General features: G+C 66.3%; 154 protein-coding genes, 6 tRNA genes, 1 other RNA gene and 75 pseudogenes (1 of these 236 cut by a window edge). 156 read left to right on the top strand and 80 right to left on the bottom strand.

Annotated features, from left to right (window positions below; genetic code table 11):
* The 6 genes and pseudogenes from FQ389_RS01120 to FQ389_RS01095 all read right to left on the bottom strand — a co-directional run.
* Positions 1-100, bottom strand: partial view of an acyl-CoA dehydrogenase family protein gene (locus FQ389_RS01120; RefSeq protein WP_144205828.1) — the 5' portion only. The gene continues 1,109 nt to the left of window position 1, outside the view; the window shows 100 of its 1,209 coding nt (coding positions 1-100); the start codon lies at positions 98-100; the stop codon falls past the left edge of the window.
* Positions 101-125: 25 nt separating this feature from the next.
* Positions 126-1,532 (bottom strand): acyl-CoA dehydrogenase family protein, encoded by a 1,407-nt coding sequence (locus tag FQ389_RS01115; protein WP_144205827.1) that lies wholly within the window; start codon positions 1,530-1,532, stop codon positions 126-128.
* Between the two features lie 77 nt (positions 1,533-1,609).
* Complete coding sequence (gene hisN / locus FQ389_RS01110) at positions 1,610-2,392, bottom strand: histidinol-phosphatase (RefSeq protein ID WP_144205826.1); 783 nt, start codon at positions 2,390-2,392, stop codon at positions 1,610-1,612.
* Positions 2,393-2,416: 24 nt separating this feature from the next.
* A pseudogene (locus FQ389_RS01105) lies at positions 2,417-3,213 on the bottom strand (SPFH domain-containing protein).
* Between the two features lie 31 nt (positions 3,214-3,244).
* Positions 3,245-3,651 (bottom strand): annotated as a pseudogene (locus tag FQ389_RS18530) (hypothetical protein); the annotation flags it as partial.
* A 4-nt stretch (positions 3,652-3,655) separates the two neighbouring features.
* Positions 3,656-5,316, bottom strand: a pseudogene (locus FQ389_RS01095) (cbb3-type cytochrome c oxidase subunit I); the annotation flags it as partial.
* Between the two features lie 272 nt (positions 5,317-5,588).
* On the opposite strand from FQ389_RS01095, the gene FQ389_RS01090 reads away from it, so the two are divergent.
* Positions 5,589-6,581, top strand: coding sequence for a wax ester/triacylglycerol synthase domain-containing protein (locus FQ389_RS01090; RefSeq protein ID WP_144205825.1), 993 nt, complete (start codon positions 5,589-5,591; stop codon positions 6,579-6,581).
* A 59-nt stretch (positions 6,582-6,640) separates the two neighbouring features.
* Here FQ389_RS01090 and FQ389_RS01085 read toward each other — a convergent pair whose 3' ends face one another.
* Positions 6,641-7,069, bottom strand: a complete 429-nt coding sequence (locus FQ389_RS01085; RefSeq protein ID WP_144205824.1) for a pyridoxamine 5'-phosphate oxidase family protein — start codon at positions 7,067-7,069, stop codon at positions 6,641-6,643.
* Positions 7,070-7,189: 120 nt separating this feature from the next.
* On the opposite strand from FQ389_RS01085, the gene FQ389_RS01080 reads away from it, so the two are divergent.
* Positions 7,190-7,528, top strand: coding sequence for a hypothetical protein (locus FQ389_RS01080; RefSeq protein ID WP_144205823.1), 339 nt, complete (start codon positions 7,190-7,192; stop codon positions 7,526-7,528).
* 205 nt (positions 7,529-7,733) lie between these two features.
* On the opposite strand, the pseudogene FQ389_RS01075 reads toward FQ389_RS01080, so the two are convergent.
* Positions 7,734-8,390, bottom strand: a pseudogene (locus FQ389_RS01075) (SulP family inorganic anion transporter).
* A gap of 736 nt (positions 8,391-9,126) precedes the next feature.
* Here FQ389_RS01075 and FQ389_RS21875 point away from each other — a divergent pair.
* The 3 genes from FQ389_RS21875 (at position 9,127) to FQ389_RS21870 (ending at position 10,516) form a co-directional block, all read left to right on the top strand.
* Positions 9,127-9,396, top strand: coding sequence for a transporter substrate-binding domain-containing protein (locus FQ389_RS21875; protein ID WP_407662718.1), 270 nt, complete (start codon positions 9,127-9,129; stop codon positions 9,394-9,396).
* The gene (locus FQ389_RS01070; RefSeq protein WP_144205822.1) at positions 9,383-9,898 is read left to right on the top strand and encodes a transporter substrate-binding domain-containing protein; all 516 of its coding nucleotides are present in this window, start codon (positions 9,383-9,385) and stop codon (positions 9,896-9,898) included. The genes FQ389_RS21875 and FQ389_RS01070 overlap by 14 nt, the downstream gene beginning before the upstream one ends.
* 300 nt (positions 9,899-10,198) lie before the next feature.
* On the top strand, positions 10,199-10,516 hold the full coding sequence (locus tag FQ389_RS21870) for a hypothetical protein (protein ID WP_407662717.1): 318 nt from the start codon (positions 10,199-10,201) through the stop codon (positions 10,514-10,516).
* Positions 10,517-10,544: 28 nt separating this feature from the next.
* Here FQ389_RS21870 and FQ389_RS01060 read toward each other — a convergent pair whose 3' ends face one another.
* Complete coding sequence (locus FQ389_RS01060; RefSeq protein WP_144205821.1) at positions 10,545-11,906, bottom strand: FAD-dependent oxidoreductase; 1,362 nt, start codon at positions 11,904-11,906, stop codon at positions 10,545-10,547.
* Positions 11,907-12,091: 185 nt separating this feature from the next.
* Here FQ389_RS01060 and prfB point away from each other — a divergent pair.
* From prfB to FQ389_RS00990, 14 genes and pseudogenes are all read left to right on the top strand, one after another.
* Positions 12,092-13,199, top strand: a protein-coding gene (gene prfB / locus FQ389_RS01055; protein WP_144205820.1) for a peptide chain release factor 2 whose coding sequence is annotated in 2 segments (ribosomal slippage) — positions 12,092-12,544 and positions 12,546-13,199 — 1,107 coding nt in all. Because the reading frame shifts where the segments join, the coding sequence is not laid out codon by codon here.
* On the top strand, positions 13,189-14,175 hold the full coding sequence (locus FQ389_RS01050; protein WP_144205819.1) for a mechanosensitive ion channel family protein: 987 nt from the start codon (positions 13,189-13,191) through the stop codon (positions 14,173-14,175). The genes prfB and FQ389_RS01050 overlap by 11 nt, the downstream gene beginning before the upstream one ends.
* Positions 14,172-14,645, top strand: coding sequence for a hypothetical protein (locus tag FQ389_RS01045; RefSeq protein WP_144205818.1), 474 nt, complete (start codon positions 14,172-14,174; stop codon positions 14,643-14,645). Before FQ389_RS01050 ends, FQ389_RS01045 begins: the two co-directional genes overlap by 4 nt.
* Before the next feature lie 44 nt (positions 14,646-14,689).
* Positions 14,690-15,379 carry a cell division ATP-binding protein FtsE gene (gene ftsE / locus FQ389_RS01040; protein ID WP_144205902.1) on the top strand — a complete coding sequence of 230 codons (690 nt, stop codon included), beginning with the start codon at positions 14,690-14,692 and terminating at the stop codon, positions 15,377-15,379.
* Positions 15,379-16,272: a permease-like cell division protein FtsX gene (ftsX, locus tag FQ389_RS01035; protein ID WP_144205817.1), complete on the top strand. Its 894-nt coding sequence runs from the start codon at positions 15,379-15,381 to the stop codon at positions 16,270-16,272. The genes ftsE and ftsX overlap by 1 nt, the downstream gene beginning before the upstream one ends.
* A 2-nt stretch (positions 16,273-16,274) precedes the next feature.
* On the top strand, positions 16,275-16,784 hold the full coding sequence (gene smpB, locus FQ389_RS01030) for an SsrA-binding protein SmpB (RefSeq protein ID WP_260860348.1): 510 nt from the start codon (positions 16,275-16,277) through the stop codon (positions 16,782-16,784).
* Positions 16,785-16,876: 92 nt separating this feature from the next.
* Positions 16,877-17,622: pseudogene (locus FQ389_RS01025) on the top strand (EamA family transporter).
* Between the two features lie 46 nt (positions 17,623-17,668).
* Positions 17,669-18,001 (top strand): maleylpyruvate isomerase N-terminal domain-containing protein, encoded by a 333-nt coding sequence (locus FQ389_RS01020; protein ID WP_144205815.1) that lies wholly within the window; start codon positions 17,669-17,671, stop codon positions 17,999-18,001.
* Positions 18,002-18,187: 186 nt separating this feature from the next.
* Positions 18,188-19,104, top strand: a pseudogene (locus FQ389_RS01015) (ferritin-like domain-containing protein).
* 184 nt (positions 19,105-19,288) lie between these two features.
* Positions 19,289-19,655: a transfer-messenger RNA gene (gene ssrA / locus FQ389_RS01010) on the top strand.
* A 110-nt stretch (positions 19,656-19,765) separates the two neighbouring features.
* Entirely contained in the window at positions 19,766-20,233 is a 468-nt protein-coding gene (locus FQ389_RS01005) for a hypothetical protein (protein ID WP_144205814.1), read from the top strand.
* A 9-nt stretch (positions 20,234-20,242) separates the two neighbouring features.
* Positions 20,243-20,587 carry a hypothetical protein gene (locus FQ389_RS01000; RefSeq protein WP_144205813.1) on the top strand — a complete coding sequence of 115 codons (345 nt, stop codon included), beginning with the start codon at positions 20,243-20,245 and terminating at the stop codon, positions 20,585-20,587.
* Between the two features lie 144 nt (positions 20,588-20,731).
* Positions 20,732-21,188: pseudogene (locus FQ389_RS00995) on the top strand (helix-turn-helix domain-containing protein); the annotation flags it as partial.
* Between the two features lie 511 nt (positions 21,189-21,699).
* A complete protein-coding gene (locus FQ389_RS00990; RefSeq protein WP_186296220.1) occupies positions 21,700-22,518 on the top strand; it encodes an FkbM family methyltransferase in 819 nt (272 codons plus the stop codon).
* A 307-nt stretch (positions 22,519-22,825) separates the two neighbouring features.
* Here the strand turns inward: FQ389_RS00990 and FQ389_RS21040 are convergent.
* Positions 22,826-23,008: pseudogene (locus FQ389_RS21040) on the bottom strand (hypothetical protein); the annotation flags it as partial.
* 396 nt (positions 23,009-23,404) lie between these two features.
* On the opposite strand from FQ389_RS21040, the pseudogene FQ389_RS00980 reads away from it, so the two are divergent.
* Positions 23,405-23,633, top strand: a pseudogene (locus tag FQ389_RS00980) (hypothetical protein); the annotation flags it as partial.
* On the opposite strand, the pseudogene FQ389_RS00975 reads toward FQ389_RS00980, so the two are convergent.
* Positions 23,603-23,764, bottom strand: a pseudogene (locus tag FQ389_RS00975) (aldolase/citrate lyase family protein); the annotation flags it as partial. The pseudogenes FQ389_RS00980 and FQ389_RS00975 overlap by 31 nt on opposite strands.
* Positions 23,765-24,367: 603 nt before the next feature.
* On the opposite strand from FQ389_RS00975, the gene FQ389_RS18520 reads away from it, so the two are divergent.
* Positions 24,368-24,592 (top strand): hypothetical protein, encoded by a 225-nt coding sequence (locus FQ389_RS18520; RefSeq protein ID WP_260860344.1) that lies wholly within the window; start codon positions 24,368-24,370, stop codon positions 24,590-24,592.
* A gap of 96 nt (positions 24,593-24,688) precedes the next feature.
* Positions 24,689-25,060 (top strand): pyridoxamine 5'-phosphate oxidase family protein, encoded by a 372-nt coding sequence (locus FQ389_RS18515; protein ID WP_260860342.1) that lies wholly within the window; start codon positions 24,689-24,691, stop codon positions 25,058-25,060.
* Positions 25,061-25,072: 12 nt separating this feature from the next.
* On the opposite strand, the pseudogene FQ389_RS00965 reads toward FQ389_RS18515, so the two are convergent.
* Positions 25,073-25,885 (bottom strand): annotated as a pseudogene (locus FQ389_RS00965) (DUF1295 domain-containing protein).
* 281 nt (positions 25,886-26,166) lie between these two features.
* Between FQ389_RS00965 and FQ389_RS21035 the strand changes: the two are divergent.
* Positions 26,167-26,714, top strand: a pseudogene (locus FQ389_RS21035) (condensation domain-containing protein); the annotation flags it as partial.
* Between the two features lie 429 nt (positions 26,715-27,143).
* On the opposite strand, the gene FQ389_RS00950 reads toward FQ389_RS21035, so the two are convergent.
* Positions 27,144-27,467 (bottom strand): DMT family transporter, encoded by a 324-nt coding sequence (locus tag FQ389_RS00950; protein WP_144205811.1) that lies wholly within the window; start codon positions 27,465-27,467, stop codon positions 27,144-27,146.
* A 64-nt stretch (positions 27,468-27,531) separates the two neighbouring features.
* On the opposite strand from FQ389_RS00950, the pseudogene FQ389_RS00945 reads away from it, so the two are divergent.
* Positions 27,532-27,951 (top strand): annotated as a pseudogene (locus FQ389_RS00945) (DoxX family protein).
* Between the two features lie 81 nt (positions 27,952-28,032).
* Here the strand turns inward: FQ389_RS00945 and FQ389_RS00940 are convergent.
* The 3 genes and pseudogenes from FQ389_RS00940 to FQ389_RS21865 form a co-directional block, all read right to left on the bottom strand.
* On the bottom strand, positions 28,033-28,278 hold the full coding sequence (locus tag FQ389_RS00940) for a hypothetical protein (RefSeq protein ID WP_144205810.1): 246 nt from the start codon (positions 28,276-28,278) through the stop codon (positions 28,033-28,035).
* 77 nt (positions 28,279-28,355) lie between these two features.
* Positions 28,356-28,699: pseudogene (locus FQ389_RS00935) on the bottom strand (acyl-CoA dehydrogenase family protein); the annotation flags it as partial.
* Between the two features lie 134 nt (positions 28,700-28,833).
* Positions 28,834-29,133, bottom strand: a pseudogene (locus tag FQ389_RS21865) (acetyl-CoA C-acyltransferase); the annotation flags it as partial.
* 105 nt (positions 29,134-29,238) lie between these two features.
* Between FQ389_RS21865 and FQ389_RS00925 the strand changes: the two are divergent.
* The 3 pseudogenes from FQ389_RS00925 to FQ389_RS00915 all read left to right on the top strand — a co-directional run.
* A pseudogene (locus FQ389_RS00925) lies at positions 29,239-29,948 on the top strand (thiolase C-terminal domain-containing protein); the annotation flags it as partial.
* A gap of 78 nt (positions 29,949-30,026) precedes the next feature.
* A pseudogene (locus FQ389_RS00920) lies at positions 30,027-30,300 on the top strand (GntR family transcriptional regulator); the annotation flags it as partial.
* Positions 30,298-30,741, top strand: a pseudogene (locus FQ389_RS00915) (ATP-binding protein); the annotation flags it as partial. The pseudogenes FQ389_RS00920 and FQ389_RS00915, both read left to right, overlap by 3 nt.
* A 630-nt stretch (positions 30,742-31,371) precedes the next feature.
* On the opposite strand, the gene FQ389_RS00910 reads toward FQ389_RS00915, so the two are convergent.
* Positions 31,372-32,853 (bottom strand): cytochrome P450, encoded by a 1,482-nt coding sequence (locus FQ389_RS00910; protein ID WP_144205809.1) that lies wholly within the window; start codon positions 32,851-32,853, stop codon positions 31,372-31,374.
* A gap of 116 nt (positions 32,854-32,969) precedes the next feature.
* On the opposite strand from FQ389_RS00910, the pseudogene FQ389_RS00905 reads away from it, so the two are divergent.
* Both FQ389_RS00905 and FQ389_RS00900 read left to right on the top strand, forming a co-directional pair.
* A pseudogene (locus tag FQ389_RS00905) lies at positions 32,970-33,628 on the top strand (TetR/AcrR family transcriptional regulator).
* On the top strand, positions 33,609-34,523 hold the full coding sequence (locus FQ389_RS00900; RefSeq protein WP_144205808.1) for an SDR family oxidoreductase: 915 nt from the start codon (positions 33,609-33,611) through the stop codon (positions 34,521-34,523). The pseudogene FQ389_RS00905 and the gene FQ389_RS00900 overlap by 20 nt, the downstream one beginning before the upstream one ends.
* On the opposite strand, the pseudogene FQ389_RS00895 reads toward FQ389_RS00900, so the two are convergent.
* Positions 34,520-34,786, bottom strand: a pseudogene (locus tag FQ389_RS00895) (DinB/UmuC family translesion DNA polymerase); the annotation flags it as partial. The gene FQ389_RS00900 and the pseudogene FQ389_RS00895 overlap by 4 nt on opposite strands.
* Positions 34,787-34,894: 108 nt before the next feature.
* A pseudogene (locus FQ389_RS00890) lies at positions 34,895-35,091 on the bottom strand (helix-turn-helix domain-containing protein); the annotation flags it as partial.
* A gap of 80 nt (positions 35,092-35,171) precedes the next feature.
* Here FQ389_RS00890 and FQ389_RS00885 point away from each other — a divergent pair.
* From FQ389_RS00885 to FQ389_RS00820, 13 genes and pseudogenes are all read left to right on the top strand, one after another.
* Positions 35,172-35,716 (top strand): annotated as a pseudogene (locus FQ389_RS00885) (NAD(P)H-dependent oxidoreductase).
* A gap of 527 nt (positions 35,717-36,243) precedes the next feature.
* Complete coding sequence (gene nrdH / locus FQ389_RS00875) at positions 36,244-36,483, top strand: glutaredoxin-like protein NrdH (RefSeq protein WP_144205806.1); 240 nt, start codon at positions 36,244-36,246, stop codon at positions 36,481-36,483.
* A gap of 33 nt (positions 36,484-36,516) precedes the next feature.
* Positions 36,517-37,026: a class Ib ribonucleoside-diphosphate reductase assembly flavoprotein NrdI gene (gene nrdI / locus FQ389_RS00870; protein ID WP_260860338.1), complete on the top strand. Its 510-nt coding sequence runs from the start codon at positions 36,517-36,519 to the stop codon at positions 37,024-37,026.
* Entirely contained in the window at positions 36,996-39,161 is a 2,166-nt protein-coding gene (gene nrdE / locus FQ389_RS00865; protein ID WP_144205805.1) for a class 1b ribonucleoside-diphosphate reductase subunit alpha, read from the top strand. The genes nrdI and nrdE overlap by 31 nt, the downstream gene beginning before the upstream one ends.
* 367 nt (positions 39,162-39,528) lie before the next feature.
* Positions 39,529-39,756, top strand: coding sequence for a hypothetical protein (locus FQ389_RS00860; RefSeq protein ID WP_144205804.1), 228 nt, complete (start codon positions 39,529-39,531; stop codon positions 39,754-39,756).
* Positions 39,757-39,806: 50 nt separating this feature from the next.
* Positions 39,807-40,252, top strand: a pseudogene (locus tag FQ389_RS21020) (MmpS family transport accessory protein).
* Positions 40,249-43,105, top strand: a pseudogene (locus FQ389_RS21015) (MMPL/RND family transporter). The pseudogenes FQ389_RS21020 and FQ389_RS21015 overlap by 4 nt, the downstream one beginning before the upstream one ends.
* Positions 43,106-43,180: 75 nt before the next feature.
* A pseudogene (locus FQ389_RS00845) lies at positions 43,181-44,154 on the top strand (NADP-dependent oxidoreductase).
* A gap of 142 nt (positions 44,155-44,296) precedes the next feature.
* Positions 44,297-45,181, top strand: a complete 885-nt coding sequence (locus FQ389_RS18470; RefSeq protein WP_313901939.1) for an LLM class flavin-dependent oxidoreductase — start codon at positions 44,297-44,299, stop codon at positions 45,179-45,181.
* On the top strand, positions 45,175-45,354 hold the full coding sequence (locus tag FQ389_RS00835; protein WP_144205900.1) for a helix-turn-helix domain-containing protein: 180 nt from the start codon (positions 45,175-45,177) through the stop codon (positions 45,352-45,354). The genes FQ389_RS18470 and FQ389_RS00835 overlap by 7 nt, the downstream gene beginning before the upstream one ends.
* 76 nt (positions 45,355-45,430) lie before the next feature.
* Positions 45,431-46,171: a TetR/AcrR family transcriptional regulator gene (locus FQ389_RS00830; protein WP_144205899.1), complete on the top strand. Its 741-nt coding sequence runs from the start codon at positions 45,431-45,433 to the stop codon at positions 46,169-46,171.
* 156 nt (positions 46,172-46,327) lie between these two features.
* Positions 46,328-47,872 (top strand): annotated as a pseudogene (locus FQ389_RS00825) (flavin-containing monooxygenase); the annotation flags it as partial.
* Positions 47,873-47,987: 115 nt separating this feature from the next.
* Positions 47,988-48,437, top strand: coding sequence for a universal stress protein (locus FQ389_RS00820; RefSeq protein ID WP_144205803.1), 450 nt, complete (start codon positions 47,988-47,990; stop codon positions 48,435-48,437).
* 10 nt (positions 48,438-48,447) lie between these two features.
* Here the strand turns inward: FQ389_RS00820 and FQ389_RS18465 are convergent, their stop codons facing one another.
* Positions 48,448-48,834: a hypothetical protein gene (locus FQ389_RS18465; protein WP_260860328.1), complete on the bottom strand. Its 387-nt coding sequence runs from the start codon at positions 48,832-48,834 to the stop codon at positions 48,448-48,450.
* Positions 48,762-49,064, bottom strand: a complete 303-nt coding sequence (locus tag FQ389_RS21860; RefSeq protein WP_407662716.1) for an SDR family NAD(P)-dependent oxidoreductase — start codon at positions 49,062-49,064, stop codon at positions 48,762-48,764. Before FQ389_RS21860 ends, FQ389_RS18465 begins: the two co-directional genes overlap by 73 nt.
* Between FQ389_RS21860 and FQ389_RS18460 the strand changes: the two genes are divergently transcribed.
* Positions 49,014-49,319, top strand: coding sequence for a hypothetical protein (locus tag FQ389_RS18460; protein WP_260860326.1), 306 nt, complete (start codon positions 49,014-49,016; stop codon positions 49,317-49,319). The two genes, FQ389_RS21860 and FQ389_RS18460, sit on opposite strands and share 51 nt — an antisense overlap.
* 50 nt (positions 49,320-49,369) lie before the next feature.
* Here FQ389_RS18460 and FQ389_RS00810 read toward each other — a convergent pair.
* A pseudogene (locus FQ389_RS00810) lies at positions 49,370-49,844 on the bottom strand (aldehyde dehydrogenase family protein); the annotation flags it as partial.
* A 326-nt stretch (positions 49,845-50,170) separates the two neighbouring features.
* Here FQ389_RS00810 and FQ389_RS00805 point away from each other — a divergent pair.
* From FQ389_RS00805 to FQ389_RS00790, 4 genes and pseudogenes are all read left to right on the top strand, one after another.
* Positions 50,171-50,888, top strand: a pseudogene (locus tag FQ389_RS00805) (DUF1906 domain-containing protein).
* A 556-nt stretch (positions 50,889-51,444) separates the two neighbouring features.
* Entirely contained in the window at positions 51,445-60,678 is a 9,234-nt protein-coding gene (locus FQ389_RS00800; RefSeq protein WP_144205802.1) for a type I polyketide synthase, read from the top strand.
* A gap of 27 nt (positions 60,679-60,705) precedes the next feature.
* The gene (acpS, locus tag FQ389_RS00795; RefSeq protein ID WP_144205801.1) at positions 60,706-61,098 is read left to right on the top strand and encodes a holo-ACP synthase AcpS; all 393 of its coding nucleotides are present in this window, start codon (positions 60,706-60,708) and stop codon (positions 61,096-61,098) included.
* A gap of 18 nt (positions 61,099-61,116) precedes the next feature.
* Positions 61,117-62,442: a dipeptidase gene (locus FQ389_RS00790; RefSeq protein ID WP_144205800.1), complete on the top strand. Its 1,326-nt coding sequence runs from the start codon at positions 61,117-61,119 to the stop codon at positions 62,440-62,442.
* Here the strand turns inward: FQ389_RS00790 and bcp are convergent.
* Positions 62,439-62,912: a thioredoxin-dependent thiol peroxidase gene (gene bcp / locus FQ389_RS00785; protein ID WP_144205799.1), complete on the bottom strand. Its 474-nt coding sequence runs from the start codon at positions 62,910-62,912 to the stop codon at positions 62,439-62,441. The genes FQ389_RS00790 and bcp overlap by 4 nt on opposite strands.
* 81 nt (positions 62,913-62,993) lie before the next feature.
* On the opposite strand from bcp, the gene FQ389_RS00780 reads away from it, so the two are divergent.
* From FQ389_RS00780 to FQ389_RS00760, 5 genes and pseudogenes are all read left to right on the top strand, one after another.
* Positions 62,994-63,221, top strand: coding sequence for a DUF3618 domain-containing protein (locus tag FQ389_RS00780; protein WP_144205798.1), 228 nt, complete (start codon positions 62,994-62,996; stop codon positions 63,219-63,221).
* Between the two features lie 128 nt (positions 63,222-63,349).
* Positions 63,350-63,697 (top strand): hypothetical protein, encoded by a 348-nt coding sequence (locus FQ389_RS00775; RefSeq protein ID WP_260860324.1) that lies wholly within the window; start codon positions 63,350-63,352, stop codon positions 63,695-63,697.
* Positions 63,698-64,024: 327 nt separating this feature from the next.
* On the top strand, positions 64,025-64,729 hold the full coding sequence (locus FQ389_RS00770) for an ABC transporter ATP-binding protein (RefSeq protein WP_144205797.1): 705 nt from the start codon (positions 64,025-64,027) through the stop codon (positions 64,727-64,729).
* Positions 64,726-65,874 (top strand): ABC transporter substrate-binding protein, encoded by a 1,149-nt coding sequence (locus FQ389_RS00765; RefSeq protein WP_144205796.1) that lies wholly within the window; start codon positions 64,726-64,728, stop codon positions 65,872-65,874. The genes FQ389_RS00770 and FQ389_RS00765 overlap by 4 nt, the downstream gene beginning before the upstream one ends.
* A 63-nt stretch (positions 65,875-65,937) precedes the next feature.
* Positions 65,938-66,726: pseudogene (locus tag FQ389_RS00760) on the top strand (ABC transporter permease).
* Here FQ389_RS00760 and FQ389_RS00755 read toward each other — a convergent pair.
* The 3 genes and pseudogenes from FQ389_RS00755 to FQ389_RS00745 all read right to left on the bottom strand — a co-directional run.
* Positions 66,669-66,938 (bottom strand): annotated as a pseudogene (locus FQ389_RS00755) (DUF3556 domain-containing protein); the annotation flags it as partial. The pseudogenes FQ389_RS00760 and FQ389_RS00755 sit on opposite strands and share 58 nt — an antisense overlap.
* Positions 66,872-67,039, bottom strand: coding sequence for a DUF3556 domain-containing protein (locus FQ389_RS21855; RefSeq protein ID WP_407662715.1), 168 nt, complete (start codon positions 67,037-67,039; stop codon positions 66,872-66,874). The pseudogene FQ389_RS00755 and the gene FQ389_RS21855, both read right to left, overlap by 67 nt.
* A 287-nt stretch (positions 67,040-67,326) precedes the next feature.
* Positions 67,327-67,399: transfer RNA gene (locus tag FQ389_RS00745), tRNA-Lys, on the bottom strand.
* 371 nt (positions 67,400-67,770) lie between these two features.
* On the opposite strand from FQ389_RS00745, the gene FQ389_RS00740 reads away from it, so the two are divergent.
* The gene (locus tag FQ389_RS00740) at positions 67,771-68,937 is read left to right on the top strand and encodes a L,D-transpeptidase (RefSeq protein ID WP_407662714.1); all 1,167 of its coding nucleotides are present in this window, start codon (positions 67,771-67,773) and stop codon (positions 68,935-68,937) included.
* Between the two features lie 410 nt (positions 68,938-69,347).
* Here FQ389_RS00740 and FQ389_RS00735 read toward each other — a convergent pair.
* Positions 69,348-69,423 (bottom strand) — tRNA-His (locus FQ389_RS00735).
* 45 nt (positions 69,424-69,468) lie between these two features.
* Positions 69,469-70,116: an oligoribonuclease gene (gene orn, locus FQ389_RS00730; protein ID WP_144205794.1), complete on the bottom strand. Its 648-nt coding sequence runs from the start codon at positions 70,114-70,116 to the stop codon at positions 69,469-69,471.
* A 104-nt stretch (positions 70,117-70,220) separates the two neighbouring features.
* On the opposite strand from orn, the pseudogene FQ389_RS00725 reads away from it, so the two are divergent.
* Positions 70,221-71,505: pseudogene (locus FQ389_RS00725) on the top strand (helicase HerA-like domain-containing protein); the annotation flags it as partial.
* Between the two features lie 22 nt (positions 71,506-71,527).
* Here the strand turns inward: FQ389_RS00725 and cmrA are convergent.
* Complete coding sequence (gene cmrA, locus FQ389_RS00720; protein WP_144205793.1) at positions 71,528-72,334, bottom strand: mycolate reductase; 807 nt, start codon at positions 72,332-72,334, stop codon at positions 71,528-71,530.
* 101 nt (positions 72,335-72,435) lie between these two features.
* Here cmrA and FQ389_RS00715 point away from each other — a divergent pair.
* A pseudogene (locus tag FQ389_RS00715) lies at positions 72,436-73,588 on the top strand (MFS transporter).
* Here the strand turns inward: FQ389_RS00715 and FQ389_RS00710 are convergent.
* Both FQ389_RS00710 and FQ389_RS00705 read right to left on the bottom strand, forming a co-directional pair.
* Positions 73,585-74,370 carry an MmpS family transport accessory protein gene (locus tag FQ389_RS00710; RefSeq protein WP_144205897.1) on the bottom strand — a complete coding sequence of 262 codons (786 nt, stop codon included), beginning with the start codon at positions 74,368-74,370 and terminating at the stop codon, positions 73,585-73,587. The pseudogene FQ389_RS00715 and the gene FQ389_RS00710 overlap by 4 nt on opposite strands.
* Before the next feature lie 69 nt (positions 74,371-74,439).
* Positions 74,440-75,058, bottom strand: a pseudogene (locus tag FQ389_RS00705) (SACE_7040 family transcriptional regulator).
* Positions 75,059-75,186: 128 nt separating this feature from the next.
* Here FQ389_RS00705 and FQ389_RS00700 point away from each other — a divergent pair.
* The 4 genes and pseudogenes from FQ389_RS00700 to FQ389_RS00685 form a co-directional block, all read left to right on the top strand.
* Positions 75,187-75,841: pseudogene (locus tag FQ389_RS00700) on the top strand (acyl-CoA dehydrogenase family protein); the annotation flags it as partial.
* A pseudogene (locus tag FQ389_RS00695) lies at positions 75,838-76,187 on the top strand (MaoC family dehydratase); the annotation flags it as partial. The pseudogenes FQ389_RS00700 and FQ389_RS00695, both read left to right, overlap by 4 nt.
* A 146-nt stretch (positions 76,188-76,333) precedes the next feature.
* Entirely contained in the window at positions 76,334-77,149 is an 816-nt protein-coding gene (locus FQ389_RS00690; RefSeq protein WP_144205792.1) for an HpcH/HpaI aldolase/citrate lyase family protein, read from the top strand.
* A 997-nt stretch (positions 77,150-78,146) separates the two neighbouring features.
* The gene (locus FQ389_RS00685) at positions 78,147-78,872 is read left to right on the top strand and encodes a bile acid:sodium symporter family protein (RefSeq protein WP_260860322.1); all 726 of its coding nucleotides are present in this window, start codon (positions 78,147-78,149) and stop codon (positions 78,870-78,872) included.
* A gap of 362 nt (positions 78,873-79,234) precedes the next feature.
* On the opposite strand, the gene FQ389_RS21850 is transcribed toward FQ389_RS00685, so the two are convergent.
* Together FQ389_RS21850 and FQ389_RS21845 are read right to left on the bottom strand one after the other, a co-directional pair.
* A complete protein-coding gene (locus tag FQ389_RS21850) occupies positions 79,235-79,597 on the bottom strand; it encodes an enoyl-CoA hydratase-related protein (protein WP_407662720.1) in 363 nt (120 codons plus the stop codon).
* Positions 79,494-79,808, bottom strand: coding sequence for an enoyl-CoA hydratase-related protein (locus FQ389_RS21845; RefSeq protein ID WP_407662713.1), 315 nt, complete (start codon positions 79,806-79,808; stop codon positions 79,494-79,496). The genes FQ389_RS21850 and FQ389_RS21845 overlap by 104 nt, the downstream gene beginning before the upstream one ends.
* Positions 79,809-79,904: 96 nt before the next feature.
* Here FQ389_RS21845 and FQ389_RS00675 point away from each other — a divergent pair.
* Positions 79,905-80,178, top strand: a pseudogene (locus tag FQ389_RS00675) (YdeI/OmpD-associated family protein).
* Positions 80,179-80,830: 652 nt separating this feature from the next.
* On the top strand, positions 80,831-81,193 hold the full coding sequence (locus FQ389_RS00670; RefSeq protein ID WP_144205791.1) for a nitroreductase family deazaflavin-dependent oxidoreductase: 363 nt from the start codon (positions 80,831-80,833) through the stop codon (positions 81,191-81,193).
* On the opposite strand, the gene FQ389_RS18455 is transcribed toward FQ389_RS00670, so the two are convergent.
* The 3 genes and pseudogenes from FQ389_RS18455 to FQ389_RS00660 form a co-directional block, all read right to left on the bottom strand.
* Entirely contained in the window at positions 81,190-81,471 is a 282-nt protein-coding gene (locus FQ389_RS18455; protein WP_260860320.1) for a cutinase family protein, read from the bottom strand. The two genes, FQ389_RS00670 and FQ389_RS18455, sit on opposite strands and share 4 nt — an antisense overlap.
* An 82-nt stretch (positions 81,472-81,553) precedes the next feature.
* A pseudogene (locus FQ389_RS18450) lies at positions 81,554-81,757 on the bottom strand (cutinase family protein); the annotation flags it as partial.
* A 447-nt stretch (positions 81,758-82,204) separates the two neighbouring features.
* A tRNA-Arg gene (locus FQ389_RS00660) sits at positions 82,205-82,278 on the bottom strand.
* 491 nt (positions 82,279-82,769) lie between these two features.
* Between FQ389_RS00660 and FQ389_RS00655 the strand changes: the two genes are divergently transcribed.
* From FQ389_RS00655 to FQ389_RS00610, 10 genes and pseudogenes are all read left to right on the top strand, one after another.
* Positions 82,770-83,339, top strand: a complete 570-nt coding sequence (locus FQ389_RS00655; protein WP_144205790.1) for an alpha/beta hydrolase — start codon at positions 82,770-82,772, stop codon at positions 83,337-83,339.
* A gap of 161 nt (positions 83,340-83,500) precedes the next feature.
* Positions 83,501-84,907: a wax ester/triacylglycerol synthase family O-acyltransferase gene (locus FQ389_RS00650; RefSeq protein WP_144205896.1), complete on the top strand. Its 1,407-nt coding sequence runs from the start codon at positions 83,501-83,503 to the stop codon at positions 84,905-84,907.
* Positions 84,904-86,573, top strand: a pseudogene (locus FQ389_RS00645) (HAD-IB family hydrolase). The gene FQ389_RS00650 and the pseudogene FQ389_RS00645 overlap by 4 nt, the downstream one beginning before the upstream one ends.
* A pseudogene (locus tag FQ389_RS00640) lies at positions 86,570-88,919 on the top strand (glycerol-3-phosphate 1-O-acyltransferase). Before FQ389_RS00645 ends, FQ389_RS00640 begins: the two co-directional pseudogenes overlap by 4 nt.
* A gap of 37 nt (positions 88,920-88,956) precedes the next feature.
* Positions 88,957-90,999 carry a cytochrome c oxidase assembly protein gene (locus FQ389_RS00635; RefSeq protein ID WP_144205789.1) on the top strand — a complete coding sequence of 681 codons (2,043 nt, stop codon included), beginning with the start codon at positions 88,957-88,959 and terminating at the stop codon, positions 90,997-90,999.
* 529 nt (positions 91,000-91,528) lie between these two features.
* Positions 91,529-91,811 (top strand): annotated as a pseudogene (locus tag FQ389_RS21840) (single-stranded DNA-binding protein); the annotation flags it as partial.
* Positions 91,812-91,900: 89 nt separating this feature from the next.
* Positions 91,901-93,577 (top strand): energy-dependent translational throttle protein EttA, encoded by a 1,677-nt coding sequence (gene ettA / locus FQ389_RS00625; protein WP_144205788.1) that lies wholly within the window; start codon positions 91,901-91,903, stop codon positions 93,575-93,577.
* A gap of 103 nt (positions 93,578-93,680) precedes the next feature.
* Complete coding sequence (locus FQ389_RS00620) at positions 93,681-98,507, top strand: NAD-glutamate dehydrogenase (RefSeq protein WP_144205787.1); 4,827 nt, start codon at positions 93,681-93,683, stop codon at positions 98,505-98,507.
* Positions 98,504-98,917 carry an acyl-CoA thioesterase gene (locus FQ389_RS00615; protein ID WP_144205786.1) on the top strand — a complete coding sequence of 138 codons (414 nt, stop codon included), beginning with the start codon at positions 98,504-98,506 and terminating at the stop codon, positions 98,915-98,917. Before FQ389_RS00620 ends, FQ389_RS00615 begins: the two co-directional genes overlap by 4 nt.
* Positions 98,914-99,576, top strand: coding sequence for a hypothetical protein (locus FQ389_RS00610; protein WP_144205895.1), 663 nt, complete (start codon positions 98,914-98,916; stop codon positions 99,574-99,576). Before FQ389_RS00615 ends, FQ389_RS00610 begins: the two co-directional genes overlap by 4 nt.
* A gap of 9 nt (positions 99,577-99,585) precedes the next feature.
* Here the strand turns inward: FQ389_RS00610 and FQ389_RS21010 are convergent.
* The 3 genes and pseudogenes from FQ389_RS21010 to FQ389_RS00595 all read right to left on the bottom strand — a co-directional run bounded on the left by FQ389_RS21010 (position 99,586) and on the right by FQ389_RS00595 (position 102,668).
* A pseudogene (locus FQ389_RS21010) lies at positions 99,586-100,602 on the bottom strand (pyridine nucleotide-disulfide oxidoreductase).
* Between the two features lie 92 nt (positions 100,603-100,694).
* Positions 100,695-102,257 carry a glycoside hydrolase family 13 protein gene (locus FQ389_RS00600; RefSeq protein ID WP_144205785.1) on the bottom strand — a complete coding sequence of 521 codons (1,563 nt, stop codon included), beginning with the start codon at positions 102,255-102,257 and terminating at the stop codon, positions 100,695-100,697.
* A gap of 24 nt (positions 102,258-102,281) precedes the next feature.
* Positions 102,282-102,668 carry a globin gene (locus tag FQ389_RS00595; RefSeq protein WP_144205894.1) on the bottom strand — a complete coding sequence of 129 codons (387 nt, stop codon included), beginning with the start codon at positions 102,666-102,668 and terminating at the stop codon, positions 102,282-102,284.
* A gap of 154 nt (positions 102,669-102,822) precedes the next feature.
* On the opposite strand from FQ389_RS00595, the pseudogene FQ389_RS00590 reads away from it, so the two are divergent.
* The 3 genes and pseudogenes from FQ389_RS00590 to FQ389_RS00580 all read left to right on the top strand — a co-directional run bounded on the left by FQ389_RS00590 (position 102,823) and on the right by FQ389_RS00580 (position 104,239).
* A pseudogene (locus tag FQ389_RS00590) lies at positions 102,823-103,494 on the top strand (HNH endonuclease).
* A gap of 66 nt (positions 103,495-103,560) precedes the next feature.
* Positions 103,561-103,785: an aa3-type cytochrome oxidase subunit CtaJ gene (gene ctaJ, locus FQ389_RS00585; RefSeq protein ID WP_144205893.1), complete on the top strand. Its 225-nt coding sequence runs from the start codon at positions 103,561-103,563 to the stop codon at positions 103,783-103,785.
* Complete coding sequence (locus tag FQ389_RS00580; RefSeq protein ID WP_144205784.1) at positions 103,772-104,239, top strand: DUF5130 domain-containing protein; 468 nt, start codon at positions 103,772-103,774, stop codon at positions 104,237-104,239. Before ctaJ ends, FQ389_RS00580 begins: the two co-directional genes overlap by 14 nt.
* Positions 104,240-104,383: 144 nt before the next feature.
* Here the strand turns inward: FQ389_RS00580 and FQ389_RS00575 are convergent.
* Positions 104,384-106,183 (bottom strand): annotated as a pseudogene (locus FQ389_RS00575) (M1 family aminopeptidase); the annotation flags it as partial.
* Between the two features lie 139 nt (positions 106,184-106,322).
* On the opposite strand from FQ389_RS00575, the gene FQ389_RS00570 reads away from it, so the two are divergent.
* The 3 genes and pseudogenes from FQ389_RS00570 to FQ389_RS00560 all read left to right on the top strand — a co-directional run bounded on the left by FQ389_RS00570 (position 106,323) and on the right by FQ389_RS00560 (position 108,259).
* On the top strand, positions 106,323-106,946 hold the full coding sequence (locus FQ389_RS00570) for a mycothiol-dependent nitroreductase Rv2466c family protein (protein WP_144205783.1): 624 nt from the start codon (positions 106,323-106,325) through the stop codon (positions 106,944-106,946).
* Between the two features lie 43 nt (positions 106,947-106,989).
* Positions 106,990-107,469: a ribose-5-phosphate isomerase gene (locus FQ389_RS00565; RefSeq protein WP_186296226.1), complete on the top strand. Its 480-nt coding sequence runs from the start codon at positions 106,990-106,992 to the stop codon at positions 107,467-107,469.
* A 5-nt stretch (positions 107,470-107,474) separates the two neighbouring features.
* A pseudogene (locus tag FQ389_RS00560) lies at positions 107,475-108,259 on the top strand (Fpg/Nei family DNA glycosylase).
* A 445-nt stretch (positions 108,260-108,704) separates the two neighbouring features.
* Here the strand turns inward: FQ389_RS00560 and FQ389_RS00550 are convergent.
* Positions 108,705-109,907: a serine hydrolase domain-containing protein gene (locus FQ389_RS00550; protein WP_144205781.1), complete on the bottom strand. Its 1,203-nt coding sequence runs from the start codon at positions 109,905-109,907 to the stop codon at positions 108,705-108,707.
* Positions 109,908-109,936: 29 nt separating this feature from the next.
* Positions 109,937-110,007: transfer RNA gene (locus tag FQ389_RS00545), tRNA-Gly, on the bottom strand.
* A gap of 146 nt (positions 110,008-110,153) precedes the next feature.
* On the opposite strand from FQ389_RS00545, the gene FQ389_RS00540 reads away from it, so the two are divergent.
* The 4 genes from FQ389_RS00540 (at position 110,154) to clpP2 (ending at position 113,042) form a co-directional block, all read left to right on the top strand.
* Positions 110,154-110,227, top strand: a tRNA-Pro gene (locus FQ389_RS00540).
* A 67-nt stretch (positions 110,228-110,294) separates the two neighbouring features.
* Positions 110,295-111,695 (top strand): trigger factor, encoded by a 1,401-nt coding sequence (tig, locus tag FQ389_RS00535; protein WP_186296216.1) that lies wholly within the window; start codon positions 110,295-110,297, stop codon positions 111,693-111,695.
* Positions 111,696-111,810: 115 nt separating this feature from the next.
* A complete protein-coding gene (locus FQ389_RS00530; protein WP_144205891.1) occupies positions 111,811-112,401 on the top strand; it encodes an ATP-dependent Clp protease proteolytic subunit in 591 nt (196 codons plus the stop codon).
* Positions 112,398-113,042 carry an ATP-dependent CLP protease proteolytic subunit ClpP2 gene (gene clpP2 / locus FQ389_RS00525; protein WP_144205780.1) on the top strand — a complete coding sequence of 215 codons (645 nt, stop codon included), beginning with the start codon at positions 112,398-112,400 and terminating at the stop codon, positions 113,040-113,042. Before FQ389_RS00530 ends, clpP2 begins: the two co-directional genes overlap by 4 nt.
* Here the strand turns inward: clpP2 and mmuM are convergent.
* On the bottom strand, positions 113,039-113,923 hold the full coding sequence (mmuM, locus tag FQ389_RS00520) for a homocysteine S-methyltransferase (RefSeq protein ID WP_144205890.1): 885 nt from the start codon (positions 113,921-113,923) through the stop codon (positions 113,039-113,041). The genes clpP2 and mmuM overlap by 4 nt on opposite strands.
* Before the next feature lie 273 nt (positions 113,924-114,196).
* Between mmuM and clpX the strand changes: the two genes are divergently transcribed.
* The 14 genes and pseudogenes from clpX to proB all read left to right on the top strand — a co-directional run bounded on the left by clpX (position 114,197) and on the right by proB (position 132,365).
* Positions 114,197-115,477, top strand: coding sequence for an ATP-dependent Clp protease ATP-binding subunit ClpX (clpX, locus tag FQ389_RS00515; RefSeq protein WP_144205779.1), 1,281 nt, complete (start codon positions 114,197-114,199; stop codon positions 115,475-115,477).
* 347 nt (positions 115,478-115,824) lie between these two features.
* Entirely contained in the window at positions 115,825-117,777 is a 1,953-nt protein-coding gene (locus FQ389_RS00510; RefSeq protein WP_144205889.1) for a 2-oxoacid:acceptor oxidoreductase subunit alpha, read from the top strand.
* Positions 117,774-118,895 (top strand): 2-oxoacid:ferredoxin oxidoreductase subunit beta, encoded by a 1,122-nt coding sequence (locus tag FQ389_RS00505; protein WP_144205778.1) that lies wholly within the window; start codon positions 117,774-117,776, stop codon positions 118,893-118,895. The genes FQ389_RS00510 and FQ389_RS00505 overlap by 4 nt, the downstream gene beginning before the upstream one ends.
* On the top strand, positions 118,892-119,500 hold the full coding sequence (mobA, locus tag FQ389_RS00500) for a molybdenum cofactor guanylyltransferase (protein WP_144205777.1): 609 nt from the start codon (positions 118,892-118,894) through the stop codon (positions 119,498-119,500). Before FQ389_RS00505 ends, mobA begins: the two co-directional genes overlap by 4 nt.
* 1,069 nt (positions 119,501-120,569) lie before the next feature.
* Positions 120,570-120,923 (top strand): annotated as a pseudogene (locus FQ389_RS00495) (LysM peptidoglycan-binding domain-containing protein); the annotation flags it as partial.
* Positions 120,924-120,934: 11 nt separating this feature from the next.
* Positions 120,935-123,577, top strand: a complete 2,643-nt coding sequence (locus FQ389_RS00490; protein WP_144205776.1) for a valine--tRNA ligase — start codon at positions 120,935-120,937, stop codon at positions 123,575-123,577.
* Positions 123,574-125,022: a bifunctional tetrahydrofolate synthase/dihydrofolate synthase gene (folC, locus tag FQ389_RS00485; RefSeq protein ID WP_144205775.1), complete on the top strand. Its 1,449-nt coding sequence runs from the start codon at positions 123,574-123,576 to the stop codon at positions 125,020-125,022. Before FQ389_RS00490 ends, folC begins: the two co-directional genes overlap by 4 nt.
* Positions 125,023-125,078: 56 nt before the next feature.
* Positions 125,079-125,402, top strand: coding sequence for a DUF4233 domain-containing protein (locus tag FQ389_RS00480; RefSeq protein WP_144205888.1), 324 nt, complete (start codon positions 125,079-125,081; stop codon positions 125,400-125,402).
* A 30-nt stretch (positions 125,403-125,432) separates the two neighbouring features.
* Complete coding sequence (gene ndk / locus FQ389_RS00475; protein WP_144205774.1) at positions 125,433-125,843, top strand: nucleoside-diphosphate kinase; 411 nt, start codon at positions 125,433-125,435, stop codon at positions 125,841-125,843.
* Between the two features lie 319 nt (positions 125,844-126,162).
* Complete coding sequence (locus FQ389_RS00470) at positions 126,163-128,934, top strand: Rne/Rng family ribonuclease (protein ID WP_144205773.1); 2,772 nt, start codon at positions 126,163-126,165, stop codon at positions 128,932-128,934.
* 253 nt (positions 128,935-129,187) lie between these two features.
* A complete protein-coding gene (rplU, locus tag FQ389_RS00465) occupies positions 129,188-129,499 on the top strand; it encodes a 50S ribosomal protein L21 (RefSeq protein ID WP_144205772.1) in 312 nt (103 codons plus the stop codon).
* Positions 129,500-129,514: 15 nt separating this feature from the next.
* Positions 129,515-129,781 carry a 50S ribosomal protein L27 gene (rpmA, locus tag FQ389_RS00460; protein WP_061556349.1) on the top strand — a complete coding sequence of 89 codons (267 nt, stop codon included), beginning with the start codon at positions 129,515-129,517 and terminating at the stop codon, positions 129,779-129,781.
* Positions 129,782-129,822: 41 nt separating this feature from the next.
* Entirely contained in the window at positions 129,823-131,265 is a 1,443-nt protein-coding gene (gene obgE, locus FQ389_RS00455) for a GTPase ObgE (protein WP_144205771.1), read from the top strand.
* Complete coding sequence (gene proB / locus FQ389_RS00450; RefSeq protein ID WP_144205770.1) at positions 131,262-132,365, top strand: glutamate 5-kinase; 1,104 nt, start codon at positions 131,262-131,264, stop codon at positions 132,363-132,365. The genes obgE and proB overlap by 4 nt, the downstream gene beginning before the upstream one ends.
* A 2-nt stretch (positions 132,366-132,367) precedes the next feature.
* Here the strand turns inward: proB and FQ389_RS00445 are convergent.
* Positions 132,368-133,008: pseudogene (locus tag FQ389_RS00445) on the bottom strand (TetR/AcrR family transcriptional regulator); the annotation flags it as partial.
* 168 nt (positions 133,009-133,176) lie between these two features.
* Positions 133,177-133,768, bottom strand: a pseudogene (locus tag FQ389_RS00440) (TetR/AcrR family transcriptional regulator).
* Between the two features lie 107 nt (positions 133,769-133,875).
* Between FQ389_RS00440 and FQ389_RS21835 the strand changes: the two are divergent.
* The 3 genes from FQ389_RS21835 (at position 133,876) to FQ389_RS00430 (ending at position 136,574) form a co-directional block, all read left to right on the top strand.
* On the top strand, positions 133,876-134,016 hold the full coding sequence (locus FQ389_RS21835) for a hypothetical protein (RefSeq protein WP_407662712.1): 141 nt from the start codon (positions 133,876-133,878) through the stop codon (positions 134,014-134,016).
* Complete coding sequence (locus FQ389_RS00435; protein WP_407662711.1) at positions 133,980-134,330, top strand: DUF1772 domain-containing protein; 351 nt, start codon at positions 133,980-133,982, stop codon at positions 134,328-134,330. The genes FQ389_RS21835 and FQ389_RS00435 overlap by 37 nt, the downstream gene beginning before the upstream one ends.
* A gap of 201 nt (positions 134,331-134,531) precedes the next feature.
* Positions 134,532-136,574 carry an NAD(+) synthase gene (locus tag FQ389_RS00430; RefSeq protein WP_144205769.1) on the top strand — a complete coding sequence of 681 codons (2,043 nt, stop codon included), beginning with the start codon at positions 134,532-134,534 and terminating at the stop codon, positions 136,572-136,574.
* 79 nt (positions 136,575-136,653) lie between these two features.
* On the opposite strand, the gene FQ389_RS00425 is transcribed toward FQ389_RS00430, so the two are convergent.
* Positions 136,654-136,995: a hypothetical protein gene (locus FQ389_RS00425; protein WP_260860315.1), complete on the bottom strand. Its 342-nt coding sequence runs from the start codon at positions 136,993-136,995 to the stop codon at positions 136,654-136,656.
* Between the two features lie 186 nt (positions 136,996-137,181).
* Here FQ389_RS00425 and FQ389_RS21830 point away from each other — a divergent pair, with 186 nt between their 5' ends.
* From FQ389_RS21830 to lnt, 16 genes and pseudogenes are all read left to right on the top strand, one after another.
* A complete protein-coding gene (locus FQ389_RS21830; protein WP_260860313.1) occupies positions 137,182-137,574 on the top strand; it encodes a hypothetical protein in 393 nt (130 codons plus the stop codon).
* Entirely contained in the window at positions 137,525-138,070 is a 546-nt protein-coding gene (locus FQ389_RS21825; RefSeq protein ID WP_260860311.1) for a cache domain-containing protein, read from the top strand. Before FQ389_RS21830 ends, FQ389_RS21825 begins: the two co-directional genes overlap by 50 nt.
* Positions 138,010-138,636, top strand: coding sequence for a HAMP domain-containing protein (locus FQ389_RS21820; protein ID WP_260860308.1), 627 nt, complete (start codon positions 138,010-138,012; stop codon positions 138,634-138,636). Before FQ389_RS21825 ends, FQ389_RS21820 begins: the two co-directional genes overlap by 61 nt.
* Complete coding sequence (locus tag FQ389_RS21815) at positions 138,636-138,980, top strand: adenylate/guanylate cyclase domain-containing protein (protein ID WP_260860307.1); 345 nt, start codon at positions 138,636-138,638, stop codon at positions 138,978-138,980. The genes FQ389_RS21820 and FQ389_RS21815 overlap by 1 nt, the downstream gene beginning before the upstream one ends.
* Positions 138,980-140,386 (top strand): annotated as a pseudogene (locus FQ389_RS00415) (mechanosensitive ion channel domain-containing protein). The gene FQ389_RS21815 and the pseudogene FQ389_RS00415 overlap by 1 nt, the downstream one beginning before the upstream one ends.
* 58 nt (positions 140,387-140,444) lie before the next feature.
* Entirely contained in the window at positions 140,445-141,704 is a 1,260-nt protein-coding gene (locus tag FQ389_RS00410) for a glutamate-5-semialdehyde dehydrogenase (RefSeq protein WP_144205768.1), read from the top strand.
* 35 nt (positions 141,705-141,739) lie between these two features.
* Positions 141,740-142,054: pseudogene (locus FQ389_RS00405) on the top strand (AAA family ATPase); the annotation flags it as partial.
* A pseudogene (locus FQ389_RS00400) lies at positions 142,050-143,108 on the top strand (VWA domain-containing protein); the annotation flags it as partial. The pseudogenes FQ389_RS00405 and FQ389_RS00400, both read left to right, overlap by 5 nt.
* Positions 143,109-143,276: 168 nt before the next feature.
* Positions 143,277-143,924, top strand: coding sequence for a nicotinate-nucleotide adenylyltransferase (gene nadD / locus FQ389_RS00395; protein ID WP_260860391.1), 648 nt, complete (start codon positions 143,277-143,279; stop codon positions 143,922-143,924).
* Positions 143,921-144,253, top strand: a complete 333-nt coding sequence (rsfS, locus tag FQ389_RS00390; protein WP_144205767.1) for a ribosome silencing factor — start codon at positions 143,921-143,923, stop codon at positions 144,251-144,253. The genes nadD and rsfS overlap by 4 nt, the downstream gene beginning before the upstream one ends.
* A 47-nt stretch (positions 144,254-144,300) precedes the next feature.
* A pseudogene (gene gpgP, locus FQ389_RS00385) lies at positions 144,301-144,976 on the top strand (glucosyl-3-phosphoglycerate phosphatase).
* Entirely contained in the window at positions 144,966-145,703 is a 738-nt protein-coding gene (gene octT / locus FQ389_RS00380) for a diglucosylglycerate octanoyltransferase (RefSeq protein WP_144205886.1), read from the top strand. The pseudogene gpgP and the gene octT overlap by 11 nt, the downstream one beginning before the upstream one ends.
* 81 nt (positions 145,704-145,784) lie before the next feature.
* Positions 145,785-146,240: pseudogene (locus FQ389_RS00375) on the top strand (DegV family protein); the annotation flags it as partial.
* Positions 146,241-146,357: 117 nt separating this feature from the next.
* Positions 146,358-146,666: an FxsA family protein gene (locus FQ389_RS00370; RefSeq protein ID WP_260860305.1), complete on the top strand. Its 309-nt coding sequence runs from the start codon at positions 146,358-146,360 to the stop codon at positions 146,664-146,666.
* 192 nt (positions 146,667-146,858) lie between these two features.
* Positions 146,859-147,972 (top strand): annotated as a pseudogene (locus FQ389_RS00365) (amidohydrolase family protein); the annotation flags it as partial.
* 163 nt (positions 147,973-148,135) lie between these two features.
* Positions 148,136-150,630, top strand: a pseudogene (gene lnt / locus FQ389_RS00360) (apolipoprotein N-acyltransferase).
* A 9-nt stretch (positions 150,631-150,639) separates the two neighbouring features.
* Here the strand turns inward: lnt and FQ389_RS00350 are convergent.
* A complete protein-coding gene (locus FQ389_RS00350) occupies positions 150,640-150,975 on the bottom strand; it encodes an RNA polymerase-binding protein RbpA (RefSeq protein WP_144205763.1) in 336 nt (111 codons plus the stop codon).
* Positions 150,976-151,170: 195 nt separating this feature from the next.
* Between FQ389_RS00350 and FQ389_RS00345 the strand changes: the two are divergent.
* From FQ389_RS00345 to FQ389_RS00335, 3 genes and pseudogenes are all read left to right on the top strand, one after another.
* Positions 151,171-151,479: pseudogene (locus FQ389_RS00345) on the top strand (hypothetical protein); the annotation flags it as partial.
* A gap of 289 nt (positions 151,480-151,768) precedes the next feature.
* Entirely contained in the window at positions 151,769-164,317 is a 12,549-nt protein-coding gene (locus FQ389_RS00340) for a type I polyketide synthase (RefSeq protein ID WP_144205762.1), read from the top strand.
* Entirely contained in the window at positions 164,314-166,914 is a 2,601-nt protein-coding gene (locus FQ389_RS00335) for a sugar epimerase family protein (RefSeq protein WP_144205761.1), read from the top strand. Before FQ389_RS00340 ends, FQ389_RS00335 begins: the two co-directional genes overlap by 4 nt.
* Here FQ389_RS00335 and FQ389_RS18415 read toward each other — a convergent pair.
* The 6 genes and pseudogenes from FQ389_RS18415 to lysX all read right to left on the bottom strand — a co-directional run bounded on the left by FQ389_RS18415 (position 166,897) and on the right by lysX (position 172,797).
* Positions 166,897-167,253 carry a cytochrome P450 gene (locus tag FQ389_RS18415; protein ID WP_260860303.1) on the bottom strand — a complete coding sequence of 119 codons (357 nt, stop codon included), beginning with the start codon at positions 167,251-167,253 and terminating at the stop codon, positions 166,897-166,899. The two genes, FQ389_RS00335 and FQ389_RS18415, sit on opposite strands and share 18 nt — an antisense overlap.
* On the bottom strand, positions 167,220-167,402 hold the full coding sequence (locus FQ389_RS18410; protein ID WP_260860301.1) for a cytochrome P450: 183 nt from the start codon (positions 167,400-167,402) through the stop codon (positions 167,220-167,222). The genes FQ389_RS18415 and FQ389_RS18410 overlap by 34 nt, the downstream gene beginning before the upstream one ends.
* Before the next feature lie 31 nt (positions 167,403-167,433).
* Positions 167,434-167,634, bottom strand: coding sequence for a cytochrome P450 (locus FQ389_RS18405; protein ID WP_260860299.1), 201 nt, complete (start codon positions 167,632-167,634; stop codon positions 167,434-167,436).
* A gap of 152 nt (positions 167,635-167,786) precedes the next feature.
* Positions 167,787-168,015: pseudogene (locus FQ389_RS18400) on the bottom strand (cytochrome P450); the annotation flags it as partial.
* A 393-nt stretch (positions 168,016-168,408) separates the two neighbouring features.
* Positions 168,409-169,375, bottom strand: a pseudogene (locus tag FQ389_RS00315) (esterase family protein); the annotation flags it as partial.
* Between the two features lie 83 nt (positions 169,376-169,458).
* Positions 169,459-172,797, bottom strand: a complete 3,339-nt coding sequence (gene lysX / locus FQ389_RS00310) for a bifunctional lysylphosphatidylglycerol synthetase/lysine--tRNA ligase LysX (protein ID WP_186296214.1) — start codon at positions 172,795-172,797, stop codon at positions 169,459-169,461.
* 452 nt (positions 172,798-173,249) lie between these two features.
* Between lysX and infC the strand changes: the two genes are divergently transcribed.
* The 4 genes and pseudogenes from infC to FQ389_RS00290 form a co-directional block, all read left to right on the top strand.
* Positions 173,250-173,858 carry a translation initiation factor IF-3 gene (gene infC, locus FQ389_RS00305; RefSeq protein WP_260860389.1) on the top strand — a complete coding sequence of 203 codons (609 nt, stop codon included), beginning with the start codon at positions 173,250-173,252 and terminating at the stop codon, positions 173,856-173,858.
* Positions 173,859-173,904: 46 nt separating this feature from the next.
* Positions 173,905-174,099, top strand: coding sequence for a 50S ribosomal protein L35 (gene rpmI, locus FQ389_RS00300; protein ID WP_144205759.1), 195 nt, complete (start codon positions 173,905-173,907; stop codon positions 174,097-174,099).
* Between the two features lie 83 nt (positions 174,100-174,182).
* On the top strand, positions 174,183-174,572 hold the full coding sequence (gene rplT, locus FQ389_RS00295; RefSeq protein ID WP_144205758.1) for a 50S ribosomal protein L20: 390 nt from the start codon (positions 174,183-174,185) through the stop codon (positions 174,570-174,572).
* An 86-nt stretch (positions 174,573-174,658) separates the two neighbouring features.
* Positions 174,659-175,240 (top strand): annotated as a pseudogene (locus FQ389_RS00290) (TrmH family RNA methyltransferase); the annotation flags it as partial.
* Positions 175,241-175,244: 4 nt separating this feature from the next.
* On the opposite strand, the pseudogene FQ389_RS00285 reads toward FQ389_RS00290, so the two are convergent.
* Positions 175,245-175,507: pseudogene (locus FQ389_RS00285) on the bottom strand (oxygenase MpaB family protein); the annotation flags it as partial.
* Positions 175,508-175,626: 119 nt separating this feature from the next.
* Here FQ389_RS00285 and FQ389_RS00280 point away from each other — a divergent pair.
* Positions 175,627-175,821, top strand: a pseudogene (locus tag FQ389_RS00280) (rhomboid-like protein); the annotation flags it as partial.
* Between the two features lie 31 nt (positions 175,822-175,852).
* On the opposite strand, the gene rsgA reads toward FQ389_RS00280, so the two are convergent.
* Together rsgA and aroA are read right to left on the bottom strand one after the other, a co-directional pair.
* Positions 175,853-176,845, bottom strand: coding sequence for a ribosome small subunit-dependent GTPase A (gene rsgA / locus FQ389_RS00275; RefSeq protein WP_144205757.1), 993 nt, complete (start codon positions 176,843-176,845; stop codon positions 175,853-175,855).
* Entirely contained in the window at positions 176,842-178,131 is a 1,290-nt protein-coding gene (aroA, locus tag FQ389_RS00270; RefSeq protein ID WP_144205756.1) for a 3-phosphoshikimate 1-carboxyvinyltransferase, read from the bottom strand. The genes rsgA and aroA overlap by 4 nt, the downstream gene beginning before the upstream one ends.
* 58 nt (positions 178,132-178,189) lie before the next feature.
* On the opposite strand from aroA, the pseudogene FQ389_RS18395 reads away from it, so the two are divergent.
* Together FQ389_RS18395 and FQ389_RS00265 are read left to right on the top strand one after the other, a co-directional pair.
* Positions 178,190-178,264 (top strand): annotated as a pseudogene (locus FQ389_RS18395) (hypothetical protein); the annotation flags it as partial.
* Between the two features lie 257 nt (positions 178,265-178,521).
* The gene (locus FQ389_RS00265; protein WP_144205755.1) at positions 178,522-179,406 is read left to right on the top strand and encodes a cyclopropane mycolic acid synthase family methyltransferase; all 885 of its coding nucleotides are present in this window, start codon (positions 178,522-178,524) and stop codon (positions 179,404-179,406) included.
* Here the strand turns inward: FQ389_RS00265 and FQ389_RS00260 are convergent.
* Together FQ389_RS00260 and FQ389_RS00255 are read right to left on the bottom strand one after the other, a co-directional pair.
* A pseudogene (locus FQ389_RS00260) lies at positions 179,403-179,878 on the bottom strand (YbaK/EbsC family protein). The gene FQ389_RS00265 and the pseudogene FQ389_RS00260 sit on opposite strands and share 4 nt — an antisense overlap.
* 11 nt (positions 179,879-179,889) lie before the next feature.
* A complete protein-coding gene (locus FQ389_RS00255) occupies positions 179,890-180,738 on the bottom strand; it encodes an SDR family oxidoreductase (protein ID WP_144205754.1) in 849 nt (282 codons plus the stop codon).
* Positions 180,739-181,052: 314 nt separating this feature from the next.
* On the opposite strand from FQ389_RS00255, the pseudogene FQ389_RS00250 reads away from it, so the two are divergent.
* Positions 181,053-181,534: pseudogene (locus FQ389_RS00250) on the top strand (sigma factor-like helix-turn-helix DNA-binding protein).
* The gene (rsrA, locus tag FQ389_RS00245; RefSeq protein ID WP_144205753.1) at positions 181,462-181,764 is read left to right on the top strand and encodes a mycothiol system anti-sigma-R factor; all 303 of its coding nucleotides are present in this window, start codon (positions 181,462-181,464) and stop codon (positions 181,762-181,764) included. The pseudogene FQ389_RS00250 and the gene rsrA overlap by 73 nt, the downstream one beginning before the upstream one ends.
* Before the next feature lie 24 nt (positions 181,765-181,788).
* Here rsrA and FQ389_RS21810 read toward each other — a convergent pair whose 3' ends face one another.
* A complete protein-coding gene (locus FQ389_RS21810) occupies positions 181,789-181,863 on the bottom strand; it encodes a 50S ribosomal protein bL37 (RefSeq protein WP_011728008.1) in 75 nt (24 codons plus the stop codon).
* 198 nt (positions 181,864-182,061) lie between these two features.
* Here FQ389_RS21810 and FQ389_RS00235 point away from each other — a divergent pair, with 198 nt between their 5' ends.
* Both FQ389_RS00235 and FQ389_RS00230 read left to right on the top strand, forming a co-directional pair.
* Positions 182,062-182,277 (top strand): biotin/lipoyl-binding carrier protein, encoded by a 216-nt coding sequence (locus FQ389_RS00235; RefSeq protein WP_144205885.1) that lies wholly within the window; start codon positions 182,062-182,064, stop codon positions 182,275-182,277.
* 48 nt (positions 182,278-182,325) lie between these two features.
* Positions 182,326-183,828, top strand: coding sequence for a sensor histidine kinase (locus FQ389_RS00230; protein WP_144205752.1), 1,503 nt, complete (start codon positions 182,326-182,328; stop codon positions 183,826-183,828).
* Positions 183,829-183,887: 59 nt separating this feature from the next.
* On the opposite strand, the gene whiB1 is transcribed toward FQ389_RS00230, so the two are convergent.
* Both whiB1 and FQ389_RS00220 read right to left on the bottom strand, forming a co-directional pair.
* Complete coding sequence (gene whiB1, locus FQ389_RS00225) at positions 183,888-184,142, bottom strand: transcriptional regulator WhiB1 (RefSeq protein WP_003874607.1); 255 nt, start codon at positions 184,140-184,142, stop codon at positions 183,888-183,890.
* 275 nt (positions 184,143-184,417) lie between these two features.
* A pseudogene (locus tag FQ389_RS00220) lies at positions 184,418-185,384 on the bottom strand (diacylglycerol/lipid kinase family protein).
* A 90-nt stretch (positions 185,385-185,474) separates the two neighbouring features.
* On the opposite strand from FQ389_RS00220, the gene FQ389_RS00215 reads away from it, so the two are divergent.
* Entirely contained in the window at positions 185,475-185,921 is a 447-nt protein-coding gene (locus FQ389_RS00215) for a hypothetical protein (RefSeq protein ID WP_144205751.1), read from the top strand.
* On the opposite strand, the pseudogene FQ389_RS00210 reads toward FQ389_RS00215, so the two are convergent.
* The 3 genes and pseudogenes from FQ389_RS00210 to FQ389_RS00200 form a co-directional block, all read right to left on the bottom strand.
* Positions 185,873-186,353, bottom strand: a pseudogene (locus tag FQ389_RS00210) (N-acetyltransferase family protein). The gene FQ389_RS00215 and the pseudogene FQ389_RS00210 overlap by 49 nt on opposite strands.
* Positions 186,350-187,447, bottom strand: coding sequence for an isochorismate synthase (locus FQ389_RS00205; RefSeq protein ID WP_144205750.1), 1,098 nt, complete (start codon positions 187,445-187,447; stop codon positions 186,350-186,352). The pseudogene FQ389_RS00210 and the gene FQ389_RS00205 overlap by 4 nt, the downstream one beginning before the upstream one ends.
* Positions 187,444-188,055, bottom strand: coding sequence for an acid phosphatase (locus tag FQ389_RS00200; RefSeq protein ID WP_144205749.1), 612 nt, complete (start codon positions 188,053-188,055; stop codon positions 187,444-187,446). The genes FQ389_RS00205 and FQ389_RS00200 overlap by 4 nt, the downstream gene beginning before the upstream one ends.
* A gap of 126 nt (positions 188,056-188,181) precedes the next feature.
* On the opposite strand from FQ389_RS00200, the gene FQ389_RS00195 reads away from it, so the two are divergent.
* Complete coding sequence (locus FQ389_RS00195; protein WP_144205748.1) at positions 188,182-188,982, top strand: ParA family protein; 801 nt, start codon at positions 188,182-188,184, stop codon at positions 188,980-188,982.
* Positions 188,983-189,119: 137 nt separating this feature from the next.
* Here FQ389_RS00195 and FQ389_RS00190 read toward each other — a convergent pair whose 3' ends face one another.
* Both FQ389_RS00190 and FQ389_RS00185 read right to left on the bottom strand, forming a co-directional pair.
* A complete protein-coding gene (locus FQ389_RS00190; RefSeq protein ID WP_144205747.1) occupies positions 189,120-190,340 on the bottom strand; it encodes an Rv3212 family protein in 1,221 nt (406 codons plus the stop codon).
* An 11-nt stretch (positions 190,341-190,351) separates the two neighbouring features.
* Positions 190,352-191,848: a DEAD/DEAH box helicase gene (locus tag FQ389_RS00185; RefSeq protein ID WP_144205746.1), complete on the bottom strand. Its 1,497-nt coding sequence runs from the start codon at positions 191,846-191,848 to the stop codon at positions 190,352-190,354.
* Between the two features lie 248 nt (positions 191,849-192,096).
* Here FQ389_RS00185 and FQ389_RS00180 point away from each other — a divergent pair, with 248 nt between their 5' ends.
* Positions 192,097-192,792: a ferritin-like fold-containing protein gene (locus tag FQ389_RS00180; protein ID WP_144205745.1), complete on the top strand. Its 696-nt coding sequence runs from the start codon at positions 192,097-192,099 to the stop codon at positions 192,790-192,792.
* A gap of 3 nt (positions 192,793-192,795) precedes the next feature.
* On the opposite strand, the gene FQ389_RS00175 is transcribed toward FQ389_RS00180, so the two are convergent.
* Positions 192,796-193,551, bottom strand: a complete 756-nt coding sequence (locus tag FQ389_RS00175; protein ID WP_407662719.1) for an MmpS family transport accessory protein — start codon at positions 193,549-193,551, stop codon at positions 192,796-192,798.
* Positions 193,552-193,749: 198 nt separating this feature from the next.
* Between FQ389_RS00175 and FQ389_RS00170 the strand changes: the two genes are divergently transcribed.
* Positions 193,750-194,013 (top strand): DUF3107 domain-containing protein, encoded by a 264-nt coding sequence (locus FQ389_RS00170; RefSeq protein ID WP_144205743.1) that lies wholly within the window; start codon positions 193,750-193,752, stop codon positions 194,011-194,013.
* Here the strand turns inward: FQ389_RS00170 and FQ389_RS00165 are convergent.
* Positions 194,010-194,696: a TetR/AcrR family transcriptional regulator gene (locus FQ389_RS00165; RefSeq protein ID WP_144205742.1), complete on the bottom strand. Its 687-nt coding sequence runs from the start codon at positions 194,694-194,696 to the stop codon at positions 194,010-194,012. The two genes, FQ389_RS00170 and FQ389_RS00165, sit on opposite strands and share 4 nt — an antisense overlap.
* Before the next feature lie 192 nt (positions 194,697-194,888).
* Between FQ389_RS00165 and FQ389_RS00160 the strand changes: the two genes are divergently transcribed.
* The 3 genes from FQ389_RS00160 to FQ389_RS00150 all read left to right on the top strand — a co-directional run bounded on the left by FQ389_RS00160 (position 194,889) and on the right by FQ389_RS00150 (position 198,089).
* Entirely contained in the window at positions 194,889-195,923 is a 1,035-nt protein-coding gene (locus FQ389_RS00160; protein ID WP_144205741.1) for a DUF3152 domain-containing protein, read from the top strand.
* Between the two features lie 89 nt (positions 195,924-196,012).
* On the top strand, positions 196,013-197,203 hold the full coding sequence (gene moeZ / locus FQ389_RS00155) for an adenylyltransferase/sulfurtransferase MoeZ (RefSeq protein ID WP_144205740.1): 1,191 nt from the start codon (positions 196,013-196,015) through the stop codon (positions 197,201-197,203).
* Between the two features lie 37 nt (positions 197,204-197,240).
* Positions 197,241-198,089, top strand: a complete 849-nt coding sequence (locus tag FQ389_RS00150; RefSeq protein WP_186296213.1) for a TIGR02569 family protein — start codon at positions 197,241-197,243, stop codon at positions 198,087-198,089.
* Positions 198,090-198,116: 27 nt separating this feature from the next.
* Here FQ389_RS00150 and FQ389_RS00145 read toward each other — a convergent pair.
* Positions 198,117-198,707, bottom strand: a pseudogene (locus FQ389_RS00145) (alpha/beta fold hydrolase); the annotation flags it as partial.
* 80 nt (positions 198,708-198,787) lie between these two features.
* On the opposite strand from FQ389_RS00145, the gene FQ389_RS00140 reads away from it, so the two are divergent.
* From FQ389_RS00140 to nudC, 4 genes are read left to right on the top strand one after another with little or no spacing between them, the layout of a single operon-like run.
* On the top strand, positions 198,788-201,910 hold the full coding sequence (locus FQ389_RS00140; RefSeq protein WP_144205739.1) for an ATP-dependent helicase: 3,123 nt from the start codon (positions 198,788-198,790) through the stop codon (positions 201,908-201,910).
* Positions 201,910-205,260 carry an ATP-dependent helicase gene (locus tag FQ389_RS00135; protein WP_144205738.1) on the top strand — a complete coding sequence of 1,117 codons (3,351 nt, stop codon included), beginning with the start codon at positions 201,910-201,912 and terminating at the stop codon, positions 205,258-205,260. Before FQ389_RS00140 ends, FQ389_RS00135 begins: the two co-directional genes overlap by 1 nt.
* Before the next feature lie 46 nt (positions 205,261-205,306).
* On the top strand, positions 205,307-206,377 hold the full coding sequence (locus FQ389_RS00130) for a potassium channel family protein (protein ID WP_144205737.1): 1,071 nt from the start codon (positions 205,307-205,309) through the stop codon (positions 206,375-206,377).
* Complete coding sequence (nudC, locus tag FQ389_RS00125) at positions 206,377-207,300, top strand: NAD(+) diphosphatase (RefSeq protein WP_144205736.1); 924 nt, start codon at positions 206,377-206,379, stop codon at positions 207,298-207,300. The genes FQ389_RS00130 and nudC overlap by 1 nt, the downstream gene beginning before the upstream one ends.
* Positions 207,301-207,313: 13 nt before the next feature.
* Here nudC and mrx1 read toward each other — a convergent pair whose 3' ends face one another.
* Positions 207,314-207,568 (bottom strand): mycoredoxin Mrx1, encoded by a 255-nt coding sequence (gene mrx1, locus FQ389_RS00120; protein ID WP_144205735.1) that lies wholly within the window; start codon positions 207,566-207,568, stop codon positions 207,314-207,316.
* A gap of 126 nt (positions 207,569-207,694) precedes the next feature.
* On the opposite strand from mrx1, the pseudogene FQ389_RS00115 reads away from it, so the two are divergent.
* Both FQ389_RS00115 and FQ389_RS00110 read left to right on the top strand, forming a co-directional pair.
* Positions 207,695-209,802: pseudogene (locus FQ389_RS00115) on the top strand (ATP-dependent DNA helicase UvrD2).
* Between the two features lie 366 nt (positions 209,803-210,168).
* Positions 210,169-210,368, top strand: a pseudogene (locus tag FQ389_RS00110) (WhiB family transcriptional regulator); the annotation flags it as partial.
* On the opposite strand, the gene FQ389_RS00105 reads toward FQ389_RS00110, so the two are convergent.
* From FQ389_RS00105 to FQ389_RS00090, 4 genes and pseudogenes are all read right to left on the bottom strand, one after another.
* The gene (locus FQ389_RS00105) at positions 210,365-211,708 is read right to left on the bottom strand and encodes a macrolide-binding ATPase MABP-1 (RefSeq protein WP_144205734.1); all 1,344 of its coding nucleotides are present in this window, start codon (positions 211,706-211,708) and stop codon (positions 210,365-210,367) included. The pseudogene FQ389_RS00110 and the gene FQ389_RS00105 sit on opposite strands and share 4 nt — an antisense overlap.
* 85 nt (positions 211,709-211,793) lie before the next feature.
* A pseudogene (locus FQ389_RS00100) lies at positions 211,794-212,566 on the bottom strand (cyclodehydratase).
* A gap of 69 nt (positions 212,567-212,635) precedes the next feature.
* Positions 212,636-212,896: a hypothetical protein gene (locus tag FQ389_RS00095; RefSeq protein ID WP_144205733.1), complete on the bottom strand. Its 261-nt coding sequence runs from the start codon at positions 212,894-212,896 to the stop codon at positions 212,636-212,638.
* A gap of 372 nt (positions 212,897-213,268) precedes the next feature.
* Positions 213,269-214,633: a zinc-dependent metalloprotease gene (locus FQ389_RS00090; RefSeq protein WP_144205732.1), complete on the bottom strand. Its 1,365-nt coding sequence runs from the start codon at positions 214,631-214,633 to the stop codon at positions 213,269-213,271.
* 78 nt (positions 214,634-214,711) lie between these two features.
* Between FQ389_RS00090 and FQ389_RS00085 the strand changes: the two genes are divergently transcribed.
* Both FQ389_RS00085 and FQ389_RS00080 read left to right on the top strand, forming a co-directional pair.
* On the top strand, positions 214,712-215,734 hold the full coding sequence (locus FQ389_RS00085; RefSeq protein WP_144205731.1) for a YlbL family protein: 1,023 nt from the start codon (positions 214,712-214,714) through the stop codon (positions 215,732-215,734).
* 71 nt (positions 215,735-215,805) lie between these two features.
* On the top strand, positions 215,806-218,787 hold the full coding sequence (locus tag FQ389_RS00080; RefSeq protein ID WP_144205730.1) for a UPF0182 family protein: 2,982 nt from the start codon (positions 215,806-215,808) through the stop codon (positions 218,785-218,787).
* Positions 218,788-218,853: 66 nt separating this feature from the next.
* On the opposite strand, the gene FQ389_RS18390 is transcribed toward FQ389_RS00080, so the two are convergent.
* Positions 218,854-219,090 carry a helix-turn-helix transcriptional regulator gene (locus FQ389_RS18390; RefSeq protein WP_260860296.1) on the bottom strand — a complete coding sequence of 79 codons (237 nt, stop codon included), beginning with the start codon at positions 219,088-219,090 and terminating at the stop codon, positions 218,854-218,856.
* Positions 219,091-219,338: 248 nt separating this feature from the next.
* Here FQ389_RS18390 and FQ389_RS00070 point away from each other — a divergent pair, with 248 nt between their 5' ends.
* From FQ389_RS00070 to FQ389_RS00060, 6 genes are all read left to right on the top strand, one after another.
* Positions 219,339-219,611 (top strand): hypothetical protein, encoded by a 273-nt coding sequence (locus FQ389_RS00070; RefSeq protein WP_144205729.1) that lies wholly within the window; start codon positions 219,339-219,341, stop codon positions 219,609-219,611.
* A 542-nt stretch (positions 219,612-220,153) separates the two neighbouring features.
* Positions 220,154-220,501: a hypothetical protein gene (locus FQ389_RS18385; protein ID WP_260860294.1), complete on the top strand. Its 348-nt coding sequence runs from the start codon at positions 220,154-220,156 to the stop codon at positions 220,499-220,501.
* A gap of 50 nt (positions 220,502-220,551) precedes the next feature.
* On the top strand, positions 220,552-220,860 hold the full coding sequence (locus FQ389_RS18380) for a hypothetical protein (protein WP_260860293.1): 309 nt from the start codon (positions 220,552-220,554) through the stop codon (positions 220,858-220,860).
* Positions 220,861-221,048: 188 nt separating this feature from the next.
* Positions 221,049-221,468, top strand: coding sequence for a hypothetical protein (locus FQ389_RS18375; RefSeq protein WP_260860291.1), 420 nt, complete (start codon positions 221,049-221,051; stop codon positions 221,466-221,468).
* A gap of 433 nt (positions 221,469-221,901) precedes the next feature.
* A complete protein-coding gene (locus tag FQ389_RS18370; protein WP_260860289.1) occupies positions 221,902-222,393 on the top strand; it encodes a helix-turn-helix transcriptional regulator in 492 nt (163 codons plus the stop codon).
* 181 nt (positions 222,394-222,574) lie between these two features.
* Positions 222,575-222,648 (top strand) — tRNA-Met (locus tag FQ389_RS00060).
* A 37-nt stretch (positions 222,649-222,685) separates the two neighbouring features.
* Here the strand turns inward: FQ389_RS00060 and FQ389_RS00055 are convergent.
* The 3 genes and pseudogenes from FQ389_RS00055 to FQ389_RS00050 form a co-directional block, all read right to left on the bottom strand.
* Positions 222,686-223,282 carry a LuxR family transcriptional regulator gene (locus FQ389_RS00055; RefSeq protein ID WP_260860287.1) on the bottom strand — a complete coding sequence of 199 codons (597 nt, stop codon included), beginning with the start codon at positions 223,280-223,282 and terminating at the stop codon, positions 222,686-222,688.
* 5 nt (positions 223,283-223,287) lie between these two features.
* Positions 223,288-223,854, bottom strand: a complete 567-nt coding sequence (locus tag FQ389_RS18365; RefSeq protein WP_260860285.1) for a hypothetical protein — start codon at positions 223,852-223,854, stop codon at positions 223,288-223,290.
* A 102-nt stretch (positions 223,855-223,956) separates the two neighbouring features.
* A pseudogene (locus tag FQ389_RS00050) lies at positions 223,957-224,699 on the bottom strand (SAM-dependent methyltransferase).
* Positions 224,700-224,754: 55 nt separating this feature from the next.
* Between FQ389_RS00050 and FQ389_RS00045 the strand changes: the two are divergent.
* The 4 genes and pseudogenes from FQ389_RS00045 to FQ389_RS00030 all read left to right on the top strand — a co-directional run bounded on the left by FQ389_RS00045 (position 224,755) and on the right by FQ389_RS00030 (position 227,204).
* On the top strand, positions 224,755-225,465 hold the full coding sequence (locus FQ389_RS00045) for a helix-turn-helix transcriptional regulator (protein ID WP_144205728.1): 711 nt from the start codon (positions 224,755-224,757) through the stop codon (positions 225,463-225,465).
* A pseudogene (locus tag FQ389_RS00040) lies at positions 225,462-225,889 on the top strand (hypothetical protein). The gene FQ389_RS00045 and the pseudogene FQ389_RS00040 overlap by 4 nt, the downstream one beginning before the upstream one ends.
* Positions 225,890-225,907: 18 nt before the next feature.
* Positions 225,908-226,256, top strand: a pseudogene (locus tag FQ389_RS00035) (cupin domain-containing protein).
* 5 nt (positions 226,257-226,261) lie between these two features.
* Positions 226,262-227,204: pseudogene (locus tag FQ389_RS00030) on the top strand (NAD(P)H-dependent flavin oxidoreductase).
* Positions 227,205-227,233: 29 nt separating this feature from the next.
* Here the strand turns inward: FQ389_RS00030 and FQ389_RS00025 are convergent.
* A complete protein-coding gene (locus tag FQ389_RS00025; protein WP_407662710.1) occupies positions 227,234-227,929 on the bottom strand; it encodes a helix-turn-helix transcriptional regulator in 696 nt (231 codons plus the stop codon).
* A 99-nt stretch (positions 227,930-228,028) separates the two neighbouring features.
* On the opposite strand from FQ389_RS00025, the gene FQ389_RS00020 reads away from it, so the two are divergent.
* On the top strand, positions 228,029-228,487 hold the full coding sequence (locus FQ389_RS00020) for an Rv2617c family stress response/phage resistance protein (RefSeq protein WP_144205727.1): 459 nt from the start codon (positions 228,029-228,031) through the stop codon (positions 228,485-228,487).
* Here the strand turns inward: FQ389_RS00020 and FQ389_RS00015 are convergent.
* Positions 228,469-228,955 (bottom strand): annotated as a pseudogene (locus tag FQ389_RS00015) (DUF1990 domain-containing protein). The gene FQ389_RS00020 and the pseudogene FQ389_RS00015 overlap by 19 nt on opposite strands.
* 60 nt (positions 228,956-229,015) lie before the next feature.
* On the opposite strand from FQ389_RS00015, the gene FQ389_RS00010 reads away from it, so the two are divergent.
* Together FQ389_RS00010 and FQ389_RS00005 are read left to right on the top strand one after the other, a co-directional pair.
* Positions 229,016-229,891 (top strand): aldo/keto reductase, encoded by an 876-nt coding sequence (locus tag FQ389_RS00010; protein ID WP_144205726.1) that lies wholly within the window; start codon positions 229,016-229,018, stop codon positions 229,889-229,891.
* A gap of 21 nt (positions 229,892-229,912) precedes the next feature.
* Positions 229,913-230,583 (top strand): annotated as a pseudogene (locus tag FQ389_RS00005) (PaaI family thioesterase).
* The last annotated feature ends 103 nt before the right edge of the window (positions 230,584-230,686 follow it).

The following is a 230,686-nucleotide window of genomic DNA, read 5'->3' as shown; positions in this document are numbered from 1 at the left end:
CGTACTTGCGTGCGATCGGGCGCATCATTTCGGCGGCACCCTGGTGCGCCTTGTCGATCACCGCTTGCATCTTGCGGGGAAGTTCCAGATTGATTGCCATGACAGGTCTTTCGCTAGTAAAGAAGCTAGATGACGACAACACCCTCGGCGACGCCGATGGCCCGCAGGTCGCGATACCAGCGTTCGACGGGGTGTTCTTTCGTGTAGCCGTGACCACCGAGCAGCTGCACGCCGTCCAGGCCGATCTGCATGGCCTTGTCGGCACCGAACCGCTTGGCCAGTGCCGCTTCGCGGATGAACGGCAGCCCTTGCTCGGCGCGTGCGGCGCCGCGCCAGGTGATCTGTCGCAGGCCGTCCAGCTCGATGGCGATGTTGGCGCACATGAACGCCACCGCTTGACGGCGGGCGATGGGCTCGCCGAAAGCCTCGCGTTCTTTGACGTACGGGATGACGTAGTTGAGGACCGCGTGCGAGGTGCCGACGGCCAGCGCCGACCAGCCCAACCGGGACAGCGCGAGCGCCTCGGAGTAGTCCGCGTCGGTGGCCTCGTCCTCACCGAGCCGGGCGGTCGGCGGCACCGCGACACCGGACAGCTCCAGCTGGCCGAGGGTCGCGGCACGGATGCCCATGCTCGGATCCGGTTTGACCGTCAGGCCTTTGGCGGACGATTCAACGATGAACAGCGCGGGCTTGCCGTTGAGTTGCGCGCCGACGATGAACAGCTCGGCGTCGGCCGCGGCGGGAACCAACGACTTCACCCCGTCCAGCCGGTAGCCGCTCGGCGTGCGCACCACGGTCGTCTTCAACAGGGTGGGGTCGAACAGCGGGTGCGGCTCGGCGATGGCCACACAGGCCTGCGGGACGTTCTCCCCGGCGAACTCGGGCAGATAGGTGGCCTGCTGGTCGGCACTGCCCCAGTGCGTCAATGCCGAGGCGACGCCACCCGGCGCCAGGATCGGCAGCGCCAATCCCATGTCGCCGTAGGCCAGTGCCTCGGCGACCAGGACGTTGGTCACGCTCGACCGGTGCGCGGCGATGCCCTCGAAGTCCTCGGGGATGTTGATCGCGGTGATGCCGAGTTCCGCCGCTTTGGCGATCAGCCCGGGCGGGTAGCTCGCCGCCTCGTCCGCCTCGGGCGCCGCGGGCCGCAACACCTCCGCGGCGAACTCCTCGAGGGTGTCGACGATCATCTTCTGCTTGTCGTCGGGCCTCAGGTCGTAGTAGTCCTTGCCGCTCGACTTGAGCCGGGTGGGTCCGGTGGGTCCGCTGCGGATGCTCTTCACCCGTTTGAACTGGCGGGAGGCGGCGCCGGCCGTGGAGAAGAGGGTCTTGGTGCCGTAGCGTAGCCCCTGGTTCAGCGGGTCGCGCAGGTGGTATCTGTCCAGAAACTCCTGGCCGACGAACGGGGTGAGCAGCGCCAGGGTGATGTCGATCCCGGTGCGTTTGTGCGATTGCATCCCGACGGCGGTTTTGCGGCCGCGGCGTTTGCCATGCGGGCCGGAGGTATTCGGACCGGAGAGCGTTTCCGTCATTTGAGCAGCCTCTGTAGTTGGGGCATTGCCGACAGAAGGCTATCCTACTATCGAGTAAGATAAAGTGTAGTTGTTAACTAATTCACACCCAGGCTGTCCAGGACGCCGTCGTGGAGCAGGCCGTTTGTCGCGACGGCGCTGCCTTGGTGCGGTCCCGGGACACCGTCCAGGCCGGTGAATCGTCCGCCGGCCTCACGTATCAGGACATCGAGTGCGGCCAGGTCCCACGCCGATACCTCCGGTTCGGCGGCGATGTCGACAGCGCCCTCCGCGACGAAGCAGTACGAGAGGAAATCGCCGTAGGCGCGCACCCGCCAGACCGCGTCGGTCAGTTCCAGGAAGCCGTCCCGCAAGCCGCGTTCGGTCCACTCGGACAGGCTGGAGAATGACAAGCTCGCCGAATTCAGTTCTGCCACCGAGGAAACCGACAGCGAACGTGGCGACGCGCCGTCGACGAAGACGAAGGCACCCCGGCCGCGCGCGGCCCACCAGCGGCGCTGCAGCGCCGGCGCGCTCACCACGCCGACGATGGGGACCCCGTCTTCGAGCAGGGCGATCAAACTGGCCCATACCGGAACACCGCGCACGAAGTTCTTGGTGCCGTCGATCGGGTCGATGATCCATTGCCGTCCGGTGAAAGTCGTTGTTCCGCCGAACTCCTCGCCGACGACGCTGTCCTCGGGGCGTTCCCGCCTGAGCACCTGACGCAGCTCGGTCTCGACCGCCCGGTCGGCATCGGTGACCGGCGTCAGATCCGGCTTGGTTTCGATGCGCAGGTCCAGCGCACCGAATCGGTCGCGCGTCAGCGTGTCCGCGCGGTCGGCAAGCGCCATCGCCAGCGTGAGGTCGTCGGGGCCCATGCCAGCAGTCCTATCACGGCGTGCTCATCCGCGATGATTGACGTTGTCGACCACGCTTCGCAGTGCGTCCGGGTTACGCAGGAATGGCGTGATGATGTCGACCGGAAGCGGAAACACCACGGTCGAGTTCTGGTCCGCGCCCAGCTCCAACAGCGTCTGCAGGTATCGCAACTGCAGTGACGCCGGGCTCTTCGACAGCGTCTCGGCGGCCTCACGCAGCTCGGCGGAGGCCTGGAGCTCCCCGCGGGCATTGATGACCTTCGCGCGGCGCTCACGCTCGGCTTCGGCTTCGCGCGCCATCGTCCGCTGCATCGACTCGGGTATCTCGACGTCTTTGATCTCCACCACCCGCACCTCGACGCCCCATGGCTCGGTCATCTTCTCGATGATCGTGCGCAGGTCGCTGTTGAGGTCTTAGCGGTGCGCCAGCAGCGTGTCGAGGTCGGCACGCCACAGCAGCGAACGCAACGTCGTCTGCGCGATCTGCGAGGTCGCGACAACGTAATTCTCCACCGCCAGAATTGCTTTCAGCGGATCCACCACCTGGAACATGACGACCGCGTTCACCCGGGCCGGGACGTTGTCTCGTGTGATCACCTCACCGGCGGAATCGTCAGCGTCACCAGCCGCTGATCGACTCGAATCATCTTGTCCACCAATGGGATCAGCAGCCGAAGTCCCGGGCGATACAGCGGCCGGACGTGGCCCATACGGAACACGACGCCGCGCTCGTACTCGCGCAATACCGCCAGCGACCACCCCGCGAGGACGGCCAGGACGATGATCACGCCGACGGCCACCGCGATTGCTACTCCGGGCATTGTGACTCGTCCTTCTTTCCGTCCCAGCGTACCAGCGGGTCAAATACCGATCGATCGTGGTGGCGACTTGGTCCTTGATCGCGGTGCGATGGGGCAGATGCTCGGGAGCGTTGGACGGCGTGTTCCACAGGTGGCGGGCCAGGGGCAGGCCCAGCGTCAGCACGACCAGGATCGTCGCCGCCAACACGAGCACAACGCTCACGGAGTAATCGGCGAACGACGTGGCCAGTGGCAACACGATGCCCAATGCCGCGACGCAGCAGGCGATTCCGCGATGGAATCGCCCCGCATCCGAATGCGGCCAGGGATCGACGTCGCGACTGATCTCGCGGCCGTGATCGGAGCTTATGCAATCGGCTTTGACAGGACAGCTGTTGCAGGCGATCGGCAGTGCGCGATACCGCATGACCCGGTGTTTCGGTCGAACGAACTCGGCCACCTAGCGGTGCGGGAACGGGTTAGCGTAGCCCGACTGCTGACGAGCCCAGCTGTAAGAAAGCCCAGGACTCCGCGGTCAGGAAGGTCAGCGGTATGACCTCCGCAGCGGAGAAGAACGCGCTTAACGCCATGTGCTCGACCGGGGTGCCCGAGAAGTACAGGTGGTGCATGGTGCCGATGACACCACCGGCCGAGTACAGGATGACGTCAAGGAAGATGACGACCAGCGCGATTCGTTCGCGCACCACACCCAGCAACACGAACATGTAGGCCACCATCACCGTGGTGAACAGCTCGAGGAAATCCTCGCCCCACAGGTGCACCACCCAGAACCGCCAAAAGTCGGCGACGGTGAAATGCGTATCACTGCCGGCCAGCAGCCCCACCGTGTAGAACGCCGGGATCGCCAGCCCGGAGAATGAAGAACAACCAAGGCATGTTCATCTTCGACTCGCCCTTGAGCCTCGTGCGCATGCCGCGCCAGATGACCACGATCCACGCGAACAGCCCGACGATCAGCAGGATCTGCCACAGCCGCGGCAGGTCGAGAATATTCCCACTGCTGGGAGAGGTAGCCGTGCGGGATCACGCCGTAGGTAGATAGCGCCTCACAGCTCAGCAAGCCCACCACCACCGCGACGGCGCCCAACAGCAGGTAGGCGAGTAACCCCTGGTGTTTCGGTTCGCGGTGGGAGATGAATGGCACCAGGAAAATGCCGGCGAGGAATGCCGCGGCGGTCCAGAACAAAGACAGCTGCAGGTGCCAGGTGCGGGCCAGCTTGTAGGGCAGCACCCGGGCCAGATCCAGGTCGAAAAACGTCGACAGATCCGCGCGGTAGTGTTCGGCCGCCGCGCCCAACAGCGTCTGGGCCAGGAACAGCACCGACACGACCTCGAAGAAACAGATGCAGGCCCGCTGCGCTGGTGTCAGGCTGACCTCGCCGGGCCGGCGAAACGACAGGTTCGACGCCTCGGCGCTGTGCCAGCCGACCTGCTGACTCCATCGCCCGTAGACGGCGAACATGACCCCGATGCTGCCCAGCAGCGCGACAAGCGACAACGCCGACCACACGATCATTCGGGCGGTAGGTCCGTTGTCTACGCGCGGCTCGGCCGGCCAGTTATTGGTGTAGCTGTACTTGTGCCCCGGGGCGTTCGGCGGCAGCCGCACACGCCGTCCGCGCGTAAAACGCTGTCAGATCACGGATTTACGCCTTATCCGTGATGAAGTGGCAGCAGGCCGTATTTGGTGGAGTTCTCGGCGAAGTAGGCGGCGTAATGGTCCTGGATGTGGTTGAACGCCGCGGCCTGACGGTTGGTGAACACCGGCGTTTTGGTGTCGGCGTTGTAGCGGTTGGTCCGAAATTCGCCGACCACCCGCTCGCGTGGATCGGCCACACCCTGCGCGCGCAACTGATCGGCCACATCGTTGGTGGCCAGCCGCAGATATTCGGCCGTGTAGTCGGGACCCTGGTAGGCGCCGTGCCCGAGAACCGGCCCGTACTGCATCAGGCCGCGGGACTGGAAGAGCTCCTGGCCGCGGGTGATGTCAGCCCCGGTGAACAGCGTCTGGCCCGACTCGCTGACCACCCGGTCGGCATGGGCATCGCCGTCGTGTAGGTGCGATAGGCCCAGGATGCCCATCACGAGAAATCCGAAGATCATGACCAGCGCGACGCCTTGTAGCCAACCTTTGCCGATCGGGGGGTTGTGACGATTTCTGATGAACGTTCTGCAGTGGCCATTTCGACGGCCTTTGGCCCTGATTTCCGGCATCGGCGGCCGAGCGAAACCTTTTCGGCCCCAATGCCTTATTGCTTCAGAGGGGGCCGCTCGACCCGCAAGGGACTTTCGGCCCTAACGGGCGGCCGGCCTCAGGAAGGATGATGTAACTGCGGGTTGCAGTAAACCTCAAGGAGCTCGGAAGGTCGCTGATCATGACTAGCCTGACCACTCTCGACGCCGGATTCCTCAAAGCCGAAGACGCCGACCCTCGGGTCAGCATGGCGATCGGCGGCTTGGCGGTCATTGAAGGTCCGGCGCCCGACCAAAGCGCGCTGATGCCGCGGTTCGCGGAACGGATACGCGCCTGCCCTCGGTTCGCGCAGCGGTTGCGGCTGCGCCCGTTCGACCTCGGCGCTCCCCAATGGGTGGAGGATCTCGACTTTGATATCGACTGGCACCTGCGGCGCGTGGCGCTGCCGCACCCGGGTGACGATCGGGAGTTGTTCCGGCTGGTCGCCGACTTGATGGCGAGACGCCTGGACCGCAATCGACCGTTGTGGGGGATCTGGGTGATCGAAGGTTTCGCCGACGTCCGCTGGGCGATGCTAACCAAAATCCAACACTGCATGGCCGACGGGATTGCGGCCGCCCACATGCTCGCCGGCCTGTGCGACGACCGGGTCGGCGATAGTTTCGCGCGCGCGATATCAAGGCCTCTAAAGAGGCAAAAAGACCAAAAAGACTGCGTCAAAGTCAATCCACTGTCTGTGTTCAGCGGGCTGTGGAACACGTCGACCGCGCTGGCCGCGGGAGCAGCCCGGGCGGCTGTGGGCGCCACCGAGATAGCCGTCGGACTGTTGCGTCCGTCCGTGTCGCCGCTAAACGGCTCGATCGGTGATTTGCGCCGCTACAGCGGGGCTCGGGTCCCGCTGGCCGAGATCGAACAGGTGTGCCGGGCTTTTCGGCGTGTGTTCCCGGTCTCGCCGATCGCCATGCAACTGCGCACCGCCGTTGCGATGCTCAGCTACGTCGACGATCTGTTCATCGGGATCCTGGCGGACTACGACGTCATGGCCGACATCGACGAGCTGAACCGCGGCATCGAGGCTGCGGTGGCTCGGCTGGCGGCGATCAGCAAGCGGTGCAAGGTGCGTCACGCGCGCGGACCATTGGCCGGATCGCCTGGGCGATGCACCGGCGGTTGACGGGCACCGACGCTCGCGAGCTCGACGCGTTGCTCGCCGGCTGACAGACTCGGTCGAGGTCAGGCGACGGTGGCGTGGGGATCCGGCTCGGGGCCGAATGTGAAGTGGCGTCCGGTGATATCGGTCGGGATCACCCGCACGTAGTGCTTCTTGACCGTGGCTGTCCAGGGTCTCAGTTCGGCGCGTTCGGCTTCGCCAATCTCCGCCGCGGTGCGCAACAGCCGTGCGCGCCCCCGCACGATCACACTCCAGCCCTCGGTGGCATCGTGGTCGTCGGCCTCGAACACCACCACGTTGCTTGCTACCGCGGAAAACAGTTTGGTGCCCTCGGCGGTGCGAAACAGCACGGTTCGGTTTTGCACCACATAGTTCACCGGGAAAATCTCTGGCTCACCGGCGAAGCTGGTCACCAGCCGGCCCAGGGCGACGCCGCCCAACCTGCGCCAGCTCTCGTCCTCGGACAGTACGACGGCAGGTTCGTCGGTCATCGTGCTCACCCTCTCGCGTCGCGCACCGGTTCCGCCGACCTCGACGCTACGGTGCACCGCGAACCGGCAGTAGGGTCCTAGGTCAACTCGGCGGGACCGCCGGCGGCCTACCATGGCGGCGTGTGGGAATTCGGTTTGCTGATCCTCCTTGTCACCGTTTTGGGGATGCTGCTTGCTCAGCGATTCATCCCGCGCGGGCCGCGCGGTGAGCAGCTGAGCGGCACCCTGCTGGTGACCGGGGTGAGCCCGCGGCCGGACGCCACCGGCGAGCAGTACGTCACGATTACCGGCGTCATCAACGGGCCGACCGTCAACGAGCACCCGGTGTACTGGCGGATGGTGGTCGACGTCGACGACTGGCCGACCATGGGTCAACTGCGCCCGGTGGTGTATTCGCCGAAGAACCCAGACAACTGGCGCTTCACCCCGCCCGAAGCGCCTGAACCGCCCGCAGGTTAGCCGGCGGGACAATGACCCCACTTACGGGAATCCCGCCGATCGCTCCCAATGCGATGTTGGCGGTGCCTTAGCTTACCAGCTTACGGTTGAAGTCGGTGCGGGCGCCGTCAGCATTCTGTTGATTGATACGGCGGTCAGCAGGCTCTGAACGCTCGTAATCAGTGCGACGGTGATGATGCCCGTGGCGACGGTTCCCCAGTTGCCATCAGGCAGCGCCGGTGGACGCAACACATCCAGGATCCGAGCCCTCAAGGGCGACGCGTGACACGTGAAAGGCAGCACCAGCGAGATAACTGTCACCGTCACTATGGCAACCAGTGGGCCCGGAACACGCGACGCTGGGGCCGGAGCCCGCCGCTACGCAATCAGAGTGATGATCACCAGGACGCCCGAGGAGCACCCCGGGCCGATGCGTATCGAGCACTTGTCTAGGTAGTTTGACCAGGTTGCGCCAGACCGTGCTTTTGGATTTTCTGCCCAGCAACACATGGACTTGTTGTAGCGCAATGGTTATGCCGATGCCGGCCAGCATTGCGTGCACCAACGACGGGCGCGATCGCCAGAGCTAATCGCGCAACCCGGCAAAAGCCCAACACCAACTCACGCCAGCTTCCGCCATGGCGATGAAACATACTGTCAGCCAACCAAAGTCGTAAATGAGATCGGCTACTATGACAGTAAGCTCGCCGCGGGAACGCTCACCTGCGGGGGGCAATCCACCAACGGATCCCGCAACGATACCACCGACGATCGCGGGGATCAGCCCGGCGAGAGGGGGCGCGTTTGACGCGATCGCGATCCCCAGCGACAGAGGCAACGAAACGAGAAGAACCACCAGCGACGCCGGTAGGTCGTATAGAATCGCCTATATTGACAAAAGAAGTCTCCCCTCTTGAACTGATCGCCCTGGTCCGGCGCGGGTTGCAGCGGAGAATTAGCCGGATCGTGTCGGCCAAGCGACGCGCAGCGGAGGTGACCCAACAATCGAGGCGTAACCGATGACACGCGCCGTAAGTGAGCAGTTTGGTTGCGAGAAACCGGATCCGAGTGCCGGTCGATGGCAACTTCGCAGCGATGGACGGGTCGATCTAGCGATGTCACGCATAGCGGATCTACATCATTTCCGTTTGTCTTAACGTCATCGGCCACATCGGTTAGGGCCGGCCGAGTTTACCATCACCAAACCCGGGCAGAGGCGGACCCCGTTACCTGTCGGCGCCGAACTTCGCACACCGTTTGCGACTGATATGTATCATGTGTGCCATAAACGTCGTATATGGTCCATTTTCGACGCGCCGTGTTGTGGCTAGGTCGCAGCTGCCTTGCTGTGCGTAAAGCGCAAGCCATCGATGTCGTTTCGGCTATGGGCGCTGCACCGACATGTGCTGTTAGTCGCAATCGCAGGGTGAGAGGCCGGTGACGACGTGCGTGAGCTACGAAGGGCGAACCGGCCATGCTGGCCGGCCGCAGCAGCACCCGATTATATGAAGCTGGAGGTTGCGGTGAGGATCTCATCCTTCGCGAGGCGTGCCTGAAGGCGTACCGTCGCTTGGTCTCTAGGCTCACATACACGCTATCGTGGTGGCGACTGCTTTTCTGTGCTTGTTGGCCATAACGGTGGTTTGCGTGGGAATTTCGTCGTGGCCGTTAACGATCGGTCACGAACGGCCGTCCCAGACTCCCCGGCAGCACGGGTTCTCCTTGTGTGTACGACCGGCGACTACGCGCCTATGATCTTTCGGGCGCCCGACTACATAGGCATGGACATCGAAATGGCCTACGCGTTCGCATCGCATTTGAACCGAGTCGCGTCGTTCGTCAGTACGACGTGGAAGTCCCTGATGGCAGACATCAATACACCGGGGTAAATGCGATATCGCCCATGGGGGAATCTCCCGCACGCTCGCTCGTGCGCAGAGGGCCGAAACCAGTCGGCCCTATCTGAGCACCGGTAAGACGGCGTTGACCACAACGGTAAACGCAGATCGCTTCCATCGGATCGATCAGATCAACCAGCAGGGCGTCCGCGTGATCGAGAACGCTGGCGGTACTAACCAGCATTTCGCGGAACGGACCTTGCCCAACGCGATCCTCACCATATGGCGGGACAACCTCACGATGTTCGGTGAGCTCATAGCCGGCCGGGCCGATGTGATGATCACAGACGCTGTCGAGGCGATATACCAAGCCATGGCACATCAGGAACTGGTTGCCGTCCATCCGGATCGGCCGTTCACCATCGACTACAAGGTATACCTGCTGCCTAAGGCAAGCAGACTCATCGGGCGGACAAACCAGTGGCTCGCCGAAATCCTCATAGACGGGACCATCAACGCCATCTACCGTCGGTGGACGACACACTCACGGTAATTGTGGTGACGAAATTTGGCTGGTAAAGGCTCATGAGTCTCAATCCCCCCACAATCAATCCGTCAGGCCAACACGGTAGACCTTACGGTCGATTTGCCCGAACCGAGAGCGCGAAAGCGGCAGACAAGCAGTCCATTTCGATGATGTCCGTAGCGGCGCCGGCCTCGCGGCAGGCATCGCGCTGGCAGGTCCCGCCCTTGCGGCACAGCGTTCGATAAGTCTGTCATTGCGGCCAAATTGCGCTGCGGGTTCGTCGACAGTGGCGCTCGCCGAACGAAACAATCCGATGGGAAGATACGTGTGCCAGAGGTCGGCGTGGGTAGCGACAACTGGGATGGTGTGGGTTTTGCGTGGGCCACCACCCCCGGAGACACGTTTGCTTGCATTATCGATCCCAGCTGGCATTCTTTAGCCATGGCAGGCAATGAGATCGATCCGATCCGGGCGAAAAGCGCGTTCGCGGTGATCAGGCAGCATCCGGTCCTGGTGCTGTTCGCGGTGTCGCCCGCGCTCGCGGTGCTGGCGGTCATAGGGAGGGTAGCGGGTGCCGGGTGGGCGATCGCGGTGGTCCTCGTCCTGCTGCTCGCTGGCGCCGGTCTCATTGTTGTCAGGCGATGAATCGAGTTCAGCGGCAACAGGATTGAGGTCATCCGCGGCCGACGCGCAACAACTCGGCGAGGTTGGGCAGCTTGACGCGCGGCCGCCCGTGCGGCTCGCCGGCCGCGCGCTCGTGGGCGTCGATGATCTTCCAATGCGCGGAGGTGATCAGTTGCGGCTGGTGCGAGGCCAGCCACTCGGCCAGCTTGTCGGCGTGGTCGTCGGGGAAGTCGGACCGTTGCGTCACGCCGGTCAAATCCGCGATCAAGGTGTCCACGGTGCCCTGGGAATCCTTTTTGTTGGTGCCGATCACACCGGTCGGACCGCGCTTGATCCACCCGACGACGTATTCGTTGCGTCGGCCCGTGACCCGGCCGTCGGTGTTCGGTATAGTCGCACTCGTCTCGTCGAACGGCAGCCCGGGCGTGGGCACGCCGCGATATCCGACCGAGCGCACGACGAGCTGAACGGGCAGTTCCTCGCGTTCCCCGGTGTCCTTGGCCGACACGCGTCCGCTCGAGTCGGTGACCAACTCGTTGCGGCCGAGCACGATCGCCTCGACCTGGTTCTTGCCCTTGATCTCGATGGGTGACGTCAAGAACCGGAAGACCATCCGCCGGTGTCCTGGCCGCGGTTCGCGGCTGGCGTACTCACGCAGCACCTTGATGTTCTGCTTGGTGGTCTTCCCGGCAGCCTCCGCATCTTCGTCGCTAATGCCTTCCAGCGCAGCGGGATCGACGATGATGTCGACACCTTCCAGGTCGGCCAGCTCGCGCAACTCCAGCGTGGTGAACGCGGTCTGCAGGGGCCCGCGCCGTCCGAGAATGACGACTTCTTCGACGCCTCGCGGGCGCAGCGAAGTCAGCGCGTGGTCGGCGATGTCGGTGACGGCGAGCGCGTCGGGGTCGGTGATCAAAATGCGTGCGACGTCCAGCGCAACGTTGCCGTTGCCGATCACGACGGCCCGCGAGCCCGACAAATCGGGGGAGATCTCCGCGAAGTTCGGGTGCGCATTATACCAGCCCACAAAGTCGACCGCGGCGAAGCTGCAGGGCAGGTCCTCGCCGGGAATGTTGAGCGACCGGTCGGACTGGGCGCCGACCGCGTAGATCACCGCGTCGTATTGTTCGGCCAGCTCCGCCGCCGCGACATGCTCGCCGACGGCCACGTTGCCGAAGAAACGGAAGCGGGGATCGCTGGCGATTTTCTCGAACTTCTTGCTGATCGACTTGATCTTGGGGTGGTCGGGCGCAACCCCGGAGCGCACCAGGCCCCACGGCGTCGGCAACATCTCGAGCATGTCGACTGCGACGTCGAATTCGTCGGTCGAATCGGCCGCATTCAGCAAAGACGCTGCGGCGAAGAATCCCGACGGTCCGGAACCGACGATCGCGACGTGAAATGGACGCATAACCAACTCTTCTGTTTATGCCCGGCTGCGACGCAAGGGCTGAAAAACGGGCTGAGCGTCGCAGTTGCGGGCGCACATGGATGGTGACTCGATGCTAGACGCTGAACCCTCACAGGTCGGTGAACCGCCTCGGGTCCCGACCTGAGCCATCGCTGCAACCCGGGGCGCCGGTAACGTGGGCGGCTGTGGATCCCGACCGTCAAGCCGACCTCGCCGCCCTCGACTCTGCCCTGACCACGGTGGAGAGGGTGCTCGACGTCGACGGTCTACGCAGCCGCATCGAGAAGCTCGAGCAGGAGGCGTCCGACCCGAAACTGTGGGACGACCAGGCTAATGCGCAGCGCGTGACCAGCGAGCTGTCGCACGCCCAGGGCGAGTTGCGGCGCATCGAACAGCTGCGGCAACGGGTCGACGATCTGCCGGTGCTTTACGAGCTGGCCGCCGAGGAGGGTGCCGCCGACGCGTTGGCCGAGGCCGACGCCGAGCTCAAGGCCCTGCGCGCCGACATCGAGGCCGCCGAGGTGCGCACCTTACTGTCCGGAGAATACGACGAGCGTGAAGCGCTGGTCACCATCCGCTCCGGCGCGGGCGGGGTGGACGCCGCGGACTGGGCCGAGATGCTGATGCGGATGTATATCCCGGTGGGCCGAGCAGCACCACTACAACGTCGAGGTGTTCGACACGTCGTACGCCGAGGAGGCCGGCATCAAAAGCGCCACAATTGTCGTGCACGCCCCGTTTGCCTACGGCACCCTGTCGGTCGAACAGGGCACCCATCGACTGGTCCGGATCAGCCCGTTCGACAACCAAAGCCGACGTCAGACCTCGTTCGCCGAAGTCGAAGTGCTGCCGGTGGTGGACACCACCGATCACATCGACATTCCCGAGGGCGATGTGCGGGTGGACGTCTACCGGTCCAGCGGTCCGGGGGGTCAGTCGGTGAACACTACCGACTCCGCGGTCCGGCTGACCCACATACCCACGGGTATCGTCGTGACTTGCCAGAACGAGAAGTCGCAACTGCAGAACAAGGTTTCTGCGATGCGGGTGCTACAGGCAAAACTGTTGGAGCGCAAGCGGTTAGAGGAACGCGCGGAGCTGGACGCGCTGAAGGGCGAGGGTGGCAGCTCCTGGGGCAACCAGATGCGCTCCTACGTACTGCACCCGTATCAGATGGTCAAGGATCTGCGGACCGAGTACGAGGTCGGCAATCCCGCGGCCGTCCTCGACGGAGACATCGACGGGTTCCTGGAAGCGGGCATCTGGTGGCGCCACCAAAAAGATGACGACTAACACCACCTTCATGGCCTCAACCACGGCGCTGGGCTGGCACGACTTCTGGCGCGGTGAGATGGGGCAGTGGATCATCACCCGTGGTTTGCGGATCGGCATGGTGCTGATCGGCGCGGTGCTGGCCGCCCGATTCGTCAACTGGGTGGCCCAGCAGGTGACCCGGCAGCTCGACGTTGGCTTCGCCGAGAGCGACGCGCTGGTGCGCTCGGAGGCCACCAAGCACCGCCAGGCCGTGGCGTCGGTCATCTCCTGGGTGTCGGTCGTGATCATCGGCATCTGGGTCATGCTGCAGATCGCCGACATCCTGCAGTTCTCGGCGGGCGGGCTGGTCGCGCCCGCCACGGTCGTGGGGGCGGCCCTGGGTTTCGGCGCCCAGCAGCTGGTGAGGGACTTACTTTCCGGCTTCTTCATCCTGGTGGAGAAGCAGTACGGATTCGGTGACCTGGTGACGCTCACTGTCGTTTCAGCGACGGAAGCCAGCGGCACGGTCGAGAAGGTGACGTTGCGGGTGACCCGATTGCGCTCCCCGGATGGGGAGGTGGTGACGATCCCCAACGGGCAGATCGTCAAGGTGGTCAACCTGTCGAAGGATTGGGCCCGTGCGGTCGTGGACATTCCGGTGTCCACCAACGCCGACCTGAACTGGGTCAACGAGGTCCTGCACCAGGAATGCGACCGTGCGATGGACAACCCGGTGCTGGGTGAGTTGCTGCTCGACCCGCCGACCGTGATGGGTGTGGAAAGCATTGAGATCGACACCGTCACATTGCGCGTCGTGGCCCGCACCTTGCCGGGCAAGCAGTTCGAGGTCGGCCGGCAGCTGCGTGTGCTGGCGATCCGGGCGCTCGCCCGCGTCGGGATCGTCACGGCCGCCGACGCCAAGATCGGCTTGGTTGACGGCCCGGGTGTGGAGGCCGCCCAAGCCCAAGCCCAGGCCCAAGGCGACGCGGACAGCACGGCGGTGCAGCGCGGGTGAAATTCACCGTGAGCATCTTCGAGAAGCGCGGCGAAAATACGCAACAACGCTGGAGCCACCTCTTCGGTGGACGGGTGCGCACGTCGACACTGATATTGATCGTGGCGTTCCTGTCGATGTGGTGGGTCTACGACACCTACCGGCCGGAGCCGGTCAAGCCGCCGCAAGTGGTGCCGCCGGGCTTCGTGCCCGACCCCAACTACACCTTGGTACCGCGCACCCGGGTGGAGGCGCCTCGGCCGACGACGCCCACCTTCGTGCCCATGCCGACCACGACGGTGCCGCCTAGCCCGACCACCACGCTGCCGCCGACCCCGCCGTCGACGTCGACCTCGCCACCGCCGTTTCAGCTGCCCTGCCTGCTGCCGCCGCCCTTCTGTGCGCCCAGCTCAAGCCCCACACCGCCGCCTCCACAGCAACCGGTACCGGGCCCGGGACCGACGGCCACCACGCCGCCACCGGCGAGCTGATCTTCGCGGCGCAGCGAAATTCACCGCTACACTGGCGTGCCGTGATGATCACCCTCGACCATGTCAGTAAGAAGTACAAAGCGTCGGCGCGCCCGGCACTGGAGGACGTGACCGTCAAAATCGACAAGGGTGAATTCGTCTTCCTGATCGGCCCGTCGGGATCGGGCAAGTCGACGTTCATGCGGTTGTTGCTGGCGGCGGAGACACCCACCACCGGTGACGTGCGAGTGTCGAAGTTCCACGTCAACAAACTGCCCGGGCGGCATGTGCCCAAGCTGCGTCAGGTGATCGGGTGCGTCTTCCAGGACTTTCGTCTGCTACAGCAAAAGACGGTGTATGAGAATGTCGCCTTCGCCCTGGAGGTCATCGGTAAGCGCGCCGATCAGATCAACCGGGTGGTGCCCGAGGTGCTCGAGACCGTCGGCCTGTCGGGCAAATCCAACCGGTTGCCCAACGAGCTGTCCGGAGGCGAGCAGCAGCGGGTGGCGATTGCGCGGGCGTTCGCTAACCGGCCGCTGGTTCTGCTGGCCGACGAGCCCACCGGAAACCTCGACCCGGACACCAGCAACGACATCATGGATCTGCTCGAGCGGATCAACCGCACCGGGACGACGGTGCTGATGGCCACGCACGACCACCACATCGTCGATTCGATGCGTCAGCGCGTCGTGGAGCTGTCGCTGGGCAGACTGGTTCGCGATGAGCAGCGCGGCGTGTATGGGATGGATCGCTAGTGCGCCTTGGCTTTCTGCTCAATGAGGTACTGATTGGGCTTCGCCGCAATGTCACGATGACGGTCGCCATGATCCTGACGACCGCGATCTCGGTCGGTCTGTTTGGCGGTGGACTGTTGGTCGTCCGGTTGGCCGAGCACTCGCGCGCCATCTACCTCGACCGTGTCGAGACGCAGGTGTTCCTCACCGAAGACGTGTCCGCGAATGATCCGTCCTGCGGCACCAATCCGTGCAAGGCGCTGCGGGAAGCCATCGAAAAGCGCCAAGACGTCAAATCGGTTCGCTTCCTCAATCGTCAAGACGCCTACGACGATGCGATCCGAAAGTTCCCGCAGTACAAGGACGTTGCCGGAAAGGATTCGTTCCCTGCCTCGTTCATCGTCAAGTTGAACAATCCCGAGCAACACAAGGACTTCGACTCCGCGATGCAGGGCCAGCCCGGCGTGCTGTCGGTGCTCAATCAGAAGGACCTGATCGACCGGCTGTTCGCTGTGCTGGACGGCCTGAGCAGCGTCGCGTTCGTGGTGGCGTTGGTGCAGGACATCGGCGCAATCCTGTTGATTGCCAACATGGTACAAGTCGCCGCGTATACCCGGCGTACCGAGATCGGGGTCATGCGGCTGGTGGGAGCGAGTCGCTGGTACACCCAGCTACCGTTTCTGGTGGAAGCGATGCTGGCCGCGGGTGTGGGTGTGGCGATCGCGGTCGCCGGCCTGCTCGTGGTGCGCGAGCTGTTTTTGGACAACGCGTTAAACCAGTTTTACCAAGCCAATTTGATAGCGCGCGTTGACTACGCCGACATCCTCTACATCTCCCCGATGCTATTTTTGCTCGGCGTGTCGATGGCAGGGTTGACCGCATATGCCACGCTGCGCCTGTACGTATGGCGTTAGCTGTGGCCAACAAGTCCAATGCCGGCAAGGCGGGTCGTGGCCAGCGTGACAGCAAAAAGATCGTCGCCACCAATCGCAAAGCCAGGCACAACTATTCGATTGTGGAGTCCTTCGAGGCCGGAGTTGCTTTAGTCGGTACCGAGGTGAAGAGCCTGCGGCAGGGGCAGGCCTCGCTGGCCGATGCTTTCGCAACCGTCGACGACGGTGAAGTGTGGTTGCGTAACTTGCACATTCCGGAGTACGAGCACGGTAGCTGGACCAATCACGATCCGCGTCGCAAACGAAAGTTGTTGTTGCACAGGCGTCAGATCGACACCCTGATTGGAAAGATTCGTGATGGTAACCTCACCTTGGTGCCGCTTTCGTTGTACTTCTCCGAGGGCAAGGTCAAGGTGAAGCTCGCGCTAGCGCGAGGAAAGCAGGCACACGACAAACGCCAAAACCTCGCCCGCCGTGATGCCCAGCGTGAAGTACTGCGCGAGCTGGGACGCCGAGCAAAGGGTATGAACTGATCGGAGTCGCGTACGCGCAGCTGTCCGCCGTTTCGTACGGGGTCAGCGATTTCGTGGGCGGCGTGGCAACACGGCGGGTCGCGGCGCTGCGCGTGATGCTGGCGGCGTACCCGGTCGAGGCCCTGCTGCTCGGGTTGCTGGCCTTTACGGTCGGTGGACCGATCCATTCTGGCGCCATCTTCTGGGTTGTCTGTACGGCGTCGGTCAGGCGTTCGGCATGTGGGCGTTTTACGCGGCATTGGGGGCGGGGCCGATCTCGGTGGTCGCGCCGCTCGCCGGCGTGCTCAACGCGGCCGTGCCGGTCGCCGTCGGTGTCGCGCTGGGGGAGCGGCCCGGCCCGGCGGCCTCGGGCGGGCGTCGGCATGGCCATCGTCGCGGTGATGCTGGTCAGCCGGGAGGCGAACGGTGACGGGCCGAGCCGGTTTCGGTTCACACCGAAAGTCGCCAGCCTGACCACCCTGGCCGGGTGCGCATGGGCTGGACCCGATGTTCCTGCACCAATCGCCGCACGACTCCAAGCTCTGGCCGCTGATGTTCGCGCTGCTGTCGGCCACCGTGGTGATCACCATACTCGCCGCATCGCGCCGGACCCTGCGGCTTCCGCAGGGGAAGTCGTTGAGGCTGGCGCTGGCCATTGCTCTGCTGGACATCTGCGCTTTGTTCACCCAATTGATTGCCGTGCAGTCCTGGCTGCTGTCGCTGGCCAGCATCATAATCTCGTTGTCCCGCCGCCACGGTCGTGCTGGCGATGATCGTGCTGCGCGAACGGGTGACGCGCTGGCAGGGAATCGGCATGGTGATGGCGATGGGGTCGGTGGCCATGATCGCCGCCAGCTGACGGATCGGGACTAACGTCGGCCCAACAATAAGCCTAGCATCCGACCATGGCTCCTCGTGCAGTCACCACACTCGATAAATCCGAAGTGCTGGACGGACTGTTCACAATCTGGGACTCCATCGACGCGCTGCTCGCCGGGCTGTCGGAAAGCCAGTGGCGGGCCGCGACCCCGCTGCCGGACTGGGACGTGCAGGCCGTGGTATCGCACATCAATTGGCACCGAGTCGTTTCTTCAAAGCGTCGCGCCGCCCAAGCTGGACATCGACGTCAACACACTCGACCACGTGCGCAACGCGGTGGGCGCGATGAACGAGTGCTGGGTGCGCCATCTCACGGGGCAACCGGTCCGGCCGCAGGGCATCGAACTCGGCGGAGATGAGAATCTGGCCGCTCAAATTGTTGAGCGACTGAACTTCGTTATCTGACAACGTATTTGGAGCGCTTTGGCGCGATTTGAATCGTATATCACATCTAGGCATGTTGGCCCTGGTGCCGCGTTGGATAGCCGAAAACAGGAGCGCGCTTCGCGCCGACCACAAAATCCAACATAGGAGGCCATGTAGGTATGACTGCACCCGACACGACAAGATTGCTCGCACAACTTCGCACGCTGCTAAATCTGACCTTTACCGAGATCCAGATCGCGGAGACCCGCGTCGCGCAGGCGCGCACCGAGGCGGTCCGCCGCGAGCTCACCCAGAATGCGGCTAATGGCCGGCAAACGCGTCGAGGCGATCGAGGCGACCATCCGCGACTTCTGCGGTTTCCCCGACGTGATCGGCCCGTTCCTGGGCCGCGCCGCGGTCGCGGTGAAAGCACTGACCGAGCAGGCCGAACCGTTCGACGAGGCGTTGCTGGGTGACCTGGCGCTCGAAGACCAGCTGCTGGACCGCGCCCGGTACACCAAGGCGCTGGCCGTCGCCGCGGAGAAGCATGCGATCGTCGACCTCGCCGACCGGCTGATCACCGCGCACGCGGTGACCGTGGACTGGCTGACCACCGTGCTGGCCGAGGACGCCCTGGGCGGCCCGGCGGCCTTGCGCCGCACCCGCTGCAGGCGGCGGCCGGCGTTACGGTGAAGCTGGTCAACCTGCCGTTCACCTGGTCAGCCCTCAACGACCTGGTCAAGCGCGGCAACAATGCCGGGAAGATCGCTTCCAACGCGTTGTCCGCCTCGTAAAAACGCCGCCCCTGCGTGCGGCCGAGCGGGTCACCCGTTCCGAGGGTGCGGACCTCGCGGCCGACGCATTGCACTCGGGCCGCGAGTCCGTTGGCGTGCTGGAGCCGCACGAGCTGCCGATCCCCGACTACGATGACCTCAACATCACTGAGGCGGTGGCCGCGATCAAGGACCTGACCTCGCCGAAGGACGTTCGGGTGATCGTCGCCTACGATGAGGCCAACAAGAACCGGCAGCGCATCGTGTCTGCCGCGCAGACCCGCGTGGCCGCCATCGCCCAGGACGTCGTGGGCATTAAGTGACGAGCTAGACGGGCGCATGTCGCCGAGCGCACCGGGCACCCCTCGCCGTCCTCAGACCGGGGGTGCCCGGTTTGGCCGTGCCCCGGGGAGAGCGGCGTGGAACCTAATTGCTTGCTGCTCGTTAGTGCAGCCGTAGAATGAAGTGTGCGGCCGAAAATCGGTCATGCACGAAAACACAAGACAAGGGGCTGAACGGTTTCGACTTCGCGCATCGAATCAAGGGAAGCGTGCCGGTGCAGGCAAGAGACCACCGTAAGCGTCGTTGCAACTATATAAGCGCCGATTCAAATCAGCGCGACTACGCTCTCGCTGCCTAAGCGACAGCTAGTCTGTCGGGCCGGGAACGCCCTCGACCCGGACCCCGGCATCAGCTAGAGGGATCACCGATGAGTTCGGTCGCGGGACTCATCGGGACACTCACAGCGACGGGGATCGTCATCCTGGCTAGTTCGCGCGACCAGGAGATCCGAGCAGAGGCATAGCGAACTGCGCACGGAGAAGTCTTGAGGGAATGCCGTAGGACCCGGGTTCGATTCCCGGCAGCTCCACAAACATTAGGTACATGCCGCACCAGAGCGCTCTCGTCGCTGAGGCAGAATGGCGCTTGCTGAGATCGGACCAAAACTCGGTGATGAACTTCGCAGCACAACGAGGAGCTCTCATGATCTGTCGCCGTGTTGCTGGGGCGCTCGGCGCGGTCGCGGCGGCGGTCGTCATTCCCGTCCCGGCCCAGGGTGCGCCGCCGACGAAATGCCTGACCAACACGCAAACGGGCAAGCAGGTCTACGTGCCCTGCGATCTGCTCAACGCCGGCGCGAACTTCCCGCCGGGGCAGCGTTGTCCTCTGCCGCTCGATCAGTACCCGAAAGATGTGGCGGACTGGTGTGGCGTAGGGCCGGGCCTGGCCAGCACCACGCCCACAAGTCCTATCAGCCCGACGACCCCGAGACTTCCACCGTCCCTCGCGGTCGACGAGCCCGACGACTTCCACGAGCAGTACGACGCCGACGACTTCTACGACGCCGCCGAGTTCTGCAACCACCACGATTGCCACAAGCCCGGCGGCTCCGGGCGATGCAGGATGACCACGATTACGTTGCGTCTGACGCGCTTTGACCACTGCCATTAGTGTTGATTCTTGGGTGGCGAATTTATCGAGATCCGGATAACCCACCCCCGGGAATTGACCCAGCCGACGCGCGAAGCTCTCCACCCGCGGCTGCTGGACTGGCAGGTCGACGCCAAGGGCACGCACGTTGCGCTGCGCTACCGTATAACCCGCTACGAGCAGGACGTCCAACCGCGGTGGTGGTTAGACGGCACCGGCCAGCACCCCTGGACCAGCGATGACGTCGAGTACCTCAAAGGACGTCGCCGAGTACCACACCGCCCGGGGCTGTTGCGTCGGCAGCGATGGCAGCCCAAGAGCATGTACAACGGCCAGGAGCCGCCGCTGTGGCTGGGTGGCCGAGGGTGGTCCTGACGAGAACGAGAACTAGGCACAGGTGTACTGACCACAAACGTTAGGTACGGCGTGGCGTGGTGACATGAAGAAGACCTCCGAGTGGACCGCGAGCTGTCTGGGAACGCTTTCCACCCTCGGAGGTCTTCTTCATGTCCCACCGTATTGTCAGAAACCGGCCTTCTGCGGCTGGCGCGTTGTGTTGTCGAGGAAGGATGGTTGCTGCGGCGGGCTGCTGAGCGGTTTCAGGGCGCGGTCGCCACGGCCCAGCGGTGGGCCTGTCGGTATCGCGAACTGGGCCCAGCTGGGGATGGCCGATCGCAGCTCACGACCGCACCGCAGCCCCAATCAAACACCTACACGTACGGAACGACGGATCATCAAAGTCCGGGTTATCCGTCGCTGGGGTCCAGCCCAAATCGGATATTTTCTGGGCATTCATCCCTCGACCGTGCACCGGGTGCTGATACGCCACGGGGTCGCCCGACTGCGTTGGCTGAACCGCTGTACCGGGCGGGTCGTACGCCGTATTGAGTCCGCAGCGGCCGGTGATCTGGTCCACGTCGATGTCAAGAAGCTCGGTAGGGTTCCCGCCGGCGGTGGATGGCGAAAGCTTGGCCGAATGCGCATCAGCGCCCCTCGATGCTCATCGCGCTGCGATATGCGGTCTTGGCTTCGGCGATTCCAATCGGGAATCGTTGGGCAGAGACATTCACCCGTGGGTCTCCCGGCAGTACGTCGGCCTTATCGATTGAGGCCACGAGTTGGCCAACAGTACACCGGATTACGACCGGTGAAACGAGCCATCATCGTCGCCACGTTGGCGGGTGTAGCCGACTGTCGTGTCCATGCCGAAACTGGCGCTGGCCTCCCGAAGCGGTTGACTTCCGACCACTAAAGACTGCGAGGGTTGAAGTGGATGGTAAGCCGATGGCTTGAACGGAGCTCACCACGCCGCCCGTACTGTCATCTTGGTTCGCCACGGCGGTGCTGTACTTTTGGAAAGCATGCCCCTATCCGACTTGGTCAAGCGGCGTGTCCGGCACGCTGTGGTGAGGTTCCTGCGCGCAACTGTCAACTCTGAACGGCTCTCCCTACAGGTCAAACGAGCAATTCTCACTAGAGGACCGAGCGTGCTTGGCGCGCTTGACCTCGCATCCGATGACACCCCGATCGAATGCGACTACGGAAGTAAGTTCGTCGCCAGTGACTCCATGAAAAATTATCTATTGCGGGTGCGCGGCGTCTATGAACCAGTGTTGTCGGAGTTCATCGTCCACCACATAAAACCAGGCGACGTGTGCGTAGATGCCGGCTCGAATATTGGTTACTTCACAATGCTTCTCGCCCAGCGCGTCGGCCGTGGGGGAAAGGTGATCTCGATTGAGGCCGGCCCCGACACTGTCCGTCGGTTGCGCACCAACATCGACCTGAATGGCGTCGGGGACATCGTCACGGTGGTGAGTGCCGCGTGTTCCGACCACAAAGGGCGCCTGACGTTCCATGTGCACCCGAAGCAAGATGGTTGGTCTCGGGTACGCCCACTAGGTGCTGGGGACCCCTATCGAGACTTCATGGGTGATGAATGGATCCCGGTTGATGTGCCGGCGGACACCCTGGCTGGTCTTGTTGGTGACGACACCTCGCGAGTATCGTTCATCAAGATAGACATTGAAGGCGAAGAAGCTGTGGTGGCCCCGCGGGTTCCCGCCGACTTCCCACACCCCGACCTGGTGGTAGCGATGGAGGTGCGGGCGCCCTTCGAGGAAGTATTGCAGCCATTCGCCGACCAGGGCTTCCACGTGTATGACCTGAACAACGACTATCTGTGGTTGTTTGAACGTAAAACTCGTGCGCTGACCGTCGCTAGCTACGACGCGTTCGACGGACGGGAACAGGTCGATGTGCTGCTCAGCCGCAAGCCACTAGACCTGGCCGCGCTTAATAGCTGACGGCTTCCAGCTCGAGTTGCGCGGCCACGGCCGCATCCACCGCCGATCTGGGTGAGGCGAACGCAGCACAGACACCGTGTGCTTGAACAACCAGCCCCCATGCGCCCCGATCGCCCCGGCGCAACACCTGGTCGTGGGCCGCCAACGCCGCTCGCATCTTCTCGGTGTCGGCTTCCCACCGACGAGTAGAGCCCTCCACGTCGATGAACAGAAAGGTCACCACCCCGGTGGGTGGCACCCCTGTATGCACTCGCAAAGAATGCCACACAAAGCCCTGTTCAGAGCGGCGATTGCCACGGATGTGGTCATCGTCGGTGGCGGCCCGGTCGCTGACCGGCAGTACCACCGTGACGGACTTTCCGTCCGACTGCACCCGGCCGATCCGTCGTGCCATGCGAGCCATGAAGTCGACGAAAAGCGTTTTGCTGCTTGCGTTGAGACTGCGCGCCCGCTCTTCCCATGCCGCGGCGTCGGTGTGCACGGTCACCGCGGGCAGCCAGGTTGTCGGCACCGCAGAGACGGCGCAGGCCAGAAACACTTGCGGTGCGAAGTCAATTCGCCGCTGCAGCCCGGTCTGGGACTCGAAATAGTAGACATAGGTCGCTTCTCGTTGGTCGCCAGCGAGTCCGGGAAAATCACCTTAGCCGGCCTAGCAACGCCTTCGCCGTCGGCGCGTGACGTTATGTTCACGCGCAAGTGGTCGATTGCGCGTCTAGTATGCGAACACCACTACCAGACTGGCAACATGCCAAGCCGGGCAGATCGGTGCGATACTCCCAAGCACATCTAGCGACCTAGGACACCTATGACCGACCTCGATCAGACCTCCTCGGACGGAACGTCAGCCAGCGTGCGCGTCGAACTGGTCGAACCCACGCGCACCGGGATGCAGGCCGCCGCGCTGCAGCGGGCAATCGCCGATCACCTGCGCTACTCGATCGGCCCGCCCGGCCGCCGTACTGCGGCCCGAGCATTACTACCGGGCCCTCGCGCTGGCCGTGCGGGACCGCATGCAGGACCGCCGGGTGGCCTCGACGCAGACCTCCCTCGACCTGGGCCGCAAGGTGACCTGCTACCTGTCCCTGGCTCTGGACTCGGCCTTCGCATCCGGTCCGACGGCGTCCTCGAGGTCGAAAATCAGCACGTCGGCGGGCAGCGACTTGCCCTTTTCAAGTGCTCGATCTTTGTTGCCGGGTAGGTAGAGAGCGGATCGGGCGCGGCGTCGGTGCCATGCCCGATAGCACATAACAGCCCGCTTTCGTCGAATCCCGGGTGGTAATAGCCGCCCCGCCGGGCGGGAATCGTCGGGGTTTTATTCGGACAATTGTCGTCAGTCGACGGAACCGAAAGGTTGGTCCGTGGCAAACTGATCGCCGAGGTTTATGCTGATATCCGCGGCATAATTCCGACCGAAAAGAGTTAGGTCGAAGCACGAGCACGGACAGAATCAACCGCGGTATCTTGCTGGCCGTCGTGGTGCTCGGAACGATCGCCTACAATCGCCCTCTACGACAACGCCTCAACCAACTTCAGGCTGTATGTGCCGCGCTGTGTGTGGCGGCCGTGTTGTGGCTGGTCGTCGTGGACGCGGTGAGCCATCACAAACCCCGCAGACACTGAAGCCGACGGATGATCGCGTGACGATGACGGCGCTGGGAAGTTTCGGCACGCCCGTAGCGTTACCCGTCGCGTGACACCACCGGGCCTTCACGAAGGTGAACTGACGGCATAACGGCGCGCCGGCGTCGAAGGCGCCGAAAACGGCTGGAAAATATGTTGCGCGCAAACCGCCTACACGCAGGTGTCAAGCAATTTCTCTCCACGCAGCGTTTCGCCGCGCTGACCGGACGTGATCACACGGGCGGCCTGTGGGTATCCCCATATCCGGATTATCCACGGCGCCGACGGCATCGTGCAGATTTCGGCGATGCCGCGCGACGGTGATCCCCTGCACCGAATTGCGGCGGGCCAGCAGATCGGGTTGATCGCCATCGATTTCGCCACCCGGCGCCGGATGCGCATCAACGGCACCCTGCTCGAACGAAGCGACACTGCCATGTCGATCGGGGTCTAGCAGGCATACGGGAACTGCCCGCAGTACATCCACCGCAGCGACGTCAACGTCTCGGCGATCACGGCGTCCTCTGGCACATCAAGGCACACAACAACTTTGAGTACCGCCGAGCAGACGACGATCGCGACCACGGACACGTTGTTCCTGGGCATCACGCATCCGAGCCGGGGCAGCGACGCGTCGCACCGGGGAGGTGATTCCGGATTCGTCCGCGTTGAGTCCCCGACCAGGCTGTGGTGGCCGGATTACCCGGGCAACAACATGTTCAACAGCCTAGGCAACCTGATGGTTGACGACGAGGCCGCGCTGCTGTTCGTCGACTTCGCCACCGGCGCGACCATCCAGCTCTCCGGCACCGCCCAGGTGCAGTGGACCGCGCCCGGAGCCGAGGGGGACGATGGTGCAGTGGAACGCCGGGTCGCATTCACCGTCGCCTCCGTGGTCGCCTTGCCGCCGACGGCGGCATAACCGGAACTGCTTCTACTCCTTGACTTTTCGTGGCGGACGCGGCACGAATCGCGACACCCGATCGATGACGTCCTGGTACAACGGACGGCGTTGCAGGCTACGCGCTCCATCATCGGGATGCTGGCGCCGAGCAGCATTGCCAGCATCGCGGTCGCTCCGAGGACCAGCCACCACTAATCGGCGAGCGCCCCCGCGATGCCGAACACCGCGACGGCAACCCAGCTGAACTCACCGAAGTAGTTCGGGTGCAGCGACCAGGCTCACAGGCCCCGGTCCATCGTGTAGCCGGGCTGCCGGCGCGCGACGAATCGATGCATCTGGACATCGGCGACCAACTCCACGGCCACGGCGGCCAGGCCCACGACGAAACCGGTCCAGCTCAGCCATACCCACCCCGAGTCGGGTCGGATCACCGCGACGTAGGCTGGGACCGTTCCCAGAAACACCTGCAGCGTCGGGACCACATGGATGGCTATCAGATCGGCGAGGAACTCCCAGCGGCCCGCCCGCTGCTTGAACATCGGGTAACGCCAGTCCTCGTGCTGCAGGCCCGGAAACGCGTAAACCCAATTTGCGGTCAACCGAACCGCTCACAGCAACACCACAACGGCTAGTAGCCAGAACCGCAATTGGTCGACCGTGGGTGCCCCCGGGTCCACCAGTAAAACAACATCAGCGGCGGAGCGACACTCTAATAGGCGTCGTAGTAGATCGAGTTACGAAACGCGCGGCTGAACACGCACACCATCAGGGTGACAAGCATATCGGCAACACCAGGGTATCCAGCCACAGCTGACCAGCGGACGGACCCCCACGAACAGCCATCGCAGCAACCGCGAGGGCGATCAGGTAGACTACTGTCACAAGCCACAGGGACTGAGGCTTGCTGGCCGTCGTCAGGCTCGGAGTATAGGGAGCCTGCGCCTATCAGTGACTCAGGTCTTGTCCGGGACACGACCCGCGATCGAGTGCAAGTCTGAAATCCCGCGCCCGACTACGCATTTAACCCAATCCTCAAGTCGACACGCGACTGTTCAGCAACTGTTCATTCGGCGCAGCGTTACTCTGCACAGGTCGCACGGTCACGTTAGTGTCACCCGTTATCGAGCGGTAGCGTGTTCGCCTGCGCGGTGCTGGCCGAGCATCGGTTGACCTGCGCCGCAACGTATTCGGGCTCACGACGTTCGACAATCGTCGCGACCCCGCCCACGCCCTCACCGTCGGCTGGCTGGCGAGTTTCGTCCCGCTGGCGATTCCCGCCGCGGAAGCGTCATTCGACGAGGTCGTCCGGGCCGCACAGGAGTCGTTCGACACCAACGCCGCGCTCGAAGCGGTGCCCTTCTACCACCTGCTCGAGTCGCCGGGCGGCTCGTCGGAGGGTATCCAGGTGCCGGACCGTCCCGTCCCCATGCTGTCCTACATCGATATCCGCAAGCTGCCGTTCGGCGACGACTACGGCGATCTGCGGGCGGGTATCTGGGGCGACAACCGGCTGCCGGAGACTGTGTGCATGTGGGTCAACCGCATGCACGGCAAGACGCAGGTGGTGGTCGCCTACCCGAGCACCGAATTGGCCCGGGCTTCGGTACACCGCTATGTTGAGACGATGCGGGCCGAGCACCCAGCAGTACGTCGCGCCGCTCTGAGTCTCGATCCGGCGTTCGTCGCCCTCGCGGCGACCGCCGATGGCCGTGCGGCGCTTGCGCGCGAGATCTTCGCCGCGCTTCCCGACCCGTATTTCGAAGGTCCCCGCGAGAACTTGCAGAGTTGGTTTCATCTCGACGACGTTCCGGCCGACGTCGTCGAAACCGACGCGGTGACCGCAAAATCGGTGATGCCGCGGATATTCGGCACGGCCATGGTGCCCGGTGTGGTCGCCGAGCACGCGGTGGTGATCGACGTTCCGGTGCTGCTTGGCTTCGGTGTGGTGGACGTGCCGCCGGCCCGCGCGCCGAGGTGGCTTTGTACAGCAGCAGCCCGGACATCACCACCCTCGTGTTGGCGGGCAGCGCGCACTGTCATAACATGGCGTCCAGCCGGCACCGGCTGTGGCGGCGACTGCTGGCCTGGACGGACGTCGTCGTCAATGGGCGCCGGACAGATTCAACGTGACGACCCCGACGATGATCAGTGCGACCCCGACGACCTTTGCCACCGAAATCGGGGAATCCAGAAACAACACCGCGATTAACACAATGACGGTCGTGCCGATCGCCGACCACAACGCGTAGGCGACGTCGGTCTGCATGCCGCGCTGGATCGACCACGCCAGTAGCGCGAAAGACGTGCTGTAGCCGGCCAGACAGAACACGGTCGGCACCAGCCGTGTGAACCCTTCGGTGCTCTTGAGCAGGCTGGTCGACACCACTTCGGTGAAGATCGCGCCGAGCAGGAGCAGGTACGTCAACGCGCCTCCTTACGTGGGTTGTGCATGAATCTGTCTACACCACCGGTTCCGTAACGTTGGGCGTATGACGACGAATCTCGATGATCGCCTCGCCCGCGTGGCGCTGGCCGTGCTGAGCCTGTTCCGACTGGTTTACGGCTTTCTGTTCGCGGTGTCCGGCTCGATGAACCTGTTCGCCTGGCCCATCCGCCCGGGCATGCCGGTGCAGGTCGGCGCGTGGCCCGGCTGGTACGCGGGGCTCCTCGAGTTCGTCACGGGACTGTTGATTGCGGCCGGATTATTCACCCGCACAGCCGCGTTCATCGCCTCGGGCGTAATGGCGGTCGCCTATTTTTGGATGCGTCAACCGCACGCCCTGTGACCGATCGGTTCTCCGCCCGTCGGCAACGGGGGACTACCGGCGATCCTGTTCTGTTTCGGGTTCTTCCTGTTGATTTTCGTCGGCCCGGGCCGCTACGCGATCGACGCCCGGCGTCGGCACTGAATCAGTCGCCCCAGCGGCCCCTGTGCCGCCGCCAGTTCCAACAGCGTGATGCCGTCGCTGTGGCGCTCGCGCAGTACTTGGTTAGGGGAACGTGTAGGGCGGTGCCGCCTCCGGGCTGCGCTGCGCCTGCACGACGATGGCGTCCAGCAGGGTGCGCGCCATCGCCAACCGCGGATAGCGGTCATGGATCGCCGCGGTGATCCCATCGTCGATGAACTCGGCGTCGCGGCCGAAATCCACGCCCACGCCACTGCGGACCAGGTGGCACAGCGCGCCGCGACGATCGGCGATGCCCATCGAGGTGTGGAGGGCGATGGCCTCCCACACCCCGTCAACCAGGGCCCGATCGCAGCCGTGCTCGGTGAGCGGGGCGGCCGTCAGGTCCGCGCCCTCGACCTCGAATCTTTGACCGCCGAGATGTCGGCGCGCACCGCCTTGTAGTCATTGAATTGATCTATTTTCCAGTCCGTTTGGAGGGTGAGCAGCCGGAATGCCTCGATTTCCATCCACGAGTCGGAGATCATCTCCTGCACGAGTTGCTTGTCGGACAGCGCTTCGCCCTGGGTGTAGCGCGACACCGCCCGTTCACAGATCATGTCGAAATGCGCCGAACCAAGCCGACCGTGCGCATCGCATGATGAATACGCCCGCCGCCGAGCCGGGTCTGCGCCACCACGAAAGCCCCGCCGCGCGGCCCCAGCATGTGATCGGCGGGCACCGGCACGTTCTCGTAGCGAACGTAGCACTCGAGATACCTTGTGGCACAGCGGGATAGCGCGTACGCAGTTCGGGGTTGTCACCGTCGATCGTCGGAACCCCAGCCGTGGCGTCCCACCGGGACGTCGATTCGACACCGCCCGCAATCACCAGGCCCTCGTGACCGGCGGCGATCGCGGATGCGGCCACGGTGACGGCCTGCTGGCCCGATCCGCAAAAGCGGTTCAGGGTCATCCCCCGGGTGCGGTCTTGAGCCAGCCCGCCAGCAGGACGGACAAGCCGCGATGTCGTTCGCCGTGGTCGCCGGACAGGATACCGTTGCCGGCGATCAAGTCGCCGACCTCGGGTGGGGTCGAAACCGGTCCGTTTGGTAGGCGCGGTGAAGCAGCGGGCGAGCAGCGCCTGCAAATGGACGGCATGCAATGCGCCGTCGGGGCGGCCGCGGCCGCGGGGCGTGCGGACCACGTCGAGAATCCAGGCGTCAATGACGGACTCCCATCGTCGGGGCGGGACCTTGCGATCACCGGTATCGTAAGTCGTCTCTCAACATACGAGAACTACCCTCTCCAAATTAGCGAAGATGTTCTCGCTTGCGGCGGTCGCGGGCCACGGCAGGCCTGGCACGTGGTGGTGTAACGCACCATTCAGATGCTGGACGGCACCGTGCCGGTCAAGCAAGACGACAACGCACCGGCCCCGCCCGCTGGCGCGGATGTTCGAGACCCCAAGGGCGAAGAGCGGCCAGCCGTCGGGGCGATGGGCTACGTCAACGATCTGGTTGCGGCCCAAGCGTATTCGGCCGCAAACTGGTTGGCCCTGAACTGCTGCCGGCACATAGAGCTATACGGCAGCACCAAGGAGCAGCTAGGGTAGGTGGCGTTGAACGGCAGGCGCAAAGCCGCTTGCCGTGTGCCGCGACCGCGGCCCAGATGTGGTCGCGCACCGAATTGACACCTGCCAACCTCGCGGTTGCCGAATTGTACGACGGCTTCACCTATCTCACCCTCACCTGGCTGGAGGCCCTGGGGATCTGCGGCGACGGCGAGGCCGGTCCATTCGTCGAGGGCGGTGCGAAGATCGCCCGGGACGGCCAGTTGCCGCTGAACACCTACGGCGGCCAGCTCTCCGCCGGGCGCATGCACGGCTACTGGGCGCTGTACGAAGGTTGCCTGCAGCTGCGCGGCGGCGCGTGCGAGCGGCAGGTGACCGAACGCCCCGAAGTCGGCGTGGTGTCCGTCGGTGGCGGGCCCGTCGCCGGCTGCTTGCTGCTCACATGTTGAAACTGATTGTGGGAATGCAGCATTGAGCTTCAGGTAAGCCCCGCGCCGCGCGCGGGCGAGACGAAGAAACTGGCCGCGATGATCGCCCGCGAGATCGAGGCGGACATCGTTCGCCGCGGTTGGCCGTTCGGGGAATCGCTGGGCTCCGAACCTGCGCTGCAAACGCTATGGGGTGAGTCGCTGGGTGCTGCGGGAGGCCGTCCTCCTCGTTGAGCACCATCGGGTGGCGCGGATGCGTCGTGGCCCGGGCGGTGGCCTGTTGATCAGCGAACCCGACGCGAGCCCGGCGACCCGCGCGGTGGTCATTTATCTCGAATACCTGGGCACCACGCTCGGGGACTTGCTCAACGCCCCCGACGAGGTGCTGGCGCAGTGCAACCAGCCCCTGTCGGCGAATCCGGGCGCCGTCGCCTACATGGTCCGCAAGTCGGCCGACCTCAAGCCCGCGCGTTCGTTCGCCGTCAACTACACTGACTAAATAGGCCTGTCTCAGGACGGCATCGAAGACCTGCAACTGGTCGACACCGAGCTGGCCACCAAAAGCCTGATGTATACCGACGGCGCATGCCGACTGGCCTTTTGGCGCGACGCCGATTACCTGGTCTGCGAGGCCCGCGACAGCGGACGATTCGACGACCCGCTGGTGGGACGGCTCGACCCCGGCCGGACCGGACCGGCCAGCCGCGGGCTGTACCTGGTGAACGCGATCTCGGACCTGGTACGCACCCACACGGCGAGCACCGGGACGACGATCCAGGCCTACCAGCGGATGGCCCCCGTCCGGCCCGATGGGCTGACTCGCCGGAGGCCAAGGAAGACGGCCCACCAGGGAACCGAAGTTCCCGGCAGGCCGTCCTTTTCGACTGGGCTAAAGGCCTAAGGCCGCCAAGGATTCCGCTGAGAAGCCCGCTGGTGCCGCCGCCCACGCTGAGCACGGGTGGGCCCGGTGCCTCCGGCGGCTGTCGAGCAGCTCGGAGAGCAGTACCGCGGCGACGCCTGCGGCAGCTGTGAGGGCTTTAACGCTTTTCTTGGTGCTGTTTCCCTGCATAATCAATCCCTTTCATGCACTAACAAACATATGTAGAACAAGAAACGACATGGCCCCGGGATTGGCCGATATCGAAACGGGTTACCGATGATCTCCGTCGGCGAGTCCGTCACCACCTGGACCGCGGCCGCCAGTGGGCCGATCGCCGCATTCACCGCGACGCTGCACGAGCAGCGGCATCGCCGTCGAGACACTGCAGTTCCATCAGATGACGTCGGCCGACTGCACTGCCACCTTACATCTGTGGCAGCGACGACACGCGTTCCGAGTGGGCGATGGGGCTGGCCGCCGACCCGACGCAGTCGGCGCTGGCAGCGCTGATGGCATGCGCCAATCGGTTGACGGCCTGAGTTTCGACTCCCAGCGGCGTCGGGATCAGAGCGGGCGCAATACGATTGGCATGCCGTCCTTCGGCACGGGCATGCCGCCGTAATCCCACTCGCACTTGTAGCCCGGGCGCGGCGGCTCGAGCCAATACTTGCGCAGCAGGCGATGCAGAATCGTCTTGATCTCCAACTGCCCGAACGTCATTCCGATGCACTTGTGGGCGCCGCTGCCGAACGGCGTGAACGCGTAGCGGTGCTGCTTATGTTCCTTGCGCAGCTCGGTGAACCGTTCCGGGTCGAACTTCAGTGGGGCTTTCCACAATTCGGGCAGCCGGTGATTCATACCGGGGTAGGCGATGACGTTGGTGCCCTTCGGGATGTAGTAGCCCAGCAGCTCGGTGTCGCGCACGGTTCGGCGCATGGCCCATTGTACCGGCGTGACAAGCCGGATCGACTCGTTCATCACCAGGTCGAGCGTCTCCAGCTTTTCCAACGAATCGATGTCGAGCGGTCCGTCGCCGAGCCGGTCCGATTCTTCGCGGCAGCGCTGCTGCCACCGTGGATGCGCGGCCAAGTTGTGGGCCATCGCGGTGACCGTCGACGTCGAGGTGTCGTGGGCGGCCATCATCAAGAAGATCATGTGGTTGACGATGTCGTCATCGGAGAACTTGTTGCCGTCCTCGTCCTCGGTCTCGCACAGCACCGACAGCAGGTCGGTACCGGGATTCGCGCGCTGTTCCTTGACCCGCTCGCGGAAGTAGTTCTCCAGTAACGCACGGGCCTTGAGGCCGCGCCACCAGGTGAACGGCGGCACGGGGGTGCGGATGATCGCGTTGCCCGCGCGCGTGGTGATCGCAAACGCCTTGTTGACCTTGGTCACGAGCTCGTGATCGGTGCCCGGCTCGTGGCCCATGAACACCATGGACGCGATGTCGAGGGTCAGTTCCTTCATCGCCGGGTAAAGCACAAAGCGGGCGTCGTTGGGCACCCAGTCGTTGGCGATCGTTTGCGAGACCACCTGGTCCATCTGCTCGACGTAACTGACCAGCCGCGACCGGACGAAGGCCTCCTGCATGATGCGCCGGTGAAACATGTGCTCCTCGAAGTCGAGCAGCATCAGGCCCCGGTTGAAGAACGGCCCGATCACCGGCACCCAGCCCTGCTGCGAGTAGTCCTTAGTGCGGTTGGAGTAGATGACCTGGGCGGCATCCGGGCCCAGGGCCGCGACGCCCGGCAGGACGGAGGAGTTCCCGAACACCACCGGGCCCTTGGTCTGGTAGAGGTGCAGCAGGTAATCCGGGCCGCCGCGGAGCATCTCGATGCTGTGCCCGAAGATCGGCATACCCGCGTCCCCGAGGACCGGCTTGAGCCCGCTGCCGGGCGGCGGGTCGGCGAGCTTGTGCTCCGGGAATTCGGTGTTCAGTAGCCTGCGCTCGACGATGCCCATGCCGGGGAAGTTGTTGATCGACGGTGTGAACAGGCGCCGTGCCTGGTCGAGCAGGTAGTGCGGGGTGCTGATGGTGGCGGGCATGGACGCTCCTTTGCGGAACCCTAAGCCGGTGATATACGTCACTCGTCACTAACCTTCGGTAAAAAGTTGACGGCTGTCAAGTTTGCTTTTCGAGCGGCGTGGGGCAAGGTCAGGGAATGAGCAGCCACGCGGAGTCGGGCGAGCCGGCCACCTGCCGTCGCGGCGACAAACACCGGCAGGCGATGACAAACACCGGCAGGCGATCATGCAGGCGGTGCGGGAACTTTTGCAGGAACGCCCGTTCTCCGAGCTGTCTGTCAGCACCATCAGCATGCGCGCCGGGGTGGGTCGATTCGGGTTCTACTTCTACTTCGACTCCAAATATGCGGTGCTAGCGCAGATCGTCGCCGAAGCCACCCAGGAGCTCGAGGAACTCACTCAGTTCTTCGCTCCCCGCTGGCCCGACGAGTCGCCCGAGCAATTTGCTAAGCGGATGGTTGGCAGCGCCGCCGCCGTGTACGCGCACAACGATCCAGTGTAATGCTGCTCGCTACACCGACATTGAGATCCAGGGCATGCTCGAGCAGCAGTTCGAGGTGGTCGTGAACGAGATCGTCGCCATCGTCGAGGCGGAACTGAAGGCCGAGACCGCGAATTCGATCAGCGACGACATCCCGACCCTGGTGCGCACCCTGACCGGCACCACGTCGATGATGACATCGACCGTCGCGTGCGGCTCCTCGAGCAGTTGTGGCTGAACTCCCTGTGGGGTGGCCGGCCGAAGCTAGTCCGGTACCGCCGGTATCGTCACCGTCATGGCACAGCGGGGATCTAGGCGTTACTTCGCGGGCAAACGCAGTCTGGTCACCGGCGCGGCCAGCGGCATCGGCCGGGCCACGGCATTGCGGCTGGCGGCGCAGGGCGCCGAGCTGTTCCTTACCGATCGCGACGCCGACGGGTTGGCGGTCACCGTGGCCGACGCCCGGGCGTTGGGTGCCCGGGTGCTGGTGCACCGGGCGCTAGACATCGCCGACTACGACGCGGTGGCGGCCTTCGCCGCCGACCTTCACGCCGCGCACCCGAGCATGGACGTGGTGATGAACATCGCCGGCGTGTCGGCCTGGGGAACCGTTGATAGGCTGAGCCACGAGCAGTGGACCAAGATGGTATCGATCAACCTGATGGGCCCGATCCACGTCATCGAGTCGTTCGTCCCGCCGATGATCGCGGCCGGCCGCGGGGGGCACGTGGTCAACGCGTCGTCGGCGGCCGGGCTGGTCGCGCTGCCGTGGCATGCGGCCTACAGCGCCAGCAAGTACGGGTTGCGCGGCCTGTCCGAGGTGTTGCGCTTCGATCTGGCCAGGCACCGCATCGGGGTGTCGGTCGTGGTGCCCGGGGCGGTGAAGACACCGCTAGTCAACACCGTTGAGATTGCGGGCGTCAACCGGGAAGACCCCAAGGTCAGCCAGTGGGTCGACCGATTCAGCGGGCATGCGGTGTCGCCGGAGAGGGCGGCCGAAAAGATCCTGGCCGGTGTCGCGAAAAACCGGTACCTGATCTACACCTCCCAGGACATCCGAGCGCTTTACGCGTTCAAGCGACTGGCGTGGTGGCCGTACAGTGTGGCGATGCGTCAGGTCAACGTCGTCCTCACCCGCGCGCTGCGGCCCAGCCCGGTGACGATGCAGGCCGCTGTGCGGCCTGGGGAGGAGGCGGGCAATCAGCTCTAGCCCGGCATCACCAACTCGAGTCGCACCCCGAGTAACCGCACCGGACGGTCGAGTTCGAACAAGTCCAGCACGTTGCGTGCCGCCATGATGACGGCGGGATCGGCTGTGGGCGCGGGCAGCTTACGGATCTTGGTGCGCGTACAGAACGTGGCGGTGCGCACGGTGACGGCTACCCGCGTGACGACGCGGCCCGCGACGACCTCGTCGAGCGCCTGCCTCGCCAATTCCGTGACCGTAGAATTAATTTCGGAACGCTCGGTGACGTGCAGAACCCATCTCGGTGACGGCGCGGCCATGTGGTCAGGTCAATGTCTACAATAGCTTGCGCGCCAAGCTTTCCCAAGCGTCACCTTAGGGTATCGAGGGTGTGTACGCCGTAGTTCAGTGCCCTTGCCGACGCCTGCGGCCGCCGCGACGTCGTCCATCGTGACCGCGTCCGCCCCGCGTTCGGCGACCAGGCGACGCGCCGCCTGCAGCAACAGTTCACGATTGCGTGCTACCTCGCCCCATTCGGGGGCAGCTCCCGAGCCGTTAGGGGTAGCTCGGCTGACCGCTCGACACTGCTCATAGCCGCACTTTAACGCCGATGGAGTAAATCGGACTATGAGTCCGTTTTAGCCGTGCGAGGACTTCGACAACCGTAGGGAAGTGGCAGAGATCAAGGTCCTGGCGTTAGTGGGAAGTCTGCGGGGCGACGTCGATCAATCGCAAGATCGCCGTACTAGCGGTTGAGGTTGCTCCCGATGATGTCGTCGTGACTGTGTTCGAGGGTTTGGGCGAGCTTCCGTTCTACAACGAGGAGATCGACGACGACGCCACGCCGTTGCCTCCGGTGGTGGCGCTGCGCTAAGCCGCGGCCCGTGCGGATGCGGCCGCTGGTGGTGACGCCCGAGTACAACGGCAGCATTCCGGCGGTCGTCAAGAACGCCATCGACTGGCTGTCCTGTCCGTTCGGCAACGGCGTGCTGAAGGACAAGCCGTTGGCGGTCATCGGGGCATTCGGCCGGTACGGCGGAACTTGGGCACATGACGAGACGCGCAAGTCCTTCGGTATCGCCGGGCGCGGGTCGTGGAGTCGATCAAACTATCGGTGCCGTTCGGCAGCCTGGACGGCAAGGCGCCCGCCGAGCACGCGGAAGCTGGTAGCCAACGTGCGCGAAGCGCTCGGCAAGCTCACTGCCGAAGTCGGGTGATTTAGCGGTATCCCACAAGCCGGTCACGCGGATGACCAGCAGCGTTCGCCCAGGTGAATAGCTAAAGCCGCCAGCTGGTGCTGGCGGCCTTGCTGACCGGTTGGTGCAGACGATGTCTCGCCCGGACTGCGGCGGGTTGTCGGTGGGCGCTGCTATACCCCGTATTCATGAACGTCACGAACGCAGTGTGTGATCTGCGACACGCCGTGCGTCGACACGCGGCAAGGCCTACGACCTGGGAATTTCAAAATTGTTATTCAGAACATCTTGTATCTCGAGATCTTGTCAGCCACTAGGTGTAGTGTTTCAGCAGCCGGCAGATCCCAGGTTCAGCAAGCCAGCCAAGCCAGTCAAGGCCTAGAGAACTTCCCGGAATCGGCTCTCGGGACCGAAGCCAGGCGCTTCGGTCCCGAGAGCCGCAGGACGGGAGTCTTGGGGCTTGGCGGATCGCTGAAGATAGCGGAGATGCGGTGCCCCTAACAGTTGCCAAACATCTCGACCTTCATTCACGCAGAGGAGCGGCTTCCATGACGATCACCGTGTACACCAAGCCGGTATGTGTGCAGTGCAGCGCCACCTGCAAGGCCCTCGACAAGCAGGGCCTCGCTTACGAGACGGTCGACATCGGCCTGGACACCGAGGCGCGTGACTACGTGATGGCTCTGGGCTACCTGCAGGCGCCCGTCGTCGTGGCGGGCAATGAGCATTGGTCGGGATTCCGGCCCGATCGGATCAAGGCGCTCGCCGGAGCCGCGCTGAGCGCTTAGTGCAGTAAATGAGCAAGTAAGGGGGTTGCGGCAATGGATGTCACCGAACGCAACCTGAATTGGACGGGTGACGACCCGCTGCACCCGGCAGCGCCGGGCTTGCGATCGTCGCTGGTCTACTTCTCCTCCGTGTCGGAGAACACCCACCGCTTCGTCCAGAAGCTGGGTGTTCCCGCCACGCGGATACCGCTGCATGGTCGCATCGAGGTCGACGATCCGTATGTGCTCATCTTGCCGACGTACGGCGGCGGCAAGGCCACGCCGGACATCAACAACGGTGGCTACGTCCCCAGGCAGGTTATCGCATTCCTGAACAACGAGCACAACAGGTCGTTGATCCGTGGCGTCATCGCGGCGGGCAACAACAATTTCGGCGCCGAATTCGCCTACGCGGGCAACGTCGTTTCCCGCAAGTGCGGCGTCCCCTATCTCTACCGTTTTGAACTCATGGGCACCGCGGACGACGTGGACGCTGTCCGCACGGGCCTGATCGACTTCTGGAAGGAACAGACGTGCCACCAACCGTCGCTGCAGAGCCTGTAACCGCCGGCACGCATGTGTTGCCCGAAGAAACGGACTATCACGCGCTGAACGCGATGCTGAATCTGTACGACAAGGACGGCAAGATTCAGTTCAACAAGGATGTGCTGGCGGCGCGGCAGTACTTCCTCGAGCACGTCAACCAGAACACGGTCTTCTTCCACAACCAGGACGAGAAGCTCGACTACCTGAGCCGCGAGAACTACTACGAGCGTGAGGTTCTCGACCAGTACTCGCGCAACTTTGTCAAGATGCTGCTGGACCGGGCCTACGCCAAGAAGTTCCGGTTCCCGACGTTCCTCGGCGCGTTCAAGTACTACACCTCCTACACGTTGAAGACCTTCGACGGGAAGCGGTACCTGGAGCGCTTCGAGGACCGTGTCGTCATGGTGGCGCTCACCCTGGCGGCCGGTGACACCACGCTGGCCGAGAAGCTGGTCGACGAGATCATCGACGGCCGGTTCCAGCCGGCCACCCCGACGTTTTTGAACTCGGGCAAAAAACAGCGTGGCGAACCGGTGAGCTGCTTCTTGCTGCGCATCGAGGACAACATGGAGTCAATCGGGCGATCGATCAATTCCGCCCTGCAGCTGTCCAAGCGCGGCGGGGGAGTTGCTTTGCTGCTGAGCAACATTCGCGAGCAAGGCGCGCCGATCAAGAACATCGAGAACCAGTCGTCGGGTGTCATCCCGATCATGAAGTTGCTCGAGGACTCCTTCTCCTACGCCAATCAGCTGGGCGCGCGGCAGGGCGCGGGCGCGGTGTATCTGCATGCGCACCACCCCGACATCTATCGCTTCCTGGACACCAAGCGGGAGAATGCCGACGAGAAGATCCGCATCAAGACGCTGAGCCTGGGCGTGGTGATCCCCGACATCACCTTCGAGCTGGCGAAGAAGAACGATGACATGTACCTGTTCTCGCCGTACGACGTCGAGCGGGTGTACGGCGTTGCCTTCGCCGACATCTCGGTGACCGAAAAGTACTACGAGATGGTCGACGACGCGCGCATCCGCAAGACCAAGATCAAGGCGCGGGAGTTCTTCCAGACGCTGGCCGAGCTGCAGTTCGAGTCGGGCTACCCGTACATCATGTTCGAGGATACGGTGAACCGGGCCAACCCGATCGACGGCAAGATCACCCACTCGAACCTGTGCTCGGAGATCCTGCAGGTGTCGACGCCGTCGGAGTTCAACGATGACCTCTCGTATGCCAAAGTGGGTAAGGACATTTCGTGCAACCTTGGCTCGCTGAACATTGCCAAGGCAATGGACTCACCGGATTTCGCGCAAACCATAGAGGTGGCGATCCGCGCGTTGACCGCGGTCAGCGATCAGACGTCGATCAAGTCCGTGCCGTCGATCGAGCACGGCAACAACGAATCCCACGCGATCGGGCTTGGTCAGATGAACCTGCACGGCTATCTAGCGCGCGAGCGCATCTTCTACGGATCCGAAGAGGGCATCGACTTCACCAACATCTACTTCTACTGCGTGCAGTATCACGCGCTGCGGGCGTCGAACCGGATCGCGATCGAACGGGGTAAAGCGTTCGGTGGTTTCGAGCGGTCCAAGTACGCTTCGGGTGAGTTCTTCGACAAGTACACTGAACAGGTGTGGGAGCCGACGACCGAGAAGGTTCGTCAGCTGTTCGCCGACGCGGGGATTCGTATTCCGACGCAGGACGACTGGAAGCGGTTGAAGGAGTCGGTGCAGGCCCACGGCATCTACAACCAGAACCTGCAGGCCGTCCCCCCGACGGGGTCGATTTCTTACATCAACCACTCGACGAGTTCGATCCACCCGGTGGCGTCCAAGATCGAGATCCGCAAGGAAGGCAAGATCGGGCGGGTCTACTACCCGGCGCCCTACATGACCAACGACAACCTGGAGTACTACCAGGACGCGTACGAGATCGGCTACGAGAAGATCATCGACACCTACGCCGCGGCCACCCAGCACGTGGACCAGGGGCTGAGCCTGACGTTGTTTTTCAAAGACACCGCCACCACCCGCGACGTCAACAAGGCGCAGATCTACGCATGGCGCAAGGGAATCAAGACGCTGTACTACATCCGGCTACGGCAGATGGCGCTGGAAGGAACCGAGGTCGAGGGCTGCGTGTCCTGTATGCTGTAGGACACGCGGGCTTCGGATTGCTCGACCTCCTCGCGGGATGGACCTGTCTCGGGGAATGACTTCCGCCCGGGTATCTCGGTCGGACGCTTGGTGGCCCACGACGATTCCGTCGTCGAATCCCTAATTGGCGGTTGGCCGCGCTTTGCGGACAACCGCCGCGCTCCGTGGGTAGACCCACGGTGGCGACATCCCTAACTTTGCAGCCGAACGTTGGTTGGACCTCTGACGGGAATGCCGGCAGTCTGAGGGCCGTTCCGAACACCGTCGGCTCGGTACAGGCACCGGCTGCACAGGTACGACGACCCCTTCCGCGGCTGCACCACGCCGTGATCGCACTACGAAAAGGTGATGTAGCCCGTGCTTTTCGATGGATCCCGACCCCGAGATCGACCTGCGCAGTGTGACTTTCGCCGGCCAGCACACAGACGCGGCTAAGTATCTGTCCGAGCGGTGCTGGACGACGCGCATTGCCGAGATCGCCGACGTCTTCGTGGCGGCCGGACGGCCCGCTCCCACGGCCGATGGATTGCTCGAGGTGGCGAGTTTCACGCGGATGCTGAGCGGGTGCGCATTTAGCGCGTTGCGCGGCAGCTGAATTCACACGGTCCGATTTTCGTTGTGAGCACCCGAGTAAGGGTCATCGTCATGGTCGCGTCTGTACGTCGGCGACTGGTCAACAAGCTGTGGATGCCGACCCTGGTGGTCTTCGTAGCCGTCTTGGCAGAGTGCGTGATCAACTCCGCGCATCGGGTCTTCGGGTCCCAGGACCGAACCCGGAGCCCGGGCAACAAATTCTCGATAGCTCAGTTCAATCTCAAGCGCATCGAATACGACGTCTTCGGCGAGTTCGGCGGGTGGGGCAGGGTCATCTACTGGAACGTGAACTCCCGCAAGCGGTCTCCGTCGACCTGGCCGCGTTGCCGTGGACGCACACCGAAGTCACGGTGTTGACCACCGCGACCGCCGATATCACCGTGCAGGTGGACGGCGGAAACGTCGGCTGCCGCATCATCGTCGACGGCCGGGTGCACGCCGAACACTCGGCCAGCGGTGAGCACGCCGGCGTCTGGTGCCAGGTGCTGTCCGCATGAGCCACAGTGACACCTCGCGGCGACCGTTCGTCGCCAGGATCATCCGCAGGTTCGCCGTGCCGATTGTGCTGGCGTGGGTCGCACTAATGGTCGTGCTCAATGTGGCGGTTCCGCAGCTGGAGCCGGTCACCGAAGCGAACCGGGGGCCGCTGGTCCCGGTCGATCCCCCTCGTCGCAAGCGCTCATCCACATCGGAGAGGTGTTCAACGAGCCGGACAGCAACAGCCTGGTGATGGTCGTGCTGTAAGGCGGTCACAAGCTCGACGAAGACGATCACCACTTCTACGACGACCTGATAGCAAATCTGCAGCGAGACAAGCACGTTCAGCATGCCATGAATCTGTGGGGTCAAGGGACTACGGCCGCCGGTGTGCAAAGCAATGACGGCAAGGCGTCCTACACGCTGGTACGGATCGCCGGCAACCTCGGCTCAGCGGTCTCCGACGAGTCGATCAAGGCAGTCCGAGATCTGGTCTCGCAGAACAAGACGCCGTCCGGACTGAAGGTGTACGTCTCGGGATCGGCGCCGCTGTCGGCGGACATGCTGTAAGCCGGTAACGAGAGCCTGATCATGATCATGTTCGTCACCATCGTCCTTATCACCGTGATGCTGCTCGTCGTCTACCGCTCGATCAAGACGGAATTCCTGGTGTTGTTCATGGTGATGCTCGAGTTGAACTGCGGGCAGGGCATCGTGTCCTTTCTCGCCTTCCACAAGTTAATCGGTATATCCGAGTTCTCCTCGAACCTACTGGTGTCGTTGACCCTCGGCGTGGGCAACGATTACGCGATCTTCTTGATAGGACGCTACCACGAAGCGCGGCACACGGGCGAAGATCGGGAAACCGCGTACTATTCCGCCGTCAACGGCGTCTCCCACGTCATCCTAGGCTCAGGTCTCGCGGTTGCCGGCGCCACTTTTTGTTTGAAATTCACCCGGCTCAATTACATTAACACCTGCGGTATTCCGTGTGTGGTGGCCATGCTCACCGCCGTCGCGGCCGCCCTGACTTTCGGTCCGGTGGTTCTGGCGCTGGGCAGCCGGGTCGGGATATTCGATCCGAAACACTGCTCCGGGATGGGGATTTAGCGGAAAGCGGGCACTCTCACGGTCCGGTGGCCCGGCCGAGTCCTGTTGGCGAGTTGCGTGGTGGTGCTGGTGGGATCGCTCACGTTGCCCACCTACCATCCCAATTACGACGATCGCATCTACGTCGCTGACGACAGCCCGTCCAAACTGGGATATGCGGCCAGCGACCGCCATTTTCGGGTCAGCAGGCTCAACGGCGACATGCTCATGGTCGAATCCGACCACGATATGCGCAACAGCACGGAGATGATCGCACTGGACCGAGTGGCCCGCAGCGTGTTTCACACGCCCGGCGTGGGGATGATCCAGAGCGTCACCAAGCCGCTTGGGACCCCGCTCGAATATTCGTCGTTCACCTACACCATGGGTTCGATGGGAACGAAGATCAAGGAAATCCTGCCGTTACTCACCGACCTCAAACACGCGACTCACCGAAATGGCCGACATCACCGAACGCATAACGGCCTTGATACGCCATCAACAGGAACTGACGTCTCAGTCAGGCCGGCGCGGCTCACATCGCCGCCGAAGCGGCCCAGGGGATGAAGGACGTCACCGACGCGATGCGTGACAACATCGCCGACTTCGACGATGTCTAGCGTCCGATCCGCAGCTACTTCTATTGGGAAAGCACTGTTTCGACATTCCGCTTCTGCTGGTCGATTCGTTCGCTGTTCGGCGTGACCGACAAGTTCGACCAGCTCGACGAGCAGATGGACAAGAACCTGAAAGCCACGATCATTCAGGACTCGGTGATGCCGCAGCTGGTCGAACTCCTCGGCCGCAAACGTCGACCAGCTCGAACAGCTGCACCAGGTGATCATGGCCGAACACAGCACGATCGCGACACAGCTGGCCCAGTTGGACGAGCTGAGCCGGCAGATGATGGATCTAGGCTACGCCTTCGACAGTGCGAAGAACGACGAATTCTTTTATCTGCTACCGGATGCGTTCAACAACTCGTCGTTTCGCATCGACCTGAAATTCTTTATGCCGCCCTACGGCAAAGCCGCCCGGTACATGGTGTACCACGACGGCGAAGCGCTCACAGAAAACGGCATTCACCACGACCAGGCGTAATCTGCCCGCCGCCGACGAGGCGCTGAAAGGCACGACGCTGGCCGGAGCACATGTCTACCTCGGCGGCGCCGCGGCGACGTACTGGGATATCCAGGATGCGGCCGCCACCGACTTGATTATCGCGGCTACCGCGGCGTTCGCACTGATTTTCCTGGTGATGTTGCTCATCACCCGAAGCATGATCGCGGCGCTGGTGATCATTGGAAACGTGGCGTTTTCGTAATCGGGAGCGTTCGGTCTGTCGGTCCTGACCTGGCAGCACCTGCTGGGCATCCCGATGAGCTGGTTGGGTCTGCCGCTCACCTTCATCATACTGGTGGCGGTCGGCTCTGACTACAACAACCTATTGCTCATCGCCCGCTACCTGGAGGAAAGCAAGGCGGGCCTGAACACCGGGCTGATCAGAGCGGTCGTCAATTCCGGAAGGTGGTCACCACCGCCGGTCTGGTGTTCGCCGTGACGATAATGGCCATGATCTCCGGCAAGTTAGTCTCGGTCGGGGAAATGGGATCGACGATCGGGATCGGCCTGCTGCGCGACACACTGATTGTGCGCTCGTTCATCACCCCGTTATCGCCCGGCTACTCGGTTCATTCTTCTGGTGGCCCCGCCTGATTCGCGCCCGGCCGGTGCGCGCGTTGGCTGGGCGGACGGCTCCGGCCGAATACGCGAGTGTCCGATAACCCTGGTGGTCGCGACGCAAAGGTGCAGCCGTTAGTGACGTGATCCAACGACATGGATACGTGGAGTGGGAGACCATGCAAGCGATCACCGCTCGTTACCGCGTCGCCGGTTTTGGTGGACTCGCCCTGGGCGAGGTGCCTTACCCGGATGCCGCCGAGAACGACGTTGTTGTCCGCGTGCGTGGCACCAGCTTCACCTCCGACGAACTCGACTGGCTGGCCACCTGGAGCGACGCTCCGGGCGCGATCGGACACCCGTCATTCCGGTGCATGAGGTCTCCGGTGTTGTTGCCAAATTAGGTTACGGGACAACGGGACTGACAGTAGGGAAGCGGGTTTTTGGGATCACTGACTGGGCCCGTGACGGTACACTCGCGGAGTACGTCGCGGTGGATGCCCGCAACTTGCGCCGTTGTCGGCAGATGTCGACCATGTGGTGGCCGCGTTGGCGCTGCCTGGACTGACCGCATGGCAGGGGTTGTTCGTCTATGCGCGACTTGTCGCCGGCCAGACCGTCCTGGTTCACGGCGCCGCCGGTGCCGTCGGTTCCCTGGTGGTGCAGCTTGCCCGCGATGCCGGCGCTCGCGTCATCGGGAGTGATCGCGCCGGGCAACGGGACGCGGTGCTGGGCCTCGGCGCCGACGGTCTTTCGATTTGCGATCCGTCGCCTCGAGGAGGCCGGTGCGGTCGACGTGGTGTTCGATGTGATCGGTGGTTAAATCCTGGACCGATCAGCGCAATTGGTGCGTCCGGACGGCGCATTGGCCACCATTGCCGAGCCCCCACGGGTTCAACCCGAGCACGGAGCCCACGGATTCATAGTAGATGCTGGTGCCGTCGGGAGAAGTCACGGTTGTCATGCTCGGTGCAACGCCTCCGCAGACCAGTTCCCGGTTGACAATCGCGTCATGTTATCCACAGAAACCGCCATGCCCAAATCCGTTGACGGCGAAACATTTTGGGCGCAGCCGTACACCGCTCACAATGCGCCATCCGGTCCACAGAAAAGGACGCCGCCGCCTCTTTCCGGCATGGGCGGCGCGGAATAGTTGTTCTTTTTCGCGAGCGTCACGAATCGACGGAAGGTACCGAATGAGACTCTGATTTCGCCTGCCCTAGCGATTGGGAGTCGACCTGCAACACGATCTGATCGAAGCGGCGCGGGCAGCCGAGGCCGCCGGATATTCTAATGTGTGGATCTACGAGCGACTGCTCTTCCCGCAGACGCCCGTCGAACCCTATGTTGGATCTAACGTGCCGTGGCCGGAACACTCACGGCAAGCCGCCGGACCCGTTGGCTGTCCTTACCGCGGCGGCCGTCGCGACCGAAAGCGTCCGCCTCGGCACCTCCGTGCTCATTGTGTTGTGGCCCTGTACACCCCGGTGCAACTCGCCACGATCGATCAGATCAGCGGTGGCCGCGTGATCGCGGGCCTGGGCAACGGTTGGGCCACCGACGAACTGCGGGCCACTGGTGCCACCCGTGCCGATCGCCGCCGCTTTCTCGACGAGACGCTCGATGTCTTCGATGCAGTGTGGGGTCCCGATCCGGTGAACTTCCGGGGACCGCGGGTGGTCGTCGACAACGCCGCCGTCCTGCCCAAGCCGGTGGCAAGAATCCCCGTCCTGCTGGGTGGCGGCGGCCATAACCTGGCCCGCGGCACGACGTCGAAAACGTTGTGGTGCATCGCCAAACGCGCCGACGGGTGGCTGCCGCTGCTGACCACGCCGGGCCCCGGCGGGAGCCGCGCAACTGCGGGCCGACGGGGACCGCATCCGGGGCATGGCATGCGAATACGGGCGGGACGCGAACCGGATGGAGATGATCGTCGTCGGCAACGTCACCTTCACCGACCGCCTGGCCGGACCCGACCGGACCGCGTTCGTCGGCACGCTCGATCAGATCGTGGACGATTTCCAGACCGCCGTGCAGGTGGGTGCCGACGAGCTGATCGTCGATCTCAACTTGCAAAACTGGTTTCCGGCACCGATCCCGACAACGCGCGCAGTCAGATCGCGGCCTTTCTACTGTCCGCACCGCCTCACCGTGCGGGGCCGGGCGTTTCGTCATGCTGAAGTCGATCCGTCTTGCTCGCGCTCACGCCGACCTGCGGCAATCGTCGGTCGAAGATGGGACGACGGTGGCCGCCGTCGCGTATCGCTGGGGGTTCGGCAACCTTCGCTGGTTCGCGGCCGACTATCGGCGGGAATTCGGCCGCTCGCCGCGGGAGGTCCTGCGTGGGGCGTAGCGACGCGGCACGGGGGACACACACAGTCTGCCCAGGTCAACGGCTCTCGCGGGGTATGGTTCTTGATGTGGTGAGAATACCCCGGGCGCCGAGGCCCCATCCTACCGTCAAACCGGGCGGGAAAGCCGACGCGCGCAGCGAACGCTGGCGGGAGCACCGCAAGAAGGTGCGCGGCGAGATCGTCGAGGCGGTTTTTCGCGCCATCGACCGGCTGGGGCCCGAGCTGAGCGTGCGGGAAATAGCCGAAGAGGCCGGCACCGCCAAACCCAAGATCTACCGTCACTTCCACGACAAGTCCGACCTGTTCCAGGCGATCGGGGAACGGCTGCGCGACATGCTGTGGGCGGCGATCTTCCCGTCGATCAACCTGGCCACCGACTCGGCGCGCGAGATCGTCCGGCGCAGCGTCGAGGAGTACGTCAACCTCGTCGACCTGCATCCCAACGTGCTGCGGGTGTTCATCTCGGCGCGGTCCGGCGCGACCACCGAGTCGACCGTTCGCACGCTCAACGAGGGCCGTCAGATCACGTTGACCATGGCCGACATGTTTGACAACGAGCTCAAGGACATGAAGCTGGACCACGCCGCGTTCGAGCTGGCCGCGCACGCGGCCTTCGGATCCGCGGCCTCGTCAACCGAGTGGTGGTTGGGTCCCGAACCCGGCAGCCCCCGACGCATGCCCCGCGACCAGTTCGTCGCCCACCTGACCACGATCATGATGGGGGTCATCGTCGGCACCGCCGAGGCGCTGGGCATCGCGGTCGACCCCGACCAGCCGGTGCACAGCGCGGTGCGGAGAAGTCCCGCCGCTAGCTGAGCTGCGCCGACGACGTTGACATCGGTGCGGGGATCTACAACACTCCTGGTACCCAGTACCGAGGGTACTGGGTATCCGCCGTAACCGAGGCGGGGTACCCACCCGGAGGTACGTGCTGACAGGCAATAGGAAGAACGATCCATCGTGACCGATGCATTGATACAAGCCCAGGAGAACGCCGGTTCGGAGCCCGAGGCCGCGACGCCGGTGCAGACCCGCGCCCTGATCATCGGTACCGGATTCTCCGGTCTGGGTATGGCGATCAAGCTCCAGCAGCAGGGTGTGGACTTCGTCATCCTGGAGAAGGCCGACGACATCGGCGGGACCTGGCGGGACAACAGCTACCCCGGATGCGCCTGCGACATACCGTCGCACCTGTACTCCTTCTCCTTCGAGCCCAAGCCGGACTGGAAGAATCCGTTCTCCTATCAGCCCGAGATCTGGGACTACCTCAAGGGCGTGACCGAGAAGTACGGCCTGCGCCGCTACATCGAATTCAATTCGCTGGTGGACAGCGGCTATTGGGATGAGGACGAGTACCGCTGGCACGTGTTCACCGCGGACGGGCGCGAGCACGTCGCCCAATTCCTTATTTCGGGCGCTGGCGCGCTGCACATCCCGAAGTTCCCCCAGATCGAAGGCCGCGATGAATTCGCCGTTCCCGCTTTCCATTCCGCGGAGTGGGACCACAGCGTCGACCTGACCGGCAAACGGGTGGCCATCATCGGTACGGGTGCCAGCGCGATCCAGATCGTGCCCGAGATCGTCGACCAGGTCGGCGAATTGCAACTCTACCAACGCACGCCGCCATGGGTGGTGCCGCGGTCCAACCCCGAACTTTCCCCGGCGCTGCGCAAGGCTATGGAGAACGTGCCCGGGCTTCGGGCACTGGTGCGTCTGGCCATCTATTGGGGGCAGGAAGCGCTGGCCTTCGGCATGACCAAACGTCCCAACACGCTGAAATTCATTGAATCGTACTGCAAGTACAATATCCGCCGCTCGGTCAAGGATCGAGAGCTGCGCCGCAAGCTGATCCCGAACTACCGGATCGGGTGCAAGCGAATCCTGAACTCCTCCACGTATTACCCCGCCGTGGCGAACCCGAAGACCAAGCTCATCACCGACGGCATCGTGCGGATCACCCGCGACGGGATCGTCACCGCCGACGGCACGCAACACGAGGTCGACGTGATCGTGTACGCGACCGGATTCCACGTCACCGACTCCTACACCTACGTCGGCATCAAGGGCCTGGGCGGCGAGGACCTGGTCGACCGGTGGAATCGCGACGGCATCGGCGCGCATCGCGGCATCACCGTGGCCGAGATGCCGAACCTGTTTTTCCTTCTCGGACCCAACACGGGGCTGGGCCACAACTCCGTGGTGTTCATGATCGAATCGCAGATTCACTACGTGGCCGATGCGATCAAGACCTGCGATAAATACGGCGCCCAGGCGCTCGCCCCCACGCGCGCCGCGCAGGACAAGTTCAACGCCGAGCTGCAAGAACAGCTGAAGGGTTCGGTCTGGAACAGCGGCGGTTGCAGCAGCTGGTACCTCGACGAGCACGGCAAAAACACGGTGCTGTGGGGCGGTTACACTTGGCAGTACTGGCGGGCGACGCGTTCGGTGAAACCCAGCGAATACCAGTTTTTCGGCGCTGGCAAGGGCAAGCGCGCCCAACGCGCGGCGGTGTCCGCCAAGGACCCGACCCGTCCCGTGGGCCTCAGTTCAAGGCCGCCTGGTTGGGACCTCTTCACCAAATTCCTTGTAATTTGCGGTGCTGAGCGGCCTCGGGCTCTAGACTCCCTGAGATATGAGCGCCTATCAGACCGTTTTAGTCGGCACCGATGGCTCGGACTCGTCGCTGCGCGCGGCCGACCGCGTCGCCGCGGATCACGGGGGCGAAATTGATCGTTGCGACGGCACGTCCGCTCGTCGCCGAAGAAAAAGGTCGCTATGCCATTCCGCCGGGCAGCGACCACGTCGCCGACTGCCAGACGGTGGGCGAGGCCCCGTACTACCGGATCCTCCACGATGCCCGGAGCGGGCGCACCTGGCCGGGGCCAAGGATGTGGAGGAGAAGGCGGTCGTCGGTGCGTCGATCAATGCGCTGGTGCAGCTCGCCGAGTATGTCGGTGCCGACCTGCTGGTTGTCGGCATTGTCGGGCTGGCCAGCGTCGCCGGGCGGCTGCTGGGATCGGTCCCATCCGAAGTCTCGCGGCGGTCCAAGACGGACGTGCTGATCGTTCACACCTCCGAGTGACACCAGTCGACTAGATGTCGGCCGAAGTCATTGCGGCGTGCGGCTTTTCGCCCACTTTGTCACCCTTTGCAAAGGACCAAAGGTTGTGCCGCACGATGCGGTCCAGGACGCGGTCGGAGATCACGCGGCCGATTCGCACCAAAATCGCCGCGTCACGCCCGATCGTGTAGCGCGTGCGCGGGCGAGATGCAGTGGCCGCCTTGGCGATCGCCTGCGCGGCGTGCTCGGCCGAAACGCCGACCGCGCTGAACGGTCGGGCTTGCACCGTGACGGCTGTGGCGAGGTCCGGATAGCGGGTAAGTTGCGGGGCGGTCATGTTCGCTATCAGCTCTTCGGCGGTGGCGACGCCACGTTCGGCCATCTCGGTCTTGACTGCGCCGGGTTCGACGACGACCACGTTGATGTCGAGGTGTGCGACCTCGCGTCGCAGGGCGTCACTGACCGCCTCGAGGGCGAATTCGAACCGGCGTAGGCGCCGTAGGTCGGCAACACCACCTTTCCACCGACGGAGCTGATGTTCACCACGGTGCCGGAGCTGAGCAGCAGCGCCGGCAACAGCGCCTGAGTCATCGCGATGTGGCCGAACAGATTTACCTCGAACTGCTTGCGCCACTGCGCTATCGGCAAGGTTTCGACGGGCGCGTTGATGGCGATGCCGGCTTTGTTGATCAGTGCGCGCAGTGGGTCGTTCGCGACGCGGTCGGCGACGCGGCCACGTCCGATTCCACCGTGATGTCGAGAATGACCGGTTCTAGCCCCTCCGGCCTTCCGGTCACCAAGGTGTCAGCGTCGCGGCGGACACCAGCGCGATCCGACCGCGCCGCCAAACTGATTTACGGCCGCCGGGGGAGAGGCAGTGCGGGGGTGATCTGGTGGACCTGACACCTTTTCGACGTCAGTTTGGGCATGATCAAGAACTGCGGAACGTTCTAGGGCACGATCGCCCCGACCACGCCGACCGGCGCCCGGCGCAGGTCCACTTCGCCCAGCACGCCCTGGCGGCGTTCAATCCACGGAAACTTGCGGGCCTCCGCCAGGTTGAGTTGGATTATCGTCGCCGCCGCTGTCGCTTGACCCATCCTGCTGAAGGTGCGGGGCGAGCCCATCTCGTCGGTGATCAGGTCGGCCATCTCGATGTGGCCGCCGTAGATCGCGGCCAGCTGTTCGACTTTGGCCATCCGATCGGCATGAGCCATGCGTGGCCGCGGCCCCGTGGTCGAACGCGTGCCGTGCGCGGCGGCCGCCTCGACGTCCTCGCGCCCCGCCACCTGGACGTGCCTGACGGGCTCTTCGGAATGCGGCTAGATCACGGCCAGGTGTTGCGGGTTCGCGGGCTTGCGCCACTGCCCTCCGAATGAACAGTTCGTCATAGGTCCGATGGTCGGAATGGCCGAGGCACGAGGTCAGTCGTCTTGTCGCGGGCCAACTCAATGCCCGCTGGGTCAGATCGATGAGCTGGTCACGGTCCATCACAAGCCACCTGCGTCGCTGCGGTCCTCCGACGCTAACTTTAAAAACCTAATAGTGACAACAACAATGCGGTCTTGGGCTGGTGCATTCGGTGTGCGCCGACGGTCTTCGGTGTGCACGCCGGGCGGGCGGCTGCGGCGTGTCGCCGCCCTGGACGCACACCCGGGGTAATGGCGCCACCAAACGCAGCCGGCCAAGATATGACGAGCTGTGGCCTGTGTGATTCGTGTGTCTATTGAGGTTTGTGTCCTACCCTGTGTGATGTGTCGATTTCGCGCCGTGACGTGCTCAAATTCGGCCGCGACCCGGCCCTGGTAGGTGTCGGTGTCCGCGGTGTCGTCGCTGTCCGCCGCGCCGGCCTCGGCGTCGCTGGGCACCCTGTTGGACTACGCGGCGGGCGTGATCCCCGCCAGCCAGATCCGCGCCGAGGGCGCCGTGGGCTCGATTCGCTACGTCTCCGACCGGCGGCCGGGCGGCACTGGATGCTGGGCAAGCCGATACAGCTCGCCGAAGCGCGTGACTTACATAGCACGGACTGAAGATTGTCTCGTGCTACCAATACGGCAAGGGCAACACCGCTGACTGGCTCGGCGGCGCCAGTGTCAGGCTGCAGCACGCCACGCGGGGGCTGGAGCTGCACACCACGGCCGGCGGTCCCGCCACCGCTCCCAATCTACGCGTCGATCGACGACGATCCGTCCTATGAGCAGTACAAAAGTCAGGTCGCGCCGTACGTGCGGTCCTGGGAGTCGGTGATCGGACATCAGCGGACGGGTGTTTACGCCAACTCCAAGACGATCGACTGGGCCTTGCACGACGGCCTAGGTTCCTACTTCTGGCAGCACAACTGGGGATCGCCCGAAGGCTTCACCCATCCGGCGGCGAATCTGCACCAGGTCGAGATCGATTAAGCGTAGCGTCGGCGGAGTAGGCGTGGACATCAACGAGATCCTCAAGCCGCAGTTCGGGCAGTGGGCCTAGCAACCTCGCGCCGACGCAAAGATTGCGGACCCCATACCGATAACACCGGGCTTGCGCAAGTCGGTTCCAGCAAACACGCGTTCGCCCATCGTTGCGCTGGACGGCGCGCGCTGGCCGCGCGCGGGGGGCGCCGCGGCCGCGTCGCGCGCAAAACGCCATACGAATTCTTAACATAACTATTTGATAACAATGCCGCTTTGAACAGGGCGGTTATAGCTACTCGACCGTAACCACCTGCATGCAGGACATTTGTTCTGGATACCCGTGGGGCCGGTTAATCCGTGTGTTACCCACAACACGGTTACCCGTGCGTAGAACTCGCCAGTAACCAATCCGGGCCGAAAAATGAGCCGAAATCTTATGACACTCTTAGTGCAGCCGATGCAGTCCGCTGCGCCGCTCGGTCCGCGAGAGTGGCCCGCCGAGAACACACCGGTGAACCGTTTTGGCCGCGATTCAAAGCGGAATCGACCCCAAGGCACAGGGGGTCCCGCCCGCCGGGGCGTTTAGCCTGCAGAACGAACCGATACGTGAAGACGCATACAGGGAGATACAGGTGACGATCCACGAGCACGACCGGGTGTCCGCTGACCGCGACGAGGACAACCCACAAAGCACCCACGCCCTGGTTGACCGTCTCGCGGCCGGGGAGCCCTACGCAGTCGCGTTCGGCGGCCAAGGCAGCGCCTGGCTGGAGACCCTCGAAGAACTGATGTCCTCGGCCGGAATCGAGACCGAGATCGCCACCCTGGTGGGCGAGGCGGAGCTGCGGCTCGAACCGGTGGCCAAGGAGCTGGTCGTGGTACGCCCTATCGGCTTCGAGCCGTTGCAGTGGGTGCGCGCGCTGGCCGCCGAGGACCCGGTGCCCGCGGGCAAGCACCTAACGTCGGCCGCGGTGTCGATGCCGGGTGTGCTGCTCACCCAGATCGCGGCCGGCCGCGCGCTGGCCCGGCAGGGCATGGACTGGGCTGCGACGCCTCCAGTCGCCGTCGCGGGCCACTCGCAAGGGGTGCTGGCCGTCAAAGCGTTCAAGGCTTCCGGTGCGCGGGACGTCGAGCTGCTGGCCCTGGCGCAGCTGATCGGCGCGGCGGGGACGCTGGGCGCGCGTCGGCGCGGCATCTCGGTCCTCGGTGACCGCCCGCCGATGGTGTCGGTCACTAATGCCGACCCGAAACGCATCGCCGCGCTGCTCGACGAGTTCTCGCAAGACGTCCGCACCGTGTTGCCCCCGGTGCTGTCCATCCGCAACGGCCGCCGGTCCGTCGTCATCACCGGCACGCCGGAGCAGCTGTCCCGGTTCGAGCTCTACTGCCAGCAGATCTCCGAGAAGGAAGAGGCCGAGCGTAAGAACAAGCTGCGCGGCGGCGACGTCTTCGCGCCGGTCTTCGATCCGGTACGCGTCGAGGTGGGCTTCCACACCCCGCGGCTGGCCGACGGCATCGACATCGTCGGCCGCTGGGCCGAGAAGGTTGGCCTGGACGTCGCGCTGGCCCGGCAGCTGGCCGAGTCCATCCTGGTCAACCAGGTCGACTGGGTCGAGGAGATCACCCAGGTCCACGAGGCCGGCGCGCGCTGGATCCTCGACCTGGGACCCGGTGACATCCTGACCCGGCTCACCGCACCGGTGATCCGCGGCCTCGGCGTCGGCATCGTGCCGGCCGCGACCCGCGGCGGGCAGCGCAACCTGTTCACCGTCGGCGCCACCCTCGAGGTGGCACGGCCCTGGTCGTCCTACTCGCCGACCTTGGTAACCCTGCCCGACGGGCGGACCAAGCTGTCGACGAAGTTCACCCGGCTGACCGGGCGGTCGCCGATCCTGCTGGCCGGCATGACCCCGACCACCGTCGACGCCAAGATCGTTGCCGCGGCGGCCAACGCCGGCCACTGGGCCGAGCTGGCCGGCGGCGGTCAGGTGACCGAGGAGATCTTCGCCGCCCGCATCGACGAGCTGTCCCGGCTGCTCGAGCCGGGCCGCACCTACCAGTTCAACACCCTGTTCCTGGACCCCTACCTATGGAAGCTTCAGGTGGGCGGCAAGCGGCTGGTGCAGAAGGCCCGCCAGTTCGGCGCCGCGATCGACGGTCTGGTGATCAGCGCCGGCATCCCGGACCTCGAGGAAGCCGTCGAGCTGATCAACGAGCTCAACGACGTCGGCATCAGCCACGTCGTCTTCAAGCCCGGCACCGTCGAGCAGATCCGCTCGGTTATCCGCATCGCGACTGAAGCACCCACCAAAGCGGTGATCGTGCACATCGAGGGCGGCCGCGCCGGCGGTCACCACTCCTGGGAAGACCTCGACGACCTGCTGCTGGCGACGTACTCGGAGCTGCGGTCGCGGTCGAACATCACTGTGTGCGTCGGCGGCGGTATCGGCACCCCTGAGCGGGCCGCCGAATACCTGTCCGGTCGCTGGTCACAGTACTACGGGTTCCCGCTGATGCCGATTGACGGCATCCTCGTTGGCACCGCGGCGATGGCCACCCTGGAGTCGACCATGTCGCCGTCGGTCAAGCGGATGCTGGTCGAGACCACTGGCACCGACCACTGGATCGGCGCCGGAAAAGCCCAGGGCGGCATGGCTTCCAGCCGCAGCCAGCTGGGCGCCGACATTCACGAGATTGACAACTCGGCCTCCCGCTGCGGCCGGCTGCTCGACGAGGTCGTTGGGGACGCGGATGCCGTCGCCGAGCGCCGCGACGAGATCATTGCCGCGATGGCCAAGACCGCCAAGCCCTACTTCGGCGACGTCGGCGAGATGACCTACCTGCAGTGGTTGCAGCGCTACGTCGAGCTGACCATTGGTGAGGACAACTCCACCGCGGACACCGCTGGAATATTGGGGCCCGACAGCCCGTGGCTGGCCGACACCTGGCGCGACCGCTTCCAGCAGATGCTGCAACGCGCCGAGGCGCGGCTACACCCGCAGGATCACGGCCCGATCCAGACCCGGTTCAACGACGAGGCGCTGCTGGACAACCCGGAGCAGGCCATCGCGACGCTGCTGCAGGACTACCCCGACGCCGAAACCGTGCAGCTGCACCCGGCCGACGTGCCGTTCTTCGTCACCCTGTGCAAGACGCTGGGCAAGCCGGTCAACTTCGTGCCGGTCATCGACAAGGACGTGCGCCGCTGGTGGCGCAGCGACTCGCTGTGGCAGGCGCACGATGCCCGCTACGACGCCGACCAGGTGTGCATCATCCCCGGCATTACCGCGGTCGCCGGTATCACCCAGATGGACGAGCCCGTCGGTGAATTGCTGGACCGTTTCGAGCAGGCCGCGATCGAGGAGGTGCTGGGCACCGGTGTCGAGCCGACACCGGTGCGCTCGCGTCGGCTGGGTCGCCCGGATGTGACCGGGCCGCTGGCCGTTGTGCTGGATGCCCCCGATGTGGTGTGGGCCGGACGCACCACCACCAACCCGGTACACCGCATCGCCGACCCGGCCGACTGGCTGGTGCACGACGGGTCCGAAGGCCAGCGCGCCACCCACTCGTCCACCGGCGCACGGCTGCAGGTGCAGTCGGACAACGGTGCCGGAACCGAGCACGTCGTGCTCAGCGTCCCGGTGTCCGGGGTGTGGATTGACATCCCATTCACGTTGCACCCCAACACTGTTGACGGTGGCATACCGGTCGTCTCCACCGAAGACGCCACCGCCGCGATGCGCGCGGTGCTGGCCATCGCCGCCGGCATCGACGGCCCGGAGCTCTTCCCGGCGGTCACCGACGGTTCGGCCACCGTTACGGTGGACTGGGACCCCGAGCGGGTCGCCGACCACACCGGCGTCACTGCCACCTTCGGCGAGTGGCTGGCGCCCGGTCTCACCACCGTGCCCGACGCGTTGGTCGGCCTGTGCTGGCCGGCGGTGTTCGCGACGATCGGCTCCGCGGTCACCGAGGCCGGTGTCCCGGTTGTCGAGGGCCTGCTGAGCCTGGTGCACCTCGACCACGCCGCCCACGTCGTCGGCAAGCTTCCGGCCGACCCGGCCCAATTGACCGTTACTGCAACGGCTTCGCCGGCCGTCGACACCGACATGGGACGGGTGGTCCCGGTCTCGGTGACGGTCGTCGGTCCCGACGACGCGGTGATCGCCGCCCTCGAAGAGCGGTTCGCCATCCTCGGGCGTACCGGTGCCGGTGAACTTACCGACCCGCAGCGGGCCGGGGGCGCAGTGTCGGAGAACGCGACCGACACCCCGCGGCGCCGCCGCCGCGACGTCAAGCTCACCGCGCCCGTCGACATGCGGCCCTTCGCGGTGGTGTCCGGTGACCACAACCCGATCCACACCGACCGGACGGCCGCACTGCTGGCTGGGCTGGATTCGCCCATCGTGCACGGCATGTGGCTGTCGGCCGCCGCGCAGCACACCGTGACCGCCACCGACGGCCAGGCCCGTCCGCCGGCCCGTCTGATCGGCTGGACCGCGCGCTTCCTGGGCATGGTGCGTCCGGGTGACGAGGTCGACGTTCGCGTCGATCGCGTCGGAATAGACCAGGGCGCAGAGGTTTTGGAGGTAGCCGCACGCGTCGGATCCGACCTGGTGATGTCGGCGACCGCGCGACTGGCCGCACCCAAGACCGTCTACGCTTTCCCCGGCCAGGGCATCCAGCACAAAGGCATGGGCATGGAGGTCCGCGCCCGGTCCAAGGCCGCCCGCAAGATCTGGGACGACGCGGACAAGTTCACTCGTGAGACCCTGGGCTTTTCGGTGCTGCACGTGGTGCGCGACAACCCCACCACGCTCATCGCCAGTGGTGTGCACTACCACCACCCCGACGGTGTGCTGTACCTGACGCAGTTCACCCAGGTCGCGATGGCCACCGTGGCGGCAGCTCAGGTCGCCGAGATGCGCGAGCAGGGCGCGTTCGTCGAAGGGGCCATCGCCTGCGGTCACTCGGTCGGTGAATACACCGCGCTGGCCTGCGTGCTCGGTGTTTACGAGCTGGAAGCGTTGCTGGAAACGGTGTTCCACCGCGGCTCGAACATGCACGACATCGTGCCCCGCGACGAGATGGGCCGGTCCAACTACCGGTTGGCGGCCATCAGGCCGTCCCAGATCGACCTGCCCGACCACGAAGTCAAGAGCTTTGTCGCCGGAATCGCCGAGCGCACCGGGGAATTCCTGGAGATCGTGAACTTCAACTTGCGTGGTTCGCAGTACGCGATCGCCGGTACGGTGCGCGGTCTCGAGGCGCTCGAGGAAGAGGTGGAGCGGCGCCGCGAAACCACCGGCGGCAAGCGCTCATTCATCCTGGTGCCGGGGGTCGACGTGCCGTTCCACTCGCGGGTGCTGCGGGTCGGGGTTGCGGACTTCCGCCGCTCGCTGGAACGCGTCATGCCGCGCGACGCGGACCCCGACCTGATCATCGGTCGCTACATCCCCAACCTGGTGCCGCGGCCGTTCACGCTGGACCGCGACTTCATCCAGGAGATCCGCGATCTGGTGCCGGCCGAGCCGCTCGACCCGATCCTCGCCGACTACGATACCTGGTGTGCCAAGTGGCCGCGGGAGATGGCCCGCATCGTCTTCATCGAGCTGCTGGCCTGGCAGTTCGCCAGCCCCGTGCGCTGGATCGAAACGCAGGACCTGCTGTTCATCGAGGAGGCCGCGGGTGGCCTGGGCGTGGAGCGGTTCGTCGAGATCGGTGTGAAGTCCGCGCCGACCGTCGCCGGACTGGCGATCAACACCCTCAAGCTGCCCGAATACGCCCACAGCACAGTCGAAGTGCTCAACGCCGAGCGTGACGCGGCGGTGTTGTTCGCCACCGACACCGACCCCGAGCCCGAGGAGGCCGCGGAAACCGAGGTCGCGTCGGCGCCGGAAGCCGCCGCACCGGCCGCGGCTCCGTCCGGTGCTCCGCGTCCCGACGACCTCGCGTTCGACGCCGCCGACGCCACGCTGGCGTTGATCGCGCTGTCGGCCAAGATGCGCATCGACCAGATCGAGCAACTGGACTCCATCGAGTCCATCACCGACGGCGCATCGTCGCGGCGCAACCAGCTGCTGGTCGACCTTGGCTCGGAGCTGAACCTGGGCGCCATCGACGGGGCGGCCGAGGCCGACCTGGCCGAGTTGCGGGCCCAGGTCACCAAGCTGGACCGCACCTACAAGCCTTACGGCCCAGTGCTTTCCGATGCCATCAACGATCAGCTCAAGACGGTCCTCGGCCCGTCGGGTAAGCGTCCGGCCGCGATCACCGAGCGGGTCACCAAGACCTGGGAGCTCGGTGAGGGCTGGGCCAAGCACGTGACCGTCGAGGTCGCGCTGGGCACCCGCGAGGGCACCAGCGTTCGCGGCGGTGCCCTGGGGCACCTGCACGAGGGCGCACTGGCCGACGCCGCCGCCGTCGACAAGGTGATCGACGCGGCGGTCGCTGCGGTGGCCGCGCGCCACGGTGTGTCGGTGGCGCTGCCGTCCGCGGGCGGTGGCGGCGGCGCGACGATCGACGCCGCCGCACTGAGCGATTTCACCGACCAGATCACCGGCCGCGACGGCGTGCTGGCGTCGGCGGCCCGCCTGGTGCTGGGCCAGCTGGGCCTCGACGACCCGGTCAGCGTCTCGTCGACGGCGACCGACGCCGAGCTCATCGATCTGGTCACCGCCGAATTGGGTTCGGATTGGCCACGTTTGGTGGCACCGTCGTTCGACGCCAAGAAAGCGGTCGTGTTCGACGACCGCTGGGCCAGCGCCCGTGAGGACCTGGTCAAGCTGTGGCTGTCCGACGAGCGGGACATCGACGCCGACTGGAAGCGGCTGTCCGAGCGCTTCGAGGGTGCCGGCCACATCGTCGCCACCCAGGCTATCTGGTGGCAGGGCAAGGCACTCGCGGCCGGCCGTCAGATCCATGCGTCGCTGTATGGCCGGATCGCCGCGGGCGCGGAAAACCCGAACCCGGGTCAATACAGCAGCGAGATCGCCGTCGTGACCGGAGCGTCGAAGGGTTCGATTGCGGCCTCGGTCGTGGCGCGGCTGCTCGACGGCGGCGCCACCGTCATCGCGACAACGTCCAAGCTCGATGACGACCGGTTGGCGTTCTACCGTAAGCTCTACTGCGATCACGCACGATTCGACGCAGCGCTGTGGGTGGTGCCGGCCAACATGGCGTCCTACTCCGACATCGACGCGCTGGTCGAGTGGGTCGGTACCGAGCAGAGCGAAAGCCTTGGGCCGCAGTCGATTCACATCAAGGACGCACAAATCCCGACGCTGCTGTTCCCGTTCGCCGCCCCGCGTGTGGTCGGCGACCTGTCGGAGGCGGGTTCGCGTTCTGAGATGGAGATGAAGGTCCTGTTGTGGGCCGTGCAGCGGCTCATCGGCGGTCTGTCGAAGATCGGTGCCGAGCGGGACATCGCGTCGCGACTGCACGTGGTGCTGCCCGGCTCGCCCAACCGCGGAATGTTCGGTGGTGACGGCGCCTACGGCGAGGCCAAGTCGGCGCTGGACGCACTGGTCAGCCGCTGGCACGCGGAATCCTCGTGGGCGACGCGAGTCAGCTTGGCGCACGCGCAAATTGGCTGGACCCGCGGTACCAGCCTGATGGGCCACAACGACGCCATCGTCAGTGCCGTCGAGGAAGCCGGTGTCACCACCTACTCCACCGACCAGATGGCCGCGATGCTGCTGGACCTGTGCGACGTGGAGTCCAAGGTGGCGGCGGCCAGCCGGCCGATCAAGGCCGACTTCACTGGCGGACTCGCCGACGTCGAGCTCGACATGGCCGAACTGGCGACCAAGGCGCGCGAGCAGGCCACTGCCGCAAGCGCGGAGGCCGACGACAAGAGCGGCCCAGATGACCCGGGAACCGTTGCCGCACTGCCATCCCCGCCCCGTGGGTACACCCCGGCGCCGCCGCCGGAGTGGGCCGACCTCGACGTCGACCCCGCTGATCTGGTGGTCATCGTCGGTGGTGCGGAGCTGGGCCCGTACGGGTCGTCGCGCACCCGCTTCGAGATGGAGGTCGACAACGAGCTGTCAGCCGCCGGCGTGCTCGAGCTGGCCTGGACCACCGGACTGATCCGCTGGGAGGATGACCCCCAACCGGGTTGGTACGACACGCAATCCGGCGAGCTGATCGACGAGGCCGACTTGGTTGAGCGTTATCACGACGCCGTCGTGGAAAGATGTGGAATTCGCGAGTTTGTCGATGACGGGTCGATTGACCCCGACCACGCGTCACCGTTGCTGGTGTCGGTGTTCCTCGACAAGGATTTCTCGTTCGTCGTCTCCTCCGAGGCCGACGCCCGCTCGTTCGCCGAGTTCGACCCCGAGCACACGGTGATCCGGCCGGTGCCCGACTCCAGCGACTGGCAGGTGATTCGCAAGGCGGGCACCGAGATTCGGGTGCCGCGTAAGAACAAGCTGTCGCGCGTCGTCGGTGGTCAGATCCCGACCGGGTTCGATCCCACCGTGTGGGGCATCAGCGCGGACATGGCCAGTTCCGTCGATCGACTGGCGGTGTGGAACATCGTGGCCACGGTCGACGCGTTCCTGTCGGCCGGTTTCAGCCCCGCCGAAGTGATGCGCTACGTGCACCCGAGCCTGGTCGCCAACACCATGGGCACCGGCATGGGTGGTGGCACTTCGATGCAGACGATGTACCACGGGAACCTGTTGGGCCGGAACAAGCCGAATGATGTCTTCCAGGAAGTTCTGCCGAATATCGTTGCCGCGCACGTGGTTCAGTCCTACATCGGCAGCTACGGGTCGATGATCCACCCGGTCGCCGCGTGCGCCACCGCCGCGGTGTCGGTGGAGGAGGGTGCCGATAAGATCCGGTTGGGCAAGGCCGAAATGGTCGTCGCCGGCGGTATCGACGACCTGACGCTGGAAGGCATCATCGGCTTCGGTGACATGGCGGCCACCGCCGACACTCAGATGATGCGGGCCCGGGGCATTCACGACTCGAAGTTCTCCCGGCCCAACGACCGTCGGCGGCTCGGGTTCGTCGAGGCTCAGGGCGGCGGCACGATCCTGCTGGCCCGCGGTGACCTGGCGCTGAAGATGGGTCTGCCAGTGCTCGCGGTGGTTGCCTTCGCGCAGTCCTACGGCGACGGTGTGCATACCTCGATCCCGGCTCCGGGTCTGGGCGCCCTGGCGTCCGGCCGCGGCGGCAAGGACTCGCCGCTGGCCCGCGCGCTGGCCAAGGTCGGGGTGAGCGCCGACGACATCGCCGTGATCTCCAAGCACGACACGTCGACGCTGGCCAACGACCCCAACGAGACCGAGCTGCATGAGCGGCTGGCCGACTCGCTGGGCCGGTCCGAGGGCGCGCCGCTGTTCATCGTCTCGCAGAAGAACCTCACCGGGCACGCCAAGGGCGGCGCGGCGGTCTTCCAGATGATGGGTCTGTGCCAGATGCTGCGCGACGGCGTGATCCCGCCCAACCGCAGCCTGGACTGCGTCGACGACGAACTGTCCGGGTCGGCTCACTTCGTGTGGGTGCGCGACACCCTGCGGCTGGGCGAGAAGTTCCCGCTCAAGGCGGGCATCGTGACCAGCCTCGGGTTCGGCCACGTGTCCGGACTCGTCGCGCTGGTGCATCCGCAGGCCTTCATCCTCGCACTGGAACCGAGCCAGCGCGAGGACTACCAGCGCCGCGCGAACGCCCGGCTGTTGGCCGGTCAGCGCCGGCTGGTCTCGGCCATCGCGGGCGGAGAGCCGATGTACAAGCGGCCACCGGACCGTCGCTTCGACCACGACGCTCCGGAGAAGCGGCAGGAGGCGACGATGCTGCTGAATCCGGTCGCGCGACTGGGCGACGACGACGCCTATGAGGTGCCTGCCGGATGACTTCGGTGATCGGTTAGCCGGCGAGCCATGGGCATTGTCGGTGTGGGGATAGATCTCGTTTCCATCCCTGACTTCGCCGAGCAGGTCGACCAGCCGGGCACCGTCTTCTCCGAGACGTTTACGCCCGGCGAGCGTCGGGACGCCTCGGACAAGAGCTCATCGGCGGCGCGTCACCTCGCGGCGCGCTGGGCGGCGAAAGAGGCCGTGATCAAGGCGTGGTCGGGATCGCGGTTCTCCCAGCGCCCGGTGCTGCCGGAAGACATCCACCGCGATATCGAGCTCGTCACCGACATGTGGGGACGCCCACGGGTGCGGTTGTCCGGGGACATCGCCAAGCACCTGGCCGAGGTGACCATTCATGTGTCGTTGACGCACGAGGGCGATACCGCGGCCGCGGTGGCCATCCTCGAAACGCCGTGACCGCATAACCTCGAAACCATGAGCGATCCGATCGAGCGCGTCCGTGAGCTGCTGCCCTCGGTGCGCCGCGACCTCGAGGACCTGGTGCGCATCGAATCGGTGTGGGCCGACCCCGGCCGCCGCGACGAGGTGCACAAAAGCGCACAAGCAGTGGCTGACCTGTTGTCCCAGGCCGGGTTTGGCGATGTGCGCATTGTCAGCGAGGGTGGCGCCCCGGCCGTCATCGCTCACTATCCGGCGCCAGCCGGTGCGCCCACCGTGCTGCTGTATGCCCACCACGACGTGCAACCCGAGGGTGACCGCAGCCAGTGGGCGTCGCCGCCGTTCGAGCCGATCGAGCGCGACGGCCGGCTGTACGGGCGTGGCACCGCCGACGACAAGGCCGGCATCGCAACGCATTTGGCTGCCTTCCGGGCCCATGACGGCAATCCACCCGTCGGTGTGACGGTGTTCGTCGAGGGCGAGGAGGAATCCGGGTCGCCGTCGCTGGGCCGGCTGCTGGCCGCCCATCGCGACGCGCTGGTCGCCGACGTTATCGTGATCACCGACTCGGACAACTGGAGTACCGAGATCCCGGCGCTCACGGTGACGCTGCGCGGTCTGGTCGACTGCGTGGTGGAGGTGGCCACGCTCGACCACGGGCTGCACTCCGGCCTGTGGGGCGGCGTGGTACCCGACGCGCTAACCGTGCTGGTGCGGCTGCTGGCCAGCCTGCACGACGACGACGGGAAAGTGGCCGTCGCCGGATTACACGAAAGTACCGCTGCCGCAGTGGATTACCCGCCCGAGCGGGTGCGTGCTGACTCGGGCCTGCTGGACGGGGTGTCCGAGATCGGCTCCGGGTCGGTGCCGCAGCGGCTGTGGGCCAAACCCGCGATCACCGTGATCGGGATCGACACCACGCCCATCGACAAGGCGTCGAACACGCTGATCCCGCGGGCCCGGGCCAAGATCAGCATGCGCGTCGCGCCCGGCGGTGACGCGGCCGCGCACCTGGACGCGATGACCGCGCACCTGCAACAGCATGTACCGTGGGGCGCCCAGCTCACCGTCACCCGCGGCGACCTGGGCGAGCCCTACGCGATCGACGCCAGCGGCAGCGTCTACGACGCCGCCCGGCACGCCTTTCGCCAGGCGTGGAGAACCGACCCGATCGACATGGGGATGGGCGGGTCGATTCCGTTTATCGTCGAGTTCGCCGCGGCGTTTCCCGAGGCGAAGATCCTCGTCACCGGCGTGGAAGATCCCGGGACACAGGCCCACAGCATCAACGAGAGCCTGCATCTGGGCGTCCTAGAACGCGCGGCGACCGCCGAGGCGCTGCTGCTGGCCAACCTGGCCTAGACGGACAGGTCGCGGCGCAGCTTGGCGACGTGACCGGTGGCCTTGACGTTGTACCGGGCGACGGCGATCTTACCCTTCTCGTCGACCACGAACGTCGAACGGATGACGCCGGTGACCGTCTTGCCGTACATCTGCTTTTCGCCGTAGGCGCCGTAGGCCGTCAGCACCTTACGGTCGGGATCGGACAGCAGCGGAAATGTCAGCCCCTCAGCGTCGCGGAACTTGGCCAGCTTCTCGGGCTTGTCGGGGGAGGTCCCGACGACGTCGAGCCCGGCCTCGTTGAGCTCGGCCAGGCTGTCGCGGAAGTCGCACGCCTGTATGGTGCAGCCCGGCGTTGAGGCTGCGGGGTAGAAGTAGACGATGACGCGCCGGCCCTTGTAATCGGCCAGCGACACCTTGTTGCCGTCAGCGTCGGGAAGACTAAATGCGGGTGCTTTGTCCCCCGGCGCCAGGCGCGTGGTCTCGGTCAAGGTGCTTCCCCTTTCGGTTCACCAGAGCGTTGGCACTAGGGTAGTTCGTCAGGCGCACCGGGCGACATGGAGAACAGACACGTGGTGGACCGCGATCCCGACACCATCAAGCAGGAGATCGATGCCGCCCGCGACCAGCTCGCGGCCACCGTCGACTCCCTTGCCGAGCGTGCCAACCCGCGCCGCCTGGCCGACGACATCAAGGTCCGGGTGATCGGATTCGTGACAAAACCCGCGGTTGCCGCCTCGCTGGCCGGCATCGGGGCCCTGGTCGTCGTGATCGTGGTGCGTCGGGTCAGGAACCGCTGACCCGCTCGCGGCGGCCGTCGAACCGCGGCGGTCGGCGTCGATCGGATCCTGCACGAGTCCGGAGGCGCGGAAGCCAGCCTCTATAGATAGATCCCTACGGCTCGAAGGCGGTTCTGGTCGACGCCTACTTGGCGGTGTTGGACCACGCCAATCGGAAGCGATGGGACGACGCCGCCGCGACCTTGACCAGCTCGACCGAAGGCGCTGGGTTTTTCGATTTGGCCATCGCCAACGGGTCGCGCTGCGACTTTCCTGGTTGCCTCTACGCCACCGTCGTCACGGAATTTCCCGGCGAGCGTTTCGCGCCGATCGACGCGCACCGCGCCGGTGTCGCGCGCCCCGCCGCGACGGCCCGCCAGCTGCAGCTGCTCTACGGCGGGGCCCTGGCGGGCTCCAAGCTCGCACAATCCGTGGTGCCGATCGAGATCAGCCGGCGCCTGGCTGCCGACTTCATCAGCCGGGCCCGGCGCCGTTAACCCGCCGCGGCGGCAGGCCGGTTCCGATCAGCGCGATCCGATTTCGCCCGACGGAAGAACGTGGTCATGCCGGCGTTCTGCTGGCAGCGCGTTCATCGGTTCTCAACCACATTGAAATGTATTGCGTTGCACAGAAACGAGTTTCGTTGCTGCTGCGAAATTCGTGCGACGACTCCTCGGCCGCCCCGGCGCCCGGCCGGTGTCAATGCGCCGCGCGCCGGCTCAACCGAAATAGACAGAGCGGTCTGTCTGTGGAAGCGTCGCGATCTTGCCGAGCCTCGGTGACATGTGCAGCCGGTGCCGGATCGCACCGAAAGGACAACGGTCGTGCCAGCTGGCACAGTACGAATAGTCAATGGCTACAAGCACTTCGGGGCGGCAATTCCGGCTGACCTGACCATCGACGACGGCAATTTCTTGGCGGTCCTCGGGCGAAGCGGAAGCGGCAAGCCCACCCTGCTCCGGGTGATCGCCGGGCTGGAAAACTTGACGTCGGGAACGGTCGAGTGGTCGGGCGGCGACGGCGTGACCCGACCGCACACCGGCGTGGTGTTCCAGCAGCCGCTGCCCATGCCGTGGTTGACGGCGGGTGAAAACGTCGTGTTCGCAGAGCGATTCGCCGCGAATCGCAAATCCTTCGAGCCCGAGTACGCCCGCGAGTTGCTGCTGCGGTTCGACTTGGAATACATCATTTACCAGTATACCGATGAGCTCTCGGGAGGCCAGGCCCAGCGGGTTTCGATCATCCGGGCGGTCGCGACCCGGCCGCGCCTGCTGCTGGACGAGTCGTTCAGTGCCCTCGACCCGGCCATCCGCGGCGATTTGCAGACCTGGCTGGCCGACCTGGCCGCCGAACTCGGGATCACGGTGGTGCTGGTCACCCACGACGTCGACGAGGCCTTGCTGCTGGCCAGCCGCATCGTGCTGCTCGGCGGCGACGGACGGATCCGACGGGAATGGCGCCCCGGTGATGCCGACAAAGAACAGCTGCGGCAGGAAATCCTGGACCACTACCGCATGGCCGATCAGTGAGCGGCCGTCTGCTCACCTTTCGGTCGGCGCTGACGGGCGCGGTCGCGCTGGCCGCAGCGGGGGGACTGGCCGGCCTGGCCGACCTCGCTCGCGCCGCGACCGTCGACCGCACCAACACCAGCGGGCAGCTGCGCATCGGCTACCTGCCGATCACCGATGCCGCGCCGCTGCTGATCGCCCATTCGGCCTGCCTGTATCAGCCGGGCGTCGTGAGTTCGGCGCGGCCTGTGCTCTTCCGCAGCTGGGCGTCGCTGGCCGAGGCGTTTGTCACCTGGCAGGTCGACGCCGTGCACATGCTGATGCCGACGGCGCTGCAGCTGCGGTTCTTGTTGGGCAGCGCGGTTCGGGTGTTGAGCTGGAACCACACCAACGGCAGCGCGTTGACGGTCGCGCCGCACATCACCGACCTCGGGCAGTTGCCGGCACCGAAGTCGCGATCCCGTTCTGGTGGGTCGATCCACAACATCATCCTGCAGGAGCTGTTGCGCACCCACGACCTGGTCCCGGTGGTGCGCCGCAGCGCCGCACGCAGCGCCAGGACCGTGGAGCTGATCGTGATGAGCCCGACGGGCATGGTGCCGGCGCTGGCCAATCGATCGATCAGCGGCTACGTGGTGGCCGACCCGTTCAACGCGATGGCCCAAGTGCGCAAGATCGGACGCGTCCACACCTTTCTGGGCGACGTCTGGCGCGACCGCGCCTGCTGTGTGGTGCTCGCCAACCAGGACCTCATCGACAATCGACCGCAGGCGGCGGCCTCCCTGGTCAACTCGATAGTGCTTGCCCAGCAACGGATCAACGCCGACCGTGTCGCGGCTGCGGCGAAGTTGTCGACGGGAGGCTACCTGCCGCAGCCGGTGCCGGCGATCAAGACCGCCCTGACCTACCTCGCCCAGGACTACCGCTTCGCGCATCCGGATTGGCAACCGCAGCGGCTGGGTTTCCAGCCGTTCCCGTTCCCGAGCTTTACTCGGCGGCTGGTGGAGGCCATGCATGACACCGTCGTCGACGGCGACCGGCAATTCCTGTCTCGCCTCGACCCCGCCACCGCGCATGTGCAACTCGTTGACGACACCTTTGTACGGACCGCGCTGACCGCACACGGCGGACCGCAAAACTTTGGTCTGCCAACTGATCTGACCTGAATCGAACAGGTGCAGCCGTTATGACCACCAAAGGAATCAGTTCCGTGGACGACCTGGCCGCGGATGAGGCGGTGCTTGCGGCGAGGACACCGACACCCAAGTGGTCGCTGCTGCCGCTCCTGGCCACCGGCGCTGGCGATCGTGGTGGCGGTGGCGATCTGGTGGCTGGCCACCGCCGTGCGGGCTGCCCCGCACTCGCTGCTGCGTCAGACCACACCCGGCCAGGTGCTCAAATCCCTCGTCGAGCTCTACCAACGCGGGGCGCTGCTATCCGACGCCGAGGTCAGCCTGTGGTGCTTGCTGGTCGGGCTGCTGGTGGCCGCCGTCATCGGAGTGCCCACCGGGCTGCTGATCGGCCTGAACGACGTCGCCGACCGCGCCACCCGCCCGGTGGTGCAGTTTCTGCGGATGATCTCACCGCTGTACTGGGCGCCGATATCGGTGGCGATCTTCGGGATCGGCAACCAGCCGGTGATCTTCCTGATCGCCGCCGCGGCGGTGTGGCCGATCCTGATCAACACCGCCGCCGGGGTGCACGCCGTCGATCCCGGCTACCTGCAGGTCGCCAAGTCTTTCGGCGCCATCCGAACCGAGTTGCTCACGGTCGTGGTGTTGCCCGCCATCCGCGGGCACTTGCAGATCGGCCTGCGGGTCGCACTCGGCATCGCGTGGGTGGTCCTGGTTCCCGCCGAATGCTAGGGGTACGTTCGGGTTTGGGCTATCAGATCCTAAACGCGCGATCAGTTGGCCTACGGTCAGGTGGTAGCGGTCATTGTGATTATTGGTGTCATCGGCTACCTGCTGGACCTTGGCGCGCGGCGCCTGCTGTCGTCGGGGCGCGGCGACCGGTAACCGACATGCACCGGCAGGTCGTCGGCCCACGGCTGGGAGGTGTCCATGTCGTCGACGTCGACGTAGCCGCGCTCGAATTCACCCGTCGCCGCGTCCACGAGTCGGTACTCCTGTCGGCGCCGATGGATGGGTTGTGCATTCAGAATCACCACCCGGACGTCGCCCGGCTCGAACCCGCACCGCTGCTGCATCGCCTGCACCAGGCATTCGTCGATCCCATCGGCGGGAAGTAGCGGCCGGCCAGCGGCCCGAAACAACAACCGAGGCCGACCACCTCGAAGAGCATGGTGAACAGCGCGGCCTTCTGGAACACGATCGGCTCCGACCACCAGCTGCCGATGTCGGTGAAGCCGCCGATGCCGGCCGTGGTCCACGGCTAAGAACCAGCCGCCGAAAATGTTAGAGCGCGATGCAGCTCGCCTGGCTCCCTGGCGCCGAGAAGAAACTACTACCAACAACTGCGGATGCGGACGAATATGACGTCAGCAGGTCCCGCGAGACTGCAACTGGTGACGCCTCTTCTCACGAAATGCGTCGCGGAATACAGTTTCGCGCATAGAGGGCTCGGGTGCACAGCTGCACGCCAGCAATGGAGGTAAGTGCGCCGTCAGGGTTTCGAACCCCGGACCCGCTGATTAAGAGTCAGCTGCTCTACCAACTGAGCTAACGGCGCGTCGGTTATCCAGACCGCTTTGCGACAATAACAGGCGTTCGGCCGCAGTACGAAATCCCGGATCCCTTCCAGGGTAACCGGCGGGGCCCCGGGCATTCATAAACGTTGCGCCGGGGCGCACCGATGGGTCAACGGGCGACTTTCGGGATCGGCGCCGGCGAGTTGGCGGCCGTGACGCGGCGCGCTCCCGCTGGCCGACCGGTGTGGATTCGCGGCGGCGACACCCTACCCCGCAACTCATCGAAGGCGGCGTAAGGGTGGCGAAAAAGCCATTAGAATGTTGACAACCAAGCAGGGTCAGCGGTGACCGGACGTTACAGGATGATGTGAAAGGTCACTTGATGAATCCTTTGCGAAGACGACAATCGTGGATGGCCATCGCCATAGTTATGTTTGCTAAGCTCGCTGCGGCCTGCAGTAGCGGCCATACCGCAGCGCCCGCAAAGGTCATCTTCGACAAGGGCACCCCGTTTGCCGACCTACTCGTCCCCAAGCTAACCGCCTCGGTGTCCGACGGAGCCGTGGGCGTCACCGTCGACGCACCCGTGACGGTGAGTGTCGGCGACGGCGTGCTGGGGTCGGTCACGATGGTCAACGACAACGGCCGGACCATCAACGGCCAACTCAGCCCCGACGGGTTGCATTGGTCGACCACCGAGCAACTCGGCTACAACCGCCGCTACACGCTGACCGTCAAGGCGCTCGGATTGGGCGGCGCGGCCAGCCGGCAGATGACATTCTCGACGAGTTCGCCCGCGCACCTGACGATGCCCTACGTCGCCCCGGGCGACGGCGAGGTCGTCGGCGTGGGTGAGCCGGTGGCCATCCGGTTCGACGAGAACATCGCAAACCGCGCCGCGGCGCAGAAGGCGATCAAAATCACCACCAACCCGCCCGTGGAGGGTGCTTTCTACTGGCTGAACAACCGCGAAGTCCGTTGGCGTCCAGAGCATTTCTGGAAGCCCGGCACGAGTGTCGATGTGGCGGTCAACACCTACGGCGTGGATTTGGGCGACGGGATGTTTGGCGAGGACAACGTCAAGACCCACTTCACCGTCGGCGACGAGGTGATCTCGACCGCCGACGACACCACCAAGATGGTGACCGTTCGGGTCAACGGTGAGGTCGTGAAGACCATGCCGACATCGATGGGCAAGGACAGCACCCCGACGGCCAACGGCGTGTACATCATCGGCGGCCGGTATCGGCACATCATCATGGACTCGTCGACCTACGGCGTTCCGGTCAATTCGTCCAACGGATATCGCACCGAGGTGGACTGGGCCACGCAGATGTCCTACAGCGGCGTCTTCGTCCACTCCGCGCCCTGGTCCGTCGGTGCACAAGGTCACACCAACACCAGCCACGGCTGCCTGAACGTGAGCCCGAGCAACGCCCAGTGGTTCTACGACCACAGCAAGAGCGGGGACATCGTCGTGGTCGTCAACACCGTCGGGCCGACCCTTCCCGGCGACGAGGGCCTTGGTGATTGGAACATTCCCTGGCAGCAGTGGAAAGCCGGCAACGCCGACACCTGATGGTGTCGCAGAGCCTAGTTGCGGCGCAGGGGATTACGCCGGGCCAGTGCCCGAGCCGCGCGGGTAGGTGGCTACGCGCAGACGAACAGGGGTTCGCAGACGACCGTGAACGTGCAGCCCGACGCGGCGGGGGCTGTGAACGCAAGCACCAGGGCAAGGACGACTTTGCACTTCAGACCAGACATGACCACTCCGTAGCTAAGTAATCTCGCGATAGTACGCGACGCAACGGTGCGAAAGCGGCGGTCGGCAATTCGGGGTCCGCCAGCGCCGTCACGGCGATGCAGCAGCGGTCAAATGTTCTGTTCTTCCCGGACACGGCGACGACTGATACCGTGCACACCCCGCCGCATTGACCGTGAAATCAACACGGCCCCACCTGTATTCGGATAGGTAGCGGTGCGACTTAGTGGGGTGAGTGACGGGACTCGAACCCGCGACATTCAGGACCACAACCTGACGCTCTACCAACTGAACTACACCCACCATGGCTGCCGCCGGCCGGAGCCTAACAAGCAGCAGCTGTCAATCTTAGCGGTTATGTGGCTCGACGGCCGAATCAATTGGCTGCGAAGCGTCCTGTCCATCCCCCAGATCGGTGGCCACCGCCGCAATTTCGCTGGTAGACGGCCCCGGCAGGGGTACGAACGCGGTGCGCCGATAGAACTGCAGCTCGCGGATCGACTCCCGGATGTCGGCGTGCGCCCGGTGGGCAAGCCCCTTGGCGGGTTGGCCGTAGTAGATGCGAGGGTACCAGCGGCGGCACAGTTCCTTGATCGAGCTGACGTCGATCATTCGGTAGTGCAGAAACGAGTCCAGGGCGGGCATGTCGCGCGCGATGAACGAGCGGTCAGTAGCGATCGAGTTGCCGGCCAACGGCGCCGTTTTGGGCTGCTTGATGTGCTCGCCGATGTAATCCAGCACCATCGCCTCCGCGGTGGCGACGTCGACGGTGGACGCCCGCACCTCGTCGATCAGCCCGGAGCGGGTGTGCATCTCCGTGACGACGTCGATCATCGACGACAACGCCGCATCGTCGGCGTGGATCACCACGTCGATACCGTCGCCGAGAATGTTCAGATCAGCATCCGTGACCAGAGCTGCGATCTCGATCAACTTGTCCCACTGCAGATCCAACCCGGTCATTTCGCAGTCGATCCACACCAATTCGTCGCGCACAGCGCTCAGCGTATGCCCACGTAAGGCCCTGCCCCCGCCGCACCCTGGCAAGTAGTGTGAGCATTGCTGGACTTTGCAATTCTCAGGGGAGAGGGTGGGACGCGATGAAAACCGAATCGGCGGCGGACGGGGCGGCTCAGCGGATTGCGAGCGGTTACGCCGTCCAGGCGCTGGAACTCGGCACGGTGGTCTCGACGGCGCCGCCGACCCCACGGCACAGATCCGCATCCCACTCGCCACCATCAACAGGCACGGTTTAGTGGCCGGGGCGACGGGCAACCGGTAAGACCAAGAACCTGCAGCTGATTGCCGAACAGCTCAGCGCCGCGGGGGTGCCGGTGTTGATGGCCGACGTGAAGGGCGATCTGTCGGGCCTGTCCCGCCTCGGGGAGGCCAACGACAAGACCGCGGCGCGAGCCAAGGACACCGGCGATGAGATCTCAAGTCCCTTGGCGGAGTGTCGTCGACCACTGCGGGCGTCATCCTGCGGGCCCTGGTGAATCTCGAATCCGAGGGCGGGGACACGTTCTTCGGCGAACCGAAGCTCGACCCGCGCGATCTGCTGCTTGTCGATGATCAGGGCCGGGGGATCATCTCTCTGCTCGAGTTCAGCGGTCAGGCGTTGTGCCCGGTGATCTTTTCCACCTTTCTGATGTGGGTGCTGGCGGACCTGTTCACCGTGTTGCCCGAGGTCGGCGACGTCGACAAGCCGACGCTGGTGTTCTTCTTCGAAGAGGCCCACCTGTTGTTCACCGACGCGTCGAAGGCGTTCCTCGAACAGGTCGAACAGACCGTCAAGCCGATCCGCTCCAAGGGGCGTCGGGCGTTCTTCTGCACCCAGTTGCCCACGTACCTGCCCAACGATGTGCTCTCCCAGTTGGGCGCCCGAGTCCAGCACTCCCTGCGTGCGTTCACCACCGACGACCAGAAGGCGCTCTCCAGGACCGTCCGCACCTACCCGAAAATCGATGTCTACGACCTGGAATCGGCGTTGACATCGCTGGGGATCGGTGAGGCCGTGGTCACGGTGCTCTCCGAGAAGGGGGCGCCGACGCCGGTCGCGTGGACCCGTATGCGGGTGCCGCGGTCGCTGATGGCCGCCATCGACGCCCAGGCCATGGCCGCGATGGTGAAAGCCAGTCCGCTGCAGGAGAAGTACGGCCAGACGGTGCTGCAGCCCGAAACTGCCAGAGTGCCCCCAAACCGCCAACGTGACGGAACGCACCGAACCCGACACCCCGGCGCCGCTGACCGACGTCGACATCCCCCGATGCCGGCGCCTACGAACTCAAGGGCCCGGCCATGTGGGAGGAATTGCTGAAGGACCCGACCGTCAAAAGCGTTATCAACACCGCGATACGCGAAGCGGTCAAGAGCATCTTCGGCACTCGGCCGGCGCCGCAAGTAAGCGTCAGCTGCCACCCAGCTTTTTGTAGAAGCTGCCGACGATCGGCGCGACGATCGCGCGGGGCGCATACCCGCTGCCCACCGACATCACTTTCGACGTCAACCCCGGAACCACGCGCGTCTTGTTGCGCTCCAACGCATTCAGTGAGGCCCGCGCGGTGTGTTCGGTCGAGATCCACAGAAAGTCGGGCACCAGCCGTTCGACCAGGGACCGTTCGGTCTCGTCGGGCAGATCGGTGCGCACCGGCCCGGGCGCCAGCAGCGTGACGTGCACACCCGAGCGACGCAGTTCGCCGCGCAACGACTCGCTGAACGTGTTGACGAACGCCTTCGAGGCCGCGTACGTCGCGTTGTAGGGAATCGGCGAATTGCCCGCCGTCGAACCGGAAATCAGGATGCCGCCTGCCCCGCGCTCGACCATGCCCGGCAGCACGGCCAGCGTAAGGTCGTGCACCGCTACGGCATTCAGCTGCACCTGGGCCTTTTCGCTGGCCGGGTCCAGCCCGGACACCGGACCGAACGTTCCGGTCCCCGCGTTGGCGCACAGAATCGAGATGTTGCGGCCCGCCAACTCGTCACACAGTTTGGCTCGTTCGGTGGGGTCGGCGAGGTCGGCGGCGCGCACTTCCACGATGACGCCGTACTTCTCGGCCAGTCGTGCGGCGAGGGCGTTGAGCAGTTCTTCGCGCCGCGCGGTGACGATCAGGTTGTGTCCGCGCGCGGCCAATTGGGCTGCCAGCGCTTCACCGATGTTCTGCGAAGCTCCGGTGACAACGACGCGCGCATATGGGCTGGGAGCGGGAACCGGCATGCCGCCAATCGTAGACAGCCGTCGGACTTTGCCCGACAACGACCACAGCAGGGGCACGCCCGCGCGCCGGCTTGTCGGCCCAACAAATTAGATTGCCGGGCATGGGCCAACCACAGCCGGGCACGAGCATGATCGAGCGATCCCGGGTGGTGGCGTGGGCGCTGTGGGACTGCGGATCGACCGGCCTGAACGTGATCGTCGTGACGTTCGTCTTGCTCTGTCTACCTGACCAGCAGCGCGGGGGAGAGCTTGCCCGGCAAGACGACGCCGGAAAGCTGGCTAGGGCGGACCGGGGCGACAGCCGGGCTCACGGTCGCGGTGCTGGCGCCACTGGTCGGCATGTGGGTGGCATCACCGCATCGTGCTCACCGGAATGGCGGTCACGCTGACCGGCGCGATGTTTCTGATCCACGACCCGTCCCCGTCTACCTTTGGGCCGGTTTGGCGTTGCTGGGCGCCACAGCGGCCTGCGGTGATCTGGCCAGCGTGCCGTACAACGCGATGTTGCGTCAGCTCTCGATGCCGCAGACAGCCGGCCGGATCTCCGACTTGGGGTGGGCGTCGGGCTACCTGGGCAGTGCGATCGACTGCCCGACACCGGCGAGGTGTACCAACCGACGATCATGCTGGGCGGTTACCGCAAGCTTTGGAGCGAGATTTCGGCGGAGTGGAAGCGCGACCGCAATCTGGTCTACATTCCTGGGCGCCGCGCGCTGTTCCGGGACGGCCTGGCGGCGGTATTTGCGTTCGGTGCGGTGCTGGGCGTCAGTGTGTACGGGGCATCTCGCCAGCCAACGTCCTGATCTTCGGTGTCGCTGCCAGCGTGGTGGCGGCCGTGGGCGCGGTTGCCGGCGGCTTCGCCGATCACCGGCTCGGATCCAAACCGGTCATCGTCGGGTCCCTGGTGGCGATCATCGCCATGGCGCTCGCCATGATGGCGCTGTCCGGGCCGATCGCCTTCTGGGTGTGCGGGTTGGCGCTTTGCCTGTTCATCGGGCCGTTCGCAGTCCTTGGCGCGCGCCCTGCTGCTGCAGATGGCCACGCAACGGCAGGGAAGGGGTGGCGTTCGGCCTCTACACGATGACGGGCCGAGCCGCCGCGTTAGCGCCGTGGCTGTTCTCGGTGTTCGTCGACGTCTTCGGCGCCGTTCGCGTCGGGCTGGGCGGGATCTCACTGGTGCTGATCGCCGGATTGCTCGCGATGCTGGCGGTCCGGGTCCCGCCGCGGCACGTCTCGGTCGTCGACCAGCTCTAGCGAGCGGCGGAGTCGCAGACGGTGATGCCGGCCCCGACACGCTGGCGCACCTGGACTCCGTCGATGGTGACCGTGCAGGTTACGTTGTGGCCGATGTTGATGATCGTGACGCTGGCCGGATGCGCCGCAGACTGGGACAGGCTGACCTGTTTCCGCCACGGCAACGAGACGTTGAATTCGGTCTGGATGACGTCGCCGGTGTCCCAGTAGGTGACGCTGATCGCGCGGCCTTCGCCGCTGACGTCGTAGACGACGGTCTGCATCGCGCCCGGGGTGGCCGACGGGCCGGCCGAGCCGCTCGGCGACGGCGCCGGCAGCAGCGTTCGCGGTGACGTCCGCGTTGAGGGCGTCGGTGTGGGACTGGGTGCGCTCGATCCGGGCATGGCTGGTAATGGCGGCACCGCCGTCTGAGTCTTGATCGCGCCGTTGGTCAGGACCAGCGCGATCAACAGCGCGACAACGAGCATCACCGCGGCGCCCGCGCCGATCAGCAACCAGTGTGGCGATCTCGGGCCGTCCGGTGGCGGCGGAAGCGTGCCCTCGGATGGCAGGCCACCCGGCGGCTGATCCTGCTGCCAGTACGCCGGCAGCTCCGCGGTGGGGTTGGTGTTGTTGCGACCCGGGGCCCACTGCGGCGCGTACCCGCCATAGGCGGGCGCGTAGGGCGCTTGGTCGGCGTATGCCGGGTCCGCGAGTGGCGCATTCCGCGAGCCAATCGGCCCGGTCGGTTGGGACCACACGTCGGGGCGACCGAACCGGTCGGGTCGACGTGGATCGTTCATGTCCACCTCACAAATTGCAGGGTACCGAAGCCGGGCGGCTGGGCGGGGATTCACTCGATCCCGCTCGGATCAGCCGCGCAGGCTTACGGCCCCCACCGCCGCGACGGTCATGGCCCGCGTGACGGTGCGCGATCGCGTCGCGCGGGCGGGCTTCTCGGTGGGCTTGATGCTGTGCGGCGTCGAGTTCAGTAACCCGAACACCGCGTGCGCGGCCACCCGCGCGTCGGCTTCGGCCAGGGCCGGGTTCAGCTCGCGCAGCACCGTGACCCATACCTCATACATACTGGCGCTGTGCTCGGCGGACCTGCCGTTCTGCGGGCGTGGGCAGGTGCGCCAGATCGCGATCTTGGATGCGGATCAAATCCGGTTCGCTGAAGGCGAAGTCGAGATGAGACTCGATCAAACCGTTCAGCGCGCCGATCGCGACGTTGTTGCGTTCGGTCACCTCCCGGGCCCCGTCGAGCAGCCGGGCGCTGGTCCCCACGAGCAATTCGGCGAGCATCGACTCCTTGTTGGAGAAGTGCCGATAGATGGCCGGTCCACTGACCCCGGCCGCTTCTCCGATGTCTTCGAGCCGGACCGCGAGGAACCCGCGCTCGGCGAAGAGATGTTCGGCCGCGGCCAGCAGTTGCAGTCTCCGGATTTCAGCCGGCTGCACGTCGGTAACCGGCAGGTCCTCGCCGATCAGGCCTAACTGGCGCAGCACCGTCGCCTGGTCCCAGTAGAGCCGTTCGCTGGCCATCAGGTCGCCGCGAAATCTCACCACGACCACGGCGGGCACCTCCAGCGTTGAGCCGGTCGGTGCCAGTCCCAGCAACAGGAACGGCCGTCACCGCCGTCACCGGCACAGTCGGCGACAGCAAGAAGGAGATCTCCACGATCATCGTTCCCAACGGCACACTGGGATTCACCGTCGAGCCGGTCTACAACAAGGTCGGCTGGAACGCCTCGGACACCCATCCGCTGACTGTCGCCGACGCCCGAGTCTCCGAGGAAAACCTGCTGGGAGCCCGGGGAACCGGGTACGCGAACTTCCGGTCGATCCTCGACGAGGGGCGCATCGCCATCGCCGCGCTGGCCACCGGCGTGGCGCAGGGGTGCGTGGACGAAAGCGTCAAGTACGCCAAGGAGCGCGAATCGTTCGGCAAACCGATCGGTTCCTACCAGGCGATCAGCTTCAAAATCGCACGGATGGAGGCACGCGTCCACGTCGCCCGCACCGCTTACTATGACGCCGCGGCAAAGATGTTGGCGGGCAAGCCTTTCAAGAAGGATACGGCGATCGCGAAGATGATCTCCTCGGAGGCCGCGATGGACAACGCCCGCGACGCCACCCAGATCCACGGCGGGTACGGCTTCATGAACGAGTATCCGGTGGCGCGGCACTACCGCGACAGCAAGATCCTCGAAATCGGCGAAGGGACCACCGAAGTGCAAGAAGCTGAACGCGCGATCGCTGGGCTTGTCATGAGCGAAGGCAAGTCCGTTGTGCAGCGTGGCCTGTGGTTCGAGGAATTCGAGATCGGCACGACCTATTTGCACCGGCCGGGCCGTACCGTCACCGAGGCTGACAATGTGCTGTTCACCACGCTGACCATGAACACCCAGTCGCTGCACCTCGACGCGGCCTGGGTCGCCGAACAGCCGGTCTTTCGCGGCGAGCGGCTGGTGAACTCGTCACCCTCTCTACGCTGGTCGGGTTGTCGGTGTCGCAGTTGATGCTCGGCACCATCGTGGCCAATCTAGGTTTCTCCGAGGTCTCCTTCCCGAAGCCGGTGTTCCATGGCGACACCCTGTACGCGGAAACCGTCTGCACCGGTAAGCGCGAGTCGAAGAGCCGGCCAGGGGAGGGTATCGTCACCCTCGAGCACACCGGCCGCAACCAGCACGGAGACATCGTCGACCGCGTGGTGCGAACGACGCTCGTCCAGAAACGCCCGAGCAGCCAGGAGGCCGAGTTAATCTGCAAGCCGCGGGCCCGGCGTGGCTGTTCTGCCCGGCCGATCGGCCCGAGCGCTACGCGAAGGCGGCCGCCGCGGCCGACGTCGTTATCCTCGACCTCGAGGACGGTGTCGCCGAAGCGGACAAGCCCGGCGCCCGCAAGGCGTTGCAGGACACCCCGGTCGACCCGGAGCGCACCGTGGTCCGGATCAACGCGGCCGACACCGCCGAGTACCCCCGCGACCTCGAGGCACTGGCCGGCACCGCGTACACCACGGTGATGCTGTCCAAGACCGAATCGGCGGCACAGGTGACGGCCCTGGCGCCGCGGGACGTCATCGCGCTGCTGGAGACGCCACGCGGTGCTGTCTTCGCGGCCGACATCGCCGCGGCGCAGAACACAGTGGCACTAATGTGGGGGGCCGAGGATCTGGTCGCCACCCTCGACGGCAGCTCCAGCCGTAAGGCCGACGGCTCGTACCGGGATGTCGCTCGCCACGTGCGGTCGACGGTGCTGCTCACCGCGAACGCGTTCGGTCGCGTCGCGCTCGACGCCGTGTACCTGGATATCCCAGATCTCGAGGGACTTCGGGCCGAGGCCGAAGACGCGGTGGCCCTGGGATTCGCCGGGACCGTGTGCATTCACCCCAGCCAGGTTGCCGTGGTGCGCAAGGCGTTTCGGCCTACCGAGGAAAAGTTGGACTGGGCGCGCCGGGTACTGGCAGCGGCACAGCACGAGCGCGGCGTGTTCGCGTTCGAGGGGCAGATGGTGGACTCTCCGGTGCTCAAGCACGCGGCCACGCTTCTGCGGCGCGCCGGAGAGTCCGTGTCGGACTGAGGTTCGCCACGCCGCCCAACCAGGCTCGGCGGGGCGCGGTCGAAAACCGTTAATATTCGCCGCTCCGCTCTGCGGATTTATGACACTCCAGTTACCGTGCTGCCGTCGCCCGGTACGGCTGTTGCGGTATTGCGCACCCGGCCTTTTCGGGTGTTAACAAGATCGCAAAGGAGCCGAAACGTATGCGAATGCCGCGACCGCAAAATCGTCGTAATCTTTGGTCGACCACAAGACAGTTGCTCGCTGCGCTGACTGGCTGTACGGAAGGAACGAGAACATGACCATCGTGCGGGGCCTTGTCGTAACCGCTATCTGCGCCGGTTTGGCTGTCGGTTCGGCAGGCGCGGCGTGGGCCGACACACCCACGATGAACGGGTCGTACACCGAGACCGTCACGACCCCGAGCGGCCACACGATCGACAATAGCTGGGCGGCCAACTCTTGCGGTAACGGGTGTCTCTGGGTCAAGGCCGGACTGGGGGCCAGTCAGGCACGATTGGTCGACGGACAGTGGGTCATGGACACCGTGAGCAACGTCAGTTGCCCGGACGGCAGTTAGACCCTCTACGGCACGACCACCCACACAACGTGGGACCCCAACACCCTGACCGGGACGTCCGCCCACACCTACATCCTCGGAGCCTGCGGGCAACCCGCCGGGCTACATGCAGGTCGACCAGATAACGATCAAAGCCGCGTAATAACACGTGCGCCGTAAAGCCCCAGAGTCCTCGGATTCAGGGGCTTACGCCATTAGCTGACGGCAATTCCGTGCCGTGTGCTCGATCGCCCCATGGGGTGATTTCCGGGCCGCTTTTCGGGATTTCGGTACGGCCGTCGCCGGAAGAGGCCGCGCAACCGGGTTGGGCGCCATGATGTCGCAGCTGCCGACTGCTCGCATTCCGGGCAGACCGGCGCGGTATAAGGCAAGCTGACTATCCGCGCCGATCAATCCGACGGTCGCCGCGCGACGACATCGACGACCTCGGGGAGCGTTATGGGCAACCAGTACTTCCCGTTGGTCGCTGCCGTGGTGATGCTTGCTCTCGGGCTCACACTTACCGTCGCCGACTTCAAGCGGGCAGCCGCCTTGCGCCGGCCGCTGGCGGTAGCGCTGCTCTGCCAAGCGCTGGTGCTGCCCGTCCTGTGCCTGGTGATCGCCGGGGCCTTTCACTTGGAGCCGCCGCTGGCGGTGGGGCTGGTGCTGATGGCCGCCACCCTGGGCGGGACGATGGCCAACATCTTGAAGTCACTTGTTCAACGGAGATCTGGCGCTCAACCTCACGCTGGCGGCCATCAATGCTGCGCTGTCGGTCTTCACCTGCCGGTGATTTTGGCGGCATCGATGAGCTGGTTTCTGGGCGAGGGGCGCTTCATCCCGTTGCAGCTGGACAAGTTCTTCGCGGTATTCGCCCTGATACTCATCCCCACCGCGGTCCGCCATCGCTTCCCCGGGTTCGCCCGGCGATTGCAGCGCCCGATCAAGATCGTCGCGGCGGCGCTGGTCGTCCTGGCCGTGACGGCTCGCGATCGCCGGGGGACGAACGACGCTGTCGCACAACTTCGGCGTGCTCAGCGCAGCGGTGATGATCTTCTGCGCCGTCAGCCTGTCCGTCGGCTACCTGGTGCCGCGCGCGATGCGGTTGGGCCCACCCCAGGCGACCGCGGTCAGCCTCGAGGTCGGGCTACACAACACCGTGGTGGCGCTGAGTGTGGCGTCTGAGCCCCCAGTTGCTCAACAGCGCCGAAATGGCAACTCTCGCAGCCATGAACGGCGCGCTTGCGCCGTTCATGGCTGCGGTGTTCATCGTCGCTGCCCGCCGCGTCGACCCCGGATTCCGCATCAGGGGCCCGGCCTGCATGGCGACCGGACCCCGCGGTTAGGCCCTACTTGCGTCGTGCCGCGGCCAGCCGGTCGGCGAATTCCGGCGACTGGATCGAGGACACCTGCGGCCCCAGCTCAGTGTGCATCGCCAATTCGTGGTGCTCGACGTCCAGCGCCCCCGGGACTGGCGGTGGCGTGCATGGTCGCCTTGGTGGCCAGCACCACCCTGTGTGGGGCCGAGGCGGGTCCGGCGGCGAGCTCTAACGCCGCGGCGACCGGATCGTCGGCAACGCTGAGCGCCAACCTGTACCGCACGGCGCTTTCGGCATCGAAGCGCATGCCGAATACGAGGGCGGCCCGAGCGACCTGCAGGCCGACCGCCCGGTGCAGCATCCACGTCGCGCCGCCCCCGGATGTAGCCCCAGCTTCTGAAACCGGGGGTCGAACAATGCTCCCGGCCCGGCTATGCGCACGTCGGCCGCCAGCGCCAGGTTCAGCCCGGCGCCCACCGCGGCGCCATTAACGGCGGTGGATGGTCGGCAGCGTGCAACTGCCCACGGCCATGGCCCGTCGTAGAGCTGTTGTAGGCCTGATTCCGCGGCGCCGGCTCCCGCGGCGCCCAGGGCGCTCAGGTCCGCGCCGGCGCAGAAAGCCTTGCCCGCCCCCGGTGACGACGACGGCATGTACGCCCGGGTCGGCTTCGGCGCGCTCGACCGCGGCGCGCAGCTGCGCGGAGCTCTCACCCGTCAGCGCGTTACGCCGGTCGGGGTCGTTAACGGTGATAAGCGCGACGCGATTCTCCATTCTGAACAAGACGAAATCGGATTGAGCCATCGTTAAAGGCCACTTGGCGTCGTAACGTCAAGAATTTGTCATGGATTCCGAGCAGCACGACGGGGGTGGCTCGTCGCCGGTGGCTACTCTGACCGGATGGCCAGTCAACGCATACCCGGTGGGGTGGTGCACAAGCTTTCCCGCGGACCTGCGCGAGGCATTAATCGGCAACCCGACCGCATTTTGCCGCTTGGGAAGACATCACCCCCTTGGCGCGCAACGAGTTCATCTGCTGGGTGGAGGACACTAAGCAAGAGGGCGGACCCGGCAGCGCCGCATTCGCCGGACTCAGGAAGAGCTGGAGGAGGGCCAGCGCCGACCGTGTTACTGGCCCGGGCTGCAACACCGCGAACGCACCGGGCGCCCGTAGCCGGCTGTCGAGTTGCGCTCAGCCGCGCCCTATCCCGAGCCGCCGCTCGATCCCGGTGCGCCGCCACCGCCCTGAGCGGCAATCCGCGTCACAAGTTTTACCGCAGAAACTCGTCGGCGCTCTCCACGATCGGGTCGACGAACTCCGGCTTGTAATATAAGTCGAAGGATTCGCATTTTCCGACACGACCAGCCGCTTTTTCTCGGCCGGTATTGACTCGTAAAATCGCGAAGTTTGTCGACCGAAACGACTCCAGGAAAGTGGACACATTCTCAATCGCGCACGCGCCCATGCGTCGTCAGGGATTTCGTCACCACCGGATGAGCCGGACGGCATCCCTAGTGAATTAGGTTGTGATGCCGATATTTTCGATTGCCGAACAGGTTCGCGACGAACGGTACGTCAAAGCGTAGTGATTGTATTTGTGTTTCAACGAAATTCAGGTCGGCAGCACTCGTTGTCATGAATTACGGTGCGCCTGAACTCGGTCTACGATGTGGGACATGCAGATTCCCGAGGTGGCACCGGCCAGCCCTTTCGCTCACCGTGCGGTCACGCAAATTGCCACGTCGCCGCTGGGCATCTGGGTGATGCGCCATATCGCCCCGCATCTGGACCAAGCCCTGATTCGGTTCAGTGGCGGTCGTTGTCGATGGTCACACCGTTTCCGGCGTTGCTACTCGCCCATATCGGCGCCAAGTCGGGAATCCCGCGTACGTCCACGGTCGTCTACTTCACCGACTGGGGACGGGTGATCGTGATCGCCTCGAATTTCGGTTCGCCGCGTAATCCGGTTTGGTATCACAACGTCAAGGCCCATCCCGAGGTGACGATTGAGGCGGGTCGATTCGGCGGGCGTTTTGTCGCCGAGGATGTCACCGGGATCGAGAGCGACCGGTTGTTCGCCCTCGCCCGAGGCGCGACGTCGCCCTACGGCAGATACCAGGACACCGCGGGATCTAGACTCAATTCCGGTGGTAGCGTTCACGCCCGCTTTCTGATCCGTCCGGGTTAGACGTGGCTTGCCACGAAAGACGCTGCCTGACTGGGCATTCCGGACCCTGCATAGGAAAGCGCGGCTGCAGAGAACAGCTCGTCGTGGGACCGAAGCGCCAGCGGTCCGCCGGGTGTGCACACCGGATCGCCGGGCGCGCAGAGGTCAATGGCCTTGGCCCCGTACCACGGACTGACTTCGCTCACCGGAGCTCCCAGGTATCGGTCCGACGGGTTGCCGAACAGCGCCAGCGCGGCGACATGGTCCGCCTCGTCGGACGTGAGAATGTCGGGGATCAAGCACGATGGGTGCTCGGGCGATCGTCGCCAGGTCTGCCATGGCGCCTAAGGAAGTTCCGTCGAGCACCAGTTTGGTGTTGGGACAGTCGGCAACCATCGATCGCACGTGTGCGTGCACGTCGCTGCCCCCGGCGGATGTCGACGGGGCGAAATCCTCGCCGGCCGGGTAGTTGACCGCGTACACCCCAACGGTGTGCCCGCCAACCTGCGAGTGCAGTGAGTCAATGAATTCCTGGCCGACGGCGCCGACCCCGGGTGGCTCGCCGGTGGCGCGAGCGTAGCTCACCTCGATGTCGGGGCATGGCGCGGCGGATGCTGGGGCGGCCGCGAATGGGTAGGTTCAACAGCGTCGCGCAGGGCTGCTGCGGCGGCGCCCCAGGGACCAGCGAATCGGCCTGCAATCACGCTCCCATGCTGACATATCGAGTACAGCAACCAAGCGGCCGTCACCAACGGGTCGCTGTCCCAGCTGTTGCACGTCGTGACGCGCATGGAGGCGGCCGGTTATGTGCGTCGCCGGCCCAATCCCGGCGACGGGCGTCTCACCGATGCGATATTGACCGACAGGGGGTTTGAGAAAGTCAGCGCCGTGGCGCACGGTCACGTGGCGGCTGGTGCGGTCCTACGTCTTCGACAGGCTCACGACCGAGCAGGTGGCGCAGCTGACCGATCTGCTCACCCGGATCGCCCCGGACGCCAAGCCATCATGCCCGGGTGACAAACCCGGCTAAAGTGCCCCCGGCACGACTCGAACGTGCGACCTAGGGATTAGAAGGCCCTTGCTCTATCCATCTGAGCTACGGAGGCAATGCGCAGGCCAGTCTATCCAGGAATGCCCATTGTCCCGACTCGCCGACGCGACACGCGCGAAAAGCATTGCACCGCTATTGATATCGTTTAGCGTATAGACGCTCGACACACGGACAATATCAGCTGGTAAACGGCTGTTAACCGCAACGAGGCGTGTGCATGAGGTCGAGGAGTGCCGTTCGATGGGCGTGGCCACGAGCATGACTGCGCGGTATGCCGGGACTGGTTCCTAGGCGTTTCGCCTGGTCGCGGACGCCAAGGGGGCGGCCGCCCTGCTGATGCGCGGCCCCCCGTCCCCGGTGGGCTGGTTTGCCGGCTGGCTGACCACGGAATTTCTGCCGCACGTGGTGACCGGGTACGCCTTGTCCCGGGTGTCGGCGCCCACTGGGCTGTCCAGCGTGGGAAGCAGACTCTCACCGCGGCGCTCGAAGAGTCGTTTGGGCCGGGCTACGGCGACCAGGTTTCCCACTCGCATGTGACGAGTCCGAGTGCGGACCCCGCGGCGGACTGTTGGGCAGGCCCGGCCCGCACCGCCGGTACGCGGCACAAACCTCCGACATCTCGTACTGGCCGCGCTGACCCCCGACGACCCGCAATTTCAGCCCGTGTTCGAAGACGCCGACACCACGGTTCAGGCGGCGGTACCCTATTACAGGGTCTACGACTTTACCAACGCCGACACCATGCACGAGCCGATGATGTCGTTCCTCGAGAGTTCGTCATGCGCGCCCGCTACGCCGAAACACCCGAGCGGTTCCGCGCGGCGTCGCCAAGTTCCTACGTTCATGACCAAGCCGCCCTTCTTCGTGCTGCACGGAGAGAAGGACGAACTGGTGCCATGCGCACAGGCCCGAGACTTCTGCGAGGCGATGCGTACCGCGGGCGCCGCGGTCGTGGCGCACGCGGAGCTCGCCAACGCGCATCACACGTTCGACATCCTGTCCACGGCCCGGTCACGGCTGGCCGCCGACGCCGTCGCCGACTTTTTGGGCATCGCCTACCGTCGAGACAGCTCGCCGATCGACTCCTGGCCGCTCTCGACGACCTCTGCCAGCTGAATTGCGAAAGGTTAACAGTGCGCGGCCGGCTCTTGTAGCGACCGAATCGTGCCTTTCACCAGCGGGTCAACCCGACTAGCGTTGGTGGGGCTATCGGGTGGTGAAGCTGAGTCAGGAGGCTTGATCGGCTGTGACGAGGTTGACGCGTCGAGTTGATGACCATGGTTGAGCCCGACAGACGTCCCTGGTTGCCCGACGAGCTGGGGACCGTGGACTGTCTGCTGCATCGGGGCGAGGTCAATCCGCGCATCCGGTCGGGCGTCATGGCGCTGGAACTGCTTGACACCACGCCGGACTGGGACCGGTTCCGGACCCGGTTCGAAAATGCGTCCCGAAAGGTGTTGCGGCTTCGGCAGGAGGTCGTCGTGCCGACACTGCCGACCGCGTCGCCGCGCTGGGTGGTCGATCCCGACTTCAATCTGGACTTCCACGTCCGCCGGCTTCGGGTATCCGAACCGGGCACGCTGCGTCAGGTGTTCGATCTCGCCGAGCTGGTTTTGCAGTCGCCACTAGACATCTTGCGGCCGATGTGGACGGCCACCCTGGTCGAGGGACTGCTCGACGGCCAGGCGGCGACGCTGCTGCACATCAGCCACGCCGTCACCGACGGTGTCGGTGGCGTCGAGATGTTCGCCGAAATCTACTATCTCGAGCGCGATCTGCCGGCCAAACCGACGCCGCCGGTGCCCGTCCCGCAGGACCTGTCGCCCGACGACCTGATGCGGCAGGGCCTGAACCGCTTGCCGCTGAACATCGTCGGCGGTGTCGCGGTCGCGGTGGCCGGGGCGGTGTCGGGAATCGTGGACTACGCGGTGTCGGGAGTTCGGGTGATCAACCGCGCCGCGGAGCCCTCGCTGCTGTTGCGCCGGCGCAGCCTGACCTCGCGCACCGAAGCGATCGACATCCGGCTCTTCGATCTGCACAAGGCGGCCAAGGCCGGTGGCGGGTCGATCAACGACACCTACCTGGCAGGTCTGTCGGGCGCGCTGCGGCGTTACCACCATGCGCTCGGAGTATCGATCAGCACATTGCCGATGGCGGTGCCGGTCTCGTTGCGGGCCGACGCTGACACCACCGGCGGCAACCGGTTCACCGGCGTGAACCTGGCCGCACCGCTGGGTACCGCCGATCCCGTGTCGCGGATGAAGAAGATGCGCGCCCAGATGACCCAGCGCCGCGACGAGCCGGCGATGAATATCATCGGTGCACTGGCGCCGATGCTAGCGTCTGTGCTGGAGGGCATCAACGGCTTGGACGTGCAGGCCAGCAATGTCCCCGTGTACCCGGGTTACACCTACATCGCCGGTGCAAAAGTTTTGTGGCAGTGCGGTATCGGTCCGCTACCCGGGGTCGCGATGATGGTGGTGCTGATTTCCCGAGGGGGGTGGTGCACCATCACCGTGCGCTATGACCGGGCCGCCGTGCGCGAGGAAGCGTTGTTCGCCCGATACCTGCTCGAGGGTTTCGACGAGATTCTCGCGCTGGCGGGTGATCCACCGCCACGCGCGGTTCCTGCCTCGTTCACCGACCAAACCGATGCGGCGTCACGATTGGTGTCGAGCTCATGAGCCGCGAAGACACCCAGAAAGATGCGCCCGCAAAGGATTTGCGGCTACCCGGTTCGGTCGCCGAGATCCTCGCCAGCCCGCCCGAGCCCAAGATCGGTGCCTTCTTCGATCTGGACGGGACCCTCGTCGCGGGTTTCACCGCCGGCATCCTGACCCAGGAGCAGCTGCGTCGGCGCGACATGGGCATGGGCGAGTTGCTCTCTATGGTGCAGGCGGGACTGAACCACACGCTCGGACGGATCGAGTTCGAAGATCTGATCGGCAAAGCTTCGGCCGCGCTGGCCGGCCGGCTGCTGACCGACCTGTATGAGATCGGCGAGCGCCTTTTCACCCAGCGGATCAGGTCGCGCATCTACCCGGAGATGCGGGAGTTGGTGCGCGCCCACGTCGCTCGCGGCCACACCGTGGTGCTCAGCTCGTCCGCGTTGACCATCCCAGGTCAACCCGGTGGCACGCTTCCTGGGCATCAGCAACACCCTGACCAACAAGTTCGAGACCAACGAGGACGGGCTGCTCACCGGCAAGGTCGTGAAACCGATTCTGGTGGGGTCCAGGCAAAGCAGCTGCGGTACAACGGTTTGCGGCCGAGCATGATATCGATCTTAAGGACAGCTACTTCTACGCCGACGGTGACGAGGACGTCGCGTTGATGTACCTGGTCGGTAACACACGACCGACGAATCCCGAAGGTAAGATGGCCGTGGTCGCCAAGCGGCGCGGCTGGCCGATCCTGCGGTTCACCAGCCGCGGCCCGGTGGGGTTGCGACGGCAGATACGGACCCTCGCCGGCATCGGGTCGATGTTCCCGGTCGCGGCCGGCGCCGTGGGTGTCGGGCTGTTGACCGCCAGCCGCCGGCGTGGCGTCAACTTCTTTACCTCGACGTTCCCGCAGTCGTTGCTGATGACCGCCGGCGTGAGTCTGAACGTCATCGGCAGGGAGAACCTGACCGCGCAACGTCCCGCGGTGTTTATCTTCAATCACCGCAACCAGATTGATCCTCTTATCGCCGGCTCGCTGGTGCGCGACAACTGGGTCGCCGTGGGCAAGAAGGAATTGCAGAGGGACCCGATCATCGGCACGTTGGGCCGGTTGACCGACGGCGTGTTCATCGACCGCGACGACCCGGTCGCCGCCCTCGAGACGATGCGCACGGTCGAGGAGCGGGCGAAGAAGGGTCTGTCGATTCTGATCGCCCCCGAAGGCACTCGGATGGACACCACCGAGGTCGGTCCGTTCAAGAAGGGACCCTTCCGGATCGCGATGGCGGTTGGAATTCCCATCGTGCCCATTGTGATTCGCAACGCGGAGATCGTTGCCGCCCGCAGCTCCACCACGATCAACCACGGCACGGTGGACGTCGCGGTGTTCCCGCCGATTTCGGTGCAGGACTGGACCGTTGAGACGCTGCCGGACCGCATCGCCGAGGTACGCCAGCTGTATCTGGACACCTTGGCGAACTGGCCGGTGGACGAACTGCCCCATCTCGATCCGTACACCGAGAAGAAGGCAGTCAAGAAGGCCCCGGCCAAGAAATCGAAGCCCAAATCCGAACCCGAGCAGCAGCATCCGAACCAGTCGGAGGCCGCGCTCAACGACGGTCAGGCCCCGCAACCGGCGACGGAGCCGTCCGGCGACACAACGCACCGGCCCGACGAGTCCACGTGACACAACTGGCCGCGGCTAGCAGCGCAGTCCTGACCGCACAGTATTCGCTGCTGCTAGCGTCCATGGGGTACGGCGTCGAAACTCAGCTGGTGATGGAGTGGCTGGGTCAGCAACGAGCGCGTAATCCTGACGCGAAGTTCGACGTGCTCACATTGCCCGCCGATGCATCACCGTCGGCCCTGAGTCTTCTTGTCGATCGACTCGCTTCAGGTGAAGACCGTGCCATCATGCCGGTGCGGGTGTTCTGGCTGCCCACCCCGGATCGTGGCAGAGTCGCGAAACTTGCCGGGTTGCTTCCCGGCTGGGATCCCTACCACCCCAAACCTCGTCGTCAGCGTCACATCGTGCGCAACGATCCGCACCGGGCCCGGGTGGTGGCCGGTGAAGCGGCCACTGTGTCCGAACTACGTTAGCAGTGGCATGACACCACGGTCGGCGAAGACGAACGCGACTTCGCCCAATTCGTCACGCGTCGAGCGCTTTTGTCGTTGGAACGGGCCGAGTACTGAATACGGGGCCCGCAGTACAAGTCCCCCTGCTGTTGAAACCCGAGATTTTGGCGTCCAGCCGGTTCCGCGCGGGCTGAAGGCCATCCCGGGCGCAACCGTCGACGAGGCGGGCAAGATGCTCGACGAGCTGGCCACCGGGTGGAGCCGGGTGTCCGTCGACCTCGTTTCCGTTCTGGCACGGGCGATCTGCCGCGGATTCGACTCCGAGATCGACTATGACGCGTTCCAGATCGCCGCGATGCGCAATGCGCTGGAGATCCATCCCGCGGTGCTGCTGTTCTCGCACCGCTCCTATATCGACGGTGCGGTGGTGCCTGTGGCGATGCAGGAGAATCGGCTGCCGCCGGTTCACGTCTTCGCCGGCATCAACCTGTCCTTCGGCCTGATGGGCCCGCTGCTGCGGCGTTCCGGCGTCATCTTCATCCGCCGCGACATCGCCAACAACCCGCTCTACAAGTACGTCCTCCGGGAATACGTCGGCTACATCGTCGAGAGGCGGTTCAACCTGAGTTGGTCGATCGAGGGCACCCGGTCGTGCACCGGGAAGATGCTGCCGCCCAAACTCGGCTTGATGTCCTATGTGGGCGACGCCTATCTCGATGGCCGCAGCGAAGACATTCTGCTGCAACCGGTTTCGATTGGCTTCGACCAGCTGCACGAGACCGCCGAGTACGCGGCCTATGCTCGCGGCGGGGAGAATACATCCGAGAGTGTGTTGTGGCTGTACAACTTCATCAAGGCGCAGGGCGAAAGCAACTACGGCAAAATTTACGTCCGCTTCCCCGAAGCCGTCTCAATGCGCCAGTACCTCGGCCCGTCGCACGGTCCGCCGGCCCACGACCAGGACGCGAAACGCCTCGCGCTGCAAAAGATGTCGTTCGAGGTGGCGTGGCGGATTTTGCGGGCGACTCCGGTGACCGCGACGGGTTTGGTGTGCGCGTTGCTGCTCACCACCCGCGGCGCGGCACTCACGCTGGACCAGCTGTACCACACGCTGCAGGATTCGTTGGACTATTTGGACCGCAAGCACACCCCGGTCTCGGCCAGTGCGCTGCGGCTGCGCACCCGAAACGGGGTGCGCGCCGCCGTTGACGCCCTGTCGAACCGGCACCCGATCACCCGCGTCGACGGCGGGCGGGAACCGGTGTGGCTGATCGCGCCGGCAAGCAGCACGCCGCCGCGTTCTACCGGAAGTCGGTCATCCACGCCTTTTTGGAGACCTCGATCGTCGAACTCGCGCTGGGCGCACGCCCGAAACGTCGACGGCGACCGGATGGAGGCGTTCTGGGCGCAGGCGATGCGGCTGCGTGATTTGTTGAGGTTCGATTTTTATTTCGCCGACTCGGTGGCCTTCCGCGAGTACATCGCCGAAGGAGATGGCCTGGCATGACGACTGGGAAGCCCATGTCGTCGCCGGCGGTGAGGAGATCGACGCGATGCTGTTCGCCAAGCGGCCCTTGATGGCCGAGGCGATGTTGCGGGTGTTCTTCGAGGCCTACGAGATCGTCGCCGACGTGCTGCGCGATGCGCCCGCCGACGTCGGGCAGCGGGAGCTCACGGAGATGGCGCTCGGCGTCGGCCGCCAGTATGTGGCGCAAACCCGGGTGCGCAGCAGCGAATCGGTGTCCACGTTGCTCTTCGCGACCGCCCGGCAGGTCGTCGCCGATCAGATCTGATCGCACCGGCGCCGGATCTGGCCGAACACCGAGCCGCGTTCCGCCGCGAATTGCGGGCTATCCTGCGCGACTGCGGCTACGTCGAGAGCATCGCGCGCAACCAGTTCTTTGCCCGCGAATATCAGGCACGCCAGGAGGGCGGCGTCCGACAGGCCGGGTAGCGCGGGCTTTCCCAGAGTCCGCCCATACTCTGGATGCATGACGGGTCGGCAGTCCACCACCAGTGGGCAAGGGTTGGTGTGGCCGCTGTTGATCGCCGTCGCGGTGCTGGCCGGGGGTACGGCCGCCGGCATTGGAACGCTGTCACTGGCCGACGCACTGACCGCCACCGGATTACCCGACCCCGGTCCGGCGACCACGCTGGGCCTGCCGTTCGTCCGGGCAGCCGGGGAGATCGCCGCGGTGCTGGCCGTGGGGTCGTTCCTGTTCGCGGCGTTCCTGGTGCCGCCGCAGAAGTCCGGCGTGCTGGACGCCGGAGGCTACCGGGCTCTGCGGCTGGGTACGGTCGCGTCCGGGGTGTGGGCGGTATGCGCTGTCCTGCTGATCCCGCTGACCGTTTCCGACGTCTCCGGCCATCCGTTGTCCGAGCAACTCAACCCGCTGCGGCTGTGGTCGTTGGCCAGGCTGATCGCCACCGCCTCCGCGTGGCGCTGGACCGCGGTGCTCGCCGTGGTGGTGACGCTAGCTAGCTCGACGGTGCTGCGTTGGTCGTGGACACCGCTGTTGTGCGCCGGATCGGTGCTCACCCTGATCCCGCTGGGGCTGACCGGCCATTCGTCGGCCGGCGGCGCGCACGACCTGGCCACCAACAGCCTGTTGATCCATCTCGTCGCCGCCAGCGTGTGGGCCGGCGGCCTGCTGGCACTGCTGGCCCATTCGCTGCGCGGTGGCGATCATCTTGCCTTGGCGGCCCGGCGCTTCTCGATGATCGCTCTGTGGTGTTGGGTCGCGATGGGGCTCAGCGGTGTGATGAACGCCCTGGTGCGGGTGCTGCCGTCGGACCTGCTGACTACCGCCTACGGGGGGCTGGTGCTGGCGAAGTTCGTCGCGCTGTGTGCACTGGGCGCGCTGGGCTGGCGGCAACGCCGGGCCGGAGTCATCGCGCTGCAACGCGATCCCACGGCGCGCAAGGTTCTGACCCGGCTGGCGCTCGTCGAGGCGGTGCTGTTCGGCGTGACGTTCGGCATTGCCGTCGGGCTTGGCCGGACCCCACCGCCACCACCGAACCCGCTGCCGTCGATCCCGGAAGCCGAGATCGGCTACGACTTCGCGGGTCCGCCGACCTTGGCGCGCATCCTGTTCGACTGGCGCTTTGACCTGGTCTTCGGCACGGCCGCGATCGTTCTTGCCGCGCTGTACGTGGCGGCGGTGGTACGGCTACGCCGCCGCGGCGACCACTGGCCGCCCGGCCGTATCCTGGCGTGGCTGTTGGGGTGCCTGGCCCTGCTGTTTGTCACCTCATCGGGGGTGGGCCGCTACATGCCGGCGATGTTCAGCATGCACATGGCTGCGCACATGGGGCTGTCGATGCTGGTTCCGATCCTGCTGGTGTTGGGCGCGCCGGTCACCCTCGCGCTGCGCGCGCTGCCCGCCGCCGGCCGCGACGACCCGCCCGGAATGCGGGAATGGCTGGTGGCCGCCCTGCACAGTCGGGTGTCGCGCCTGCTGACCAATCCGATCGTGGCCACTGTGCTGTTCGTCGCCGGGTTCTACGGCCTGTACTTTGGCGGCATTTTCGACGCCGCCGCGGCCAGTCATGCCGGGCACCTGGCGATGAACGTGCACTTCCTGCTCAGCGGTTACCTGTTCTATTGGGTGGTGATCGGCGTGGATGCGACACCGCGGCCGATCCCGCCGCTGGCCAAGGTGGGCGTGGTATTCGCCTCGCTGCCCCTGCACGCCTTTTTCGGGGTGGAGCTGATGGGCACCCCTACCGTGCTCGGCGAGGCCTACTACCGGTCCCTCGGTTTGAGGTGGCACACCGACCTGCAGGGTGACCAGCACCTGGGCGGCGGTATCGCGTGGGCCGCGGGGGAGGTGCCGCTGGTGATCGTGATGCTCGCGCTGCTCGTGCAATGGGCGCGCAGCGACGAGCGGACCGCGCGGCGCCTCGACCGGGCCGCCGGCCGCGACGACGATGCCGATCTGACTGCCTACAACGCGATGCTGGCCGAACTGGCCGGCCTTGGCGGACCGCGAACTGCGGCGCAGGGATCCGCTTCGCCCGATCCACGGGCGTAACGTCGTGGCGGTTTCCGGCGAGGATTTTCGCCGTGAGGTTACGCTCGCGGATCTGTTGGGGAACGGATATGCGTTTCACTGGGTGCCGGGGCGTCTGCTGGTCGACGAGCCCTGGAAAGCAAACGCTCACCGATTCTCAGTCGTCTGCGCATGGCGGGTGAGTTGCAGTCCGCCTTCGCGATGATCGAGTGAATCTGACCCGGCACGCGGTCACCGTGATCAGGGGTGCGATGGCAAGGCAACGTGCCACCTAGTCCCTCGGTGCCGTTACCACCATGGATCCGCCGAGTCGGGCTTCGACGTCCCGAGCCGACGCATGTCAAACCCGACTTGGGTCAGGTGAGTGCGCATGCCGGTTCTGGTTGCGGAGTCTAACGAATCTTGTGATGTACCAACAGGTTTCATTGTCGATCCAGTGTCGCTCGCGTTGGTCTAGTTGGTGGTTGGTGGTGGTTGTGGTTGGAAGGGTTGGTACCACCACCTGTGGGGACGTTCGTCGGTGGGGTCGGGGATATTGGGGTGACGGTGGGGCGTCAGCGCCGCGCTGGGCAGAGGCGCACCTGTGATCGTGGTGGGCTTCGTCTACACCAGCGAGGACCGCGATGGCAATCGCAGGTCGTCACTTGAGATGCGCGCGACGTCTGTGGGACCCGATGTCTTGAGCGCGATCGTGCGCATCGAGAAGCCCGGCTACACCGGCCCCGGACACCGAACCCGCGCCCGCAGACACCGCAGCAGAACCGGCGGCCGACGGCGACACGACCGAATCCGGCGGCGCCGGTGACCCTAGCCGGCTCCCGCTGTCGGCCTAGCTGCCGGTTGGATGTCGGGTTGTCACTGTGGGTGATGCCTAGGATGGTCCGCGAGATCTTCTCAAAGACTAGAAAGGCAAAACCGCGGCATGGCTGAGTTCATCTACACGATGAAGAAGGTCCGCAAGGCGCACGGCGACAAGGTGATTTTGGACGATGTCACCTTGAGCTTCTTCCCGGGTGCGAAGATCGGCGTCGTCGGCCCCAACGGTGCCGGTAAGTCGAGCGTCTTGCGGATCATGGCCGGGCTGGACAAGCCGAACAACGGCGACGCGCTCCTGGCCAACGACGCCACGGTCGGCATTCTGCTGCAGGAACCGCCGCTCAACGAGGAAAAGACCGTGCGCGGCAACGTGGAGGAGGGCCTGGGCGCGATCAAGGTCAAGCTGGACCGCTTCAACGAAGTCGCCGAACTGATGGCCACCGACTACTCCGACGAGTTGATGGAGGAGATGGGCCGGCTACAGGAGGAACTCGACCACGCCGACGCGTGGGACCTGGACTCGCGGCTGGAGCAAGCCATGGATGCGCTGAGTTGCCCGCCGGCCGACGAACCGGTGACCAACCTCTCCGGCGGTGAGCGCCGTCGGGTGGCGTTGTGCAAGCTGCTGCTGTCCAAGCCCGACCTGCTACTGCTCGACGAGCCGACCAACCACCTCGACGCCGAGAGCGTGCAGTGGCTCGAACAGCACCTCGCCAGCTACGCCGGCGCGATCCTGGCCGTCACCCACGACCGCTATTTCCTGGACAACGTCGCCGAGTGGATCCTTGAGCTCGACCGGGGCCGCGCCTACCCCTACGAGGGCAACTACTCGACGTATCTGGAGAAGAAGGCCGAGCGCATCGCCGTCCAGGGCCGCAAGGACGCCAAGCTGCAGAAGCGGCTGACCGAGGAATTGGCCTGGGTCCGGTCCGGCGCCAAGGCCCGTCAAGCCAAGAGCAAGGCCCGCCTGCAGCGTTACGAAGAAATGGTCGCCGAGGCCGAGAAGACGCGGAAGCTCGACTTCGAGGAAATCCAGATCCCGGTCGGGTCGCGGCTGGGCAACGTGGTCGTCGAGGTAGAGCACCTGGACAAGGGCTACGACGGGCGCACCCTGATCAAGGACCTGTCATTCACCTTGCCCCGCAACGGCATTGTCGGCGTCATCGGTCCCAACGGTGTTGGTAAGACCACGCTGTTCAAGACCATCGTCGGGCTCGAGGAGCCGGACAGCGGCACGGTCAAGGTCGGCGAGACCGTCAAACTCAGTTACGTCGACCAGACCCGCTCCGGCATCGACCCGAAGAAAACCGTGTGGGAGGTGGTCTCCGACGGGCTGGACCACATTGTTGTCGGCCAGAGCGAGGTTCCATCGCGGGCCTACGTGTCGGCGTTCGGATTCAAGGGCCCCGACCAGCAGAAGCCGGCCGGAGTGCTCTCCGGTGGTGAACTCAACCGGCTCAACCTGGCGCTCACCCTCAAGCAGGGCGGCAACCTTATCCTGCTGGACGAACCGACCAACGACCTCGACGTGGAAACGTTGGGTTCGCTGGAGAACGCCCTCGAACAATTCCCCGGCTGCGCGGTGGTGATCTCGCACGACCGCTGGTTCCTCGACCGCACCTGCACGCACATCCTCGCGTGGGAGGGCGACGACGACAATGAAGCCAAGTGGTTCTGGTTCGAAGGAAACTTCGGTGCCTACGAGGAAAACAAAGTGGAACGTCTCGGAGTGGAAGCCGCCAGGCCGCACCGGGTGACCCACCGCAAGCTGACTCGCGACTAGTCTCAGCCTTGTCAGCTGCCCTGCGAGGACGCGTCCGGTTCGGCCGCCCAAGCCGGGAGCGACTGAATGAGGTGCCATCCGACCTGAGTAGGGAGCTAGCGGCATGACGATCGGTTCCGGACCGAAGCAGCAGACCACGCCGTGGACCTCGTTCACCACGATGTCGGAGATTTCCGAGTGGATCTCGAAGGCCTACATCGAGACCTACCGCGGCCCGCACGACGCCGAACCCGACGCCGCCGATAGCGGACCAATCGACCCGGCCATCGCCGCCGCGGCCGTCACCCCCGCGCTGCTGGGCGCGCACTACCGGCTCGGCCAGCACCGCCCGCCCGGCGCAAGCGGCGTCGCCGTGTACCCGCCCGACGATCCTGCGGGCTTCGGGCCCGCGTTGCAGGTCGTCACCGACCACGGCGGCATGCTGATGGACTCCATCACGGTGCTGCTGCACCGGCTCGGTGTCTCCTACACGGCGTTGATGACCCCGGTGTTCGACGTGCAGCGCGACCCGGCGGGCGAGTTGATCAGCATCGAGCCGAAGGCCCCCGGCACAGCGCAATACGTCGGCGAGGCCTGGATCCACATCCAGTTCGTGCCCTCGGTCGACACTAAGGTGCTCGCCGAGGTCGAGCGAGTCCTGCCCAAAGTGCTCAGCGACGTCCAGCAGGTGGCCGCGGACTCGGCTGCGATGATCGCCGTGCTGGGCAACCTGGCCGCCGACGTGGAAACCAATATCGGCGGCCGTTTCACCGCCCCCGACCGGCAGGACGTCTCGGAGCTGCTGCGCTGGTTGGGCAACGGGAATTTCCTGCTGCTGGGTTACCAGCGCTGCCTGGTGTATGACGGGCTGGTGTCGGGCGACGGCAGCGGCGGTCTCGGCGTGATGCGCGACCGCGTCGGTAAACGTCCGCGGCTGACCGACGACGACAAGTTGCTGGTGTTGGCGCAGGCTACCGTCGGCAGTTATCTGTGCTACGGCGCCTACCCGTATGCGATCGGGGTGCGTGAATACGTCGACGGCGAAGTGGTTGAGCACCGGTTCGTCGGGTTGTTCACGGTCGCCGCGATGAACGCCGACGTGTTGGAGATCCCGGAGATCTCGCGGCGGGTCCGCGAGGCCCTGGCGATGGCCGCCGACGACCCGGTGCACCCGGCCCAGTTGCTGCTCGATGTCATCCAGACCGTGCCGCGCTCGGAGTTGTTCACCCTCAGCGGCGAACGGCTTTTCACGATGGCCAAGGCCGTCGTGGATCTGGGCTCGCAACGCCGGGCGCTGCTGTTCGTGCGCGACGACCGGCTGCGCTACTTCGTGTCCTGCCTGGTGTACCTGCCCCGCGACCGCTACACCACGGCGGTGCGGCTGCAGATCGAAGAGATCCTGGTCCACGAGTTCGGCGGGACGCGGCTGGAATTCACCGCTCGGGTCAGTGAATCACCTTGGGCTCTCATGCATTTCATGGTCAGGCTGCCCGAGCAGGCGGGCCCGGTCGACGTTTCGGAAGCTAACCGGCTCCGGATTCAGGCGCTGGTCAGCGAGGCCGCCCGCACCTGGTCGGACCGTCTCGCCGCGGCCGCAACGACCGGCAGGGTCACCCACGTCGACGCCGAGCACTACGGCGAGGCATTCCCCGAGGCATACAAATCGGCGGTCAGCCCCGAAGACGCCATCGGCCAGATCGCCATCATCAAAGAGCTGACCGATGATTCGGTCAAGCTGGTGTTCGCCGAGGACGGCGACGGTCTTGCCCAGCTGACCTGGTTCCTGGGCGGGCACAGTGCCTCGCTGAGTCAGCTGTTGCCGATGCTGCAGAGCATGGGCGTGGTCGTGCTGGAGGAGCGCCCGTTCACGGTGACCCGACCAGACGGGTTGCCGGTGTGGATCTATCAGTTCAAGATCTCGCCGCACCCATCCGTCCGGGTGGCCGAGACGGCCGACGAGCACGAGGCGATGGCCGAGCGGTTCGCCGACGCGGTCACCGCGATCTGGCACGGCCGGGTCGAAATCGACCGGTTAAACGAGCTGGTGATGCGGGCCGGGCTGACCTGGAAGCAGGTCGTGCTGCTGCGCGCCTACGCAAAGTACTTGCGGCAGGCCAACTTTCCGTATAGTCAGTCCTACATCGAATCGGTGCTCAACGAGCATCCCTCGACTGCGCGCTCGCTCGTGCTGTTGTTCGAAGCGCTTTTCGATCCCAGCACTTCGGATTCGCCGACCAGCCGGGACGCGCAGGCCGCCGCGGTCGCCGCGGACATCGACGCGCTGGTGAGCCTGGACACCGACCGCATTCTGCGCGCGTTCGCCTCGCTGGTGCAGGCCACCCTGCGAACCAATTACTTTGTGACACGCGAAGGTTCTGCCCGGGCCCGCAACGTGTTGGCGCTCAAACTGAACGCCCAGCTGATCGACGAGCTGCCGCTGCCGCGGCCCAAGTACGAGATCTTCGTGTACTCGCCCCGCGTCGAGGGCGTGCACCTGCGGTTCGGCCCGGTGGCCCGCGGCGGCCTGCGCTGGTCGGATCGCCGCGACGACTTCCGCACCGAAATCCTGGGCCTGGTCAAGGCGCAGACGGTGAAAAATGCCGTCATCGTTCCGGTCGGCGCCAAGGGCGGCTTCGTGCTCAAGCGGCCGCCGCTGCTCACCGGCGACCCGGCCGCCGACCGCGACGCCACCCGGGCCGAGGGCGTCGCCTGCTACCAGCTCTTCATCTCGGGCCTGCTCGACGTCACTGATAACGTCGACCACGCCACCGGAAAGGTCAGTCCGCCACCGCAAGTGATTCGCCGCGACGGTGACGACGCCTATCTCGTGGTGGCCGCCGACAAGGGCACGGCCACCTTCTCCGACATCGCCAACGACGTCGCCAAGTCCTACGGATTCTGGCTGGGCGATGCGTTCGCCTCCGGCGGGTCGGTCGGCTACGACCACAAGGCGATGGGCATCACTGCCAAGGGAGCCTGGGAGGCCGTCAAGCGGCACTTCCGGGAAATGGGCGTCGACACCCAGACCGAGGACTTCACCGTCGTCGGCATCGGCGACATGAGCGGCGACGTGTTTGGCAACGGCATGCTGCTGAGCAAGCACATCAGGCTGATCGCCACGTTCGATCACCGGCACATCTTCCTGGACCCGGACCCCGACGCCGCGTCGTCGTGGACCGAACGACGGCGGATGTTCGACCTGCCGCGATCCAGCTGGGAGGACTACGACAAATCGCTGATCAGCGCCGGTGGCGGCGTCTACAGCCGCGACCAGAAGGCCATCCCGGTAAGCCCGCAGGTGCGCGCCGCCCTCGGCATCGGCGATGACGTCACCGAGATGTCCCCGCCGAACCTGATCAAGGCCATCCTGCTGGCGCCGGTGGACCTGCTGTTCAACGGCGGCATCGGCACCTACATCAAGGCCGAAACCGAATCTGACGCCGACGTCGGCGACCGCGCCAACGATCCGGTGCGCGTCAACGGAAACCAGTTGCGCGCCAAGGTCGTCGGCGAGGGCGGCAACCTCGGAGTGACGGCGTTGGGGCGGGTCGAATTCGACCTGGCCGGCGGGCGGATCAACACCGACGCGGTGGACAACTCGGCCGGCGTGGACTGCTCCGACCACGAAGTCAACATCAAGATCCTGATCGACTCGCTGGTGACCGCGGGCAAGGTTGACGTCGAGGAGCGCGGCCAACTGCTCGAATCGATGACCGACGAGGTCGCTCGGCTGGTGCTCACCGACAACGAGAACCAGAACGACCTGATCGGCACCAGCAGGGCCAACGCCGCCAGCCTGCTGCCGGTGCACGCCATGCAGATCAAACATCTGGAGGAACGCGGCGTCGACCGCGAGCTGGAAGCGCTGCCGTCGGAGCAGGAAATCGCGCGGCGCACCGAGGCCGGCATCGGGCTGACCTCACCCGAGCTGTGCACGCTGATGGCGCACGTCAAGCTGGCGCTCAAAGAGGAGATGCTGTCCACCGAGTTGCCGGAGCAGGACGTGTTCGCCTCGCGGCTGCCCCGGTACTTCCCGACGCCGTTGCGGGAGCGATTCGGTCCGGAAATCCGCACCCACCAGCTGCGCCGCGAGATCGTCACGACGATGCTGATTAACGAGCTGGTCGATGCCGCCGGTATCAGCTACGCCTTCCGCCTTAGCCAGGACGTCGGCGTCGGACCGATCGACGCGGTGCGCACCTGGGTGGCCACCGACGCCATCTTAGACGTGGAGCGCATCTGGCGCGGCATCCGGGTGGCAGACATCCCGGTCGCGCTGTCGGACCGGATGACGCTGGACACCCGGCGGCTGATCAACCGCGCCGGCCGGTGGTTGCTCAACTACCGGCCCCAACCGCTGGCCGTGGGCGCCGAGATCAATCGGTTCGCCGCCGAGGTCAAGGCATTGACTCCGCGGATGTCGGAGTGGCTGCGCGGTGACGACAAGGCGATCGTCGAACAGGAAGCCGCGGAATTCGCCGAGCAGGGCGCGCCCCAGGACCTGGCCTACCTGGTGGCGGCCAGCCTGTACCGGTTCAGCCTGCTCGACATCATCGACATCGCGGACATCACCGACACCGACTCTGCCGAAGTCGCCGACACGTACTTTGCGCTGATGGACCGGCTGGGCACCGACGGGCTGCTGACCGCGGTGTCCGCGCTGCCCCGCTATGACCGGTGGCATGCGTTGGCGCGCTTGGCTATTCGCGACGACATCTACGCCTCGCTGCGGTCGCTGTGCCTGGACGTGCTGGCGGTGGGGGAGCCGGACGAAAGTGGGGAAGAGAAGATCGCCGAGTGGGAACACATCAGCGCGTCCCGGGTGGAGCGGGCACGCCGCACGCTCACCGAGATCTACGAGAGCGGCGCGCCGGATCTTGCGACGCTGTCGGTGGCCGCGCGCCAGATCCGCCGCATGACCCGCACCAGCGGGCGGGGGACTTCCGGATGACAGTCGGGTTCGTGGCGCCGGTGCCGGTGCGGTGGTCGGACATCGACATGTACCAGCACGTCAACCACGCCACCATGGTCACCATTCTCGAAGAGGCGCGAGTTCCTTTCCTGAAGGAACCGTTCGGCGCCGACATCACCACGATCGGATTGCTGATCGCCGACGTGCGGGTCACGTACAAGGACCAGCTGCGGCTGGCCGACTCGCCGTTGCAGGTGACCATGTGGACCAAACGGTTGCGCACGGTCGATTTCACGCTGGGCTACGAAGTGCGTTCGGTGCTGGCCGCGCCGGATTCTAAGCCCGCCGTCATCGCGGAATCGCAGCTGGCCGCCGTGCACATCGAGGAGCAGCGGCTGGTGCGGCTGTCGCCACAGCATCGGGAGTATCTGCAACGGTGGCTGCGCTGACGGATCGCGGATTGTGGTTGGGCCCGGCGTCGACCCACGCCCAGCGGGCCGACCTGGCCGCCTTCGTCGATCATGCGCTGCGCCTCGACGAAGCCGCGGTGATTCGATTACGCACCCGGGATGCTGGGCTGCTCAAGGCTTGGCTGGCAACGGGTTTTGGCGTGCTAGCCAGCCGGGTCGTGTCGGGCACGGTTTGCCCGGACGACATGACCGTCGCCGCAGCGGATTTGGGCCGCGGCCTGGCCGCGATGGATGAAACCGGCTACGTAGAGCCGGGTTTCGCGATGGATTCGGCGTGGCGCGGTGCACTACCCCCGGAATCGGGTTTCACCCATCTCGACGACGTCCCCGCCCAGGTGATGCTGGAACTGGCGCAGCGCGGTGCGCAGCTGGCCAAGGAACACGGCAGCGCCCACGGCCCGCCCGTGTCGCTGCTCGATCAGGAGGTCATCCGGGTCAGCGCGGCCGACACCAGCGTGGGGCTGCCGATGCGCTGTGTGTTCGCCCTGACCGCAATGGGATTCCTGCCGCAGTCACCGAATGACGTCGGCGCCGACGAAATTATCAGGGTGAGAATAATGCCGGCCTGGTTGCGTCTGGACGCCAAATTCGGCACCGTGTACCGCCGGTGTGGGGACGCCGCCGTGGTGTTGCGCTGAGGTCGGCCGTCAGGTCCCATAGCGCAGCCACAGCGGCAGCACGGAGGAGTCCAGGTAATCCATGAACTTCTTCAGGCCCACCCGGTACTGGCCGAACCCGTAGGGATCCTTCGCGTACTCCGGAAACGCAATCCCCAGCCCGAATAGGCCGGGCTCGATGATTCCGTTTTGTTGGTTGTATTCCAGCGGACCCCACTGCTGGGTCTCCGGTAATTTCCTGCGCTCGAACCCGACGGTGTACACCACGCGATCGCAGCTTTCGAACTGCTGCTGGAATTCCGGGCTGTCCACCCAATATCTTTCGAGCCGATCCGGGTATTCGCCGATGTTCTCCCGGGCCCATTGTGCCGCTCGGCCCTTGAGGCAGGTGTAGTCGAACAGAATCCAATCATTCAGGTACACAGCGTATTTGAGTGTGCTGCGGTAGAAGTTGAGCACTTTTTCGACGGGATGATCCAGCAGATGTGGCAAAACGATCATCGACGAGTACGACGAGCCGACACCGCGACCGTGGCGCCCCCGAGAGGTTCGGCCGCCAGCTTTTCCGGATCCAGCGCCACCTCGACGGGGATTTCTTTCAGGTGGGGATAGGACAGCCTTTTCGGCACAGCGCCAACGTCGAGAACGACATTCGCCGACGTGATGTCTTCGCCGTAGGTTTCGATGCGCCACTGCCGCTGCCACAGCGACAGGGACGTCGCCGTCGCCCGCACGGCGCGCACCTGATCCCGCAGCTGTTCGGTGTGACCCACACCAACGGTCTGCCACCAGGGCCAGGGCACACGTCTCCTGCGGATCGACCTCGTGCAACGCGGTGGGTGGCGCATCCGAGGACCGGAATGCCGCAGAGCCGCACAGAAAGTCGAGGAACGTTGAGGCGATGGTGTTGCTGGATACCGGCCGCCACTTCTGGTCGAGGTCTCCCGCGGCGAAGGCGGGATCGATCCAGGAGATCTTCTCGGCGGCGACGCCGTGATCGAGCAGCCTGCCGACCGCGGCGATGCCCGCCGGCCCGGCTCCGATCACTGTCCACGCGTACGTCGGCATGTACTAGATATAGTCGGCATGTACTAGATATAGAGGAACGGGCGTCTCGGCGCTTGCGTCCGCGACGTGCTCTAAACCAGCCAGACCGCCGTGTCGGCCGGCAACTGACCGTCGACCACTGGCGCGCTCTCCAAAATGACCTCGCCGGCCGGCAGCGGCAGGGGCCGCGCACCCGTGTTCAGCGCGCAGATCAGCCCGCCGGCCGCGCGGCGGAACACCAGTCCGTCGGCCGACGCGGTCAGCCACTCCAGCTCGCCCTCGAATTCGCTTCGCTTTCTCCGCAATTCAAGTGCCGTGCGGAAAAACGACAAGGTCGAAGCGGGGTCGGCCTCCTGCTTCTCCACCGTCAGCGATGCCCAGTTCGCGGGCATCGGCAACCAGGTGTCGGGGGAGCTGGAGAACCCAAACGGGGGTGCCGCACCGGACCAGGGCAGCGGAACCCGGCACTTGTCGCGGCCCCGCTCAGTGTGGCCCGAACGTTCCCACGTCGGGTCCTGCAGCACCTCTTCGGGCAGGTCCAGCATGTCGGGCAGCCCCAGCTCCTCGCCGTTGTAGATGAACACCGTGCCTGGCAGCGCGAGCATGACCATCGCCATCGCCCGGGCGCGGCGCAGCCCGGCCTCGCCGTTGCCGTAGCGGGTCACCTCGCGGCCCACGTCGTGATTGGACAGCGTCCACGTCGGCTCGGACTCGTAGATCGCCGTGGCCGCAAGCGAATTCCGGATCGCGTCGTGGATCTCGGCGGCGTCGAACTCGATCTTCGTCAGCCGGAAGTTGAATCCCAGATGCAGTTCGTCGGGCCGCAGGTACTCGGCCCACAGCAGGTTGTCCATCACCCACACCTCGCCGATCGTCATCGCGCCGGGATACTCGTCGACGACCTTGCGGATGCGGCGGTGAATGTCGTGCACGTTCGGGTTGTTGAACCGCGGGTCGTCGTCGCTGTGGCTCAACACCTTGACGTCGCCCTTGGCGTCGGGCAGGCCGGCCGGCTTGGCCATGCCGTGGGCCACATCGATGCGAAAGCCGTCCACACCGCGCTCAAGCCAGAACCGCAGCGTCTTCTCGAAATCGTCGAAGACGTCCGGATGCTCCCAGTTCAGGTCGGGCTGCTCGGTGTCGAACAGATGCAGGTAGTACTGGCCCGGGCTGCCGTCCGGTTCCACCACCCGCGTCCAGGCCGACCCGCCGAACACCGAGGTCCAGTTGTTGGGCGGCAGCTCCCCGTCGGCGCCCTTCCCGTCGCGGAAGAAATACCGATCCCGCGCGTCGGTGCCTGGCCCCGCGGCCAGTGCCGCCTGAAACCACGGGTGGGCCGAGCTGGTGTGGTTGGGCACCACGTCCATTGTGATCTTGATGCCACGCTCGTGCGCCGCCGCGATCAGCTGTTCGATCGCGGGCATCCCACCGAACAGCGGGTCGATGGCGCGCGGATCGGCGACGTCGTAGCCGTGATCGGCCATCGGCGAGACGGTGACCGGGTTGAGCCAGATGGCGTCCACCCCGAGCCGCTCGAGATGGTCCAGGTGGGCCACCACACCGTCGATATCACCGACGCCGTCGCCGTTCGTGTCGGCAAACGACCGTGGATAGACCTGGTAAAAAACCGCGTTTGACCACCATGTGGGGCCCATGCTGCTCCGTTCGGTTCTCCGGCATCAAAACGATGAATTGACGAGTGAGTGGGCGGCCATTTCCAAATAGTCGAGCAGTTCGCGACGGTGTTCGTCATCGAGCGTCTGGGCGTCGATGGACGCGACGGCGGTCTGCATGCAGCGCAGCCATGCGTCGCGTTCGATGGGAGTGATCCGGAACGGCACGTGACGCATCCGCAACCGGGGATGTCCGCGCTGCTCGGAGTAGGTGCGTGGGCCACCCCAATACTGCTCGAGGAACATCCGCAGCCGCTCTTTGGCGCCCGCCAAGTCGTCGAGGGGATACACCTCCCGCAAGATCTCATCCTCGGGGACCTGGGCGTAGAAGCGCGCCACGATCGTTTTGAAGGTTTCGGCACCGCCGACTGCGTCGTAAAAGGACTGTTGCACCTGATCCATCGCCTCCCATTGTGGCGCATTGGCACGTCGGCAACGTCAAATCGGCCCGACGCACTCCTGCTGTTCACTGGTTCGACCCGGCCGCGCACCTGCAATTAGGCGTGCGATTGGCGGCGAATCATGGTGGACTATCGGCGGAGGATTCATGGCGCAGGGCAAGAAGCGCCGCAGCCACCGCAGTTCGGCTGGCGCGGCAGGGCTGACCGGACCCACGCCCGCATCGTCGTTGCATAGTCTTTCCCACCACCCCACCCGGGGCGCCGACACCCATCCACCCACCCGGCACGACAGCGCGTCGATCTGGAGCCGTCGCCGGGTGTTGCTGCTGAATTCCACGTATGAGCCGCTGACCGCGCTGCCGATGCGGCGGGTCATAGTGATGGTGATCTGCGGCTAGGACGACGTGGTGCACCACGATCCCGGCGGACCGGTCATCCACTCCGCGACCCAATCGATCGTCGTGCCGTCGGTGATCCAGTTGCGGTCCTACGTCCGGGTGCCCTACCGGGCCCGGGTGCCAATGAACCACGCCGCGTCGATGCACCGCGACTGCTTCTGCTGCACTTACTGCGGCGCAAAGGCGGACACGGTCGACCACGTGGTGCCCCGCAGCCGCGGCGGCGAGCACTCCTGGGAGAACTGCGTCGCCTGCTGCTCGGCGTGCAACCATCGCAAGGGCGACAAGCTGTTGACCGAGCTCGGCTGGGCACTGCGGCGGGCCCCGCTGCCGCCGACCGGGCAGCACTGGCGACTGCTGTCGACGGTCAAGGAGGTGGACCCCGCCTGGGCCCGGTATCTGGGCGAGGGCGCGGCCTGACCATCAAAGGGGTGTCTCGCGCGTCGTGGCGGCACCGCGTGGGATACGGTTTGCGTCGTGAGCGTTATGGAGATTCACCGGTTGGTGGTCGGAATCCCGGCATTGCTGGTGATCGTGCTGGCGGCGCTGATCTGGTCGCACAAGGGACCGCACCCCGCGACCTACAAGATGTCCGAACCGTGGACGCATCCGCCGATTCTGTGGGCGGCCACCGACGAGGACGTCGGTGGGTCACACGGACACCACGCATCGGAGTTCTCAGTCGGAGGTGGCGCCAGTGGCACATGGTGAGGTAGCGACCAGAAAGCCCGCCGGGCTGCCCAAGGGTTTCGCGATTACGAGCAGCGGGCGGGTATCCGCCGTCACCGAGCCCGGTGAGCTGTCGTCGCACTACCCGTTCCCAATAAAGGATCTCGTCGCGATCGACGACGCCCTGAAATACGCCTCCCGTCAGTCGAGGACCCGGTTCGCCATCTACCTGGGCGACCTGGGCGGCGACACAGCGGCCCGGGCTCGCGAGATCCTGGCCAAGGTGCCGACGGCGAACAACGCGGTGTTGTTGGCGGTGTCGCCCAACCAATCCGTCATCGAGGTCGTGTACGGCGCGGATGTCCGCGGACGCGGCGCCGAGTCGGCCGCCCCGCTCGGTGTTGCCGCCGCGTCGTCGGCGTTCGAGCAGGGCAATCTGGTCGACGGCCTGATCAGCGCCATCCGCGTGCTCAGCGCGGGAATCTCCCCGGCCTAACCTCCGGCCGGACCGCTGTCGAAGGCGCGGGCCCGCAGCGCCCGCTTCACCCCCGCCCTGGCCCTTCAGCACAAGGCGGCGTAGGGCCGGGGGCACCTCCGACTCCGGAGCGGCCAGGAACTCGTCGTCGGCGGCGATCGCCTCCTCGCTGATGTCCCACGACGGATACATCCCGATCACGACCGGTCTGCACGACCTCGCTGGAGCGCCGCGCCCACACGCCGGGAATCGCCTGGAAATACAGGGCGGTGAACGGTTTTAGCAACTCCGACTGACCGGGCGCGCCGAAACCGGCGACGATGGAGCGGGTAGTCGCGTTGGGCAGGGTGTCGTCTTCGATCACGGTGGTGAACGTCTGCTCCTTGACCGCGAGTTGTGGGCGAGCCGCGGTAGCCTGGGCGCCGTGGCGCTTGCCGGTCGCCGTCGGATCGCGCTGCACCTCGGCATCGATGAACCGTGTCTCGAGCCCGTCGGCGTCGACATCACCGGCGGCGGCCAGTGCGGTGACGATGCGCCCAGCCCGGCTCCGCGTAGGAACCCAGCGCCGTCTGGGCCTGCAGCAGCCGCTGAGCTACGCCGACTTCCGCCTCGGCCGGCACGCCCTTCGAGACCAATGCGACAAAGTCGCGGGCCCGCAGCTCGGGCGTCCACCTCGAAATTCTGGGTGCAACGTATTCAGCCCGGTGGTCTTCAGCCACTGCTGACCCCAATTCTACAGATCTTGGCCCGACGCCCGCTCCAGCGCGGTCAGCAGATCGCTGAACGTGGCATTGCCGATCGCGTGCGCCCGGAAGTAGTCGCGCAAGGCCGGCCAAGAACCTTTCCAGCCCGACGTAGGCGACGAGCTGCTTGAGTACCGACGCGCCCTTCGCGTAGGTGATGCCGTAAAGTTCACCTCGACCGCGTGCAGGCCGGGGATGTCGGCGGCGATCGGGTGCATCGACGGCAGTTGGTCCTGGCGGTAAGCCCACGATTTTCGACGGTCGCGAACGTCGTCCACGCCGAGGTGCATTCGGTGGCTTCGGACTGGTAGAGCACCGAGGCGAAGGCGGCGAAGGATTCGTTGAGCCACAAGTCATCCCACCAGGTCACCGAACCACATGTGCTCCATCTCGTGTAGCACCGTCTCGGTGCGCCGCCCCGGCGTTTTCCATTGCGCCGGCGTTGAATTCGGGTACGAACAGCTGGTCGTACTTGCCGAACGCGTAGGGAAAGTCAAAGTTCTTGTGGTAGAAGGCAAATCCTTGCTTCGTCTCGGTGAACAACTGCTCCGGGTCCATGTGTTCGGCAGGCGAGGTCCGGCAGTAGATGCCGAGCGGAATCTCGCCGTGCTCGTCGCGGTAGGAGTCTTTCCATTCGGCGTAGGGACCCGCGATCAACGCGACCAGGTAAGTGCCCATGCGCGGGGTGACCGCGAAGGTGTACGCTGGTGCCGCCCGATTCCTCGACGGACACGGGGCATCGTTCGAGATCACCTTCCAGTGCGCCGGTGTCGTCACCCGCAGGTCGAAGGTCGCTTTGAGGTCGGGATGGTCGAAGCAGGCGAACATTGGCTTGGCGTCGGCGGTTTCGAACTGCGAGTACAGGTAGGTCTCGTTGTCCACCAGGTCGACGAAGCGGTGCAGGCCCTCGCCGGTGTTGGAGTAGCGGCAATCGGCGTCGATGACGACGACGTTGCGGTCGGCCAGACCGCGCAACGGAATGCCGGTGGATTCGTCGTATCCGGTGACGTCCACCTCCCGTCCGTTGAGGTCGCGCTGCGAACGGTCTCGGCGACAAGTCGATGACCGTGTCGGCGCCGGCCAGCGCGTCGAACACCAGGGTGGTGGTGGAGCGAAACGTACTTTCGCCGGGCCCTCCGGAGCCGTCGGTCAGGTCGAGGTTGATCTAGTAGCTGTCGACGGTGACAAGGGCGGCGCGCTCGACCGTTTGGTCGCGAGTCAGGTTAGGAAGTGCTACTCGTCCAGCTTAGTGGTGTTCCCGTTTCGCGGTGCGAAACGGGAACGCTCGCGCGGCGACTACCGTTGTGCTGGACGGTGTTGTGACCGTTTCCGAATACCCGACTCCGCGGAGAGGACTGGCCATGTCCGAGAAGACCCCTGTGCAAGACCAAGCTGATTTCTGGTTCGATCCGCTGTGCCCATGGTGTTGGATCACCTCGCGCTGGATCCTCGAGGTCGAGAAGGTCCGCGACATCAAGGTGAACTTCCACGTGATGAGCCTCGCCGTGCTCAACGAGAACCGGGAAGACCTGCCGGAGAAATACCCGGAGATGATGAAGCGTGCCTGGGGGCCGGTGCGGGTGGCGATCGCCGCCGAGCAGGCGCACGGCTCGGCGGTATTGGCACCGCTGTACGCCGCGATGGGCACTCGAATTCACAATGAAGGCAACCAGGATCTTAACGAGGTGATCAAGCTGTCGCTGGCCGACGGGGGTCTGCCGGCCGATCTGGCAAAGGCCGCCACCAGCACCGACTACGACGAGGCGTTGCGCAAGAGCCACCACGCCGGGATGGACGCAGTCGGCGACGACGTCGGCACGCCGACCGTCCACGTCAACGGGGTGGCGTTCTTCGGTCCCGTGCTGTCGAAGATTCCGCGCGGCGAAGAGGCCGGCAAGTTGTGGGACGCTTCGGTGATCTTCGCCTCCTACCCGCACTTCTTCGAGCTCAAGCGGACCCGGACCGAGGCGCCCGAATTCGACTAGGTCAGCCGCTGCTCTGGCCTGACGGTCGTGCACAATGTCGCGCATGCGCGTCTACCTGGGTGCCGACCACGCCGGATTCGAGCTCAAGCAAGCGATCATCGAGCATCTGAAGAAAACCGGGCACGAGTCGATCGATTGCGGCGCTTTCAGTTACGATGCCGAGGACGACTACCCGGCGTTCTGCATCGACGCCGCGACGCGCACGGTGGCCGACCCGGACAGCCTCGGCATCGTGCTTGGCGGATCGGGCAACGGCGAGCAGATCGCGGCCAACAAGGTGCCGGGTGCGCGTTGCGCGCTGGCGTGGAGCGTCGAGACTGCCTCGCTGGCACGTGAACACAACAGCGCGCAGCTGATCGGGATCGGCGGGCGGATGCACACCGTCGATGAAGCGCTGAGCTTCGTCGACGCGTTCCTGGCCACGCCGTGGTCGAAAGCCGAACGCCACCAACGGCGTATCGACATTCTCGACGAGTACGAGCGGACGCATCAAGCGCCTCCGGTGCCGGGCGCGCAGGCTTAAGCGCGTTGCCCAAGGGACATACCCTGCATCGGCTGGCCCGGTTGCACCAACGGTGGTTCGGCGGTGCGCCGGCGGCCGTGTCCAGCCCGCAGGGGCAGTTCGCCGGGCCGGCGGCCGTGGTCGACGGGCAGGTGCTGCGCAAGTCCAGCGCCTGGGGCAAGCACCTGTTCCACCACTACCCCAACGGCCCGATCATGCACGTGCACCTGGGTCTCTACGGCACCTTCACCGAATTCGAACGCAGGCCCGACGCGACACTGCTCGAAGCGGTCGGCCAGGTACACATCCGGATGGTCGGCGCCGAGTACGGCACCGACCTGCGCGGCCCGACTGTCTGCGAGGTGATCGACGAGGGTGCGGTCAGCGACGTCGTGGCCAAGCTCGGCCCCGACCCGTTACGCAGCGAGGCCGACCCGTTGTGGACGTGGACCCGAATACGAAGTCACGCAGGCCTATCGGCGCGCTGTTGATGGATCAGGGAGTCATCGCCGGGGTGGGCAACGTCTACCGCAGCAAGTTGTTGTTCCGGCATCGGATCGACCCGTATTGGCCCGGACGATCGATCAGCGCCGCGGAATCTGGTAGCGCTGATGAAGGTCGGCCGCGGCGCGGCAAGATCATCGTGGTTCGGCCCGAGCACGATCACGGTTTGCCGTCGTACCGGCCGGACCGGCCCCGCACCTACGTCTACCGGCGCGCGGGTGAACCCTGCCGCGTTTGCGGCACTCCGATCCGCACGGCGGTGCTGGAAGGGCGCAACCTGTTCTGGTGCCCGACCTGTCATAAGTGACCGTCGCACCGGCCGCCGGATTGGCAGGAAACTGACAGCGAGAAACGCTGGCGTCTATAGTTTTCGATTGACTTGGTCCGGGTAAAAATGACTTGTGAAGATCATTCCTCGTTTAGCTGCTAACGATTTTCGCCGGAGCCGCGGTTGCGGGTCTGGCTGGCGTCGGCCTCGCCGCCGACGCGGTCGCGGTGCCCAGGCCCTTCCCGCAGTGGTGCCCCGGGAGAGTTCTGGGAACCCGGGCTGGGGCAACAACTGGGACTGGAATAACTGCCATGATTGGCGCGGCGGCCCACCGCCGCCGGATCGCCCGTGGGACCGCGGTCCCGGATGGGGTGGACCGCCGTCGCCCGAGCGGCCCTGGGGTTCGCCGCCGCCTCCTGGATGGCATCCCTGAGGCCCCTGCCAACAATACTTGCCCCGTCGGCTTCGGTCGGCGGGGCACGTCTCACATCGAGAAGCCGGAGACGTCGACCCCGAGGGTGGCGTAGACCTCGTTGCTGAGGGCAAGGCTGCGTGGGTCGGCATTGGCCTTGGTGGCGTCGAACCGGTTCGCCACGTAGGCGTAACCGATGCGGTGCTCGAGGTCGACGAACCCGAACGAGCCGCCGAGTCCGCCGTGGCCGAAAATCTGGGGGTTGGGCCCGTTGACGCAACGCTGGTTGAGCATGTAGCCCAGCCCCCAACCGTGGTCGGCGACCCGAGGTCCGAGCACCAGGTCGGTCCCGAGGCCGCCCTGGCACTCCCGGATGACGTCCATGTGCTGACGGCTCAGCAGCTTCTCCTGTGCGAGCGCGTTGTAGAACGTCGCCAGGCCCAGCGCCGACACCTGCCCGTTGGTGCCGGGGAATTCGAGCGCGCGCCAACGGTCGAGGTCATAGGAGCCGACCTCGTCGTCGGGGGCCCAACCCATCGCGATCGCCAGGCCTGCCTTCGGGTGATCGGCCAGACTGGTCGGGTGGCTGGGAACGTGGGCGATCAGGTCGCGCATGTGTGGCTTGTTGACTCGCTCGGCGCAGCGCAGCTGATCGGTGGGGGACAGGCCGATGTGGACGTCGGCGCCCAGCGGTTCGGCGATCTCGGCGCGCAGGTACTGGCCGATCGTGCGGCCGGTCACCCGGCGGAACACCTCGCCGACGATGAAACCGAACGTGGTCATGTGGTAGCCCTGGGCGGTGCCGGGCTCCCACCACGGTTCGGCGATCACCAGTTGTTCGCAGACGTAGTCCCAGTCGCAGACTTGTTCCCAGGTCATCGGGGCGTGCGGCCCAATGACCCCGGACCGGTGGCTCATCACCATGGCCAGCGGGATGCGCTCTTTGCCGGCCCGTCCGAATTCCGGCCAGTACCGGGTGATCGGGGCGTGCAAATCGACCTCACCGCGATCGACGAGCTGATGCATGCAGGTGGCCGAGAGTCCCTTGGTGCCGGACAGCACCGTGGTCAGCGTGTCTTGCTGCCAGGGCCGTGTCGCGGCCGCGTCGGCCCAGCCACCCCAGAGGTTGACCACGAGGTCACCGTCGACCCAGACGGCGACGGCCGCGCCCTGTTCGAGTTGCAGGGTGAAATTGCGCTCGAACGCCTCGCGAACCCCGATGAAGTCCGGCGCGCAGGAGCCCTTGATGGTGGCTTCAAGTGCAAGGTCGCTCATGGCGCCTTTCTGTGGAGCTACCTACCCCGAGCGGGCGACGGGAATCGAACCCGCGTAGCTAGTTTGGAAGACTAGGGCTCTACCATTGAGCTACGCCCGCATGCATTAGTCGAGCGAGACTGTATCTGGCTGCGAACATCAAATCTAATCGACGCAGATTCGTGAATGCATTGTTGAGGTCTTGAGTTCGCTCCGAAGTCGGTGGCCCTGCTGGTACGGGAGGGCCGTAGGATCGCGAGGTCAGCGCGGGGTGTAGCGCAGCTTGGTAGCGCATCCGCTTTGGGAGCGGAAGGCCGCAGGTTCAAATCCTGTCACCCCGACAAGCACCGCGCCGCAACCCAGCCGGCTCGCGAGGCCACCACAGAACGACCATCAAGGAGCACACTCGTGAAGAGCAGCGTCGAGCAGTTGAGCCCTACCCGGGTGCGCATCAACGTGGAGGTGCCGTTCACCGAACTCGAACCCGATTTCCAGCGCGCCTACAAGGAGCTGGCCAAGCAGGTCCGGCTGCCGGGATTCCGGCCCGGCAAGGTGCCTACGAAGTTGCTCGAGGCCCGGTTCGGCCGGGAGGAGATGCTCGACCAGGTCGTCAACGAAGCGCTGCCGACCCGGTACGGGCAGGCGGTCACCGAGACCGAGGTGCACCCTATCGGCCGTCCCGAGATCGAGGTGACCAAGAAAGAGTACGGCGAAGACCTCGCGTTCACCGCCGAGGTCGACGTCCGTCCTGAGCTCATCCTTCCGGACCTGAGTTCGTTGCAGGTCTCGGTGGAGCCGATCGAGGTCAGCGACGAGGACGTCGAAGCCGAACTGCAGTCGCTGCGCGCCCGGTTCGGCACCCTGACCGGAGTGGACCGGCCGGTCGCCGACGGTGACTTCGTCTCGATCGACCTGTCGGCCACCGTGAACGGCGAAGAGGTGCCGGGCGCCGCCGCGGAAGGCCTGTCGCACGAGGTTGGCTCCGGCCGGCTCATCGAGGGCCTCGACGACGCGCTCATCGGCATGTCGGCCGACGAGTCCAAGGAATTCACCGCCAAGCTGGCGACCGGCGAGCACGCCGGCCAGGACACGCAGGTCACGGTGACCGTCAAGACCATCAAGCAACGCGAACTGCCCGAGCCAGACGACGAATTCGCGCAATTGGCAAGCGAATTCGACACCATCGAGGATCTGCGCACCAACCTGCGCGACCAGGTGGCCCGGATCAAGCGCGCCCAGCAGGCGGAAAAGATTCAGCAAGCCGCGATGGACGCGCTGCTCGAACAGGTCGACGTGCCGCTGCCCGAGGCGATCGTGCAGGCCCAGTTCGACAGCGCCGTGCACGGCGCCATCGACAGCGTCGGTAACGACGAAGACCGGTTCGCCGAGGTGCTCGCCAAGCAGGGCAAGACCTGCGAAGAATTCGAGGCCGAGACGCGCACCGCGGTGGAGACCGACGTGCGGCGCCAGCTGTTGTTCGACGCGCTGGCCGACGAGCTGCAGATCCAGGTTGGCCAGGACGACATGACTGAGCGCCTGGTCGCCACGTCGCGGCAGTACGGCATCGAACCGCAACAGCTGTTCACCTACCTGCAGGAGAGCAACCAGCTGCCCGCCATGTTCGTCGACGTGCGGCGCGGGTTGGCGATCGCCGCGGTGGTCTCGGCGGCGACGGTCACCGACACCGACGGCAGTGTCATCGACACGAGCGAATTCTTCCCGCACCGCGCGAGGGCCGGCACTCAAGACTCCGCCCAGGACTACTCCGAAAACGCCGACGACACGACCGCAGAGCCCTGCGACAAGTAACTCAGCCTTGACGCTGTGAGCGAACGCGGGGTGCGCGGCGCGAAACGGCGGCCTCGGTTGGTTAGTGTCGGTGAGTACAGATCTCGAGAAAGCGGGTAACCCTGTCGTGACTGACATGCGTTCGAACTCGGTGGGCCTCAACCTTACGGACTCGGTGTATGAGCGCTTGCTCTCTGAGCGCATCATCTTCCTGGGTTCGGAGGTGAACGACGAGGTCGCCAACCGGTTGTGCGCGCAGATTCTGCTGCTCGCCGCCGAGGACAGCGACAAAGACATCAACCTCTACATCAACTCTCCCGGCGGCTCGATCAGCGCCGGGATGGCCATCTACGACACGATGGTGCTGGCGCCCTGCGACATCGCCACCTACGCGATGGGCATGGCCGCCTCGATGGGCGAGTTCCTGTTGGCGGCCGGCACCAAGGGCAAGCGGTTCGCGTTGCCGCACGCCCGCATCCTGATGCACCAGCCGCTCGGTGGGGTGACCGGTAGCGCGGCCGACATCGCCATCCAGGCCGAGCAGTTCCACGTCATCAAGAAGGAAATGTTCCGGCTGAACGCCGAGTTCACCGGCCAGCCGATCGAACGCATCGAGGCCGACTCGGACCGCGACCGGTGGTTCACCGCGCAGGAGGCGCTGGAATACGGCTTCGTCGACCACATCATCACCCGCGCCGCCCACATCACCAATGGAGAAGCCCGATGAGTCCCCAGTGTCCCGACTTGCAGCCTCAGGCGCGCTACATCCTGCCGTCGTTTATCGAGCACTCCAGCTTCGGTGTCAAGGAGTCGAACCCGTACAACAAGCTGTTCGAGGAACGCATCATCTTCCTCGGCGTTCAGGTCGACGACGCGTCGGCGAACGACATCATGGCCCAGTTGCTGGTGCTCGAGTCGCTGGACCCGGATCGCGACATCACCATGTACATCAACTCGCCCGGCGGCGGGTTCACCTCCCTGATGGCGATTTACGACACCATGCAGTACGTGCGCGCCGACATCCAGACGGTGTGCCTGGGCCAGGCCGCCTCGGCCGCGGCGGTGCTGCTGGCCGCCGGAACATCGGGTAAGCGGATGGCGCTGCCCAACGCGCGGGTGCTGATCCACCAGCCGTCGCTGCAGGGCGTGATCCAGGGCCAGTTCTCCGACCTGGAGATCCAGGCCGCCGAGATCGAGCGGATGCGCACGCTGATGGAGACCACGTTGGCTCGGCACACCAACAAGGAACCGTCAGTGATCCGCAAGGACACCGACCGTGACAAGATCCTGACCGCCGAAGAGGCCAAGGACTACGGGATCATCGACACCGTGCTTGAGTACCGGAAGCTGTCCGCGCAGACCAACTAACGGCGTCTGGCGATACCGGCCAGGGCCGCGATGTCGGCGGGCGTCACCCGGCAGCATCCGCCGACGATGCGGGCCCCGGCCGCGATCCACTGCCGGGCCAGGTCCGCGGAAAACCGTGACACACCCGTCCAGGCGTGCCCGTCCCACTGCTCACCGCTGTTCGGGTAGACGATCACGAGTTTTCCTGCGGCAGAGGCGATTTCGATCGCAGACTGCACGTCGTCGGGGCTGCAGCAGTTGACGCCGACCGCGACGATTTCGTCGACGCCGGCGGCCACCGCGAACGCCTCGGTCAGTGGTTGTCCGGCGCGGGTTCGGGTACCGTCGATGGTGTAGCTCAGCCAGGCCGGCTTGCCGACCGCACGCACCAGATCGACCAGCGCCTCGGCCTCGTCGATGTCGGGCACGGTTTCCAGGGCCAGCAGGTCCGCGCCGGCGCCGGCCAATATCTCGAGTCGCGGGCGGTGCCAGCGCATCAGTTGCGCGACCGAAAGGCCATAACGTCCGCGGTATTCAGATCCGTCGGCCAGCGCGGCGCCATACGGTCCGATCGACGCGGCGACCAGAGTACCGCCGGTCGCGTCGCGTGCGGTTGCGGCGAGTTCGACGCTGCGACCCAGTAATTCGACCGCTTTGTCGCGTCCAATACCGTGCGCGTAAAAGCCTTCGAACGATGCCTGATAACTGGCGGTCGTCGCGATCTTGGCACCGGCCCGAAAATAGGAGGTGTGTACTGCGGCGATCTCTTGCGGGGCATCGGACAGCAACCTCGCCGACCACAGCGCGTCGGACAGGTCGTGGCCGCGCGCCTCCAGCTCGGTCGCCAGCCCGCCGTCGCTGATCAAAACGGAATCGGCGGGCCAAAAAGATTCGGCAGCCATTCCCACCCATGCCACTGTAGGGTGGGGCCGGGCAACCGGTCTGTACGGCGTGACCAGCCTCGGTGGGGTAACGACCGCGACACGCCAAAGAACGGAAAGTGCGTCTCGGCCGGTGCGGGCGGTGTCGGGCTATATGTTTTCGGACAGGCATGAATACCACCGACGCGATTCGGTGCTAATGGTCGCGGCGGGCCCGATCTAGCGGGTAGCGTCGGTGGAATACATGCGGCACGTTAAAGCGTACGGCGAACAGGAAGTAGGCACTGAGGCACCATGGCGCGCATCGGAGACGGCGGTGATCTGCTGAAGTGCTCATTCTGCGGGAAGAGCCAAAAGCAGGTTAAGAAACTCATTGCGGGCCCGGGTGTCTACATCTGCGATGAGTGCATTGATCTCTGCAACGAGATCATCGAAGAGGAGCTTGCTGACGCCGACGATGTCCAACTCGACGAGCTGCCCAAGCCGGCCGAGATCCGGGAGTTCCTGGAGGGCTACATCATCGGGCAGGACACCGCCAAGCGGACGCTCGCGGTCGCCGTCTACAACCATTACAAGCGAATTCAGGCCGGGGAAAAGGGTCGTGACTCCCGGTGCGAACCGGTCGAGCTGACCAAATCGAACATCCTGATGCTCGGCCCGACCGGGTGCGGCAAAACTTATCTGGCGCAGACGCTGGCCAAGATGCTCAACGTCCCGTTCGCCATCGCCGACGCCACTGCACTGACCGAGGCCGGTTACGTCGGTGAGGACGTCGAGAACATTCTGCTCAAACTGATCCAGGCGGCCGACTACGACGTCAAGCGCGCCGAGACCGGCATCATCTACATAGACGAGGTCGACAAGATCGCCCGCAAGAGTGAGAACCCCTCGATCACCCGCGACGTCTCCGGCGAGGGCGTGCAGCAGGCGCTGCTGAAGATCCTGGAGGGCACCCAGGCGTCGGTTCCCCCGCAGGGAGGCCGCAAGCACCCGCACCAGGAGTTCATCCAGATCGACACCACCAACGTGTTGTTTATCGTTGCGGGTGCGTTCGCCGGGCTGGAGAAGATCATCTACGAGCGCGTCGGCAAGCGGAGCCTGGGCTTCGGTGCCGAGGTGCGCTCCAAGGCCGAGATCGATACCACCGACCACTTCGCCGAAGTGATGCCCGAGGACCTGATCAAGTTCGGCCTGATCCCCGAGTTCATCGGCCGGTTGCCGGTCGTCGCCTCGGTCACCAACCTCGATATGGAGTCGTTGGTCAAGATCCTGTCCGAGCCGAAGAACGCTCTGGTCAAGCAGTACACCAGGCTGTTCGAGATGGATGGCGTGGAGCTGGAGTTCACCGACGACGCGCTGGAGGCGATCGCCGACCAGGCGATCCACCGCGGCACCGGTGCCCGGGGTCTGCGCGCCATCATGGAGGAAGTCCTGCTGCCGGTGATGTACGACATCCCCAGCCGCGACGACGTCGCCAAGGTGGTCGTCACCAAGGAAACCGTCCAGGACAACGTGTTGCCGACGATCGTGCCGCGTAAGCCCTCGCGCTCCGAGCGCCGCGACAAGAGCGCCTGACGACAATCAAGCGGCGTCAGCCGCGTTGAGGAGTCAGGCGATCCCCCGGAACAAGCTGTTCCAGGGGATCGTTCATTCGCCTCGTCGAGGCCGCCCGAATTTGCCACGGCACGTGACCAACACCACATGTTTAGTCGTACTCGCCAGTAGCACGCCCTGATCACGCATTTTGCCTAAGATAACCTTAAAGACACGCAGCTTCGGACGTTCTTCCGATCGGACGACCAGTGCAATAATTTGGTACTGCCGGTCTCATGCAATCGAGTGGGGCGATAAGTTCTTTCGTCGCGCGTAACCTGAAACTTTGACACGAGTGCCCGTCCGGTCGAGCAATGAGAGGTGCAGACGTGGATCCGAATGGCAGCGGAGCCGGATCTGAATCTCATAACAATGGGGCGCCGCACCGTCAGCGCCTTGAACAAGTGGTCATCCGGTTCGCCGGTGACTCGGGCGACGGTATGCAGATGACCGGTGACCGGTTCACCTCGGAGGCAGCGCTTTTCGGCAATGACCTCGCGACACAGCCGAACTACCCTGCCGAGATTCGGGCCCCCGCAGGAACTTTGCCCGGTGTCTCGTCCTTCCAGATCCAAATCGCCGATTACGACATCCTCACCGCCGGTGACCGGCCGGACGTCTTGGTGGCCATGAATCCGGCCGCATTGAAAGCCAACATTGGCGATCTGCCGCGCGGCGGAATGGTGATTGCGAATTCCGATGAATTCACCAAGCGCAACCTGACAAAAGTCGGTTATGTCGCCAACCCGCTAGAAACCGGCGAATTGTCCGACTATGTTGTCCACTCGGTCGCGATGACCACGCTGACGCTGGGCGCCGTCGAAGCGATTGGTGCGTCGAAGAAGGACGGCCAGCGGGCCAAGAACATGTTCGCCCTCGGTCTGCTGTCGTGGATGTACGGGCGCCCGATCCAGACCAGCGAGAACTTCATCCGGGAGAAGTTCGTCCGCAAGCCCGACGTCGCCGAGGCCAACGTGCTCGCCCTCAAGGCGGGCTGGAACTACGGCGAGACCACCGAGGCTTTCGGCACCACCTACGAGGTGACGCGGGCGATCCTGCCGCCGGGTGAGTACCGCCAGATCTCCGGCAACACGGCCCTGGCCTACGGGATCGTTGCGGCCGGTCAGCTCGCCGGCATTCCCGTCGTGCTCGGCAGTTACCCGATCACGCCGGCCTCGGACATTCTGCACGAGCTGTCCCGGCACAAGAATTTCAACGCCATCACCTTCCAGGCCGAGGACGAGATCGGCGGTGTCTGCGCGGCGATCGGCGCCTCCTACGGCGGCGCGCTGGGCGTCACCAGCACCTCCGGCCCCGGTATCTCACTGAAGTCCGAGGCGCTCGGGCTTGCGGTGATGACGGAACTGCCGCTGCTGGTCATCGACGTACAGCGCGGCGGCCCGTCGACCGGTCTACCCACCAAGACCGAGCAGGCCGACTTGCTGCAGGCGCTGTTCGGCCGCAACGGCGAGTCGCCGGTCGCGGTGGTCGCGCCCAAGTCGCCGTCTGACTGCTTCGAGACCGCCATCGAGGCGGCACGCATCGCGGTCTCCTACCACACCCCGGTGATCGTGTTGTCCGACGGCGCGATCGCCAACGGCTCGGAGCCTTGGCAGATCCCGGACGTGTCGTCGTTGCAGCCGATCACGCACACCTTCGCCAAGCCGGACGAGCCGTTCCAACCCTACGCCCGTGACCCGGAGACGCTGGCTCGGCAATTCGCCGTGCCGGGAACGCCCGGTCTGGAACACCGCATTGGCGGGCTGGAGGCCGCGAACGGCTCCGGCAACATCTCCTACGAGCCGGTCAACCACGACCTGATGGTGCGGTTGCGCCAGGCCAAGATCGACGGCATCACGGTTCCCGACCTGGAGGTCGACGACCCGACCGGTGACGCCGAGCTGCTACTGATCGGGTGGGGCAGCTCCTACGGTCCGATCGGTGAGGCCTGCCGGCGGGCGCGGCGCAAGGGCATCAAGGTTGCGCACGCTCATCTGCGGTACCTGAACCCGTTCCCGGCCAACCTCGGCGATGTGCTGCGCCGATACCCGCGAGTGGTGGCCCCCGAAATGAACCTGGGCCAGCTGGCGATGCTGCTGCGCAGCAGGTATCTGGTCGACGTGCAGTCGGTCTCCAAGGTGCAGGGCATCGCGTTCCTGGCCGACGAAATCGGGCGGGTGATTCGGGCTGCGTTGGCGGGAACGCTTGCCGAAATCGAGCAGGACAAGACGATGGTCGCCAGAATGGCTGCAGCGACGGTTGGAGCGGGAGCTAACGCATGACGAGTCGGATTGCCGGCGACTTGGCGGGCACGGACCTCGGGTTGACCCCGAGGTTGAAGAAGAACGACGGCGTGCCCACCTTGACGCCGGAGGATCAGCCGCAGAAGAGCAAGGACTTCACCAGCGACCAAGAGGTGCGCTGGTGCCCGGGCTGCGGCGACTATGTCATCCTCAACACCATCCGCAACTTTCTGCCCGAGCTCGGGTTGCGCCGCGAGAACATCGTCTTCGTCAGCGGCATCGGCTGCTCCAGCCGCTTCCCGTACTACCTGGAGACCTACGGGTTCCACTCGATCCACGGCCGCGCCCCGGCGATCGCCACTGGTCTGGCGCTGGCCCGCGAGGATCTGTCGGTCTGGGTGGTCACCGGCGACGGTGACGCGCTGTCGATCGGCGGCAACCATTTGATTCACGCGCTGCGCCGCAACGTCAACATCACGATCCTGTTGTTCAACAACAGGATCTACGGGCTGACCAAGGGCCAGTACTCGCCGACCTCCGAGGTCGGCAAGATCACCAAGTCGACCCCGATGGGCTCGCTGGATCACCCGTTCAACCCGGTGTCGCTGGCGCTGGGCGCCGAGGCGACCTTCGTCGGGCGCGCGCTCGACTCCGACCGACCCGGGCTGACCGAGGTGCTGCGCGGCGCCGTCGAGCACCGCGGCGCCGCAGTGGTCGAGATCTTGCAAGACTGCCCGATCTTCAACGACGGTTCCTTCGACGCGCTGCGCAAGGAGGGCGCCGAGGACCGGGTGATCAATGTCCGCCACGGCGAACCCATCGTGTTCGGCGCCAACGGCGAATACTGCGTGGTGAAGTCGGGCTTCAGCCTCGAGGTCGCCAAGACCGCCGACGTGGCGGTCGACGAGATCGTCAAGCACGATGCGCGCGCCGACAACTCGGCCTACGCGTTCGCGCTGTCGCGGCTCTCGGAGCAGAACCTCGACCACACCGTGCTGGGCATATTCCGGGACATCACCCGGCCCACCTACGACGACGCCGCCCGCGCCCAGGTCGCCGCGGCCCAGTCGTCGACCCCGTTCGACACCACCGCCCTCCAAACGCTGCTGCGTGGCCGCGATACCTGGACCGTCGACCAGGGGGGGCTGAGGCCGTGACCGATGCCGTGTCGTTGGCCGGGGTAGTGCTTGCCGGGGGCGAATCGCGACGCATGGGCCGCGACAAGGCCACCCTGCCGGGGCCCGATGGCGCGGCCACGATGGTCGAGTTCGTCGTCGGCGTTCTCACGCAGCGCTGCGATCTGGTCTTCGTGGTAGCCGCGCCGGGCCAACCGTTGCCTCAGCTGACCGCGCGCGTGATCCGTGACGAGATCCAGGGGCTGGGACCGTTGCCCGCCGCCGGGCGGGGGTTGCGCGCGGCCGCAGAAGCCGGTGCACGGCACGCGTTCGTGTGCGCAGTCAACATGCCGCTGCTCACAGCTGAATTGATCGACGACCTGATGCGGCTCGCTACCAAGACCGACGCCGAAGTCGTGCTGCCATGGGACGGTCGCAGCCATTACCTGGCCGCGGTGTATCGGACCGAGCTGGCCGACCGGATCGAGGCACTGGTGGCCGCCGGCGAGCGCAAGATGAGCGCCCTCATCGATGCCTCCGACGCCCAGCAGATCGTGCTGCCGGATTCGTGGCCGTTGACCAACGTCAACACCGGGGCCAAGTTCCGCGCGCTGGTGCGCCCAGCGTCTGATAGGACTTTGCTTTAACTGCGTCACGCGAATTAATGGTCACGTTGGCGCCTAATTGACGAGCTATGGTGTAATTGCGCGAGCTGGCTAAGTGATTAATTGCTTAATTAGTTCTCATTTATTTTCCCTTTAGGTCGGTCAATGTGCGCCCGGCATAGTAATGGTTCACGCGTCCGCTCGAATGCGACGGCGTACGACATCGGGACAGAGGGAACTTCGGGACCGCCGACGAACGGGCCAGGTCTTTACCTGCGGAAACTGTGGTCCATCCATCGGATAAACCCGCCGTTCATTTTCTCGGCAAATTGTCCGGTGCAAACCGAAGTGCAGGTGTGCGCTGGCGGCATCGACGAGTCCGAGACACGTGGGTTGGCACCGCCGGCACGGGTGCGTGTAAGGCGTTGCAGCTACTACTTTGGCGCAAGGACTCTCGGCGCCATCGTGTATTTGTCTTACGAATTACGTTGCAAAATAATATCTTTAGATTAATAGCAAAATCCTCTCGGTGGTGCACCGTCCAAAGGCTCGTGTTTCGACCGGTGTGGCGTGGGACGGCTCGACTGGTGTCACACGGGCGGGCAAGCGGCGCTTCTAAACGTGCAAAATGGGCGTCCCACGTCACAAAAATGCGTTATTCGGGTCACGATCGAGCATAGGACTTGACTTGCGATTCGCCTCGGAAAAGACACAGTTGACCTGCAGAAATATTTAAGAATGCGTATCGTGCTCTTCTCGTTATCGTCACGAGATAGCCACGTGTCGAAGATACGCCCGGTGCCAATTCCGCCGGCTCGGCCCCCACTGCAGTGGTGAGGTTACAACCTCCTGGATCAGCTACGGGGAAAAACCCCTCACTTCTATCGCGTAAGCGATTGGCGACGAACGCCATTGGGTCCCTTACGGCGCGTTTTAGCCCGAAAGGGGTTAATTCAAAAATTTAATCCACGGACCCGTGTGTGAGCGGGGTTGCGGGCGGCGATTGTCGCTCTGCAGCCGGCGGCATTTGACCCGCTGGGTAGATCACGCCCCCGCTGCCGTGCCGAACCGAGACGGCACGTGCAATCGGTGCGAAGACGAGAGGGAAGTCATGTCGGACACGCTGACTCAAGGACAAAGCTGGAGCGTGGGAAGTAGCTCGCCTCGAACAACGGCGCCGACACCCTCACCCTGCAAGCCGACGGGAACCTGGTGCTGGCTGCGCGTGGCGAAGCGCTGTGGGCGAGCGCGACCAATGACCAGGATGTGGTGCGCGCCGAAGTGCAGCCCGACGGCAACTTCGTGCTGTACGCCCCGGACAAGCCGGTCTGGCACACCGGCACCCAGGGCAAGAAACACCCAGGGCAAGAAAGATGTCCGGCTCGTATTTCAGGACGACTGCAACCTGGTGCTCTACGCGGCCGACGGGCCTGTGTGGGCTACACACGCCCAGGTAACGCTTCCTAGAATTGACCGGTGACCGCCAGCCCCAACTCCGCCGCCGAGCTGCCCAAGTCGTGGGATCCGGGTGCGATGGAGGCCGCGATCTATCAGTCGTGGGTGACGGCGGGCTACTTCAAGGCGGACCCCACCAGCTCCAAACCGGGCTACTCGATCGTGCTGCCACCGCCGAACGTCACCGGCAGCCTGCACATGGGCCACGCGCTGGAACACACCATGATGGACGCCCTGACCCGCCGCAAACGCATGCAGGGTTATGAGGTGTTGTGGCAGCCCGGCATGGACCACGCCGGCATCGCGACGCAGAGCGTGGTGGAAAAACAGCTCGCCGTCGACGGCAAGACCAAAGAGGACTTCGGCCGCGAGCTGTTCATCGAGAAGGTCTGGGACTGGAAGCGGGAGTCCGGCGGCGCGATCGGCGGCCAGATGCGCCGCCTCGGCGACGGGGTGGACTGGGACTGCGATCGATTCACCATGGACGAGGGCTTGTCCCGTGCGGTGCGAACCATTTTCAAGCGGCTCTACGACGCCGGGCTGATCTACCAGGCCGAGCGGCTGGTGAACTGGTCGCCGGTGCTGGAAACCGCGATCTCGGACCTCGAGGTCAACTACCTCGACGTCGAAGGCGAACTGGTGTCGTTCCGCTACGGCTCGCTGGACGATTTGCAACCGCACATCGTCGTCGCCACCACCCGGGTAGAAACGATGTTGGGGGACACCGCCGTTGCGGTGCACCCCGACGACGAGCGCTATCGGCACCTGGTCGGTACCAAGTTGCCGCACCCGTTCTTGGACCGGCAGCTCATCATCGTCGCCGACGAACACGTGGACCCCGAATTCGGGACCGGCGCCGTCAAAGTCACGCCCGCTCACGACCCGAACGACTTCGACATCGGGCTGCGTCATGAGTTGCCGATGATTTCGATCCTCGACACCAAGGGACGGATCGTGGGCACCGGAACGCAATTCGACGGTATGGACCGCTTCGAGGCCCGCGTCGCGGTCCGTGAGGCGCTGGCCACGCAGGGTCGGGTTGTCGAGGAAAAGCGACCTTATCTGCACAGTGTCGGGCACTCCGAGCGCAGCGGTGAACCGATCGAGCCCCGGCTGTCGCTACAGTGGTGGGTCCGAGTCGAATCACTCGCCAAGGCGGCCGGCGACGCGGTCCGAAACGGCGACACCGTGATTCACCCCGCCAGCCTCGAGCCGCGCTGGTTCGCCTGGGTGGACGACATGCACGACTGGTGCATTTCACGGCAGCTGTGGTGGGGTCACCGTATTCCGATCTGGCACGGGCCCAACGGCGAACAGAAGTGCGTCGGACCTGACGAAACACCGCCGGAGGGCTGGGAGCAAGACCCCGACGTGCTGGACACCTGGTTCTCCTCGGCGTTGTGGCCGTTCTCCACCCTGGGCTGGCCATTGCGGACCCCGGAACTGGAAAAGTTTTATCCGACAAGTGTTTTGGTGACGGGGTATGACATCCTGTTTTTCTGGGTGGCCCGCATGATGATGTTCGGCACCTTCGTCGGCGGTGACGACGCGATCACCCTCGACGGAGCGCGTAAGCCACAGGTCCCGTTCACCAACGTCTTCTTGCATGGACTGGTCCGCGACGAGTCCGGCCACAAGATGAGCAAGTCCAAGGGCAACGTCATCGACCCGCTGGACTGGGTGGAGCTGTTCGGGGCCGACGCGCTGCGGTTCACCCTTGCCCGCGGCGCCAGCCCCGGCGGCGACCTGTTCGTCGGCGAGGATCATGTCCGGTCCTCCCGCAATTTCTGCACCAAGCTGTTCAACGCCACCCGATTCGCGTTGCTCAACGGCGCGCGGCTGGCGCCGTTGCCAGCCGAGTTGACGGACGCGGATCGCTGGATCCTCGGACGATTGGAAGAGGTTCGCGCCGAAGTCGATTCGGCGTTCGACAGCTACGAATTCAGCCGGGCCTGTGAGGCGCTCTACCATTTCGCGTGGGACGAGTTCTGCGACTGGTACGTAGAGCTGGCCAAGACCCAATTGGCCGACGGACGCACCGGAACGACCGCCGTGCTGGCCGCGACACTGGATACGCTGCTGCGGTTGCTGCACCCGGTCATCCCATTCATCACCGAGGTGCTGTGGCAGGCGATGACCACCGAAGAGTCGGTGGTCATCGCCGACTGGCCGACGCCATCCGGAATCGGTCTGGATAACGTTGCCAATCAACGGATTACCGACATGCAACGGTTGGTGACCGAGATTCGCAGATTCCGTAGCGATCAGGGCCTGGCCGACCGGAAGAAGGTGCCGGCCCGGCTGGGCGGTGTCGACCAATGCGATATGAGCACTCAGGTCGCTGCGGTCACTTCGTTGGCCTGGCTCACCGCGCCGGGACCGGGGTTCGGCGCCTCGGCGTCTTTGGAGGTTCGGCTCAGCGGCGGCACGGTCGTCGTCGAACTCGACACCTCGGGCACTATCGACGTAGCCGCCGAGCGGCGCCGGCTGGAGAAGGACCTGGCGGTGGCGCAGAAGGAGTTGGCTTCCACCGCAGCGAAGTTGGCGAATGAGGAGTTCTTGGCCAAGGCGCCGGAGAACGTCGTCACCAAGATTCGTGACCGGCAGCGGCTGGCTCAGGAGAAAACCGAACGCATCACCGCCAAGTTGGCCGTGCTGCAATGACCGATTCGCCGGACTGCCTCGACCAATCTGGAGGAGCCATCGGTGCGGCCCCAACCCCGGATGAGATCGCGTCCCTGCTGCAGGTCGAGCATCTGCTCGATCAGCGTTGGCCGGAAACGAAAATCGAACCGAGCCTGACCCGTATCAGCGCACTGATGGATCTGCTCGGCTCGCCTCAGCTCGGCTATCCGTCGATTCACGTCGCCGGGACCAACGGCAAAACCTCGGTGGTGCGCATGGTCGATGCGCTGCTGACGGCACTGCACCGGCGCACTGGACGCACCACCAGCCCTCACCTGCAGTCGGCAGTGGAACGTATCGCCATCGACGGAAAGCCAATCAGCCCAGCGCAGTACGTTGCGACCTACCGTGAGATCGAACCCTTCGTGCAGATGATCGACGCGCAGTCGCAGGCCGCGGGCGGTCCGGCGATGAGTAAGTTCGAGGTCCTAGTCGCGATGGCGTTCGCGGCGTTCGCTGACGCGCCGGTCGAGGTCGCAGTGGTCGAGGTGGGCATGGGCGGGCGTTGGGATGCCACCAACGTGATCAATGCGCCGGTCGCGGTCATCACCCCGATCGGCATTGACCATGTCGACTATCTCGGCGCGGACGTTGCCGGCATCGCCGGGGAAAAGGCCGGCATCATCACCACCGCGCCCGACGGCGCCCCCGACACCGTCGCGGTGATCGGCCGCCAGGCGCCAGAGTCTATGGAAGTCCTTCTGGCGCAGACTGTTCGGGCCGACGCCGCGGTGGCCCGTGAGGATTCCGAGTTCGCGGTCATGGGCCGGCAAGTCGCGATCGGCGGGCAGGTGCTGCAGTTGCAGGGACTCGGCGGGGTGTACTCCGACGTGTACCTGCCGCTGCATGGCGAACATCAGGCGCACAACGGCGCGGTGGCGCTGGCGGCGGTCGAGGCGTTCTTCGGCGCCGGCGCGCAGCGGCAGCTCGACATCGACGCGGTGCGGGCCGGTTTCGCCACGGTTACCAGCCCCGGTCGTCTTGAGAGGATGTGCAGTGCCCCAACGGTTTTCACTGACGCCGCGCATAATCCGGCCGGTGCGGCCGCGCTGGCGCAGACGCTGGACAGTGAATTCGACTTTCGCTACCTGGTCGGGGTCCTCAGTGTGATGGCCGACAAGGACGTCGACGGCATCCTGGCGGCGCTGGAGCCGGCGTTTCATTCGGTGGTCGTGACCCACAACGGATCGCCACGGGCATTAGATGTCGAGTCACTGGCGCTGGCCGCCGAGCAACGGTTCGGGCCCGACCGGGTGCTGACCGCCGCCACCCTGCGGGACGCCATCGATGTGGCGTCCGCGCTGGTGGACGACGCCACCGCGGACGGTGAGGGCGGCGAGTTCTCCGGCACCGGAATGGTGATCACCGGCTCGGTCGTCACCGCCGGGGCCGCACGCTCGTTGTTTGGTCGTGATCCGCAGTGACCGAGAGCGGCCGCACGCCGCCCGCCGGCGACCCCTGGAAGAGTTTCCGCGGCGTCATGGCCGCGACGCTGATTCTGGAGGCCGTCGTGGTGCTGCTGGCGATACCGGTGGTGGGCGCGGTCGGCGGCGGACTGGACGGGGCCTCGCTGGGCTATCTGGTCGGGCTCGCCGTGCTGTTGATCCTGCTGTGCGGGGTGCAGGGCAGGCCTTGGGCCATTTGGGTGAACCTCGGTGTTCAGGCGGTGGTCCTCGTCGGGTTCGCGGTCTACCCTGGGGTGGGGTTCGTCGGTGTGCTGTTCGGCGGATTGTGGCTGCTCATCGTGTATTTGCGGGCCGAGGTGCGGCGGCGCCAGCAGCACGAGCAGTCGTCGCCCCCTTAGAGTTCCGATTCATTCTGTACGCTGTCGGCCGTGACGGAACGGACCTTGGTACTGATCAAGCCCGACGGTGTCGAGCGCCGGCTGATCGGGGAGGTCATCAGCCGCATCGAGCGCAAGGGGCTCACCATCGCGGCACTCGAGCTGCGCAACGTCAGCACGGAGCTGGCCAGCCAGCACTACGCCGAGCACGACGGCAAACCTTTTTTCGGGTCCTTACTGGACTTCATCACATCGGGACCGGTTGTCGCGGCAATCGTGGAGGGGCCGCGCGCGATCGCGGCATTGCGGCAGCTCGCGGGGGGTACCGACCCGGTCGAGAAGGCCACACCCGGCACTATCCGCGGTGATTTCGCCTTGGAAACGCAATTCAATCTGGTGCACGGATCGGACTCGACCGACTCAGCAAAGCGCGAAATCGCGCTATGGTTTCCCGGCGCTTAGGCCCATGGCCGCGAGCGCAAAGTCGGGTTTCCGGGTCACGGTCGTAGGGACCGCCCGCGTGGTGTGGGATACTGACAGAGGGTGAACGTCGTCGGACCGGCGTCGGGCACTCGAATGAAGACTTAGACAAGCGCGACCATTGCCAGCTCGCGATGATGCGCCGCATGTCGGGCCGACATTCAGCACGGCGCCGAGTTGGTTCTTACCGAGTCGCTCGGGGCGAGACCATCACAAGTTCGGGAGAAAGTGGCCCGAGCACATAGCGAAGCCCTCGCGTGGCCGCGTCGACACGACGCGCCCGGGGGCTTGAGGAGAATACGTGATAGACGGTGACCAGGCTTCGGACCAAATAACTGAGCCGGCCCAGGAGGACTTGCCGGATCGCTTGAGAGTCCACTCGCTGGCAAGAGCGCTGGGAACGACCAGCAAGCGGGTGCTGGACGCGCTGGCCGCGCTGGACGGGCGGATCCGCAGCGCGCATTCCGGAGTCGACTATGAAGACGCGATCCGGGTGCGTGACCTGTTGTCGCCCCGGCCGCCGGAGAACTTCGTCGCATTCAGCAGCGCCGCGGTGACCACCACGTTCGAGGCGCCACAGTCGCGGCCCGCATCGGAAAACGCCGCAGCTCAAGTGGCCTATATGCCCTTGTTCGTGGCGCCCCAGCCGGTCGCCGCGGACGACCTCGGCGGCGCCGATGAGGGCGTCGACACCGACGACGCTGACGCTGGCGACGATGAGGACCAGGCCGACCGGCCGGCCAATCGGCGGCGGCGCCGGGGCCGGCGGGGACGGGGCCGCGGCCGCGGTGAACAGGGCGGCTCCGACGGGCCAGATGACGACCCCGACGCCGAGCGGCGGGGATCGAGATCCGCCGAGCTGGACGACTCGGATGACTCCGACGATGACGGCCAGGACTCGGACGACTCCGACGACGGTGACGAAGGCGCGGCTGACGGCGGCAGCCGGCGCCGCCGCCGGCGGCGGCGCAAGTCGGGTTCCGGCGACGACAACGAGGACGGGCTATCGCCCGACGACCCGCCGAACACCGTCGTGCACGAGCGGGCACCGCGCGGCAAGGGATCAAACGACAACGGCTCGAGCAACGCCGAGATCAAAGGCATCGACGGGTCGACTCGGCTGGAGGCCAAGCGGCAACGGCGCCGTGACGGGCGCACCGCCGGACGGCGCCGCCCGCCGGTGCTCACTGAGGCCGAGTTCTTGGCCCGCCGCGAGGCGGTCGAACGGGTGATGGTGGTCCGCGACCGGGTCCGCACCGAGCCGCCGCATCCCGGCGCGCGCTACACCGAGATCGCCGTGCTCGAGGACGGCATCGTCGTCGAGCACTTCGTCACGTCGGCGGCTTCGGCGTCGCTGGTCGGCAACATTTACCTGGGCATCGTGCAAAACGTGCTGCCGTCGATGGAGGCGGCGTTCGTCGACATCGGCCGCGGCCGCAACGGGGTGCTGTATGCCGGTGAAGTCAACTGGGAAGCCGCCGGCCTGGGCGGGACGGACCGCAAGATCGAACAGGCGCTCAAGCCCGGCGATTACGTCGTCGTCCAGGTCAGCAAGGACCCCGTCGGACACAAGGGCGCCCGGCTGACCACCCAGGTGTCGCTGGCCGGGCGCTACCTGGTCTACGTGCCGGGCGCGTCGTCGACCGGGATCAGCCGCAAGCTGCCCGACACGGAACGCCAGCGTCTCAAAGAGATCCTGCGCGAGGTGGTTCCCGCCGACGCCGGGGTGATCATCCGGACCGCGTCCGAAGGTGTCAAAGAAGAAGACATCCGCTCCGACGTCACCCGCCTGCAGCAGCGCTGGGAACAGATCGAGGCCAAGGCGGCCGAGACCAAGCAGAAGGCCGCCGGCGCGGCGGTGGCGCTCTACGAAGAGCCCGACGTGTTAGTCAAGGTCATCCGCGACTTGTTCAACGAGGACTTCGCGGGGCTGATCGTGTCCGGTGATGAGGCGTGGAACACCATCAACGAGTACGTGAATTCCGTTGCCCCCGACCTGGTTTCGAAGCTTACCAAGTACGAGCCGCCGGCCGGGCCGGACGGTCAGCCGGGGCCGGATGTGTTCGCCGTGCACCGCATCGACGAGCAATTGGCCAAGGCGATGGAGCGCAAGGTGTGGCTGCCCTCGGGCGGCACGTTGGTGATCGACCGGACCGAGGCGATGACGGTGGTCGACGTCAACACCGGCAAGTTCACCGGATCCGGCGGGAACCTCGAACAAACGGTCACCAAGAACAACCTCGAGGCGGCCGAGGAGATCGTGCGCCAGCTGCGGCTGCGCGACATCGGCGGCATCGTGGTCATCGACTTCATCGACATGGTCCTCGAGTCAAACCGCGATCTCGTACTGCGGCGACTCACCGAGTCGCTGGCCCGGGACCGCACCCGTCACCAGGTGTCGGAGGTGACCTCGTTGGGCCTGGTGCAGTTGACCCGCAAACGGCTGGGCACCGGCCTGGTCGAGGCGTTCTCGACAACCTGCCCGAACTGCGGTGGCCGCGGAATCCTGCTCCACGGCGACCCGGTTGACTCGGCCCCGGCGGTCGGACGCAAGTCCGAGTCCGGCGGCCGGCGGGGCAAGAGGTCGAAGAAGAGCCGCTCCGAAGAGCAGCCGGTGGCCAAGGTGCCGGTGCATGCTCCCGGCGAGCACCCGATGTTCAAGGCGATGGCCGCCGGTGTGTCGGGCGCCCGCGACAACGACGAGGGTGAATCCGACGACGCCGATGCGGTGGTCACCACCGACGTCGACGAGACGACCGGGGCGCACACCTCGGCCGATGTCGAGGACACCGACCGAGACGACTTCGAGGACGCCGATCAGGACGACCTCGACGACACCGATCAGGACAACGACGACGTCGACGACGAGGACCTGGACGACGAGGACCTCGACGACGAGGATCTCGATGACGATACCGAGGACCTCGACGACGACAATGCGGACCTCGACGATGAGGATTCCGACGACGAGAACGGCTCGACGAACGGGTTCGGTGGCGGTCCGGGCCTGGGACGGCATCGCCGGCGGCGCGCGGCGGGTCGACCCGCGGGACCGCCCATCCACGCCGATTGATCCCGATCTCCGCGAGACTGCAACCAGCGACGCGTTTCGCGAGTAGGGCCGTCGCGGAATATAGTTTCGCGGCAAAAGGGTGCCGGTTTGACCCTGTAGGCGCTAGTCACGTACCCTCGGACAGTTGTTGTCAAGCATATCGGCTGACGACAGCGGGACTGCCGGGCAATCGGCGCAGGCCCGCACCCAAGACCACCACGCACATCGCGGTGATCACGCGCGCGGAAGACGTGAGGAAGAGGCAGTAGCAACGATGGCGACCTACGCAATCGTCAAGACCGGTGGCAAGCAGTACAAGGTTGCCGTCGGCGACGTGGTCAAGGTAGAGAAACTCGACTCCGAGCCCGGCGCCAAGGTGTCGCTGCCGGTCGCGCTGGTCGTCGACGACGCAAAGGTCACCAGCGCGGCGAAGGACCTGGAGAAGGTCGCGGTGACCGGTGAGGTGCTCGAGCACACCAAGGGCCCGAAGATCCGCATCCACAAGTTCAAGCACAAGACCGGCTACCACAAGCGGCAGGGGCACCGTCAGCAGCTGACGGTGCTGAAGGTCACCGGAATCAAGTAGCGGGGGCGAGAAGACATGGCACACAAGAAGGGCGCTTCCAGCTCGCGTAACGGTCGCGACTCCGCCGCCCAGCGGCTCGGCGTCAAGCGGTTCGGCGGTCAGGTCGTCAAGGCCGGCGAGATCATCGTCCGTCAGCGTGGCACCAAGTTTCACCCCGGCACCAACGTCGGGCGTGGCGGTGACGACACGCTGTTCGCGACGGCCGCCGGTGCGGTCGAGTTCGGTATCCGGCGCGGCCGCAAGACCGTCAACATCGTCGCGGCCGGACAGACAGCCGACTGAGGTCGCCGCACTCGCGCGTGCGGGTAGTTGAAAGGACCCCGATGCCGCGGTTCGTCGATCGAGTTGTCATCCACGCGCGGGCGGGTTCCGGCGGTAACGGCTGCGCCTCGGTCCATCGCGAGAAGTTCAAGCCGCTGGGCGGACCCGACGGCGGTAACGGCGGCCGCGGCGGCAGCATCGTGTTCGTCGTCGACCCCGCGGTGCACACCCTGCGGGACTTTCATTTCCGGCCGCACATCACCGCGGCGGCCGGCAAGCAGGGGATGGGCAACAACCGCGACGGCGCGGCCGGTGCGGATCTGGAAGTCAAGGTTCCCGACGGCACCGTCGTGCTGGACGAAAACGGCCGGCTGCTTGCCGATCTGGTCGGCGCGGGCACCCGCTTCGAAGCCGCCGCGGGCGGTCGCGGCGGCCTGGGCAACGCAGCGCTCGCATCCCGCGCCCGCAGGGCACCCGGCTTTGCGCTACTGGGCGAGCCGGGCCAGGAACGTGACCTCACCCTCGAGCTGAAGACGGTCGCCGATGCCGGGCTGGTCGGGTTTCCGTCCGCTGGAAAGTCGTCGCTGGTCTCGGTGATCTCGGCGGCCAAACCCAAGGTGGCCGACTATCCGTTCACCACCCTGGTTCCCAACCTCGGCGTCGTATCCGCGGGCGAGCATTCGTTCACCGTGGCCGACGTGCCCGGACTGATTCCGGGCGCCTCCGAAGGCCGTGGCCTTGGCCTGGATTTCCTGCGGCACATCGAACGGTGTGCGGTGCTGGTGCATGTCGTCGACTGCGCCACCGCCGAGCCGGGCCGCGACCCGATGTCCGACATCGACGCGCTGGAAGCTGAACTCGCCGCCTACACACCGACACTGCAGGGCGACGCGGCGCTGACCGACCTGGCCGAGCGGCCACGGGTGGTCGTGCTCAACAAGATCGACGTGCCGGAGGCGCGCGAGCTCGCGGAGTTCGTCCGCGACGAGATCGCCGAGCGTGGCTGGCCGGTGTTCCTGGTGTCGACCGCGACTCGGGAAGGGCTGCAGCCCTTGATCTTCGGGCTGTGGAAGATGGTCTCGGACTACAACGCCGCACGGCCCGCGCCGATAGCCCGGCGCTCGGTGATCCGCCCGGTGCCCGTCGACGAGAGCGGATTCACCGTGGCTCCCGACGGCGAGGGCAGCTTCGTGGTCACCGGGTCTCGGCCCGAACGCTGGATCGGCCAAACCAATTTCGACAACGACGAAGCCGTGGGGTACCTCGCTGACCTCCTGGCCCGCCTCGGGGTCGAGGAGGAATTGCTGCGGCTGGGCGCGCGACCCGGCTGCGCGGTGACCATCGGCGACATGACCTTCGACTGGGAGCCGCAGACCCCGGCGGGTCAGCAGATCGCCCTGTCTGGGCGCGGTACCGACGCGCGGCTGGAACGCACCGAGCGTGCCGGCGCCGCCGAACGCAAGGCCGCCCGGCGCCGCGGACGTGAGCAGGGGGACGAGTCGTGAGCGTGCATCGCGAGGCCGTCCGCACCGCGCGCCGCGTCGTCGTCAAGATCGGGACCAACGCCTTGACCACCCCGTCCGGAGTGTTCGACACGGGCCGGCTGGCCGAGTTGGCCGACGCGATCGAGGCGCGGATGAAGGCGGGCACCGACGTCGTCATCGTTTCCTCGGGTGCCATTGCCGCCGGCATCGAGCCGCTCGGATTATCGCGTAGCCCAATGGATTTGGCGACCAAACAGGCCGCGTCCAGTGTGGGACAGGTTGCGCTGGTGAACGCGTGGCGCGCGGCGTTCTCCCGCTACGGGCGCACGGTCGGGCAGGTGTTGCTGACCGCCCACGACATCTCGATGCGGGCCCAGCACACCAACGCCCAACGCACCCTGGACCGGTTGCGTGCGTTGCACGCGGTGGCGATCGTCAACGAGAACGACACGGTGGCGACCAACGAGATCCGGTTCGGCGACAACGATCGTCTGTCGGCGCTGGTGGCCCATCTGGTCGGTGCCGATGCGCTGGTGCTGCTGTCCGACATCGACGGGCTCTATGACACCGACCCGCGAAAGTCCAAGGACGCGCGGTTCATCCCGGAGGTGACCGCCTCGTCGGATCTGTTGGGTGTGGTGGCCGGGCCGGGCAGCGCGTTGAGCACCGGGGGCATGGCTTCGAAGATGTCCTCGGCCCTGCTGGCCGCCGACGCGGGGGTGCCGGTGCTGCTGGCCGCGGCCTCGGACGCCGCGACCGCGCTCACCGATGCATCCTCGGGCACCTTCTTCGCCGCCCGTCCGGCGCGAATGTCGGCCCGCCGGTTCTGGGTTCGTTACGCCGCCGAGGCCACCGGCGCACTGGTCCTGGATGCGGGTGCGGTGCGCGCGGTGGTGCAGCAACGGCGGTCCTTACTGGCCGTGGGCATCACCGCGGTGTCGGGCCGGTTCTACGCCGGTGACGTGGTCGAACTGTGCGGCCCGGACGAGCGGCCGGTGGCACGCGGCGTCGTCGCCTACGACGCCGCCGAACTCGAGACGATGATCGGTAGGTCGACCTCGGAACTGGCCGGTGAGCTGCGCCGGCCCGCGGTGCACGCCGACGACCTGGTGGCGATTTGAGCTCACTGCGGCGTCTCGAGATACAAAGTGGCCCAAATTATCTCGGCTAGCGTGGCGGCCAGTTCGGCATCGTAAGACTTGGGTGCACCAGGCAGGTTTTGCCGGCAGGCCCGCTCGACCATCCAGGTCAGCGTGCTGGCGGTGGTGGCCGCGCGATCGTCGGGCCGGATAGAGCCGTCGGCCTGGCCTTCTTCGATGACCAGGGTCACCCGCCCGGCGATCGCGGTCAGCAGGTTTCCGTACGTCGCGCCGACCACCGGGCGTAGGCGGCCATCTCGTTCAGCGCGACCAGCACCGGCTGATGCCGGCGATAGCTGGCAACCAGGGCCGTCATTGCCGCGCGCAGGTCGTAGGGATTGCGGCGTCCCGACACCCGCCACCAGCGGTCGGCACTCTCAGCCAGATCGGCGAACACCTGGCCGGCGAGCTGGCGCAAAAGATGATCTTTGTCCTCAAAGTAGATGTAGAAGCTGGCCCGCGAGATGCCGGCCTCGGTCGCGAGTCGGCCCACGCTCAGCTCGGTATAGCTGGCTCCACCGCGCATCAGCCGTTCGGTGGCGTCGAGCAGCCGGCGCTCCATGCCCTCGCGCCGCTGCTGGCGCGTGTTCTCGCGCCGCGTTTGCGGTTTGCGGGTGACCGACGGCGTTTGCCGAAATGTTCAACACGATTCCCGAGTAGACGGAGGCCAACGATGGCAGTGCTCACCGGGCGGTCGACCGTACCCGCACCTACGATCCCGCGTCCCCTCGCCGGCCTGGCGGGTCCATCAACCCGTTACCTCGCTGTTATCGGCGGGAGACCGGCATTCGTTTCACGGCGTCGACGCGTACTCGTTGGCGAGTTGAGCGATGAGGAGATCGACACGCTCGGCGTCGTAGTCGGGGCGTAATCGGGTGCGTGCGGGAGAGGGTGACCAGTCCGTGCAGCGCGGACCAGAGCACCTCGGCGAGGGTGTCCGGGTCTCGGTCCGCTGAGTACACCGCGACCGTGTCGTGCAGCTCGGCGAATGCCGCCACCAATTGCGGCAGGGTGTCATCGGCGGCGAAGTACAGTGTGGTGGCGCGGGTGAACATTGCGTCGTAAAGCGCCGGGTTTTGGCGGCCGAAGTCAATGTAGGCGTGCGCGAGTTGGCGCAGCGCATCGGTCGGCGTCGCGGCGCCGCTGCGCGCGGTGCGCAGCGTCTGCGCCAGCTCCCCAAAGCCGTCGACCGCGACGGCCTGCGCGAGCTGCTCCATGTTGGCGAAGTGCGTGTAGAGAACGGGCTGGCTGTACTCGATCTCGTCGGACAGCTGGCTCGTCGTCACGGCGTCCCACCCCTCCGATTCGGCCAGCCGGCGGGCGGTGCCGATGATCGGCCGGTGTCGCACGGCCCGCTCCCGCGCTCGACGGTCTTCGAAGGGCAAGCGTGGATGATAGCAGTACTAAGTGTTCCAACACTAATATTAACAGGCTCGGCCGGGCAACCTAGCATCGATAGGACAACTAGCAATGACAAATTTAGGAGTTCAACGTGGACATCTCGCAGTTCGCGCAACTCGGGGCACTGATCGCCGTACTGGGCACCGCCGTGGTTTACGGCACCGATGTGTTCTGCGCGGTGGGTTGCGGCCCGCATTGGCGCGCGTCGACGACCGGACGCGCGGCGCGGTGACAGGGTTCGGGATTCCCGTGCCGGGAGTCATCGGAATCGTCGCGGTCATCGCCAGCGCAGCTCTGGCCGCATTCGCTGCGCACTGGGTGCAGGCCATAGCGGCCGGGGTGGCCGTTGTGCTGCTTGTGGTTTGGCTGCTGCTCTACACCCGGGTGAGTGCACCGATTAACCGACAACTCACCGCCGCGGCCGAAATCGATCAGGTGCTGCCGAACGTCCGTGCTCTGCAAGCCAATTGGGAACCGGATCATCAACGTCCGCGCCATTTTGCAGGACTTGCGCTTGTCGCATTGTGCGTCGCGCTGATCGTCTGAGCCGGTAACGTTTCAAAATCGAAAGGACCACTGTCATGGTAACAACACCCAACAGACTAGGACGTCTCGTCATACGCGCCGCGCCCGTGTTCAACACACCCGTTGCCGCACTGGCGAAATCGGAACGTTTTGGCGGTCTGGTGAACCGCAGGATACCCGACGAAATACTGTTGACACTGTTCGCGCGACAATGAAAGGGCGATGGACTTCTACAACAGCTACAGCCAGGGTTACGTTCGGGTGGCGGCGTGCACGCACCACACCACGATCGGCGACCCGGCGGCCAATGCCGCGTCGGCGTTGCGCCTGGCCCAACAGTGCCACGACGACGGCGTGGGCCTGGCGGTGTTTCCCGAGCTGACGCTGTCCGGCTACTCCATAGAAGACATCGTGCTGCAGGACCTGTTGCTCGACGACGTCGAGGCCGCCCTGGCCGACATTGTTGCGCAATCGTCGGATCTGCTGCCCGTCCTGGTGGTGGGCGCTCCGCTGCGGTACCGCCAGCGCGTCTACAACACCGCGGTCGTCATCCATCGCGGTGTGGTGCTCGGGGTAGCGCCCAAGTCGTACCTGCCCACCTACCGCGAGTTCTACGAACGCCGCCAAATCGCGCCCGGCGACGACGAGCGCGGCGTCATCCGCATCGGCGACACCGAGGCGCCGTTCGGCCCCGATCTGCTGTTCGCCGCGTCCGATCTGCCCGATTTCGTCCTGCACGTCGAAATCTGCGAGGACATGTTCGTGCCGATTCCGCCCAGCGCCGAGGCGGCCCTGGCCGGTGCGACGGTACTGGCCAACCTGTCGGGCAGTCCGATCACCATCGGGCGGGCCGACGACCGCCGCCTGCTGGCCCGCTCGGCGTCGTCACGTTGCCTGGCGGCCTACGTCTATGCCGCCGCGGGCGAGGGCGAATCGACCACTGACCTGGCCTGGGACGGCCAGACCATGATCTTCGAGAACGGCGTGCTGCTCGCCGAATCCGAGCGATTCCCTAAGGGGGAGCGCTGCTCGGTGGCCGACGTGGACACCGAGTTGTTGCGTTCGGAACGGTTGCGGATGGGCACCTTCGACGACAACCGGCGCCACCACCGGCCGTTGACGCAGTCCTTCCGCCGCGTCGAATTCCGGCTGGATCCACCCGGCGGGGACATCGGGTTGCGCCGCGAGATCGAACGCTTTCCGTTCGTGCCCGCCAATGTGGAACGGCTGGAACACGATTGCTACGAGGCCTACAACATTCAGGTGTCCGGCCTCGAGCAGCGGTTACGGGCGCTGGACTTCCCGAAGGTCGTGATCGGGGTTTCCGGTGGGCTGGATTCGACGCACGCGCTGATCGTCGCGGCGCGGGCGATGGACCGCGAAAGTCGGCCACGCAGCGACATTCTGGCGTTCACGTTGCCGGGCTTTGCGACCGGTGACCGCACCAAGCGCAACGCGATCGCGCTGTGCCGCGCGCTGGGTGTGACCTTAGCCGAGATCGACATCCGCGAGACCGCGGAGCTGATGCTCAAGGAGATGGATCACCCGTTCGCGCGCGGGGAGAAGGTTTACGACATCACGTTCGAGAACGTTCAAGCGGGTCTGCGCACTGACTATCTGTTCCGGCTGGCCAACCAGCGCGGTGGCATCGTGCTGGGCACCGGCGATCTCTCCGAGCTGGTCCTGGGCTGGTCGACATACGGTGTGGGCGACCAGATGTCGCATTACAACGTCAACGGCGGAGTGCCCAAGACGCTGATCCAGTATTTGATTCGTTGGGCTATTTCTTCGGGGGAGTTCTCGTCGGAGGTCGCCGATGTGCTGCAGTCGGTGCTCGACACCGAGATCACTCCCGAACTCGTCCCGGCTGGCGAAGACGAGAAACTGCAGAACAGCGAGGCAAAGGTCGGTCCCTTTGCGCTGCAAGACTTTTCGCTGTTACATGTGCTACGTTGGGGATTCCGGCCGTCGAAAATTGCCTTCCTGGCCTGGCATGCGTGGAGCGACTCGGAGCGGGGCAACTGGCCGGCCGGATTTCCGGAGGACAAGCGGCCGGCCTACTCGCTCAAGGAGATCCGGCACTGGCTGCAGGTCTTTGTGCAACGGTTCTATTCGTTCAGTCAGTTCAAACGCTCGGCATTGCCCAACGGCCCCAAGGTTTCCCACGCGGGCGCGCTGTCGCCGCGCGGCGACTGGCGCGCCCCGTCGGACATGTCGGCCCGAATCTGGCTCGACGAGATTGACCGCGAGGTCCCCGAGGACTAGCTCCGAGCGCGGCGCCAGCCCTGGTATTGCAGTTCGGCGAAGAACAGGGTATGGATTCTGGATCCCAGGATCAGGATCACTACGGTGGTGAGCGGGAAGACGCCGGCGAGCGCCAGCACCACGGCGGCCACCGTGTAGAGCAGCTGAGGGTGGCGTCGGCGCGCATGGCGAAGTGCAGCAAACCGTCGCGGGTGCTGGTGCGGTGGAGAGCGGTCTTTGGCTGTAACGCACCCGTCGCGACCTGGTCGACCGTCGGGTCGATCACCGCGACCGTGTGTAGCAGCGGACGGGGGAGCGGAACGTTAACGTCGATGTCGTCGATGATGAGCACCGTCTGCCGGTTCTCGGCCGGCAGCCCGTCCCAGCGCAGCGGTGGCGAGGTGCTGTCGCTCACCCCCTTGCCCGCGCTCGACGACGGCATCGCCGCACCGTCGGTGAACGCCGCACTGGTGACTGTAAAGATTCGGGTGCGTCCAAAGCTGCTGCCGGATAGCGGGCCTCGCCGTGAACCGGCGCGAACGCCGCGCAACAGCATGCCAGCAACGCCTTCACGCTCCGCTTCCGGCGCCGCGCATGGCGACCAGTCCAAGCTGCTTCCAAGCTGCTGATGACATTGTTGGTCTGCAGCATCCTGTCCGTCGCGGTTGTCGGGTTCATCGGCGCGCAGTCCTGCCGCACCGCCTTGCGGCAAGTGGAGGCCGAGCGCTTGACCGAACTGCGCGAGTCCCAGAAGCGCCAGCTGCTGACCTTTTTCAGGGAGGTCACCAACTCGGCGATCGTCTACAGCGGCGGGTTCAGCGTCGTCGACGCCGAACGGGCCTTCGCGACCGCGTTCGGCCAGTTGGCCAACGCACAAATCGCGCCAGCCCAACAGCAGGCGCTGATCAACTACTACAACAACGACATGATCAAACCGATCAGTCGGGTCACCAGGGAGACCGTCGACCTCAATGCCGTCCTGTCGACCTCCAACGCGCAACGGTACGTGCAGGCCTACTAACACCCCACCGCCACGGACCGGTGCCGACTCGTGGCCGCCGACGGACACCGAGGATGGCAGCGCCTGGTCGGCCGCCAATGTCCGCTTCGATTTCTACCTGCGCGGCATTGTCACCCGTTTCGACTACCGCGACGCGCTGCTGCTGGATGATCAGGGCAACGCCGTCTACTCGGTGCAAAAAGGCCCCGACCTCGGCACCAACATCTTCACCGGTCCCTATCGGGAAATTAACCTGCGGGACGCCTACCAAAAGGCGATGCGCTCCAACGACGTGGACTTCGTCTGGATCACCGACTTCCAGCAATACCAGCCCGCATTGGCCGCACCCACCGCGTGGGTGGTGTCGCCGATCGGGATGAACGGCAAGGTGGAGGGCGTCATGGCGTTGCCCTTACCGATCTCGAAGATCAACAACATCATGACCGCCAACAAGCAGTGGGAAACGCGGGGCTCGGTCCGTCGACCGAGCCCTACCTGGTGGGCTCCGACGGGTTGATGCGTTCCGCTTCCCGGCTTTTCCTGCAAGACCCGCAGGGATACCGGCGCGAAGCGGTGGCGGCCAGCACCTCACCCGACGTCGTGGAGCGGGTGATCCGGCTGGGCACCACGACGCTGGCGCAGCCGGCGGCGACCGCCGGTTTCCGCGCCGCGCAACGCGGTCACTCCGGAACCGTCGCCGCGATCGACTACACAGGCAACAGCGAAATGGAGGCCTTCGCGCCCCTGAATGTGCCGGATTCCGATCTGCACTGGTCGATCGGATGCCTTCGCACGATTGGACAAGTTCAGCCAAACGCTGGTGGTCAGTGTGGCGACGATGATTTCGTCATGTGCGTGGCGTCGATGTTGCTCGCGCAGGTGATGTTGCGGCCGGTCCGCAGGCTGCAGGCCGGGACCCGGAAGATCAGCTCCGGCGATTACCAGGTCAGCATTCCGATGCGGTATCGTGACGAAATCGGCTATCTCACACAGGCTTTCAACCAGATGATCCGGAATCTGGCCATCAAAGACGAACTGCTCAACGAGCAGCGCAAGGAAAACGATCGTCTATGCTGGCGCTGATGCCCGAGTCGGTGGCACAACGCTACCGCGAGGGCCAGGAGACCATCTCGCAAAAGCATCAGGACGTTGCCATCGTCTTCGCCGACATCGTCGGCCTGGACGAGATATCGAACGATCACAGGTGCTACGAACTGGTCGGTATCGTCGACGACTTGTTACGGCAATTCGATGCAGCGGCCGAATCCCTTGGCGTGGAATGGATTCGCACCTTCCAAAACGGGTATCTAGCCAGCTGCGCGCCGTCACCCCGCGACTGGACAGCATCTACCGAAGCATCGAGTTCGTTGGAAATGCGCCAGATCATCGATCGGTTCAACAGCCAAAGCGGTTTGTCGGAGCGCTGATGAAAACATTCCATTCGTCCTGGTTCTACTGGGCAATCGGTGTCACGCTAGGGTTTCCGGTCACGCTGATCCTGCTCACCGAGCTGCACCACGCGCTCATGCGTCGCAACAGCCGGTTGGCCAGGCAGGTCAGTCTGCTGCGCAACTGTCTGCTGCCGCTGGGCGCACTGCTGCTGGTGGTCAAGGCCGCGCAGGTTCCGGTGGGGGGAACCACTGGTGCGCGTCATGTCCACGGTGTTCGACTTCCTGGTGCTGGTGCTGCTGCTGTCCGGGCTCAACGCGACGGTGTTCGAAGGCGCGCCTCAGGACAACTGGCGCAAACGGCTGCCGACGATCTTCCTCGACGTGGCCCGGTTCGCGCTGATCGGCCTCGGCCTGGCCATCATCTTGTCCGTGATCTGGGGCGTCTGGGTCGGCGGTGTGTTCACCGCGCTGAGCGTGACGTCGGTCGTCCTCGGTCTGATGTTGCAGAACTCGGTGGTCCAGATCGTGTCGGGCCTGTTCATGTTGTTCGAGCAGCCGTTCCGCATCGACGATTGGCTGGACGCGTCCAACGAGCGCGGCCGCGTCGTCGAGGTGAACTGGCGGGCCGTGCACATCCAGACCGGCAGCGGAATCCTGGTGGTGCCGAACTCGATGCTCGCCAGCACCTCGTTCACCATCTGAGTCGCCCGGCGGGCACCCACCGGCTGACGATCAAGACCACGTTTGCACTGGCGGGCCCGCCCGATCGGGTGTGCGAGCTGCTGACCCGCGTCGCCGCCCAGCTGCCGCAACTCAAAGCCGGTAGCGTCCCCCGCTCGGTTCCGGCCGGTGCCGGCGAGTATTCCACCAGCATCGTGCTGCTCTCGCCGGCCGACGACGGCGCCGCCCGCTCGACGTTCCTGCGCTGGATCTGGTACGCCGCCCGGCGTGCCGAACTGCATCTAGACGACGCCGACGACGACTATTCGACGCGGCAACGGGTCGAGGACGCCCTGCGGACGGTGGTGGCGCCGGCGCTACGGCTGACCGTGGCCGGATCAGCAGGCCCTGCAGTCCTGCGCACGGATCGTGCTGTACGGCGCTGGCGAAATCGTCGAGTATGCGGGCCAGGTACCCGCGGGGGATGACGTTCCTGGTGGCCGGGCGGGTGCGGCTGACGACCACCGCGGGGGACGGGTCGGCGGTGCCAATCAGCACCCTGGAGGCGGGCTCGTTTCTGGGGCTGACCGCGCTGACCCGGCAACCGAACCTGGCCAGCGCGTACGCGCGATCGATGAGGTCACCCGCTGGAGATCGACCGCGAACATCTCGAGCGCCTGGTGATGCGCGGGAGCCGTTGCTGCTATAAGGATTTCGGTCACATCATCGACGAGCGGCAGGGCAAAGTGCGCGCCGCCGAGCGCGGCGAGCGGGTCGGCTGACGGCGACCGCAACCCGGGCCGTGTTACCTGGTGGCCGCAGGCCCGATACCCTGGATCAATGAGTCTGCAAGCACCGTCGTGTCCTGACCTACGTCAGGAAGTTCACGCCGCCGCCCGTCGCGCCCGCATTGCGTCCCGTGCGCTGGCGTTGTTGCCGACGGTGGCCAAGGACCAGGCGCTACAGTCCGCCGCCACCGCGATCACGGCAAACACCAGGCAAATATTGGCGGTTAACGCCGAAGATCTCGACGCCGCCCGCGCCGCCGGGACGTCGGACGCGATGCTGGACCGGTTGGCGCTGGACGAAAAGCGAGTGGACGGCATCGCCGCCGGCCTGCGCCAGGTGGCGGGGCTGCCCGACCCGGTCGGGGAGGTGTTGCGCGGGTACATGCTGTCCAACGGGCTGCAGCTGCGCCAGCAGCGGGTTCCGCTCGGCGTGGTTGGGATGATTTACGAGGGCCGGCCCAATGTCACCGTCGATGCCTTCAGTCTGGCCCTCAAATCCGGCAACGCCGTGCTGCTGCGCGGCAGCTCGTCGGCGGCGCGCTCCAACCAGGCGCTGGTCGAGGTGCTGCGTTCGGCGCTGGCCGGCGAAGACCTGCCCGCCGACGCCGTCCAGCTGCTCTCCGCCGACGACCGCTCCACGGTCACGCACCTGATCCAGGCGCGCGGACTGGTCGACGTGGTGATCCCGCGCGGCGGAGCGAGTCTGATCGAGGCGGTGGTGCGTGACGCCCAGGTACCCACGATCGAGACCGGTGTCGGCAACTGCCACGTGTACGTGGACGGCGGCGCCGACCTGGATGTGGCCGAGCGGATTCTGCTGAATTCCAAGATCCGCCGGCCTAGTGTGTGCAATGCCGCCGAGACGTTGTTGGTGGACCGGTCGATCGCCGCACACGCGGTGCCCCGGTTGGTGGCGGCGCTGCAAGACGCCGGGGTGACCGTGCACGGTGGACTGCACGAGGCACCGAGCGAGGATGATCTGCGCCGCGAGTACCTGTCGATGGACATCGCGGTGGCGGTGGTCGACGGCGTCGACGCCGCGATCGCGCACATCAACGAATACGGCACCGGGCACACCGAGGCGATCGTGACCGACAACATGGCTGCGGCACAACGGTTTACCGATGGGGTCGACGCGGCCGCGGTGATGGTCAACGCATCGACCGGTTTCACCGACGGCGAGCAATTCGGTTTCGGCGCCGAAATCGGCATCTCGACTCAGAAACTGCATGCCCGCGGTCCGATGGGCCTGCCGGAACTGACCTCGACCAAATGGATCGCGTGGGGAGACGGCCAGGTTCGCACAACCTGACCAGGGTCCACGAAAAATGTTATAGGAGAACCAGATTGTGTAGCGTGCCTGCCAGGTCGACTCCGCTCTTCGCCGATATCGCCGACATCTCGCGGCGGTTGGCCGAGACCGGTTACCTGCCCGACACCGCCACCGCGACCGTGGTGTTTCTGGCGGATCGGCTCGTCAAGCCGCTGCTGGTGGAGGGACCGGCCGGCGTGGGCAAGACCGAGCTGGCGCGGGCCGTCGCGCAGGCCACCGGCTCGGGTCTGGTTCGGCTGCAGTGCTACGAGGGCGTCGACGAAGCGCGCGCTCTCTATGAGTGGAACCACGCCAAGCAGATCTTGCGCATCCAGGCCGGCTCAGGCGATGTTCGACCTGTGGTTCCCCGCGGCGATGGGTACGCGCGCCGTCGTCGTCGACGACGCGGGCGAAGCGGGACCGGACAGCGACGCCCTGCCCGCCGACGACGTCGACGCGATGCGGCAGATGTTGCTGGACCTGCTCACCCAGAACGAAGACCTGGCCGACATGGACGAACGACTCGTCGCGATGATCGCGCGGATCGTCGAGGCCTACGGCAAATACAGCTCTAGCCGCGGCCCCGTCGTTCTCGTCGTATCAGGCCCTGAAGGCGATGGCGCTCGACGAGCTGGAGGGCAAGTTGCTCGCGGGCCTGCTCGCCCCGTACGACGACCCCACTCCTATTCAGGATCAGGTCTAAAAATATCTTGCTGCGCAGCGGATTACGCAGATGAGCAAGCTGGTAGATGCCGAGACCAAGCGGCGCACCGCCGAGCAGCTCGGCCGTGACCACGTCCAGATGTACGGCATTCCACAGCTTTCCGAGAACGTCGAGTTCCTGCGGGCTTCCGGTGACCAGCTGCGGCAGATGCAGCGGGTGGTGGCGTCGTTGGCCTGTGTGATGTGTCGGGCTCGGTGGGCGGATTCAGCCACTTCACCCTGCTGTTGGTGCACGCACTATGCCAACAGTTCTCCCGCGTCCGGGTATTCGCCTTCATCGACACCACCGACGAGGTGACCCATATGTTCGGGCCGGAATGCGATCTGGCCGTGGCGATCCAGCGGATCACCCGCGAGGCGGGGGTGTACAGCCGCGACGGCCACTCCGATTACGGCAATGCGTTCGTCTCCTTCGTGCAGGCCAATCCCAACGTGTTGTCACCGTGCAGCTCGCTGTTGGTGCTTGGCGACGGGCGCACCAACTACCGCGACCCGGCCATCGACGTCCTCTCCGACATGGTGACCGCCGCTCGGCACGCGCATTGGCTCAATCCCGAGCCCCGGCACCTGTGGGGCAGCGGCGACTCGGCCGTACCGCGCTACGAAGAAGTCATCACCATGCACAAATGTCGATCCGCCAAGCAGCTGGCGACGGTGATCGACCAACTCCTGCCGGTGTGAGGCCGCATCCGGTGCTGCCGAGTGTGGGTGCTACGTACAAAATTGTCCTGAACTCGTTCATAGGCCTCACGCTCGGCGTCCGATGCTCCGATCTGCCACAGCACGGCAACTGCCGGCCGGGCGGGCGGCCCGGTAAGCTGGCACATCGTGCAAAAGCCGCCTCGCCGACTGGGAGTGATGGGTGGGACGTTCGACCCCATCCATTACGGACACCTGGTTGCCGCCAGCGAGGTGGCCGACCTGTTCGACCTCGACGAAGTGGTCTTCGTACCCAGCGGACAGCCGTGGCAGAAGTCCCGGAACGTGTCCGCAGCCGAGGACCGCTATCTGATGACTGTGATCGCGACGGCATCCAATCCGCGGTTCTCGGTCAGCCGGGTCGACATCGACCGCGGCGGCCCGACATACACCAAGGACACCCTGCAGGATCTGCACGCGCTCAACCCGGATACCGAGCTGTTTTTCATCACCGGCGCCGACGCGCTGTCGTCCATCCTGTCCTGGCAAGGCTGGGAGGTGTTGTTCGAGCTAGCCCGGTTCATCGGCGTCAGCCGGCCCGGCTACGACTTGCGCCGCGAGCATGTCACCGACGCGCTCGGTGAGCTGGCTCAGGATGCGCTGACCCTGGTCGAGATTCCGGCGCTGGCGATCTCGTCGACCGACTGCCGGCAGCGGGCCGCGCAGCGACGGCCTCTATGGTACCTGATGCCCGACGGCGTCGTGCAGTACGTGTCCAAGCGGCAGCTCTATCGCGAATCGGTGGGCGACGACCTCGATGCCACCCAGTCCAGTCTGGCGGCGGGGAACAGCACATGAGCGCCACCCAGGAAGCCATCGACATGGCCACCATCGCGGCCAACGCCGCGGCCGCCAAGCTCGCCAACGACGTCGTTGTCATCGACTTCTCCGGGCAACTGGTCATCACCGACTGTTTCGTCATCGCCTCCGCCTCCAACGAACGTCAGGTCAACGCGATCGTCGACGAGGTCGAGGAGAAGATGCTGAAGTCCGGCTACAAGCCGGCGCGCCGCGAAGGTGCGCGGGAGGGGCGCTGGACACTGCTGGAATACCGCGACATCGTCGTGCATATCCAGCACCAGGACGACCGCAATTTCTATGCCCTGGATCGCATGTGGGGTGACTGACCGGTGCTGCCGGTCGAGTTCGAAGACAGCGACGAGGAAAGCGCGCAATGAGTATTCGCCGGCTGATCATGTTGCGGCATAGGCAAACCGACTTCAATGGCGGTAGCCCGGATGCAGGGGCCGCTGGATTCCGCGCTCACCGAACTCGGCCGAGCCCAAGCGGTCGCGGCCGCCGAGGTGCTGGGCAAGTTGCAGCCGATGGTGATCGTGTCGTCGGATCTGCATCGCGCCTATGACACCGCGATCAGGGCGGGGGAGCACACCGGGTTGCAGGTGCGGGTGGACGAGCGGCTGCGGGAGACCCATTTGGGCGAGTGGCAGGGCCTGACCCACACCGACGTCGATGCGCAAGCGCCGGGTGCCCGGATCGCCTGGCGCGAGGACGCCACCTGGGCGCCGCACGGCGGGGAAAGCAGGGTCGACGTCGCCGCGCGCAGTGTGCTGTTGGTGGCCGAACTGGTGGCCGGCGAGCCGGACTGGGGGGATGCCGCCGAGCCTGATCGTCCGGTGGTGCTGGTGGCCCATGGCGGGCTGATCGCCGCGTTATCGGCTGTGCTGTTGCAGCTTTCGGTCGCCAACTGGCCGATTCTGGGCGGCATGGGCAACGCCAGTTGGGTGCAGCTCTCCGGCCATTTGCACGACACTAGTGCCGACTTCCAGTGCATCCGGTGGCGCCTCGACGTGTGGAATGCCTCGGCGCAGGTGTCCAATGATGTCCTCTGACGTACGACCGACTCTGCTGGTCTTCGCCGATTCCCTGGCCTATTACGGCCCGACCGGCGGCCTTCCTGCAGACGATCCTCGGATTTGGCCCAATATTGTTGGTGATCAACTAGATTGGGATGTCGAGTTGATCGGCCGCATCGGATGGACGTGTCGTGACGTGTGGTGGGCGGCGACGCAGGATCCGCGGGCTTGGGCGGCGTTGCCCAGAGCAGGGGCGGTGATCTTTGCGACCGGCGGCATGGATTCCCTGCCCTCGGTGCTACCGACTGCGTTGCGTGAGCTGATCCGGTACGTCCGGCCGCCCTGGCTGCGGCGCTGGGTGCGCGACGGTTACGGATGGCTGCAACCCAGGCTGTCGCCGGTGGCCCGTGCCGCGCTGCCGCCACACTTGAGTGCCGAGTATCTCGAGCAGACCCGTGGCGCAATCGATTTCAACCGGCCCGGCATCCCGATTGTGGCGTCGCTGCCTTCGGTTCACATCGCCGAGACGTACGGAAAGGCTCATCACGGCCGCGCCGGAACCGTGGCGGCGATCACCGAATGGGCGCAGAGTCACAATGTCACCCTGGTGGATTTGAAAGCGGCTGTCGCCGAACAGGTCATGAGTGGACGCGGTAATCCCGACGGCATTCACTGGAATTTCGAGGCGCACCGGGCGGTGGCGGAGTTGATACTAAAGGCGCTGGCCGAGGCCGGCGTGGTGAACGAGAAGCCGCGCAAATGAAGCCGGCGTAGTCAGCGAGAAGCCGCGCGGTTGACCGTGAGCCGCGCCGTCGACGATGCAGACGAAGCGATAGGGGCGCGCGTGACTGTGGTGGTGATGACCGATGCGTCGTCGCGTCTGCCTGACGACCTGCTTGACAAGTGGGCGATACGCGTTGTCCCGCTGCACATCCTGCTCGACGGCGCGACGGCGTCGACGAGATTCCCGACGACGTCTACCAGCGTCACGCCACCACCGCGGCGGCCACTCCTGCCGAACTCGCCGCAGCATACCGACAGGCGCTGACCGACTCCGGCGGAGATAGCGTCGTGGCGGTGCACATCTCGTCGGCACTGTCGGGCACCCACGGTGTGGCCGAACGGGTCGCGGCCCAACTGGGACCGACCGTACGGGTGATCGACTCGAAATCGGGGGGCCATGGGCACCGGCTTCGTTGCGCTGGCCGCCGCGTGGGTCGCCGCGTACGGGGTAGACTTGAATGCCGTTGTGGCCGCGGCAAACTCGTCGGTAGGCCGTGGACACGCGTTCATCGTGGTGCATGGGGCTGGACCCTGCTGAGTCTGCTGGCCACGTTCATCCTGGGCCGGGGGTTGCTCGCCCCGTGGGCGGGCTCACAGCTGATTCGCGACCTCGGCCAGCTGCTCTCTCTCCGGTGTGCAGGCGCCGGGTTCGATGTTGGGCAACGGGGCAACCACGACCGTCGCGACGGCGCTGGTGCTGGTTCCCGGCCTGGTGACCACGGTGTTGGGGGTGCTGTTGCTGCTGCCGCCGGTGCGTGCCGCCGTCGGCCCCGCCGTGACCGGCTTCGCACTGCGCGGCTTGCAGCGCCACGCCCCGTTGGTGCTCGGCTACGGGGCGACTTGGCCGACCTCCACCGTTCCCGCGATGGCCGTGACTACATCGACGGCGAGGTCATCGACGTCCAAGACGATGTCGATAGTATGTCCGAGACGATGTGCATGACGTGAAGCCGCCCGCGTTGTCGACCGACGACCACTGGGGCGACCCCCGGTACTCCGCGTAGGTTTTGCGGGGTGACCCCCATACCCACCACGCTGCTGGTCAACGGGCGGGTGCACAGCTCCAGCCACCCCGTACGCGACCACGATGGCGGTGCGCGGCGAGGTCATCGTCTGGCTGGGCAGCGACGAGGTCTTCGCCGCCGAGCGGCCCCTGACGGCGACGCATATCACTGGTGCGGCGGTCGCCCGAACCAGTGACTGGCCCACAGCTGGCCGAAGCCCGGTCCACCGCGCTGCGGGCCGTGGCCGCGTCCGGCACCGTCGCGGTCCACGAATGCGGCCGGGCCCCAGATCGGCGGCCTCGACAACTGGCGACAGCATCGCGCCCTCGATCACGGCGTCGAGGTGATCGGCTATTGGGGTGAGGCGGTGACCAGTGCCGAGCAGGACCGGACGCTGCTGGCCCGAGACGGGAGCCCGCGGGCTGGCCGGCGATCTCTTCGTCAACGGCGCCCTCGGCTCCCGCACCGCCTGGCTGCACGAGCCCTACGCCGACGCGCCGGACTGCCGGGGCACCTCGTCTCGATGCGGGCATGATCGAGGCGCATCTTCGTGCCTGTACCCAGGCGCAGGTGACAACCGGCTTCCACGTCATCGGTGATGCGGCCGTCTCCGCGGTGGTCGATGCGCTGGAACGCGTCGTTGCCAACCTCGGGCTGACCGCCGTGGCCCGCTGGGGGCACCGGCAGGAGCACGTCGAAATAGTGACCGCCGACCAGGCCGCCAAGCCCGGCGTATGGGGTGTCATCGCCAGCGTGCAGCCCAATTTCGACGCGCTGTGGGGCGGCCCTACCCAGGGCATGTACGCCGAACGACTCGGCGCTCAACGAGGCAGTCAACTCAACCCGCTGGCGCTGTTAGCATCCCAAGGCGTGCCCCTCGCGTTAGGTTCCGACGCTCCGGTGACCGGGATCGACCCGTGGACCAGCGTGCGCGCCGCGGTCAACCACCGCACCCCGGGCAGCGGGGTGTCGGCGCGGGCGACCTTCGCCGCGGCGACCCGCGGCGGCTGGCTGGCATGCGGCGTCCGCGACGGCGACATCGGTGCCCTGGTCCCTGGTGCGCCCGCGTCCTATGCCGTGTGGGATGCCGGCGAGCTCGATGTGCACGTTTCCGACGACAGCGTCCAGCGGTGGTCCACCGCCGACCCGCGATCCCACGTTCCCGCGTTGCCCCGGCTGGGGCCGACCGACGAGCTGCCGCGGTGCCGGCGGACCGTCCATCGGCGTGCGATCCTGCATGGCTAGCGACGAGCCCGAGCCGTTCGACGAACCCGAGCCCGAAACGGCCAACGAACCCGAGCCGGCCGCCAAACCCGGCCTCGCGGCCCACGTCGGTCCGGCTGTCGCCGGCGCGCTGGCACGGCTGGGCGCCGCGGCGGTAGCGCGCCTGCCCGGCATCAAGGCTGCGATGGTGCCCCGGCTGTCGCGTCTGACCGTCACCATCGTGGCCGGCGTCCTGCTTTGCACCAGCTTCCCGTCGGTGAACTGGTGGTGGGCCGCCGTCGTGGCCGCCGCGCTGCTGGCGTGGGTGCTGCAGCATCCGGCCACCACCCTGGCCGGCGGTTTCGGCTACGGATTTCTGTTTGGGCTGGCGTTCTACATGCTGCTGCTGCCCTGGATCAGCCTGCTGGTCGGCGCCGTGCCATGGCTGGCGCTGGCGACCATGTGCGCGCTGTTCCCCGGCATCTTCGGCCTGTTCGCGGCCCTGGTCCGGCGATTGCCGGGTTGGCCGATCTGGTTCGCGCTGCTGTGGACCGCCCAGGAGTGGCTGAAGTCGATCTTCCCGTTCGGAGGGTTCCCGTGGGGCGCGGTGGCCTTCGGCCAGACCGAAGGACCGTTCCTGCCGCTGGTGCAACTCGGCGGGGTGGCGCTGCTGTCCATGGCGGTGGTGCTGGTGGGCTTCAGCGCGACAGCGATCGCGCTGGAAATCGTCAAGTGGTGGCGAACCGGCGGACGGGCACGCGACGGCGCCTCGGTGGCGGACACCGAATCGGAAGCCCCGCCGCCCGCGGTCGTGCTGCCCGGCGTCTGCATCTGCATCGTGCTGTTCACCGCGTTGATCGTCTGGCCGCAGGTCCGGCACTCCGGTGCCGGGTCGGGTGGCGAGTCGCCGGTCACCGTCGCCGCCGTCCAGGGCAACGTGCCCCGGCTCGGCCTCGACTTCAATGCGCAACGTCGGGCCGTGCTGGACCGTCACGTCGAAGAGACGCTGCGGCTGGTCGAGGACGTACGCGCCGGGGTCGCGCCGCAGCCGCAGTTCGTCATCTGGCCGGAGGACTCCTCGGACATCGACCCCTTCGTCAACGCCGACGCCGCCGAACGGATCGCCGCCGCGGCCCACGCGATCAATGCGCCGATCCTGGTCGGGTCGGTGCTCGCGGTGCCCGGCCGGGAGCCGGCCGAATACACCAACACCGCCATCGTCTGGAATCCCGGCACCGGGCCGGCGGACCGCCACGACAAGGAAATCGTGCAGCCCTTCGGAGAGTACCTGCCGATGCGGTGGCTCTTCAAGCATCTGTCCGGCTACGCCGGTCGAGCCGGCAATTTCGTGCCGGGCAACAGTGACGACGTGGTGCAGATCGCCGGAGCGCCGGTCGGCGTGTCCACCTGCTGGGAAGTGATCTTCGACCGGCAGCCGCGCAAGGCCGTCCGCAACGGCGCCCAACTGCTGGCGGTCCCCGCCAACAACGCCACCTTCAACCGCCGGATGAGCGAGCAACAATTGGCGTTCGCCAAGGTCCGTGCCGTTGAGCACGACCGGTATGTGGTGGTCGCCGGAACCACCGGGATCAGTTCGGTGATCGCGCCCGACGGCGCTGAACTGGTTTGCACCGAGTTCTTCCAACCTGCCTACCTGGACATCCAGGTGCGCCTGAAGACGCAGCTGACGCCCGCAACGCGGTGGGCCCCGCTCGTGCAGTGGATTCTGGTGGCGGCGGCCGGAGCGGTCATCCTGGCCGGAATACGGCACAATAGGAGCTCCCCGCGTCCGGTTCGGCTCAGGTCCCGGCCTTCGGCTGAACCAGCGGATGCTGCCGCGGCCCCGGACGAACCCCAACCCGAAGACGGCGGACGACCGCGTCATCTCGGGCGACACGGAGGAGCTAAATGACCACCGGTGAGCAGGTGACCCCCACCTTGGGCAGTCGTCCCAGCCAGCGTGTTTTGGTTATCATCCCGACCTTCAACGAACGGGAGAACTTGCCGCTGATCCACCGGCGGGTGACGGACGCCTGCCCGGACGTGCACATCCTGGTCGTGGACGACGGCAGCCCCGACGGAACCGGCGAACTGGACGACGAACTGGCCGCGGCCTACGGCGGCCGCACCCACGTCATGCACCGCACCGCCAAGGACGGTCTGGGCGCCGCCTACCTCGCCGGCTTCGCCTGGGGGCTCAGCCGCGACTACGCGGTCCTGGTCGAGATGGACGCCGACGGCAGCCACGCACCCGAACAGCTACGCCGGCTGCTCGACGCCGTCGACGCCGGCGCCGACCTGGCCATCGGTTCCCGCTACGTCGACGGGGGAGCCGTCCGCAACTGGCCCAAACGACGCTGGGCGCTGTCCTGGACGGCGAACACCTACGCGCGCCTGGCTCTCGACATCGATATCCACGACATCACCGCCGGCTACCGCGCCTACCGTCGCGAGATGCTCGAGGCCATCGATCTTGACGGCGTCGACTCCAAGGGCTACTGCTTCCAGATTGACCTGACCCGGCGCACGCTCGACAACGGATTCATCGTCGTCGAGGTGCCGATCACCTTCACCGAGCGGGAACTCGGCGTATCCAAGATGAGCGGATCCAACATCCGAGAGGCGCTGGTCAAGGTTGCGAAGTGGGGAATCGAACGGCGCCGCAAGGGCGCGCGGGCGGGCGCCGCCAACCGAACCTGACGGCTCGACTCAGCCGCGCCGCTTCGACCGGATCAGGTCCAGACGCTCCTTGAGCAGCTCTTCGAGTTCTTCGACGCTGCGACGCTCGAGCAGCATGTCCCAGTGCGTGCGCGGCGGCTTGACCTTCTTCGGCTCGGGCAGGTCGCCCTCGACCAGGGTGCCCTCCATGCCGTTGCGGCACAGCCAAGTGCCGGGGATCTCGGCGTCGTCGGCGAACGGAACCTCAAATTCTTCGCCGTTCTCGGTGCGGTACTTCGCCAACTGGCGCGGGGCCAGGTCGTGGTTACGGTCGGTCTCGTAGCTCACGGCTCCGAGGCGGCTACCCCTCAGTACACGATCAGCCATGGCTGCTACTCCTTTTGATTCCTCTGAGCTTTACGCTCCCGTGACGCGTTTGTCGTTCGCATGGCAAACGTCAAAACGCTCTCCGTAGTTCCCGAGTCGACACGCAGCACACGCGACTTAATTTTTTATTTATAATACCAGGATCGCGGAGTAGATCGGACTAAAGTCGGCAAGCGTGAGCCGCCGCTCCCAACACAGCCATGCCGCTGGTGCAGTCGAGACGTCACTGAGGTCGGGCTGGGGCGGCGCCGTCAGTACTGCCGGCAGCGGGCCTACGAGCAGCGGGCCGCGATCACCCGAGGTGAGGGCGGTGCCGCCGTGGCGTTGCCGCCGGACGCGGTGGTCTTGTCGGCGGAGGATGCCGCCGAACTCTCCGACCGTGTTTACCAGGTCCGATGCGCGGCGGAGGATGTCGCCACCGCGTTGGACGAAGGTGCCGGGGCTGCCAAGCTGCGCGAACTCTGCGAGGTGCTAATCCGCGCCGCCGACGGCTGGGCCGGGTGGGCGTCTGACCGCGTCGTACCACCGCCCATGGTGAGCCGGGTACAGTCGCGCCATAGATGGCGTGCCAGTCCCCGCGGACCCGGCGTTCCACACGTCGATGCCGATCCTCCTACAGCAACCGGGAGCATCGGGCGTTTTGAAATCCTGCAGGACTTGGACATACTCACTAGCGACATTCTTGGGTCGGACAGCAACACGAATACGTCGCTTCGTGCAGTAACTTCCGTGACTCAGCGAACAGTCGCATCCGGCGGTCCGAACCGGCCAATGTCAGGCGAGGGGTACTGAGGTGGATCAACTCCAGCATGTAACCGAGGCGCTGCGCAAAGCGCTGGTCCAGGTTGAACGCCTGAAGCGCATCAACCGGGCGTTGTTGGAGCGCTCGAGTGACCCGATCGTGATCGTCGGAATGTCCTGTCGGTTCCCGGGTGGGGTGGATACCCCGGAGCGGCTGTGGGAGATGGTCGCCGACGAGCGGGACGTGATCTCGGGGTTCCCAACTGATCGTGGCTGGGACCTGGCCGGACTGTTCGATCCCGATCCGGACGCGCGCCACAAGACGTACGCCCGCACCGGCGGGTTCGTGGACGGTGTCGCGGACTTCGATGCTGCGTTCTTTGGCATCGCGCCCAGCGAGGCGCTTGCGATGGATCCGCAGCAGCGCATGTTCCTCGAATTGTCGTGGGAGGCCCTCGAGCGCGCCGGGATCGACCCCAGCGGGCTGCGGGGCAGCGCGACCGGGGTGTTCGCCGGCGTGTACGCCCAGGGCTACGGCATGGGTGCGGAACCGGCTGCGGAAGGCTTCCGCCTGACCGGACAGTCGTCGAGCGTGGCGTCGGGCCGGGTGTCGTATGTGCTGGGTCTGGAGGGGCCGGCGGTGTCGGTGGATACGGCGTGCTCGTCGTCGTTGGTCGCGCTGCACATGGCGGTGCAATCGTTGCGGTCCGGTGAGTGCGACCTGGCCCTGGCCGGTGGTGTCACGGTCAACGCCACCCCAATGGTTTTCGTCGAGTTCAGCCGGCACCGCGGGCTGTCTGTGGATGGCCGGTGCAAGGCCTACGCGGGCGCGGCCGACGGAGTCGGCTGGTCCGAGGGTGGCGGCATGTTGGTGGTCGAGCGGCTCTCCGACGCGCGGCGCTTGGGGCATCCGGTGCTGGCGGTGGTGCGCGGTTCTGCGGTCAATCAGGATGGTGCGTCCAACGGGTTGACGGCGCCCAATGGTCCGTCGCAGCAGCGGGTGGTGCGTGCGGCGCTGGCCAATGCCGGTCTTTCGGCCGCCGACGTCGATGTGGTGGAGGGTCACGGCACCGGTACCACGCTGGGCGACCCGATTGAGGCGCAGGCGTTGTTGGCAACGTACGGCCAGGACCGGTCCGAGCCGCTGTGGCTGGGATCGATCAAGTCGAACATGGGCCACACCCAGGCCGCCGCCGGGGTGGCCGGGGTGATCAAGATGGTGCAGGCGATGCGCCATGAGGTGTTGCCGGCGACGTTGCATGTGGATCAGCCCAGCCCGCATGTGGATTGGTCGGCGGGTGCGGTGTCGTTGCTGTCCGAGGCGCGGCCCTGGAACATCGGGCAGGCCGGGCGGCCCCGCCGCGCCGGCGTGTCCTCGTTTGGGATTAGCGGCACCAACGCTCACGTCATCATCGAATCCCCGCCGGCCGATGCCAACCCGGCAGTGGACCGCGCCGGCGTGCCCGTGCTGCCCTGGGTGCTTTCGGCTAAAACGTTGTCGGCGTTGGAGTCTCAGGCCGCCCGGCTGGCCGATCATGTCGGCGCCCACCCCGAACTCGACCCCGCCGATGTGGCTTGGACGCTGGCCACCCGGTCGACCTTCGAGCATCGCGCCGTCATTATCGGCCGCGACCGCGACCAGTTGCTGGCCGGGCTCGACGAAGTGGCCGCCGGTGAGCTCACCACGGTCATCCGCGGCGCCGCCGGTCAATCCGGCAAGACCGTCTTCGTCTTTCCCGGCCAGGGCTCCCAATGGGTAGGCATGGGCGTCGAATTACTGGATACCACACCGGTTTTTGCGCGTCAGGTGGAAGCGTGCGCACAGGCCTTCGCCGAGTTCGTCGACTGGTCGCTGATCGACGTGCTGCGCGGCGCCCCAGGCGCACCCAGCCGGGAGCGTGTGGACGTCGTGCAGCCGGTGCTGTTCGCGGTGATGGTGTCGCTGGCCGAGCTGTGGAAATCGCTGGGGGTCAACCCGGACGCGGTGATCGGTCATTCGCAGGGCGAGATCGCCGCCGCCTACGTCGCCGGGGCGCTGACGCTGCGCGACGCGGCGCGCGTGGTCACGTTGCGCAGCAAACTGCTGCGCTCGCTGGCCCACCTGGGCGGCATGGTCTCCATCGCGTGCAGTATCGAACGGACGCGCGAGTTGTTGGTGCCCTACGGAACTCGGCTCAGCATCGCCGCCGTCAACGGTCCTTCGGCCGTCGTGGTGTCGGGTGAGGTCGCCGCGCTGGAGGAACTCACCGTCTTCTGCGCCGACCTCGAGCTACGGACCCGCCGCATCGACGTCGACTACGCGTCGCATTCGGTTGAGGTCGAGGCGATCCGCCACGAGCTGGCCGACGTATTGGCCGGCATCGAGCCGCGGTCCTCGCGGGTCGCGTTCTTCTCGACGGTCACCGGAAGTCGTTTGGACACGGCGGGTTTGGATGCCGCCTACTGGTACCGCAACATCCGGCAGACCGTGCAGTTCGACCAGGCGGTGCGCACCGCGTGCGAGCACGGGTATCGGACCTTCATCGAATCCAGCCCGCATCCCACGTTGATCGCCGGCATCGAGAACTCTTGCGCCGACACCGGTGTCGCCGAGGCCATCGTGGTGCCGACCCTGGGCCGCGAAAACGGCGGCCTCGCCCGGTTCCTGATGTCCGTGGCGACCGCGTTCACCGCGGGGGTGAACGTGAACTGGCGCGGACTGTTAGACGGCGCTGCCTTCGTCGAGCTACCGACGTATGCCTTTGACCGGAGCCGGTTTTGGCTGTCCGGCGAGGGCGTCGGCGCGGATGTCTCGGGCCTGGGATTGGGCCTCAGCGAGCACCCACTGCTCAGCGCGGTGGTCGAGCTGCCGTCCTCCGGTGAGGTGCTGCTGACCGGACGCTTGTCGCCCGCCGTGCAGGGCTGGCTGGCCGATCACGCGGTGGCGGGCACTGTGGTGTTCCCGGGCGCCGGATTCGTCGAGCTGGCGATCCGCGCCGGCGACGAAGTCGGCTGCTCGACGGTCGATGAGTTGACGTTGCAGGCGCCGCTGCTGTTGCCCGCCGGCGAATCCGGGTTCGGCTCGGTGGCCATTCAGGTCGTAGTGGGTCCGGCCGGGGATTCTGGTCAGCGCAGTGTCACGATCTTCGCGCGCGTCGGCCCCGATTCCGCGTGGGTGTGCCACGCCGAGGGTGCGCTGAGCTCCGCGCTGACCGAGCCGCGGGCCGATCTGTCCGCTTGGCCGCCGCCGGGCGCGGTCGCGGTGGATACAGCCGAGGTGTATCAGCTGCTGGCGGAGCGCGGATACGGCTACGGCCCCGCGTTCCAGGGTCTGACCGCCGCGTGGGTGCGCGGTGACGAGGTGTTCGCCGAGGTGCGGATACCCGATGCGGCCGGCGGCGTCAACGGATTCGGGGTGCACCCGGCGTTGCTTGATGCGGCCATGCATTCCATGGTCATCGCCCACCACGGCGCCGGCGAGGCCGAGGTGGTGCTGCCGTTCTCGTGGCAGGGCGTGTCGCTGCATGCCGCGGGCGCCTCCGCGGTACGCGCACGCATCGCGCCCGCCGACGCCTCTTCGGTCTCGAAATCGGTGTCGATCGAGCTCGCCGACGGGCTCGGGCTGCCGGTGCTGTCGGTGGCCGCGACGGCCGCCCGGCCCGTCAGCGAGCAGCAACTGCTCGCGGCCGTCGCCCCGTCGGCCCAGGACCGGCTGTTCGAAATAGTGTGGTCCCCGGCGCAGGTCACCGCCGACCCCGCTGCTCTCGGCACCCACCGGCTGTTCGAATCCGTTGCCACGGGCGGTGATCCGGTCACGGCCAGCCACGAACGCACCCACCGGGCGCTGGCGGCCGTGCAGTCCTGGCTGGCCGAGAGTGACTCCGGAGTCCTCGTCGTTGCGACGCGCGGCGCGATGGGGTTGCCGGGGGAGGACATCACCGATCTGGCGGGTGCCGCGGTGTGGGGGTTGATCCGCTCCGCGCAGACCGAGCATCCCGGTCGCATCGTGCTGGTGGATTCCGATGTGCCCCTTGACGATCACGCGACCGCGACCGTGGTGGCGGCCGGTGAGCCGCAACTGTTGCTACGCGGCACGACGGTGTACACTGCCCGCGTGCACGGCAGCCGCGCGGTGGAGGGCATCCTCGAACCGCCCGGGGAAGGGCCGTGGCGGCTCGGCGTGAGCAGCGCGGGCACCTTCGAGAACCTGCGCCTGGAACCGGTTCCCAATGCGGGTGCACCGCTGCAGCCGGGCCAGGTTCGGGTAGCGCTGCGCGCGATCGCCACCAATTTCCGTGACGTGATGATCACGCTGGGCATGTTCACCCACAACGCGCTGCTCGGCGGTGAGGGCGCGGGCGTCGTCGTCGAGGTCGGCCCGGGCGTCACCGAATTCGCGGTCGGTGACGCGGTGTACGGATTCTTCCCGGACGGCAGCGGCACGCGGGTGCCCGGCGACGTGCGGCTGTTGCAGCCGAAGCCCGCCGGCTGGTCTTACGCGGAGGCCGCAGCGATCTCCGCGGTCTTCACCACGGCCTACATGGCGTTCATGCACCTGGCCGAGGCCCGGCCGGGCCAACGGGTGCTGGTACACGCCGCGGCCGGCGGGGTGGGAATGGCCGCCGTGCAGCTGGCCCGGCACCTGGGCCTGGAGGTCTTCGCCACGGCCAGTCGCGGCAAGTGGGACACGTTGCGGTCCATGGGCTTTGACGATGACCACATCGCTGATTCGCGCAGCCTGGAATTCGAGGAGAAATTCCGGGCGGTCACCGCCGGGGCCGGTGTGGCCGGGATGGATATTGTGCTCGACTCACTGGCCGGCGAATTCGTGGACGCGTCGCTGCGGTTGGTCGCCCCCGGTGGCGTGTTCCTGGAAATGGGCAAGACCGACATCCGCGATCCCGATGCGGTCGCGCAGGAATATCCGGGGGTGCGCTACCGGGCGTTCGACCTCTTCGAGCCGGGCCGCCCCCGGATGCACGAGTGGATGCTGGAGCTCGCAAGGCTTTTCGACGCCGGCGTGCTGCGGCCGTTGCCAGTAACGACCTTCGATGTGCGACGCGCTCGCAGCGCGCTGCGCTACCTGAGCCAGGCCCGTCACATCGGCAAGGTCGTGCTGACCCTGCCGGGCGCCTGCACCTCGGGCACGGTGCTGATCACCGGCGGAACCGGCATGGCGGGTTCGACGCTGGCCCGCCACTTGGTGACACGCCACGGCGTGCGCAACCTGGTACTGCTGAGTCGGCGCGGCCCCGACGCCGAATCCGCCGCGCTGGCCGCGGAATTGGAAGCGACGGGAGCCCGGGTCAACGTCGTCGCCTGCGACGTCGCCGACCGCGACGCGCTGGCCGCGGTGATCGCCGGTATTCCGGCGCAGTTCCCGCTGTCGGCGGTGATCCACGCTGCGGGTGTGCTTGACGACGCGATGGTCACCTCGCTGACACCCGAACGGATCGACGCGGTGTTGCGAGCCAAGGTGGACGCCGCCTGGAATCTGCACGAGCTCACCCGCGAACTGGATGTGTCGGCGTTCGTGATGTTTTCGTCGATGGCGGGTCTGGTCGGCTCGTCGGGCCAGGCCAACTACGCGGCGGGTAACACCTTCCTCGACGGGCTGGCCGCGCACCGGCGGGCCCACGGTCTGCCGGCGATCTCACTGGCGTGGGGGTTGTGGGATCAGGCCAGCGTCATGACCGGCGGGCTCGACGCCGCCGACCTCGCCCGGCTGAGCCGCGACGGAATCCTCGCGTTGTCGTCGGAGGAGGCGATGGAATTGTTCGACACCGCACTGATTGTCGACGAGACCTTCCTCGCACCCACCCGGATCGACTTGGCGGCGTTGCGTGCGCACGCGGACGTCGTTCCGCCGATGTTCACCGATCTGCTCAACGCCCCGACCCGTCGCCGCGTCGACGATTCGCTGGCCGCGGCGAAGTCGAAATCGGCGTTGGCGCATCGTCTGCACGGGCTCGCCGAACCGGAGCAGCATGCCGTGCTGCTAGATCTGGTCCGGTCACACATCGCGACCGTGCTGGGCAACACCACGGCCGAGGCGATTGACCCCGACAGAGCCTTCCAGGAACTCGGATTCGATTCGCTGACCGCGGTCGAGATGCGCAACCGCCTGAAAACCGCGACCGGACTGGCGCTTTCGCCCACGCTGATCTTCGACTACCCGACGCCGAACGGTTTGGCCGGCTACCTGCGTTCCGAACTCGCCGGGGTGCCGCAGGAGACCGCCGCCTCCCCGGCCGTGCAGTCCGTCGGCGACAACCCGATCGTGATCGTCGGAATGTCCTGTCGGTTCCCGGGTGGGGTGGATACCCCGGAGCGGCTGTGGGAGATGGTCGCCGACGAGCGGGACGTGATCTCGGGGTTCCCAACTGATCGTGGCTGGGACCTGGCCGGACTGTTCGATCCCGATCCGGACGCGCGCCACAAGACGTACGCCCGCACCGGCGGGTTCGTGGACGGTGTCGCGGACTTCGATGCTGCGTTCTTTGGCATCGCGCCCAGCGAGGCGCTTGCGATGGATCCGCAGCAGCGCATGTTCCTCGAATTGTCGTGGGAGGCCCTCGAGCGCGCCGGGATCGACCCCAGCGGGCTGCGGGGCAGCGCGACCGGGGTGTTCGCCGGCGTGTACGCCCAGGGCTACGGCATGGGTGCGGAACCGGCTGCGGAAGGCTTCCGCCTGACCGGACAGTCGTCGAGCGTGGCGTCGGGCCGGGTGTCGTATGTGCTGGGTCTGGAGGGGCCGGCGGTGTCGGTGGATACGGCGTGCTCGTCGTCGTTGGTCGCGCTGCACATGGCGGTGCAATCGTTGCGGTCCGGTGAGTGCGACCTGGCCCTGGCCGGTGGTGTCACGGTCAACGCCACCCCAATGGTTTTCGTCGAGTTCAGCCGGCACCGCGGGCTGTCTGTGGATGGCCGGTGCAAGGCCTACGCGGGCGCGGCCGACGGAGTCGGCTGGTCCGAGGGTGGCGGCATGTTGGTGGTCGAGCGGCTCTCCGACGCGCGGCGCTTGGGGCATCCGGTGCTGGCGGTGGTGCGCGGTTCTGCGGTCAATCAGGATGGTGCGTCCAACGGGTTGACGGCGCCCAATGGTCCGTCGCAGCAGCGGGTGGTGCGTGCGGCGCTGGCCAATGCCGGTCTTTCGGCCGCCGACGTCGATGTGGTGGAGGGTCACGGCACCGGTACCACGCTGGGCGACCCGATTGAGGCGCAGGCGTTGTTGGCAACGTACGGCCAGGACCGGTCCGAGCCGCTGTGGCTGGGATCGATCAAGTCGAACATGGGCCACACCCAGGCCGCCGCCGGGGTGGCCGGGGTGATCAAGATGGTGCAGGCGATGCGCCATGAGGTGTTGCCGGCGACGTTGCATGTGGATCAGCCCAGCCCGCATGTGGATTGGTCGGCGGGTGCGGTGTCGTTGCTGTCCGAGGCGCGGCCCTGGAACATCGGGCAGGCCGGGCGGCCCCGCCGCGCCGGCGTGTCCTCGTTTGGGATTAGCGGCACCAACGCTCACGTCATCATCGAATCCCCGCCGGCCGATGCCAACCCGGCAGTGGACCGCGCCGGCGTGCCCGTGCTGCCCTGGGTGCTTTCGGCTAAAACGTTGTCGGCGTTGGAGTCTCAGGCCGCCCGGCTGGCCGATCATGTCGGCGCCCACCCCGAACTCGACCCCGCCGATGTGGCTTGGACGCTGGCCACCCGGTCGACCTTCGAGCATCGCGCCGTCATTATCGGCCGCGACCGCGACCAGTTGCTGGCCGGGCTCGACGAAGTGGCCGCCGGTGAGCTCACCACGGTCATCCGCGGCGCCGCCGGTCAATCCGGCAAGACCGTCTTCGTCTTTCCCGGCCAGGGCTCCCAATGGGTAGGCATGGGAACCGGACTGTACGCAGGCTACCCGGTCTTCGCCGAGGCTTTCGACGCCGTCGTCACCGAGCTGGATCGCCACCTGTTACGGCCGTTGCGGGACGTCATGTGGGGACACGACGACGACCTGCTGAACACCACCGAGTTCGCCCAACCGGCCCTGTTCGCGGTCGAGGTCGCACTGTTCCGGTTGCTCGAATCATGGTGTGTGCGACCTGATTTCGTGATGGGACACTCGATCGGTGAGTTGGCCGCCGCGCACGTCGCGGGCGTCCTGTCGTTGGAAAACGCCGCGGTGCTGGTCGCCGCGCGCGGCCGTTTCATGCAGGCGCTGCCGGCAGGCGGCGCGATGATCGCGGTGCAGGCCACCGAATCCGAAGTGCGCCCGCTACTGCTTGCCCCCGAGTACGCCGATGTCGGCGTCGCCGCAATCAACGGCCCGAGCTCCGTGGTGCTCTCCGGACCCGAAGACGCGGTGACCGCGATCGCCGAGCGGCTCCGCGCCGACGGCCGTCGCCTCCACCGGCTCGCCGTCTCGCATGCCTTCCACTCGCCGTTGATGGATCCGATGGTCGACGAATTCGAAACGGTCGCAGCCGGACTCGCCGTCGGCAGGCCCACCATTGCGATCGTGTCCAACGTGACCGGGCAGCAGGCCGGGGACGATTTCGGGAGCGCCACCTACTGGAAGAGGCACGTACGCGAGGAGGTGCGGTTCGCAGACAGCGTGCGCTTCGTGCAGTCGGCCGGCGCCACCCGTTTCCTCGAAGTCGGGCCGACCAGCGGCCTAACCGCGGCCATCGAAGAAACCCTCGCCGTCGACGAACGGGCGCCGATCGTCACGTCCGCGCTGCGCAAGGACCGGCCGGAGCCGGAAACGCTCACCGCGGCCGTCGCGCAGGGCTTTGTGTCCGGTATGTGGGTGGACTGGCGCGGTGTCATCGGCGCCGCCAACTTCGTTGAGCTGCCCACGTATACCTTTGAGCGGCGCCGGTTTTGGCTCTCCGCTGACGGCGCCGCTCTCGACTCTGCCGGACTGGGCCTGGCCGCGAGCGAACACCCGCTGCTGGGCGCGGTGGTCGAGCTGCCGGCGACCGGTGGGGTGGTATTCACCGGGCGGTTGTCGCCCGGCCGGCAGACGTGGCTCAACGATCACGCCGTGGGCGGCGTCGTGCTGTTCCCCGGTGCGGGATTCGTCGAGTTGGCGATCCGCGCCGGCGACGAGGTGGGTTGTGGCGTCGTCGACGAGCTGAATCTCGCTGCGCCCCTGGTCTTGCCGGCCGACGGGTCGGTCGCCGTCCAGGTGATGGTGGGCGCGGCCGACGACGGGGGCTTCCGAACGGTGTCGGTCTTCTCCCGCGGCGAGGCCGGTGCGGGTTGGTCGTTGCACGCCGAGGGCATGCTGCGGGCCGGGTCGGCCGATCCCCATGCCGACCTGTCGGCCTGGCCGCCGGTGGGCGCGGTCCCGGTCGACATCGGTGACGGTTACGAGCGACTGGCTGAACGCGGTTACGGCTACGGCCCCGCGTTCCGCGGCCTGACGTCGATGTGGCGCCGCGGCGAGGAGGTCTTCGCCGACGTGACGCTGCCGGCGGATGCAGGACTGTCGGTGACCGGCTTCGGTGTACACCCGGCGCTGCTCGACGCCGCGCTACACGCCGTCATCCTCGCCTCCGCGGACGACGAGCTGCCCGAAGGGTCGATGCTGGTGCCCTTCTCCTGGCAGCAGGTTTCTCTGCACGCCGCGGGCGCGACGGCGGTGCGGGCGCGGATCGTGCCTGTCGGCGATTCGGCTGTGTCGATCGAGCTCGCGGACGGCCTCGGGCTGCCGGTGCTGTCGGTGGCGTCGATGGCGGCCCGGCCGGTGACCGATCAGCAACTGCTCGCCGCGGTGTCCAGCTCTGGCCCGGACCGGCTTTTCGAGGTGGATTGGTCCGTGTTGCCCTCGTCGTCGGTACAGCCGGTATCGGTGTTCGCTCATGGCGCACCGGAATTCGAGGTGTCCGACGGACAGCGCTCAGCGGTGGTGTTCGAGTCGGCGCCGGTGCCCGACGATGTGCTGGCCGGTGTGTATGCGGCCACCCGTGCGGTGTTGCCGGTGCTGCAGTCGTGGTTGGCCCGCGAAGGTGCGGGGACGCTGGTGGTGGCGACCCGGGGCGCGATGACGATGCCGGGCGAGGAGATCACCGATCTGGCCGGGGCGGCGGTGTGGGGTCTGGTGCGCTCGGCGCAGACCGAACATCCGGGCCGCATCGTGCTGGTCGACACCGATGGGCCGCTCGACGAGGAGTCGGTGGCCGCGGTCCTGGCCGCCGGCGAGCCGCAGGTGCTGCTGCGCGGGTCGAAGGTGTACATCGCGCGCGTGCACGGCAGCCGTGCGGTCGGCGCGCTGCTGGTGCCGCCGGGCGACGAGCCGTGGCGCATCGGCATGAGTAGCCGTGGCACCTTTGAGAATCTGCGGTTGGAGCGCATCCCCGACGCCGATGCCCCGCTGGAGCCGGGCCAGGTTCGGGTCGCACTGTCGGCCATCGCGGCCAACTTCCGCGACGTGATGATCGCGCTGGGTCTCTATCCCGATCCCGACACGGTGATGGGTATCGAGGCGTCCGGTGTCATCGTCGAGGTCGGACCCGAAACCGCCTCGAAGAACGGCCGTTTCGCGGTCGGTGACCGGGTGATGGGCTTGTTCCCGGACGGCACCGGCACGGTCGCGACGACCGACCAGCGGCTGCTGGCCGAGGTCCCGGCGGGCTGGTCGCACGCAGCCGCCGCGACCACCACGGTCGTCTTCGCCACCGCCTACTACGCGCTGGTCGACCTGGCCGCGGCCAATCCGGGTCAGCGGGTGCTGGTACACGCCGCGGCCGGCGGGGTGGGAATGGCCGCCGTGCAGCTGGCCCGTCATCTTGGCCTGGAGGTGTTCGCCACGGCCAGTCGCGGCAAGTGGGACACGTTGCGGTCCATGGGCTTTGACGACGATCACATTTCAGATTCGCGCAGCCTCGAGTTCGAGGAGAAATTCCGGGCGGTCACCGCCGGGGCCGGTGTGGCCGGGATGGATATTGTGCTCGACTCACTGGCCGGTGACTTCGTCGATGCCTCGCTGCGGTTGGTCGCCCCCGGTGGGGTCTTCCTGGAAATGGGCAAGACCGACATCCGCGATCCCGATGCGGTCGCCGACGAACATCCGGGCGTGCGGTACCGCGCCTTCGACCTCTTCGAATCCGGACCCGACCGGATCCGGCAGATCCTGGACGAACTGGTCGCGCTGTTCGGCGACGGCGTGTTGCGGCCGCTGCCGGTGACAAGGTTCGACATTCGGCGCGCAGCGGCGGCGTTGCGGTATTTGAGCCAGACCCGCCACGTCGGCAAGGTCGTGATGACGGTGCCGGGCGGGCCGGGCAGCGGGCTGGCGGCCGGAACCGTGCTGATCACCGGCGGCACCGGCATGGCCGGTTCGGCGCTGGCAAGGCACGTGGTGTCGCGGCACGGGGTGCGCAACCTGGTGCTGCTGAGCCGCCGGGGCCTCGACGCGCCGGGCGCCGCGGAGCTGCTGACCGAGCTCAGCGTGACCGGCGCCCAGGTACAGGTGGTCGCCTGCGATGTCGCCGACCGCGACGCGCTGGCCAAGGTGCTCGCCGACATACCGGTGCAGCGGCCGCTGTCCGGCGTGATTCACGCGGCCGGCATGCTCGACGACGCTGTGGTTTCGTCGTTGACCCCGGAGCGCGTCGACGCGGTGTTGCGGGCCAAGGTCGACGGGGCCTGGCATCTGCACGAGCTCACCCGCGACCTCGATCTGTCGGCGTTCGTGCTGTTCTCGTCGATGGCCGGGCTGGTGGGGGCGTCGGGCCAGGCCAACTACGCGGCCGCCAACTCATTCCTGGACGCGCTGGCCGCGCACCGGCGGGCCCACGGGCTGCCGGCGATGTCGTTGGGCTGGGGTCTGTGGGATCAGGCCAGCGCCATGACCGGCGCGCTGGGCGCCGCCGACCGCGCCCGGTTCGGCCGCGACGGCATCGTCGCGATGTCCTCCGACGAGGCGCTGGAGTTGTTGGACACCGCGCTGATCGTTGACGAACCGTTCCTGTTGCCCGCGCACATCGACCTAGCGGCGCTGCGGGTCAAGTTCGACGGCGGAACGCTGCCGCCAATGTTCGTCGACTTGATCAACGCGCCGACCCGCCGGCAGGTCGACGACTCGCTGGCCGCGGCCAAGTCGAAATCGGCTCTGCTGAAACGCCTTGAGGGGCTACCCGAGGACGAGCAGTACGCGGTGCTGCTGGATTTGGTGCGGTCTAACATCGCCACAGTGCTGGGTGATTCCAGCCCGGAGTCCATCGATCCGGATTGTGCGTTCCAGGAGCTCGGGTTCGACTCGCTGACCGCGGTAGAGATGCGCAACCGCCTGAAAACCGCGACCGGACTGGCGCTTTCGCCCACGCTGATCTTCGATTACCCGAACTGCGGCGCACTGGCCGGTTACATACACATCGAGCTGGTCGGGACGGCGGAGCAGGCCGGCCCGGCTGCCGCCCCCGGCGAAGCCGACATCACGCGCATCGTCGGGTCGATTCCGGTCAAGCGGCTGCGGCAGGCCGGCGTGCTGGAGTTGTTGCTGGCGTTGGCAACCGAGGACGGCGACGCGCAAGCGACCGTCGCCGGGGTGAGCACCGAGAAGGACATCGCGGACATGGACCTCGAGGATCTGCTGAACGCCGCGCTGATCGACGACGACGAATGAGGATCGCGGTCACCGGGGCCAGTGGTGTGATCGGCCGCGGGATCACCGCCCGATTGCTCAGCCAGGGCCACGACGTGATCGGGATCGCCCGGCACCGGCCGCAAAGTTGGCCCAGCGCAGCCGCTTTCGTCGCGGCCGACATCCGGGATGCCGACGCGGTGGGACGTGTCGTGGCGGGCGCGGACGTCGTCGCGCACCTCGCCTGGTCGCACAGCCTCGGCGGCGACCACCGAGACAGCCACGACGTGAATGTCGGCGGCACCCGTAATGTTGTGCGCGCGATGTCCGAGACGGGCACCCGACGCATCGTTTTCGCGTCGTCACCGCACGTGTACGGTCGCGCGGGCGCGCCAAAAACCGAGCGCGACGCGATGGCTCCGGTGCTGGCCGGCGGGGTGCAACAGGCCCGCGCCGAAGACCTGCTCGCGGCGGCCGGCGCGGAGTGGGTCGCGGTGCGCTGCGCGCTCATCGTCGGCCGCAACGTTGACAACTGGGTGCGCCGGCTGCTGGCGCTGCCCGCGTTCCCGGACGGCTCGGCCGATCACCTCATCCAGGTCGTGCACCTAGACGACGCGCTGCGGCTGTTCACCCGGGCCATCGTGGATACCGAGATCGACAGCGGCCCAATCAATCTCGCGACACCGGTCGAACGGTCGTTTCGCCAGATCGCCGCAATGCTGGGACGTCCGGTCGTGCGGCGGGCACCCCTGCAGGCGGCGGCCGAGCTGGACCTGGTGCGCGACGCGCCTGTGATGGACACCGCGCGGCTGCGCGGGCAGTGGGCGTTCCGGCTGGCGTGGGACTGCGACGAATGCATCGAGGACGCCGCGCTGGCGGTGCGCGGCCGCGTCACGCTGGGCAAGCGTTTGGTGTCGCTGCCGTGGCGGTTGGCCAACGTCGCGGACCTGCCCACCGTCGATGCGACGGCCGACGACGGCGTGGTCCCCGAATTGGCCGGGCCGGAAGGACTCAACGGCGAGTTCGACACCCCGATCGATCCGCGATTCCCCACCTTTCTGGCCACCAACCTGTCCGAGGCACTACCGGGGCCGTTCTCGCCGTCCTCGGCGTCGGCGACCGTGCGCGGGTTGCGAGCCGGCGGCGCCATCATCGCCGAACGACTGCGGCCGGGCGGCATGGTGCAGCGCGAAATCGCGATGCGGACCGTCGCGGTCTTCGCACACCGGCTTTACGGCGCGATTACCTCGGCGCATTTCATGGCGCAGACCGTGCCGTTCGCCAAACCGTCGATGATCGTCAGCAACAGCGGCTTCTTCGGTCCCAGCACGGCCGCGCTGCCGGTCTTCGGGGCGCAGCGTCCGGCCGAAATCGGCTGGGCGCGAAGGCTGCTGCGTAACGGGCGCAACATCGGAGTGTTCGGGGTGAACCTGGTGGGCCTGAGTTCCGGGGCCGCGCGGGATACCCACGCCTTCATCGCCGACGTCGACCGATTGGAACGACTGGCCGACGACGTCACCGCGCTCGATGATCGCCGGTTGCTGAGCCTCATCGCGCTGGCGCGCGACCACGTTGTCCACGGCTGGGTCCTGGCCTCGGCGTCGTTCATGCTGTGCGCGGCGTACAACGTCCTGCTGCGCGGCCTGTGCGGGCGGGCCACCGCGGCACCGGCCGGACCCGAGCTGGTCAGCGCGCGATCGGTGGAGGCCATGCATCGACTAGTGGTGGCGGCGCGGCGGGATCCCAACGTGGCTCGGTTACTGACCGAGCCTGGGGAGCGGCTCGACAAGCTGGCCGTGGACGCACCGGAATTTCACGCCGCGGTACTGGCCGAACTGGCGCTGATCGGCCATCGGGGCCCCGCGGAGCTGGAGATGCTCTCCATCAGCTACGCCGACGACCCGGAATTACTGGTACGGATGGTGGCCCGGGCGATGGCGGCCACCGAGGCGGCACCGCCGCCCCGGTTGCGGATCCCGTTGCGGGCCAAGCCGGTAGCGCTGCTGGCCGCGAGTCAGCTGCGCGATCGCGAAGCTCGTCGCGACAAGGTGGTGCGGGCCAACTGGGTGTTACGGGGGCTGCTGCGTGAGTACGGCCGCCGAATGGTCGAGGCCGGCATCTTCGCGGCGGTCGACGACGTGTTCTATCTGCTGGTCGATGAACTCGACGCCCTGCCCGGTGACGTCGCGGAGCTGGTGGCCCGGCGCCGCGCTGAGCGGCGCCGGCTTGCGGCCGTCACCGTGCCGACCGTGTTCAGCGGGCACTGGGAGCCGGCCACGACACCGCCGGCGGTGCTCGGCAGCGGGGAGAGCCTGCACGGTGTCGGCGTCTGCGGGGGACGGGTGCGTGGCCGGGTGCGCATCGTGCGGCCCGAGAATATCGATGATCTGCAGCCCGGGGAGATCCTTGTCGCCGAGGTCACCGACGTCGGGTACACCGCGGCGTTCTGCTATGCCGCCGCCGTGGTGACCGAACTCGGCGGTCCGATGTCGCACGCGGCGGTGGTGGCCCGCGAGTTCGGTTTCCCCTGCGTCGTGGATGTCCAGGGGGCAACCACGTCCCTGCCCGCGGGCGCCTTGGTCGAAGTCGACGGCGCCACCGGCGAAATCCGGGTGCTCGAGCTAAAACACGACGTCTAATCGGGGCAGGGTGCTGGTCGGGGACGGCCAGATGACCTCGGGCCGGTACCCGAGCGCCAGCTCGAAATGCGGGACGCGCCGCAACCATTCGATCACCACGATGTTCATTTCCATCCACGCCAGGTGCGCACCGACGCAACGGTGCGGGCCGCCACCGAACCCCCAATGCTTGTGCACCTTGCCGTCCAGCACCAGGTCCTCGCCGGGGATCGGGTCGCTGCCGCCCCGGTTGATCGCGCCCAGGCAGAGCCGCACCCGGGAGCCGGCCGGCAGGGTGACACCGGTGATGGTGACGTCCTTGATCGTCACCCGGGGGACGACCAGAGCCGATGAGTCCAACCGGACGATTCATCGGCGAAAACGCCGATGGTGTCCAGATATTCGCGAAGTCGGGTGCACACGTCCGGGCGGCGGGCCAACTCGAGCATGGCCACACCGATCGCCGAGGTGACGGCGTCCAGGCCGTCGAGTACGAAGAAGAAGGCCATGCCGAGGGCTTCGTCGTCGGTCAGCGCGTCATCACACGGTCAGCACGTCATCGCCCGGGTGCCGCCGATGCTCGGCGACCGCCTCGGTGAGGTAGGCAAACAGTTCCAGCGCGGGTGTCAGATCGAGGGACTCGCCGGCGGCATTCGGGATGCTCAGCTCGATGCTGGCATCCTTCCATCGGATCAATCGTTCGCGATCTCGCAACGGGAGGCCGAACAACGTCAGAAACACCTGCGACGGATAGTGGAGTCGCCAGCTCGGACATCATCGCACTCCCCGCGTGGCGCGATCGAGTCGATGATGTCGATCGCTTGCGCCTGAATGGACGGCAGGATGTCCGCGAGTGCATTCGGACTGAAGAACGGCTGCAGAATCCGTTGAAACCAGTAACGCCCATTGCTCCGTATGGTCGAGCAGGACCTGCATGGAAGCGGTCACCTGGTTACGGGTGGTGTCTATTACGGCAAGTAGCAGCCCGGCCACCGTCAGGCGCAGTTCGTCGGCGCTGAGCCGATCGCCGTCATCCTCGGCCCGAATGAGATTGCAGAGCAGATCATCGGTCAGATGGTGCCGCCGCTGCGCGATCATTCCGTCGACGTAGGCGTCCAATTCGGCCGCTCGCGCTCCAGATACCGCACCATCTGTTGCCAATAGATCAGCGTGAGCGACATCTGCAGCGCGGTCGCGATCAGCGCAGGCCGCAGTCGATGTCGGCAGGCGGCCAGCATAGCTGACCACCAAGGCCGCGTACCGGGGTCGCCGGGTGATCCACATTTCCTAGCCCAGCATCGCCCGCGTCGACCAGGCTCGTTGCTGGGCGGTTTGCCGAAGACAAATGGGTTGATGGCGAACCACACCGCCAGCCAGACCGCGTGCTGGTGTCGCCCGGTCCAGGCCGCCACCACGATCAGCGGTGTGCTGGCCCAGCGCGTCCAGGCGCTGCTATAGATGGCAATGCCGTGCGAACACCGCCCGCCGCATTCGCGTCACCCGCGACACCGGCGGCTACTTCGGGGTGGTGTTCGAGTGCTGCGCCGGGACCACCGTCTTCGCGGGAGGCGACGAGGCGACCTCGGGTGCGCCGCCGGGCAGCGGGGTCCGCGGCACGCCGGGGTGCCGAGCCGACCGGCCAGCCACGGCAGGGGCGGCGGCGCAGGCCCGGTCGGCGAACGGCCAGTCGTGTTTACCGGGCTGGGGCAGCACCGTGCAGTCGATGCCGTTGGCCCGCCCCAGCGCACACAGTGGGTACGGTCTGGTTGCCCGGGTTGGCGGCGGCGTCGCGTCCCGACAGCCGCATGGCGGCGGGTGTCCGCGATCGACGAATCCCGGCGCCCCGCCGTCGCACCGTCTGAGGAGATGGCGAACCAGCCGGAAACATCGCGGCACTGGCCGTGCCGGTTGATCACGGTGTTCGGGTCGAACGACGCCCAGGCGTCGGTGCTGCCAACCGAACAGCCGGCTGATGGTCTGCGCTTTGGTGCCGGCGTTCGGGAAGAAGTCGCCGGCCACGTCAACTGCGCGGGTCCAGTCGGAGGGGTGTTGAACTGGCCGCCGATCATCATCACCGTCGGCAGCTCCGGGGCGGGCTGGTGGTGAACCAGGCCGACGGCAGGCACACCAGCTCGTCGCGGTGCTTGAAGTGCGAGGCGGTCGACGGGATCGTCACCGGCACCACGCTGCCGTGCGGGGGCAGGTTGCCCTTGGCGGCCATCGCCGTAACGGCGGCGCGGTCGGTCTGGTCGGGCAGCGGGCCGGAGGTCAGGTCGCTCCATGCGGACTGCACGGTGGGGAAGTAGCCGACCCACAGATTGAGTACCAGCACGGCGCTGAGCAGGCAGAGCGGAACCGACAACGCGGCGGCGCCACGCCGCCACGCCCGGCTGCCACGCCAACCCAGGCACAGCACCGCCGCGGCCATGCATCCCAACGCAATCCACAGCCACAGCGCCGCCGGCGCGGGATCCTCGGACAGACGCCCCGTACGCCATGGCGGCCACGATCGCGGCGGTCGCCGGCAAGGACACCGTTCGCCAGTGCTGGGATCGCCGACCCCGGCTAATGAGGCTTGGCCAGCGGAAACGGCAGGGTCTCGCGGATGCTGCGGCCAGTTACGAGCATCACGAGCCGATCGACGCCCATGCCGAGCCCGCCAGTGGGCGGCATGGCGTATTCCATGACTTGCAGAAAGTCCTCGTCGAGCTCCATGGCCTCCGGTTCGCCGCCAGCGGCCAGCAGCGACTGCGCGAGCAGCCGGCGCCGCTGTTCCACCGGGTCCGTGAGCTCGCTGTAGGCGGTGCCCAGTTCGACGCCCCAGGCCACCAGATCCCATCGTTCGGCGACGCCGGGCTGGCTGCGGTGCGGGCGAGTCAGCGGCGACACCGAGGTCGGGAAGTCGATGTAAAAGGTCGGCGCCTCGGTCCGGTCCTCGACGAGGTGCTCGTAGAACTCGAGCACGATCGCGCCGGCGTCCCAGTGATTCCGATACGGAATGCCGGCGCGGTCGGCCAGCTTGCGCAGCGCGTGCAGCGACGTGAGCGGGTTGATGTGCTCACCGAGCGCCTCGGAGACCGCGTCGTGCACGGTCTTCACCGGCCACTCGCCGGAGACGTCGACCGGTTCCACCCGGGTGCCGGACTCGTCGTCCGGGTGCGGTCGCAGCACGGTCTGCGCTCCGTTCGCGGCCTGGGCGGCGTTCTGGATTAGTTCGCGGCAGCCGTCGATCCACACCCGGTAGTCGGCATGGGCCTGGTAGGCCTCCAGCAGCGTGAACTCCGGGTTGTGGCTGAAGTCGACTCCTTCGTTGCGGAACGCCCGGCCCAGTTCGAACACCCGCTCCACCCCGCCCACGCACAACCGCTTCAAGTACAGCTCGGGCGCGATGCGCAGGAACAGGTCCATGTCATAGGTGTTGATATGGGTGACGAAGGGACGCGCGGCGGCGCCGCCGTGGATCGGCTGCAGGATCGGCGTCTCCACCTCGATGAAGTCCTTGGCGAACAAGGTTTCCCGGATGGAGCGCAGCACGCTGCTGCGTGCGGTCACGAGATTGCGCGACTCGGTGTTGACCGCGAGATCGACGTAGCGCGTTCGCACCCGCGTCTCAGGGTCGGTCAGCCCTTTCCACTTGTTGGGCAACGGCCGCAGGCACTTTCCGACCATCCGCCAGTCGGCGACGATCAGCGAGCGGGTTCCGTTCTTACTGAACCCCATGTGCCCGGTCATTTCGACCAGGTCGCCGAGGTCGATGGCGGCGGTGAAATCGGCGGTGCGACCGGACTCCAGGCGTGAATTGTCCAGCAGCACTTGCATTTCGCCGGACCAGTCCCGCAGTTCCGCGAACAGCACGCCGCCGAAGTCGCGGATCCGCAGGATCCGGCCGGTGACCGACACAGTGTCCTGGTCGTCGCTGTCCAGCGCCTGCGCTACGGTGTGACTGGGCGGCGATCCCACCGGATAGGTGTCAATACCGTTGCGCTGCAACGCCCTCAGCTTGATCAGGCGAACGCGCACCTGTTCGGGCAGGCGGCGCTGGTACTCCTCGGAATCGACTTCGTCGCCGCGGTCGATTCCGCTGACGTCGGGCGCGGATCCGTCTTCGTGCAGCAACCCGGACTCGGCCAGCCTGGCCGGCACCGCGGAGTGATGCCCGGTGTGCACCTTGTCGCGCCGGCTGAACGGCAGCACCAGGAAACCCTCGGCCATGGCTGAGGCGACACCCACCCGTGGTATCAACCGGGCGTCCTCGTAGCAGGCGTACCGCGGCACCCACTCCGGTTGGTACTTCATGTTCGAGCGGTACAGCGTTTCCAGCTGCCACCACCGGGAGAAGAACAGCAGCAGCCCACGCCACAACCGGGCGATCGGGCCGGCGCCGAGCTGGGCGCCCTGCTCGAACGCGGAGCGGAACATGGCGAAGTTCAGCGACACGCGGTTGATGCCGAATCGGTCGGCGTTCAGGGCGAGTTCGCTTACCATGAACTCGTTGGTGCCGTTGGGCGACAGGGGGGAGCGGCGCATCACGTCAAGGGACACCCCGGTGCTTCCCCACGGCACCAGTGACAGCATCGCGACCACCTGGCCGTCCCGGTCCAGCGCCTCGACCAGCAGGCACTCGCCGTCGGCCGGGTCGCCGAGCCGGCCGAGCGCCATGGAGAACCCGCGCTCGGACTGGGTGTCTCGCCAGGCGTTGGCGCGCGCAATCGTCTCCGACATCTCTTCGTCGGAGATGTCGCGGTGCCGCCGGATGCGTACCGTCAGTCCCGCCCGGCGAGACCGCGTCACGGCCTGCCGCACGCCCCGCATGTCCGGCCCGGACAACCGGAAGTCGCTGGTTCGCAGGATCGCCTCGTCACCCAGCTCCAGGGCGTTCAGGCCGCGCGCCCGATACACCTGCGCGCCCTGCGAACTCGCGCCCATGACGCCGGGCGTCCAGCCGTAGGTCTTGCACAACGCCAACCACGCCTCGACGGCCTGCGGCCAGGCCCGGGGATCGCCCACCGGGTCACCGCTGGCCAGGCAGACACCGACCTCCACCCGGTAAGTGATGGCGGCGCGACCGCTGTGCGCGAAGACCACCGATTTGTCGCGCCGCGTCGCAAAGTAACCCAACGAGTCGTTCTTGCCGTACAGCTCGAGCAGCCCGCGGATCGCCGACTCGTCCTCGCCGGTCAGTGCGTTATCGGCGCGCTGGGACTGGAAGAGCACGATCGCGGCCGCGATCAGCGCGAGCGCACCGAACAACCCGAAGATCGCGTTCATCAGGACGTGCGGCTTGCCGGTGAATAGGTCGGGGTCGGCGAGGGCGAAGCCGACCACCCGGTTGGCCACATACGGCAGCCGGTCCTGCCGAGCCAGCGATCCGGGGAACAGCTCGACCAGGCCCCAGGAAAGCAGGATCCCGATCACGTCGCCGACGACCAGGACGGCGGCCGCCTTGAGCAGCGCGGCCCGGCGGACCTTGGCCCAGAACTCCCGGTAGCTCAAAACCAGCAGCACGATCACGACGATGTGCAGCGCGAAGCCGAGGCTTTCCCCGAACGTCTCCGACGCCGTGTTGTCGCCGGCCGCGATGTCGGCGGCGTTCCAGAATGCGGCCAGCACCATCTGGCCCAGCAACACCCACCACGCGATCCGCTTGCGTGCGGTCAGCGCCGCCGCCAGCAGCGCCAGTACGAACGACCACGCGATGCTGGTGTCGGGGAAGTTGAACAGGTAGTCGTTGATGAATTCCCGGGGCGCTTTGATCAGCCACCGGATCAAGGGCGACACGCTGGCTAGCAACGACAGCGTGGCAATGACACCCACGGTCCAGCCGGCGGCCGCCGGTACCCACCGATAGCGGGAATTCGACCGGCTGCCGGAACGGGGCCCCGAAGCAGCAGAAGCGAGAGTCACAGACCGCGAGGATATGCCTTCGACCCATGAAATGCCTGGCGAAGCGCCAATAGTCGCCGCCGCGAATTCCCGGCGCGGCGGCGCCGAATCACGCTCGCCAGCGAATTCTCGGGGCGGTGCCGCCGTGGTTGAGATGCTGGTCGACGGCCGATGGCTGCTAGACTATTCAATGCGACCATCTCGGCTCAGGCCTGGGACAGTTTAAGTGGAGTCCCTCCCACCGCTAACCGCGAAATTATTTCAAGGCTCAGCGGTCCGGTCACAGGTATCTAGCGGTACCTGTTCCGCGTATCTCGCGGGCGGTTTGAACTCGTTCAACCCGTGATCGGTCGGCATCGGGCCTTGCTTCTGCAGGGCTTTTTGCTGATGGTGTGGCGTCGCCACCGCTGAATCCCGACGGCCACCGCGGCTGGTCGCAGCGAGTGGACTAAAAGCCCAACAAGGGAGGCCCTATCAGCACTGAGACCCGCGTCAACGAGCGCATCCGCGTACCTGAAGTCCGATTGATTGGCCCAGGGGGGGAGCAGGTAGGCATTGTGCGCATCGAAGACGCCTTGCGCGTCGCCGCGGATACCGATCTCGACCTCGTCGAAGTTGCCCCTAATGCCAGACCACCGGTCTGCAAGATCATGGACTACGGCAAGTTTAAGTACGAGGCGGCGCAGAAGGCGCGCGAATCCCGCCGGAACCAGCAGCAGACCGTGGTCAAGGAACAGAAGTTGCGACCCAAGATCGACGATCACGATTACGCGACTAAGAAGGGACACGTAATCCGCTTCCTGGAATCAGGATCGAAGGTCAAGGTGACCATCATGTTCCGCGGTCGTGAGCAGTCGAGGCCCGAACTGGGTTACCGATTGCTGCAGCGGCTGGGCGCGGACGTCGCCGAATACGGATTCGTCGAGACGTCCGCCAAGCAGGACGGACGCAACATGACGATGGTGCTGGCACCGCACCGCGGCGCGAAGACCCGCGCCCGGGCGCGGCACCCCGAAGAGGTGGGAGCCGGCGCGGCGCACGATGCCGCTGAGACCGGCGACACCACCGCTTCATCGACCTGACCGACGCTCAAACGACACTGAGGACTGACCGAGAACCAGAGGAAACATGCCAAAGGCCAAGTCCCACAGCGGGGCGACAAAACGATTCCGGCGCACCGGAACCGGCAAGATCGTCCGCCAGAAATCCAATCGCCGGCATCTGCTCGAGCACAAGCCGAGCAAGCGGACCCGGCGGCTCGACGGCCGCACCACGGCCGCGGCCAACGACACCAAGCGCATCAACGCGCTGCTGAACGGCTGATTTGCCCAGGCGGGCGCCGGGCGTGGCGCAGCCACCCGGACCTGCACCCTGACCATTACGTTTGAACGAGAGTAGGAATATCCATGGCACGCGTAAAGCGGGCAGTCAACGCCCACAAGAAGAGGCGCAGCATCCTGTCGGCCTCGAAAGGCTATCGCGGCCAGCGGTCCCGGCTCTACCGCAAAGCCAAAGAGCAGCAACTGCATTCGCTGCAGTACGCCTACCGCGACCGCCGGGTGCGTAAGGGTGAGTTCCGCAAGTTGTGGATTTCGCGGATCAACGCGGCGGCCCGTGCCAACGACATCACCTACAACCGGCTGATCCAGGGCCTGAAGGCCGTGGGCGTGGGACTCGACCGGAAAAACCTCGCCGACATCGCGATCACCGACCCGGCGGCGTTCACCGCCCTGGTCGACGTCGCGCGGGCAGCGCTGCCCAAGGACGTCAACGCGCCCTCGGGAGAGGCTGCTTAACTCCGGTGCTTACTGAGCGCTCGGCCCAAGTGGCCGCGGCGGTCAAATCGTATCGGCATGTCGGATGGTGACGCGCCCGCCAGTTCCTGGCCGAAGGCCCCAGCCTGGTCGGGGCGACCTTGGCGTGCGGGCTGGTGCGCGACGTCTTCGTCACCGAGCTCACCGCGCAGCGGCACGCGAAATTGCGGCAGGCCAGCAGGGCTCGGTGCATGTCGTCACCGAGCGTGCCGCAAAAGCCTTGTCCGACACCGTGACTCCGGCGTGCCTGGTCGCCGTGTGTGACATGCCGTCCGCCGGACTGGCTGAGGCGCTGGCCGGGTTGCCGCAGCTGGTCGCCGTCGCCGTGGAGATCAGCGAGTCGGGCAATGCGGGCACGCTGATCCGCCTTGCTGGCGCGATGACGCCGCCGCGGTGATCCTGGCGGGACACAGTGTCGACCCCTTCAACGGCAAGTGCTTGCGCGCCTCGGCCCGCGCATCTTTTCGCTTCGGATGGTGACCGCGCCGGAGCTCGATGCGCTGCTGGCCGCGTTGCGCGGCGCCGGGCTGCAGGCGCTGGCCACCACGGTCGACGGTGGGACCCGGCTGGACGAGGCCGGTGAACTGTTGACCATGCCGACGGTATGGCTGTTCGGGCCCGAATCGCACGGGTTGCCCGAGGAGGTCAGCGAGCAATTCGGCGACCTTGACGAGGAGCATGAAGAACGTCGCCGTCGTAGACCACGCCCATGATAGGATACACGGACCGGGCCACCCGTTGCAGCGGCTCGCGCAGCAGGATCGAATGCTCTTCGACACCAGCGCCGAGGTGGTGCAACATGTTCTGGATCGCCCCGATCCAGACACCCATCATCCCTGTCGCAGATCGCCAAAGTACTTCCAGGTAAGGGAATCTGGTACGAGCGGATCAGCGGATGTAGTCGCTAAGGAACTCATCACAACCTCCTAATTTTCCTCACTGCGCTCACGATAACTTTGACAACATTTGTTGTCTACGATTTCAACGGGTCCCTCGCGAACGTGTTACCGAGATTCCATCCGGGTGTGGCGGCGCCGTGATGCGGGCCAGCACCAACCTGCACAACCTGGCGCACGGCCATGTCGGGACGCTGCTGGGCAGCGCGCTGGTCGTCGACGCCCGTACGCTCTACTTCTGGGTGCTCTTCCTGACCTGCCTGCTGGCCCTCGCCGAACTTCACCTGATCACCATCCGCTTGATGATCGCGTTTGTGGTCACCGAGGGGCATCTGGTGCGGCCCGGCGAGCTCGGCATTCGGCTGGCTAAGGCTCCCTGAGCGCCCAGAGTAATCGCCTTGCTGCCTGGACGCGCTGAGCCGCGGGTCCAGGCAGCGAGTCCAGCGCGCATTCCGGGTCGGCCGGCGGTCCCATGTGGCCGCAGCCGCGCGGGCAATCCTGCACGGTGTCGGCCAGATCGGAGAACGCCATCATCACGTCGTCGGGTTGGACGTGGGCCAGTCCGAACGAGCGGATGCCCGGGGTGTCGATCACCCAGCCCGCGCCGGCCCGCGTCGGATCAAGGGGCAGCGCGACCGACTGCGTCGACGTGTGCCGGCCCCGGCCGATATCTGTCACTTCTCCGACGGCCAGATCCGCTTCGGGGACAAGACGATTCACCAGCGTAGACTTGCCCACCCCGGAATGTCCGAGCAGTACGGTGATTTTGCCCGACAGTAGATCCGCCACCGCCAGCAGCGGATCGTCGTGGCCGGCGGCGACGACCGCCAGGTCAAGATCCGCGAACTGTTTGGCGAACGGCTCGAGCGGGGCGAGGTCGGTCTTCGTCAGGCATAGAATCGGGGTTAGTCCGCCCGCGTAGGCCGCGATCAGCGCCCGGTCGACCAGACCCGTGCGCGGTGGCGGATCGGCGAGCGCCACCACGATGAGCAGTTGATCGGCGTTAGCGACCACCACACGCTCGGTGGGATCGGTGTCATCGGCGGTGCGCCGCAGCACCGTTCGTCGCGGCCCACGACGCACGATCCGGGCCAGGGTGTCCGGCCGCCCGGACAGATCGCCGACCACGTCGACGTCGTCGCCGACCACGGTCGGGGTGCGGCCGAGTTCGCGGGCCCGCATGGCGATGACCCGGCGTTCGGGCCGGCCGCCCAGCACGCACCCCCAGCGGCCGCGGTCGACGCTGACCACCATGGCGGCCTGGGCGTCGGCATGCTCGGGGCGGGTTTTGGTCCGGGGTCGTGAACCCCGGCCGGATCGGACCTTGACGTCGGATTCGTCGTAGTCGCCCGGTTTCAATCGCTGGACTCCAGCATGTGCGACCACAGCTGCGGGAACTCCGGCAGCGTCTTGGAAGTGGCGCCGATGTCGTCGATCTCGACTCCGGTGACGCGCAGCCCGACGATGGCACCGGCCATCGCCATCCGATGGTCGGCGTATGCGCGCCAGCCGCCGGAGTGTAGGGGAGTCGCGGTGATCACCAGCCCGTCGTCGGTCTCGCGGCAGTCGCCGCCGAGGCCGTTGATCTCCGCGCTCAGCGCGGCGAGGCGGTCGGTCTCGTGACCGCGCAGATGCGCGATGCCGGTCAGCCGTGACACCGACCCGGGAGTTGCCAACGCGGCCAGTGCTGCCACCGACGGTGTGAGTTCACCGACGTCGCGCAGGTCGACGTCGAATCTGTCGAAACCGCTGGGCCCGCGCACCTCGAGATATGAATCAGTATGAGTGACAACGGCATTCAGCTTGCCTAGCATGTCAAGGATGTGGCCGGCGGGTTGTACGCTCACGGCCGGCCATCCGGTGATGCGCACGCTGCCGCCGGTGACCACCGCCGCGGCCAGGAAGGGAACGGCGTTGGTGAGATCGGGTTCGACGTCCCAGTGTTGGGCCGCGACGACGCCCGGGTTCACCCGCCAGCGGTTGGGCGCCGAATCGTCGAGATCGATGCCGGCCTGCCGCAGCATCACGGTCGTCATCGCGATATGCGGCGCGGACGGCAGCGACGTGCCGGTGTGGGTGACCGTCAGTCCGTCGCGAAACGATGCCCCGCACAACAACAGCCCGGATACGAACTGCGATGACGCCGACGCGTCGATCGCCACCGCGCCGCCGGCGACCGATCCGCCGCCCAGCACCCGGAACGGCAGGCCCGTTCCCTCGATCGGGACACCCAGGTCGCGCAGCGCGTCCAGCAGGGGCGCGATCGGCCGGGCCCTGGCCTGGTCGTCGCCGTCGAATATGACCGGCGAGTCGGCTAGGGCGGCCAGCGCCGGAACGAACCGCAACACCGTGCCGGCCAGGCCGCAGTCCACCCGCGTGCCGGGACCGGGGTTGAGGCGGCCGCTGACTTTCAGTTCGGACCCGTCCCCGTCGACGGTCAGGCCGAGCGTGACGAGCGCGCCGATCATCAGGTCGGTATCGCGGCTGCGCAACGCGCCGCTGATGGTCGAGGTGCCCTGGCCCTGGGCGCTGGACAGTCCGGCCAACACCAGCGCCCGGTTGGTCTGCGATTTCGAGCCCGGAACGGTGACCGTCGCGTGCACCGGCGCCGGTGCGGTGGGGGCCGTCCAAGGCTCGGTGTTCACGGCTTCATCCTGCCGTGTCGGCGGGTGTCGTGGGTACCGGGCACCATGAAAGTCATGTGTGGACGGACGGTTTGCGGTGACGACAGATCCGGCGCTGGCCGAGAAGATCAAGGCGATCGACGAGGCTACCGGCACGTCGCCGGCTGCTGGTTGATAGCGATCGGGGTCGTCGACGTGGTCAGTGCGCTGCAGGTGCGCAGCCGGACGAAAGCCGCCTGACCCGGGTCGGTACAGCACCGGATCCGGGGCCTCCACAACGTCGGTCGCTTGGCGGCCGACGTTGTGCGCGTGACGAGGTGGGCGGTCGGATAGACTGGCGGACGAAAATTCGACCAACTTTAATCGAATACCGCAAACCCATTTAAGTCTGACTGTCGAAGGTTGTGCCTTTTGTCCGCGAAGAAAAGCGAACCCCCGGAACTGCAACCGCATTTCGCGGATGTGCAGGCACACTACGATCTGTCCGACGAATTCTTTGCGCTCTTCCTGGATCCCACCCGAACCTACAGCTGCGCGTATTTCGACCGCGACGACATCTCACTCGAAGAGGCACAGTTCGCCAAGGTCGACCTGTCGCTGGGGAAACTCGGGCTGCAACCCGATATGACGCTGCTCGACATCGGCTGCGGATGGGGCACCACGATCGTGCGCGCACTCGAGCGTTACGACGTCAACGTCATCGGCCTGACCTTGAGCCGCAACCAGCAGGCGCACGTCCAGCAGCGGCTGGACAGCCATCCGTCAACGCGCAGTAAGCGCGTCCTGCTGCAGGGCTGGGAACAGTTCGACGAGAAGGTCGACCGCATCGTCTCTATCGGCGCCTTCGAGCACTTCGGACGCGACCGCTACGACGACTTCTTCAAGACCGCCTACGCGGCGTTGCCCGATGACGGGGTGATGATGCTGCACACCATCATCAAGCCCAGCGACGAGGAATTCGCCGAGCGTGGACTGCCCATCACCATGACCAAGATCCGCTTCATGAAGTTCATCATGGACGAGATCTTCCCGGGCGGTGACCTACCCAACGCCAAGGCGGTCGGAGAGCACGCCCGGCACGCTGGCTTCACCGTCACGCTCGTCCAGCCGTTGCGGCTGCACTACGCCCGCACCCTGGACCTGTGGTCGGCCGCCCTAGAAGCGCGCCGCGAGGAGGCCATCGCGATCCAATCGGAGGAGGTCTACGACCGGTACATGAAGTATCTCACCGGCTGCGCTGACCTGTTCCGCGAGGGCTACACAGACGTCGCGCAGTTCACCCTGACCAAAAGCTAGCTGCGAATGTTCGCCGTCACCGCGCCGGTGACGCGGATCAGGTCCCGCGGCTCCACCGCGACATCCCAACCGCGGCTACCGGCGCTGCAGAACACCCGCTCCCCAGGGCGCTGGAGTCGACGACCGTTAGCAGCCGCTTGCGCTGACCGAATGGCGAGACCGCCCCCACCACGTAGCCGGCGGTGCGCTGGACCAGCGCAGGAACGGCCATCGACGCCTTCGGCACGCCGAGCGCCGCCGCGGCCGCCTTCAGCGAAAGCCGCGCGGCGGCCGGCACGACCGCGACCGCCAGCCCGTCGGACACCGCGATCACCAAAGTCTTGTAGATCTGCTCCGGCGCAACGCCGGCCGAGCCGAGCGCCTTGACGGCTTCGACACCGAACGACTGCTCCCGGGGATCCTGGCCGAACTTCACCACCTGGCGCGGCACACCGGCTCTGGTCAGGGCCGCCAGCGCTGGCGTCGCGGCCATGTCGGCCCGGCTTAGGTGTCCGAGTACCCGGGCGGGTTGACGCCGTCCACCCAGAAGTCGACACCGAGCTGTCCGCCTGGCACGCAGTTGTACACCGACAGATCGGTGACGCCGGAGTCCAGCAACACGTCCTCGCAGAGCAGCATGTTGCCGGTGAATTCCTTCGACGGCTTGTTCAGGATGACGTAGGCCGCGTCGGCGTAGACCTCCGGCTTGCGGGCGCGCCCCATGGCCTCGTCGCCGCCGAGCAGGTTCTGCACCGCGGCGGTGGCCACCAGCGTGCGCGGCCACAACGTGTTGGACGCGATGCCCTCCTCGCGCACCTCCTGGGCGATGCCCAGCGCGCACAGCGTCATGCCGAACTTGGCCATCATGTACGCCGTCGGCTTGAGCCACTCCTCCCCGAGCAACACTGGAGGGGACAGCGTCAGGATGTGTGGGTTCTCCCGGCCCTTCATATGCGGAATACACGCCCGCGAGACCGCGTACGTGCCGCGCACCTGGATGCCGTTCATCAGATCGAAGCGCTTCATTGGCACCTCGGTGATGGACCCCAGGTTGATCGCCGACGCGTTGTTGACGCAGATGTCGATGCCGCCGAACTGCTTGACAGTCTTTGCCACAGCGGATTCGACGGAGTCGGGATCGCGGACGTCTCCCACGATGGGCAGGGCCTGGCCGCCGGCCTCCTTGAGCTCCTTAGCTGCGGTGTACACCGTGCCCCGCAGCTTGGGGTGCGGCTCCGCCGTCTTGGCGATCAGGGCGATGTTGGCGCCATCCTGAGCGGCGCGTTTGGCGATGGCCAGGCCGATACCGCGACTGGCGCCGGAGATGAACATGGTTTTGCCAGTGAGAGACATGGCGTCACAGTAACGCCCTGCGGGTGAATCGCGGGATTGCGGCCGATCACGCCGGCCCAGGAAATAGCAGATCGGCCGGAGCTGTTGACTGTGACGGTCTCAGAAAACGCGTGTCGGCAACCCGGGCAGAGCTCGTCGGTCACAGCCTTTAGATTGGGAGGAGCATTCGGTGTCAACGGCGACCTGCCGGTTAGTCTTACCAGGCAGGGACGAGCAGTCGGCTCGCTTCTTCGCGAGTCCGCTGTCGCTGAAGGCATGGCCGGGCGGCACTGCAACAGAAGGGACCGTGTTGATCGAGATGGCCTACTTCGAGAATGGTCCAGACGCAGCGCCCGGTTCCGACCAGGTCTAGACGACGGAACAGCCGATCGACGCGCCGCTTGCAAGGCTCCGCCGAGACCGACGAGGAACTGACCGCCCGGTTCGAACGAGATGCGATTCCTCTGCTCTACCAGCTCTACGGCGGTGCGTTGCGGATGACGCGCAATCCCGCGGACGCCGATCAAGGCAGCCCTGCAGGCACTACCGGAGGAGTTCCGGATGGCGGTGTACTACTCCGACGTCGAGGGTTTCCCGTAGATCGCCGAAATCATGGACACGCCCATCAGAACCGTCATCTCGCGGGCTGCACCGCGGCAGGCGGTAGCTGCGCAGCCTCCTGGTCGATGTCGCCAAGGAGCGCGGTTTCACGCGGGGCCAGCAGACGCACGAGGAGGTGTCGTCATGGGCGAGTTTTCGCCCACCGACCCCTCGGCGAGCGCGGAGCCCCGTACCAAGGCCGAGTGCGCCGAACTGATTACCGAGGTATGGACGCTACTCGACGGTGATTGCACGCCCAAGAAGCGGGAAAAGCTCAAGCGTCACCTCGACGAATGCCCACCGTGCCTACGGTTGTTCGGTCTCGAAGAGCAGTTCAAGGCGCTGCTCGCGACCAAATGCAGCTGCGAGAAGGCCCCGGAGGGTCTGCGGGAGCGGCTGCGACTGGAGATCCGCCGCACCACCATCATCCGCGACTTGCAGTCGTAACGGGGCGGGCGTACCCGGCAGCGGTCAGGCGTTGGGCCGCTTACCGTGGTTGGCCTTGCTGTGCTTGCGATCACGCTTCTTACGGCCGCGCTTGGCCATCAGGGAACCTCCGTCATTCGGTCGTGATTCGAGTGCCGAGCACCCGTCAGATTGCCCCCATTGTCGCACGGCCTCGTCCCGTAGATTTCGCCCCACCGCCGCCGCGCGGTGCTGGGCGGCTGTGGTTCGATCATACATGAGCTTGATGCAAGGACCGGACCGGTCAGCATGCCGAATGGCCGAGACAGCGGGGTGAAAATGGCCGAGGATGTTCGTGCCGAGATCGTGGCGAGCGTGCTCGAAGTGGTGGTCAACGAGGGCGACCAGGTCGGCAAGGGCGATGTCGTGGTGCTGCTGGAGTCGATGAAGATGGAGATTCCAGTCTTGGCCGAAGTCGACGGCACGGTCAGCAAGGTGAGTGTGTCGGTGGGCGACGTCATCCAGGCGGGCGATCTCATCGCCGTGATCAGCTGACGCCCGCCGGCTCATCTCTACCGCCGTTCCACCACGCGGGAGTAGTTGATGTCCACTCTCGGTGACCTGCTTGCCGAGCACACGATGCTGCCCGGCAACGCGGTGGATCACCTGCACGCGGTGGTCGGGGAGTGGCAGCTGCTGGCTGACTTGTCGTTCGCCGACTACCTGATGTGGGTTCGCCGCGACGATGGTGTGCTGGTCTGTGTGGCGCAGTGCCGGCCGAACACCGCGCCGACCGTCTTGCAGAAAGATTCGGTCGGCAGCGTGGTGGCGGCCGAGCGGCTCCCGCTGGTGGCACAGACCTTTGCGTCAGGCGTCGCACAACGGGAAATCACTGCGGCCGAACAAGATTCGTGGCAACTACCCGGGCCGCACGTGGCGGCGTCCCCGGTGCGTTACGCCGACCAGGTGGTCGCCGTGCTCACCCAGCACCAAACCGCGGTGACGGCCGAGGACAACTCCGGGCACCTGGAGACCGCCTACCGCGAATGCGCCGCCGATCTCGTACACATGTTGTCCGAAGGCACTTTTCCCGATGTGCGCGACGTCGCGATGTCGCGATCCACCCCGCGGGTGGGCGACGGGTTCATCCGGCTCGACGTCGACGGCGTGGTCGCCTACGCCAGCCCCAACGCCCTGTCGGCCTATCACCGGATGGGATTGACGAGCGAGCTCGAGGGCCACAATCTGATCCGGATCACTCGGCCGTTGATCTCGGATTCTTTTGAGGCACAAGAGATAGCCGAACACGTGCAGGACTTGCTGGCCGGCGGCAAGAGTATGCGTATGGAGGTCGATGCCGGCGGCGCCACGGTGCTGCTGCGGACCCTGCCGTTGGTGGTGCACGGCGCCAGCAAGGGCGCAGCGGTGCTGATTCGCGATGTGACCGAGGTCAAGCGGCGGGACCGGGCCCTGATCTCCAAGGACGCCACGATTCGCGAGATCCACCACCGGGTGAAGAACAATCTGCAGACCGTGGCCTCATTGCTGCGGCTGCAGGCCCGCCGCACCGCCAACGCCGAAGGCCGGGAGGCGCTGATCGAATCGGTGCGCCGGGTGTCATCGATCGCGCTGGTGCACGACGCGCTGTCGATGTCGGTGGACGAGCAGGTGAACCTCGACGAGGTCATCGACCGGATCCTGCCGATCATGAACGATGTGGCCTCGGTGGACCGTCCGATCCGTATCAACCGGGTCGGCGACCTAGGCGTGCTGGACTCCGACCGCGCGACGGCGCTGATCATGGTGATCACCGAGCTGGTGCAGAACGCTATCCAGCATGCGTTCGATCCTGTCATTCAGGAGGGGGCGGTGACGATCAGCGCCGAACGCTCGGCGCGCTGGCTGGACGTGGTGGTGCACGACGACGGGCGGGGCCTGCCCGAGGGGTTCAGCCTGGAGAAATCCGACAGCTTGGGCCTACAGATCGTGCGGACGCTGGTGGCCGCGGAGCTGGACGGCACGCTGGGCATGCGGCGGGCGCCGCACGGCGGCACCGACGTGGTGTTGCGGGTGCCGATCGGCCGCCGGTCCAGGTTGTCGATGTGAAAGCCACACGCAACAGCGCGGCCCCGGCATCTGCCAGGGCCGCGCTGTCAGAGACTGTGTCAGACTCCGCTGCGTGCCTTCGTCCGGGCATTGCGGCGCTTCAGCGCGCGCCGCTCGTCTTCGCTCATACCGCCCCACACGCCCGAGTCCTGACCCGTGTTCAGCGCCCAGCCAAGGCACTCTGTGGTCACAGGGCACCGATTGCAGACTAGTTTCGCGTCAGCGATCTGCGCGAGTGCCGGACCACTGTTCCCTACTGGGAAGAACAGCTCCGGGTCTTCGTCGCGACAGACCGCCTTGTGGCGCCAATCCATAAGTAGTTACTCCTTACTATGTGCGCAGCAGCGCGCACTCGCGTTATTTAGTCGGCTCTTTAACGCTTGCATGAGTAAGGGTCCGTCGGGCACCCCGCCAAATCTCTGCATGCAACCTTTCAATTGTTTCACGGGCACAACAGATGTCAATAGTATCAGTTCGATCGTGGGGTATCTCACTTTGGTTACGGCGGTGTCCGACCCTTAAGTCATTGTACTATACTCGCGGCGTTCGCCGCCGTTTGGACAACCGAATTTCTCGGAATTTTCGCAGTTCAGGCACATTTATGCGCCTGCGGCGCGGCGACGGGCAGCACCTCGCGCACCGCTCGGAACGTCATGGACTCCCGTCGCCCCAGATACTCCCCGTCGTACTGACTTGCGACCGGCCCGTCGGCGCAGGTGATCCGCAGGCAGGCCGCATTGTCGTCGCGGACGAGTTGTTTGGCTTCCGGTTCGGGGTTCTTGGCGAGAATCTGTCGCAATAATCCTAGCGTCGGAATCACCTTCATGCTGGTGACCGCGAACACGCCCAGGCCCGACTCGAAGCTGCAGCACGGGTTGGTGACCATGGGACGGCTGTTGCTGTAGGTCCACGGCGTAGTGTTGGAAACCCAAGCGAATTGCACGCCCGACACGGGATCGCGGCCGGGCAGCTCGACTGTCATATTGGGGGCGCGGTGGCTGTAACCCACCGTGATCGGCACCGCCACCCGCCAATACCGCAACGGCGTCACCTTGACACCCTATGTTGCGCTGCGCCTCCACCGCGGCCACCACCTCGGCGTCGACGCCCATGCCCGCGTTAATCACCGCCCATTGCTTGCCGCAGTCGATCAGGCTGATGCGGCGCCAGGTCTGGTGCCGGCGGTAGTCGTCGATCAGCTGAATCAGCTGATTGGTGGCAGCGACCGGATCGCGGGAGATGCCAAGTGATCGCGCCAAGACGTTCGCCGATCCGCCGGGAACCACCGCGACGGCGGGCAGGTGCGCGGGCCGGGGTGAGCCCGGGCGGCCCAGCAAACCGTTGACGACCCCGCTGACCGTGCCGTCCCCGCCGTGCACGACGACCAGGTCCACGCCGTCCTCGACGGCGGCCCGACCCAGTTCGGTCCCGTGGCCGTGGTGGTTGGTGTGCTCGACGGTGAGCTGCAGGCGGCTATTGAGTGCATGTGCCAGCAGGTCGCGGCCGGCCGATGTGATAGACGTTGCTGCGGGGTTCACGATCAGCACGGCTCGCATGAGGCACGAGCTTATGCGGCACGGTTATGGCCCTGCTGTGGGGAACCGGCGGTCCGCGGCGCCGAGTGCCGGCGTGACTACGCTGACGCTGTGAACCGCGTCCCCAGCAGCCCGACCGTACCGCCGTCCGCCGTCCGCGGCGCGGGGTTAATCGTCGCGACCCAGGGGCTGGCGGCACTGGTGATGGCCGCGGTGCTGGTGGTGCGGGCGGTTGCGGGCGCCGACCAGCGCATCGTCAACGGCCTGGGCACCGCGGTCTGGTTCCTGCTGATCGGCGGTGTGGTGCTGGCCGCCGGCCGCGCATTGGTGGTCGGCCGGCGCTGGGGCCGCGGGCTTGCCGTGTTCATCCAGCTGCTGCTGTTGCCGGTGGCCTGGTATCTCGCCGTCGGTTCACATCGGCCGGCATTCGGCATCCCCGTTGCTGTGCTGGCGCTGACGGTGCTGGCGTTGCTGTTCAGTCCGGCGGCGCTGCGCTGGGCCGCCGGTGATCAGCGGGGCCCGGCCAGCTCGGCAAGCGACGACCCGGAAAGTCGGTAGGTGGTCCACTCGTTCTGCGGTTGTGCACCGACCCCGTCGCAGAGTGCGATCGCTTCGACGTTCCAGTTGAGCACCGCCCAGGACAGCCGCGTGTAGCCGTTGTCGACGCATTCACCGGCCGGGGCCGCGAGCAGGCGGCGGGCCAGCCCGCGACGACGAATTCGCTGCGTACGGACAGGTCCTCGAGGTAGATACTTCCGACGCCGTCCCAGGTGGAGGAATGGATGAACCACAGCGCCATCGCCGCGAACGCCGCCGACCTCAGCCACGTGCGCGTACGCGATCGGGGTGTCTCCGAAAAGTGCTGTGCTGATCTGCTTTTCGGTGACGGTGCAGTGTTCGGCAACGTGTTCGAATTCGGTCCAGCGCGTGAATAATCTCGGTGATGTCGGCGGCGTCCGCGGGCGTGGCGCGGCGGATGACGTCGCTCACTGCTCAACTCCTAACGCGGTTAGTATCGTCGCGAATTTGTTTGTGGTTTCCGTTACTTCGTCGTCGGGATCCGATTCCGCGACAATGCCGCCGCCGGCGCGAGCCGTGGCGGTGCGGCGATCCGCCGACAGCTGCGCACAGCGGATGGACACCACCCAATAGCCGTCGCCCGCGGCGTCACACCAGCCCACCGCCCCGGCGTAGAAGCCGCGATCGCCCTCCAGCTCGGCGATGAGCTCCGATGCCGCCTTCGTCGGTACTCCGCCGACGGCCGGGGTCGGATGCAGTGCCAACGCGAGATCGATTGCGGTGGTTGAGGTGTCACGCAGCCGACCGCTGATCGTGGTGCACAGATGCCAGACCGCTGCGGTGCGGATCAGCTCCGGCTGGTCCGCGATGGTCAGGTCGTCGCACAACGGGGCCAGCGCGGTGCGCATCGTGTCGATCACCAGCTGATGTTCGTGGCGGTCCTTGGCGGAGGCGGCCAGCGCGGCGCCGTTGGCGGCGTCGCGTTCGGGATCCGTCGCCCGCGGCGCCGACCCCGCGAACGGCTGGCACATCACCCGATCGCCGACGCGTGCGACCAAGAGTTCCGGGCTGGCACCCACCAGCGCGGTTCCCGCGTAATCCGTTCCGGCAGAACTCAAGTCGACCAGATATCCGTAGGCTGCCGGATCATTGGCGACCAGCCGGCGCAGGATGGCGCGGGCGTCCAGCGCCGCGTCGGCCCTCAGCCGCAACGCGCGTGCTAGCACCACTTTGCTCAGTGCGGTGTCCGGGGCGTTCAGCTCGTCGCGGGCCCGGCTGATCCGGGCGCGGTAGTCCGCCGGCGGCGGCATGGCGGCCGCGATGTGCACGGGGGGCAGTGGGACCGTGGGCCAGTCGGGCGGTGTATCGCCGCGGTGCACGGTTTCCGGCACCATCAGGGCTGCGGGCATATCTACGTCGAAAGGCAAGGCGCCCAACACTATTGGCGCGTCGTCGGAGGACAATGCGGCCTGTGCGGCGGTGATGTCGGCGTAGCGCGCCCGCGCCCCTTCGCCGATCAAGGTGCCGCGCGGGCCACACAGCGCGAACGGCGGTTCGAGGCTCACCCGGGTGCGATCGCTTGTGGCTGGCTGGTCAATCCGAGCGCGGCTAGCTGCCGCACGCCGTGTTCGAAACCGCAGAACGCGATCGAGCCGGCGAGCATCCAGAAGCGGCTGCCGTTGACGAGCGGTTGTTCAATCCAACGGGTGATGATCGACCGGGAGAAGTGGCTGTGCCCGACGAACACCACGTCGCGCCCGTTCATGTGCTCCAGCGCGATCGCGACGACCCGATCGGCGTGGTCACTGACCTGCGCCACGCTCTCTCCGCCGGGACATCCATGCGTCCATACCAGCCAGTCGGGAACCCGCTTGTGGATCTGCGCGGCGGTCAATCCTTCGTAGGAGCCGTAATCCCATGCGGCGAGCAGCTCCGACACCTCGTCGACGGTGAGGTCGGCCAATTTGGCGGTGGTCAAGGCACGGAAGCGGGTACTGCTGATCACCAGCGGGTCGGCGAGATTGAGTCCACGCAACACGCGCCCGGCCAGTTCGACTTGCACGCGGCCGGCGTCGGTGAGCTCGAGGTCCGTCCGACCGGTGTGCTGGCCCGATTTGGACCATGCGGTTTCACCATGACGGAGCAGGACCAGTCGGTGGTCGTGTAAGCCCATATCGAGTGATTCTGCCCGAGACTTGCCGCCCCTCTGTACTTAGCTACCCGGCACCGAACATGCCAGGATGAGCAAGGGTGAGTGCGCCGACGACGATCCAGAGCCAAGCGAGGAGGAGCGGCGCTAATGGCTGAGACGCGAGTATTGGCGGTGGCCAACCAGAAGGGCGGCGTGGCCAAGACGACGACGGTCGCCTCGCTGGGCGCGGCGCTGACGGAAAGCGGCCATCGGGTGTTGCTCGTGGATCTCGACCCGCAGGGCTGTCTGACGTTCTCGCTAGGACACTATCCCGACAAGCTGCCGGCGTCAGTGCACGAGGTGCTGTTCGGCGAGCTCGAGCCGAGCGCCGCGCTGGTCACCACGGTGGAGGGAATGACGCTGCTGCCGGCCAACATTGACTTGGCGGGCGCGGAGGCGATGCTGCTGATGCGGGCCGGCCGCGAATATGCGCTCAAACGGGCATTGGCGAAAGTCGCCGATCAATTCGACGTGGTTGTCATCGACTGCCCGCCGTCGCTGGGCGTGCTCACCCTCAACGGTTTGACGGCCGCCGACGAGGTGATCGTGCCGCTGCAGTGCGAGACGCTGGCGCATCGCGGCGTCGGGCAGTTCCTGTGCACCGTCGCCGACGTCCAGCAGATCACCAACCCGGGGCTGCGGCTGCTGGGTGCGCTGCCGACGCTGTACGACTCGCGCACCACCCACACCCGCGATGTGCTGCTCGACGTCGCGGACCGCTATAACTTGCCGGTGCTGGCGCCGCCAATCCCGCGCACCGTGCGCTTCGCCGAGGCCAGCGCGTCGGGCTCGTCGGTTATGTCCGGGCGCAAGAACAAGGGGGCGGTGGCGTATTCGGACTTGGCGCAGGCGTTGATCAAGCACTGGAAGACCGGCAAACCGCTGCCGACATTCGCGGTCGACGCCTGAGTCGTGCGAGAGCGCGCCGCAGCGTCCGCGGGGCGGGCCCGCGATGTGCACTGGCGGCTTTCGATGTGCAGCCACGGCACGACGGCCCGGTGTGTCGCCGCCTCGGGCGCACACTGAACGCCGCTGGGTGGCGCGCGTCAGCCCAGCGCCACCACAGTGTCGCCCCGCTGCTCGAACATTCGCGAGCCCAACACGGCCGGCACCACCGGGCGGTCGCTCGGCGCTCGGTGCACCGGGATGTAGCGCTCGCCGGCCCCGGTGACGGGGTCGTAGATCCCGATCGCGCCGGTGACTGGGATCAACAGCTTGCCCGCCATCATGGCGCCGGGCCCGAGCGGAACGGTCTGCGGCCCCGCGGCGATCGTGTAGCGCAGGGTCAGGCTGCTGGCGTCGAAGACCAACACGGAATCACCGGTCCACCACGTCACCAGGTTGCCGGCCTGCGACACCGCCGTATTCGACGGCACCTTGGGTAGCAGCGTGCTTCCCACGGTGGTGCCCGTTTCATCGATCACCTCGACCCGTGGCTGCGTGCCGGCCACGCCGGGCAGGTAGACGGCCGTGTTGCTTTGCCAGACGGTCAGCACTCGGGCCCCGGAGTTCGGGCCCAGCCCGGGCTCGGCGACGAGATGTTGCTGGGGTTCGTCGTCCTCCTTGCCCGGTCGCAGCAGCGCCAGCCGCAGGTCGGCCTGGTTGGCGCAGGTCTCCAGCACGGACACGGCCAGTGAGCTGGCCGCCCCCGAGTGCAGCGTGCAGCCGGAGTGCAGCCCGCGCGCCGACGGCTTCACCCGGGCGTCGGTCTCGCCGTAGGCCAGCATCCGGACCATGTCCGAGCGCCACAGCTCCAAACGGGTGTCGCCGACCGACAGCACCGTTGTGCCGTCCGACGACAGCTGCACGTGCGGGTCGGCGTAGCTGCTGCGGGCGGGGCCGCGGCGGCCGGTGGACCCGTCGATGGTGCTGACCTGTCCGCAGCCGCGGTCGTCGCGGTAGACCGCTACGGCGTAGTGGTACACCCAGGACAGGCCGCACAGATCGGTGTCACGCGCGTAGCTCCAGCGTGTTTGGCCGTTGCCGGGATCGCGTCCCGTCACCTCCCGGCCCGCGGCGGTGACGACCGTGCCGCCCACGATTACCGGCGTCATGCTGGCGGGACTGGCTGCGGTCCACAACTGCTTGAGGTTGCGCGGCACCTCGCGGGCCTGGCTGGGGTTGGGCGCGGGTGTTGCGGCGGGCCGGCTGATCGTCGCCCGCGCGTCGCTGGTCCACCAGATCAGCGACGCGGTGACCGCCACCACCACTACAATCGCCGCAGCGGCCAACAGATCGCCCTTGGTGCGGCGTTCGGGTTTGACCATGACTAGGGCCGTCAGTCAGTTGGCTTGCGTGCCGGCTTCTGCGGACTTGCGGCGACGGCGGCGACAGCTCTGGACGTCCTAGCGGTGGCCCCGCCATCATCCGCTCCGCCGTCGCCGGTCGGGCCGTTGGCGCCGTCCGGGTGACCGGTCACCGGCTGGCCGTCGCGGGTGCGCCGTCGGCGAGTCCCGGAGCGGGTCCGTGCGGGACGCTCGGACGTTGAGGTGCGCTGTTCCGTTTCGCGCCGTTTGACCGGCGACTTGCGGGGCGCGCCGATCATGCCGCGGGCGTCGGCGGGAATGCCCAACTCGGCGTAGAGATGCGGCGAACTGGAGTACGTCTCGGCCGGGTCGGGGGAGCCCAGGTTCAGCGCCTTGTCGATAGCAGCCCACCGGGGCAGTTCGTCCCAATCCACCAGGGTCACGGCGATACCGGTTTTCCCGGCGCGGCCGGTGCGGCCGATCCGGTGCACGTAGGCCTGCTCGTCCTCGGGAATCTGGTAGTTGATCACGTGCGTGATGTCGTCGATGTCGATGCCGCGGGCGGCCACGTCGGTGGCCACCAGGACGTCGATGTCGCCAGCCCGGAACGCCTTGAGCGCCTTTTCCCGGGCGATCTGGCCCAGGTCGCCGTGCACCGCGCCGACCTTGAACCCGCGCTCGGCCAGTTCGTCGGCCACCTTCTGCGCGGTGCGCTTGGTGCGGGTGAAGATCATCGTCGCGCCGCGGCGCTCGGCCTGCAGCACCCGGCTGACCAACTCCACCTTGTCCAGCGCGTGGGCGCGGTAGACGAACTGCTCGGTGGTGTTGTGGGTGGCGGCCGAGTGCGGCGCTTCGGCCCGGATGTGGGTGGGCTGGTCCATGAACGTGCGGGCCAGCGTGATGATCGGATCCGGCATGGTTGCCGAGAACAGCATCGACTGCCGGTCGGCCGGAATCTGACGCAGTATGCGCTCGGTGTCGGGCAAGAAGCCGAGGTGGAGCATCTCGTCGGCCTCGTCGAGCACCAGCACCGACAGCCCGCCGAGCTGCATGTGGCCCTGCTGGGCCAGGTCGAGCAAGCGGCCCGGCGTGCCGACCACGACGTCGGCGCCGGCGCGCAGCGCCTCGATCTGCGGTTCGTAAGGGCGTCCACCGTAGATGGAGACCACCGACAGCCGACGGTCCTCCTCGGCGATCAGGTATTTCGCGGCCGTCGCCAGGTCCTCGGTGACCTGCAGGCAGAGCTCCCGGGTGGGCACCACGACCAGGGCGCGCGGTGTGCCGTTGAGCGGCCGCACGCCGACGCCGTTGGTGATCCGCTGCAGCAGCGGCACGCCGAAGGCGAAGGTCTTGCCCATCCCGGTGCGGGCCTGGCCGATGACGTCGTCGCCGGCCAGCGCCACCGGCAGGGTCAGTTCCTGGATCGCGAACGCGCGCTCGATGCCCTTTTCGGCCAGCGCCCGGACGATTTCGTCGCGGACACTGAGTTCGGCAAAAGTGGGTTCAGTTTTGCTTGTGAGTGCAGTCATACGTGGGTGACGTCCCTTTCGGTGACTATTCGATTGAGTCGGTTTTCTGTCGCGGTCACGCGCGCACGAATTCCGACTTCCTAGTCGCCGAGTCGCTGGTCCCCGCTTCAAATAAGGCGGGCCAACTGTGCACGCACATTTCGCCGATAGCAGCGGCAGAAAGAAATACAACTACTATACTATCTCTATAATAGCTGGTCGACAGCTCGGATCCATCCTTGTCCCAGTCCGCCGACTACAGTGATGCCATGACTTCGGCCTCCTCTGCCGACCAAGTGGACGATTCGCCTTCCCCCGGAATCAGCGCGGATCACCCCGGCATCAACGAACTGTTCGCAGTTCTCGCCTATGGCGAGGTGGCCGCCTTTTACCGGCTGACCGACGAGGCCTGCATGGCCTCTGACCTGCAGGGACGTATCTCGATGGCGAGCATGGCGGCCGCCGAGATGATGCATTACGAGCTGCTGCGCGACGCGCTGGAAAGCCGCGGTGTCGACGTCGTTGCCGCGATGTCGAGGTACGTCTCGGTGCTGGAGAACTACCACCGGCTGACGACGCCCAGCACCTGGCTGGAAGCGTTGGTGAAGACCTACGTCGGCGACGCGCTGGCCGCCGATCTGTACCTCGAGATCGCCGACAGCCTGCCCGACGAGGTCGCCGACGTGGTGCGGGCGGTGTTGTCGGAAACCGGGCACTCGCAGTTCGTCGTTTCCGAGGTCCGGGCCGCGGTCACCGCCAGCGGCAAACAGCGCAGCCGGCTGGCGCTGTGGGCCCGCCGGCTGTTCGGTGAGGCGATCACCCAGGCGCAATACCTGCTGGCCGACCACGACGAGCTGGTCGACCTGGTGGTATCCGGCGCGGGCGGGCTGGGCGCGCTCGGAGCGTTTTTCGAGCGCATGCAGCAAACGCACGACCGGCGGATGGGGGAACTCGGTTTGAGCTGACCGTTACCGCGTGCAGGTCGCCAGATTCGAGCTGTTGGCCGACACCACCTCTACCTGACCTTCGGCATTCACGATCGCGCAGTTGAGCCGGCCCAAGATGCTGGTCGCGATGACAGAGCGGGTTGTCACCCCCGGATTCATGACCACCACCTTGGTCCATGGCAGCGACACGTTGAACTCGGTCTGCGGGTAGCCGCGAGCGTCGGTGTAGACGACGTTCACCAGGTCGAGCAGTTGCTTCGTTCCGGTCACGCTGTAGTAGACCGTGTTCGGATTTACTGCGACCCTTGGTGATACGACAGCGGGAGGCGGGGAGACCAGCGGCGGCATGGTCGGCGCCGCGCTCGGCGTGGTCAGGGTCGTCACGGTCTCCTGCGGTAGTTGAGGGGCCTGGGAGGTGCTGGAGGATGGGCTGCGCGAAGCACTGGGCGCGCTGCTGGTCCGGGTCGCGGACGTCACAATGGTGGGAGCCGGTCCCACTGTGGCCTTCGTCGACGCGCTGTCGCCGCTGTTGATGATTACCGCAGTCGCGATGGCACCGATCGCGATGATCGCACCGAGCAGGGCGACGGCCGGGCGCCAGCTGCCGATGGGCCAGAGCAGCTCCTTGTACTCGTCGAATTCCTCGTCTTCGTGACCGTCTTCCCGGTAGCCGTCATCCCCGTAGCCGTGGTGGTCGGCTCCGGCGTAGTCGTCTCCGGGGTAGTTGTGGGCGCGGCCACGGGCTAGGCCGGGACGATCATCACGCGTGTTTCTGATGGTGCCGATGTTACTGACGTGAAATGCCGGCGGCGGTCCCGAACGGCCACCTTGACCCAGCTGAGAACGAATCGTTATATGCCGTTAGAAATGGTTTCGCTCACCGCGAACTCGCGCCGGTGACCGAGGCTGCACCGGTCGCGTCCACTAACCTGCAGCTGACACGCTTGCGACGGAAGAACAACGGAAGGGGCCATCGTGGAGGTCAAGGTCGGTATCACGGAAAGCCCGCGCGAGCTGGTCTTCACCAGCACGCAGACGCCCGCCGAGGTCGAGGATGCCGTGAACGCCGCGCTGCATGAGGGCTCGGGCCTGCTCAGCCTGAGTGATGAGAAGGGTCGTCGTTACCTGATCCAGACCGCCAAGATCGCCTACGTCGAGATCGGCGCCGCCGACAGCCGCCGGGTTGGTTTCGGCATAGGCCTGGGCGCCGAGGCGAAGCCGAGCGGGAAGGCCCACTAGGAGCGGGCGAGCGGCACGTGGGATAGCCCGCCCCACGCGAACGCGACCGTGCCGTTGACGGCGTCCGATTTGGAGATCGGGCGATCGGACTCCAGCCAGTAGCGAGCGCAGTCGACGCTGATGCCGACCAAACCCACCGCGATCATCCGGGCGCGGTGGGGGTCGAGGCCGGAGTCGGCGCTGATCAGCGCGAACACCGCGTCGATGCACGATTTGGTGGCCGCGCGCACCTGCGCGGCGACCTCGGGCTCGGTGACGTAGTCGTTCTCGAAAATCAGCCGGTACCCCTGGCTGTCGTGCTCGATGAAATCGAAGAAAGCCTCGACCGCCGCGTGCAGCCGCTGCCGGTTGTCGGTCGTGGTGCTCAGCGCGTTCTGTACGCCCGTCACCAGGTTGTCGACGTGGCGATTGAGCACCGCTAGATACAGCTCCAGCTTGCTGGAAAAGTGTTGGTAGAGAACGGGTTTGCTAACACCCGCCCGATCGGCGATCTCGTCCATGCCGGCCGCATGGTAGCCGTGGTCGACGAAGACGTCGCTGGCCACGACCAGCAACTGGCCGCGACGCTCGTCGCGCGGCAACCGATTACCCCGCCGATTCGAATTCGCAATACCGTCACTGGGACGGCCGCGGTCACCCGATCTGACGGCACGCCGCGCCGCCGACTTGGCGAGATCGCTCACTTGGTCCTCGTTTGGATTGTGGCGACCGGTCATCCAACAGGCCGGCCGCGTTTCGCTCGTCGCACAGACATTACTACCCGTGATGTGTCAACGAACTATCCGTGATGTGTCAACGACCGGCACGGCAGGCGGAACGAATGTTATCGGGCGCGCCAGGGGCGCCCGGGCTGGCGGCTGTGCCATCCTGGGGCAATGACGTCCGAGCCGCCAGTGCACGGCCCCGGTCGGGTGCCCGTGCTGCGCGACGAGTGGCGGGAACCCCTTCGGGCGTTGCGTGACTCCGCCGCGGCGGGCCCCGGACGGCCCCGCGCCGACCGGGAGCGGCCGCGGCGCTGGCGCAAGCAAACCTGGCTGGGCCGGTTCGTTTCCACCTACGGGTGGCGCGCCTACGCGCTGCCGGTGCTGGTGGTGCTGACCGCCGTCGTCATCTACCAGACGGTGACCGGCGTCGGCGAGCCCAAACCGTCCGAGATCAAACCCATCCAGGGACCACCGGCGATCGGGGCGGTGGGCACGGCCATCCTCGACGCGCCGCCGCGCGGCCTGGCCACCTTCGACGCCAACCTGCCGGCCGGGACGTTGCCGGACGGCGGGCCGTTCACCGAGGCCGGCGACAAGACCTGGCACATCGTGCCGGGCACCACGCCGCAGATCGGCCAGGGCACCGCGAAGGTGTTCAAGTACAGCGTCGATATCGAGAACGGTTTAGACCCCGCGATGTTCGACGGCGACGATGCCTTCGCGACGATGGTCGATCAGACGCTGGCCAACCCCAAGGGCTGGACCCACAATCCGCAGTTCGCCTTCGTCAGAGTCGACGGATCCACCGGCGCCAAGCCTGATTTCCGGATTTCGCTGGTGTCGCCGGTCACGGTGCGCGAGGGGTGCGGCTACGAGTTCCGGCTGGAGACCTCCTGCTACAACCCGGTGTACGGACCCGACCGGCAGGCGCGGGTGTTCATCAACGAAGCGCGCTGGGTGCGCGGCGCCGTGCCCTTCGAGGGCGATGTCGGCTCCTACCGGCAGTACGTCGTCAACCACGAGGTCGGACACGCCATCGGCTATGTGCGCCACGAACCGTGCGACAAGCAGGGCGCGTTGGCGCCGGTGATGATGCAGCAGACGTTCTCCACCTCCAACGACGACGGCGCCCAGTTCGACCCTGAGAGCGTCAAGGCCGACGGCAAGGTGTGCCGCCCCAACGCCTGGCCGTATCCCATCGCCTAGCAGCGACGACGCGGGTGGGGAAGCAATGCCGGCGATCGAGGCGTTTACTTCTGTTAGGTGAGTCGCGCAGTCGACCGAGGAGATATTCGGTGTACGCATCGTTGCCGCCATTGGTAGAATCCGCTAGCGAGCTGAGCCGCGACGAAGTCGCGCGGTACAGCCGTCACCTGATCATCCCCGACGTGGGCGTTGACGGGCAGAAGCGGATGAAGAACGCCCGCGTGCTGGTGATCGGCGCCGGTGGGCTGGGCGCCCCCGCGTTGTTGTACCTGGCCGCGGCCGGCGTCGGGACGATCGGAATCGTCGACTTCGATGTCGTCGACGAGTCGAACCTGCAGCGCCAGATCATTCACGGCGTGGCCGACGTCGGACGGCCGAAGGCTCAGTCGGCGCGCGATTCGATCCACGCGATCAATCCGTTGATCGACGTGCGGCTGCACGAGTTCCGGCTGTCGGCGGACAACGCCGTCGACCTGTTCGCGCAGTACGACGTGATCCTGGACAGCACCGACAACTTCGCCACCCGTTATCTGGTCAACGACGCCGCGGTGCTGGCCGGCAAGCCCTACGTGTGGGGGTCGATCTACCGCTTCGAGGGCCAGGTCTCGGTGTTCTGGGAGGACGCGCCCGCCGATGAGGGCGGAAATGAGCGCGGCCTGAACTATCGCGACCTCTACCCGGAGCCGCCACCCGGCATGGTGCCGTCCTGCGCCGAAGGAGGCGTGCTGGGCATCATTTGCGCGTCGATCGCGTCGGTGATGGGCACCGAGGTGATCAAACTGATCACCGGCATCGGCGAATCTTTGTTGGGCCGGTTGATGATCTACGACGCGCTGGAGATGAGCTACCGCACGATCAGCATCCGCAAGGACCCGTCGACGCCCAAGATCACCGAGTTGATCGACTACGAGGGGTTCTGCGGCGTGGTCTCCGAGGACGCGACGCAGGCCACCAGCGACTCCACCATCACCCCTCGGGAACTGCGCGAGCTATTGGACTCGGGCAAGAAGCTGGCCCTTATCGATGTCCGGGAGCCGGTCGAATGGGACATCAACCACATCGACGGCGCACAGCTGATCCCGAAATCGTTGCTCAGCTCCGGTGAAGGACTGGCGAAGCTGCCGCACGATCGCAAGGCGGTGCTGTATTGCAAGACGGGCGTGCGCTCGGCCGAAGCGCTGGCCGCGGTGAAGAAGGCCGGCTTCTCCGACGCCGTTCACCTGCAAGGCGGCATTGTGGCATGGGCACAGCAGATACAACCCGACATGGTCATGTACTGACGCAATACCGCAGCTGGCCTATACTAGGCTAACCCGCGTGAGTTTCGAACCGCCGCCGGGGCATGTGCTTTCGGCATTCGGTTTGGCCGGGGTCAAGCCCATGGCCCTGGGTTGGGAAGGCGGCTGGCGCTGCGGCGAAGTCGTTTTGTCCGTCGTGGCCGACCACGCCCGCGCCGCATGGTCGGCGCGGGTGCGCGAGACGCTGTTCGTCGACGGTGTGCGGCTGGCCCGGCCGGTCCGCTCGACCGACGGCCGGTATGTGGTCTCGGGCTGGCGGGCGGACACCTTCGTCGCCGGTACACCCGAGCCCAGGCACGACGAGGTCGTCTCCGCGGCGGTGCGGCTACATGAGGCCATCGGCAAGCTGGATCGCCCCCGATTTCTGACCCAGGGCCCGACGACTCCGTGGTCGGACGTCGACGTCTTCATCGCCGCCGACCGCGCCGCATGGGAAGAGCGTCCGCTGCAATCGATTCCGCCGGGAGCGCGGACCGCACCACCGACCGCGGACGCCCAGCGGTCGGTCGAGCTGATCAGACAGCTCGCCACGCTGCGTAAGCCGACCAAGAGTCCGAACCAGCTGGTGCACGGGGACCTTTACGGGACAGTGCTTTTCGTCGGCACCGCCGCGCCGGGCATCACCGACATCACGCCGTACTGGCGCCCGGCTTCGTGGGCGGCCGGTGTGGTCGTCGTCGACGCGCTGTCCTGGGGCGACGCCGACGACGGACTGATCGAGCGCTGGAACGCGCTGCCGGAATGGCCGCAAATGTTGTTGCGCGCGTTGATGTTCCGGCTGGCCGTGCATGCGCTACACCCACGTTCGACCGCCGAGGCCTTCCCGGGTTTGGCGCGCACGGCCGCGCTGATCCGGTTGGTGCTCTAGTCCGGCGGAAACGATCGGCCTCCCCTTGGGAGAATACACCACGGGGCGGGCCATCTGGCTCCAGTACGACAGCACCGCCGGGACGCAGATCCGCCAACGGTAGCGCCCGTTCGGCAGCTGGATCAGGTGCTCGTCGAGTTCCGCGTCGCGTGCGGCCGGATCCACGTCCGCCCAAAAACCCGTGGCCTTTTCCGCACACGCCTCGGCTCGATCGGTATAGTTGGGCGAGGAGAACATCCGCTCGGCGATGTCGCGCATCCACGCGCCGTCCTGACCGACCGCCGGGTCGGGCAGCAACAGTGCCGACACCAGGTCGGGCCGCGCGGTGGCCAGGTGCATCGCCAAACCTCCGCCGAACGAATGCCCGACGACGAGCACGGGAGCCTCGGCCACCTCGTCGAGCAGCGCGCCCAGCGCCGCGACATTGGCCTCGATGGTCCACGGCGCATCCCACGACGACCTGCCGTGGCCGATCAGATCCGGTGCGGCGAAGGCGATCTCGGGCAGGTACTCACGCAGGTGCTTTCAGCGCTCGCCGTGGCCGGTCAGCCCGTGGAGGGCGAGAAACTGAATCGGGGCGGCGCGGCCAAAGCGGTGCACGTGCAGATCGGTGGTCACGCCTCGATGATGCCAGGCCCGGCCTACACCGCTGGTCGTAGCCGGGCCGACTTGTCAGACCTTTGTGATCTCATGCCGGTATGTCATTGACCTGGGATGCCGAAGCGAGTGCGGTGCTGGCGCCGGGTGCGCGCGGCCTGATCCGCATCCTCGGAGGCCCGGGTACCGGGAAGAGCAGCCTGCTCGTCGATGCCGTGATCGCCCGGGTCGCCGCCGGCGTCGATCCGGAATCGGTTCTGCTGCTTACTGGCTCGGGCCGGATCGAAACCCGGGAGCGCAGCGCGTTGACGATGGCGGTGCTGCGCGCCACCGGCGCGAGCCGGTCCGCCATCCGCGAGCCGTTGGTCCGCAGCGTGCACAGCTACGCCTATGCGGTGTTGCGTCGCGCGGCCGAGCGCGCCGGTGATGCGCCGCCGCGGCTGGTCACCAGCGCCGAACAGGATGCGATCATCCGGGAGTTGCTGGCTGGGGATCTCGAAGACGGGGCCACCGGATGGCCGTCGCACCTGCGGCCCGCGCTGAGCACCGCGACGTTCGCCACTGAACTGCGAAATCTGTTGGCGCGCTGTGCCGAACGCGGGGTGGATCCGCAGGAGCTGCAGCGCCTCGGCCGGTTTGCCCGGCGGCCCGAATGGACCGCGGCGGGCCGGTTCGCGCAGCAGTACGAGCAGATGATGCTGCTGCGCGCGGCGGTCGGCACCGCGGCGCCGCAGGCGACGACACCGGCGATGGGTGCGGCCGAACTCGTCGGCGCCGTGCTGGAGGCTTTCGCGGTCGACGCCGAGTTGCTGGCCGCCGAGCGCGCCCGGATCCGGGTCTTGTTGGTCGACGACGCGCAGCAACTCGACCCACAGGCAGCCCGCCTGGTTCGGGTGCTGGCGGCCGGAAGTGAATTGACCCTGTTGGCCGGGGATCCCAATCAAGCGGTGTTCGGCTTCCGAGGCGGCGAGCCGGCCGGCCTGCTCGACGGCGAAACCCCCGCGGTAACGTTGGCCGACTCGCACCGCTGTGCGCCGGCGGTGGCGCGTGCCGTCAGCGCCGTCGCACAACGACTTCCGGGCAGCAGTGCGGGCCGGCAGATCACCGGCACCGGCGCGGACGAGGGAACCGTCACCGTGCGACTGTCGGCGTCGGCGCATGCGGAGGCCGCGTTGATCGCCGACACGCTGCGACGCGCCCATCTCGTCGACAACGTGCCCTGGTCGCAGATGACCGTGATCGTGCGGTCGGTGCCACGCGCCGGCACCCGGCTGCCGAGGGCGCTCGCCTCGGCCGGGGTGCCGGTGGCCGCGCCGGCCGTCAACGGGTCGCTGGCCGAGGAGCCCGCCGTGCGGGCGATGCTCACCGTGCTGGCCGCGACCGCCGACGGCCTCGACGGTGACCAGGCGCTGGAACTGTTGACCGGGCCTATCGGCCGGGTCGACCCGGTGTCGCTGCGACAGCTGCGCCGGGCGTTGATGCGTGACCAATCCGCGGACACTGCAGCGACATTCGGTGATCTGGTAGTAGCCGCGCTGTTGGCCGAGACGCCGCCGCGCGCGGGTTCGCGCGCCCCGAAGCGGGTGCGGGCGGTCCTCGAGGCCGCCGCGCGCTGCCACGCCAACGGCCAAGATCCGCGCTACACCCTGTGGGCGGCGTGGCAGCGTTCCGGCCTGCAGCGGCGCTGGCTGGCGGCCGGCGAACGTGGCGGCGCCGCGGGCATCCAGGCCACCCGGGACCTCGACGCGGTGACCGCGTTGTTCGACGTCACCGACCAGTACGTGTCCCGCACCCCCGGTGCGTCACTGCGCGGCCTGATCGAGCACATTGCGGCGCTGCAGGTACCGGGCGCGACGACCGAGCCACCGGCCACGCCGGAACAGGTCCGGGTGCTCAGCGCGCACGCGGCGCTGGGGCACGAATGGGACCTGGTGGTGATCGCCGGTCTGCAGGATGGGTTGTGGCCCAACACCGTTCCGCGCGGTGGTGTGTTGGCCACGCAGCAACTGCTCGACCTCGTGGACGGGGTGTCCGCGGATGCCTCGGTGCGCGCTCCGCTGCTGGCCGAGGAACGCAGGCTGCTGATCGCCGCTCTGGGGCGCGCCCGGCGCCGACTGTTGATCACCGCCGTCGACAGCGACGCCGGCGGCGCCGACAGCGGGGCGGCGCTGCCGTCGCCGTTCTTTTTCGAGCTCGCCCAGCTGGACGATGATGCCGCGGAAGAGGTTGTGGCCCGGCCTGTTTCGGCACCCAGGGTGTTGTCGCCGGCAGTGCTCGTCGGTCGATTGTGTGGCGTTGTATGCGCCCCGCCCGGGGCCGTGGATGACGCTGCTCGACATTGCGCGGCAACGCAATTGGCCCGGCTGGCAGCGGCCGGTGTGCCCGGCGCCGACCCATCCGGCTGGCACGGTCTGATCGAGGTCAGCACCAGCGATCCGCTTTCCGACGCCGGTGCCGCCGTCACGCTGACCCCGTCGACACTGCAGACCCTCAACGATTGTCCGCTACGCTGGCTGGTCGAGCGGCACGGTGGCACCAACCCGCGCGAGCTGCGGTCCACGCTCGGGTCGGTGCTGCACGCGGTGATCGCCGAACCGGGCAAAACCGAAGCCGAAATGGTCGCAGAGCTGGAACGGGCTTGGCAGCATTTGCCTTTCGACGCCCGTTGGCACTCGCAGAACGAGTTGAGTCGGCACCGCGCCATGATCGCGGCGTTCGTGGAGTGGCGCGCCCAGACGCGCGGCGAGCTGAGAGAGGTCGGCGTCGAGGTCGACATCGACGGAGCCTTGGCGACACCGCGCGAGGGCGGCGGTGAAGTCCGGTTGCGCGGCCGGGTGGACCGGCTCGAACGCGACGCGGCCGGGCGGCTGGTCGTCGTCGACGTCAAGACCGGCAAATCGCCGGTCAGCAAGGACGACGCGCAGCAGCACGCGCAGCTGGCGATGTATCAGCTGGCCGTGGCCGAAGGCCTGATCCCGGACAGCGCAGCCGACACCGAGCCCGGCGGAGCGCGGCTGGTCTACCTCGGCAAGACCGGGTCCGCCGGCGCGACGGTGCGTGAGCAGGATCCTCTGCCCCCGGCCGCCCAGGACGAATGGCGGGAGCTGGTCGGGCAGGCCGCCGACGCCACCGCCGGTCCGTGGTTCGTTGCCCGGCGCAACCCGGGTTGCTCGCATTGCCCGCTGCGACCGTCCTGCCCTGCCTATCTCGAAGGGAGCGCGTGATGACCCCGCGGCCGCGCTACAGCCCGCACGAATTGGCTTCCGCGTTAGGGCTTTTCCCACCCACCGAGGAGCAGGCCGTCGTGATCGCCGCGCCGCCGGGTCCGCTGGTGGTCATTGCGGGAGCGGGCGCGGGCAAGACCGAGACGATGGCTGCGCGGGTGGTGTGGTTGATCGCCAATGGCTACGCCGATCCCGGCCAGGTGCTGGGATTGACGTTCACCCGCAAGGCCGCCGGACAACTGCTGCGCCGGGTCCGTTCCCGGCTGGCCCGGCTGTCCGGTATAGGCTTGGGGGCGGCCGAATCCGCCGATACTGTTGCACCCACCGTCAGCACCTATCACGCGTTCGCCGGCTCGCTGTTGCGGGACTACGGGTTGCTGCTGCCGGTCGAGCCCGACACCCGGCTGCTCAGCGAAACCGAGTTATGGCAGCTGGCTTTCGACGTCGTCAACGGGTACGACGGCCAGCTGAGCACCGACAAGACCCCGGCCGCGGTCACCGCGATGGTATTGCGGCTGCGGGGTCAGCTCACCGAGCATCTGGTCGACACCGGTCAGCTGCGCGACACCCACCTGGAGTTGGAACGGTTGGTCCACGCCCTGCCCGCCGGTCCGTACCAGCGCAACCGTGGGCCGAGCCAGTGGCTGCTGCGGCTGCTGGCCACCCAGACCGAACGCGCCGAACTGGTACCGCTGCTCGACGCGTTGCAGGAGCGCATGCGCGGCGCCAAGGTGATGGACTTCGGCGGGCAGATGGCGGCGGCCGCCCAGCTCGCGGCGGGTTTCCCGCAGGTCGGGGCGGACCTGCGCAACCGGTACCGGGTGGTGCTGCTCGACGAATACCAGGACACCGGCCACGCCCAGCGAATCGCGTTGTCGGCGCTGTTCGGCGGCGGCTCAGACGTTCAAGACGACGGGCTTGCACTCACCGCCGTCGGCGACCCGATTCAGTCGATCTACGGCTGGCGCGGCGCCTCGGCAACCAACCTGCCACGGTTCACCACCGACTTCCCCCACTCCGATGGCACGCCGGCACGGGTTCTAGAACTGCGCACCAGCTGGCGCAACCCGCCCGGCACGCTGCACGTCGCCAATGCCATCTCGGCGGAGGCGCGGCGCCGGTCCATGGCTGTGCACGCGCTGCGACCCCGCCCGGACGCCGCGCCCGGCACGGTCCGTGCCGCGCTGCTGGCTGACGCGCAGGCCGAACGCGACTGGATCGCCGACCACCTGCACGAGCACTACCAGCGGGCCGCGGCCGACGGTGTCAGCCCGCCGACCGCCGCGGTGCTGGTGCGCCGCAACGCCGATGCTGCACCGATCGCCGAGGCGCTGCGCGCGCGGGGTGTCCCAGTCGAGGTGGTCGGGTTGGTCGGGCTGTTGTCGGTGCCCGAGGTCGCCGAACTCGTGGCGATGCTGCGGCTGGTGGCCGATCCCACCGCCGGCGCCGCGACCATGCGGGTGCTGACCGGTCCGCGGTGGCGGCTGGGCGGGCGGGACGTCGCCGCGCTGTGGCAGCGGGCGCGCGCATTGTGTGCGGGACCCGCCGCGGGGTCCTCGGCCCAGGCGATCGCCCAGGCGGCCAGCCCCGACCGTATCGACGCCGACAGCGCGTGCTTGGCCGACGCGATCCATGATCCCGGCCCGGCCACCGCGTATTCGGTTGCGGGGTATCAACGCATCGTCGCATTGGCCGCCGAGCTGACGGCCTTGCGGGGTCATCTGGGGCATTCGCTGCCTGACCTGGTCGCCGAGGTGCGACGCACGTTGGGACTGGATTGCAAAGTCCGCGCGGCCGCGGGCCACCGCGCCTGGGCCGGCAGCGAACAGCTCGACGCGTTCGCCGACGTGGTCGTCAGCTACGCGGAACACAACGCCACGGCAGCGGCGTCGGCGGGCGCGTCGGTGCTGGGTCTGCTGGCTTACCTGGATGCGGCCGAAAACGTCGAAAACGGTTTGGCGCCTGCGCCGTTGGCGGTCAGCCGGGACCGGGTCCAGGTGCTCACCGTGCATTCGGCGAAGGGCCTGGAGTGGGAAGTGGTTGCGGTGGCTCACCTGTCCGGCGGGACGTTCCCGTCGACCGCGTCGCGCAGCAGCTGGCTGACCGATGCCGCCGAGCTGCCGCCGTTGCTGCGGGGCGACCGCGCCTCGGCCGGCTCGCTGGGCATCCCGGTGCTGGACCTGTCGGACGTCACCAACCGTAAGCAGCTGTCGGACAAGATCTCCGAGCATCGCCGCCAGCTGGAGCAGCGGCGCGTCGACGAGGAGCGCCGGCTGTTGTACGTCGGCATCACCCGCGCCGCGGACACGCTGCTGGCCTCCGGTCATCACTGGGGTCCCACCGGGGTCAAACCCCGCGGGCCCTCCGAGTTCCTCTGCGAGCTCAAAGACATCATCGACCGGTCCGCCGCGGCCGGCGACCCGTGCGGTGTGGTGGAGCAGTGGGCCCCCGCGCCTGCCGACGGCGAACCAAACCCCTTGCGCGACAGTGTGGTCGAGGCGATTTGGCCCGCGGATCCGCTGGCCGGCCGCCGCGCCGACGTCGAGCGCGGGGCGGCGTTGGTGGCCGAGGTGATGGCCGGGGCTGCACCCCAGGATTGTGTGGACGCCGAGGGCTGGGCTGCCGACGTCGACGCGTTACTGGCCGAGTGTGCGCGTTCCGAACGAAGGTCGGTCCGCGTGCTGCCCAGCCAGCTGTCGGTCAGCGGCCTGGTGGACCTGGCCCGCGACCCCGAGGGCGCGGTGGCGCGGCTGGTGCATCGGCTACCGAGCCGACCAGATCCACATGCGTTGTTGGGCAATGTCTTTCACTCCTGGGTTCAGCAGTTCTACGGTACGGAGGCACTCTTCGATCTGGTGGACCTGCCCGGTGCGGCGGACTCCGACTTTGGTCACGCCGACGAGCTGGCCGCGCTGCAGGCCGCCTTTACTCGGTCGCCGTGGGCGGCCCGCACGCCCATCGCCGTCGAGGTGCCCTTCGAGATGCCCATCGGGGACACCGTGGTCTGCGGCCGTATCGATGCCGTCTTCGCCGATCCCGACGGTGGGGCCACCGTGGTGGACTGGAAGACCGGGGAACCCCCGCGGGGAGCCGACGCGATGCGGCAGGCCGCCGTCCAGCTCGCCGTCTACCGCTTGGCGTGGGCCGCGCTGTCCGGATGTGCGGAGTCCTCGGTGCGAACCGCGTTCCACTACGTGCGCACCGGTGTCACCGTCACCCCCGACGAGCTTCCGGATGCGCGCGAGCTGGCCGAGCTCGCCCCGTCGGGCGTCTCGACGGCGCAGGTGAAAGTGACGCCTCGGTCTGAGCCGATCAAGTGTATGCCGACCGCGGAACGTGGTTACATTTGATCCGTGCGTGTTCCATACGCCGGGATCAAACCGATGATGGGCCAGCGTGGCCAAAGGTAGCTGGCGGCGGCTGCGGCGCCTCGACGAGAGGTTGACCGTCCAGACCAGTTACGCGCCGGTCGGTGTGCTGCGTGTCCCGCAGGGGCATGCCAGCCCCGCTCGCATCATTTCGCGCCGGGTGGCGATCGCCACCGCCGCATTGTTCCTCGGCGCCGTCACCGTCTACCTCGATCGCGACGGCTACCACGACGCGCAGGGTGACGGCCTGACGTTCCTGGATTGCCTGTACTACTCCGCGGTGACGCTGTCGACGACCGGTTACGGCGACATCACGCCGATCTCGGAATTCGCGCGCGCGACCAACGTTTTGATCGTCACGCCGTTGCGCATCGCGTTCCTGATCTTGTTGGTCGGCACCACGCTCGAAGTCGTCACCGAAACATCGCGCCAGGCGTGGAAGATCCAGCGTTGGAGGAGCAGAGTGCGTAACCACACGATCGTGATCGGCTACGGCACCAAGGGCAAGACGGCCGTGGCGGCGATGCTCGCGGACGAGGTGCTCCCGGGAGACATCGTCGTCGTCGACATCGAGCAGGCGGCGCTCGACCGCGCGGTGTCCGCCGGCCTGGTCACCGTCCACGGCGATGCGACGAAATCTGATGTGCTGCGGCTGGCCGGCGCCCAGCATGCGGCCTCGATCATCGTCGCGTCCAGCCGCGACGACACCGTGGTGCTGGTGACGCTAACCGCCCGCGAGATCGCACCCAAGGCCAAGATCGTGGTATCCATTCGCGAGTCCGAAAATCAGCATCTGCTGGAGCAATCGGGCGCCGACTCGGTGGTGGTTTCCTCCGAGACCGCCGGCCGGCTGCTCGGCCTGGCCACAACCACCCCGAGCGTCGTGGCGATGATCGAGGATCTGCTCACCCCGCAGGAAGGTCTGGCCATCGCTGAGCGAGAGGTCGAGAAGAACGAGATCGGCGGATCGCCGCGGCATCTGCGCGACATCGTCCTCGGCGTGGTGCGAGACGGACGGCTGCTGCGCATCGGTGCGCCCGAGGTGGATGCGATCGAGGCCAGCGACCGGCTTCTCTATGTCCGAAACGCGGAAAGCTAGTGGATTTTCAGCTGCGCAGCGTTCCGCTGCTCTCGCGCGTCGGCGCGGACCGGGCCGATCAACTGCGCACCGATGTCGACGCGGCCACCGCCGGGTGGGCAACCGCCGCACTGCTGCGGGTGGATTCGCGCAACCAGGTTCTGGTGGCCGACGGTCGGGTGGTGCTCGGCTCGGCGGCCGAGCTGGGCGACAAACCACCGACGGACGCGGTTTTCCTGGGCCGCATCGACGACGGTCAGCACGTCTGGGCGATCCGGGGAGCCCTGCAGGCGCCCGAAGATCCCGACGCGCAGACCGAGGTGGTGAACCTGCGCAGTCTCGGCCCGATCTTCGACGACACAAGCAGCCAACTGGTGTTGTCGGCCGTCGCGTTGCTGAATTGGCATGAGAGAGCACGGTTTAGCTCGATCGACGGCTCGCCGACGAAACCGGCCCGGGCAGGCTGGTCCCGGGTGAATCCGGTCAGCGGGCACGAGGAGTTTCCCCGCATCGACCCGGCGATCATCTGCCTGGTACACGACGGCGGCGACCGTGCGGTGCTGGCCCGCCAAGCGGTGTGGCCCGAGCGGATGTTCTCGCTGCTCGCCGGATTCGTCGAAGCCGGTGAGTCGTTCGAGGTCTGCGTTGTCCGCGAAATCCGTGAGGAGATCGGCCTGAACGTGCGTGACGTCCGCTACCTGGGCAGCCAGCCGTGGCCGTTCCCGCGCTCGCTGATGGTCGGGTTCCACGCGCTGGGCGACCCGGACGAGGAGTTCTCGTTCAACGACGGCGAAATCGCCGAGGCGGCGTGGTTCACCCGCGACGAGGTTCGCACCGCCCTGGCAGCCGGTGATTGGGGCAGTTCATCGGAGTCGAAACTGCTTTTGCCCGGGTCGATTTCGCTCGCACGGGTGATCATCGAGTTTTGGGCTGCACTCGACTAGGGGGTGAACCGCCTCAGCCGGCCACCTCGGCGAGCTTCACCTTGACATCGGCGGCGTTGGGATTCGTCAGCGTCGACCCGTCGGCGAACTTCACGGTGGGCACCATCCGGTTGCCGCCATTGACCGAACTGACGAACTCCGCGGCCGCCGGGTCGTGTTCGATGTCGACCGCGTCGTAGGGAATGCCGTTGGACTTGAGCACGGTCATGAGCCGGTGGCAGTAACCACACCATGACGTCGTGTAAACGGTGATCGGAGCGCTGCTCATGATCCGTTAGCGTATCCGGCGCGCCGCGTGTTCCTTACCCGGGGCCCGCCGACCAGGGGCACACCCGAGCCGGATCGGCGTGGCGAAACGCCCGGATTGTCGGCCACCGCTGCCAAGATGGACGCCATGCCGGTGGTGGCCGACCCGTTGATCGCGGGACTGGATGAGGAACAGCGCGAGGCCGTGCTGGCGCCGCGCGGGCCAGTGTGTGTCCTGGCGGGCGCTGGAACGGGCAAAACCCGCACCATCACCCACCGCATTGCCCAGCTGGTGGCCAACGGACATGTCGCGGCCGGCCAGGTGCTCGCGGTCACGTTCACCCAGCGTGCGGCGGGGGAGATGCGGTCCCGGTTGCGGATGCTGGACGTCGCCACCGAAACCGGGGCGGGCGTCGGCGCCGTGCAGGCCCTGACCTTCCACTCGGCCGCGCACCGCCAGCTCCGATACTTCTGGCCGCGGGTGGTCGGCGACACCGGCTGGCAACTGTTGGACACCAAGTTCGCCGTCGTGGCCAGGGCGGCCAGCCGGGTCAGGCTCAACGCCAGCACCGACGACGTGCGTGACCTGGCCGGCGAGATCGAGTGGGCCAAGGCGTCGCTGATTGGGCCCGAGGCGTATCCGGGTGTGGTGGCTGCCGCGGGGCGGGACGTCCCGTTGGACGCCCAAAAGATCGCCGACGTCTACACTGCCTACGAGGCCCTCAAGGTCCGCGACGAAGCGGTGACGCTGCTCGACTTAGACGACCTGTTGCTGCACACCGCGGCCGCCATCGAAAATGACGCCGCCGTGGCCGAGGAGTTCCGTGATCGCTACCGCTGCTTCGTCGTCGATGAGTACCAGGACGTCACCCCACTGCAGCAGCGGGTGCTGTCGGCGTGGCTGGGCGATCGGGACGATCTGACGGTGGTCGGCGACGCCAATCAGACCATCTATTCGTTCACGGGCGCTTCGCCGCGCTTCCTGCTCGACTTCTCGCGGCAGTTTCCGGACGCCACGGTGGTGCGCTTGGAACGTGACTACCGCTCCACGCCGCAGGTCGTCTCGCTGGCCAACCAGGTGATCGCCGCGGCGCGAGGGAGGGTGGCGGGCAGCAAGCTGCAATTGTCCGGCCAACGGCCACCGGGCCCGGCGCCGACGTTTCACGAGCATCCCGACGAAACCGCCGAGGCGGCCGCCGTGGCCAAGGCGATCGGCGGGCTGATCGAATCCGGCACCGCTGCCACCGAGATCGCGGTGCTCTACCGCGTCAACGCCCAATCCGAGATCTATGAGGAGGCGCTGACCGAGGCGAACATCGCCTACCAGGTTCGCGGCGGCGAGGGATTTTTCGCCCGCCAGGAGATCAAGCAGGCGATGGCGGCGTTGCACCGTGCCGCCGAACGCGCGGGCGAGATCCCCCCGGCGGTGCCACTGCCCGACGTGGTCCGCGCGATCCTCGAACCGCTGGGGCTGACCGCGGAGGAACCGGTCGGCACCCGGGCCCGTGAGCGCTGGGAGGCGCTGAGCGCGCTGGCGGAATTGATGGACGACGAGGTGGCGCAGCGCCCCCAGCTGGATCTGCGCGGCCTGGTGGCCGAGTTGCGGAACCGGGCCGATGCGCGGCACCCACCGGTCGTGCAGGGGGTCACCCTGGCGTCGCTGCACGCTGCCAAGGGGCTCGAGTGGGATGCGGTTTTTCTGGTGGGGCTGGCCGACGGCACCCTGCCCATCTCACACGCCTTGGCACACGGGCCCGAAAGCGAAGCGGTGGAGGAAGAGCTTCGGCTGCTTTACGTCGGAATCACAAGGGCCCGAGTGCATTTGGCGCTCAGTTGGGCGTTGTCGCGCAGCCCGGGCGGCTGGCAGAGTCGCAAACCGTCACGCTTCCTCAGCGGCATCGCCCCGCAGGCTGCTCTGGACGCGGGGCCGGGTAAACCTCGCCGCAGACAGGGGCCGCGCGATGCCGGATCTGCAACAGCAACCTGACCACCCCGGCGTCCGTCATGCTGCGGCGGTGCGAGACGTGCAGCGTCGACATCGACGAGAAGTTGTTACTGCGGCTCAAGGAATGGCGGCTGGAGGTCGCCAAGGAGCAGAAGGTGCCCGCGTACGTCGTGTTCACCGACAACACCCTGATCGCGATCGCCGAGCTGCTGCCCGGCGACGAGGCCGCGCTGATCGCCATTCCGGGCGTCGGCGCGCGCAAACTCGAGCAATACGGTGCCGACGTGCTGCAGTTGGTGCGCGACCGGTAGGTGCAAACCCGCAGGTCAGAAAATCGATTGTCAGCTGGGGCTGCTAGCATCTACCCTCGGAACCGCGTTCACGCTGTCGAGTGCTCAAAAGAGGTGGCCACGATGCTCAATGACATGTTCACGGGAGCCGTGGCCGACGCAGCACCGATCGCGGGGACCTTCCACGCCGCCGCTGACGCGTCCGTGGATCGGAGAGATACTGTAGTCGCTACGTAACCCCGCCTACCAATGGCCACGGACCCGCAGTCAAGGATCCGTGGCCATCGTTTTGGGACTGAGCAGTCAGCCCGCGACCTGGTCCGGATCACCGAAAGAGGACACCCAACCAGGAAGCAGGTGATCAGGACGGCGATCCCGATCTTTAGGTTCGCCAAAACCCCGGCCGACCTGGAACGCGCCAAGACGCTCTGCACGGACTGCCCGGTGCGGCGGCAATGCTTGACAGCGGCGCTAGACCGCGCCGAACCGTGGGAGGTGTGGGGTGCGGCGAGATTTTCGAGCGTGGCGCGGTCGTGAGCTACAAACGGCCCGCGTGGACACCGCGCAAGGCAACGGTCGCAGCCTAGAGCACGGCCGCGTCGGGCTCGGCGAAGCCGGGAACCAGCTCTTCGGACAGCTTTTTGATCGGCACGTGGGCGTCCAGCTGGCACAGGATGGCCGCCACCGACATGATCACCCGCATCAGGATCACCAGCTTGGGCGGTAGGTCCATCTGCCGGGCCGTCTTGATCTGCGACACCGACCGGTCGATCTCGATGGTGGACATCTTCTGCAGCCACTTGCGGTTGTAGTGGAAGACGTCGACCTCGACCGGTTCGACGTACTGGCGCAGCATGTCGTCGATGTCGCGCACCGAGACCTGCTGGCCCTTCTGGATGAAGCCGGCCTTTTCCATCGTCGGCAGCAGCAGGTCGTAGTTCTTTTCGCGGGCCAGCCGAATGGTCATACCCAGCTCGATCGGAAAACCGCCGGGCATGGGAGCGACGGCGCCGAAGTCGATGACGGCCATCCGGCCGTCGGGCAGCAGCATGAAGTTGCCCGGGTGTGCGTCGCCGTGCAGCATCTCCAGCCGGCGCGGCGCGTCGAAGGTCAGCTCGAGCAGCCGGGTGCCGATCAGGTCGCGTTGCTCGCGGGTCCCGTCGCGGATGATCTCGGCCATCGGTACGCCCTGAATCCATTCCTGGACAACGACTTTGGGTGCACTGGCCACCACCCGCGGCACCGCGAAGTGCGGATGGTCGCGGTACGCCTTGGCGAACGCGCGCTGGTTGTCGGCCTCGAGCCGGTAGTCGAGTTCCATCTCTGTGCGCTCGATCAGCTCGTCGACCACACCCTGGACGTCGGCGCCGGGCGCCAGCTGCTTGGCCACCCCGACCAACCGCTGCATCGTCTTGAGGTCGGCTCGCAGCGCCTCGTCGGCGCCGGGGTACTGAATCTTGACGGCTACGTCGCAGCCGTCGGACCACACCGCCTTGTGCACCTGCCCGATGCTGGCCGAGGCCACCGGGGTGTCGTTGAACTCGCTGAACCGGTCCCGCCACTTGGTGCCCAGCTGCGCGTCGAGCACCCGGTGCACGCGGTCGGCCGGCAGCGGCGGAGCGTCCTTCTGCAGCTTGGTCAGCGCTTCGCGATAGGGCTCACCGTATTCCTCCGGGATCGCGGCTTCCAACACCGACAGAGCCTGGCCCACCTTCATCGCCCCGCCCTTGAGCTCACCCAGCACGGTGAACAGTTGATGGGCGGCCTTCTCCAGCAACTCGGCCTGGACCTCGTCCTTCGACTTGCCGGTCAGGCGCTTGCCGAAGCCGAGCGCGGACCGCGCCGCGAAGCCGACGGGAATGCTGGCCAGCTTCGCGTTCCGTGCAGCCCTGCCCCGTTTGATGTCTGCCACACGTCCATCATCCATGACGGCTCGTCCGCCCCGGGGTTGATCTAGGCAACAGAGTAGTAGTAGTGACGCGGCGACCGGTGGTCACCCGGGTCACGGCCCATCAGCAGGAACACAACGGGTGGCGGGTCCACTGCCGCGCGACGATCGCCCCGGCATTGAGGTCAAACTCCAGGGTCGCGTTGAGCACCTGCGGCGGGTCGGTATCGGCTCCTGCGTCTTGCCCGCGCACCGCCGCGATCACCCGATTCACCTGGCTGAGCGCCGCGCGACGGCGGGCCAGGCGGCGTCGCGGTCGCTGTGGTGCAGATCGGCGCACCCCAGGCAGCTGGTCACGCCGGGGACGACCAGCGGCCCCACCAGGCCGGTGCCGTCGCGGACCCGCACCGCCAGATGGGGGACGCCCTGACTGTGCAGGTCGCGCACCATCCGCGGGTTGGCCACCAGGTAGTAGGCCAGCACCACCAGATCCACGGCGGCACGCGTGACCGCGGCGTGCGGCTGGCTGCTGTGCGCGATCCGAGCCCCGGAACAGCGCAGCGCCCCCATCAGCAAATCCGACAGCAGCCCGCGACCGTGCACGCGGATCGAGGACGCACGCCCGCCGGAATCCGCGGGTGACCACACTGGCTTCCACCAACTGCGTGACCAGGTGGGTCAGGCCGTCGGCATCGGTCAGTCCGTGCTCGACGGCTTGCCGGTGCAGCTCGGTGATCGGCAGCGGAGAGCGCATCGCACGCAGCAGCGTGGCGGCGGCCAGGCCGCGAGGTGGGCCAGACCAGCACCGCCCGGCGGGGACCCCAGCCGACTTGGACGGCGCCGTCGGGCCGCAACAGGACGGGCATGGCTCGGGTCGAGCGCATACAGGCGCGGCACGCGGCATGAGTCGGACTGTGCCACGGCGCGGGTAACGGCCCGTTCAGTTATCCACAGGGCCGTCGGAGCTCAGCCGGCCGGCGCCGTGGACGAGGATTTGACGCCGTAGTGCTCGAGGAGCACGACGGTGTCGGCCGCATCGATGCCACCCTTCTCGGTGTCGTGGCCCGGGTCGCCGGTGGGGAGGTAGATCGGACCGTCACGGACCGCCGAGGGCGTCTGCTGTGCCAGCGCAATGACCTCCTCCTCGGTCCGCGCTTTGCCGGTGACCTCACCGACCACGTCGGCCACGGACGCCAGCCCGCACGTGTCCTCTGTCGACTGCTGCACCCAGTACTTGGCGGCGGTCTCCGGATCGCCGTAGAGGCCGTTGGTCGACGTCCGCGCTGGCGCCTGGGGAGTTGCGGATACGCCGCTGCCGGCCGTGACCGGTGTGCGGTCTACACCGTTCGCAGCGACGAGGAGGCCGCGTCACAGGCCGACACCGACCACTCGGTGGCCGTCGCCAAACCGGCGCAAACCACCGCGGTGCGCAGCGCGGTTGCGAGTCGGGCGTTGAGCATGTTGCCGCCAAGGCTTGTCGGACTGTCTAATCGCCGCCAACGTAACACCCCTAGCAAACGGCTGAAGCGCAATCAGATGTAATTCAGTAAGTGTGATCGTGTAATTCAGTAAGCGTGATCGACGGTTCGAAAGCCCCGCTCAGTCGGCGCCGGGGTCTTCTTCTTTCAGCCGGGCGATCGCCTCGTCGATGCCGGTGGTGTCCCCGCCGACGACCCGGTCGATGAAGCCGGCCGGATCATCGAGATCGTCGGCGCCAGGCAACAGGTCGGGATGCTGCCAGACGGCGTCGCGCGCGTCGGCGCCGGCGGCTTCGGTCAGGCGCTCCCACAGCGCCGCGGCCTCGCGCATCTTGCGAGGCCGCAGCTCCAGGCCGACCAGGGTGGCGAACGTCTGCTCGGCGGGGCCGCCGCTGGCCCGGCGCCGCCGCAACGTTTCGCTCAGCGCGGCCGCGCCCGGAATCCGATCGCCTAGCGCCGCCGTGACCACGACCTGTACCCAGCCCTCGATGAGCGCGAGCAGTGTCTCGAGTCGCTCCAGCGCCTGCGTTTGCGTCGGGGTGGCCTTGGGCTCGAAAACACCCTGGCCGAGCAGGTTTTCGATGGCCGCCGGATCAGCCAGCGTCGCGGGGTTGAAGTCGCGCGCGAGCTCTTCGATCCCGCTCATGTCGATCTGCATGCCCCTGGCGTAGGCCTCGACGGCGCCCAGCAGCTGGCTGGACAACCAGGGCACGTGACTAAACAGCCGGTGGTGGGACGCCTCCCGCGCCGCCAGAAACGTCATGATCTCGCTGCGCGGCTGCTCGAGCCCGGCGGCGAATTCCTCCACGGCGTCCGGCATGATCGCCGCCACGCCTTTGGGGCCCAGGGGCAGGCCGATGTCGGTTGACGTCAGCACCTCGCGGGACAGCCGGCCCAGGGCCTGGCCCAGTTGCGAGCCGAATGCCATGCCACCCATCTGCGACATCATCGCCATCAGCGGGCCTGCCATGCTCTTGGCCTCTTCGGGCAGCGACGACGCCCACACCGACGAAATCTGTTGGGCCATCGGGTCGCACAGCCGTTTCCAGGTTGCCAGGGTGTTGCCCACCCAGTCGCTGGGGCTCCAGCCGACCGCCTTGGTCGTGCCCGACGGCAGCGCCGTGACGCCGTCGAGCCAGGTGTCCGCGAGGTGCACCGCGTCGGCGATCGCCGAGTTCGTCGACGCCAGAATCGGGGCGACGAAGCCAATCGAGCTCGACGCGACCTGCCGGGCCAGTTCGTAGTTGACCGGCCCCGACTGGCCGCTGGCCGTCATCGTGCCGGCGTCACTGAACATCTGACCGAGTTGGGTGAAGATTTGCCCGAGGTCGTCCATGCTGAAGTCCCCGCTCATGCCGAAAGCGCCGAGCGGGTTTGACTCGCCCGAGCCGGACTCGGGATCTTTCTTCCCTTGCTTGTCGCGTTCGGGGTCTTCTCCCGAGGAGAAGCCGAAGGGCAGGTCAGCCATAACCCCAACGGTACTCACCGCCGGACCGGCTGGCCCCATCTGTTGTCACGCTTGTAGCTGCACCGGCGACCAGCGGGTCCGGTTAGGGTTAGCGGCGTGAACAGGCGGATTCTGACCCTGATGATCGCGCTGGTGCCGATCCTGGTCTTCGGCGTGTTGCTCGCGGTCGTGACGGTGCCGTTCGTCTCCCTGGGGCCCGGGCCTACCTTCGACACGCTCGGTGAGGTCGACGGCAAGCAGGTCGTTGCCATCGAGGGCACCCAAACCCACCCGACGACCGGGCATCTCAACATGACGACGGTGTCCCAGCGGGACAAGTTGAGCCTGGGCGAGGCACTGACGCTGTGGTTCTCCGGTCAGGAACAGCTGGTGCCGCGCGACCTGATCTACCCGCCTGGAAAGTCCCGCGACGAGGTGGACAAAGCCAACAATGCCGATTTCAAGGACTCCGAAGACAGCGCCGCCTACGCCGCCTTGGGCTACCTGAAATACGCGCCGGCGATCACCGTCGCGACGGTCACCGATCCCGGACCGTCAGTGGACAAGCTGAAGGTCGGTGATGCCATTGACGCGGTCAATAGCACCCCGGTCGCCAACGTCGAGCAGTTCACCGGCCTGCTCAAGACCACCAAGCCCGGGCAGGTGGTGACGATCGACTATCGTCGCAAGAACGAGCCGGCCGGCGTCACGCAGATCACGCTGGGCTCCAACAAAGACCGCGACTACGGCTTCTTGGGTGTCGCGGTCCTGGACGTGCCGTGGGCGCCGTTTTCCGTGGACTTCAACCTCGCCAACATCGGCGGCCCGTCGGCCGGCCTGATGTTCAGCCTCGCGGTGGTCGACAAGCTCACCACCGGCGACCTGGCCGGTTCGACGTTCATCGCGGGGACGGGCACGATCTCCGCCGACGGCAAGGTCGGCCAGATCGGCGGGATCACGCACAAGATGGTCGCCGCCCACGAGGCCGGCGCCACGGTGTTCCTGGTGCCCGCCAAGAACTGCTACGAGGCGGCTTCGGATAATCCGCACGGCTTGCGTTTGGTGAAGGTCGAGACGCTGTCGCAGGCGGTGGACGCGTTACATGCGATCCGGCAGGGTGGCCAGGCGCCGAGTTGCTAGTCCGTCATATCGCGCGCCGCGGTGCGTACAGTTGTGACCGTCCCGGCCAGATTGATCAGGGAGCGTAACCAGTGGGGATACGGCCCACCGCAAGAATGCCGAAGCTGACACGACGCAGCCGGATTCTCATCATGATCGCGCTCAGCGTGATCGCGCTGCTACTCGACGGTCCGCGGCTGATCGACGCGTACGTCGACTGGTTGTGGTTTGGCGAACTTGGGTACCGCTCGGTGTTCACCACCGTGCTGTGGACCCGCATCGTGGTGTTCCTGATCGCGGGCCTGGTCGTTGGCGGCATCGTGTTCGCCGGCCTCGCCCTGGCCTACCGTTCCCGCTTTGTCTTCGTCCCGAGCAACGAGAACGACCCGGTGGCCCGGTATCGGGCGGTGGTCATGTCCCGGTTGCGGTTGGTGGCCATCGGTGTTCCGGCGGCGATCGGCCTGCTGGCCGGCGTGATCGCGCAGAGCTACTGGGTGCGCATCCAACTGTTCCTGCACGGCGGCGACTTTGGCATAAGGGACCCGCAGTTCGGCAAGGACCTCGGCTTCTACGCGTTCGAGTTGCCCTTCTACCGGTTGGTGCTCAGCTATCTGTTCGTGTCGGTGTTCCTGGCCTTCTTGGCGAACCTGCTGGTGCACTACATCTTTGGCGGCATCCGGTTGTCCGGTAGCACCGGTGCGCTGAGCCGATCGGCACGAATTCAGTTGATCAGCCTGGTCGGCACGCTGGTCCTGCTCAAGGCCGTCGCCTACTGGCTGGACCGCTACGAGCTGTTGTCGCACACGCGTGGCGGTAAACCGTTCACCGGTGCGGGCTACACCGACATCAACGCGGTGTTGCCGGCGAAGCTGATTCTGATGGCGATCGCGATCATCTGCGCCGCCGCGGTCTTTTCCGCGATCACGCTCAAGGATCTGCGGATTCCGGCGATCGGACTGGTGCTGTTGCTGCTGTCGTCGCTGATCGTGGGCGCCGGGTGGCCACTGATCGTCGAGCAGATCAGCGTGCGACCCAATGCTGCGCAAAAGGAAAGCGAATACATCAGCCGAAGCATCACCGCGACCCGGCAAGCGTACGGGCTCACCTCCGATGTGGTGACGTATCGCAACTACAGCGGCGACAGCCAGGCCACCGCGCAGCAGGTCGCCGCCGACCGCGCGACGACTTCCAACATCCGGTTGCTCGACCCGACGATCATCAGCCCGGCGTTCACTCAGTTCCAGCAGGGCAAGAACTTCTACTACTTCCCGGATCAGCTGTCGATCGACCGCTACCTGGACCGCAACGGCGTGCTGCGCGACTACGTGGTGGCAGCGCGAGAACTCAACCCGGACAGGCTGATCGACAACCAGCGTGACTGGATCAACCGGCACACCGTGTTCACCCACGGCAACGGATTCATCGCGTCGCCGTCTAACACGGTGCGCGGTATCGCCAACGATCCTACCCAAAACGGTGGTTATCCGGAATTCCTGGTCAACGTGGTCGGCGCCAACGGCGGTGTGGTCTCCGAGGGGCCGGCGCAGCTGGACCAGCCCCGCATCTATTTCGGCCCGGTCATCTCCAATGCGTCCGCCGATTACGCAATCGTCGGCAAGAACGGACCCGACCGCGAATACGACTACGAGATCAGTACCGAAACCAAGAACTACACCTACACCGGGGTCGGTGGGATTTCGATCGGCGACTGGCTGTCCCGCAGCGTGTTCGCCGCCAAGTTCGCCGAGCGGAACTTCTTGTTCTCCAACGTGATCGGTAACAACAGCAAGATCCTGTTTAACCGGGATCCGGCCGCCCGGGTGGAGGCCGTGGCGCCGTGGCTGACCACCGACAGCGCGGTGTACCCGGCGATCGTCAACAAGCGCCTGGTGTGGATCATCGACGGCTACACCACGCTGGACAATTACCCGTATTCGGAGCTGACGTCCCTGGAGTCGGCGACCGCGGACTCCGCCGAGGTGGCGTTCAACAAGCTGGGTCCCGACAAGCAGGTCTCCTACATCCGTAACTCGGTGAAGGCCACGGTCGACGCGTACGACGGCACCGTGACGCTGTACCAGCAGGACGAGCAGGATCCGGTGCTCAAGGCCTGGATGCGGGTCTTCCCGGGGACCGTCAAACCCAAGAGCGACATCACCCCGGAGCTTGCCGAGCACCTGCGCTATCCGGAGGACCTGTTCAAGGTGCAACGGATGCTGCTGGCGAAGTATCACGTCAACGACCCGGTGACGTTCTTCTCCACGTCGGATTTCTGGGACGTGCCGCTCGATCCGAACCCCACCGCTAGCAGCTATCAGCCGCCCTATTACATCGTCGCGAAAAACATTGCTAAGAACGATAATTCGTCGTCATACCAATTAACGAGCGCGATGAACCGGTTCAAGCGGGACTATCTGGCCGCCTACATCAGCGCGAGTTCCGATCCCGCGACGTACGGCAAGATCACCGTGCTGACCATTCCCGGTCAGGTCAACGGCCCGAAGCTGGCCAACAATGCGATCACCACCGATCCGGCGGTCTCGCAGGACCTGGGTGTGATCGGGCGCGACAACCAGAACCGAATACGGTGGGGCAACTTGCTGACGCTGCCGGTGGCTCAGGGAGGGCTGCTCTATGTCGAACCCGTGTACGCCTCGCCGGGAACCAGCGACGCCGCCTCGTCGTACCCCCGGTTGATCCGGGTGGCGATGATGTACAACGACAAGATCGGCTACGGCCCCACCGTCGGTGATGCGCTCACCGGGTTGTTCGGGCCCGGTGCCGGTGCGGCCGCGACAGGGATCGTTCCCACCGACGCCGGCGCGCCGGCCAATCCGCCGCAGAGTCCGCCGGCGTCGGCCGCTGCGCCGGGAGCTGCGCCACCGCCCGCCGCGGCGCCCCCGGCTCCCGAGGGTGCGACGACCTTGTCTCCTTCGAAATCCGCTGCGCTGCAAGATATTCAGACAGCGATCAACGCCGTGCGTGACGCGCAGAAGAAGGGTGATTTCGCAGGCTACGGGGCGGCTCTGCAGCGGCTCGACGACGCGATCAACAAGTACAACAACACGAAGTAGCCGCGGCTGGCCCGCAGTTCAAGCCAGGATTTGTCTTCGGTAGGCGGTCGGCGTGGTGTCCAGCCGTCAGCGCATTACCACGGAGAAATGTTGCGAACTGGCGAATCCGCATTCGTGTGCGATCTCGGTGATCGTCAGCGAAGGGTTGGCCAGCAGTTCGCATGCCCGGGTGAGACGGCGGTTCATCAGCCACCGATGCGGGGGCTCGCCCGTGCCCTCGCGAAACAGCTCGGTCAATCGCCCCGCCGACAAGCCGACGACTTTAGCGAGCTCGTGTAGGCCCACGTCCGCCGAGAGATGCACTTCCAGGTAATCGATCGCGCGTCGATAAGCGCCAATCGCGGTGGCCCATGATCACCATCCGCGAACACCCGTAGCGTTGCTTGAACTCACCGACAATCCCTCGGCAGAACTCCTCGGCGAGCGGATCGCCTGCACACATCGGATCGATCAGGGTGACGGTACGACCCGCCTTGATCGCGCCGCTTCTCGACCGCGGCCCGCTCGATCATGGCGTGCGGCAGGTACACGTGTAGATAGCCGAACTGACGGTGCACGTCACCTATGCCGGTTTGCTGGTTCAGCTGCCCTGCGGGATATTACGAGAATTGATCGCTTTCGCCGCGCCCCAGCCGAGCCGGCCGCGGGGGTATGCGATGTTCGCCGAGCAGGACGACACCTACATGCTCGCCGTTCAAACGGTGGCGGGGCACGCGGCGCCTTCCGATCACGCCTCGCTGCTGAATTGTCTGAGCGAGTTGGCGCCCCAGCACGTGCTGGCCGCCGCGCACTGCGCCCAACCACTGGCGGATGTCCCCCAGTAGCGGTTTAGGTCCAACCGGTGACGCCGCTACGACAAACTGACCTCGATGTCCGAGGGGCCCATCGTGATCAGCGACGCGCTGTGCAACTACAATCTATTTTAGAGCAGGGCGTGTCGGTCGCCGCTATCGAGGGTGCTAGTGTTGCGGGGATTGCCTGAGCCAAGGGCGGGCGGGGCTGCAGCGGCGCACCTGGTGCGGCACACGTCGGGCTGCCGAGTTGTCCGCGCCGCGGGGATTCAGTCAGAGATGGAAGTGGCGTTCGCCGGGCTGCACCAGCTCTGCGCGCCTCATGCTCAGCCGGCTCGATCGCCTCCCAACGCCACAGGCAGAAGCTTTGCGGATTGCGTTGGGCATGCGTTCAGGATCGGCGCCGGACCGGTTCCTGATCGGGCTTGCTTTGCTGAGCTTGCTGGCTGACGTGGCCGAAGAACAACCGCTCCGCTGCCTCATCGATGATCAGCAGTGTCTGGACCGGGCCTCGGCCCAGATCCTCGCCTTTCGGTGCTCGGCGGCTCGGAGCGGAAGCGGTGGGCATCGTCTTCGTGACAAGAGTACCCGGTCCGGAACTAGTCGGGTTGCCGGAATTGGTCGTCGGACGCCTGCCCGAGGCAGATGAGCGCGAGCTCCTGGATGTGACAATGCTGGGATCTCTGGACGCGCGAGTGCGAGATCAGATCGTCGCCGAGTCGCGCGGAAACCCTTTGGCGTTGTTGGAACTGCCGCGTGGCTTGACCGCGGCCGAGCTGGCCTGCGGGTTCCGGCTTACCGCGGCGGCGCCCCTGGCCGGGGTTGTCGAGGAAAGCTTCCGCCGTCGTTACGCCGCGTTGCCCGCGCCCAGCCGACTGATGTTGCTGCTCGCGGCGGCCGACCCCACCGGCGACCCGCATTGATTTGGTGCGCAGCACGACGGCTCGGTATCTCGGCCACGGCCGCGGTCGATGTGACGGAGACGGACCTTGCCGAGGTCGGCAGCCGGATAACGTTCCGGCACCCGCTGGCGCGGTCGGCAACGTACTGGTCGGTGTCGGAGACCGAGCGGCAAGCGGTGCACGGCGCCCTGCGGAAGCGACCGACCGGGTACTCGATCCCGATCGCTGGGTGTGGTACCTGGCCGGGGCCGGACGAGAACATCGCGGCGGAACTCGAACGGTCTGCCGCCCATGCGCTGGCGCGAGGTGGGCTCGCCGCGGGTGCAGACTTCCTCGAACGCGCCGCAATCCTGACGCTCGGCTCGGTGCGGACGCGCTGAACGGTCGCTCTCGGCGGCGCAAAACAAGCTTCAGGCGGGCGCATTCGACGCGGCGACGGACCTGTGTTGGCGCTGGCCGAGGCCGGGCCGCTCGACGAGCTTCAACGAGCCCGTGTCGACTTGGTGCGAGCCCAGTCCGCCTTTGCCACCAGTCAGGTCAGGGCGGGGATGGTCCATTTCTGCTGCTCATGGCAGCCAGGAGGCTTGAGCCGATCGATGCCGGCCTGGCCAGGGAGACCTACCTGGATGCCATCAACGCCGCGGCCTTCGCCGCTCGCCTCGCCGGTTCCGGCGGTGGCGTCATTGTGGTGGCTCAGGCCGCGGCCGCGGCCCCGAGACCGGCGCACGCGCCCCGCGCCGACCTCCTCCTGGATGGGCTGGCGGCGAACTTCGTCGAGGGTTACCCGGCGGCGGTGCCCGACCTCACTGCGGCACTCAGCGTGTTCGGCGACCGGCATGTCGGAGGACGAAGAGCTGCGCTGGATGTGGCTCATCAACCTCGGGCGGCCTTGCACCTCTGGGATGACGAGCGCTGGGACCCGCTCTCGTCCCGTTATTTGGAGCTTGCGCACAAGGCCGGCGCCCTGAACGACTTCCGCTCGCGCTGAGTACGCGGGCAATGTTGCTGCTGTTCTCCGGAGATCTGACCGCCGCTTGCGCTTTGATCGACGAGCAATTGACGGTCACGGAAGCAACCTCGCGCCGTACGCCGCCATGCGTCTTGCCGCGTATGCGGCAGAGAATCCGAGACGTCCGCCATGATCGAGGACACCGAGCGGCAAGTGCAGCCGCGGAGTGAAGGCATCGGGGTGGCCTGCGCCGAGTGGGAAGCGGGCCGTGCTGCAGAACGGCTTTGGCAATTACGCGGAGGCTATGGCGGCCGCCGAGCTTGCGTTGTATCACCAGGAGTATCCGGACATCTCCAGTACCCGGGCATCGCGAACTGGGCCGTGAGTGAGCTCATCGAGGCGGCCGTGCGCAATGGAGACAACGAGACGGCGGCCGCCGCGACCCGCTGAATCGCCGAGATGACTCACGTCAGTGGCGCCGACTGGGCGCTCGGGGGCGAAATGCGCTCACGCGCTACTGGCGGAGAGGGAGGACGCCGAGCGTCTCTATCAGGCGGCGATCACCCACTTCAGCCGTACACGTGTCCGCACCGAACTCGCCCGCGCGCACCTGATCTACGGTGAATGGCTGCGTCGGGAACGCCGACGCATCGACGCGCGCCAGCAGCTGCGCACGGCGCACCAGATGCTGGAGACCATGGGGATGGCGGCGTTCGCGGAACGGGCGCGGCGCGAACTGGTGGCCACTGGTGAGACGGCCCGCAAGCGCACAGCCGTCACCAGCACCGTCGAGCTGACCGCCCAAGAGATGCAGGTAGTGCGCCTGGCCCGGGAAGGCCTCTCGAATCCCGAGATCGGCACGCGGTTGTTCATCAGCGCCAAAACGGTCCAGTATCACCTGCGGAAGGTCTTCGCCAAGCTTGGCGTGAACTCGCGGAATCAGCTCGAATATGTCCTAGCCTAGCGTCGGCCAAAACGGTGATCGCGCGCGAATTTTCGCGCGCTGCAACACAATTGCCAACCGGACTTGAACCGGGCCCGGTGCGTGACGCGCGCATGATCCGCGCCGGCGGCCGCCCGCGCCGGTTCCGCCAACTCGCGATTTGGAGAGCGTCGTGCGTGTTCGGTAACCTTGCATTCACCGACGCGGGGTGGAGCAGCTCGGTAGCTCGCTGGGCTCATAACCCAGAGGTCGCAGGTTCGAATCCTGTCCCCGCTACTACGCGGTGTCGCAAGACATCGGAATGGCCCCAAACCTACGTTGGGTTCGGGGTTTTTCGTGGGGGCCTTTGCAGCCGCAATGTCCCCCGATGGTGCGATCGGTCAGCTCGTGGCGCGTGCGACTCAGCGCGCGGCAGTACCTGCTCAAGCTGGCTGCGTGAGCTGATGCCCAACTTGGCGAACACTTTGCCAAGGCGATACTGGACAGTCCGCGCGCTGATGAACATCCGGGCAGCTATCTCCGGGTTCGACAGTCCGTCACAGGGCAGGCGCGATCTGATTTCCTGCGCGGTCAGTTGTTCCGGTCCCTCTTCGGTCGCGCGTGCGCGGGCCGTCGCACCGGTTGTCTGCAGCTCGCGGCGGGCCCGCTCGGTGAAGGCCGCCATCCCCATGGCCGCGAGCATGCCGTGGGCGACGCCCAGCTGTGTTCGCGCGTCCGTGCGACGCCCTTGCGTGCGCAACCATTCCCTGTAGAGCAGATGGGCTCGCGCGAGTTCCGTGCGAATGCGAGTACGGTCCAGCCGCTCGATTGCCTCGAGGAAGAGGCGCTCCGCTTCGTCGCCGTCGCTGAGCAGCGCCCGGGCACGCGCTTCAAAGCCCAGCGCCCAATCAGTGCCGCTTGCGCTTGTCATCTCGCTCAGCTGGACGACAGCATCGGCCGCGACATCCTCGCGCCGCTGCGCGGGGCGGCCTCGACGAGCTTTACGGTTGCCCAAGCGGACAGGGCGACGTCTGTGTGTTCGGCCGTGCGCCGGCTGCCGTAATGGCCCTTTTGTGATCGCCGAGACCGTTGTTGAGCACCGCGTAGGAAAATTCGGCGAGCCAGATGCCTTTCCCCACGCCGCACGACGTCCCTCGTGGTGGCTTTGATCAGCGCTGACGCCAAAGAGTGGTTGCCGCGGAATGCGGCCAAAGTCACGCCAGGATCGGTGGCGAGGCTGTCGCAGACCTTGGCCCGCGCCGAGGGGCTACTCGCCGAGTGACCATCCTGGTAGATGCTGGCCAGCCAGATGTGCACCAGCATGTCGATCACGCGGTCCTCGCGGATCGCCGGCTCCTCGGCGGTGAACGTCGCGGCCATCACCCGCTCGCTTAACAAGTTCAACTCGATGGCCAGGTCCTCGGCCGGGACGGTGTGAGGGGCGGCTCCCCGGGCCTGTTTGCGGTCATCACCCGAGTGTTGCGGCGACCGGCGGCGGGGCATGCGCGTACCCGGTGTTCGGCGAGGGGTCGGACACAGCACATACCCTTGAGTACAGCGATATATGCCAGGCAAATTGGCGATGACAATCAACAATAATGTCGCTTAAGTCGCCACGTTTTCCGGCTTGTGGGCGATGATCGCGACGGCGGTGAGCCGCTCCCGATGCTTGCGGAACGTGGCGCGCATCGTCAACACCCGCTTGCGCGCCTCGCGATTGAGCGCCACGCTCTTGGCGAACCGCAACGCGCCCAGCAGGCCTTCGTCGGCGATCACCCGCCGCGGTTGCAGCAGCGTCATCGGCGCGGTGACGACCCGGTCAACCCCAGGCCGTGATCGGCCAGCAGTCGCGACCATTCGGCGATGGTCAGCGGCCGCGCGTTCACCTTGATCGTGCGGGCCAGCGCCTGCCGGATCTCGGTGCTGACCTCGTTGGGAACCGAGTCCGGGGTCAGCGCGAGTTCGTGGATGGTGTAGCGGCCGCGTGGCCGCAGCACGCGCAGGGCCTCGGCGACGATGGCGTGCTTGGTCGCGTCGCCCTGCATGGTCAGCATCGCCTCGCCGACGACGTCGCGGCTGGCATCGGGTAGTCCGGTGTCGGCCGCGTCAGCGACCCGCACGGTCCCGGACTCGGCCGGCAGCCCCGCGATCACATCGCCGACCATCTCGGCGGCGGTCCGTCCGAGGCCCGGCGCCAGCTCGAGCACATCGGCGTCAGTGACGTCGGCACCGGCCAGCAGGGTGCGCGTCAGGCCGACTGCGCCGGGGCGGAGGACGCGTTTGCCGAGTCGCGCCAGCAGCCAGTGGACCTGAACGCTGTCGTCGGCACGACTGGACATGGCAGCCATGACAATAGCGACCCCTTACTGGTTTATGCAAGCGCTATTGTGTAAACTTTATCGCATGTCGTACGTTAGCGGAAGGCCGCGTCGCCCGGCCCGAGAAGGGGCCGCCTCCGAGGCGGGAGACTCCGCGAATCGGCGCCGCGAGGTGCTGCGGACGCTACGCATCTCCCGGGAGCCGTTGACCATCGTCGCGATCGCCGACGTGCTGGGCGTACACCCCAACACCGTCCGATTCCACCTCGACAGTTTGGTCGGCGACGGTCAGGTGGAACAGGTCGGACCGGGGCGTAAGGGGCCGGGCCGCCCGCCGCTGATGTTCCGGGCGGTTCGGCAGATGGACCGGGGCGGGACGCGTCACTACGAGGTGCTCGCCGAGATCCTGGCCGTCGCGCTGGCCGGCGAAAAGGACTCCGCTGCCAAGGCGCTGGCCGTTGGCCGGGCGTGGGGCCGGCGGCTGGACTCGGGCGCCGCACCGGAGCGGGCAGAGAGCCCGGAACAGGCCATCGGCCGCCTGGTCGGCCTGCTCGACCGGCTCGGCTTCGCGCCGGAGCGCCGCAGCGCCGACGGTGCGCAACAGGTCGGTCTGCGGCACTGCCCCTTCCTCGAGATCGCCGAAAACCGAAGCGGTGTCGTCTGTCCCGTCCACCTCGGGCTCATGCAGGGAGCGTTGGAGGGCTGGGGCGCCGCGGTCACCGTCGAGCGCCTCGACGCCTTCGTCGAACCGGACCTGTGTCTGGCCCACCTCGAGTTGCAAGAGTCCCCACGATGAGCACAGAAATGGCCATCGCCGTCGCGATCACGTTCGTCTGGCTCGGCATGGTGCTGGCTATCTCGTTCTTGGAGGCGCCGCTGAAATTCCGGGCGCCCAACGTCACGCTGCAGATCGGGCTCGGGATCGGGCGGCCTGGTGTTCCGGGCGCTCAACACTGTGGAGGTCGCGTTCGCCATCGTACTGCTGGCGCTGGCGCTCGACGGCCCGATGCCCACCCGCATCGTGATCGTGTTGGGGGCCGCCGTCGTCATGCTGGCCGTCCAGCTGATCGCGGTGCGGCCCCGACCTGACGCGGCGTTCGAACGCGGTGCTCGCCGGATCCGATGCGCCGCGGTCCCGGGCCCACTACGCCTACGTCGGTTTGGAGGTGGTCAAGACGGCGGCCCTGACCGTGGCGGGGATACTGCTACTGACCGCCTGAGCCGGAGAGGATTCACCCATGGAATCGATCTCGCTGACCAGTCTCGGGCCTCCAAAAAGCTGGCCAAAGCCCAGGGAGTCACAGCGGACGCGCCGCGCACACCATCCACGGCGGGCACACCCACGAACTCCGTCAGACCGTGCTGGCGCTGCTCGCTGGCCACGAGTTGTCCGAACACGACAGCCCGGGTGAGGCGACGCTGCAGGTGTTGCAGGGGCACGTGCGCCTGACGGCCGGCGACGATGTCTGGGACGGCAAGACCGGCGACTACGTGGCGATCCCGCCGCAACGGCACGCCCTACACGCGGTCGAGGATTCGGTGGTCATCCTGACCGTGTTGAAAAGCATTCCTTCGCAATCATATTGAGCGCCGTGCTGTCCACGCCCTGGTCGCGGCAATTCGGTCCGCGGGTGCCGATCGTCAACGCCCCGATGGGCGGCGTGGCCGGCGGCCGGCTGGCCACGGCCGTCAGCGCGGCCGGCGGCCTGGGCACGGTCGGCATGGGAAGCGTCGCGAACAGGGAGAGACTGGCCACCAGCTGGGCCAGCTTGACGGCTAACATCGAGGGCCGATTCGGCATCGGGCTGGTGGAGACTGGGTGATGCGCAACGAAGAGGGGCTGCTCGAGGACGCCCTGGCGGCACGACCCGCGCTGGTCTCGGTCAGTTTCGGCACCGACTGGTCTTGAGTCACCACGGCGCATGACGCCGAAATTACCACACAGGTTTACGACGCGCAGGGCGCGCGCCAGGCGGTCGACGCGGGAGTGGACATCGTGGTCGCGCGCGGTGCCGAGGGGGGCGGGCACGGCGAGACCCGGCTCGGCCACCCTGCCGTTGCTCGACGCGGTCTTGGATGCGGTGTCGGTGCCGGTCCTCGCGGGCGGCGGCATCACCTCGGCGCGCAGCCTGGCCGCGGTGCCGGCCACCGGCGCCAGCGGCGCCTGGATAGGCACCCGCCTGTCGGCCTGCCCGGAGGCGCTGACCGGCGACGCGAGCCGCCGGTCCTTGATCGCTGCCGGGTCCACCGACACGGCGGTCACCCGGGCCTTCGACGTCGCCAGCGGACTGCCGTGGCCCGCGCGCTTCCCGTTGCGGGTGCTGACCAACGATTTCGTCGAGCGTTGGGCCGGGTCACGAGGAGGCGCTCGACGCCCCGGCCTGCGACGAGCTGGCCGCCGCGGTCGCCGCCGACGACCGCACCATCGCCCCGGTCGATGCCGGGCAAGGGGTCGGCATGATCTGCGACTACGCGTCCGTGGCGGAGGTCATCGACGGAATGTGTTCGGGCGCAGCACGTTTATTGGCCGGCTAGGGCGCCTAGGTTACGCCGGTCACGCCGGCTCAGTCCTGACCGCGCCGCAGCACCACGCAACAGCGATCGAGCCCGGGGTGCAGGCGGGCGTCGGGGCCGTGCGGTGCCAGTGCTTCGGCCACTCCGGTGATCAGCGCGTGGTTCATGCCGCAGGCCAACTGGGTCTGCTCCCGGGCCAGTGCGTGGAAGGGGCAATTGGCGAGTTCGACTTCGCCGTGCGTGGCGCGGGGCTCATATCCGTACCGGCGCAACACCGCCAGCGCCGTCTCGAGTCCCGACGCGGCGTCCGCCGGCGCCTCGGCCACCCGGCCGATCATCCGGCCGTAGTCATGGGCGACTCGATTCAGCACTTCGACGACCGGTTCCCAGGTGCCCTCGGAATGCGCGATGGCTTGCGCCATCAGCCGTCCGGCCAATTCGTATTCCCGCGGCGGAAGGCTGACGGCGATGTCGCGGGCGGCCCGGCGGTAGAGCTTCGACGGCCGCCCCGCGCCGGGGCCGGACCGGCCGGTCCGGCGCGCGTAGTCGCTGTTCAGCAACCCCTCGGCGGTCAGCCGGTCGAGGTGGAACTTGGCCTGATGGTGCGCGATCCCGACCGCGTCGGCCGCCTGCTCGCGGCTGACCGCCTCGGGCTGCGCACAGACGAACTGGTAGAGCCGCATCCGCACCGGGTCGGCAAGTGTGCCGATGCCGGCCGAGGCACGCGCCAGCGAGTGTTCCTGCACCACAACCGCTCATTTCTAACGGACAAAACTCTTGACGCTACAGTCTACCAATTCTAATGTGCAAACTATATATATATGTTAGAACGAAAGGGGCATCTCATGACCACCGACCAGGCCAGCGCGGCTCCTGCGCTTGCCACCCAATGGAAGGACCCGGCGTATTCGGCCTACCTGGCCCTGCGCACCCTGTTCACCTGCGCGCCCGTCGTTTTCGGGCTCGACAAGTTCTTCAACCTGCTAACCCACCCGCACCACTGGAGCATGTATCTGGCGTCCTGGATCGACGGCATGGTGCCGGGCAGCGCCGACCAGTGCATGTATGCGGTGGGCGTGATCGAGATCGTGGCCGGCGTGTTGGTCGGCGTCGCGCCGCGGATCGGCGCCTGGGTTGTCGCGGCCTGGCTGGTCGGCATCATCGTCGACCTCGTCACCGGGCCCGGCTACTACGACGGGGCGCTGCGCGACTTTGGGTTGCTGGTTGGCGCCATCGCGCTGGGCCGGCTGGCGCAGGGTGTGCACGCGGGCAGCATCGGGATCGGTCAGACCCCGCGTAGGTAGCGCTTGGCGATGAGCCGCTGCGCCACCGACACCACTCGGATGAGCGGCCTTGTTCCACCAGGTCGCGGGCTGGGAGAACGCGGACACCTCCGCGAAGATCGCGGAGGTGTCCGCGTCGATGTGCACGGCGAAGCGCTCCTCACCGGACTCGGGATGACCCTGCAGCGTGCCGTAGTCGAATTCGCGGATGTCGGGTTCGTCGCTGACGTAGACGACGCGGCACGGCGCGGGCAGAAAACCCAACCGCACCAACACCACCGAGTCGACCGCCGCCACCTCGGAGCTGGCCTGCGCCCGCAGCCCGGCGCTGCGTTGCATGCCCCAGCGCATGACCGCGTCGGCGGCCCGCTCGAACCGCTGCCGGCCCGTTCCGATCTGCTTCTCCACACGCAGCCCGCTGTAGCCGGCGGGCACCTCGCCCGCCGCGGTGGCGCCAACCTCGGAGTAACTCAGCGGAAGCTCCTCCACCCACCCAGCTTGTTGCCACGCCGAGATGCGTAACCGCGTCGTCGGCGTACGGTTTTAGGCGTGACTACACAAAACTCGAAAACTGTTGCCGAAGCGTCCGGAAGGTTCACCTTGGGTGGCGATTTGACCGTCAACCGTCTCGGGTTCGGGGCGATGCGCATCGTCGGCAAGGGCGTCTGGGGCCCGCCGGTCGATCGGGACGAATGTGTCCGGGTGTTGCGGCGCGCCGTCGAACTCGGGGTGAACTTCATCGACACCGCGGATTCCTACGGCCCGTACATCTCCGAGGAGATCATCCGGGAGGCGCTGCACCCCTACGATGGTCTGGTGATCGCGACGAAAGCCGGGTTCCTGCGCACCGGACCGGACGTCTGGATCGAGATGGGCTACCCGGCCTACCTGCGGCAGGAATGCGAGATGAGCCTGCGCCGCCTTGGCGTCGACACCATCGATCTGTTCCAGCTGCACCGCATCGACCCCAAGTGGCCGCTGGCTGACCAGCTGGGCGAGCTGGTCAAACTGAAGAACGAAGGCAAGATCCGCCACATCGGGCTCTCCGAGGTCGACGTCGACGAGCTTAAGCAGGCCCTGGATATCACCGAGATCGTGTCGGTGCAGAACATGTACAACCTGTCGGTCCGCGGGGCCGACCCGCTCGTCGACTTCTCGACCGAGCACGGTGTCGGCTTCATTCCGTGGTACCCGCTGGCTGCCGGTCCGCTGGCCGCGCCCGACGGTCCGCTGCAGCGCATCGCCGACCAGCACCACGCGTCGCCGTCGCAACTGGCGCTGGCCTGGCTGCTCAAGCGCTCGCCGGTGATGCTGCCGATTCCCGGCACGTCGAAGGTCAAGCACCTGGAGGAGAACGTGGCCGCCGCCGAGATCACGCTCAGCGATGACGAGTTCGAGACTCTGGCGGCTGCCGGAGCGCAGTAACCGTGCACCCAATGCGGTGTTCTGGTGGTCGGCGACCATCAGAAGCACCCCGGCGGAGGGTTCAATCCGCCCGAACCGACGACCAAGGGCGGCCCGGACTACGGCCGCTTCATCGACGCGGTGCGCAAGCTGCAAGACCATGCGCGCGCCGTCGACGCCCCCGACGACGTCCTCACCGAGGCCGGCCGACACGCTGGAAAAGCTGTCGGCACTGCTGAGTCCGTATGACGCCGACGAGTGGGCGTCGCCGTCGGGCCGGCGGATGGACCTGCCGGTGCGGGGCAACATCCCACCGTCCCGATCGAGTCCCACAAGACCGTGGACGGCCGGCCGTATCGCGGGCTGCGCCCGGTTCGCCCGGGGTTCCACCTGGGCCGCAACGGCGCGGTGCACGGTGGGTCGCTGGGCATGCTGTTCGACACCGTCCTCGGTCTCACCGCGTCGGTGCTCACCGGCAGTCCCCGCCAGCGCACCGCGTACCTGAAGATCAACTACCGCAACGAAGATCAACTACCGCAACGAAGATCAACTACCGCAACATCGTGCCCATCGAAAAAGAGCTGCAGCTCGACGCAGGGGTCGATCGGGTCGACGGCCGCAAGATCTTCGTGTTCGGCACTTTGACGGACGGGGACACGTTGCTGACCGAGGCCGACGCGCTGTTCGTGAAGCTCAAACCCGGCCAGCCGTGATGGCCGTGACGGCTTGGTCCGGTTGGGGCGGGCCCCGATAGCATGGCTCTGACCGATCCGGATCACTCGCCGACCGCCCCTCACCTACCTTTGGAGACTGACC

The organism is Mycobacterium tilburgii (assembly GCF_902168065.1).
Taxonomy (GTDB): domain Bacteria; phylum Actinomycetota; class Actinomycetes; order Mycobacteriales; family Mycobacteriaceae; genus Mycobacterium; species Mycobacterium tilburgii.
The sequence above is the reverse complement of the archived record's forward strand: the minus strand, read 5'-3'. Positions and strand labels throughout refer to the sequence as shown.

Excerpts from the sequence above, each read along its gene's own strand:
- FQ389_RS01115 (WP_144205827.1), bottom strand. The coding sequence starts at position 1,532 with ATGACGGAAACGCTCTCCGGTCCGAATACCTCCGGCCCGCATGGCAAA.
- hisN (WP_144205826.1), bottom strand. The coding sequence starts at position 2,392 with ATGGGCCCCGACGACCTCACGCTGGCGATGGCGCTTGCCGACCGCGCG.
- FQ389_RS01090 (WP_144205825.1), top strand. The coding sequence starts at position 5,589 with ATGACTAGCCTGACCACTCTCGACGCCGGATTCCTCAAAGCCGAAGAC.
- FQ389_RS01085 (WP_144205824.1), bottom strand. The coding sequence starts at position 7,069 with ATGACCGACGAACCTGCCGTCGTACTGTCCGAGGACGAGAGCTGGCGC.
- FQ389_RS01060 (WP_144205821.1), bottom strand. The coding sequence starts at position 11,906 with ATGCGTCCATTTCACGTCGCGATCGTCGGTTCCGGACCGTCGGGATTC.
- FQ389_RS01050 (WP_144205819.1), top strand. The coding sequence starts at position 13,189 with ATGACGACTAACACCACCTTCATGGCCTCAACCACGGCGCTGGGCTGG.
- ftsE (WP_144205902.1), top strand. The coding sequence starts at position 14,690 with ATGATCACCCTCGACCATGTCAGTAAGAAGTACAAAGCGTCGGCGCGC.
- FQ389_RS01020 (WP_144205815.1), top strand. The coding sequence starts at position 17,669 with ATGGCTCCTCGTGCAGTCACCACACTCGATAAATCCGAAGTGCTGGAC.
- FQ389_RS01005 (WP_144205814.1), top strand. The coding sequence starts at position 19,766 with ATGATCTGTCGCCGTGTTGCTGGGGCGCTCGGCGCGGTCGCGGCGGCG.
- FQ389_RS00910 (WP_144205809.1), bottom strand. The coding sequence starts at position 32,853 with ATGCCCGCCACCATCAGCACCCCGCACTACCTGCTCGACCAGGCACGG.
- FQ389_RS00900 (WP_144205808.1), top strand. The coding sequence starts at position 33,609 with ATGGCACAGCGGGGATCTAGGCGTTACTTCGCGGGCAAACGCAGTCTG.
- nrdH (WP_144205806.1), top strand. The coding sequence starts at position 36,244 with ATGACGATCACCGTGTACACCAAGCCGGTATGTGTGCAGTGCAGCGCC.
- nrdI (WP_260860338.1), top strand. The coding sequence starts at position 36,517 with ATGGATGTCACCGAACGCAACCTGAATTGGACGGGTGACGACCCGCTG.
- FQ389_RS00860 (WP_144205804.1), top strand. The coding sequence starts at position 39,529 with ATGGATCCCGACCCCGAGATCGACCTGCGCAGTGTGACTTTCGCCGGC.
- FQ389_RS00835 (WP_144205900.1), top strand. The coding sequence starts at position 45,175 with ATGCTGAAGTCGATCCGTCTTGCTCGCGCTCACGCCGACCTGCGGCAA.
- FQ389_RS00820 (WP_144205803.1), top strand. The coding sequence starts at position 47,988 with ATGAGCGCCTATCAGACCGTTTTAGTCGGCACCGATGGCTCGGACTCG.
- acpS (WP_144205801.1), top strand. The coding sequence starts at position 60,706 with ATGGGCATTGTCGGTGTGGGGATAGATCTCGTTTCCATCCCTGACTTC.
- FQ389_RS00790 (WP_144205800.1), top strand. The coding sequence starts at position 61,117 with ATGAGCGATCCGATCGAGCGCGTCCGTGAGCTGCTGCCCTCGGTGCGC.
- FQ389_RS00740 (WP_407662714.1), top strand. The coding sequence starts at position 67,771 with ATGGCCATCGCCATAGTTATGTTTGCTAAGCTCGCTGCGGCCTGCAGT.
- cmrA (WP_144205793.1), bottom strand. The coding sequence starts at position 72,334 with ATGCCGGTTCCCGCTCCCAGCCCATATGCGCGCGTCGTTGTCACCGGA.
- FQ389_RS00710 (WP_144205897.1), bottom strand. The coding sequence starts at position 74,370 with ATGAACGATCCACGTCGACCCGACCGGTTCGGTCGCCCCGACGTGTGG.
- FQ389_RS00685 (WP_260860322.1), top strand. The coding sequence starts at position 78,147 with ATGGGCAACCAGTACTTCCCGTTGGTCGCTGCCGTGGTGATGCTTGCT.
- FQ389_RS21845 (WP_407662713.1), bottom strand. The coding sequence starts at position 79,808 with ATGGCTCAATCCGATTTCGTCTTGTTCAGAATGGAGAATCGCGTCGCG.
- FQ389_RS00670 (WP_144205791.1), top strand. The coding sequence starts at position 80,831 with ATGGTCACACCGTTTCCGGCGTTGCTACTCGCCCATATCGGCGCCAAG.
- FQ389_RS00650 (WP_144205896.1), top strand. The coding sequence starts at position 83,501 with ATGGTTGAGCCCGACAGACGTCCCTGGTTGCCCGACGAGCTGGGGACC.
- FQ389_RS00635 (WP_144205789.1), top strand. The coding sequence starts at position 88,957 with ATGACGGGTCGGCAGTCCACCACCAGTGGGCAAGGGTTGGTGTGGCCG.
- ettA (WP_144205788.1), top strand. The coding sequence starts at position 91,901 with ATGGCTGAGTTCATCTACACGATGAAGAAGGTCCGCAAGGCGCACGGC.
- FQ389_RS00620 (WP_144205787.1), top strand. The coding sequence starts at position 93,681 with ATGACGATCGGTTCCGGACCGAAGCAGCAGACCACGCCGTGGACCTCG.
- FQ389_RS00615 (WP_144205786.1), top strand. The coding sequence starts at position 98,504 with ATGACAGTCGGGTTCGTGGCGCCGGTGCCGGTGCGGTGGTCGGACATC.
- FQ389_RS00600 (WP_144205785.1), bottom strand. The coding sequence starts at position 102,257 with ATGGGCCCCACATGGTGGTCAAACGCGGTTTTTTACCAGGTCTATCCA.
- ctaJ (WP_144205893.1), top strand. The coding sequence starts at position 103,561 with ATGGAGATTCACCGGTTGGTGGTCGGAATCCCGGCATTGCTGGTGATC.
- FQ389_RS00570 (WP_144205783.1), top strand. The coding sequence starts at position 106,323 with ATGTCCGAGAAGACCCCTGTGCAAGACCAAGCTGATTTCTGGTTCGAT.
- FQ389_RS00565 (WP_186296226.1), top strand. The coding sequence starts at position 106,990 with ATGCGCGTCTACCTGGGTGCCGACCACGCCGGATTCGAGCTCAAGCAA.
- FQ389_RS00550 (WP_144205781.1), bottom strand. The coding sequence starts at position 109,907 with ATGAGCGACCTTGCACTTGAAGCCACCATCAAGGGCTCCTGCGCGCCG.
- FQ389_RS00530 (WP_144205891.1), top strand. The coding sequence starts at position 111,811 with ATGCGTTCGAACTCGGTGGGCCTCAACCTTACGGACTCGGTGTATGAG.
- clpP2 (WP_144205780.1), top strand. The coding sequence starts at position 112,398 with ATGAGTCCCCAGTGTCCCGACTTGCAGCCTCAGGCGCGCTACATCCTG.
- mmuM (WP_144205890.1), bottom strand. The coding sequence starts at position 113,923 with ATGGCTGCCGAATCTTTTTGGCCCGCCGATTCCGTTTTGATCAGCGAC.
- clpX (WP_144205779.1), top strand. The coding sequence starts at position 114,197 with ATGGCGCGCATCGGAGACGGCGGTGATCTGCTGAAGTGCTCATTCTGC.
- FQ389_RS00505 (WP_144205778.1), top strand. The coding sequence starts at position 117,774 with ATGACGAGTCGGATTGCCGGCGACTTGGCGGGCACGGACCTCGGGTTG.
- folC (WP_144205775.1), top strand. The coding sequence starts at position 123,574 with ATGACCGATTCGCCGGACTGCCTCGACCAATCTGGAGGAGCCATCGGT.
- FQ389_RS00480 (WP_144205888.1), top strand. The coding sequence starts at position 125,079 with ATGGCCGCGACGCTGATTCTGGAGGCCGTCGTGGTGCTGCTGGCGATA.
- rplU (WP_144205772.1), top strand. The coding sequence starts at position 129,188 with ATGGCGACCTACGCAATCGTCAAGACCGGTGGCAAGCAGTACAAGGTT.
- rpmA (WP_061556349.1), top strand. The coding sequence starts at position 129,515 with ATGGCACACAAGAAGGGCGCTTCCAGCTCGCGTAACGGTCGCGACTCC.
- obgE (WP_144205771.1), top strand. The coding sequence starts at position 129,823 with ATGCCGCGGTTCGTCGATCGAGTTGTCATCCACGCGCGGGCGGGTTCC.
- FQ389_RS00430 (WP_144205769.1), top strand. The coding sequence starts at position 134,532 with ATGGACTTCTACAACAGCTACAGCCAGGGTTACGTTCGGGTGGCGGCG.
- FQ389_RS00425 (WP_260860315.1), bottom strand. The coding sequence starts at position 136,995 with ATGCCGTCGTCGAGCGCGGGCAAGGGGGTGAGCGACAGCACCTCGCCA.
- FQ389_RS21830 (WP_260860313.1), top strand. The coding sequence starts at position 137,182 with ATGACATTGTTGGTCTGCAGCATCCTGTCCGTCGCGGTTGTCGGGTTC.
- FQ389_RS21825 (WP_260860311.1), top strand. The coding sequence starts at position 137,525 with ATGCCGTCCTGTCGACCTCCAACGCGCAACGGTACGTGCAGGCCTACT.
- FQ389_RS21815 (WP_260860307.1), top strand. The coding sequence starts at position 138,636 with ATGCCCGAGTCGGTGGCACAACGCTACCGCGAGGGCCAGGAGACCATC.
- FQ389_RS00410 (WP_144205768.1), top strand. The coding sequence starts at position 140,445 with ATGAGTCTGCAAGCACCGTCGTGTCCTGACCTACGTCAGGAAGTTCAC.
- rsfS (WP_144205767.1), top strand. The coding sequence starts at position 143,921 with ATGAGCGCCACCCAGGAAGCCATCGACATGGCCACCATCGCGGCCAAC.
- octT (WP_144205886.1), top strand. The coding sequence starts at position 144,966 with ATGTCCTCTGACGTACGACCGACTCTGCTGGTCTTCGCCGATTCCCTG.
- FQ389_RS00350 (WP_144205763.1), bottom strand. The coding sequence starts at position 150,975 with ATGGCTGATCGTGTACTGAGGGGTAGCCGCCTCGGAGCCGTGAGCTAC.
- FQ389_RS00335 (WP_144205761.1), top strand. The coding sequence starts at position 164,314 with ATGAGGATCGCGGTCACCGGGGCCAGTGGTGTGATCGGCCGCGGGATC.
- FQ389_RS18410 (WP_260860301.1), bottom strand. The coding sequence starts at position 167,402 with ATGGCCTTCTTCTTCGTACTCGACGGCCTGGACGCCGTCACCTCGGCG.
- rpmI (WP_144205759.1), top strand. The coding sequence starts at position 173,905 with ATGCCAAAGGCCAAGTCCCACAGCGGGGCGACAAAACGATTCCGGCGC.
- rplT (WP_144205758.1), top strand. The coding sequence starts at position 174,183 with ATGGCACGCGTAAAGCGGGCAGTCAACGCCCACAAGAAGAGGCGCAGC.
- FQ389_RS00255 (WP_144205754.1), bottom strand. The coding sequence starts at position 180,738 with ATGTCTCTCACTGGCAAAACCATGTTCATCTCCGGCGCCAGTCGCGGT.
- rsrA (WP_144205753.1), top strand. The coding sequence starts at position 181,462 with ATGGGCGAGTTTTCGCCCACCGACCCCTCGGCGAGCGCGGAGCCCCGT.
- FQ389_RS00235 (WP_144205885.1), top strand. The coding sequence starts at position 182,062 with ATGGCCGAGGATGTTCGTGCCGAGATCGTGGCGAGCGTGCTCGAAGTG.
- FQ389_RS00230 (WP_144205752.1), top strand. The coding sequence starts at position 182,326 with ATGTCCACTCTCGGTGACCTGCTTGCCGAGCACACGATGCTGCCCGGC.
- whiB1 (WP_003874607.1), bottom strand. The coding sequence starts at position 184,142 with ATGGATTGGCGCCACAAGGCGGTCTGTCGCGACGAAGACCCGGAGCTG.
- FQ389_RS00200 (WP_144205749.1), bottom strand. The coding sequence starts at position 188,055 with ATGGGCTTACACGACCACCGACTGGTCCTGCTCCGTCATGGTGAAACC.
- FQ389_RS00195 (WP_144205748.1), top strand. The coding sequence starts at position 188,182 with ATGGCTGAGACGCGAGTATTGGCGGTGGCCAACCAGAAGGGCGGCGTG.
- FQ389_RS00190 (WP_144205747.1), bottom strand. The coding sequence starts at position 190,340 with ATGGTCAAACCCGAACGCCGCACCAAGGGCGATCTGTTGGCCGCTGCG.
- FQ389_RS00185 (WP_144205746.1), bottom strand. The coding sequence starts at position 191,848 with ATGACTGCACTCACAAGCAAAACTGAACCCACTTTTGCCGAACTCAGT.
- FQ389_RS00180 (WP_144205745.1), top strand. The coding sequence starts at position 192,097 with ATGACTTCGGCCTCCTCTGCCGACCAAGTGGACGATTCGCCTTCCCCC.
- FQ389_RS00160 (WP_144205741.1), top strand. The coding sequence starts at position 194,889 with ATGACGTCCGAGCCGCCAGTGCACGGCCCCGGTCGGGTGCCCGTGCTG.
- FQ389_RS00140 (WP_144205739.1), top strand. The coding sequence starts at position 198,788 with ATGTCATTGACCTGGGATGCCGAAGCGAGTGCGGTGCTGGCGCCGGGT.
- FQ389_RS00135 (WP_144205738.1), top strand. The coding sequence starts at position 201,910 with ATGACCCCGCGGCCGCGCTACAGCCCGCACGAATTGGCTTCCGCGTTA.
- mrx1 (WP_144205735.1), bottom strand. The coding sequence starts at position 207,568 with ATGAGCAGCGCTCCGATCACCGTTTACACGACGTCATGGTGTGGTTAC.
- FQ389_RS00105 (WP_144205734.1), bottom strand. The coding sequence starts at position 211,708 with ATGGATGATGGACGTGTGGCAGACATCAAACGGGGCAGGGCTGCACGG.
- FQ389_RS18375 (WP_260860291.1), top strand. The coding sequence starts at position 221,049 with ATGGCAGCCAGGAGGCTTGAGCCGATCGATGCCGGCCTGGCCAGGGAG.
- FQ389_RS00055 (WP_260860287.1), bottom strand. The coding sequence starts at position 223,282 with ATGACAAGCGCAAGCGGCACTGATTGGGCGCTGGGCTTTGAAGCGCGT.
- FQ389_RS18365 (WP_260860285.1), bottom strand. The coding sequence starts at position 223,854 with ATGCCCCGCCGCCGGTCGCCGCAACACTCGGGTGATGACCGCAAACAG.
- FQ389_RS00045 (WP_144205728.1), top strand. The coding sequence starts at position 224,755 with ATGTCGTACGTTAGCGGAAGGCCGCGTCGCCCGGCCCGAGAAGGGGCC.
- FQ389_RS00020 (WP_144205727.1), top strand. The coding sequence starts at position 228,029 with ATGACCACCGACCAGGCCAGCGCGGCTCCTGCGCTTGCCACCCAATGG.